The sequence below is a fragment of the Comamonas terrae genome, from assembly GCF_001544075.1.
GTDB lineage: Bacteria > Pseudomonadota > Gammaproteobacteria > Burkholderiales > Burkholderiaceae_C > Comamonas > Comamonas terrae.
Map to the genome: position 1 here is coordinate 453588 of NZ_BCNT01000003.1, position 195454 is coordinate 649041.

Annotated in this window: 181 protein-coding genes and 2 tRNA genes (1 of these 183 running past the window's edge); 70 read left to right on the plus strand and 113 right to left on the minus strand. The window is 65.3% G+C overall.

The window, feature by feature from the left end:
* The 15 genes from folE to Cte04_RS05480 form a co-directional block, all read right to left on the minus strand.
* On the minus strand, positions 1 to 600 hold the 5' portion of the coding sequence (gene folE, locus Cte04_RS05410) for a GTP cyclohydrolase I (protein WP_066474018.1). Its footprint begins 123 nt before the window's first position; the window shows 600 of its 723 coding nt (coding positions 1-600); its start codon is at positions 598 to 600; the stop codon falls past the left edge of the window.
* Positions 601 to 713: 113 nt separating this feature from the next.
* Positions 714 to 1478 carry an endonuclease/exonuclease/phosphatase family protein gene (locus Cte04_RS05415; RefSeq protein WP_066473245.1) on the minus strand — a complete coding sequence of 255 codons (765 nt, stop codon included), beginning with the start codon at positions 1476 to 1478 and terminating at the stop codon, positions 714 to 716.
* Between the two features lie 14 nt (positions 1479 to 1492).
* Positions 1493 to 2047, minus strand: a complete 555-nt coding sequence (gene nudB, locus Cte04_RS05420; protein ID WP_066473247.1) for a dihydroneopterin triphosphate diphosphatase — start codon at positions 2045 to 2047, stop codon at positions 1493 to 1495.
* A gap of 79 nt (positions 2048 to 2126) precedes the next feature.
* Entirely contained in the window at positions 2127 to 2966 is an 840-nt protein-coding gene (locus Cte04_RS05425) for a CsgG/HfaB family protein (RefSeq protein ID WP_066473250.1), read from the minus strand.
* Positions 2967 to 3104: 138 nt separating this feature from the next.
* Positions 3105 to 4910: an aspartate--tRNA ligase gene (gene aspS / locus Cte04_RS05430; RefSeq protein ID WP_066473253.1), complete on the minus strand. Its 1806-nt coding sequence runs from the start codon at positions 4908 to 4910 to the stop codon at positions 3105 to 3107.
* 40 nt (positions 4911 to 4950) lie between these two features.
* Entirely contained in the window at positions 4951 to 5574 is a 624-nt protein-coding gene (locus tag Cte04_RS05435) for a DUF502 domain-containing protein (RefSeq protein WP_066473256.1), read from the minus strand.
* Between the two features lie 14 nt (positions 5575 to 5588).
* Positions 5589 to 5864: an FmdB family zinc ribbon protein gene (locus Cte04_RS05440; protein WP_066473259.1), complete on the minus strand. Its 276-nt coding sequence runs from the start codon at positions 5862 to 5864 to the stop codon at positions 5589 to 5591.
* Positions 5865 to 5962: 98 nt separating this feature from the next.
* Positions 5963 to 7414 carry a high affinity choline transporter 1 gene (locus Cte04_RS05445; protein WP_066473262.1) on the minus strand — a complete coding sequence of 484 codons (1452 nt, stop codon included), beginning with the start codon at positions 7412 to 7414 and terminating at the stop codon, positions 5963 to 5965.
* Positions 7415 to 7447: 33 nt separating this feature from the next.
* Complete coding sequence (ubiB, locus tag Cte04_RS05450) at positions 7448 to 9013, minus strand: ubiquinone biosynthesis regulatory protein kinase UbiB (protein ID WP_066473265.1); 1566 nt, start codon at positions 9011 to 9013, stop codon at positions 7448 to 7450.
* The gene (locus Cte04_RS05455) at positions 9010 to 9624 is read right to left on the minus strand and encodes a ubiquinone biosynthesis accessory factor UbiJ (protein ID WP_066473273.1); all 615 of its coding nucleotides are present in this window, start codon (positions 9622 to 9624) and stop codon (positions 9010 to 9012) included. The genes ubiB and Cte04_RS05455 overlap by 4 nt, the downstream gene beginning before the upstream one ends.
* A 136-nt stretch (positions 9625 to 9760) precedes the next feature.
* Positions 9761 to 10756: a Tim44 domain-containing protein gene (locus tag Cte04_RS05460; protein WP_066473276.1), complete on the minus strand. Its 996-nt coding sequence runs from the start codon at positions 10754 to 10756 to the stop codon at positions 9761 to 9763.
* A 54-nt stretch (positions 10757 to 10810) separates the two neighbouring features.
* Positions 10811 to 11542 carry a bifunctional demethylmenaquinone methyltransferase/2-methoxy-6-polyprenyl-1,4-benzoquinol methylase UbiE gene (ubiE, locus tag Cte04_RS05465; RefSeq protein ID WP_066473279.1) on the minus strand — a complete coding sequence of 244 codons (732 nt, stop codon included), beginning with the start codon at positions 11540 to 11542 and terminating at the stop codon, positions 10811 to 10813.
* A 231-nt stretch (positions 11543 to 11773) separates the two neighbouring features.
* Positions 11774 to 12190: a gamma-butyrobetaine hydroxylase family protein gene (locus tag Cte04_RS05470; protein WP_066473283.1), complete on the minus strand. Its 417-nt coding sequence runs from the start codon at positions 12188 to 12190 to the stop codon at positions 11774 to 11776.
* Positions 12191 to 12265: 75 nt separating this feature from the next.
* Entirely contained in the window at positions 12266 to 12706 is a 441-nt protein-coding gene (locus tag Cte04_RS05475; RefSeq protein WP_066473287.1) for an HIT family protein, read from the minus strand.
* A 7-nt stretch (positions 12707 to 12713) separates the two neighbouring features.
* The gene (locus tag Cte04_RS05480; protein WP_066473289.1) at positions 12714 to 16628 is read right to left on the minus strand and encodes a DUF3683 domain-containing protein; all 3915 of its coding nucleotides are present in this window, start codon (positions 16626 to 16628) and stop codon (positions 12714 to 12716) included.
* Between the two features lie 477 nt (positions 16629 to 17105).
* Here Cte04_RS05480 and ugpB point away from each other — a divergent pair, with 477 nt between their 5' ends.
* The 5 genes from ugpB (at position 17106) to ugpQ (ending at position 22223) form a co-directional block, all read left to right on the plus strand.
* Positions 17106 to 18419: a sn-glycerol-3-phosphate ABC transporter substrate-binding protein UgpB gene (gene ugpB, locus Cte04_RS05485; protein WP_066473293.1), complete on the plus strand. Its 1314-nt coding sequence runs from the start codon at positions 17106 to 17108 to the stop codon at positions 18417 to 18419.
* A 115-nt stretch (positions 18420 to 18534) separates the two neighbouring features.
* Positions 18535 to 19416: a sn-glycerol-3-phosphate ABC transporter permease UgpA gene (gene ugpA / locus Cte04_RS05490; protein WP_066473295.1), complete on the plus strand. Its 882-nt coding sequence runs from the start codon at positions 18535 to 18537 to the stop codon at positions 19414 to 19416.
* Between the two features lie 2 nt (positions 19417 to 19418).
* The gene (gene ugpE / locus Cte04_RS05495; RefSeq protein ID WP_066473298.1) at positions 19419 to 20270 is read left to right on the plus strand and encodes a sn-glycerol-3-phosphate ABC transporter permease UgpE; all 852 of its coding nucleotides are present in this window, start codon (positions 19419 to 19421) and stop codon (positions 20268 to 20270) included.
* Between the two features lie 53 nt (positions 20271 to 20323).
* A complete protein-coding gene (locus Cte04_RS05500; protein ID WP_066473302.1) occupies positions 20324 to 21331 on the plus strand; it encodes a sn-glycerol-3-phosphate import ATP-binding protein UgpC in 1008 nt (335 codons plus the stop codon).
* A gap of 115 nt (positions 21332 to 21446) precedes the next feature.
* Positions 21447 to 22223 carry a glycerophosphodiester phosphodiesterase gene (gene ugpQ, locus Cte04_RS05505; protein ID WP_066473306.1) on the plus strand — a complete coding sequence of 259 codons (777 nt, stop codon included), beginning with the start codon at positions 21447 to 21449 and terminating at the stop codon, positions 22221 to 22223.
* 205 nt (positions 22224 to 22428) lie between these two features.
* Here ugpQ and Cte04_RS05510 read toward each other — a convergent pair whose 3' ends face one another.
* The 3 genes from Cte04_RS05510 to Cte04_RS05520 all read right to left on the minus strand — a co-directional run bounded on the left by Cte04_RS05510 (position 22429) and on the right by Cte04_RS05520 (position 25541).
* Entirely contained in the window at positions 22429 to 23418 is a 990-nt protein-coding gene (locus Cte04_RS05510; protein WP_066473309.1) for a Bug family tripartite tricarboxylate transporter substrate binding protein, read from the minus strand.
* Positions 23419 to 23577: 159 nt separating this feature from the next.
* Positions 23578 to 24474, minus strand: a complete 897-nt coding sequence (locus Cte04_RS05515) for an N-formylglutamate amidohydrolase (protein WP_066473312.1) — start codon at positions 24472 to 24474, stop codon at positions 23578 to 23580.
* Positions 24475 to 24551: 77 nt separating this feature from the next.
* Positions 24552 to 25541: a tripartite tricarboxylate transporter substrate binding protein BugE gene (locus tag Cte04_RS05520; protein ID WP_066473316.1), complete on the minus strand. Its 990-nt coding sequence runs from the start codon at positions 25539 to 25541 to the stop codon at positions 24552 to 24554.
* 141 nt (positions 25542 to 25682) lie between these two features.
* Between Cte04_RS05520 and Cte04_RS05525 the strand changes: the two genes are divergently transcribed.
* Complete coding sequence (locus tag Cte04_RS05525; RefSeq protein WP_066473320.1) at positions 25683 to 26639, plus strand: LysR substrate-binding domain-containing protein; 957 nt, start codon at positions 25683 to 25685, stop codon at positions 26637 to 26639.
* On the opposite strand, the gene Cte04_RS05530 is transcribed toward Cte04_RS05525, so the two are convergent.
* Entirely contained in the window at positions 26622 to 26897 is a 276-nt protein-coding gene (locus tag Cte04_RS05530; RefSeq protein WP_066473323.1) for a hypothetical protein, read from the minus strand. The two genes, Cte04_RS05525 and Cte04_RS05530, sit on opposite strands and share 18 nt — an antisense overlap.
* A 74-nt stretch (positions 26898 to 26971) precedes the next feature.
* Between Cte04_RS05530 and hemA the strand changes: the two genes are divergently transcribed.
* The 8 genes from hemA to paeA all read left to right on the plus strand — a co-directional run bounded on the left by hemA (position 26972) and on the right by paeA (position 35463).
* Positions 26972 to 28294 (plus strand): glutamyl-tRNA reductase, encoded by a 1323-nt coding sequence (gene hemA / locus Cte04_RS05535; RefSeq protein ID WP_066473325.1) that lies wholly within the window; start codon positions 26972 to 26974, stop codon positions 28292 to 28294.
* 152 nt (positions 28295 to 28446) lie between these two features.
* Positions 28447 to 29529, plus strand: a complete 1083-nt coding sequence (prfA, locus tag Cte04_RS05540; protein ID WP_066473333.1) for a peptide chain release factor 1 — start codon at positions 28447 to 28449, stop codon at positions 29527 to 29529.
* Between the two features lie 67 nt (positions 29530 to 29596).
* Positions 29597 to 31582, plus strand: a complete 1986-nt coding sequence (locus Cte04_RS05545) for a PEP/pyruvate-binding domain-containing protein (protein ID WP_066473335.1) — start codon at positions 29597 to 29599, stop codon at positions 31580 to 31582.
* Positions 31583 to 31596: 14 nt separating this feature from the next.
* Positions 31597 to 32136, plus strand: coding sequence for an SUKH-3 domain-containing protein (locus Cte04_RS05550; protein WP_066473337.1), 540 nt, complete (start codon positions 31597 to 31599; stop codon positions 32134 to 32136).
* A 15-nt stretch (positions 32137 to 32151) separates the two neighbouring features.
* Complete coding sequence (prmC, locus tag Cte04_RS05555; protein ID WP_066473340.1) at positions 32152 to 33006, plus strand: peptide chain release factor N(5)-glutamine methyltransferase; 855 nt, start codon at positions 32152 to 32154, stop codon at positions 33004 to 33006.
* A 131-nt stretch (positions 33007 to 33137) separates the two neighbouring features.
* The gene (grxD, locus tag Cte04_RS05560) at positions 33138 to 33461 is read left to right on the plus strand and encodes a Grx4 family monothiol glutaredoxin (RefSeq protein WP_066473342.1); all 324 of its coding nucleotides are present in this window, start codon (positions 33138 to 33140) and stop codon (positions 33459 to 33461) included.
* Between the two features lie 61 nt (positions 33462 to 33522).
* The gene (locus Cte04_RS05565) at positions 33523 to 33978 is read left to right on the plus strand and encodes a ribonuclease HI family protein (RefSeq protein WP_066473344.1); all 456 of its coding nucleotides are present in this window, start codon (positions 33523 to 33525) and stop codon (positions 33976 to 33978) included.
* Positions 33979 to 34089: 111 nt separating this feature from the next.
* Entirely contained in the window at positions 34090 to 35463 is a 1374-nt protein-coding gene (gene paeA, locus Cte04_RS05570) for a polyamine export protein PaeA (RefSeq protein ID WP_066473346.1), read from the plus strand.
* 112 nt (positions 35464 to 35575) lie between these two features.
* On the opposite strand, the gene Cte04_RS05575 is transcribed toward paeA, so the two are convergent.
* Positions 35576 to 36229, minus strand: a complete 654-nt coding sequence (locus Cte04_RS05575) for a lytic transglycosylase domain-containing protein (RefSeq protein ID WP_066473350.1) — start codon at positions 36227 to 36229, stop codon at positions 35576 to 35578.
* Positions 36230 to 36242: 13 nt separating this feature from the next.
* Positions 36243 to 37985, minus strand: a complete 1743-nt coding sequence (locus Cte04_RS05580) for a proline--tRNA ligase (RefSeq protein ID WP_066473357.1) — start codon at positions 37983 to 37985, stop codon at positions 36243 to 36245.
* 105 nt (positions 37986 to 38090) lie between these two features.
* Between Cte04_RS05580 and Cte04_RS05585 the strand changes: the two genes are divergently transcribed.
* Positions 38091 to 38813: an RNA pyrophosphohydrolase gene (locus tag Cte04_RS05585; RefSeq protein WP_066473360.1), complete on the plus strand. Its 723-nt coding sequence runs from the start codon at positions 38091 to 38093 to the stop codon at positions 38811 to 38813.
* A gap of 82 nt (positions 38814 to 38895) precedes the next feature.
* Here the strand turns inward: Cte04_RS05585 and proB are convergent, their stop codons facing one another.
* The 4 genes from proB to rplU form a co-directional block, all read right to left on the minus strand.
* On the minus strand, positions 38896 to 40035 hold the full coding sequence (gene proB, locus Cte04_RS05590) for a glutamate 5-kinase (RefSeq protein ID WP_066473362.1): 1140 nt from the start codon (positions 40033 to 40035) through the stop codon (positions 38896 to 38898).
* Between the two features lie 110 nt (positions 40036 to 40145).
* Positions 40146 to 41261 (minus strand): Obg family GTPase CgtA, encoded by a 1116-nt coding sequence (gene cgtA / locus Cte04_RS05595; RefSeq protein ID WP_066473364.1) that lies wholly within the window; start codon positions 41259 to 41261, stop codon positions 40146 to 40148.
* 171 nt (positions 41262 to 41432) lie between these two features.
* Positions 41433 to 41690: a 50S ribosomal protein L27 gene (gene rpmA / locus Cte04_RS05600; protein ID WP_066473374.1), complete on the minus strand. Its 258-nt coding sequence runs from the start codon at positions 41688 to 41690 to the stop codon at positions 41433 to 41435.
* 16 nt (positions 41691 to 41706) lie between these two features.
* A complete protein-coding gene (gene rplU, locus Cte04_RS05605) occupies positions 41707 to 42018 on the minus strand; it encodes a 50S ribosomal protein L21 (protein WP_003058536.1) in 312 nt (103 codons plus the stop codon).
* Between the two features lie 237 nt (positions 42019 to 42255).
* On the opposite strand from rplU, the gene Cte04_RS05610 reads away from it, so the two are divergent.
* The 8 genes from Cte04_RS05610 (at position 42256) to Cte04_RS05645 (ending at position 49180) form a co-directional block, all read left to right on the plus strand.
* Positions 42256 to 43185, plus strand: a complete 930-nt coding sequence (locus Cte04_RS05610; protein WP_066473376.1) for a polyprenyl synthetase family protein — start codon at positions 42256 to 42258, stop codon at positions 43183 to 43185.
* Positions 43186 to 43224: 39 nt separating this feature from the next.
* Positions 43225 to 43301, plus strand: a tRNA-Pro gene (locus Cte04_RS05615).
* 138 nt (positions 43302 to 43439) lie between these two features.
* On the plus strand, positions 43440 to 45182 hold the full coding sequence (gene pilB / locus Cte04_RS05620; RefSeq protein ID WP_066473378.1) for a type IV-A pilus assembly ATPase PilB: 1743 nt from the start codon (positions 43440 to 43442) through the stop codon (positions 45180 to 45182).
* Between the two features lie 35 nt (positions 45183 to 45217).
* Positions 45218 to 46435 (plus strand): type II secretion system F family protein, encoded by a 1218-nt coding sequence (locus Cte04_RS05625; protein WP_066473380.1) that lies wholly within the window; start codon positions 45218 to 45220, stop codon positions 46433 to 46435.
* Entirely contained in the window at positions 46435 to 47316 is an 882-nt protein-coding gene (locus Cte04_RS05630; protein WP_066473383.1) for a prepilin peptidase, read from the plus strand. Before Cte04_RS05625 ends, Cte04_RS05630 begins: the two co-directional genes overlap by 1 nt.
* 57 nt (positions 47317 to 47373) lie before the next feature.
* Positions 47374 to 48012, plus strand: coding sequence for a dephospho-CoA kinase (coaE, locus tag Cte04_RS05635; protein ID WP_066474021.1), 639 nt, complete (start codon positions 47374 to 47376; stop codon positions 48010 to 48012).
* A gap of 87 nt (positions 48013 to 48099) precedes the next feature.
* A complete protein-coding gene (gene zapD / locus Cte04_RS05640) occupies positions 48100 to 48855 on the plus strand; it encodes a cell division protein ZapD (protein WP_066473387.1) in 756 nt (251 codons plus the stop codon).
* A gap of 118 nt (positions 48856 to 48973) precedes the next feature.
* On the plus strand, positions 48974 to 49180 hold the full coding sequence (locus tag Cte04_RS05645) for a DNA gyrase inhibitor YacG (protein ID WP_066473390.1): 207 nt from the start codon (positions 48974 to 48976) through the stop codon (positions 49178 to 49180).
* A gap of 128 nt (positions 49181 to 49308) precedes the next feature.
* Here Cte04_RS05645 and Cte04_RS05650 read toward each other — a convergent pair whose 3' ends face one another.
* The 4 genes from Cte04_RS05650 to secA all read right to left on the minus strand — a co-directional run bounded on the left by Cte04_RS05650 (position 49309) and on the right by secA (position 55323).
* Positions 49309 to 49788: an NUDIX domain-containing protein gene (locus tag Cte04_RS05650; RefSeq protein ID WP_066473393.1), complete on the minus strand. Its 480-nt coding sequence runs from the start codon at positions 49786 to 49788 to the stop codon at positions 49309 to 49311.
* A gap of 45 nt (positions 49789 to 49833) precedes the next feature.
* Complete coding sequence (locus Cte04_RS05655) at positions 49834 to 50781, minus strand: ATP-binding protein (RefSeq protein WP_174522894.1); 948 nt, start codon at positions 50779 to 50781, stop codon at positions 49834 to 49836.
* A gap of 259 nt (positions 50782 to 51040) precedes the next feature.
* Positions 51041 to 52270, minus strand: coding sequence for a bifunctional glutamate N-acetyltransferase/amino-acid acetyltransferase ArgJ (argJ, locus tag Cte04_RS05660; protein ID WP_066473405.1), 1230 nt, complete (start codon positions 52268 to 52270; stop codon positions 51041 to 51043).
* A gap of 296 nt (positions 52271 to 52566) precedes the next feature.
* A complete protein-coding gene (gene secA, locus Cte04_RS05665) occupies positions 52567 to 55323 on the minus strand; it encodes a preprotein translocase subunit SecA (RefSeq protein ID WP_066474023.1) in 2757 nt (918 codons plus the stop codon).
* Between the two features lie 300 nt (positions 55324 to 55623).
* Between secA and Cte04_RS05670 the strand changes: the two genes are divergently transcribed.
* A complete protein-coding gene (locus Cte04_RS05670) occupies positions 55624 to 55929 on the plus strand; it encodes a hypothetical protein (protein WP_066473409.1) in 306 nt (101 codons plus the stop codon).
* Positions 55930 to 56010: 81 nt separating this feature from the next.
* Here the strand turns inward: Cte04_RS05670 and Cte04_RS05675 are convergent.
* The 6 genes from Cte04_RS05675 to petA form a co-directional block, all read right to left on the minus strand.
* A tRNA-Thr gene (locus Cte04_RS05675) sits at positions 56011 to 56086 on the minus strand.
* An 81-nt stretch (positions 56087 to 56167) separates the two neighbouring features.
* Entirely contained in the window at positions 56168 to 56674 is a 507-nt protein-coding gene (locus Cte04_RS05680) for a ClpXP protease specificity-enhancing factor (RefSeq protein WP_066473411.1), read from the minus strand.
* A gap of 88 nt (positions 56675 to 56762) precedes the next feature.
* Positions 56763 to 57374 (minus strand): glutathione S-transferase N-terminal domain-containing protein, encoded by a 612-nt coding sequence (locus Cte04_RS05685; protein ID WP_066473414.1) that lies wholly within the window; start codon positions 57372 to 57374, stop codon positions 56763 to 56765.
* 100 nt (positions 57375 to 57474) lie between these two features.
* Positions 57475 to 58230, minus strand: a complete 756-nt coding sequence (locus tag Cte04_RS05690) for a cytochrome c1 (protein WP_066473417.1) — start codon at positions 58228 to 58230, stop codon at positions 57475 to 57477.
* A gap of 17 nt (positions 58231 to 58247) precedes the next feature.
* Positions 58248 to 59663 carry a cytochrome b gene (locus Cte04_RS05695; protein ID WP_066473419.1) on the minus strand — a complete coding sequence of 472 codons (1416 nt, stop codon included), beginning with the start codon at positions 59661 to 59663 and terminating at the stop codon, positions 58248 to 58250.
* A gap of 14 nt (positions 59664 to 59677) precedes the next feature.
* On the minus strand, positions 59678 to 60280 hold the full coding sequence (petA, locus tag Cte04_RS05700) for a ubiquinol-cytochrome c reductase iron-sulfur subunit (protein ID WP_066473421.1): 603 nt from the start codon (positions 60278 to 60280) through the stop codon (positions 59678 to 59680).
* Between the two features lie 147 nt (positions 60281 to 60427).
* On the opposite strand from petA, the gene mscL reads away from it, so the two are divergent.
* Entirely contained in the window at positions 60428 to 60871 is a 444-nt protein-coding gene (gene mscL, locus Cte04_RS05705; RefSeq protein ID WP_066473424.1) for a large conductance mechanosensitive channel protein MscL, read from the plus strand.
* Between the two features lie 136 nt (positions 60872 to 61007).
* Here the strand turns inward: mscL and pdxA are convergent, their stop codons facing one another.
* From pdxA to Cte04_RS05720, 3 genes are all read right to left on the minus strand, one after another.
* Positions 61008 to 62078 carry a 4-hydroxythreonine-4-phosphate dehydrogenase PdxA gene (gene pdxA / locus Cte04_RS05710; RefSeq protein ID WP_066473427.1) on the minus strand — a complete coding sequence of 357 codons (1071 nt, stop codon included), beginning with the start codon at positions 62076 to 62078 and terminating at the stop codon, positions 61008 to 61010.
* 62 nt (positions 62079 to 62140) lie between these two features.
* The gene (locus tag Cte04_RS05715; protein WP_083526518.1) at positions 62141 to 62893 is read right to left on the minus strand and encodes a Nif3-like dinuclear metal center hexameric protein; all 753 of its coding nucleotides are present in this window, start codon (positions 62891 to 62893) and stop codon (positions 62141 to 62143) included.
* Positions 62894 to 62983: 90 nt separating this feature from the next.
* Positions 62984 to 64309 (minus strand): MFS transporter, encoded by a 1326-nt coding sequence (locus Cte04_RS05720; protein WP_066473429.1) that lies wholly within the window; start codon positions 64307 to 64309, stop codon positions 62984 to 62986.
* A 363-nt stretch (positions 64310 to 64672) separates the two neighbouring features.
* Between Cte04_RS05720 and Cte04_RS05725 the strand changes: the two genes are divergently transcribed.
* Positions 64673 to 65830 (plus strand): S1C family serine protease, encoded by a 1158-nt coding sequence (locus tag Cte04_RS05725; RefSeq protein ID WP_066473432.1) that lies wholly within the window; start codon positions 64673 to 64675, stop codon positions 65828 to 65830.
* A gap of 235 nt (positions 65831 to 66065) precedes the next feature.
* Here the strand turns inward: Cte04_RS05725 and tatC are convergent, their stop codons facing one another.
* The 39 genes from tatC to Cte04_RS05920 form a co-directional block, all read right to left on the minus strand.
* Positions 66066 to 66878: a twin-arginine translocase subunit TatC gene (gene tatC, locus Cte04_RS05730; RefSeq protein ID WP_066473435.1), complete on the minus strand. Its 813-nt coding sequence runs from the start codon at positions 66876 to 66878 to the stop codon at positions 66066 to 66068.
* 236 nt (positions 66879 to 67114) lie between these two features.
* Positions 67115 to 67618 (minus strand): Sec-independent protein translocase protein TatB, encoded by a 504-nt coding sequence (gene tatB, locus Cte04_RS05735; protein ID WP_066473446.1) that lies wholly within the window; start codon positions 67616 to 67618, stop codon positions 67115 to 67117.
* Positions 67619 to 67635: 17 nt separating this feature from the next.
* Positions 67636 to 67872, minus strand: a complete 237-nt coding sequence (gene tatA / locus Cte04_RS05740) for a Sec-independent protein translocase subunit TatA (protein WP_066473449.1) — start codon at positions 67870 to 67872, stop codon at positions 67636 to 67638.
* 116 nt (positions 67873 to 67988) lie between these two features.
* On the minus strand, positions 67989 to 68363 hold the full coding sequence (locus Cte04_RS05745) for a histidine triad nucleotide-binding protein (RefSeq protein WP_066473454.1): 375 nt from the start codon (positions 68361 to 68363) through the stop codon (positions 67989 to 67991).
* A 169-nt stretch (positions 68364 to 68532) separates the two neighbouring features.
* On the minus strand, positions 68533 to 69564 hold the full coding sequence (locus Cte04_RS05750) for a patatin-like phospholipase family protein (RefSeq protein WP_066473457.1): 1032 nt from the start codon (positions 69562 to 69564) through the stop codon (positions 68533 to 68535).
* A 173-nt stretch (positions 69565 to 69737) separates the two neighbouring features.
* Positions 69738 to 70133 (minus strand): DUF4870 family protein, encoded by a 396-nt coding sequence (locus Cte04_RS05755; protein WP_066473460.1) that lies wholly within the window; start codon positions 70131 to 70133, stop codon positions 69738 to 69740.
* Positions 70130 to 70525, minus strand: a complete 396-nt coding sequence (locus Cte04_RS05760) for a phosphoribosyl-ATP diphosphatase (protein WP_066473465.1) — start codon at positions 70523 to 70525, stop codon at positions 70130 to 70132. Before Cte04_RS05760 ends, Cte04_RS05755 begins: the two co-directional genes overlap by 4 nt.
* Positions 70526 to 70660: 135 nt before the next feature.
* Entirely contained in the window at positions 70661 to 71050 is a 390-nt protein-coding gene (gene hisI / locus Cte04_RS05765; protein WP_066473477.1) for a phosphoribosyl-AMP cyclohydrolase, read from the minus strand.
* A 102-nt stretch (positions 71051 to 71152) separates the two neighbouring features.
* Complete coding sequence (hisF, locus tag Cte04_RS05770) at positions 71153 to 71953, minus strand: imidazole glycerol phosphate synthase subunit HisF (protein ID WP_066473479.1); 801 nt, start codon at positions 71951 to 71953, stop codon at positions 71153 to 71155.
* 40 nt (positions 71954 to 71993) lie between these two features.
* Positions 71994 to 72863 (minus strand): D-hexose-6-phosphate mutarotase, encoded by an 870-nt coding sequence (locus Cte04_RS05775; RefSeq protein ID WP_066473481.1) that lies wholly within the window; start codon positions 72861 to 72863, stop codon positions 71994 to 71996.
* Positions 72856 to 73599, minus strand: a complete 744-nt coding sequence (hisA, locus tag Cte04_RS05780) for a 1-(5-phosphoribosyl)-5-[(5-phosphoribosylamino)methylideneamino]imidazole-4-carboxamide isomerase (RefSeq protein ID WP_066473485.1) — start codon at positions 73597 to 73599, stop codon at positions 72856 to 72858. The genes Cte04_RS05775 and hisA overlap by 8 nt, the downstream gene beginning before the upstream one ends.
* An 84-nt stretch (positions 73600 to 73683) precedes the next feature.
* Positions 73684 to 74361, minus strand: a complete 678-nt coding sequence (hisH, locus tag Cte04_RS05785; RefSeq protein WP_066473488.1) for an imidazole glycerol phosphate synthase subunit HisH — start codon at positions 74359 to 74361, stop codon at positions 73684 to 73686.
* A gap of 81 nt (positions 74362 to 74442) precedes the next feature.
* Entirely contained in the window at positions 74443 to 75066 is a 624-nt protein-coding gene (gene hisB, locus Cte04_RS05790) for an imidazoleglycerol-phosphate dehydratase HisB (RefSeq protein WP_066473491.1), read from the minus strand.
* Entirely contained in the window at positions 75063 to 76181 is a 1119-nt protein-coding gene (gene hisC, locus Cte04_RS05795) for a histidinol-phosphate transaminase (protein ID WP_066473496.1), read from the minus strand. The genes hisB and hisC overlap by 4 nt, the downstream gene beginning before the upstream one ends.
* A 50-nt stretch (positions 76182 to 76231) precedes the next feature.
* Entirely contained in the window at positions 76232 to 76681 is a 450-nt protein-coding gene (locus tag Cte04_RS05800; RefSeq protein WP_245633299.1) for a PIN domain-containing protein, read from the minus strand.
* Entirely contained in the window at positions 76678 to 76965 is a 288-nt protein-coding gene (locus Cte04_RS05805; RefSeq protein WP_066474029.1) for a DUF6364 family protein, read from the minus strand. Before Cte04_RS05805 ends, Cte04_RS05800 begins: the two co-directional genes overlap by 4 nt.
* Before the next feature lie 125 nt (positions 76966 to 77090).
* Positions 77091 to 77951 carry a hypothetical protein gene (locus tag Cte04_RS05810; protein WP_157081852.1) on the minus strand — a complete coding sequence of 287 codons (861 nt, stop codon included), beginning with the start codon at positions 77949 to 77951 and terminating at the stop codon, positions 77091 to 77093.
* A gap of 194 nt (positions 77952 to 78145) precedes the next feature.
* On the minus strand, positions 78146 to 79462 hold the full coding sequence (gene hisD, locus Cte04_RS05815) for a histidinol dehydrogenase (protein ID WP_066473504.1): 1317 nt from the start codon (positions 79460 to 79462) through the stop codon (positions 78146 to 78148).
* Positions 79463 to 79495: 33 nt separating this feature from the next.
* A complete protein-coding gene (gene hisG, locus Cte04_RS05820) occupies positions 79496 to 80158 on the minus strand; it encodes an ATP phosphoribosyltransferase (protein WP_066473507.1) in 663 nt (220 codons plus the stop codon).
* Entirely contained in the window at positions 80155 to 81426 is a 1272-nt protein-coding gene (gene murA, locus Cte04_RS05825) for a UDP-N-acetylglucosamine 1-carboxyvinyltransferase (protein WP_066473510.1), read from the minus strand. The genes hisG and murA overlap by 4 nt, the downstream gene beginning before the upstream one ends.
* A gap of 84 nt (positions 81427 to 81510) precedes the next feature.
* Positions 81511 to 81750: a BolA family protein gene (locus Cte04_RS05830; RefSeq protein ID WP_066473513.1), complete on the minus strand. Its 240-nt coding sequence runs from the start codon at positions 81748 to 81750 to the stop codon at positions 81511 to 81513.
* A 77-nt stretch (positions 81751 to 81827) separates the two neighbouring features.
* The gene (locus tag Cte04_RS05835; RefSeq protein ID WP_066473516.1) at positions 81828 to 82583 is read right to left on the minus strand and encodes an ABC transporter permease; all 756 of its coding nucleotides are present in this window, start codon (positions 82581 to 82583) and stop codon (positions 81828 to 81830) included.
* A complete protein-coding gene (locus Cte04_RS05840) occupies positions 82580 to 83506 on the minus strand; it encodes an ABC transporter ATP-binding protein (protein ID WP_066474031.1) in 927 nt (308 codons plus the stop codon). Before Cte04_RS05840 ends, Cte04_RS05835 begins: the two co-directional genes overlap by 4 nt.
* 90 nt (positions 83507 to 83596) lie before the next feature.
* The gene (locus tag Cte04_RS05845) at positions 83597 to 83890 is read right to left on the minus strand and encodes an STAS domain-containing protein (RefSeq protein WP_066473525.1); all 294 of its coding nucleotides are present in this window, start codon (positions 83888 to 83890) and stop codon (positions 83597 to 83599) included.
* A 26-nt stretch (positions 83891 to 83916) separates the two neighbouring features.
* A complete protein-coding gene (locus Cte04_RS05850) occupies positions 83917 to 84555 on the minus strand; it encodes an MlaC/ttg2D family ABC transporter substrate-binding protein (RefSeq protein ID WP_066473527.1) in 639 nt (212 codons plus the stop codon).
* A 73-nt stretch (positions 84556 to 84628) separates the two neighbouring features.
* A complete protein-coding gene (locus Cte04_RS05855) occupies positions 84629 to 85411 on the minus strand; it encodes an MlaA family lipoprotein (RefSeq protein ID WP_066473529.1) in 783 nt (260 codons plus the stop codon).
* Positions 85408 to 85908: an outer membrane lipid asymmetry maintenance protein MlaD gene (gene mlaD / locus Cte04_RS05860; protein WP_066473539.1), complete on the minus strand. Its 501-nt coding sequence runs from the start codon at positions 85906 to 85908 to the stop codon at positions 85408 to 85410. Before mlaD ends, Cte04_RS05855 begins: the two co-directional genes overlap by 4 nt.
* A 30-nt stretch (positions 85909 to 85938) precedes the next feature.
* Positions 85939 to 86721: a lipid asymmetry maintenance ABC transporter permease subunit MlaE gene (gene mlaE, locus Cte04_RS05865; RefSeq protein ID WP_066473542.1), complete on the minus strand. Its 783-nt coding sequence runs from the start codon at positions 86719 to 86721 to the stop codon at positions 85939 to 85941.
* A complete protein-coding gene (locus Cte04_RS05870) occupies positions 86718 to 87542 on the minus strand; it encodes an ABC transporter ATP-binding protein (protein WP_066473545.1) in 825 nt (274 codons plus the stop codon). Before Cte04_RS05870 ends, mlaE begins: the two co-directional genes overlap by 4 nt.
* A 220-nt stretch (positions 87543 to 87762) precedes the next feature.
* Positions 87763 to 88515 (minus strand): amino acid ABC transporter ATP-binding protein, encoded by a 753-nt coding sequence (locus Cte04_RS05875; protein WP_066474035.1) that lies wholly within the window; start codon positions 88513 to 88515, stop codon positions 87763 to 87765.
* A 19-nt stretch (positions 88516 to 88534) separates the two neighbouring features.
* A complete protein-coding gene (locus tag Cte04_RS05880) occupies positions 88535 to 89188 on the minus strand; it encodes an amino acid ABC transporter permease (protein WP_066473552.1) in 654 nt (217 codons plus the stop codon).
* A gap of 199 nt (positions 89189 to 89387) precedes the next feature.
* Positions 89388 to 90194: an amino acid ABC transporter substrate-binding protein gene (locus Cte04_RS05885; protein ID WP_066473554.1), complete on the minus strand. Its 807-nt coding sequence runs from the start codon at positions 90192 to 90194 to the stop codon at positions 89388 to 89390.
* Between the two features lie 182 nt (positions 90195 to 90376).
* Positions 90377 to 91750, minus strand: coding sequence for an exopolysaccharide Pel transporter PelG (gene pelG, locus Cte04_RS05890; protein WP_066473556.1), 1374 nt, complete (start codon positions 91748 to 91750; stop codon positions 90377 to 90379).
* Positions 91750 to 93297 (minus strand): GT4 family glycosyltransferase PelF, encoded by a 1548-nt coding sequence (pelF, locus tag Cte04_RS05895; protein ID WP_066473560.1) that lies wholly within the window; start codon positions 93295 to 93297, stop codon positions 91750 to 91752. Before pelF ends, pelG begins: the two co-directional genes overlap by 1 nt.
* Positions 93294 to 94313 (minus strand): tetratricopeptide repeat protein, encoded by a 1020-nt coding sequence (locus Cte04_RS05900; protein ID WP_066473564.1) that lies wholly within the window; start codon positions 94311 to 94313, stop codon positions 93294 to 93296. Before Cte04_RS05900 ends, pelF begins: the two co-directional genes overlap by 4 nt.
* Positions 94306 to 95523 (minus strand): PelD GGDEF domain-containing protein, encoded by a 1218-nt coding sequence (locus Cte04_RS05905; RefSeq protein ID WP_245633300.1) that lies wholly within the window; start codon positions 95521 to 95523, stop codon positions 94306 to 94308. Before Cte04_RS05905 ends, Cte04_RS05900 begins: the two co-directional genes overlap by 8 nt.
* A gap of 175 nt (positions 95524 to 95698) precedes the next feature.
* Positions 95699 to 96250 (minus strand): penicillin-binding protein activator LpoB, encoded by a 552-nt coding sequence (locus tag Cte04_RS05910; protein WP_066473568.1) that lies wholly within the window; start codon positions 96248 to 96250, stop codon positions 95699 to 95701.
* 20 nt (positions 96251 to 96270) lie between these two features.
* Positions 96271 to 100125, minus strand: coding sequence for a tetratricopeptide repeat protein (locus Cte04_RS05915; protein WP_066473571.1), 3855 nt, complete (start codon positions 100123 to 100125; stop codon positions 96271 to 96273).
* Positions 100091 to 102901: a bifunctional glycoside hydrolase/polysaccharide deacetylase family protein gene (locus Cte04_RS05920; RefSeq protein ID WP_066473574.1), complete on the minus strand. Its 2811-nt coding sequence runs from the start codon at positions 102899 to 102901 to the stop codon at positions 100091 to 100093. The genes Cte04_RS05915 and Cte04_RS05920 overlap by 35 nt, the downstream gene beginning before the upstream one ends.
* A gap of 398 nt (positions 102902 to 103299) precedes the next feature.
* Between Cte04_RS05920 and Cte04_RS05925 the strand changes: the two genes are divergently transcribed.
* A complete protein-coding gene (locus Cte04_RS05925; RefSeq protein ID WP_245633302.1) occupies positions 103300 to 103653 on the plus strand; it encodes a DUF3293 domain-containing protein in 354 nt (117 codons plus the stop codon).
* Between the two features lie 292 nt (positions 103654 to 103945).
* Here Cte04_RS05925 and Cte04_RS05930 read toward each other — a convergent pair whose 3' ends face one another.
* From Cte04_RS05930 to Cte04_RS05945, 4 genes are all read right to left on the minus strand, one after another.
* Entirely contained in the window at positions 103946 to 105421 is a 1476-nt protein-coding gene (locus Cte04_RS05930; protein ID WP_066474043.1) for a glutamate synthase subunit beta, read from the minus strand.
* Positions 105422 to 105470: 49 nt separating this feature from the next.
* Entirely contained in the window at positions 105471 to 110216 is a 4746-nt protein-coding gene (locus tag Cte04_RS05935) for a glutamate synthase-related protein (RefSeq protein WP_066473579.1), read from the minus strand.
* Between the two features lie 178 nt (positions 110217 to 110394).
* Complete coding sequence (locus Cte04_RS05940) at positions 110395 to 111099, minus strand: transposase (protein ID WP_066473580.1); 705 nt, start codon at positions 111097 to 111099, stop codon at positions 110395 to 110397.
* Positions 111100 to 111185: 86 nt separating this feature from the next.
* Positions 111186 to 112052: an IclR family transcriptional regulator domain-containing protein gene (locus Cte04_RS05945; RefSeq protein ID WP_083526519.1), complete on the minus strand. Its 867-nt coding sequence runs from the start codon at positions 112050 to 112052 to the stop codon at positions 111186 to 111188.
* 86 nt (positions 112053 to 112138) lie between these two features.
* Between Cte04_RS05945 and Cte04_RS05950 the strand changes: the two genes are divergently transcribed.
* From Cte04_RS05950 to Cte04_RS05965, 4 genes are all read left to right on the plus strand, one after another.
* Positions 112139 to 112834: a 3-oxoacid CoA-transferase subunit A gene (locus Cte04_RS05950; RefSeq protein WP_066473585.1), complete on the plus strand. Its 696-nt coding sequence runs from the start codon at positions 112139 to 112141 to the stop codon at positions 112832 to 112834.
* A 124-nt stretch (positions 112835 to 112958) separates the two neighbouring features.
* Complete coding sequence (locus tag Cte04_RS05955) at positions 112959 to 113615, plus strand: 3-oxoacid CoA-transferase subunit B (protein ID WP_066473590.1); 657 nt, start codon at positions 112959 to 112961, stop codon at positions 113613 to 113615.
* Positions 113616 to 113690: 75 nt separating this feature from the next.
* The gene (pcaF, locus tag Cte04_RS05960; protein WP_066473594.1) at positions 113691 to 114893 is read left to right on the plus strand and encodes a 3-oxoadipyl-CoA thiolase; all 1203 of its coding nucleotides are present in this window, start codon (positions 113691 to 113693) and stop codon (positions 114891 to 114893) included.
* Between the two features lie 63 nt (positions 114894 to 114956).
* Entirely contained in the window at positions 114957 to 115958 is a 1002-nt protein-coding gene (locus Cte04_RS05965; protein WP_066473597.1) for a Bug family tripartite tricarboxylate transporter substrate binding protein, read from the plus strand.
* 172 nt (positions 115959 to 116130) lie between these two features.
* Here Cte04_RS05965 and Cte04_RS05970 read toward each other — a convergent pair whose 3' ends face one another.
* From Cte04_RS05970 to Cte04_RS06030, 13 genes are all read right to left on the minus strand, one after another.
* Positions 116131 to 116946: a hypothetical protein gene (locus Cte04_RS05970; RefSeq protein ID WP_083526520.1), complete on the minus strand. Its 816-nt coding sequence runs from the start codon at positions 116944 to 116946 to the stop codon at positions 116131 to 116133.
* Positions 116947 to 117046: 100 nt separating this feature from the next.
* Positions 117047 to 118534: an alkaline phosphatase gene (locus Cte04_RS05975; RefSeq protein WP_066474048.1), complete on the minus strand. Its 1488-nt coding sequence runs from the start codon at positions 118532 to 118534 to the stop codon at positions 117047 to 117049.
* Positions 118535 to 118572: 38 nt separating this feature from the next.
* Complete coding sequence (locus tag Cte04_RS05980) at positions 118573 to 120003, minus strand: alkaline phosphatase (RefSeq protein ID WP_066473603.1); 1431 nt, start codon at positions 120001 to 120003, stop codon at positions 118573 to 118575.
* A gap of 340 nt (positions 120004 to 120343) precedes the next feature.
* Positions 120344 to 121240 (minus strand): class I SAM-dependent methyltransferase, encoded by an 897-nt coding sequence (locus Cte04_RS05985; RefSeq protein ID WP_066473605.1) that lies wholly within the window; start codon positions 121238 to 121240, stop codon positions 120344 to 120346.
* Positions 121240 to 121857: a DUF1415 domain-containing protein gene (locus tag Cte04_RS05990; RefSeq protein ID WP_066473607.1), complete on the minus strand. Its 618-nt coding sequence runs from the start codon at positions 121855 to 121857 to the stop codon at positions 121240 to 121242. Before Cte04_RS05990 ends, Cte04_RS05985 begins: the two co-directional genes overlap by 1 nt.
* Before the next feature lie 159 nt (positions 121858 to 122016).
* Positions 122017 to 123195, minus strand: coding sequence for a deoxyguanosinetriphosphate triphosphohydrolase (locus Cte04_RS05995; protein ID WP_066473610.1), 1179 nt, complete (start codon positions 123193 to 123195; stop codon positions 122017 to 122019).
* A 50-nt stretch (positions 123196 to 123245) separates the two neighbouring features.
* A complete protein-coding gene (aroB, locus tag Cte04_RS06000; RefSeq protein ID WP_066473613.1) occupies positions 123246 to 124337 on the minus strand; it encodes a 3-dehydroquinate synthase in 1092 nt (363 codons plus the stop codon).
* 127 nt (positions 124338 to 124464) lie between these two features.
* Entirely contained in the window at positions 124465 to 124998 is a 534-nt protein-coding gene (locus Cte04_RS06005; protein WP_066474053.1) for a shikimate kinase, read from the minus strand.
* Between the two features lie 119 nt (positions 124999 to 125117).
* The gene (locus Cte04_RS06010; RefSeq protein WP_066473615.1) at positions 125118 to 127241 is read right to left on the minus strand and encodes a type IV pilus secretin PilQ; all 2124 of its coding nucleotides are present in this window, start codon (positions 127239 to 127241) and stop codon (positions 125118 to 125120) included.
* Positions 127238 to 127786, minus strand: a complete 549-nt coding sequence (locus Cte04_RS06015; protein ID WP_066473617.1) for a pilus assembly protein PilP — start codon at positions 127784 to 127786, stop codon at positions 127238 to 127240. Before Cte04_RS06015 ends, Cte04_RS06010 begins: the two co-directional genes overlap by 4 nt.
* Positions 127783 to 128460: a type IV pilus inner membrane component PilO gene (locus Cte04_RS06020; protein ID WP_066474057.1), complete on the minus strand. Its 678-nt coding sequence runs from the start codon at positions 128458 to 128460 to the stop codon at positions 127783 to 127785. Before Cte04_RS06020 ends, Cte04_RS06015 begins: the two co-directional genes overlap by 4 nt.
* A complete protein-coding gene (locus tag Cte04_RS06025) occupies positions 128460 to 129071 on the minus strand; it encodes a PilN domain-containing protein (protein ID WP_066473622.1) in 612 nt (203 codons plus the stop codon). The genes Cte04_RS06020 and Cte04_RS06025 overlap by 1 nt, the downstream gene beginning before the upstream one ends.
* Complete coding sequence (locus Cte04_RS06030; protein WP_066473625.1) at positions 129068 to 130144, minus strand: pilus assembly protein PilM; 1077 nt, start codon at positions 130142 to 130144, stop codon at positions 129068 to 129070. The genes Cte04_RS06025 and Cte04_RS06030 overlap by 4 nt, the downstream gene beginning before the upstream one ends.
* 371 nt (positions 130145 to 130515) lie before the next feature.
* Between Cte04_RS06030 and Cte04_RS06035 the strand changes: the two genes are divergently transcribed.
* The gene (locus Cte04_RS06035) at positions 130516 to 132840 is read left to right on the plus strand and encodes a penicillin-binding protein 1A (RefSeq protein WP_066473627.1); all 2325 of its coding nucleotides are present in this window, start codon (positions 130516 to 130518) and stop codon (positions 132838 to 132840) included.
* Between the two features lie 97 nt (positions 132841 to 132937).
* Here Cte04_RS06035 and cyaY read toward each other — a convergent pair whose 3' ends face one another.
* Entirely contained in the window at positions 132938 to 133276 is a 339-nt protein-coding gene (cyaY, locus tag Cte04_RS06040; protein WP_066473629.1) for an iron donor protein CyaY, read from the minus strand.
* A 12-nt stretch (positions 133277 to 133288) separates the two neighbouring features.
* Here cyaY and lptM point away from each other — a divergent pair, with 12 nt between their 5' ends.
* Positions 133289 to 133540: an LPS translocon maturation chaperone LptM gene (lptM, locus tag Cte04_RS06045; RefSeq protein ID WP_066473631.1), complete on the plus strand. Its 252-nt coding sequence runs from the start codon at positions 133289 to 133291 to the stop codon at positions 133538 to 133540.
* Positions 133541 to 133643: 103 nt separating this feature from the next.
* The gene (locus tag Cte04_RS06050; protein ID WP_066473633.1) at positions 133644 to 134474 is read left to right on the plus strand and encodes an oxygen-binding di-iron domain-containing protein; all 831 of its coding nucleotides are present in this window, start codon (positions 133644 to 133646) and stop codon (positions 134472 to 134474) included.
* Between the two features lie 12 nt (positions 134475 to 134486).
* Here the strand turns inward: Cte04_RS06050 and msrQ are convergent, their stop codons facing one another.
* The 5 genes from msrQ to Cte04_RS06075 form a co-directional block, all read right to left on the minus strand.
* On the minus strand, positions 134487 to 135101 hold the full coding sequence (msrQ, locus tag Cte04_RS06055; RefSeq protein WP_066474060.1) for a protein-methionine-sulfoxide reductase heme-binding subunit MsrQ: 615 nt from the start codon (positions 135099 to 135101) through the stop codon (positions 134487 to 134489).
* 226 nt (positions 135102 to 135327) lie between these two features.
* On the minus strand, positions 135328 to 136323 hold the full coding sequence (gene msrP / locus Cte04_RS06060; protein WP_066473637.1) for a protein-methionine-sulfoxide reductase catalytic subunit MsrP: 996 nt from the start codon (positions 136321 to 136323) through the stop codon (positions 135328 to 135330).
* A 234-nt stretch (positions 136324 to 136557) separates the two neighbouring features.
* On the minus strand, positions 136558 to 137904 hold the full coding sequence (ccsB, locus tag Cte04_RS06065; protein WP_066473640.1) for a c-type cytochrome biogenesis protein CcsB: 1347 nt from the start codon (positions 137902 to 137904) through the stop codon (positions 136558 to 136560).
* A complete protein-coding gene (locus Cte04_RS06070; protein ID WP_066473644.1) occupies positions 137901 to 140078 on the minus strand; it encodes a cytochrome c biogenesis protein ResB in 2178 nt (725 codons plus the stop codon). The genes ccsB and Cte04_RS06070 overlap by 4 nt, the downstream gene beginning before the upstream one ends.
* Before the next feature lie 211 nt (positions 140079 to 140289).
* Entirely contained in the window at positions 140290 to 140934 is a 645-nt protein-coding gene (locus Cte04_RS06075; protein WP_066473647.1) for a c-type cytochrome, read from the minus strand.
* Between the two features lie 122 nt (positions 140935 to 141056).
* Here Cte04_RS06075 and yihA point away from each other — a divergent pair, with 122 nt between their 5' ends.
* Positions 141057 to 141743 carry a ribosome biogenesis GTP-binding protein YihA/YsxC gene (gene yihA, locus Cte04_RS06080; protein ID WP_174522896.1) on the plus strand — a complete coding sequence of 229 codons (687 nt, stop codon included), beginning with the start codon at positions 141057 to 141059 and terminating at the stop codon, positions 141741 to 141743.
* Between the two features lie 50 nt (positions 141744 to 141793).
* The gene (locus Cte04_RS06085) at positions 141794 to 142711 is read left to right on the plus strand and encodes an alpha/beta fold hydrolase (RefSeq protein WP_066473653.1); all 918 of its coding nucleotides are present in this window, start codon (positions 141794 to 141796) and stop codon (positions 142709 to 142711) included.
* A 51-nt stretch (positions 142712 to 142762) separates the two neighbouring features.
* Here the strand turns inward: Cte04_RS06085 and Cte04_RS06090 are convergent, their stop codons facing one another.
* Together Cte04_RS06090 and Cte04_RS06095 are read right to left on the minus strand one after the other, a co-directional pair.
* Complete coding sequence (locus tag Cte04_RS06090) at positions 142763 to 143641, minus strand: lysophospholipid acyltransferase family protein (protein WP_066473656.1); 879 nt, start codon at positions 143639 to 143641, stop codon at positions 142763 to 142765.
* Positions 143638 to 144501, minus strand: a complete 864-nt coding sequence (locus Cte04_RS06095; protein WP_083526521.1) for a lysophospholipid acyltransferase family protein — start codon at positions 144499 to 144501, stop codon at positions 143638 to 143640. Before Cte04_RS06095 ends, Cte04_RS06090 begins: the two co-directional genes overlap by 4 nt.
* Before the next feature lie 132 nt (positions 144502 to 144633).
* Here Cte04_RS06095 and metK point away from each other — a divergent pair, with 132 nt between their 5' ends.
* The 5 genes from metK (at position 144634) to Cte04_RS06120 (ending at position 152648) form a co-directional block, all read left to right on the plus strand.
* Positions 144634 to 145821, plus strand: coding sequence for a methionine adenosyltransferase (metK, locus tag Cte04_RS06100; RefSeq protein ID WP_066473669.1), 1188 nt, complete (start codon positions 144634 to 144636; stop codon positions 145819 to 145821).
* Positions 145822 to 146139: 318 nt separating this feature from the next.
* The gene (locus tag Cte04_RS06105; protein WP_066473672.1) at positions 146140 to 148221 is read left to right on the plus strand and encodes a carbon starvation CstA family protein; all 2082 of its coding nucleotides are present in this window, start codon (positions 146140 to 146142) and stop codon (positions 148219 to 148221) included.
* A gap of 17 nt (positions 148222 to 148238) precedes the next feature.
* Positions 148239 to 148448 (plus strand): YbdD/YjiX family protein, encoded by a 210-nt coding sequence (locus tag Cte04_RS06110; protein ID WP_066474063.1) that lies wholly within the window; start codon positions 148239 to 148241, stop codon positions 148446 to 148448.
* Positions 148449 to 148655: 207 nt separating this feature from the next.
* Entirely contained in the window at positions 148656 to 151613 is a 2958-nt protein-coding gene (locus Cte04_RS06115; RefSeq protein WP_083526522.1) for an MHYT domain-containing protein, read from the plus strand.
* A 9-nt stretch (positions 151614 to 151622) separates the two neighbouring features.
* Positions 151623 to 152648 carry a response regulator gene (locus tag Cte04_RS06120; RefSeq protein ID WP_066473682.1) on the plus strand — a complete coding sequence of 342 codons (1026 nt, stop codon included), beginning with the start codon at positions 151623 to 151625 and terminating at the stop codon, positions 152646 to 152648.
* Positions 152649 to 152663: 15 nt separating this feature from the next.
* Here the strand turns inward: Cte04_RS06120 and Cte04_RS06125 are convergent, their stop codons facing one another.
* Positions 152664 to 153347: an NUDIX hydrolase gene (locus Cte04_RS06125; RefSeq protein WP_066473685.1), complete on the minus strand. Its 684-nt coding sequence runs from the start codon at positions 153345 to 153347 to the stop codon at positions 152664 to 152666.
* 144 nt (positions 153348 to 153491) lie between these two features.
* Between Cte04_RS06125 and Cte04_RS06130 the strand changes: the two genes are divergently transcribed.
* The 6 genes from Cte04_RS06130 (at position 153492) to Cte04_RS06155 (ending at position 159627) form a co-directional block, all read left to right on the plus strand.
* On the plus strand, positions 153492 to 154337 hold the full coding sequence (locus Cte04_RS06130; protein WP_066473688.1) for a cysteine hydrolase family protein: 846 nt from the start codon (positions 153492 to 153494) through the stop codon (positions 154335 to 154337).
* A 65-nt stretch (positions 154338 to 154402) separates the two neighbouring features.
* Positions 154403 to 155626: a nicotinate phosphoribosyltransferase gene (pncB, locus tag Cte04_RS06135; protein ID WP_066473690.1), complete on the plus strand. Its 1224-nt coding sequence runs from the start codon at positions 154403 to 154405 to the stop codon at positions 155624 to 155626.
* 13 nt (positions 155627 to 155639) lie between these two features.
* Positions 155640 to 157343, plus strand: coding sequence for an NAD+ synthase (locus Cte04_RS06140; protein WP_066473692.1), 1704 nt, complete (start codon positions 155640 to 155642; stop codon positions 157341 to 157343).
* 58 nt (positions 157344 to 157401) lie between these two features.
* Complete coding sequence (locus tag Cte04_RS06145) at positions 157402 to 158592, plus strand: bifunctional nicotinamide-nucleotide adenylyltransferase/Nudix hydroxylase (protein WP_066473695.1); 1191 nt, start codon at positions 157402 to 157404, stop codon at positions 158590 to 158592.
* A gap of 69 nt (positions 158593 to 158661) precedes the next feature.
* Positions 158662 to 159162 carry a GNAT family N-acetyltransferase gene (locus Cte04_RS06150; protein WP_066473703.1) on the plus strand — a complete coding sequence of 167 codons (501 nt, stop codon included), beginning with the start codon at positions 158662 to 158664 and terminating at the stop codon, positions 159160 to 159162.
* A gap of 159 nt (positions 159163 to 159321) precedes the next feature.
* Positions 159322 to 159627, plus strand: coding sequence for an H-NS histone family protein (locus Cte04_RS06155; protein ID WP_066474068.1), 306 nt, complete (start codon positions 159322 to 159324; stop codon positions 159625 to 159627).
* 54 nt (positions 159628 to 159681) lie between these two features.
* On the opposite strand, the gene Cte04_RS06160 is transcribed toward Cte04_RS06155, so the two are convergent.
* Positions 159682 to 160263 carry a 4'-phosphopantetheinyl transferase family protein gene (locus Cte04_RS06160; protein ID WP_066473715.1) on the minus strand — a complete coding sequence of 194 codons (582 nt, stop codon included), beginning with the start codon at positions 160261 to 160263 and terminating at the stop codon, positions 159682 to 159684.
* Complete coding sequence (locus Cte04_RS06165; RefSeq protein ID WP_066473718.1) at positions 160263 to 164354, minus strand: Pls/PosA family non-ribosomal peptide synthetase; 4092 nt, start codon at positions 164352 to 164354, stop codon at positions 160263 to 160265. The genes Cte04_RS06160 and Cte04_RS06165 overlap by 1 nt, the downstream gene beginning before the upstream one ends.
* 396 nt (positions 164355 to 164750) lie before the next feature.
* On the opposite strand from Cte04_RS06165, the gene groES reads away from it, so the two are divergent.
* Both groES and groL read left to right on the plus strand, forming a co-directional pair.
* Complete coding sequence (gene groES / locus Cte04_RS06170) at positions 164751 to 165041, plus strand: co-chaperone GroES (protein ID WP_066473722.1); 291 nt, start codon at positions 164751 to 164753, stop codon at positions 165039 to 165041.
* A gap of 175 nt (positions 165042 to 165216) precedes the next feature.
* Positions 165217 to 166860 (plus strand): chaperonin GroEL, encoded by a 1644-nt coding sequence (gene groL / locus Cte04_RS06175; RefSeq protein WP_066473725.1) that lies wholly within the window; start codon positions 165217 to 165219, stop codon positions 166858 to 166860.
* Between the two features lie 176 nt (positions 166861 to 167036).
* Here groL and pgi read toward each other — a convergent pair whose 3' ends face one another.
* Both pgi and tal read right to left on the minus strand, forming a co-directional pair.
* Positions 167037 to 168647 (minus strand): glucose-6-phosphate isomerase, encoded by a 1611-nt coding sequence (gene pgi / locus Cte04_RS06180; RefSeq protein ID WP_066473730.1) that lies wholly within the window; start codon positions 168645 to 168647, stop codon positions 167037 to 167039.
* An 11-nt stretch (positions 168648 to 168658) separates the two neighbouring features.
* Complete coding sequence (tal, locus tag Cte04_RS06185; RefSeq protein WP_066473733.1) at positions 168659 to 169621, minus strand: transaldolase; 963 nt, start codon at positions 169619 to 169621, stop codon at positions 168659 to 168661.
* Between the two features lie 245 nt (positions 169622 to 169866).
* On the opposite strand from tal, the gene Cte04_RS06190 reads away from it, so the two are divergent.
* The gene (locus Cte04_RS06190) at positions 169867 to 170712 is read left to right on the plus strand and encodes a MurR/RpiR family transcriptional regulator (RefSeq protein WP_066473736.1); all 846 of its coding nucleotides are present in this window, start codon (positions 169867 to 169869) and stop codon (positions 170710 to 170712) included.
* A gap of 44 nt (positions 170713 to 170756) precedes the next feature.
* On the opposite strand, the gene Cte04_RS06195 is transcribed toward Cte04_RS06190, so the two are convergent.
* Positions 170757 to 171923: a porin gene (locus tag Cte04_RS06195; RefSeq protein ID WP_066473740.1), complete on the minus strand. Its 1167-nt coding sequence runs from the start codon at positions 171921 to 171923 to the stop codon at positions 170757 to 170759.
* A gap of 220 nt (positions 171924 to 172143) precedes the next feature.
* A complete protein-coding gene (locus tag Cte04_RS06200; RefSeq protein ID WP_066473743.1) occupies positions 172144 to 173193 on the minus strand; it encodes a porin in 1050 nt (349 codons plus the stop codon).
* Positions 173194 to 173512: 319 nt separating this feature from the next.
* On the opposite strand from Cte04_RS06200, the gene coq7 reads away from it, so the two are divergent.
* Positions 173513 to 174130, plus strand: coding sequence for a 2-polyprenyl-3-methyl-6-methoxy-1,4-benzoquinone monooxygenase (gene coq7 / locus Cte04_RS06205; protein WP_066473746.1), 618 nt, complete (start codon positions 173513 to 173515; stop codon positions 174128 to 174130).
* Positions 174131 to 174186: 56 nt separating this feature from the next.
* On the opposite strand, the gene Cte04_RS06210 is transcribed toward coq7, so the two are convergent.
* On the minus strand, positions 174187 to 174639 hold the full coding sequence (locus Cte04_RS06210; RefSeq protein WP_066473748.1) for an OsmC family protein: 453 nt from the start codon (positions 174637 to 174639) through the stop codon (positions 174187 to 174189).
* A gap of 388 nt (positions 174640 to 175027) precedes the next feature.
* Here Cte04_RS06210 and ilvA point away from each other — a divergent pair, with 388 nt between their 5' ends.
* The 3 genes from ilvA to Cte04_RS06225 all read left to right on the plus strand — a co-directional run bounded on the left by ilvA (position 175028) and on the right by Cte04_RS06225 (position 178037).
* A complete protein-coding gene (ilvA, locus tag Cte04_RS06215) occupies positions 175028 to 176581 on the plus strand; it encodes a threonine ammonia-lyase, biosynthetic (RefSeq protein WP_066474069.1) in 1554 nt (517 codons plus the stop codon).
* Positions 176582 to 176658: 77 nt separating this feature from the next.
* Positions 176659 to 177474, plus strand: a complete 816-nt coding sequence (gene cobS / locus Cte04_RS06220) for an adenosylcobinamide-GDP ribazoletransferase (RefSeq protein WP_066473758.1) — start codon at positions 176659 to 176661, stop codon at positions 177472 to 177474.
* Entirely contained in the window at positions 177471 to 178037 is a 567-nt protein-coding gene (locus Cte04_RS06225; protein ID WP_066473761.1) for a histidine phosphatase family protein, read from the plus strand. The genes cobS and Cte04_RS06225 overlap by 4 nt, the downstream gene beginning before the upstream one ends.
* A 122-nt stretch (positions 178038 to 178159) precedes the next feature.
* On the opposite strand, the gene Cte04_RS06230 is transcribed toward Cte04_RS06225, so the two are convergent.
* The gene (locus Cte04_RS06230) at positions 178160 to 178630 is read right to left on the minus strand and encodes a type II secretion system protein N (RefSeq protein ID WP_066473764.1); all 471 of its coding nucleotides are present in this window, start codon (positions 178628 to 178630) and stop codon (positions 178160 to 178162) included.
* Positions 178631 to 178676: 46 nt separating this feature from the next.
* Between Cte04_RS06230 and gspG the strand changes: the two genes are divergently transcribed.
* From gspG to Cte04_RS06295, 13 genes are all read left to right on the plus strand, one after another.
* Positions 178677 to 179129, plus strand: coding sequence for a type II secretion system major pseudopilin GspG (gene gspG / locus Cte04_RS06235; protein ID WP_066473767.1), 453 nt, complete (start codon positions 178677 to 178679; stop codon positions 179127 to 179129).
* A 165-nt stretch (positions 179130 to 179294) separates the two neighbouring features.
* Positions 179295 to 179726: a prepilin-type N-terminal cleavage/methylation domain-containing protein gene (locus Cte04_RS06240; protein WP_066473771.1), complete on the plus strand. Its 432-nt coding sequence runs from the start codon at positions 179295 to 179297 to the stop codon at positions 179724 to 179726.
* Positions 179727 to 179820: 94 nt separating this feature from the next.
* Positions 179821 to 180180, plus strand: coding sequence for a type II secretion system minor pseudopilin GspI (gene gspI, locus Cte04_RS06245; RefSeq protein WP_066473774.1), 360 nt, complete (start codon positions 179821 to 179823; stop codon positions 180178 to 180180).
* 134 nt (positions 180181 to 180314) lie between these two features.
* The gene (locus Cte04_RS06250) at positions 180315 to 181013 is read left to right on the plus strand and encodes a prepilin-type N-terminal cleavage/methylation domain-containing protein (protein WP_066473777.1); all 699 of its coding nucleotides are present in this window, start codon (positions 180315 to 180317) and stop codon (positions 181011 to 181013) included.
* Positions 181010 to 182032, plus strand: a complete 1023-nt coding sequence (gspK, locus tag Cte04_RS06255) for a type II secretion system minor pseudopilin GspK (RefSeq protein WP_066473780.1) — start codon at positions 181010 to 181012, stop codon at positions 182030 to 182032. The genes Cte04_RS06250 and gspK overlap by 4 nt, the downstream gene beginning before the upstream one ends.
* 45 nt (positions 182033 to 182077) lie before the next feature.
* The gene (gene gspL, locus Cte04_RS06260; protein ID WP_066473783.1) at positions 182078 to 183307 is read left to right on the plus strand and encodes a type II secretion system protein GspL; all 1230 of its coding nucleotides are present in this window, start codon (positions 182078 to 182080) and stop codon (positions 183305 to 183307) included.
* Positions 183304 to 183879, plus strand: coding sequence for a type II secretion system protein M (locus tag Cte04_RS06265; RefSeq protein ID WP_066473787.1), 576 nt, complete (start codon positions 183304 to 183306; stop codon positions 183877 to 183879). Before gspL ends, Cte04_RS06265 begins: the two co-directional genes overlap by 4 nt.
* A 12-nt stretch (positions 183880 to 183891) precedes the next feature.
* Complete coding sequence (gspN, locus tag Cte04_RS06270; RefSeq protein WP_066473792.1) at positions 183892 to 184716, plus strand: type II secretion system protein N; 825 nt, start codon at positions 183892 to 183894, stop codon at positions 184714 to 184716.
* A gap of 3 nt (positions 184717 to 184719) precedes the next feature.
* On the plus strand, positions 184720 to 187125 hold the full coding sequence (gene gspD / locus Cte04_RS06275; protein ID WP_066473797.1) for a type II secretion system secretin GspD: 2406 nt from the start codon (positions 184720 to 184722) through the stop codon (positions 187123 to 187125).
* A 13-nt stretch (positions 187126 to 187138) separates the two neighbouring features.
* The gene (locus Cte04_RS06280; protein WP_066473800.1) at positions 187139 to 188512 is read left to right on the plus strand and encodes a GspE/PulE family protein; all 1374 of its coding nucleotides are present in this window, start codon (positions 187139 to 187141) and stop codon (positions 188510 to 188512) included.
* Positions 188513 to 188701: 189 nt separating this feature from the next.
* Positions 188702 to 189703 (plus strand): LLM class flavin-dependent oxidoreductase, encoded by a 1002-nt coding sequence (locus Cte04_RS06285; protein WP_066473803.1) that lies wholly within the window; start codon positions 188702 to 188704, stop codon positions 189701 to 189703.
* A 12-nt stretch (positions 189704 to 189715) separates the two neighbouring features.
* Positions 189716 to 190411: a helix-turn-helix transcriptional regulator gene (locus Cte04_RS06290; protein WP_066473808.1), complete on the plus strand. Its 696-nt coding sequence runs from the start codon at positions 189716 to 189718 to the stop codon at positions 190409 to 190411.
* A gap of 98 nt (positions 190412 to 190509) precedes the next feature.
* Positions 190510 to 191160, plus strand: a complete 651-nt coding sequence (locus tag Cte04_RS06295; RefSeq protein WP_066474075.1) for a glutathione S-transferase family protein — start codon at positions 190510 to 190512, stop codon at positions 191158 to 191160.
* Positions 191161 to 191172: 12 nt separating this feature from the next.
* Here Cte04_RS06295 and Cte04_RS06300 read toward each other — a convergent pair whose 3' ends face one another.
* Complete coding sequence (locus Cte04_RS06300; protein ID WP_066473813.1) at positions 191173 to 191922, minus strand: SDR family NAD(P)-dependent oxidoreductase; 750 nt, start codon at positions 191920 to 191922, stop codon at positions 191173 to 191175.
* 147 nt (positions 191923 to 192069) lie between these two features.
* On the opposite strand from Cte04_RS06300, the gene gspF reads away from it, so the two are divergent.
* Positions 192070 to 193299, plus strand: a complete 1230-nt coding sequence (gene gspF, locus Cte04_RS06305) for a type II secretion system inner membrane protein GspF (protein ID WP_066473816.1) — start codon at positions 192070 to 192072, stop codon at positions 193297 to 193299.
* A 70-nt stretch (positions 193300 to 193369) separates the two neighbouring features.
* Here the strand turns inward: gspF and Cte04_RS06310 are convergent, their stop codons facing one another.
* Entirely contained in the window at positions 193370 to 193672 is a 303-nt protein-coding gene (locus tag Cte04_RS06310; protein WP_066473821.1) for a DUF4148 domain-containing protein, read from the minus strand.
* A 203-nt stretch (positions 193673 to 193875) separates the two neighbouring features.
* Here Cte04_RS06310 and Cte04_RS06315 point away from each other — a divergent pair, with 203 nt between their 5' ends.
* Together Cte04_RS06315 and Cte04_RS06320 are read left to right on the plus strand one after the other, a co-directional pair.
* Positions 193876 to 194820 carry a 5'-nucleotidase gene (locus tag Cte04_RS06315; protein ID WP_066474077.1) on the plus strand — a complete coding sequence of 315 codons (945 nt, stop codon included), beginning with the start codon at positions 193876 to 193878 and terminating at the stop codon, positions 194818 to 194820.
* Positions 194821 to 194901: 81 nt separating this feature from the next.
* Positions 194902 to 195348: an EF-hand domain-containing protein gene (locus Cte04_RS06320; RefSeq protein ID WP_245633303.1), complete on the plus strand. Its 447-nt coding sequence runs from the start codon at positions 194902 to 194904 to the stop codon at positions 195346 to 195348.
* Positions 195349 to 195454 lie beyond the last annotated feature (106 nt).

The following is a 195454-nucleotide window of genomic DNA, read 5'->3' on the forward strand; positions in this document are numbered from 1 at the left end:
GCAGAAATGCGAGGCTTCCATGACCACGGCCAGGCCGTCGGGGCGGGTCTTGTCCATGATCAGGTCGGCCAGCTGGATGATGGCTTCCTCCTGGATCTGGGGGCGGCCCATGATCCAGTCCACCAGGCGCGCGTACTTGGACAGGCCGATCACATTGGTGTTCTTGTTGGGCAGCACGCCGATCCAGATCTTGCCGATCACGGGGCACAGGTGATGGCTGCAGGCGCTGCGCACGGTGATCGGGCCCACGATCATCAGCTCGTTCAGATGCTCGGCATTGGGGAACTCGGTGATCGCGGGCTGGGGCACATAGCGGCCGCGGAACACCTCGTTGACGTACATCTTGGCCACGCGGCGCGCGGTGGCGCGGGTGTTGTGGTCGTGCGTGGTGTCGATCACCATGGAGTCGAGCACGCCCTGCATCTTCTCCTGCACTTCGTCCAGCAGCTTCTCGAGCTCGCCGGGCTCGATGAACTCGGAGATGTTGTCATTGGCATGAAAGCGCTTTTTTGCTGCCTGCAGCCGCTCGCGGATCTTGACCGAGACGGGGGTGCCTTCGGCTGAGTTGTCTGTTTTCATGTCGGCGAGATCTCTGAACATGGCTGGCATGGTACCAGCGAATCGTCCACCGGTACTCGCAAAGGATTTAGCACGAAATGCAGGCTTGCTTGGCGCTGCAAGCTATCTTTTTCAGAGCAATTGGACGCAGCGGGCTAGAGCCGGAATTCGGCGATCAGCGGCAGATGGTCCGACATGCGCCACCAGATGCGCCCCTTGGGCACCTGCAGGGCCAGCGGCGTGAGGCCGCGCACATAGATATGGTCCAGCTGGGCGATCGGCAGGCGCGAGGGATAGGTCGGCACGCTGGGCCGCTCGTCATATTCGAACAGGCCGAAGCCGGCCAGCATGCGCTTGAGCTGGTTGCCCCAGTCGTTGAAGTCGCCGGCCACCACCAGCGGCGCGTCGGGCGGCACCTCGCGCTCGATGAAATGCTGCAGCCGCGCGGCCTGGCGGATGCGGCTGCCCGGTATCAGCCCCAGGTGCACGACGATGGAGTGCACGCGCCGGCCCATGATGTCCAGCTCCACATGCAGCAGGCCGCGCTGCTCGAAGCGGTGGTCGGAGATGTCCTCGCGCTGGTAGCCGATCACGGGCCAGCGGCTCAGCAGCGCATTGCCGTGCTCGCCGTCGCGGGTGTAGGCATTGGTCAGGTAGACGGATTCGTAGCCCTCGGGCGCCAGGTATTCGGCCTGGGGCACGCTGGGCCAGCGGTCGAAATATGCCGCCTCCCGGTGGTTCATCTTGCGCACTTCCTGCAGGCAGACGATGTCGGCGTCGAGCTGCTCCACGGCCAGGCCGAGGTTGTGGATTTCCAGGCGCCGCGCCGGGCCCAGGCCTTGCACGCCCTTGTGGATGTTGTAGGTGGCCACGCGCAGGATCTGCGAGGACCCGTCGGTGGCTGGCTGAATTTCGGACATAGGCAAAAACTCGCTCAAGGCCGCGGCGCAAGGCCTGTCTCGCAGGCCTGGGTCGCTTTCTGCGCAATACAGGGATCGAAACGCGGCAGCATCAGAATCGCTTCGGCATTGGAGGACGAGAAGCACTGCAGGGCCGCAGCCTGCCAATCATGCCAAGCATGTGCGGTGTGCTCCCTCGGATTCAAGTGCACGGCCGTGTAGGACGGCACACGAAGGCCGAAGACGCGCTCGCGGTTGTGCCATACGCCGGGCGCATAGCGGTGCTGCCATTCCGGGTAGATGGTGTAGACGTTTTCCAGGTTCCAGTCGCTGAGCACGCAGTCGGGCGCCAGCGCGTCGATGCCGGTTTCCTCGCGCACCTCGCGCACGGCGGTCTCGTGCCAGTCTTCCTGCGCACTGTCCTTGCTGCCGGTCACCGACTGCCAGAAGGCCACGCCCTGCGGCGCCGGCAGGGTGCGGCGCAGCAGCAGGACCTGGCCGTCCCCGCGATAGATCACCACGAGCACGGACTCCGGAATCTTGTAGGGCCTGGACGGCGGCCGGGATTCTTCTTCGGACGATGCTGTCATGCCGCCATCCTACGCCCGGAGCATGACAGCAGGCTGAGCGCCGGCGGTAACAAATGTGATGCGCAGGCCCTAGCGAGCCCTAGCGCGCCCTGGTGGCCACGGCCGGCGGCAGCTCCTTGGCCTGCAGCGCGCGCAGCTGGTGCACGAGCTGGTTGTGGGCGTCAAGAAAAGCCGCGGCAATCACCTTGCCCTCGTTGGTATTGCTCCAGCCGGCGCCGCCGCCTGCACCCAGCTTGCCCAGCACCAGGCCGCCCACGCCCAGGTCGGTGGCGCGCGCCGAGCCGGTGGAGACCGCCACCTGCTCGGTGGTTTCGGTATCGGTGAGGAACAGCGCGGTTTGCGCCTCCTTGAGCTTGACGTTCTCGGCCAGGCCGGCCAGCCCCGCGATGTCGCGCAGCACGGGAATCATGGCGATGATGCCGGACAGGCCGCCACCCGCGCTCTGCTCGCTGAAGGTCAGGCTGGGCACCAGCTGGTACTGGGCCTCATAGCCCTTGCCCCTGTGCACGGTGCCGTTCTTGCGCAGCACGCCCGCATCGCGCAGCTCGCCCTCGTGGATCGTGCCCTGCAGGCCGGCGTTGCGGTCCACCACGCGGAAGCAACCGCTTTGCTGGGCCAGCAGCTTGATCAGCGGCACGGGCGTGGGCGGCAGCTGGCCGTTGCCGTAGGGCATGACATAGCCGCGCGGATTCTCCACCAGGGCCACGGTGGCGATGGGCGCATCGCATTGCTCCAGCGACCGGGCCGCATGGCTGGCGCCCTGGGGGCCGGCGGAACCCGAGATCTCGGAGCCGCCCTGGCCCAGCTCGGTCTGCTGCTTGTTGCAGCCGGCCAGGGCCAACGCCGCCAGCAGTGCCAATGCAGCAATCTTGATAGCTGGCTGCGCACGTCCATCATGGATTTCAGAGATCGAATACATGGAATATCAATAGAGACAAGCGATGCCAGCCATCAAAAGCATAGCAACAAAAAAGGCGCCAGCAGCGAAGTCGCTGTCTGGCGCCGCACTATCGCACAAAGCCCTGCCGCAGCAAAGCGCCGTGCCGGCAGAGATGCATCAGGCCTCGGTGGTGGTCACCACGGGGTTGCGCAGCTTGATGTGCAGCTCGCGCAGCTGCTTTTCGTCGACCGGCGAGGGGGCCTGGGTCAGCAGGTCCTGGGCGCGCTGGGTCTTGGGGAAGGCGATCACGTCGCGGATGGACTCGGAGCCCGTCATCAGCGTGATCAGGCGGTCCAGGCCGAAGGCCAGGCCGCCGTGCGGGGGCGCGCCGTACTGCAGCGCGTCCAGCAGGTAGCCGAACTTGGCGCGCTGCTGCTCGGGGGTGATGTTCAGGGCCTCGAAGACCTTGGCCTGCACGTCGGCGCGGTGGATACGCACCGAGCCGCCGCCCAGTTCCCAGCCGTTGAGCACCATGTCGTAGGCCTTGGCGATGCACTTGCCGGGATCGGTGGCCATCAGTTCCTCATGGCCGTCCTTGGGCGAGGTGAAGGGGTGGTGCACGGCCACCCAGCGGTCTTCTTCCTCGTCATGCTCGAACATGGGGAAGTCCACCACCCACAGCGGCGCCCAGCGGTCCTCGAACAGGCCATTGGCCTTGCCGAATTCGCTGTGGCCCACCTTCAGGCGCAGCGCGCCGATGGAGTCGTTGACGATCTTTTCCTTGTCGGCGCCGAAGAACAGCAGGTCGCCGTCCTGCGCGCCGGTGCGCTTGAGGATCTCGGCGATGGCCGCGTCGTGCAGGTTCTTGACGATGGGCGACTGCAGGCCGTCACGGCCCTTGGCCACTTCGTTGACCTTGATCCAGGCCAGGCCCTTGGCGCCGTAGATCTTGACGAATTCGGTGTACTGGTCGATCTCGCCGCGGCTGATGGCCGCGCCGCCGGGCACGCGCAGGGCCACCACGCGGCCGCCCTTGGTGGTGGCGGGGGTCGAGAAGACCTTGAAGTCCACATCCTTCATGACCTCGGTCAGCTCGGTGAACTCGAGCTTGACGCGCAGGTCGGGCTTGTCCGAGCCGAAGCGGAAGGCCGCGTCCTGGTAGGTCATGATGGGGAACTCGCCCAGGTCCACGCCCAGCTGGGTCTTGAAGACCTCGCAGATCATGCGCTGGAAGATGGCGCGGATCTCTTCCTCGTTCAGGAAGGAGGTTTCGCAGTCGATCTGCGTGAACTCGGGCTGGCGGTCGGCGCGCAGGTCCTCGTCGCGGAAGCACTTGGTGATCTGGTAGTAGCGGTCGTAGCCGGCCACCATCAGCATCTGCTTGTACAGCTGGGGCGACTGGGGCAGCGCGAAGAACTCGCCGTCGTGCACGCGGCTGGGCACGAGGTAGTCGCGCGCGCCTTCGGGCGTGGACTTGCCCAGCATGGGCGTTTCGATGTCGATGAAGCCTTCCTTGTCGAGGAAGTTGCGCACCTGGATGGCGGTCTTGTAGCGCAGCATCATGTTGCGCTGCATGACGGGGCGGCGCAGGTCCAGCACGCGGTTCGTCAGGCGCACGGTTTCCGACAGGTTCTCCTCGTCCAGCTGGAACGGAGGCGTCACGGAAGCGTTGAGCACGTTGAGCTCATGGCACAGCACCTCGATCTGGCCGCTCTTGAGCTTGTCGTTGGTCGTGCCGGCGGGGCGCGCACGCACCACGCCCTTGACCTGCACGCAATACTCGTTGCGGATGCCTTCGGCGGTCTTGAACATCTCGGCGCGGTCGGGGTCGCACACCACCTGCACATAGCCTTCGCGGTCGCGCAGGTCGATGAAGATCACACCGCCGTGGTCGCGGCGGCGGTTCACCCAGCCGCACAGCGTCACGGTTTCGCCCATCTGGGCTTCGGTCACCAGACCGCAGTATTGGGAACGCATTGCCATGAAAATTCTTCCTGCACCCCTGGGGTGCGACAAGGTTGTTTTATTTGGGTTCCTCGATGGCGGTGAGGTCCGGAGGCGCCACCACACCCATCGACACGATGTATTTGAGCGCGGCATCCACGCTCATTTCCAGCTCTATGCACTCGCTGCGGCGCACCAGCACGAAATAGCCCCCGGTCGGATTGGGGGTCGTGGGCACGAACACGCTCACGTATTCGTCGCGCAGGTAGGCCGCCACCTCGCCGCTCGGGGCTCCGGTCACGAAGGCCACGGTCCACACGCCCTCGCGCGGCCACTGCACCAGCACGGCCGTGCGGAAGGCATTGCCGCTGTCCGAGAATACCGTGTCCGACACCTGCTTGACGCTGGAGTAGATGGAGCGCACCACGGGAATCCGGCGCACCAGGGCGTCGCCCCAGCTCACGAACTTGCGGCCGATGAAGTTGCTGGCCACCGCGCCCACGAGCAGCAGGATGAGCAGCGTCAGCACCACGCCGAAGCCGGGAATATGCATGCCCAGCAGCCGGTCCGGCTGCCAGGCTTCAGGCAGGATGGCCAGTGTCTGGTCCAGCGTGCCGATGATCCAGTTGAGCACGCCCAGCGTGATCACCAGGGGAACGATGACCAGAAGACCGGCGATCAGCCACTTGCGCAATGCACCCATGATCTGTGCTCGCCTCAGGAGTTGGCTGCAGCCGCTGCGGGCGCCGGCGCGGCAGGCGTGCTGTCGCCGGAGGCAGCCGGGCTGCCGGCGGCGGGCTTGCTGCCGCCGCTGTTCTTGAAGTCCGTGGCGTACCAGCCCGAGCCCTTGAGCTGGAAACCCGCAGCGGTGAGCTGCTTGGAAAAGGCCTCGGCGCCGCAGGCCGGGCACACGGTCAGCGCGGCGTCCGAGATTTTCTGCAGCACATCCTTGGCGTGGCCGCAGGAGCCACACTTGTATGCATAGATAGGCATAGCGCTTGAAAACGAGGGGAAGTGCAAAACCCTTGATTATAGGCGCCAGCCCTTTGTTTGCTGCACTGCGGCACCAAGCCCTTGCGGGCCGCGCCCCGTCAGGGCGCCAGGGGCTCGAACGCCTGGATTTCCCGCGTCTGGTTCGCGATCCGCTGCGGCAGCAGCGAGCCCGCCACCATGCCGAACACGGCCGACAGAAGTCCCGCCAGCTGCTGGGGAAATGCCTGGTTGAGCGCGGGCGTGGCCATGAAAACCAGCCACACGCCGATGCCCAGCACCACGGCGGTGATGGCACCCTGAGTCGTGGCGCGCTTCCAGTACAGGCCGAAGACCAGCGGCACGAAGGCGCCCACCAGCGGCACCTGGTAGGCGCTGGCCACCAGCTCGTAGATGGGCGTGCCCTGCATCAGGATCGAATAGCCGAGCACGCAGGCCGCGAACACCAGCACGCTGATGCGCATGGTCAGCAGGTTTTCCTTGTCGTCGGTATAGGGCCGGAACTGGCGCCAGATGTTCTCGGTGAAGGTCACGCTGGGCGCCAGCAGTGTGGCCGAGGCGCAGGACTTGATGGCCGACAGCAGCGCGCCGAAGAACAGCACCTGCATGGCGAACGGCATCTTGTCCATCACCAGCGTGGGCAGCACCTTCTGCGGATCGTCGGCCAGCAGGGCCGTGGCTTCGGCCGGCATGATGATGAGCGCACTGGCCACGAGGAACATGGGCACGAAGGCGAAGATCACATAGCAGGCTCCGCCGATCACGGTGCCGCGCACGGCCGACTTCTCTGTATCGGCCGACATCACGCGCTGGAAGATGTCCTGCTGCGGAATGGAGCCCAGCATCATGGTCACGGCCGCGCCGATGAAGAACACGATTTCATGCAGCGAAGGCTCGGGCAGGAACTTGAACAGGTCGCGGCTGGTGGCCAGGTCCACCACCTTGCCGGCGCCGCCGGCCATGTCGCCCGCGAAGAAGGCCAGCACCAGCAGGCCCACCACCAGGATGATCATCTGCACGAAGTCCGTCACGGCCACGGACCACATGCCGCCGAACAGCGTGTAGACCAGCACCGAGAGCACGCCGATCGTCATGCCCATGGGAATGCTGACCGTGCCCCCCGAGAGCAGGTTGAACACCAGCCCCAGCGCCGTGACCTGGGCCGAGACCCAGCCCAGGTAGCTGAGCATGATGATGAGCGAGCAGATCACCTCGATCGCCCGGCCGTAGCGCGCGCGGTAGTAGTCGCTGATGGTCAGCAGGTTCATGCGGTACAGCCGGGCCGCAAAGAACGCTCCCACGAGGATCAGGCACATGCCCGCGCCGAACGGGTCCTCCACCAGCGCATGCAGCCCCCCTTCGATGAACTTGGCGGGCACGCCCAGCACCAGTTCCGACCCGAACCAGGTCGCGAACGTGGTGGTGATGATCATGTACAGGGGCAGATGACGCCCGGCAATGGCAAAGTCGGCCGTGTTGTTCACCCGCTTGGCCGCCCACAGGCCTATGCCTATGGTCACCAACAGGTATGCGATCACCATCGAGAGCAGCACGCTGGCACTCCTGTCTCTATGCGGAAAATGGGATTAAAAACGGAAGTGCAGCAGCAACTGCAGCACCACCAGGCCGATCACGAAGCCGATGCCGGCGCTCAGAATGGCCAGCAGCAGGCGGTTGGTGGTCTTTTGCTGCCGTAGCAGCTCCATGAGCAGGGCCTCATGCTGGCCCGCGCCCCGGTGGGCCAGGTACTGGTGGAGCACGCGCGGCATGTCGGGCAGGATTTTCGCGTAGCGCGGCGCCTGGGCCTTGAGCTCGCGCCACAGGCGCTGCGGCCCCATCTGCTCCAGCATCCACTGCTCCAGAAAGGGCTTGGCCGTGCTCCACAGGTCGAGGTTGGGGTCGAGCTGGCGGCCCAGGCCCTCGATGTTGAGCAGCGTCTTCTGCAGCAGTACCAGCTGGGGCTGGATCTCGACCTGGAAGCGGCGCGAGGTCTGGAACAGGCGCATCAGCACCATGCCCAGCGAGATCTCGGCCAGCGGACGGTCGAAATAGGGTTCGCACACGGCGCGGATGGCCGCCTCGAGCTCCTCCACGCGCGTGATGGCCGGCACCCAGCCGCTTTCCACATGCAGCTCGGCCACGCGCTTGTAGTCGCGGCGGAAGAAGGCCAGGAAGTTCTGCGCCAGGTATTCCTTGTCGAACTCGGTCAGCGTGCCGACGATGCCGAAGTCCAGCGAGATATAGCGGCCGAAGGTCTCGGGCTCCAGGCTGACCTGGATATTGCCCGGATGCATGTCGGCATGGAAGAAGCCGTCGCGGAACACCTGGGTGAAGAAGATGGTCACGCCGTCGCGCGCCAGTTTCGGGATGTCCACGCCGGCTTCGCGCAACCGCTCGACCTGGCTGATGGGCACGCCGTTCATGCGCTGCATCACCATCACGTCGGTATGGCAGTAGTCCCAGAAGATCTCGGGGATCAGCACCAGGTCCAGGCCTTCCATGTTGCGGCGCAGCTGCGCGGCATTCGAGGCTTCGCGGATCAGGTCCAGCTCGTCGTGCAGGTAGTTGTCGAATTCGGCCACCACCTGCCGGGGCTTGAGGCGCTTGCCGTCATGCGAGAGCTTCTCCACCCAGCCGGCCATCATGTGCATGAGGGCCAGGTCCTTGTCGATGACGCCCTTCATGCCGGGACGCAGCACCTTGACGGCCACGTCGCTTTCGCTGCCGTCCTTGTTGCGCACCACGGCAAAGTGCACCTGGGCGATCGAGGCGCTGGCCACGGGCTCGCGCTCGAAGCGCACGAAGATCTGGTCGAGCGGGCGCTTGAACGAGCGCTCTATGGTGTCCACCGCGATCTGCGGATCGAAGGGCGGCACGCGGTCCTGCAGCTTGGCCAGTTCCTCGGCCACGTCGGGCGGCATGAGATCGCTGCGCGTGGACAGCACCTGGCCGAACTTCACGAAGATCGGCCCCAGCTCCTCCAGGGCCTCGCGCAGGCGCACGCCGCGCGGCTTGTCGAGCTTGCGCCCCAGCGTGACGATGCCGCGCACGGTGCGCAGCCATGGGTGCTCGAAGCTGGAGAGCACCAGCTCGTCCAGTCCATAACGGAACACCACCCAGAGGATGGCCCATCCCCGCAGAAAGCGCGTCATGGCTGCGTGGCGTCAGGGCCGCCGGGCATGGCGGTCACGGGCGTCGTGGCGGCGCGCGCACCTGCCTCCTCGGCTTCGGCCTTCCTGCCGCCCATGCGCGCGCCCACGAACTGGCGCAAGGCCTGCGACGCGGTGCGCGCCACCTTGGCAATCGTGTGCGCGGGCACATCGCCGATCACGCGGGCCAGGTCCTCTTCCACATCCCACTGCACGTTGTCGACCAGCCAGTTGATCTCGGCCGCGAACTGCACGTCGCCCTGGATGCGGATCGCCGGCTTGTCGCCGCGCAGCGCGGTCTGGGCCAGGGAAAGCGGGGAAGTCTCGGTGACCTCCAGCAGCAGGTCGGGTTCGGCGCCCTCGGGCGCCACGTCGAACAGGCCGGCAGGCGTGACCAGCAGGGCCATCGAATACTGGCGCCACTGCACGCGGGCAATGCGGCCCTTCTGGCGCACGAGGCGCTCCATCGCCTCTTTCTCCTGCATCAGCACATGGTTGAGAAACAGCACCAGGCGCTGGTGCATCTCGCTCACCAGCCATGCGGGAGCCTGAGGACCTGCCATCACGCGCTCCACGAGACCGTTGAGAAAAGAAAAAGGGGACTGTGTTGCCATAGTCCCCGATTATTCATGAAATTAATCCCCCCCTGCGGCGCTGTGCACCTTCCCTGCGCGGGGATGACGCCTTCACCGCAGGGCGGCCCTTGCGCAGCACCCCTGTGTGGAGCATGCCTGCGCAAGGATGCGTGCTTCATTGCAGTGCCTGGACGCCGGCCACCAGCCAGCCGCTGGAGCCATTCTTGGGCTTGGTCATGTTCCAGACCTCGCGGAAGGGGCTGGGACCGACCGAGGCCTCCTCGCGGATCATGCCGGAGAACTCCACGCTGGCCATGTAGTCCTGGCCCAAGTCCTCGATGCCCAGCAGCTGGGCGTCGATCATGACCACGTCGGTCTGGTTGGGCTGGCCGCCGCGCTGGGTTTCGCGCTCGGACAGCTGGCCGCGGATCTCGGCCAGCATCTCGTCGGTCATCATGGAGCGCAGCGTGGCGATGTCCGAACGGTCCCAGGCCGACTGCAGCGTGACGAAATTGCGCTTGGCCGCGGTCAGGAAGCCGTCGGTGTCGAAGCCCTCGGGTATGCCCCAGCTCTGCGAGCCTGCAAGCGCCGAGCCGATCATGGAGCCGCCGGCAGCCGCGGCAGCGCCGGGCAGGTGGTTCTGCTCCCAGGGCCGGGCCGAGGCATCGTTGCCGACCTTCTCGGGGTTGTACTGGCGGACCGGCGCCTGCGCCTCATGGGGTGCACCGCCCAGATTGCCAGCCCCCTGGAATGCGAACGGGCCGGGCTGGGCCGCCGCACCGCGGCGCGAGCGCATGACCATGCCGATCACGGCCATGATGACCATGGCCAGCAGGGCGATCAGCAGGATGTTGCCGAAGGCCGCGCCCAGGCCCAGCGAATGGGCCAGCCAGGCCAGGCCCAGGCCGGCGGCCAGGCCGCCGAGCATGGCGCCCCAGGGCTTCTTGGGCTGGGCCGCGGGTGCCGGAGCCGGCGTGGCAGCGCGGTTGGGCTGCGCGGCATTCTGCTGCGGAGCCTGAGGACTCTGGGTGGGGGCACGAGAAGCTTCACGCTGCGTCACATTGCTCGACTGCTTGCCAAACGACGAGCCGCCGCCCATGCGCTTGGCATCCGCCTGCCCATGCGCCACGACCAGCATGGCCACCAAGACGATTGACCACAGTTTTCTCATGCCATCTCCCTTCTTATCAAAAAACGTAGCTACAAATCCGCGCAGACCGCGCGCTCAGCATTTGATTCCCACATGCAAGGCACAGACGCCTCCCGTCATGTTGTGATAGTCCACATGGCCGAAGCCGCATTGCTGCATCAGGGCCTTGAGCTCCTGCTGGCCCGGGTGCATACGGATGGACTCGGCCAGATAGCGATAGCTTTCCGAGTCGCCGGCGATGAGCTTGCCCATGGCCGGCAGAATCTTGAACGAATACCAGTCGTAGGCCTTTTCCAGAGGCTTGGCCACCTTGGAGAACTCGAGCACCAGCAGCTTGCCGCCAGGGCGCAGCACGCGGTTCATCTCCTTGAGCGCCACATCCTTGTGCGTCATGTTGCGCAGGCCGAAGGCCACGCTGACCAGATCGAAATAGTTGTCCTCGAACGGCAGCTTCTCCGCATCGCACACCAGCGTGGGCAGGATCACGCCCTTGTCGGTCAGGCGGTCGCGCCCCACACGCAGCATGGCTTCGTTGATGTCGGTATGCACCACCTGGCCCGAAGCGCCCACCTTCCTGGAAAATGCCAGCGCCAGGTCGCCCGTGCCGCCCGCGATGTCCAGGGCCTTGTCGCCTTCCTTGAGATTGGCCACCATCACGGTGTAGGCCTTCCAGGCGCGGTGCAGGCCGCCCGACATCACGTCGTTCATGATGTCGTACTTGGAGGCGACGGAGTCGAACACGCCGCGCACGCGGCCGGCCTTTTCGCTTTCATCGACCGACTGGAAACCGAAATGTGTGGTGCTCATAACAATGAATGCTAAGCAGGCAGTGCTGTTGCGTACAGCGACAACCCCGTATGGCTACGGGCTTTGCAGCACTAGGGGTTTAGATGGAATCGTCCTGCGACGCTTGAAGAGCAAGCGCCGAAAGCTACTTTTAATATAGCATCAGCCTCAATAACCCTGCGTGCTGCGCAGCACCGGTGTGGCGCGTGGCGCACGCAAAAGCCGGGGCCCGGGCTTTTGGCGGCGTCCGGATCAATGCACGCTGCAGCCGTGGCCGCCACCCTTCTGGGGCATGGGTGCATCCCGGTCCAGGCCGGCCTCCGCAAGCCGCTGCAGGTATTGCTGCCACAGCGCATCCTGCTGGCTGCCCAGCTGGTACAGGTATTCCCAGGTATAGAGGCCGCTTTCATGGCCGTCGCTGAAGAACGGCTTGATCGCGTAGTTGCCCACGGGCTCGATGGTGGTGATGCCCACGTCGCGCTTGCCCGTCTGCAGCACTTCCTGGCCCGGGCCATGCCCCTGCACTTCGGCCGAGGGCGAATAGACGCGCAGCAGCTCGAAAGGAATGCGGAAGGTCTTGCCGTCCGAATAGGACACTTCCAGCACGCGCGAGGCGCCGTGCACGGTCAATGCCTCGGGCGTGGGGGTATCGGCTTGCAGTCCCGCCATGGGTATCTCCTTCAATAGATCGGACGGCGGCCCGTATCCGCAGGGTCCGCCGTCTTTGTTTGCCGCGCCGGCCGCTCAGGCAGCCCAGGCGTCCAGCGCCCGTTCCAGCGCAGCGTCCACCCGGGGCAGCAGCTGGGCGACCTGCGCCTCGCGGGCCCCATCGCGCTCGCGCTGGGCTGGCGCCCAGACGGCACCCGGGAAATGGCTGTCCCAGTCGTAGCGCGCAATCACATGCCAGTGCAGGTGGGCCACCATGTTGCCAAGGGCCGCCAGATTGATCTTGGTGGGCGCCAGCTGCTCGCGCAGCACGCGCTCCACCAGCGCCACGGCGTCCATGCACAGCGCGCGGTCGGCGGCGGACAGGTCCGAAAACTCGGCCACATGGTCGTTCCAGACCACGCGGTAAAAGCCCGGGAAGCCGGCCTCGGCAGCGCGGATGACGCGCAGCCTGTCGCCGCGCCAGATCAGCGTGCCGCCATCGGCGGCGCACAGGGGGCAGTTGTCTTGCCGGCGCATGGCGACCTCAGACCAGCACGCGCTCGATGCCGCCCTGGTTGGCGCGCTGCACATACTCGGCCATCCAGTTCTCGCCGAGGATGTCGCGCGCCATCTCGACCACGATGTAGTCGGCTTCGAGCAGGCCGTTCTGCAGGTCGTTGCCGTAGCGCGAGAGGCCTTGCAGGCAGCTGGGGCAGCTGGTCAGGATCTTGACGTTGTCCTTCTCGCCCACCTTGCCGGATTCGCGCAGCACCGCTTCGCTCTTGCGGATCTCCTCGGTCTTGCGGAAACGGATTTGCGTGGAAATGTCGGGGCGCGTCACGCCCAGCGTGCCCGATTCGCCGCAGCAGCGTTCGCTCTTGAGCACGTCGTCGCCCATGAGCGCCTTGACGGTCTTCATGGGGTCCTGCGTCTTCATGGGCGTATGGCAGGGGTCGTGGTACAGGTAGGCACCCTTGTTCTGCAGCGTGATGCCCTTTTCGAGCAGGTATTCATGGATGTCGATGATGCGGCAGCCCGGGAAGATCTTGTCGAACTCGTAGCCCTGCAGCTGGTCGTAGCAGGTGCCGCAGCTCACCACCACCGTCTTGATGTCCAGGTAGTTGAGCGTATTGGCCACGCGGTGGAACAGCACGCGGTTGTCCGTGATCATCTTCTCGGCCTTGTCGAACTGGCCGCTGCCGCGCTGCGGATAACCGCAGCACAGGTAGCCGGGCGGCAGCACGGTCTGCACGCCCGCATGCCAGAGCATGGCCTGCGTGGCCAGGCCCACCTGGCTGAACAGGCGCTCCGAGCCGCAACCGGGGAAATAGAACACGGCCTCGGTATCGGCGCTGGTGCTCTGCGGATTGCGGATGATGGGCACGTAATCCTTGTCCTCGATATCCAGCAGGGCGCGCGCCGTCTTGGTCGGCAGTCCGCCGGGCAGCTTCTTGTTGACGAAGTGGATCACCTGCTCCTTGATCGGCGCCGTTCCTACCGAGGCGGGCGGATGGGCCGTCTGCTTCCTGGCCACGGCGCCCAGCACGTCGGCGGCCAGGCGCTGGGCCTTGAAGCCCACGCCGACCATGGCCGAGCGCATGAGCTTGATGGTGTCCGGGTTCGTCGCGTTGAGCATGGCCATGGCCAGCTTGTTGCCGGGGCGGAAGCTCTTCTTGTCCATCTTGCGCAGCAGGTTGCGCATGTTCATGGTCACGTCGCCGAAGTCGATCTTGACCGGGCAGGGGTTGAAGCACTTGTGGCAGACCGTGCAGTGGTCGGCCACGTCCTCGAACTCCTGCCAGTGCTTGAGCGAGACGCCGCGGCGCGTCTGTTCTTCGTAGAGAAAGGCCTCCACCAGCAGCGAGGTGGCCAGGATCTTGTTGCGCGGGCTGTACAGCAGGTTGGCGCGCGGCACATGGGTGGCGCACACGGGCTTGCACTTGCCGCAGCGCAGGCAGTCCTTGACGCTGTTGGCAATCGCGCCGATGTCCGACTGCTGCATGATGATGGACTCGTAGCCCATCAGCCCGAAGCTGGGCGTGTACGCATTGGTCAGGTCGGCATACATCAGCGACTCGCGCGGCGAGCGGCCGTCATGGCTCTGGTGGGCCGAGGCGTCCCATTCCTCGTTGCGGATCAGCTTGCCCTTGTTGAAGCGGCCTTCGGGGTCCACGCGCTTCTTGTATTCGGCAAATGGCGCCAGTTCGGCATCCGACAGGAATTCCAGCTTGGTGATGCCGATGCCGTGCTCGCCCGAGATCACGCCGTCCAGGCTTCGCGCCAGCTCCATGATGCGCGCCACGGCTTCGTGCGCGGTCTGCAGCATCTCGTAGTCGTCGCTGTTGACGGGGATGTTGGTGTGCACGTTGCCGTCGCCGGCGTGCATGTGCAGCGCCACCCAGACGCGGCCCTTGAGCACCTTCTGGTGGATGCCGTTGAGGGCTTCGCGCAGCGGCTGGAAGGCCGCGCCGGCGAAGATCTTGGACAGCGGCTCCTTGAGCTGGGTCTTCCAACTTGCGCGCAGCGTATGGTCCTGCAGCTGCGGGAACAACGTGGCCACGCCATCCAGCCAGCCCTGCCACAGCGCGCGCACATCGCCCACCAGGGCCAGCGCCTGCTGCACGCGGTCCTCGAGCAGCTCGGCCGAGGGAATGTCGCCCGCGTCGTCCTGCTTGCCCAGTGGCAGATCGCCATGCCGGAAGAAACGCGCCAGCTCGTCGCAGAGCCTGAGCTTGTTGCGCAGGGAGAGCTCGATGTTGATGCGCTCGATGCCGTCGGTGTACTCGGCCATGCGCGGCAGAGGGATCACCACGTCCTCGTTGATCTTGAAGGCGTTGGTGTGGCGGCTGATGGCGGCCGTGCGCTTGCGGTCCAGCCAGAACTTCTTGCGTGCCTCGGCGCTCACGGCCGTGAAGCCCTCGCCGTTGCGCGAGTTGGCGATGCGCACCACCTCGGCGGCCACGCGCGCCACCTCGTCGGCGTTGTCGCCGGCGATGTCGCCCAGCAGCACCATCTTGGGCAGATGGCCGTTGCCCTTCTTGCTCTTGGTCGCGTAGCCCACGGCCTTGAGGTAGCGGTCGTCCAGGTGTTCGAGGCCGGCCAGCAGCACGCCCGAGCGCTTTTGCTCGGCGAACATGTAGTCCTTGATCTCGACGATGGAGGGCACGGCATCCTTGGCATTGCCGAAGAACTCCATGCAGACCGTGCGCGTGTGCTCCGGCATGCGGTGCACCACCCAGCGCGCGCTGGTGATCAGGCCGTCCGTGCCTTCCTTCTGCACGCCGGGCAGGCCCGAGAGGAACTTGTCCGTCACGTCCTTGCCCAGGCCTTCCTTGCGGAACTTGTGGCCGGGAATGTCCAGGCGTTCGGTGCGGATCGGCGTCTTGCCGTCGGCCTCGAAGTACTGCAGCTCGAAGCTGGCCATCTCGGCATCGTGGATCTTGCCCAGGTTGTGGTCCAGGCGCGTGACTTCCAGCCACTGCGCATCGGGCGTCACCATGCGCCAGGACACCAGGTTGTCCAGCGCCGTGCCCCACAGCACGGCTTTCTTGCCGCCCGCGTTCATGGCGATGTTGCCGCCGATGCACGAGGCCTCGATCGAGGTCGGATCCACGGCGAACACATAGCCGGCGCGCTCGGCCGCATCGGCCACGCGCTGGGTCACCACGCCCGCTTCGGAATAGATGGTCGGCACCTCGTGGTCGACGCCGGGAATGCGGCGCATCTCGACCTCGGTCAGCTTTTCCAGCTTCTCGGTGTTGATGACCACGCTGCGCCAGGTCAGCGGAATGGCGCCGCCGGTATAGCCCGTACCGCCTCCGCGCGGGATGATGGTCAGGCCCAGTTCGATGCAGCCCTTGACCAGGCCCGCCATCTCGGCTTCCGTATCGGGGGTGAGCACCACGAACGGGTATTCGACGCGCCAGTCGGTCGCGTCGGTCACATGGGCCACGCGCGAGAGACCGTCGAACTTGATGTTGTCCTTGGCCGTGAAGCGACCCAGGGTTTTCTGCACGCGGCGACGCAGCTGCTCGGCCTCGACGAAGGTGGCGTTGAACTCGTGCACGGCGCGGCGCGCGGCCTCGACGAGCTGGCCCACCAGCGTATCGCGCAGCGCATCGGCATCGGGCTCGCGGCGCTTGTCGATCTCCGACAGACGGTGCTCCAGCGCCTCCACCAGCGACTTGCGGCGGCCGGGGTTGTGCAGCAGGTCATCCTGCAGATAGGGATTGCGCTGCACGACCCAGATGTCCCCGAGCACCTCGTACAGCATGCGCGCGGACCGCCCCGTGCGACGCTCCTGGCGCAGCTGGTTGAGCACATCCCACATGGATGAGCCCAGCAGGCGTATCACAATCTCGCGGTCGGAAAACGAGGTGTAGTTATAGGGAATCTCGCGCAGTCGTGCGGGTTCGGCTGCCTGCGCCTGCAAGGCGGCCAACGCAATCGGTACATTCATGGGGTAGACCGTATCGGGCGCCCGGTGGCGCCCCGAAGCCAGTGGGACGACGATTTTAAGCGAGGCGGCCCGATCCCGCCGGGCAGTACGCCCATAGCCTCAGAAGCCTGCGTCCCTGCGCCTGCCGGCCTTTCGCGCCGGGCCCGCGGGCTTCGCGCATGCTTTTTGCCCCACCATCCTGTCATCCGGCTGTCCACCAAAGAGGCTCGCATGCCTGCATCGGTACAAACAACCATTTGCGAATCAAAAGCAACAAAAACCGAAAGACCGTCATTTCGAAACGAAATGGTATTGACCTAGAATGGCGCAGCTTCGCGCGTCACCTTTTGTCACCCCTTTGTCATGTGACAAGGAAATGTGCGGGTTCGGCCCGTGGTGGAACACGAAGCTGGTGCAAACAATGACATGCATATGTCATACGCAAGACCTAATGTGCAGCGTCGCATATTTCGTCACCAAAACGTTAGAGGAGCTTTCATGCAATTCAAGCAACTGGCCATGGCCGCCGCCGTCGCCGCTACCGCTTTTTCGGCGCAAGCCACCACCGAGATCCAATGGTGGCACTCCATGACCGCCGTGAACAACGAGTGGGTCAACGATCTGGCCAAGCAGTTCAATGAAAGCCAGAAGGATTACAAGATCGTTCCGACCTACAAGGGCGCGTATGACGAGTCGATGACAGCCGCCATCGCCGCGTTCCGTTCGGGCAATGCACCCGACATCCTGCAGGTCTTCGAAGTGGGCACCGCCACCATGATGGCCTCCAAGGGCGCGACCGTGCCCGTGGGCAAGGTCATGGCCGATGCCGGCGTGTCCTTCGATCCCAAGTCCTACATCCCCGCCGTGGCCGGCTACTACACCGCCCCCAACGGCCAGATGCTGAGCTTCCCGTTCAACAGCTCGACCACCATCTTCTATTACAACAAGGATGCCTTCAAGAAGGCCGGCCTGAACCCCGACAAGGCGCCCGCCACCTGGCCCGAAGTCTTCGCCGCCGCCAAGAAGCTCAAGGAAAGCGGCCACAGCTGCCCCATGACGCTGGCCTGGCAGGGCTGGACCCAGCTGGAATCGTTCTCCACCTGGCACAACGTGGAATTCGCCACCGAGCAGAACGGCCTGAGCGCCAACGGCTACAAGGCGCGCCTGAAGATCAACTCGCCCCTGCACGTCAAGCACATCCAGAACCTGGCCGAAGCCGCCAAGAACGGTGAATTCGTCTACAAGGGCCGCGGCTCCATTCCCCAGGCTTCGTTCACGGCCGGCGAATGCGCCATGATCCAGACGTCGTCGGGCTACTACGGCGACGTGGCCAAGAACGCCAAGTTCGCCTACGGCCTGGCTCCCCTGCCCTACTACCCCGATGTGAAGGGCGCGCCCCAGAACACCGTGATCGGCGGCGCTTCGCTGTGGGTCATGGCCGGCAAGAATGCCGAGCACTACAAGGGCGTGGCCAAGTTCTTCGAATTCCTGTCGCAGACCAAGGTCCAGGCCGCCAGCCACCAGCGCACCGGCTACCTGCCCGTGACCATGGCCGCCTATGACCTGACCGAGAAGTCCGGCTTCTATGCCAAGCATCCCGGCACCGACACCGCCGTGACGCAGATGATCCGCAAGGTGACCAACAACTCGCGCGGCATCCGCCTGGGCAACTATGTGCAGATCCGCACCATCGAGGACGAGGAACTCGAACAGGTGTGGGCCGGCAAGAAGACCGGCCAGCAGGCGCTGGACGCCATCGTGTCCCGCGGCAACGAGCTGCTGGCCCGTTTCGAGCGCTCCTACAAGCAGTAATCGCCAGCCTCGATTCCGAGCTGGTCAAGCCTGCAGCGCCTCCCCAAGGGGCGCTGCACCCCATGCCCCGGAGGTTGGCTCCAGCCTTCGGCGGTTTTTTTATTTGTGACCCCTCATGGAAAAACGCGTACTTTTCCGCTCCGGATGGCTGCCGTGGGTGCTGATTGCCCCCCAGCTGCTGATCATCAGCATCTTCTTTTTCTGGCCCGCCGCACAGGCCGTGCTGCAGTCGTTCCAGATGGAAGACGCCTTCGGCATGAGCACCGAGTGGGTCGGGTTCGATAACTTTCGCACCCTCTTCGCCGATCCGTCCTATCTGGACTCGTTCTACCGCACCGCCGTGTTCTCGGTGCTGGTGGCCGGCATCGGCATTGCCACCTCGCTGGCGCTGGCCATCTTCGCGGACCGCATCGTGCGCTTCGCCATGGTCTACAAGACCCTGCTGATCATTCCCTACGCCGTGGCGCCCGTGATCGCCGGCGTGCTGTGGATCTTCATGTTCTCGCCGTCCATCGGCGTGGTGGCCTATTTCCTGGACAAGCTCGGCTATTCCTGGAACCACCTGATGAACGAGAACCAGGCCATGGCGCTGATCGTGCTGGCCGCGGTGTGGAAGCAGATCTCCTACAACTTCCTGTTCTTCCTGGCCGGCCTGCAGTCCATCCCCAAGGCGCTGATCGAGGCCGCCTCCATCGACGGTGCCGGCCCCTGGCGCCGCTTCTGGAACATCCAGCTGCCGCTGCTGTCGCCCACGACCTTCTTCCTGCTGGTGATCAACATCGTCTACGCCTTCTTCGACACCTTCGGCATCATCGACGCGGCCACCCACGGCGGTCCCGGCCAGTCGACCTCCATCCTGGTCTACAAGGTGTATCTGGACGGCTTCAAGGCCCTGGATCTGGGCGGCTCCGCAGCGCAGTCCGTGATCCTGATGCTGATCGTGGTGGTTCTGACCGTGATCCAGTTCCGCTATGTTGAAAAGAAAGTGCAGTACTGATCATGGTTGATCGCAATCCCTGGCTCAACATCTTCTCCCACGCCGTGCTGATCTTCGGCGTGGCCATCGTCGCCTTTCCGCTGTACCTGGCACTGATCGCCTCCACGCACACGGCCAGCGAGATCGTCCAGGCGCCCATGCCGCTGCTGCCCGGCTCCCACCTGTGGGAGAACTACAAGGAAGCCCTGCTGGGCTCGGGCAAGCTCGGGTCCAACACCAACGTCGTGCACATGATGTGGGTGAGCTTCGTGGTCGCCATGATCATCACCGTGGGCAAGATCGCGATCTCGCTGCTGTCGGCCTTCGCCATCGTCTACTTCCGCTTCCCGTTCAAGATGATCTGCTTCTGGGCCATTTTCCTGACCCTGATGCTGCCCGTGGAAGTGCGTATCCTGCCTACCTACAAGGTGGTGGCCGAACTGGGCCTGCTCAACAGCTACGCGGGCCTGTCGCTGCCGCTGATCGCCTCGGCCACGGCCACTTTCCTGTTCCGCCAGTTCTTCCTGACCGTGCCCGACGAACTGGTGGAAGCGGCCCGCATCGACGGCGCCGGTCCCATGCGCTTCTTCAAGGACGTGCTGGTGCCCCTGTCCAAGACCTCGATCGCGGCGCTGTTCGTGATCCAGTTCATCTACGGCTGGAACCAGTACCTGTGGCCCCTGCTGATGACCACCTCGGAAGACATGTATCCCGTGGTCGTGGGCATCAAGCGCATGGTGGCCGGCGGCGGCGAAGCCGCCATCGACTGGAACATCGTGATGGCCACGGCCATCCTGGCCATGCTGCCACCGACGCTGGTGGTCATGCTGATGCAAAAGTGGTTTGTCAAAGGCCTGGTGGATACCGAGAAGTGATCCCCGCCACATTGCCCGCCACCATCTTTTGACCGATTGAATACAACCCTGTTATGGCATCCATCTCCCTCAAGAACATCGTCAAGCGCTACGGCACCGGCAAGGCTGCCGTGCCCGTCATCCACGGCGTGAACGCCGAGATCAAGGACGGCGAATTCATCGTGCTGGTCGGCCCCTCGGGCTGCGGCAAGTCCACGCTGCTGCGCATGATCGCCGGCCTGGAGGAAATCACCGGCGGCGAACTGTGGATCGGCGACAAGGTCGTCAACAACCTGGAGCCCGCCAAGCGCAACATCGCCATGGTGTTCCAGAACTACGCGCTGTATCCGCACATGAGCAACTACGAGAACATGGCCTACGGCCTGAAGCTCGCCAAGGTGCCCGAGGACGAGATCAAGCGCCGCGTGGACAAGGCCGCCAAGATCCTGGAACTATCCCACCTGCTGGACCGCAAGCCGCGCCAGCTGTCGGGCGGCCAGCGCCAGCGCGTGGCCATGGGCCGCGCCATCGTGCGCCAGCCCCAGGTCTTCCTGTTCGACGAGCCGCTGTCCAACCTGGACGCCAAGCTGCGCGGCCAGACCCGCATCGAGATCCAGAAGCTGCACGCCGAGCTGGGCATCACCAGCCTGTTCGTGACCCACGACCAGGTCGAGGCCATGACGCTGGCCCAGCGCATGATCGTGATGAACGGCGGAAATGTCGAGCAGTTCGGCACGCCCGAGGAGGTCTACCACACGCCCGCCTCCACCTTCGTGGCCGGCTTCATCGGTTCGCCCCCGATGAACCTGCTCAAGAACGCACCCAACGGCAGGCAGGGCCAGATCCTGGGCATCCGCCCCGAGCACATCGACCTGGTCGAGGCCGGCGGCTGGGAGTTCATGGTCGAGACCGTGGAGTTGCTGGGCGCCGAGCGCCTGCTGTACGGCAAGGTCGGTGGCGAGGACGTGACCGTGCGCGTGGAGGAAGGCCAGCCCTACCCCAAGCCCGGCGAAACGGCCCGCATCTCGGCCCGCGAAGACCGCCTGCACTGGTTCCATGCCGAAACCGGCAAACGCATCTGACGGCACGCATGCACGTCCCGCCAGCAGCGTCGAACGCGACTGATTAATCGGAAGAGCGCCCCAGGTCCAGCACTTGCGGCGCTCTTGTCACATCGGCACGAGCTGCAAACCCACCATGACTACTGCACTGAAACCCTGGCCCTACCCCCGCTGGGTCGCCCACCGGGGCGCCGGCAAGCTGGCCCCCGAGAACACCATGAGCGCCTTCCGCCTGGGCGCGCAGCACGGCTACCGCTTCTTCGAATGCGATGCCAAGCTCAGCAGCGACGGCGTGCTGTTCCTCATGCACGACGCCACGCTGGAGCGCACCACCAACGGCCGCGGCATCGGCGGCGCGCTGACCATGGGCGAGATTGCCCAGCTCGATGCCGGCAGCTGGCATTCGCGCGCCTATGCGGGCGAGCAACTGCCCACGCTGGAGGCGCTGGCGCGCTGGTGCCTGGCCAACCACCTGCACCTGAACGTGGAGATCAAGCCCACGCCGGGCCAGGACGAGGAAACCGGCCGTGCCTGCGGCGAACTCATGAACCGCATCTGGCCCCAGGCCGCCGTGCAGCCGCTGTTCACCTCGTTCAAGCCCGAGGCGCTCAAGGGCGCGCGCGACGTTGCGCCGCACATTCCGCGCGGCCTGCTGGTGGACAGGTTCTCCGACGGCACCGGCGATGCCGACCTGAAGATCGCGCTCGGCCTGGACTGCTCGGCCCTGGTGCTCAACCATGCGCTGTGGGATGCGGCGCTGGTGACCAGGGTGCATGGCGCGGGCCTGCGCTGCAGCAGCTACACCGTCAACGACCCATGGGCCGCCCAGCGCCTGATCGACCTGGGCACGGACGGCATCATCACCGACCGCGTGGACCTGTTCAGCCCCGCGCAGATAGGTTCGCAACTCTGATTTGAGAGCTGCTTGCACTGACTCTGATTGAGCTTCAGATCATTCATTGATTGAAACCCAATATGAACAGACGCAAGCAGCTTCTGCATTCATAGCAAACACCACCTGAAACTGGCACGCTCCCAAAACCAGAGCGGCCAAGCAAGGGCCGCCCCGCAGCGAAGGCTGCGTCCCCCTTGGGGAAGGCGCAAAGCGCCTCAGGGGGTCAATCCATCTTGGTGCCCGAGGCCTTGACCGCCGCGGCCCAGCGCGGCATTTCGCCAGCCAGGAATTTGGCGAACTCGTCTGCACCCAAGAAGGCCGGATCGGCGCCCTGCTCCACCATGCGGCTCTTCACATCGGGCAGGCTCATCACCTGCTGGAAGGCGCCGCTGAGCTTGGCCACCACCTCCTTGGGCGTGCCGGCCGGCGCCAGGAATCCGTAGAAGCCCACGACCTCGAATCCCTTGATGCCAGACTCGATGGCGGTCGGCACATCGGGCAGCGCGGGATTGCGTTCCCTGCTCGTCACGGCCAGGGCGCGCACCTTGCCCTGCTTGTGGTAGGCCGCGGCCTGCGGAATGCTCTCGGCCATGAACTGCACCTGGCCGCCGATCAGGTCGGTGAAGGCCGGCGCGCTGCCCTTGTAGGGGATGTGGACCAGGTCCAGGTTCGTGGCGTTCTTGAACATCTCGGGCACCAGGTGGCTGATGCCGCCGTTGCCGGCCGAGCCGAAGTTGATCTTGCCGGGGTTGGCCCTGGCATAGGCCATGAATTCCTGCAGATTCTTGGCCGGCACCTTGTTGTTGACCAGCAGCGCCAGCGGCTGCATGGCGGTGCGCGCCACGGGCGTGAAGTCCTTCAGGGTGTTGTAGGGCAGCTTGGGATAGAGCGCCGGATTGATCACCATCACGCCGGTGTTGGCCAGCATCAGCGTGTAGCCGTCGGCGGGCGACTTCATCACGTCCTGCGCGCCCACGGCGCCGCCGGCGCCGGGCTTGTAGTCCACGATGATGGGCTGGCCCAGCACGCCCTGCAGCTTGTCGGTCAGCAGGCGCGCATGCTGGTCCAGCGGGCCGCCGGCCGGAAAGCCCACCACCACGCGGATGGGCTTGACGGGGAAGCTGCCGCCCTGGGCATGGGCCAAGGTGAAAGCCGTGAGGCCCAGGACCGCTGCCAGTCCCAGGCGCCCAAATCTTGGCCAGAATTTTTTCATGGTTGTCTCCCGATATGTGGATCTTCTAGAGGCTGTGGCCCGCGCACGGGCCACCCGCAAACAGACGCGGCCCCAGCGGGGCCGCAGATCGGGATTCTAAGAGCGTGTTCACGATCTTAGAGCTGGCTTGCGCTTCAAACGCCTGAAGACGCGGCGGTTTCAGCGCGCCGCGGGCAGGTTTTCCCGCACGTAGTCGGCCACCACCTGCATCAGCGTGGCAAAGTGCGCGCGCAGCGGCTCGAAGCCGGCATTGGGCTCGCGCGTGTCCTCGTCCATGTAGACCGGTCGGCGGATCTCGATCTGCATGGAATGGCGCCCCAGCTGCGGCTGGCCGATGCGGCCGATCAGCTCCACCCCCTTGTAGGGCTCGTTGTAGGCCACGCTGTAGCCAAAGCCCTTGAGCGTGTCGCCGACCAGGTGGATGAACTCGGGCGCGCAGGTCGTGCCGTCGCGGTCGCCGAGCACGAAGTCGGCCAGCGGCGGCGCATCCGTGCGGCCCAGGCGCTTGTACACGTCATTGGGCATGGAATGCAGGTTCAGGTGCCAGACACCGCCGAAGCGCTGCACGCTGGCATCGATGGCCTGCGCCAGCGCCGCATGGTAGGGGCGCCAGTAGCGCGCGATGCGGTGCTCGATCTCGGCCACCGTGCGCTTGCGCTCGTACAGCGGCGTGGCCACGCCGTCCTTGCTGATGCGCTGCCAGATCAGGCCCAGGCCCTGCTGGGTCTTGATGCTGGGCGACAGCGGCACGGGCCATTGGCCTTCGATCTGCGCGGGGTCCAGGTCGGCCTCGCTGCGGTTGGCGTCGATATAGGTGCGCGGAAACGTGGCTTCGATCAGCGTGGCGCCGAATGCGGGCCAGCGGTCCCACAGCGCGGCCACATGCGTGTCCTCGCCGCGGCGCAGCAGGCGCATGGGCACGGCATGGCCGAAGTCCTCGGGATAGGCCGTACCGCTGTGCGGCGAATCGCAGACGATGGGCAGCGCTTCGCCCTGTGGCAGATGGGTGATGACCGGCTCGTCCGGCCGGGCTTGCAAGAAATCGGGTGCCGGCATGCGGGCCTTCCTTGTCGTGGCGGCAGCGGAGGCTGCGGCCGCCGCCTGCGGCAGCCGCGCAAGGCCTCCGTCAGCCATTAGTCCAGCTTGATGTTGGCGCGCTTGGCCACGGCCGTGTAGCGCTCGATGGCGACCTTGATCTGCTTGGCAAATTCTTCAGGCGTGTTGCCCATGGATTCGCCCGAGATGGACTTCTGCTTTTCCAGGTAGTCGGGCATGGCCATGGCCTTGTGGGCCGCGGCATTGAGCTTGTCGATGATGGGGCGCGGCGTGCCGGCTGGCGCCACCAGGCCGAACCAGCCGCCGTCGCCCATCTGGGGATAGCCCAGCTCGGCATAGGTCGGCACGTCGGGCAGCACTTCGGCGCGCTTCAGGGCCAGCACGGCCAGCGGGCGCAGCTTGCCGTCCCTGATGTGGGGCAGCGTGGAAGGCAGGTTGTCGGTCATGGCATTGACCTGGCCGCCCAGCGCATCGGTGATGGCCTGGCCCGCGCCCTTGTAAGGGATGTGCAGCAGCTGGATGCCGGCCAGGTTCATGAAGTTCTCGATGTTGGCATGGCCCAGCGAGCCCGTGCCCGGCGAGGCGAAGGTGTACTTGTCCGGATGGGCCTTGGCCAGGGCGATGAATTCCTTCATGGTCTTGGCCGGCACGCTGGAATTGACCACGAACACGCTGGGCACGCTCATCACGTTGGTGATGGGCGCGAAGTCCTTGATGGCGTCGTAGGGCAGCTTGCGGAAGATGGCCGGATTGGAGCCGTGGGTGGACACGGTGGCCATGCCGATGGTGTAGCCGTCCGGCGCGGCCTTGGCGATCTCGGAAGCGCCGATCGAGCCGCCGGCGCCGCCCTTGTTGTCCACCACCACGGACTTGCCGAGGATCTGGCTCATTTTCTCGGCCAGCAGGCGGGCCACCATATCGGTCGAACCGCCGGCGCCGAACGGCACCACCAGGCGGATGGGGCGGCTCGGATAGTCGGCCGCGGCATTCGCCGCGAATGCGGGGCTGAGCGAAATAGCGGCAGCGCCCGCAAGCAGGCTGGACAAAACGGTGCGGCGAATGGCCATGTGGACTTTCCTCTCCAGAAATATGGTTGATATGGCGCGAACCGGCTGGTTGGCAACGGGCTGCATTCTGGTGGCAGGCGCTCCCGGGGAAAAGCGACAAGAAAGCACAGTCATATGACTGCCCGTCATAATGGTTCGGCCATGCGCATGCACTCCCCCTCCCTGTCCGAGCTGCACGCTTTCTCGGCGGCCGCGCGCCTGGGAAGCTACTCGCTGGCCGCCCAGGAGCTGTATGTCACCCAGGGCGGCATCAGCCGGGCCATCGCCCGTCTCGAAGAACATCTGGGCTTTGCGCTGTTCGAGCGCCAGGGCCGGCGCAACGCGCTCACGCGCGCGGGGCAGGAATACCTGCAGGCCGTCGAGCCCGCCCTCATGGCCATCGAGGCCGCGTCGGCCGCCGCCCGCCGCAACTCCAGCCAGCGCAGCGGCGCACCACAGCTGCGCCTGTCCGTCGTACCCACGCTGTTCAGCCACTGGCTGATTCCGCGCCTGCCGGATTTCAGCGCCCGCCATCCGGAAGTGATGCTGTCCTTTGCCCCCTACCGGAGGGACGACACGCTGAACGCGCCCGAGATCGATGCCTGGATCCGCGTGGGCAGCCACTGGGCACCCGACATCGCCGCCGACTATGTGATCGGCCGCGACCTGATCCCCATCTGCCATCCGCGCGACCTGCAGGGACCGCAGGCCATACGCGACGCTGCCGATGTCCTCGGTCGGCCGCTGCTGGCCCACACCAACTACCCGGGCAACTGGGCCTGCTGGGCCGCGGCGCAAGGCGTTGCGCAGGACTGCCCGCAGCCCAAGGCGGACTTCGAGACCGTGGCCCTGCTGGTGCAAGCCGTGGCCGCAGGCATGGGCGTGGCCGTGGTGCAGCGCTGCCTGGTGGAGGAGGACCTGGCCGCCGGCCGCGTTGCGCAGGCGCTGGATGCCCCCGTCAACATCGGGCGCGGCTACTTTCTGTGCCGGCCTGCGGCGCGCACGCCGACGGCGGCGCTGGAGCAGTTCAGGCACTGGATTCTGGAGCAGGCCGCGCCGCGGGCCATCCCGCCGGAAACAGGTGCCTCCGCCTCTGCGCCTTCAGCGCCAGCCGCGTGAAAGCACCCACTGGCACAAGGCACTTGACAACACCAGCGCCGCGTAGCTGGCCATCTTCCCATCGCGGCCGAACCACCACATGCCCACCGCCAGAACCGCGCAACCCACAATGGAATTGATAGCTACCTGCGCTTTCCAGGAAAGGGCTGCAGCCTGATTTACCTTGAATAACCGGGCATACAGCGCCATGCCTGCGGCGAGAAAGAATGCAGGGGCCGCGAAGTTGAGTAAATGATTCACGCTCGCAACTGCGCCCATTGCCGCGGCTCCGATTCCAAGACTTTGAACTCGGGTGATACCCGAAAGAAGCCGAAATTTTATAATCTAGGGTTATGGCAGTCTGGGCTCTCGGTATCAATCACCACACGGCTCCGCTCGATATGCGGGGCCGTTTCGCGTTCGCGCTCGATCAGATCGCGCCCACGCTGCAAGGCCTGCGCGCCTCCCTGACCGGCGCCGGCCGAGCCCATAGCGCGGTGGAAACCGCCATTCTCTCCACCTGCAACCGCACCGAAATCTACTGCGCCGCCGACACGCCGGCCATGGACCATACGCTGCACTGGCTGGCCAGCAGCGGCGGCATCGCGCCCGAACTGCTGCGCCAGCACTCCTACCTGCTGCAGGACGGCTCCGTGGCCCGCCATGCCTTCCGCGTGGCCAGCGGCCTGGATTCCATGGTGCTGGGCGAGGCCCAGATCCTGGGCCAGATGAAGAATGCCGTGCGCGCCGCCGAGTCCGCCGGAGCGCTGGGCACCACGCTCAACCAGCTGTTCCAGCGCAGCTTCGCCGTGGCCAAGGAAGTGCGCAGCTCCACCGAGATCGGCGCGCATTCGATCTCCATGGCCGCAGCCGCCGTGCGCCTGGCCGGCCAGCTGTTCGAGGACCTGAGCCAGATCCGCGTGCTGTTCGTGGGCGCCGGCGAGATGATCGAGCTGGTCTCCACCCACTTTGCCGCCAGGAATCCCAGGCAGATCACCATCGCCAACCGCACCCTGGAACGCGGCGAGAAGCTGGCCGCCCAGTTCGGCGCCGGCACCATGCGCCTGGCCGATCTGCCCGAGCATCTGCACGAGTACGACGCCGTCATCAGCTGCACCGCCTCGAGCCTGCCCATCATCGGCCTGGGCGCCGTGGAAAGCGCGCTCAAGAAGCGCAAGCGCCGCCCCATCTTCATGGTGGACCTGGCCGTGCCGCGCGACATCGAATCCGAGGTCAAGAACCTCAACGACGTCTATCTCTACACCGTGGACGATCTGGCCACCGTGGTGCGCACCGGCCAGGCCCAGCGCCAGGCGGCCGTGGAGCAGGCCGAGGTCATCATCGACACCGGCGTGCAAAGCTTCATGCACTGGCTGGACCAGCGCAAGCCCGAAGGCGGCATGGTGCCGCTGATCCAGCAGATCAACACCCAGGCCGACGAATGGCGGGCGCTGGAGATTGCCCGTGCCAAGAAGCTGCTGGCCAGGGGCGAGGACGTGGATACCGTGCTCGAAGCCCTCTCGCGCGGCCTGACGCAGAAGATGCTGCACGGCACCATGGCCGAGCTGCACAAGGGCGACGCCGAGCAGCGCGCCCGCACCGCAGAGACCGTCTCGCGCCTGTTCCTTCGCTCCGGCCGCGACGCCGGCAAGTCCGCGCAGAAAACCCCGCTTTAGCGGAGCTCGCCGCCAGCGCTGCAGCGCCTGTCCTTCAGGCCTTCCGCTGCAGCCCATCCTTTCGCCGGCCTCTCCGGCACCGTGCCTTCTTTCCCGTTTTCCGATGCCGGCGCCGGCCCAGGCGCCCGCATCCCAGCCTTTGGTGAAGCCTTATGCAAGACTTTCTGCGCAACCAGCTCGAACGCTATGCCCAACGCCTGCAGGAGCTGGACTTCCTGCTCTCGCGCGAAGACATCATGGGCGATATGAAGCAGTACCGCACCATCTCGCGCGAGCATGCCGACGTCACGGCCATCGCCAGCCGCTATGCGCGCTACCAGCAGACGGAGGCCGACATCGCGGCGGCGCGCGACATGCTCGAAGACCCCGACATGGCCGAAATGGCCCGCGAAGAAATCAGCAACGGCGAGGCCGAACTGGTCCGGCTGGAGGACGAGCTGCAGCGCATGCTGCTGCCCAAGGACCCCGACGATGCGCGCCCGGCCTTCGTGGAAATCCGCGCCGGCACGGGCGGCGACGAGTCGGCCCTGTTCGCCGGCGATCTGGCCCGCATGTACACGCGCTATGCGGCCAATGTGGGCTGGAAGGTGGAAGTCATGAGCGCCAACGAAAGCGAGCTGGGCGGCTACAAGGAAGTCGTGCTGCGCATCGACGGCGACAACGTCTACGGCGCGCTGCGCTTCGAATCGGGCGGCCATCGCGTGCAGCGCGTACCGGCCACCGAAACCCAGGGCCGCATCCACACCAGCGCCTGCACCGTGGCCGTCATGCCCGAGCCCGACGAGGCCGAGGCCATCACGCTCAACCCGGCCGACCTGCGCATCGACACCTTCCGCGCCAGCGGCGCCGGCGGCCAGCACATCAACAAGACCGACTCCGCCGTGCGCGTGGTCCATCTGCCCACGGGCATCGTGGCCGAATGCCAGGACGGGCGCAGCCAGCACAGCAACAAGGCCAAGGCGCTGCAGGTGCTGCAGGCGCGCATCCAGGAAAAGGAACGCAGCGAGCGCGCCGCCAAGGAAGCCGCCCTGCGCAAGGGCCTGATCGGCTCGGGTGATCGCAGCGACCGCATCCGCACCTACAACTTCCCCCAGGGGCGCCTGACCGACCACCGCATCAATCTCACGCTGTACAAGCTGCTGCAGGTCATGGAAGGCGACCTGGACGAGGTGCTGCAGGCCCTGGCCCATGCCCGCGAGGCAGAGCTGCTCGAAGAGCTGGCCATCGCCTCCTGAACCGCTTCGCCCGCAAGACCCCATGGGCCGTAGCCCCCATCAGAAACAGACTGCAGGCAATCCCGAGATGTACATGCGTTTTCTGCCCGTCCTAGGCCGCCTTCTGCTTTGCAGCAGCCTGCTGGCCGCGGCCGGCACCAGCCAGGCGCTGGTGGCGCGCAAGCCCTCGGCCTACGAGTCCGGCGCCGGCAGCCCCGCGGATGCCGCAGCCAACCGCAGCGCGCCCGGAGAGCTGCCCGCACTTGCCGGCCGCGCCGACTTCGACCGGCTGGCGCGCGTCTACGATCCGGCCGGCGCTGCGGCCATGCCCCATGTACTGTTCGTGGTCGACCGCCAGGCCAGGCCCGCCAGGCTGTACTTCATCAACACGCCGCGCTATGCGCTGCACGAGAACTTTCTGCGCGCCAGGGGCCTGCTGCGCGGCGACCGGGCCGAACTCAACCGCAACTACCGGGAGCCGGGGCGCCGCTTCATCCTCGGCACGCTGAGCTGGCAGCCGGCCCTCCAGGGCTATAGCTACGAATTCTGGGAAGGCGACCGGCTCACGCCACAACTGCTGCAGGCCACGGCCGATGCGCTCAGGACAGGCTTTTTCGCGCCCGTGCGCTTCAAGGCCAATGCCACCGCGCAGGAAGCCGTGGCCCAGGCTGCGGGCATCGATGCCGCGACCCAGGCAGCGCTGATCGGCGCCCAGACCTATCTGCCGCTCAACACCGGCACGGCCGTGGGGCGGCTGCGCATCGTGGACGCCGCCGATGCCGTGAAAAGCCTGGCCGCGCAGGACATTGCTCTGCTGCGCGAAGTGCCCATCAGCCTGCCGCCCGTGGCCGGCGTGATCACCGAGCGGCCTTCCACCGTGCTCTCCCACGTCAACCTGCTGGCGCGCGGCTGGGGTGTGCCCAATGCCTATGTGCGCGATGCCGCCAGCGAGCTTGCGCAATGGAACGGCCGGTGGGTGCACCTGGAAGTGGGGCCCGGCGAATACCGGCTGCGCGCGGCCGACGCGGCCGAGCAGCGGGCTGCCGAAGCCCGGGCCGGCCGCAAGCCGGCCAACGGCAACCGCGTGCTGATCCAGCCCGATCTGGGCCGCAGCGAGCTGGTGCCGCTTTCCGCGCTGCGCGGTACGGACCGCCGGCGCTGCGGCGCCAAGGCCGCCAATCTGGGCGAGATCCGCTCTGCCCGCATCGCCGACGTGCTGGTACCCGATGGTTTCTGCATCCCGTTTGCCGCCTATGCCGACTTCATGCGCGGCAACGGCCTGGCCGAGCGCGTGGCCCGCATGCGCCAGCAGCCCGGCTTTGCCACGGACGCAGGCGTCAGGGCCCGCGCCCTGGCCGCGCTGCAGGCCGACATCGAGCAATGGCCGCTGCCCGCCGCCATGGCCCAGGCCTGGCAGCAGCGCTGGAGCAGCCAGCTCGGCGGCCAGGGCGTGTTCGTGCGCAGCTCGTCCAGCTCGGAAGACCTGCCCCACTTCAGCGGCGCGGGCCTGTACACCACGGTACCCAATGTGAAGACGGGCGATGCCCTGCTCCAGGCCGTGCGCAAGGTCTGGGCCTCGGTCTACAACTTCGAGGCCTGGGAGGCGCGCGAGGCTGCAGGCATCGACGACGGGCAGGTGGCGATGTCGGTTTTCGTGCAGACCGCCGTGGACTCCACGGCCTCGGGCGTGATGATCACGCGCGACCCGTTCGACGCCCGGCATCGCCATGCCACCTATATCGCCGCCAAGCGCGGCATAGGCATACGCGTGGTCGAAGGCCGGCGCGTGGCCGAGCAGATCATGTATTCGAGCCGCAGCCAGGCCGTGCAGGTGCTCAACCGCTCGGACGACGATGTGGCCCTGCAGCTGAGCGCCGCTGGCGGCGTCAAGGAAATTCCCACCCAGGCCGGGCGCGCCGTGCTCAGCGATGCGCTGGTGCAGCGCCTGGCCCGCACGGGCGCCGCCATCAAGCAGCGCTTCGGCGGCCGGGAGCAGGACATCGAATGGGCCATGCACGGCGACCGCATCATCATCCTGCAGGCCCGCCCCTTCATCACCGCGCCCGCCCGCTGAACCGGCGAGATGCCATGACCTCGTTCACCTCTGCCATCGTCCTGAGGCACTTGCACGCCGCGGGCTGGACGCCCGGGCGCGAGGCGGCGCCCGCGCCCGAGATCCAGGCTCTGCTGCATGCCCGGCCCGCAATGGCCCGCCACCCGGCCGTGGCCGCGCTGCGCCAGCTGGCGGGGCTGACCCTGGGCAAAGTCGGTGCCGGCCAGGAATGCGCCAGCAGCGATATCGCCCTCCACTGGAGCTCCAACGGCCTGGCGGATGCGCACACCGATGCGGACCTGCTCCTCTGGCAGGACGTGCTCAAGACATGCCTGGTCCAGGTTGCCGAAGTCCACCACGGCCACGGCCTGCTGCTCATGGCGGCCGACGGCCGCTGCTTCGGCATGAGCCTGGTCCACGATGCGTTCTGCTTCGAGGGAGAGAATCTGGAGCAGGCCATGGCGCATCTTCTGGGCGGCGTGCATTCGCGCCCCATGCTGCGCCCCGGCCGGCAAGAGGTCCACCTCTACGGCAAACGCTACACCCGGCACAGCCCCGAGACCTATGCGGGCTGACCCGGCAACCACGACATGACACAGACCCGCCCCTTCACCCCGACCATTGCCCAGGCCCTGGCCGAAGCGGCCCGCCAGGGCCTGCCCCGCATGGACGCCCAGATGCTGCTGCTGCATGCGGCGGGACAGTCGCCCCATGCGCGCGCCTGGCTCATCACGCACGACACCGACACGCTGAGCCCTGCCCAGCAGGCCAGCTGGCAGGCGCTGTGCGCCCGGCGCCTGCAGGGCGTGCCCGTGGCCTACCTCACGGGCCGCAAGGAGTTCTACGGCCTGGACCTGGCCGTGGATGCGCGCGTGCTGGACCCGCGCCCCGATACCGAGACCCTGGTGGACTGGGCGCTGGAGCTGATGCCGCCGCAGCAGCCCTGCCACGTGGTGGACCTGGGCACAGGCAGCGGCGCCATCGCCCTGGCCCTGCAAAGCCGCCGCCCCGCGGCCCAGGTGCTGGCCGTGGATGCCAGCGCCGACGCCCTGGCCGTGGCTCAGGCCAACGCCCAGCGCCTGCAGCTGCCCGTGCAGTTCGCCCACGGCAGCTGGCTCGAGCCCCTGGCCGGCCAGCCCGCCTGCGACCTGATCGTGAGCAATCCGCCCTATATCCGTGCGGACGATCCGCACCTGGCCAGCCTCACCCACGAGCCGCTGTCGGCCCTTGCCAGCGGCGGCGACGGCCTGGCGGACATACGCTGCATCATCGCCCAGGCGCCCGTGCACCTGAAGCGCGGCGGCTGGCTGCTGTTCGAGCACGGCTGGGACCAGGCGCCGGACGTGGCCACGCTCATGCAGCAGGCCGGCTTTGCCGCCGTACAGCACCGCGAGGACCTGGCCGGCATCGCGCGCTGCACCGGCGGACAGTGGCCGCCGGCTTGATTTTTCCGCCCGCACCCCGATTTGGGGACGAACCGGCACCCGATTCCCGCACGGCGCCCAGCCAAGGGCCGACAGTGAAATAATCCCTGCTGCGCTGCCGTCGCAGCAATCCACCGATTTTGGAGCCCACCATGAGCAACACCCAACAACGCATCGCCGACCTCGTCAAGAACAATGACATCCTGCTGTTCATGAAGGGCAATGCGAGCTTCCCCATGTGCGGCTTCTCCGGCCGTGCGATCCAGATCCTCAAGGCCTGCGGCGTGGACCCCAAGACCATTGCCACCGTGAACGTGCTCGAAGACCAGGAAATCCGCCAGGGCATCAAGGAATTCAGCAACTGGCCCACGATTCCCCAGCTGTACCTGCACGGCGAATTCATCGGCGGCTCGGACATCATGATGGAAATGTACGAATCGGGCGAGCTGCAGCAGCTGCTGGCCGCCAAGGCCTGAGCCCGGCCGCTCCCTCGCGCGAAGCCACGCCTTGCCGTGGCTTTTTTCATTGGGATATGCCATGCCAGCCCTTCCAGAGCCACCCGGCCACCACTGCTGCATCCATATCGACGGCAGCGCCCTGCCCAACCCCGGCCCCATGAGCCTGGGCGCCGTGCTGCGCATGCCCGACGGCCGCAGGCACACGCTGTCGCTCAACCTGCGCCGCAGCGGCTGCAACAACGAGGCCGAACTGCTGGCCCTGCTGGCTGCCCTGCGCAAGGCCCGGTCCCTGGGTATTCATCACATCACGCTGCGCACCGACAGCAGCGTGCTCGTGGAGCAGCTGGGCCCACCCGGCCCCAGGCCCGTGCGCCCCATCCCTCGCCTGGACCCCCTCTTTGCGCAGGCACGCAGCCTGATGCGCGAATTCGCGGAAATCCAGCTGCAGTGGATACCGCGCCACCGCAACCAGGAAGCCGACGCGCTCGCCCGTACCGCGCACGCCCTGCCGGGAAACCCGGCCCGCACCGGCTGAACGGCGGCCGCCGCCCATGCCAGCCTGGAGGCGGGGCCAGGCTTTATGTGATTGAATAAGGCATGTTGTTTTTGACGCAGTCGGTGCCCGCGCGCCACTGCGGCCCTGCCTATGAGTTTGCTCCAGAGCCTGCTGATGATCGCGGCACTGATTCTTGCCAGTGCCTTCTTTTCCGTGGCTGAAATCTCCCTGGCCGCCTCGCGCCGCCTGCGCCTGCGGCAGATGGTCGAAGATGGAGAGCCGCGCGCCGAGCAGGTCATGAAGATGCAGGCCCAGCCCGGCGAATATTTCACGGTCACGCAGATCGGCCTCAACGCCGTTGCCATCCTCGGCGGCGTCGTGGGCGAAGGAGCCCTCACCCCTTTCCTGACCCAGCTGCTGAGCCTGTGGCTGAGCGAGAGCCGCTCGCAGACGGTGGGCTTCCTGCTGTCCTTCATCACCATCACCTCGTTCTTCATTCTGTTTGCCGACCTACTGCCCAAGCGCCTGTCCATGGCCGAGCCCGAACGCCTGGCCGTGCGCGTGCTGCGCCCCATGCTCTGGTGCATGGCCGTGCTCAAGCCGCTGGTGTGGTGCTTCAACAAGCTGGCCGATGGCACGGCCCGGCTGCTCGGCCTGCCCACGGTGCGCGACGAGCGCATCACGCACGAGGACATCCTGGCCATGACCGAGGCCGGCACCAAGGCCGGCGTGCTGGCCGCGCAGGAGCAGCAGGTCATCGCCAACCTGTTCGAGCTGGACTCGCGCACCGTGGCCTCGGCCATGACGCAGCGCGACCGCATCGCCTTCTTCTACCGCGACGATCCCGACGAGGTGATCCGTGCGCGCATTGCCGAGGAGCCGTTCTCCACCTATCCGGTCTGCGACGGCGACATCGACCATGTGGTCGGCTACGTCGATGCCAAGGACCTGTTCCAGCGCTCGCTCAACAACCAGCCGCTGTCGCTGACCGACGACTCGCTGATCCGCAAGGTACTGATCGTGCCCGACCGGCTCACGCTGGCCGAGGTGCTGGAGCAGTTCCGCCTGGTGCACGAGGACTTTGCCGTCATCGTCAACGAATACAGCCTGGTCGTCGGCGTCGTGACGCTCAACGACGTGATGAGCACCGTCATGGGCGATCTGGTGACCGGCTCGGATGACGAGGAGCAGATCGTGCGCCGCGACGAGAATTCCTGGCTGATCGACGGCGTCACGCCTGTGGAAGACGTGATGCGCGTGCTGCAGCTTGACGACATGCCGCACGACGACGAGTACGAGACCCTGGCCGGCTTTCTCATGGTCATGCTGCGCCGCGTGCCGCGCCGCACGGATGCCGTGAACTGGGGCGGCTACAAGTTCGAGGTGCTGGACGTGGACAGCTACCGCATCGACCAGGTCATGGTCACGCGCCTGCCCGATCCTGCCGACGCCCATGCGGCTGCCAAGGCTGCAGGCAGCACCGCCCAGGCCGGTGCAACGGCCGGCAGCGAAGCGCACTCCTGAAACCAGAGCAGCTTGCGCCTTTTCTGCAAAGGCATCAGAAGCCTTTGCCTTTCAAATACAGCAAAGGCAAGCGCAATTCGCTTTCCTTTTCATAGCACCTTTGCCACGCAGCCTAGCTGCCCGCAATCTGCACAGGGCCCGGTTCTTCCACCATCCAATTGCGCTGGGCGCCAAAGACTGCATTCGGATATTGGGGCTGGCCACGGCTGCCGTTGTAGCGTCCCAGCGCCATGTAGGCATCGCCCTTCTCGCGGTCCAGGTAGTGGCGCAGGATCACGCAGCCAAAACGCAGATTGGTCTGCATGTGGAACAGCTTGCCCGCATCGCCGTCGCCCAGCAAGCGCATCCAGAACGGCATGATCTGCATGTAGCCGCGCGCACCCACGCTGGAGATCGCATATTTGCGGAAACCGCTCTCCACCTGGATCAGGCCCAGGACCATGGACACCTCCAGGCCCGCCCGTCTGGACTCGTACCAGACGGTCTGCAGGAATTCACGCCGCACCTGCGCATCGGGCTTGCGCTTGGCCAGCCGCTCGCTGCAGGCCACCAGCCAGCGCAGATAGCGCAGGCGCGCTTCGGTCGAGGGAAACTCCAGCTCCGGCGGCGCCTGGCCCACGACGGCCGCGCTCAGCGCCGTACGCACGGAATCGGCCAGCGGCTCTTCGAGCTGCCCGCCCGCCCAGGCCGCCTGCGGCAGCAACACTCCCACAGGCGATGCCAGCAGTGAAGCGGCAGCGGCCAGACAGGAGCGGCGGCTGAGCATGATCGGCGCGCTGTTACAGGCCCAGACGGCTCTTCAGGTGTGCCAGCACCTCGCCGACGGCCAGCTTGGTGGCCTCGGTGTCGCGGCGGTGCTGGTATTCCACGATGCCCTCCTTGAGGCCGCGGTCGCCCAGCACCACGCGATGCGGCACGCCGATCAGCTCCCAGTCGGCGAACATGGCGCCGGGGCGCTCGCCGCGGTCGTCCAGGATCACGTCCACGCCCAGCGCCAGCAGCTCGGCATAAAGCTTTTCGGCTTCGGCCTTGACCAGTTCGCTGCGGTCCATGCCGATGGGGCAGACCACCACGGTGAACGGCGCGATCGCGTCGGGCCAGATGATGCCGCGCTCGTCATGGCTTTGCTCGATGGCGGCGGCCGGCAGGCGCGTCACGCCGATGCCGTAGCAGCCCATCTCGAACTCGGTGGGCTTGCCGTTCTCGGCCAGGAAGGTGGCCTTCATGGCCTTGGAGTACTTGGTGCCCAGGTAGAACACGTGGCCGATCTCGATGCCGCGCTCGATGAGCAGTTCGCCCTTGCCGTCGGGCGACTTGTCGCCGGCCACCACATTGCGCAGATCGGCCACGACTTCGGGCTCGGGCAGATCGCGGCCGAAATTCACGCCGGTGATGTGGAAATCCACCTCGTTGGCGCCGCAGACCCAGTCGGCCATCACGGCCACCTCGCGGTCCACCACCAGCTTCACGGGCTTTTTCAGGTTGACCGGACCCAGGTAGCCGGGCTGGCAGCCGAAGTGCTCCTCGATCTCGGCCACGGTGGCAAAGCGGAAGTTGGCCAGGCCCTCGACCTTGCCCACCTTAATCTCGTTCATCTCGTGGTCGCCGCGCAGCAGCAGCAGCCAGACCTGCGTCTTGACGACCTGTCCGGCCTCGTCGGTCTCGTCGGTAGCCAGCACCAGGGACTTCACGGTCTGCGCCAGGGGCAGGCCCAGCTGCTGCGCCACGGACTCGCAGGTGCTGTTGCCGGGCGTGGCCACCTTGGCCATGGCCTGTGCGGGTGCGGGACGGGGGCCGGCCGGCGGCAGGCTTTCGGCCTTCTCGATATTGGCGGCGTAGTCGCTGTTCGGGCAATAGACGATGGCATCCTCGCCCGTGGAGGCGATCACCTGGAACTCCTCGCTCAGATCGCCGCCGATGGCACCGCTGTCGGCGCGCACGGCACGGTACTGCAGGCCGAAGCGGTCGAAGATGCGCTTGTAGGCCTCGCGCATGGTCTGGTAGCTGATCTGGGCGGCATCGCGGTCCTTGTCGAAGGAATAGGCATCCTTCATGATGAACTCGCGCCCGCGCATCAGGCCGAAGCGGGGACGGCGCTCGTCGCGGAACTTGGTCTGGATCTGGTAGAGGTTCTTGGGCAGCTGCTTGTAGCTCTTGAACTCCTGGCGCGCGATGTCCGTCACCACTTCCTCGCTGGTGGGCTGGATCACGAAGTCGCGCTCATGGCGGTCCTGGATGCGCAGCAGCTCGGGGCCCATCTTGTCGAAGCGGCCGGTCTCCTGCCACAGCTCGGCCGGCTGCACCACGGGCATGGTCACCTCGATGGCGCCGGCGCGGTTCATTTCCTCGCGCACGATGGCCTCGACCTTGCGGATCACGCGCAGGCCCATGGGCATGTAGTTGTAGATGCCGGCCCCCAGCTTCTTGATCATGCCGGCCCGCGTCATGAGCTTGTGGCTGACCACTTCGGCGTCCGCCGGAGCTTCCTTGAGGGTGGAGATGAGAAATTGGGAGGCTTTCATGGAACTGGCAATAAAGCGGTAACGAAGCGGAAATGACCATGGCCCGCTTGCCGATCACAAGGGGCCATGCATAATGAACACAATTCAAAAAATTGGGGTTCGATTATGCTTGACCGGGACGGATTCCGCCCGAACGTCGGCATCATCCTGCTCAACCAAAGAAACCAGGTGTTCTGGGGAAAACGCATCCGCACCCACAGCTGGCAGTTTCCGCAAGGTGGCATTGACCGGGGGGAGACACCCGAGCAGGCCATGTTCAGAGAACTGCATGAGGAAGTGGGGCTGAAGCCCAACCACGTTCGCGTGGTTGCCCGCACCCGGGACTGGTTGCGCTACGAGGTGCCGGACCGGTATATCCGCCGCGACGCGCGCGGGCATTACAAAGGCCAGAAGCAGATATGGTTTCTGCTTCAATTGGTCGGCCACGACTGGGATTTGAACCTGCGTGCCACCGACCATCCCGAGTTCGACGCCTGGCGTTGGAACGACTACTGGGTGCCGCTCGACGTGGTTGTCGAATTCAAACGCGGCGTCTACGAGATGGCGCTGACAGAGCTTGCGCGCTTCGTGCCCCGCGGCGAGCAGCAGCGCAATCGCTATCTGCGCAGCGGCATGCGCCCGCGCGAGCTGGAGGCGGGCGGCAATGCCTTTGCCACACCGCAGCCCCATCATGCCCCGGCCATGCATCCTGCCAGGACCGGGAGTTTTCGCATGAACCCGGGCATGGAACTGCCTCCGGGTGCCAGCTTCGACCCGGACCCCCAGTCCGGACAAGGCGAGCCGGATACGGATCCGCACGCAGGCAGAAGCAGCAAGCATCTGCAGTAAAGGTAAAAAAAGCCGCACAGAACCTCTGAGCGGCTTTTTTGTTTCGGGCGCCCGGGATTCCTGCAGCGCCACAGGCATCGCCTCAGTGGCCGGCAACCACCATGTTGTCGCGGTGCACCATCTCGGGCCCGGCCGAATAGCCGAGCAGGCCTTCGATCTCGGCCGAACTCCTGCGGCACAGCAACCTGGCCTCGGCACTCGCATAGCTGGCCAGCCCCCGCGCCACCTCCCGACCGCTCTCGTCACGCACGGCAATCACCTCGCCCCGGGAAAAATCGCCTTCCACGGCCATCATGCCGATGGGCAGGAGGCTTTTGCCCTCATCGCGCAGCTTGGCCACGGCGCCGGCATCCACGGTCACCGAGCCGCGCAGCTGCAGATGGTCGGCAATCCACTGCTTGCGCGCCTGCGTCTTGTGCGTACGGGCCACGAGCAGCGTGCCGATGGATTCTCCCTGGGTGAGCCGCAGCAGCACATCCTTCTCGCGCCCCCAGGCAATCACGGTGGAGGCCCCCGAACCAGCAGCCCGCTTGGCCGCGAGGATCTTGGTGATCATGCCGCCCTTGCCGATCGAAGAGCCGGCACCGCCGGCCATGGCTTCCAGCTCGGGATCGCCGGCCTGGGCCACGTCGATGAAGCGGGCATCGGGATTCTTGCGCGGATCGGCGCTGTACAGGCCTCGCTGATCGGTCAGGATGACCAGTGCATCCGCTTCCACCAGATTGGCCACCAGAGCGCCCAGGGTGTCGTTGTCGCCGAACTTGATCTCGTCGATGACCACCGTGTCGTTCTCATTGATGACGGGCACGACCCCCAGGTCCAGCAGCGTCAGCAGCGTGGTGCGCGCGTTCAGGTAGCGCTCGCGGTCGGCCAGGTCGCCATGGGTGAGCAGAACCTGGGCACTGGCCACGCCTTCCTCGCGCAGCTTGGTCTCGTACATCTGGGCCAGCCCCATCTGGCCCACGGCGGCGGCAGCCTGCAGCTCGTGCACCTCGGTGGGGCGCGTGGTCCAGCCCAGGCGCTTCATGCCCTCGGCGATGGCACCGCTGGAGACCATGATGACCTCGCGGCGCACGCCGTCCTCCCCGCGCACCAGGGCAGCCAGCTGGCGGCTCCACTCCTGGATGGCGCCCTCGTCCAGGCCGCGGCCTTCATTAGTGACGAGGCTGGAGCCCACCTTGACCACGATGCGATGGGCATCACGCAACACGTTGGAAGACATGAGGATTTGACAGTGTTTTATGCCTCCAGCACTTATGCATCAAGCGCTGGAAGCTATTGAATTCAAAGCAGGACAGCACGCTTTGCGTGCCGCCAGTCCAAGCCGCCCGCTTATTCCGGATCCCGAGGTGCGAAACGCGGATCGGACAGATCCACACCTGCATCCTCGACATCGGCAAAGCGCGGATCGACTTCCTTGACGCCCTGCTCCAGCTTCTGCTGGGCCTGCACATGCTGGTAAATCTGGCGGATCAAAGGCTCGCAGCCTTCGCGCGTCAGGGCGGAAATCTCGAATACCGGCCCCTTCCATTTGAAGCGCTTGACGAAGTCCTTGACCCTGGCTGCACGCTCTTCCACCGGCACCATGTCCAGCTTGTTGAGCACCAGCCAGCGCGGCTTGCCGTAGAGTTCTGCATCGTACTTCTTGAGCTCGCCCACGATGGCCTTGGCCTGCGCGACCGGATCGACGCTGTCGTCGAACGGCGCCAGATCCACCACGTGCAGCAGCAAGCGGGTGCGCTGCAGGTGGCGCAGGAACTGGTGGCCCAGGCCCGCGCCTTCGGAGGCGCCCTCGATCAGGCCCGGAATGTCGGCCACTACAAAGCTTTGCTCAGGGCCCACGCGCACCACACCCAGGTTCGGATGCAGTGTCGTGAACGGATAGTCGGCAATCTTGGGGCGTGCATTGGACACCGCCGAGATGAAAGTGGACTTGCCGGCGTTGGGCATGCCCAACAGGCCCACATCGGCCAGCACCTTGAGTTCCAGCTTCAGGCTGCGGCGTTCGCCGGGCCAGCCCGGTGTCTTCTGGCGCGGCGCACGGTTGATGGCGCTCTTGAAGCGCAGATTGCCGTAGCCGCCATCGCCGCCCTTGGCGATCGTGACCACCTCGCCGGGCGTCAGCAGCTCGAACAGCACTTCGCCCGTCTCGGCATCGCTGATGATGGTGCCCACGGGCATGTGCAGCGTGATGTCGTCGCCTGCTGCGCCGAACATGTCCGAGCCCTTGCCATGCTCGCCGCGCTTGGCCTCATAGCGGCGCGCATAGCGGTAGTCGACCAGGGTGTTCAGGTTCACATCGGCCACGGCGAACACGTGACCTCCACGGCCTCCGTCGCCGCCGTCGGGGCCACCGAATTCCTTGTATTTCTCGTGCCGGAAGGACACGCAGCCATTACCGCCGTCCCCGGCCGCAATGTCGATATAAGCTTCGTCAACGAACTTCATGAGGCATCCAGTTTACAAAATCAGTGTGCACCAGACAGCCCCAGGCCACACTCCGCAGCAGTCAATCGCGTGCCGCTGCCATGGAAAAAGCGCATCTTCCACTCAGGGGAAGAGCTTTCTCAAACGACAAAGCCCCGACAAGTCGGGGCTTTGTTCAGGTCAAGAGCCGACTTAGGCAGCCGTCACATTGACAGTGTGCTTGGACAGAGCGCCCTTCACACCGAACGACACATGGCCGTCCACCAGTGCGAACAGGGTGTGGTCCTTGCCCACGCCCACGTTTTCACCGGGATGGAACTTGGTGCCGCGCTGGCGCACGATGATAGAGCCGGCAGTCACCAGCTCGCCACCGAAGGCCTTCACACCGAGCATCTTGGGCTTGGAATCGCGCCCGTTTCGCGTAGAGCCGCCGCCTTTTTTCTGTGCCATGACTTAGCTCCTAAGTTTAAGCAGCGATGGCCACGATCTGCAGTTCGGTGAACTGCTGGCGATGGCCTTGGCGCTTTTGATAGTGCTTGCGACGGCGCATCTTGAAGATGTGCACCTTGTCGTGCTTGCCGTGAGCAACCACAGTTGCCTTGACAGATGCGCCGGACACCAGGGGTGCACCAACCTTGATTTCAGCGCCGTTGCCGACGGCCAAAACTTGGTCGATCACGATTTCCTGGCCTACGTCCGCAGCAATCTGTTCTACCTTGATCTTTTCGCCAGCTGCAACGCGATACTGCTTGCCGCCGGTTTTTATGACTGCGTACATGAAAACCTCATGAATTGAAGAGTTCTGCGGACGAATTTCCACAGAGCCTGCAATTCTAGCACGCAAGCAAAATTTCTGCTCGCAAGATATCGCACCTGCCCGGCATGAACGGCTGGGGGAGCACATGCCGCAAAAAGCGCAATCTCGTATTTCTATAATCGACGATCCACTTGGCGGTTCATCACCTTGACTACAGAAACTTCTATATCCAATCCGCTTGCCCTGATCGCAGACGACATGCGCGAAGTGGATCGTGTCATCGCCCAGCGCCTGACCACCAGCGTCCCCCTGATTGCCCAGATCTCCCAGTACATCATCGCGGCGGGCGGCAAGCGTCTGCGCCCCGCGCTGCTGCTCATGGTCTGCAGTGCCCTCGGATACCGGGGCCGCGACAAGTACATGCTGGCCGCCGTGGTGGAACTCATCCATACCGCCACCCTGCTGCATGACGACGTGGTGGACGAATCCACGCTGCGCCGCGGCCGCCCCACCGCCAACGAAACCTTCGGCAACCCCGCCAGCGTTCTGGTGGGCGACTTTCTGCATACCCGCTCCTTCCAGATGATGGTGGAGGTGGGCAGCATGCGCGTGCTGCAAATCCTCTCGGATGCAACCAACGTGATCGCCGAAGGCGAGGTGCAGCAGCTCATCAACACCCACGACGCATCCCTGGATGAAGCCGGCTATCTGCACGTCATCCGTTCCAAGACTGCCCAGCTCTTCGAAGCCAGCGCCCAGCTGGCTGCCGTTCTTGCCAACGCTTCGCGCGAAGTGGAGCAGGCCTGTGCCACATACGGACAGGCCCTGGGCACGGCCTTCCAGATCATCGACGATGTACTGGACTACACCGGCAACACCCAGGAAATGGGCAAGAACCTCGGCGATGACCTGCGGGAGGGCAAATGCACCTTGCCGCTGATTGCCGCCATGCAGCGCGGCACGCCGCAGCAGGCGGCCATCGTGCGCAACGCCATCGAGCAGGGTTCGACAGAGCAGCTGGAAGCCGTCGTCAGCATCGTGCACTCCACGGGCGCCCTGGACATTGCCCGCGCCGCGGCACATAGCGAGGCCCAACGAGCCATCGATGCATTAAATGTGTTGCCAAGCAACGAGCACACAACAAATTTGCTACAATTGGCCTCTCAGCTTTTGGAGCGCCGCACTTGAATCGCCAAGTGCATTGAGGTGCTCGTTCAACAAAGCACACGGGGTGTAGCTTAGCCTGGTAGAGCGCTACGTTCGGGACGTAGAGGCCGGAGGTTCGAATCCTCTCACCCCGACCATTTGGTCATCTTTCCCTCACCATTTCTTGCGCCATTGCAACAACCGTGTGTTCTTCACACACGGTGTGTTTCTGTATGCATTGCAGCCAGACTGGGATGTTAGGATAACTCTCCTTTCCTCCGATACAAACTGGTTACATGGCTGCTGCCGATCCATCGATCAAGAATGCACCTGTCGCAGTGCCGTTGCCCGGCCTCGGCAGGGCGCTGATTTCCGCAGGCAAGATTTCGCAGCAAGTGGCAGAGGCCACGGTCAAGAAGGCAGCCGCCAACCGCACGCCTTTCATCTCGGAGCTGAGCCAGTCGGGCGAGATCAGTGCGCGGGAAATTGCCGAAACGATTTCCAGCATGTTCAGCACGCCGCTTCTGGATCTCGGCGCTGTCGACCCCCAACAGCTGCCACAGGGTTTGCTGGACAGCAAGATCAGCACCACTTACAGGGTGCTGGCGCTGGGCAAGCGCGGCAACCGGCTGACCGTTGCCACGGCCGATCCTACCCAGCAGGAGGCGGCCGAGCAGATCAAGTTCACCACGCAACTGGTGGTTGACTGGGTGGTGGTCGAAGCCGACAAGCTGCAGCGGCTGATCGAGCAGGCAAACAAGAGCGTTGGCGAATCCCTGGACACCTATAGCGCGCCCGGCGACTTCGATTTCGACGACGTCAAGATCGAGGATGCGCCGGAAGAAAAGGACAGCACCGCAGGAGCGGACGTCGAAGATGCGCCCATCGTCAAGTTTCTGCACAAGATGCTGCTGGACGCGTTCAACATGCGCGCGTCCGACCTGCATTTCGAGCCTTACGAACACCACTACCGGGTACGCTTTCGCATCGACGGGGAGCTGCGTGAGATTGCAACCCCGCCCATCGCCATCAAGGACAAGCTGGCCTCGCGCATCAAGGTGATCTCGCGCCTGGACATTTCCGAAAAGCGCGTGCCGCAGGACGGCCGCATGAAGCTCAAGGTCGGTCCGGACCGCGTCATCGACTTTCGCGTCAGCACGCTGCCCACCCTGTTCGGCGAAAAAATCGTGATCCGTATCCTGGATCCCAGTTCGGCCAAGATGGGTATCGATGCCCTGGGCTACGAGCCCGAGGAAAAGGAACGGCTGCTCCATGCCATCCGCCGCCCCTACGGCATGATTCTGGTCACCGGCCCCACGGGTTCGGGCAAGACCGTGTCGCTCTACACCTGCCTGAACCTGCTGAACCAGCCGGGGGTGAACATTGCCACGGCCGAGGATCCCTCGGAAATCAACCTGCCCGGCGTCAACCAGGTCAATGTCAACGAAAAAGCCGGCCTGACCTTTGCCGCAGCGCTCAAGGCCTTTCTGCGCCAGGATCCGGACATCATCATGGTGGGCGAAATCCGTGATCTGGAAACCGCCGACATCTCCATCAAGGCCGCCCAGACCGGCCACCTGGTGCTGTCGACCCTGCACACCAACGACGCGCCCACCACGCTCACGCGCATGCGCAACATGGGGATTGCGCCGTTCAACATTGCCTCCAGCGTGATCCTGATCACGGCCCAGCGCCTGGCCCGGCGCCTGTGTCCGCAGTGCAAGGAGCCCGCCGAGGTGCCTCGCGAGGCCTTGCTTGAAGCCGGCTACTCCGAGGAGGATGCCGACGGCAGCTGGGTCAGCTATCGCCCTGTCGGCTGCCCGGCATGCAACAACGGCTACAAGGGCCGTGTCGGCATCTACCAGGTCATGCCGGTCAGCGAAGAAATCCAGCGCATCATCCTGCGCGACGGCAGCGCGCTGGAAATCGCGGCCCAGGCTAGGGCCGAAGGAGTGCGCTCGTTGCGCGAATCGGGATTGCACAAAGTCAAACTAGGACTGACCTCGCTCGAAGAAGTGCTGGCGGTCACCAACGAATAAGAGATTGCCGCACCGGCAACCAAGGAGGGAGCACCATGGCGACAGCAGCGTCCAGTGGAATCAAGGAATTCGTCTTCGAATGGGAAGGCAAGGACCGCAACGGCAAGATCGTGCGCGGCGAGACGCGGGCAGGTGGCGACAACCAGGTCCAGGCCATGCTGCGCCGCCAGGGCGTCATGCCCACCAAGATCAAAAAGCGCAAGACCAAGGGCGGCAAGAAGATCAAGCCCAAGGACATCGCGCTCTTCACGCGCCAGCTGGCCACCATGATGAAGGCCGGCGTGCCGCTGCTGCAGGCTTTCGACATCGTGGGGCGCGGCAACACCAATGCCAGCGTCACCCGATTGCTCAATGACATCCGGGCCGACGTGGAAACCGGCACTTCGCTGAGCTCTGCCTTCCGCAAGCATCCGATGTATTTCGACAGTCTTTATTGCAACCTGGTCGAGGCCGGCGAAGCGGCCGGCATTCTGGAAGCCCTGCTGGACCGCCTGGCCACCTACATGGAAAAGACCGAGGCCATCAAGTCCAAGATCAAGTCGGCGCTGATGTACCCCACCTCCGTGATCGTGGTGGCCTTTGTCGTGGTGACCATCATCATGATCTTCGTGATCCCGGCCTTCAAGGAAGTCTTCACCTCCTTCGGCGCGGATCTTCCGGCGCCCACGCTGCTGGTGATGGGCATCAGCGACTACTTCGTGCAGTACTGGTGGCTGATTTTCGGCGTGCTCGGCGGCGGCATCTACTTCTTCATGCAGGCCTGGAAGCGCAACGAGCGTGTGCAGCAGTTCATGGACCGCACCATGCTCAAGCTGCCCATCTTCGGCGTGCTGATCGAGAAATCCTGCGTCGCGCGCTGGACGCGGACCCTGTCCACCATGTTTGCGGCCGGCGTGCCGCTGGTCGAAGCGCTGGACTCCGTGGGCGGCGCCTCGGGCAACTATATCTACCAGAGCGCCACGGACAAGATCCAGCAGGAAGTCTCCACCGGCACCAGCCTGACCGTGGCCATGACCAACGCAAACGTCTTTCCTTCGATGGTGCTGCAGATGTGCGCGATCGGCGAGGAGTCAGGCTCCATCGACCATATGCTGGGCAAGGCCGCCGACTTCTACGAGGAAGAAGTGGATGACATGGTCGCCGGCCTGTCCAGCCTGATGGAGCCCATCATCATCGTCTTCCTCGGCACACTGATCGGCGGAATTGTGGTCTCCATGTACCTGCCCATCTTCAAACTGGGACAAGTGGTCTGATGCTTTCGGAAACCGTTTTGAATGGCGCAGCCGGCGCCGTGCTGGGCCTGCTCATCGGCAGCTTTCTGAATGTGGTCATCCACCGCCTGCCGCGCATGATGGAGCAGCAGTGGCGCGCCGAATGCGCGCAGTACCTGCAGGAATTGGCCGAGAAGGAGCCCATCCAAGGCAGGGCAGCAGCATTGCCTGCGCCGCAGGAAGCCCTCAGCCTGAGCAAGCCGCGCTCGCGCTGCCCGCACTGCGGCCATGCGATCGCCTGGCATGAGAACATTCCCGTGCTCAGTTATCTGTTTCTGCGCGGACGCTGCGCCGAATGCAAAAAAACCATCAGCCCCCGCTATCCGTTGGTGGAAGTGGCCTGCGCGGCCCTGTTTGCCTTTTGCCTGGCGCGCAGCGGCCTGACAGCCGCGGGCTTTGCCTGGTGCGGCTTCAGTGCCGCCCTGCTGGCCCTCGCCCTGATTGACTGGGACACCACGCTGCTGCCCGACTCCATCACCCTGCCCCTGCTGTGGGCCGGCTTGGCGGCATCCGCGCTCCAGTGGACCGGCGTGCCGCTGGCGCAGTCCGTCTGGGGGGCCATTGCCGGCTATCTGTCGCTGTGGCTGATCTACTGGGCCTTCAAGCTGGCCACCGGCAAGGAAGGCATGGGCTACGGCGACTTCAAGCTGTTTGCCGCCCTGGGCGCATGGTTCGGCTGGCAGGCGCTGATACCCATCATCCTCATGGCCTCGGTCGTGGGCGCCGTCATCGGCATGGCGCTCAAGATCAACAGCCAGCTGCGGGAAGGCGGCTATGTGCCTTTCGGCCCGTTCCTGGCCGGCGGCGGTTTCATCAGCCTGATCTGGGGGCCGCAGTCCATTCTGCGCGCCATCGGGTTGTAAACAACTTCTTGCGTTTGCATGCAGACCGCTGGTACATACTGCGGCATGCACTCCGCCATGCCCACCCGTTCGTTCATTCCCGCGCAGCAGCCGCCCTATCGCCTGGGCCTGACGGGCGGCATCGGCAGCGGCAAAAGCACGGTCGCCGCGCGGCTGCAGCAACGCGGCGCGGCCGTCATCGATGCCGACCGGATTTCACGCAGCCTGACTGCCGCCGGCGGCGCCGCGCTGCCGGCCATCGCCCGGGCCTTCGGTGACGATCTGATCGCCGGCGACGGTGCGCTCAACCGCACCCGCATGCGCGAGCTGGTGTTTGCGCAAAGCGATGCGCGCCAGCGGCTCGAAGCCATTGTTCACCCGCTGATTGCCGAGCACACCGAGCAGCAGTACCGGCAGGCCGTGCAGGAAGGCCACAGGCTGGTCGTGCACGATATTCCGCTGCTGGTGGAATCCAGGCACTGGCGGGCACAGCTGCATGGCATTTTGGTGATCGACTGCCGCAAATCCACGCAGATCGAGCGTGTCATGGCACGCAGCGGTCTCACGCGCGAAGCCGTGCAATCCATCATCGCAGCCCAGGCCGGCCGCGCGCAGCGCCTGGCTGCCGCCGACTGGGTGCTCTACAACGACGAGGGCATGGGCATCGATGCACTCAACGCACATACCGATCAAATCGCTGCCTGGTTCGGGCTATGATGCGCGACATGGCTTGGCCTGTGCGTGTGATCGCCGCATGTGCACGTTAACCGCTGATTCCTGCGCGCCCCAAGGAGCCCAGCAAGCGTGATCCTGTACGAATATCCTTTCAACGAGCGTCTGAGAACCTACCTGCGTCTGGAGCAGCTGTATCGCCGCCTGGGCGAGCTGCTGACGCGCGCGCACCCGGTCGATCACCATTTCGCGCTGGTCACGATTTTCGAGATCATGGACGTGGCGGCCCGTTCGGATCTCAAGACCGACGTTCTGAAAGACCTCGAGCGCCAGAAAGCCCTGCTCGACGTGCTGCGCGACAACCCCGATATTTCGCAGCACATGCTGCACCAGGTCGCGCGCCAGGTGGACCAGTGTTTCAAGGCCATCAACGAGCAGGCTGGCAAGACCGGCCAGGCACTGACCGAGCATGAATGGCTGATGTCCGTGCGCAGCCGCATCGGCATCCCCGGCGGCACCTGCAGTTTCGACCTGCCCGCCTACCATGCATGGCAGAGCCTGGACCCGCGCTACCGCCAGCGCGACCTGGAAGACTGGGCGGCCGAACTGGCGCCGCTGGGCCAGGCGCTGGAGCTGCTGCTGCAGCTGCTGCGCGAGACCGGCGTCCCCCAGCGCGTGGCGGCCGAGCAAGGCATCTTCCAGCAGGCCATGCCCGCCGGGCGCACCTTCCAGCTGCTGCGCCTGCGCATCGACGAGCACCTGAACCTGATTCCCGAAATCAGCGGCAACCGCCTGCTGGTCTCCGTGCGGCTGCTGCGTTCGGAAAATGGCTCCAAGCCCCAGCTGTGCCCCGAGGATGCCGCCTTCGAGCTGACGCTCTGCGCCTGACCCGCCCCGTTCTTTTTGCACATCGCCGGACCGCTTGCAGCGGCTCGATCACTTTCAACGGCACGGCTTTTTCGCCCCACCCCGCATCTGTCCACCGCATTTGGCGCACACTCGGCACATGAGCAACGACAGCACTCCGACCACCGTGCGCTGCCCGACCTGCGGCGGCCCCAGCCTTTTTGCGCCCGGCAACAAGTTCCGCCCGTTCTGCAGCGAACGATGCCGCCAGATCGACCTGGGCGCCTGGGCCAACGAAGAGTTCCGCGTGCCCGCGCCGACACCGCCCGAAGACGCACCGTTTGGCGATCCCCGCACCGAAGCCTGAACGCCGGCTTCAAAAGTAGGAGCATCTTGCGCTGGCCCCATAATGGATTTCAATGCCTTTGCGATGAAATTCCAGGAGGGGTCGGCGCAAAGTGCTCACTTTTTCGCCAGCAAAAAAAACGCCGAACCTTAGTCGCGGGGCTGCTGCGCCTCGTAGTAGCCGGCATCGAAAGGCAGGCCCCGCTCTTCGCTGAGCCATTGCAGCACCGGGTAGGCGCCCGGCAGCACGGGCGCAACCGTCAGCGGCAGCTGCTGCCAGGCCATCTGCTGGCCTTCGCGCATCTCGAAGTCGCCGCTCCATTCGGTGACCTTGCACCAGTGCAGGCGCACCAGCGCATGCGGATAGTCGTGCTCCGTGACTTTCCAGACATGGGCCGTGCCTATGGTCACGCCCAGCTCCTCGATCAGCTCGCGGCGCAGGGCCTGCTCCACGGTTTCGCCGGCCTCGAGCTTGCCGCCCGGAAATTCCCAGTAGCCCGCATAGGGCTTGCCTTCGGGGCGGCTGGAGATCAGCAGGGCGCCATCGGATTCGCGCAGCAGCACGCCCACGGCCACTTCGGTGTGCTTGCGGGCGGGCTGGGGAGAGGTTTCAGCAGTCACTGTTTCCATCACTTGTTCAAAATGCCGGCGGGCCTGCGGCCCGGGTCCCGGCGCTCAATCCAGGTCGGCCTCCTCGGCCAGGCCTTGCACATCGCCGATGCGCGCGCCGCGCGACGCGGGACGCTCGGCCCGGCCCGCATAGTCGCGCGCGAACTGGTGGGCCACACGACCGCTGCGCGAGCCGCGCTCCAGCGCCCAGACCAGGGCCTCGGGCCTGGCGGCCTCGATGGCCGCCGCATCCAGCCCCAGCGCCGACAGCCACTGGGCCACCACGCGCAGGTATTCGTCCTGGCTGAACGGATAGAAGCTCACCCACAGGCCGAAACGCTCGGACAGCGAGATCTTCTCCTCCACCACTTCGCCCGGGTGGATTTCGCCGTTCTCGCCTTTCTGCTGGGCCAGGTTGTCCGTCATGTACTCGGGCAGCAGGTGGCGGCGGTTGCTGGTCGCATAGACCAGCACATTGGGCGTGGCGGCCGAGACCGAGCCGTCCAGGATGGACTTCATGGCCTTGTAGCCGGGCTCGCCCTCCTCGAAACTCAGGTCGTCGCAGTAGATGATGAATTTCTCGGGCCGGCTGGCGACCACCTCGACGATGTCGGGCAGGTCGGTCAGGTCGGCCTTGTCCACCTCGATCAGGCGCAGGCCCTGCGGCGCATAGCTGTGCAGGCAGGCACGGATCAGCGAGGACTTGCCGGTGCCGCGCGCGCCCGTGAGCAGCACGTTGTTGGCCGTGCGCCCCTGCACGAACTGCTCGGTGTTGCGCGCGATCTTTTCCTTTTGCACATCGATGTTCTGCAGGTCGGACAGCTGCATCGCACCCACATGGCGCACCGGCTCCAGGACACCGCAGCCGTTGGCGCGCTTGCGGTAGCGCCAGGCAATCGCGGCATTCCAGTCGGCAGGCGACTGCAGCGGCTGGGGCAGGATGGCCTCGATGCGCTGCATCAGCTGCTCGGCACGCTCGACCAGGCGCTCCAAAGGGTTCATTACATCTTGCATGACCGAATCTCCATCTGTTGTTATAGCTGCCATCGCTTGATATTGCTGGAACTCCAATGGACAAGCAATTGAAACCCAATGCAGAGAAGCGATAGCAGCTTCCTAATTTGTAGCACCCATCACGTAAGAACCGGCGCAGCCCGGACGAGGGATGCCAGGCAAGGGCCCCAGCGGCCCCGCCCCGCAACGAGGGCATCGTCCCCTCTCTCTCCTAGCGCGGAGAGAGGAGGACGCGGTGCAGCCGCTCAGAAGGTGTCCATCACGACCTGTAATCGGCGTTGATGGTCACGTACTCGTGGCTGAAGTCGCAGGTCCACACGGTCTGCGCCGCATTGCCGCGGCCCAGCAGCACGCGCACGGTGATTTCCTGCTGCTTCATCACGCGCTGGCCGTCCTCTTCCTGGTAGGACGGATTGCGGCCGCCGTTGACGGCCACATGCACGTCGTCCAGGTACAGGTCGATCCTGGTCTGGTCCAGGTCGTCAATGCCGGCATAGCCCACGGCCGCCAGGATGCGGCCCAGGTTCGGGTCGGAAGCATAGAAGGCGGTCTTGACCAGCGGCGAATGCGCGATCGCATAGGCCACCAGGCGGCATTCCTCCTCGGTCCTGCCGCCTTCCACCTTCACGGTGATGAACTTGGTCGCGCCTTCGCCGTCGCGCACAATGGCCTGGGCCAGCTTCTGCGCTACCTCCAGCAGCGCAGCCTTGAGCGCCTGGCCTTCGGCGCTGGTCAGCGAATCGATGGGCGCATTGCCGGCCTTGCCGGTGGCGATCAGCACGAAAGAGTCGTTGGTGGACGTATCGCCGTCGATGGTCACGCGGTTGAACGAGCCGTCGGCCAGTTCCTTGACCAGGGGCTGCAGCAGTGCGGGCGCGATGGCCGCATCGGTGGCCAGAAAGCCCAGCATGGTCGCCATGTTGGGACGGATCATGCCAGCGCCCTTGCTGATGCCGGTGATGCACACGGTCTTGCCGGCGACCTCCACGCTGCGGCTGAAGGCCTTGGGCAGCGTGTCGGTGGTCATGATGCCTTCGGCGGCTGCAGCCCAGTTGTCCGCCCTGGCGGCGGCAATCGCTGCCGGCAGGCCGGCCACGATGCGGTCCACGGGCAGCTCTTCCATGATGACGCCGGTGGAGAACGGCAGAATCTGCTCGGGCGCAAGATTCAGTTCCCGCGCCAGCGCGGCGCAGGTGGCGCGCGCGCGGGCCAGGCCGTCAGCACCGGTGCCGGCATTGGCGTTGCCGGTGTTGACGACCATGGCACGGATGCCCTTGCCGGCGGCCAGGTGCTCGCGGCTGACCTGCACGGGCGCGGCGCAGAAGCGGTTCTGCGTGAACACCCCCGCCACCGCTGCGCCCTCGTCCAGCAGGAACACCGTCAGGTCCTTGCGGTTGGCCTTGCGCACACCGGCCTCGGTGACGCCGATGCGAACGCCATTGACTGCCAGCAGTTCGGCGGCAACAGGGGCGGAAAGATTCACGGACATTGCAACAATCCTCAAGATTGAAAAGAAATGCCGCCCGCAACGCCGCGTGGCTCCCGCCAGGAACAGAACCGCATCCTGGCGAGCTGTGCATGCTGCAAGGCGGCTTCTGCCCGATGTCCGCGGCAAGAATGCGCGCCCACCGCAGCGGCGTGGGGCGGAGAGTTAAAACGCTCTCCATTATCGGAACAAACCGGGACCTGTTCTGCGCTTGGTGGCTTTGCCGCCAGGAAAATGCCGCCCCGCCAACAAAAAACGGGCCGCAGCCCGTGTTTTTGTGGGTACTCGAGCGCCGGTGCTCAGGACAGCTTCCCGTGGCACTGCTTGTACTTCTTGCCGCTGCCGCAGGGGCAGGGATCGTTACGCCCCACATGCACGCCCTGGGGAATGGCCAGCGCCTGCTCGCCGTCCTCGGGCGTGGCGGATCCGATATCGGCATCCGACGGGCCGCTGTAGTTCATGTGCTCCAGGCTCTCTGCACCGCGCTGGTTCATCGCCACGGCAGCTTCGTCGGCTTCTTCGCGCGAGCGCACCTGCACCGTCATCAGCACGCGCGTGACTTCGGTCTTGACCTGGTCGATGAGCTGGCGGAACAGCTCGAAGGCTTCGCGCTTGTACTCCTGCTTGGGCTGCTTCTGAGCGTAGCCGCGCAGATGGATGCCCTGGCGCAGATAGTCGAGCGCGGCCAGGTGGTCGCGCCAGTTGCTGTCGAAGCTCTGCAGCAGCACGGCGCGCTGGAACTGCGTGAAGTTCTCCTTGCCGATCAGCGCCACCTTGGCTTCGAACATGTCGTTCGCGGCCTTGAGCACCTTCTCGAGGATGTCTTCATCGGTGATGGCGTCCGATGACGCCACCTCCACCTGCAGCGGCAGCTCGATATGCCATTCGCTGGACAGCACGCGCTCCAGGCCGGGAATGTCCCACTGCTCCTCCATGGATTCGGCGGGCACGTACTGGCGCACCACGTCGGTGATGACGTCCTCGCGCATGACGGCAATCATGCCCTCCAGGTCCTGGGTATCCAGGATCTCGTTGCGCTGCTGGTAGATGACCTTGCGCTGGTCGTTGGACACGTCGTCGTATTCGAGCAGCTGCTTGCGGATGTCGAAGTTGCGGGCTTCGACCTTGCGCTGCGCCGATTCGATCGAGCGCGTGACGATGCCGGCCTCGATGGCCTCGCCTTCGGGCATCTTGAGGCGGTCCATGATGGCCTTGACGCGGTCGCCGGCAAAGATGCGCATCAGCTGGTCGTCCAGGCTCAGGTAAAAGCGCGAGGAACCGGGATCGCCCTGGCGGCCCGAACGGCCGCGCAGCTGGTTGTCGATGCGGCGCGATTCATGGCGCTCGGTGGCGATGATGCGCAGGCCGCCCAGGGCCACCACCTTGTCGTGCGCGACCTTCCAATCGGCACGCAGCTTGTCGATCTGCTGCTGGCGCTCGGCGGGCGACAGCGATTCGTCGGCCTCGATCAGCGCCACCTGCTTGTCGATGTTGCCGCCCAGCACGATGTCGGTGCCGCGGCCTGCCATGTTGGTGGCAATGGTGATCATGCCGATGCTGCCGGCCTGGGCCACGATGTCGGCCTCGCGCTCGTGCTGCTTTGCATTGAGCACCTGGTGCGGGAGCTTTTCGCGGTTGAGCAGCTGGTCGATGATTTCCGAGTTCTCGATCGAGGTCGTGCCCACCAGCACGGGCTGGCCGCGCTCATGGCATTCGCGGATGTCCTTGATGGCCGCTTCGTACTTTTCCTTGGTGGTCTTGTAGACCCGGTCCAGCTGGTCGTCGCGGCGGCTGGGCTTGTTGGGGGGAATGACCACGGTTTCCAGCGCATAGATTTCCTGGAATTCGTAGGCCTCGGTATCGGCCGTGCCCGTCATGCCTGCCAGCTTCTTGTAGAGGCGGAAGTAGTTCTGGAAGGTGATCGAGGCCATGGTCTGGTTCTCGGCCTGGATGGACACGCCTTCCTTGGCCTCCACGGCCTGGTGCAGGCCATCGCTCCAGCGGCGGCCCGCCATCAGGCGGCCCGTGAACTCGTCCACGATCACGATCTCGCCGTTCTGCACCACATAGTGCTGATCGCGGTGATAGAGCTGGTTAGCACGCAGCGCGGCGTACAGGTGGTGCACCAGCGAGATGTTGGCCGGGTCGTACAGCGACGAGCCCTCGGGGATCATGCCTGCGTTGGCCAGCAGGCGCTCGGCGGCCTCGTAGCCCTGATCGGTCAGATAGACCTGGTGGGACTTCTCGTCGACCGTGAAATCACCCGGCTTGGTCACGCCTTCGCCGGTGCGCGGATCGGCCTCGCCTTCCTGGCGGATCAGGTTGGGCACGATCTGGTTCATGGCCACGTACATGGCCGTGTGGTCTTCGGCCGGGCCGGAGATGATCAGCGGCGTGCGCGCCTCGTCGATCAGGATGGAGTCCACCTCGTCGACGATGGCATAGTTGAGCGCGCGCTGCACGCGGTCGCCGGGCTCGTACACCATATTGTCGCGCAGGTAGTCGAAGCCGTATTCGTTGTTCGTGCCGTAGGTGATGTCGGAGTTGTAGGCCGCCTGCTTTTCCTCGCGCGAGAGGTTGGGCAGGTTCACGCCGACCGTCAGGCCCAGGAAGTTGTACAGGCGCGCCATGGTGGTCGCATCGCGCTTGGCCAGATAGTCGTTGACGGTCACCACATGCACGCCGTTGCCGGCCAGTGCATTCAGATAGACCGGCAGCGTGGCCGTCAGCGTCTTGCCTTCACCCGTGCGCATTTCGGCGATCTTGCCGTAGTGCAAGGCCATGGCGCCCAACAGCTGCACGTCGAAATGGCGCATCTTCATGACGCGCTTGGAGCCTTCGCGGACCACGGCAAACGCTTCGGGCAGGAGGTCGTCCAGCGATTCGCCCCGCGCGATGCGTTCCTTGAACTCCTGGGTCTTGGCGCGCAATGCCTCATCGCTGAGCTTTTCGTACTCAGGCTCCATCGCGTTGATGCGAGCGACTGTCTTGCGGTATTGCTTGAGCAGCCGGTCGTTGCGGCTGCCGAACAGTTTGGTGAGGAAATTGGTGGCCATGCGTGCAAAGACATATTGCCTGCAGCCCATGGCGCGAAGCAATATGCCCGGAATCCCTTGATTGTTGGTCTTCAGATGGGGCCGTCTCAGCAGCACTCAAGAGCGGCACTCGAATGCCGTCAAAACCTCTTGGAATGCCTGGAACTGAAACACGGACCAAAAAATGATTCTAACCGCGACAACTACCCTTGGTTTTGCGCTGCTTTTGCCGCCCTTGCCGTACATCGCCGGCCACTCTGGCGCAAACTTGCAGCGTTAGAGGGGTAAGCTGCGCCCTGCCCTTGCATTTGCCACGTACCGATGACCGCGACCCGACGCCACCATGCCATCACCGCCATTGCAGCGGTGCAAACCTCGCCCACACTGGCACGCCTGGCCGAACTCACGCGCGATTCCAGCAACCGTCTGGCAGCCATCCTGCCGCTGGTCCCTCCCATGCTGCGGGGCAGCCTGCAAGCCGGCCCCATCGAAGGCGACAGCTGGTGCCTGCTGGTCAAGAACAATGCGGCGGCCGCCAAGGTGCGTCAGCTACTGCCTGCCATGGCCGCCCATCTGCGCACCAAGGGCTGGAACGTGGCACAGATCCGTCTCAAGGTGCAGAGCTAGCCGCCATGCCCGTTCCGCTCCTGCCACATGGAAACAGGAATCTTCCGCAGAAACAAAAAAAGGCCTCCGAAGAGACCTGTTTGGTGCCGGTTGTCGGATTCGAACTGACGACCTACCGCTTACAAGGCGGGTGCTCTACCAACTGAGCTAAACCGGCGAAGCCCGCATTCTAGCCCAGAAATCCGGTCCCTCGGCCGACTGCCGGATTTTTGTCTGCATGCTCCGGTCCGGCTGCGGCTTACTTCACGCGCTTGAGGGCCGGGCGGCCGCCGGCGGGAGCGGCTGGCGGCGGAGTACGCGGTTCATCGTCGTCGCTTTTGGCCGTAACCAGTTGCACCACGCGCTCATCGGCTTCGGCCTCGCCGCTCTCAGCCGCATCGTCCTCGACCATTTCCTCCAGAGGCTCCTGGGCAGCCTCCGCACCCTCCTCGGGCGGGAAAGCCATGCCCTGGCCGGTCTCGCGCGCATAGATGGCCATGACATTGGCCACCGGCACCATGATCTCGCGCGGCTTGCCGCCAAAACGCGCCTTGAATTCGACATATTCGTTGCCGATCAGCAGGCCGCTGGTGGCGTCGTAGCTGATGTTGAGCACGATCTCGCCGTTACGCACGAACTCCATCGGCACTTGCACCGTCCGGTCCACGCGCACGGCGATATGGGGAGTGAAGCCGTTGTCCGTACACCACTCGAACAAGGCCCGCAGCAGGTACGGGCGGGTGGAGGTTGCTTCAGGGGTGTTCATGTCAGTTCCAGACCCAGGGATTCCAAAGACAGAAAAAGCGGACAGGCGGAGGATTGCCCCGCCCTGTCCGCCCCGGTTGCTGCGCAGCTTACTTGCGCATCACCTTTTCGGACGGCGTCAACGCCTCGATGTAGGCCGGGCGCGAGAAGATGCGCTCGGCGTACTTGAGCAGGGGTGCGGCGTTCTTGGACAGCTCGATGCCGTAATAGTCCAGGCGCCACAGCAGCGGAGCGATGGCCACGTCCAGCATGGAGAAGTTCTCGCCCAGCATGTACTTGTTCTTGAGGAACACGGGAGCCAGCTGCGTCAGGCGGTCGCGGATATGGGCGCGCGCCTTTTCCAGGGCCTTTTCGTTGCCCTTGGCATTGCGCTCTTCCAGGGCGCTCACATGCACGAACAGCTCCTTCTCGAAGTTCAGCAGGAACAGGCGCACGCGGGCTCGGTCCACCGGGTCGCCAGGCATGAGCTGGGGATGGGGGAAGCGCTCGTCGATGTACTCGTTGATGATGTTCGATTCGTACAGGATCAGGTCGCGCTCCACCAGGATCGGCACCTGGCCATAGGGATTCATCACGCTGATTTCTTCGGGCTTGCTGAACAAGTCCACATCGCGGATTTCGAAATCCATGCCTTTTTCAAACAGCACAAAGCGGCAGCGGTGTGAAAAGGGGCAGGTCGTTCCCGAATAAAGCACCATCATGGTGGAGGCTCCTAAAAATCAAAAAGAGTGGGACACCCACGGCGCCCACTCTGCACTAACACGGTTTGGCTGCAGACAGCATCTGCGCGGCAGCAAAGTTTTACTTGACGTCTTTCCAGAACGCGGCGTTCAGGCGCCATGCCACAAAGATGAAGAAGGCCAGGAAGACCAGCACGCCAACCCCTACCCGGGTGCGCGTGTTCTGGGCCGGCTCCCCCATCCATTGCAGGTAATTCACCAGATCGCCAACGGCCTGATCGTACTGCACTGAGGTCATCGTGCCGGGAGACAGCTGTTCCCAACCCTTGAAGACCTGGGTTTTAGAGCCGTGCTCCTCGACCTCCTCGAAGACGGCACGGCGCTCACCCTGCAGCTGCCACAGCACATGCGGCATGCCTACGCTAGGAAAGGCGAGATTATTCCAGCCTGTGGCCTTGGTGTCATCCCTGTAGAAAGTACGCAAGAAGGTATAGAGGTAATCGGCACCCGTGCCGCCCGCCCCGGCACGCGAGCGCGCAATCACCGTCAGGTCCGGCGGATTGGCGCCGAACCACTCCTTGGCTTCCTTGGGATTGATGGCGGCCTTCATGGTCTCGCCCACCTTGTCGGTGGTGAACAACAGGTTGTCCTTGATCTCCTGATCGGTCAGGCCGATGTCCTTCAGGCGGTTGAAGCGCATGAAGGCGGCGGAGTGGCAGCTCAGGCAGTAATTGACGAACAGCTTGGCGCCGTTCTGCAAGGAAGCGGTATCGGTGGTGTTGACCGGCGCCTTGTCCCAATGGATGCCGCCTTCGGAGGCCTGGGCTCCGGCAGCAAAACCCACAGCCGCCACCAAGGTGAGGATGAACTTCTTCATTGTTGTTTTCTCCAGCTTCAGTGTGGCTTGAATGTCACGCGCTCGGGCACGGCCTTCATCTCGCCCTTGCGGCTCCACCACGGCATGAGCAGGAAGAAGCCGAAATAGAACAGCGTACCGACTTGCGACACCTTCTCGCCCACCGGCGACGGAGGCTGGACCCCCAGATAGGCCAGGATGACGAAGTTCAGCACAAACACGGCATACACATATTTGTGCCAGCTGGGACGATAGCGGATCGACTTGACCGGGCTGCAGTCGAGCCAGGGTAGCGCGAACAGGATGATGACGGCACCGCCCATGACCACCACGCCCCAGAACTTGGCGTCGATGGACAGCATCATGGCGATCACACCCAGGGCAATCACACCCACTGCGCCCTTGACAAAAGAGGGCAGGCGCGATTTGAGGATGCCATAACCGGCGCCCAGCACCACACAGGCGATCAGCACATACATCATCTCGCTGGTGATGGCACGCAGCATCGAATAGAACGGCGTGAAGTACCAGACGGGCGCGATGTGGTTGGGTGTCTTGAGCGGATCGGCCGGAATGAAGTTGTTGTATTCCAGGAAATAGCCGCCGAACTCGGGGGCAAAGAAAACCACGGCCGAGAATAGGAACAGGAACACCGTCACGCCGAAGATGTCATGCACCGTGTAGTAAGGATGGAACGGCACGCCATCGAGCGGACGGCCCTTTTCATCCTTGGGCGCATTCGGGCCCTTGATCTCGATGCCATCGGGATTGTTCGAGCCCACGTCATGCAGCGCCAGCAAATGGGCCACGACCAGACCCAGCAGCACCAGCGGCACCGCTATCACATGGAAGCTGAAGAACCGGTTCAGCGTCGCGTCGCCCACCACATAGTCGCCACGGATCAGCAGCGCCAAGTCGGGGCCGATGAAGGGTATCGCAGAGAACAGGTTCACGATCACCTGGGCGCCCCAGTACGACATCTGGCCCCAGGGCAGCAGATAGCCCATGAAGGCCTCGGCCATCAGCACGAGGAAGATGGCGCAACCGAAGATCCATACCAGTTCGCGCGGCTTGCGGTAGGAACCGTACAGAAGCCCGCGAAACATGTGCAGATAGACGACGATGAAGAACGCAGACGCACCTGTGGAGTGCATGTAGCGGATCAGCCAGCCCCAGGGCACGTCGCGCATGATGTACTCGACCGAGGCAAATGCCTTGTCGGCATCCGGCTTGTAGTGCATGACCAGGAAGATGCCGGTGACGATCTGGATCACCAGCACCAGCAGCGCCAGCGAGCCGAAGATGTACCAGAAGTTGAAGTTCTTGGGCGCGTAGTACTCCGACATGTGGACGCGATAGGCGTCGAATGCCGTCGGAAAGCGGTTCTCCAGCCAGTTCATGGCCTTGGCGCCGGAGGTGGCGTTCGGGTCAATTTGCTTGAATTCGTGGGCCATTGCTCTTGTCTCCCTCAGGCGGTCTTCTTGTCTTCACCAATCAGGATCTTGGTGTCAGACAGATACATGTGCGGGGGCACCTGAAGGTTGTCCGGCGCGGGCTTGTTCTTGAAAACGCGGCCGGCCATGTCGAAGGTCGAGCCATGGCAGGGACACAGAAAGCCGCCCTTCCAGTCGCTGGGCAGCGAGGGCTGGGGGCCGGCCTGGAACTTGTCCGTGGGAGAACAGCCCAGATGCGTGCAGATGCCGACCACCACGAGGACTTCGGGCTTGATGGAGCGATTCTCGTTGCGCGCGTAGGGAGGAGTGAATTCGTCGGGATGCCGTTCGGACTTGGGGTCGGCCAGTTCGCCGTCGAGCGATGGCAGGTCCTTGAGCTGTTCGGACGTGCGCTTGATGATCCATACCGGCTTGCCGCGCCACTCTACGGTGAGCTTCTCGCCTTCCTTGAGGCTGGAAATGTCCACCTCTACCGCTGCACCGGCTGCCTTCGCCTTCTCGGAGGGCTGGAAGGAGCTCACGAAAGGGACGGCTGTCGCCACGCCGCCCACGGCACCAGCGCATGCCGACGTGATGATCCACGTGCGTTTGCTGGAGTCCACTGGAGAGTCACTCATGGATTTCCTCGAAGTACATCGCTTGATTGGGGTCAGCGATAAATTGTAGCGGTGGGGTCATGGTTATTCCAGCCGCCGTCTGACGTTGACAGATACCAAAGTCGCGCAATACTGCGCTATCTCAAACTCTCAGTGACTGGAATTGCTATGGGGATGATGCAAGAATTCCGCGAGTTCGCAATCAAGGGAAACGTGGTAGATCTGGCAGTCGGCGTGATCATCGGCGGAGCGTTCGGCAAGATCGTCGATTCTGTCGTCAACGACCTCATCATGCCGGTTGTCGGCCTGGTGTTCGGCAAGCTGGATTTCTCCAATCTGTTCATCACGCTGGGCCATGTGCCGGATGGCACGCCCATGACACTGGATGCGCTCCGGAAAGCCGGCGTTCCCGTGTTTGCCTACGGCAACTTCATCACTGTTGCCGTTAACTTCCTGATTCTCGCCTTCATCATCTTCATGATGATCAAGCAGATCAACCGCCTCAAGCGCCAGGCGCCGGCCGAGCCAGAGGCACCTGCCGCCCCTGCGCCCACCCCCGAGGACATCGTGCTGCTGCGCGAGATCCGCGACAGCCTCAACCGCCCCCGCTAAGCCATCTCCACGCAATCCAAAGCCCGCCAAGGCAATGCGCCTGGCGGGCTTTTTTGGTGCGACCCGATCCCAGGAAGTCAGGCCTTGCTTCGCGCAGCAGCCACACCCGTGGCCGTGTCACAGCGACCCCAGGGAGTCACAGCGCCAGGCTGCGGGCCATGCGCACGGCCTCGACCAGGCTGTCCGCATCGGCCACGCCCCGGCCCGCAATGTCGAAGGCCGTGCCATGGTCGGGGCTGGTGCGCACCAGCGGCAGCCCCAGCGTGACATTGACGCCTTTTTCCACGCCCAGATATTTGACTGGGATCAACCCTTGGTCGTGGTACATAGCCAACACCACATCGAATTCACCGGGGTGGCCGGGCGCGTTGCGCGCCCGCATGAAGATCGTGTCCGGCGCAAACGGCCCATGGACATCCATTCCCTCGGCGCCAGCCTGGGCGATGGCCGGGGCGATGATGGCGATCTCTTCCTCGCCGAAAAGCCCGCCCTCGCCTGCATGCGGATTGAGCCCTGCCACGCCGATGCGTGGCGCGCGGCCCAGGTGGCGCGACAGTGCCGCATGGGTGATGCGAAGCGTCTGCAGGACCTGGGGCTGCGTCACCGCGGCAATCGCCTCGCGCAGGGAGACATGGATGCTGACGAGCACGGTGCGCAGCTCGTCGTTGGCCAGCATCATGCGCACCGGCATCTCGGCCAGCGGCACGCCCGCATGGGCTGCGGCCTCGGCCTGCAGCAGCTCGGTATGGCCGGGAAACTTCACACCGGCCAGCGACAGCGCCTCCTTGTGCAGCGGCGCGGTCACCAGCGCCGCAATCTCGCCGCGCAAGGCCGCTTGCGCGGACCAGGTCACGCAGCGTGCGGCAGCCTCCCCGGCCAGGGCACTGACCTCTCCGTAGGGCTGGGGACCTGGCAGATCCGGCAGCGCCAGCAGGGGGATGGTGCCGGGCGGCATGCTCCATGCGTCCCGGGGCTTGTCGATCACGGCAATCGGCTGCGCGATGCCCTGCTCGCCGCCGCACACATGGGCAACCAGCGCCGTGGCACGGCGCAGCGTCTGCAGCTCGCCGACCACAAAGCAGCCTTGCAGGTACTGCGCGGAGCCGGCAAAGGCCTTGGCAATGATTTCCGGGCCGATGCCGGCGCTGTCGCCCTGGGTGATGGCGATGGGGGCAATGGCGGCTGGTATGGAAGCGGTAGGGGACATTGCAGTGAAATCAGCATTCAACGCTTTGCAGCCAAGCGTTTCAAACGATCAGATTGAAAGTGTCAGGCCGGATTGTCGATGTCGATGAAATGGTGCTCCAGCCCCAGCTCCGCCGCCACATGGGCCGCCAGCGCGGGAGCGCCGTAGCGCTCGGTCGCATGGTGGCCGGCCGCGATGAAGACAGTGCCGGTTTCGCGCGCCAGATGGGCTTGCGGTTCGGAGATCTCGCCCGTGATATAGGCATCGGCGCCTGCGGCAATCGCGGCTTCGAAAAAGCCCTGGGCGCCGCCGGTGCACCAGGCAATCCTGCGCAGCGGCTTTGGGGCCGGGCCGTCAGCCAGGGTGACCTCGCGCCCCAGCGCAGCACGGACATGGGCGGCCAGTTGCTCCGCCGAGGCAAAATCCGCCTTGGCCAGCCAGCCCAGGTTTTGCTCGCCGAAGGCTGCCTCGCCCTGCAGGCCCAGCCGCGCTCCCAGCTGCGCATTGTTGCCCAGCGTGGGATGGGCATCCAGCGGCAGATGGTAGGCAAACAGATTGATGTCGTGCGCCAGCAGCAGGCGGATGCGTTCCTTGAGCCAGCCGGTGATGCGCCCGTCCATGCCGCGCCAGAACAGGCCGTGGTGCACAAAGATGGCGTCGGCCTTGTCGGCAATCGCAGCCTCGATCAGTGCCCGGCTGGCCGTCACGCCGCTGACTAGGCGTTTGATCTCGCGCCTGCCCTCGACCTGCAGGCCGTTGGGACCATAGTCCTTGAAGCGCTCGGGCTGCAGCAGGCCGTCGAAGCAGGACAGGAGTTGGTTTCGCTCAATGCTCATGCGGCTATTGTGCCAAGCAGGCGCGGGCCGGACATGAAAAAGGGCAGCCCGCAGGCCGCCCCGGATCCGTCATGCGGAATCAAGCCGCCATCAGGCCTTCTTCGCCTGCCATCCCTTGCATGCCAGCGGCCAAAAGCCCATGGCCACGCCCAGCACGCCCATGGCGGCGACATAGTGGGCAGGGGCCAGCACATCCACCTGCTGCCACACCGACACCAGCATGGGCGTCAGGCCGCCGAACACGGCATAGGCCATGTTGTAGGAGAAGGACAGGCCGGTGAAGCGCACCTCCGGCGGGAAGGCCCTCACGCCCACCACCGGCAGCAGCGAGATGCTGCCCACGAAGAAGCCCACGGTCGCATAGGTGCAAACCAGCGAGGCCTCGGTGCCCGGCAGGTTCAGATAGAACAGATAGGTGGTGAGCGTCATGCCGCCCCAGCCCAGCACCATGGCGCCGCGCGTGCCGATCCTGTCGGACAGCCAGCCCCAGAACACGCAGCCGATCGTCAGCGTCACCGTGGCCACGGCATTGGCCTTGAGCGCCATGGCCGGCACGATGTGGAACACCTTCTGCAGATACGAGGGAGTGAACAGAATCACCACCACGATGGCCGTGGACAGCACCCAGGTCATCAGCGCCACCACCACGCAGGCCTGGCGATGCTCGCGCAAGATGGTCTTGATGGGCAGCTCGCGGTCGGCCTGCTTGCGTGCCTGCAGCTCCTGGAAGATGGGTGTCTCATGCAGGAACTTGCGCAGATACACCGATACCAGCCCGAACACGCCGCCCAGCAGGAACGGGATGCGCCAGGCCCAGTCGTGGATTTCGGCCGAGCTGTAGGTGCTGTTGAGCCAGACGCCGATGATGGAGCCCAGGAAGATGCCGCCGGTAATGCCCGAAGTCAGCGAGCCGATGGCAAAGCCGTAGCGCTTGGCCGGCGCATGCTCGGCCACGAAGACCCAGGCACCGGGCATCTCGCCGCCGATGGCCGCTCCCTGCATCACGCGCATCAGCAGCAGCAGGATGGGCGCGGCAATGCCCCAGCTCTCATATGTGGGAAGCAGGCCGATGATCAGCGTGGGCAGCGCCATCAGGAAGACGGACAGCGTGAACATCTTCTTGCGGCCCAGGATGTCGCCGAAGTGGGCGATCAGAATTCCGCCGATGGGGCGCGCCAGATAGCCGGCCGCGAAAATGCCCAGCGTCTGCAGCTGGCGCAGCCAGTCCGGCATCGCGGCCGGGAAAAACAGCGAGCCGATCACATTGGCGAAAAAGACGAACACCACGAAGTCGTAGAACTCCAGCGTTCCGCCCAGGGCCGACAGGCCCAGGGTCTTGTAGTCCTCGCGATTCAGAGAACGGTGGGGCACGCCGGCCGCCGGGGCGGCAGGCAATGCATGGTCAAGCGTAGTCATGTGTTTCCTAGAGCGAACAGCAAGACAGCGCGGAAGTCGCCGCGGCAACGGGTCAGCGTGCAGCGGCAAACCGGTCACGGCAGGCCTGGTGTGCCAGGCCCGGTCCATCCGAACATGGCCGCTTGGTGGGCGGCCACTTCGGCAAACGGCGATGCAGGCGCAGTCGAAAATTCATTCTAGGGTTAGCACTCATGGCTGCCGCACTGAAAAAACTATAGGCGACAGCATTCCTATGCCTTGCGGGCGCTGCATTCCTGCCGGGTTTGCGCTAGGCATCGAGGCGGCCGTTTTTCTTGCCACGCCCATTGCGGCGGCCATGCTTCACAATGGGGCCTTGTCCCGCCCTTTATTCATACGGATTACATGAAACGCACCTGGCTGCTGTTTTCCCAAGCCGTCACCGTTCTGGTGGCTATGTATTTTGTAGTAGCAACCCTGCAGCCAGACTGGCTCCGCAGCCAGGCTACGCGCAGCAACGCCGGTATTTCGCTGCTGCAGGCACCCGCCCTGCCCGCCGGCGAGACGGCGCCCGGCAGCTTTGCGCCGGCCGCGCGCAAGGCGGCTCCGGCCGTGGTCAGCATCAACACCAGCAAGGCCGTGCGCCATCCGCGCGCCAACGACCCCTGGTTCCAGTTCTTCTTCGGCGACCAGGGACCGCAGGAGCAATCTGGTTTGGGAAGCGGTGTCATCATCAGTCCAGATGGCTACATCCTCACCAACAACCATGTGGTCGAGGGCGCCGACGACATCGAGGTCACGCTGACCGACAGCCGCCAGGCCAAGGCCACCGTCATCGGCACCGATCCCGAGACCGATCTCGCCGTGCTCAAGATCAACCTGGACAAGCTGCCCGTCATCGTGCTGGGCAACTCCGACCAGGTGGCCGTGGGCGACCGCGTGCTGGCCATCGGCAATCCCTTCGGCGTGGGCCAGACCGTGACCAGCGGCATCATCAGCGCGCTGGGCCGCAGCCAGCTGGGCATCAACACCTTCGAGAACTTCATCCAGACCGATGCCGCCATCAACCCCGGCAACTCCGGCGGCGCGCTGGTGGACATCAGCGGCAACCTGCTGGGCATCAACACGGCCATCTACTCGCGCTCGGGCGGCAGCATGGGCATAGGCTTTGCGATCCCCGTCTCCACGGCCAAGATGGTGCTGGACGGCATCGTCAAGGACGGCAAGGTCACGCGCGGCTGGATCGGCGTCGAGCCCAACGAGCTCTCGCCCGAGCTGGCCGAAACCTTCGGCGTCAAGGCCGATTCCGGCGTCATCATCACCGGCGTGCTGCAGGCCGGTCCTGCCGCCCAGGCCGGCATGCGCCCGGGTGACGTGATCGTGAAGGTGGGCGACACGCCCACGCGCAATGTCTCGGAACTGCTGACCGCCGTGGCCGCCCTCAAGCCCGGCCAGGCCACGACCTTCGACGTGCGCCGCGGCGACAGCAGCGTGGAGCTCAACATCACGCCCGGCCTGCGGCCCTCGGCCAATGCGGCCCAGCAGCAGCCACGCCGCCGCTGAGCCACCGCGGCACAACGCAAAAGCCGGTGCTTCGCACCGGCTTTTTTCATGCTGGAACCATCGGAGTCACCGGCACCGCACTTCAATAATCATAGCTGCAGGCGCCATTCCGATCATCGGTTCAATACAAAACCAGCCCTAACCTCTTATTCATTGGGCGCAGGCAGCTATCAAAAAAAGGCCCCGGAATTGCTCCCGGGGCCCTGCTGCAGGGTACGCGCTCCTGGCGCAACGGTCACTGGCCGTCGGCCGGCTTGTCGACCGCGGTCTGCGTCCCTTCCTCGTCGGGCGCGCGCGAGACGCGGCTGAACCAGCCCGCGCCCAAAATCCCCACTTCGTAGAGCAGGCACATGGGCACGGCCAGCGCCAGCTGCGAAATCACGTCGGGCGGCGTGAGCACGGCGGCCACGATGAAGGCCAGCACCACGAAGTAGCCGCGGAAGGACTTGAGCTTGGCGATGTCCACCAGGTCGAAGCGCACCAGCAGCATCACCACGATGGGCACCTGGAAGGCCGCGGCAAACGCCAGGTACAGCGACAAAATGGCTTCCACGTACGAGGCGATGTCGGGCGTGGCCGCCACGCTGGAAGGCGTGAAGTGCTGGATGAAGTTGAACATCTTGTCCAGCACGAAGAACTGCACGAAGCCGATGCCCATGTAGGCCAGCAGGCTGCCGAAGACGATCAGCGGCAGCGCGAACTTCTTCTCGTGGCTGTACAGGCCGGGTGCCACAAAGGCCCAGATCTGGTACATCAGCCAGGGCAGCACGGCCAGCACGGCCACCATCAGCAAGACCTTGAGCGGTATGAAGAACGGCGAAAACACGCCCACGGCAATCAGCTTGGCGTCGGGCGGCATATGGGCCTTGATCGGATGGGCAATGAAGTCCATCAGCCTGTCGGGGCCGGGCCACAGGCTCAGGGCGATAACGGCCACGGCAATGCCGTAAATGCAGTACAGCAGGCGGTCGCGCAGCTCCATCAGGTGCTGCACGAACGGCTGCTCGGTGCCGGCCAGCTCGTCTTCTTTAGGAGAAAAATCGGACATGGTGCAAAACGGGATCAGGGCCGGTGCCGCCCTGTGCGCTGGAAACAGAAACACGGCCCGCATTCCGCAGGCCCAGGCAGCGCGCAGGCCGGGTGGCCGCAGCGCCAGGCGCCTTTTTGGAGGATGCGGCTCCTGAAAATCCGCAGGCCCGCCAATGCGGGCCCTCGGGTCTGCGAATGCGGCCGCCAGGGCGGGGTGCCGGGAAAGCGACGGCCCGCTGGCCGCGTGCCAGCATGCTAGCGGAACTTCTGCGGACGAAAGCGCGCCACGCGCGCCGCACCCGACTGGGCCTTGGTGCGCACGCCGGCGCGGGCCTTGTACCACTGGGGCACGGCCGCGCGCTTGACCCGCCAGTTCTTGCGCGGATGCCGGTAGGTGGGCACCACGGCGCTGTGCGAGCCGGAATCGACGCCGGATTCGAAGGCCGAGGCCGAAGTCATCGGGGCATCGTCGCGCAGGTCCCGGGTGGCGTCTTCCCAGCCCTTTTCCAGCTGGGAAGTCTGCGCGTGGATGCTCTGCTCCACATCGCGCGCCGCGGTCTCCACGCTCTCCTTCATCTTGCGCAGCTCGTCGAGCTCCATGGAGCGGTTCACCTCGGCCTTGACGTCGGCCACATAGCGCTGCGCCCTTCCAAGCATGGTGCCCGCCATGCGGGCCACGCGCGGCAGCTTCTCGGGGCCGATGACCACCAGGGCCACGGCTCCGATGAGCGCCATTTTGGACAGGCCAATATCAAACATGTGTCAGTGCCGCCGGATCAGCTCTTTTGCTTGGCTTCCACGTCGATCGTGGCCTTGTCGGCGGCATTCTGGTTGGCGACCTGGCCGGCCACAGCATCGCTGCTGCCGTCGCTGGCACCGTCCTTCATGCCGTCCTTGAAGCCCTTGACCGCGCCGCCCAGGTCGGTGCCGATGTTCTTGAGCTTCTTGGTGCCGAACACCAGAACCACGATGAGCAGCACGATCAGCCAGTGCCAGATGGAAAACGAACCCATGACTATCTCCTAACGAATTGCAATCCATTTTAGACGGCCGCCGCGCAGGCCGCCGCCCAATGCCCCACAAAAGCAGCACGGGCTTGGGCGCCGGCAACCAGCGCCGCGCCTCGGGGTCAGCCTTTCTTCCAGGGGCGGGGGCCGCCCAGCACGTGGATGTGCAGGTGGTGCACCTCCTGGCCGCCTTCGGTCCCCGTATTGACCATCAGGCGAAAGCCGCCGTCGGGATAGGGATTGCAGCCCTGCTCCGCGGCCAGCCGCGGGGCCAGCGCCAGCATGCGGCCCAGCAGCGCGGCATCGCCGGCCGAGACCTGGGCCATGGACGGGATGTGCTTCCTGGGAATCATCAGGAAGTGCACGGGCGCCGAAGGGTTGATGTCGTGGAAGGCAAAGACTTCCTCGTCCTCGTATACCTTGCGCGACGGAATCTCGCCCTTGGCAATGCGGCAGAAAATGCAGCTGGAATCGTAGTGGGAATCGTGGTAGTGCATGCGTACTTATCAATTCAATGGTTGCGCCACTCACCTCTTGAGACGGGCGCGTTCCAGGCGAGAAGCGGCCAAAGGGCCCAAGCCGGCCGCGCCGCCCCACAGCAAAGGCCGTCGTCCCGTTGCACGCCGCCCCTTCCCGGGGAACGCGGCGCAGCCGCTCAGGAGGTCATCACACAGCATTGTCGTTGAAACGCAGGGTCTGCCGCACGCCGATGTCCTGCCGGTGCTCGTGCAGCCAGCGCTGGCCCTGCTCGCGCCCGAGGTCGAACAGATCGTGCACCATGTTGATGTCGGCCCGCGTCTTGCTGGAGGCGCCGTATCCCTTCAGGACCGCGCCGCCGTCGATGCGGTGCATGAGCACATGCTTGTAGCGCTCGGAATCCAGGCGCTTTTGCTCCAGCAGCCGGGTGACGAATTCGATGGCGCGCAGTTCGGCCAGCAGGCTGGCGTTGAAGGTCACCTCGTTCATGCGGTCCATGATGTCGCCGGCCGTGCTCGGCAGCTCGATCGACTCCTTGGGGTTGATCTGCACCAGCAGGATGTCGCGGCTGCGCGTGCCGTAGATCAGCGGATATAGCGCGGGATTGCCCGAAAAGCCGCCGTCCCAGTAGTATTCGCCGTCGATCTCCACGGCCTTGAACAGCTGCGGCAGGCAGGCAGAGGCCATGATGGCGTCGGCCGTGACCTTCTCGCCCGAGAAGATCTGGCCGCGCCCGGTTCGCACGTTGGTGGCGCAGACGAAGAGCTTGGGCACCGCCAAGGGATGGGCGGGATGCACGAGCTGCTCGAAATCCACAATCCCCTCCAGCAGCTTGCGCAGCGGGTTGAAATTGAGCGGATTGGTCTGGTAGGGCGACCAGAAGTGGTTGAGCATGCCCATCAGCGGCCCGTTGGCCAGCGGCACGCCCCAGGTCAGGCTGCCCATGGCGCCCACGCCTTCCCAGAGATCGCGCAGCGCCTTGCGGGCCAGTTCGCGGCCCCGCTGGCGCGCGGCATCCACCGTTTTTTCCTCGGCCGCGGCCTGCGCGAAGCCGTGGGCCAGCACCACCGCATTCATGGCGCCGGCGCTGGTGCCGCTGATGCCTTCCAGCACCAGCGTCTCGTCCTCCAGCAACGCATCGAGCACGCCCCAGGTCAGCGCCCCGTGGGAGCCGCCGCCCTGCAGGGCCAGATTGAGCACGGTTTGCGTTGCCTGGGCCATATATGCATCCTGTGGTGTCAAGGTTGTAACAGGACACCAGCTTAGCCGCGGTGCGTCAAGAGGGGCGAGCCTCTCCGCCCGTCCTGCTGTCAGCAAAATGGCGGCAAGCGGCGCCCATGAAAAAGCCCCTGCCGGCAACGGCAGGGGCTTGGGGCGTGGAGCGGCACGGCTCCTCAGTCCATGACGGCGCGGTGGGCATTCATCGCCACCATGCCGCGTACGATGCGGTACAGGAACCAGATGGAGATCAGGCTCCAGGCAATCCAGCCCGGCACGAAGAACAGCAGCCACAGCGGCAGCGTGACCACGTACAGGATGCCGGCCCAGGCCACGCTGCGGATGCGCCAGGAAAAGTGGCTTTCCTGCCAGGTGCCGCGTGCTTCGTCGCGCTTGACCAGATCGATGACCAGCGCGATCAGCAGCAGCACGATGCTGGGCTGGGCGCTGGGCACCACGGCGGCCACGGCCACGACCAGGTGCAGCAGGTAGCTGACCCAGCCCCAGGCCTTCAGGCCTTCCATCTGGGCAGCATCCCGGCCGGGTACGTCGATGATGTCTCTATCGCTCATGAGGCATGTCCTTTCTCCTGGGCTGCACGTTCGTCGGCCTTGCGCAAGGCCTTTTCCTCGAGGCCGCTCAGGCCTTCGCGGCGCTCCAGCTCGGCGATCACCTGGGCAGGCGTCAGGCCGAAGTGGGCCAGTGCGATCATGGAGTGAAACCACAAGTCCGCAACTTCATAAAGGATTTTGCCGGGATCGCCGCCATGCTCCGCATCCTTGGCGGCCATCACGACCTCGGTGGCTTCCTCTCCCACCTTCTTGAGAAAGGCGTCCGGCCCCTTGTGCAGCAGGCGGGCCACATAGCTTTTCTCGGGATCGCCGCCGTTGGCAGGCTTGCGGCTCTCGATCACGGCAGCCAGCCGGGCCAGGGAATCTTGAGACACAGCATCGGAAGTGGTCATAAATCTCTCTTCACGCATCGCACTGGTGGCGATATTCCAAATCGAAGCGGCCTATGCCAGAGGCAGCAAGCAAGGGCCGCCCCGCAGCGAAGTCGCCGTCCCCTTTCAAGGGGAAGCGGCGCGGCCGCTCAGGGGTTACTTATAGATCGTTTCCGGATCTTTCAAGACCGGCTCCACGGGCGTCCACCGGCCACTCCTGAGCACGCTGTAGAAGCAGCTGTGGCGGCCGGTGTGGCAGGCGATGCCGGGCTCGTGGCCGGTCTGGGTGACCTTGAGCAGGATGACGTCGTTGTCGCAGTCGATGCGCAGCTCGTGCACGGTCTGCACATGGCCCGACTCCTCGCCCTTGAACCACAGCTTGCCGCGCGAGCGGCTGAAGTAGACGGCGCGGCCCAGCTCGGCCGTCTTCTGCAATGCCTCGCGGTTCATCCAGGCGAACATCAGCACGTCGCCCGTGTCCTTCTCCTGCGCGATGACGGGCACCAGCCCCTTGTCATCCCATTTGACCTGATCGAGCCAATCCATGGTTCACTCCTGAATCCGGAGCAGCCTGCGCCATTCATCCTATGGATTCCATATCAAGATGATCTGAAATCCCCTCAGTTCATGCGCAAGCCGCTATGTTTTTTAAAGACGCACGGGAATGCCGCGTGCGCGCATGCATTCCTTGGCCTGCTGCACGGTGTATTCGCCGTAGTGGAAGATGCTGGCTGCCAGCACGGCATCGGCGCCGCCCTGGGTCACGCCGTCGGCCAGGTCCTCCAGATTGCCCACGCCGCCCGAGGCGATCACGGGTACCTGCACGGCGTCGCTGACGGCGCGCGTGAGCTGCAGGTCGAACCCGCTCTTGGTGCCGTCACGGTCCATGCTGGTCAGCAGGATCTCGCCCGCGCCGCGACGCGCCATCTCCATCGCCCATTGCACGGCATCGAGCCCGGTGTTCTTGCGTCCGCCGTGGCTGTAGACGTCCCAGCCCTCGCCCACGGGCTTGCCATCGGCGCCGATGCGCTGCGTATCCTCGGCCGAGCGGCGCTTGGCGTCGATCGCCACCACGATGCACTGCGCGCCGTACTTGTCGCTGGCCGCGTTGATCACGTCGGGATTGGCGATGGCCGCCGAGTTGAAGCTGGTCTTGTCGGCCCCTGCGTTGAGCAGGCGGCGCACGTCTTCCACGGTGCGCACGCCGCCGCCCACCGTGAGCGGAATGAAGACCTGGCTGGCCACGGCCTCGATGATGGGCAGGATCAGGTCGCGCCCGTCGCTGGTGGCCGTGATATCGAGAAAAGTCAGTTCGTCGGCGCCCTGGGCGTTGTAGCGGGCCGCGATTTCCACCGGATCGCCGGCATCGCGCAGCTCCACGAAGTTGACGCCCTTGACGACGCGGCCACCGGTCACGTCGAGGCAGGGGATGATGCGTTTGGCCAGCATGGGAAGCCTTCTAGAACAACAACAGAAAACGGGCGAAAAATCACAGCGCGCGCAGATGCTGCGCGGCCTGCCAGCGTCCGCCGGGCGCCAGGACCACGGGCGCGTCGATGGCCGCAGCCTCCACGCACAGCATGTGCTGCCAGCTGTCCGGCGCCATGTCGGGCAGGCGCGCGCACAGCTCGGGGCCCGGATTCCAGACCACGGTCTCGCTCCAGGCTTCGTCCTGGGCAATCTGCAGCAAGGGCTGCGATGACAGAGTTTGCAGCCGCAGCGCCTGGGCGGCGCGCGGATAGACGCGATCGGTCTCCACGCCAAAGCGCACGGCTCCGGCCTGCACGGGATGCGTTTCGGCACCTGCCGCCACAGCATTCCAATAGACGAGACCATCCAGCCCCTGCAGCTCGATCTGCTCGGCGCCGGGCACCTGCAGATAGCTGTGCAGCGCGGCGGTGAACGGCAGGTCCTGCGCGCCGCGGTTGTGCACGGCCAGGCGCACGGTCAAGGCGCCGGGGTGCAGCTCCACCGTCAGCAGCGCCTCGAAGGCATGGGGCCAGACGGCGCGCGTGGCCTCGCTGTCTTCCAGGCGCAGCGTGATCTGCAGGCCACCACCTTCGGCAGGCCTGGCATCCCCGGGCTGGCCGGACCAGGCCAGGGTGCGCGCAAAGCCGTGCTTGACCAGCGGGCCGCGCTGGTTGAACTGCGGAAAGCAGACCGGAATGCCGCCGCGGATCGGCGTGTGTCCGTCGTGCGCGGCCTGCGGGCTGACGAACAGGCGCTCCTGCCCCCGGCTGACCCAGGACAGCACCTGCGCACCCTGCAGGGCGATCAGCGCGCTGTCTCCGCCGGGCAAGCGCAGGCCGATGGCGGGCAGGCCCCGCCATTCCTGCAGGCGGGCTTCGAAATCACTCACCGGTCAGCTCGTCGGCGCGCGCCTGGCCGGCCGCCAGGTCGAGGTCGCCGGTATAGATGGCACGGCCGCAGATCACGCCTTCGATGCCTTCGTCCTGCACCTTGCACAGGGCTTCGATGTCGGCCATGCCGGCTAGGCCGCCCGAGGCGATGACGGGAATCTTGAGCGACTGAGCCAGCTTGACCGTGGCATCGATGTTGATGCCGCTGAGCATGCCGTCGCGGCCGATGTCGGTGTAGATGATGGATTCCACGCCCCAGTCCTCGAAGCGCTTGGCGGTGGAGATCACGTCCTGGCCCGTGAGCTTGCTCCAGCCGTCGATGGCCACCTTGCCGTCCTTGGCGTCCAGGCCGACGATGATGTGGCCCGCGAACGCGCTGCAGGCATCCTGCAGGAAACCGGGGTTCTTCACGGCGGCCGTGCCGATGATCACGTATTCGATGCCCAGATCGATGTAGCGCTCGATGGTGTCCAGATCGCGGATGCCCCCGCCCAGCTGCACGGGGATCTCGCCGTCCACTTCCTTGAGGATGCTCTTGATCGCCGCCAGGTTCTTGGGCTGGCCCGCGAACGCTCCGTTGAGATCCACCAGATGCAGGCGGCGCGCGCCGGCATCCAGCCACTTCGCGGCAATGGCTGCGGGGTCTTCGCCGAACGTGGTGGATTGGTCCATATCACCCTGGATGAGGCGTACGCAGTGGCCGTCCTTGAGGTCGATGGCGGGGATGAGCAACATGATGGTGGTTGGCTATCAAGTGAGGCCGCTAGAAATGGCCAGTTGAGGAATAACTCGGGGCGGCGCCGATGTGCGGCGCAGCTCCTAGGGCTTCCAGCCCAGGAAGTTGCGAAAGAGCGCCAGGCCCTGGTCCGCGCTTTTCTCGGGGTGGAACTGGGTCGCAAAAATATTATCGCGTGCAACCGCGCAAGCAAAGCGCCCGCCGTAGTCGGCCTCGGCGGCGCAATGCGCGCCCTGTTGCACCTGCGCATAAAAGCTGTGCACGAAGTAGTAGAAGCTGCCGTCGGGAATGCCGCTCCACAGCGCATGCGGCCTGCCGTCGTGTTGCGACTGGTACACCTGGTTCCAGCCCATCTGCGGCACCTTGAAGCGGCTGCCGTCGGCCTGGGTGCGGCCTGCGAGGTCGAACTTGCGCACGTGGCCGGGGATCAGGCCCAGGCCGGGGACATCGCCCTCGTCGCTGTGGTCCAGCAGCATCTGCATGCCCACGCAGACGCCGAACAGCGGCTTGCGGGCCGCCGCGTGCAGCACGGCCTGCTGCAGGCCGCCGCCGTGGGCCTCGCGCAGCTCGCGCATGCAGTCGGGCATGGCGCCCTGGCCGGGCAGCACCACGCGGTCGGCGGCCAGCACGACCTCGGGATCGGCCGTGACGACCACGTTCCAGCCGGTGTCCGCGGCAGCCGTGCGCACGGCCTGCGAGACCGAGCGCAGATTGCCCATGCCGTAGTCGACCACGGCCACGGTGTTGTTCTTCAAACTCATAGCAGCTACCGCTTGTAGAGATCGGGTTTGATATTCAAAACGCTTTGAAATGCAGCATGACCAGGCGCTGTTCGCTCCTGATTACAGAGCACCCTTGGTCGAGGGAATCACGCCGGCCATGCGCGGATCATGCTCCAGCGCAAAGCGCAGGGCCCGGGCAAAGGCCTTGAAGATGGTCTCGCACTGGTGGTGGGCGTTGAAGCCCTTGAGGTTGTCGATGTGCAGCGTCACGCCCGCATGGTTGACGAAGCCCTGGAAGAACTCGAACACCAGCTGCGTGTCCAGCTGGCCGATGCTGCCGGCCGTGAACTTCACGTCCATGTGCAGGCCGGGGCGGCCCGAGAAGTCGACGACCACGCGGCTCAGGGCTTCGTCCAGCGGCACGTAGGCGTGGCCGTAGCGGCGTATGCCCTTCTTGTCGCCGATGGCCTTGGCAAAGGCCTGGCCCAGCGTGATGCCGATGTCCTCCACCGTGTGATGGCCGTCGATGTGCAGATCGCCTTCGCAGTGGATGTCCAGGTCGATCAGGCCGTGGCGCGCGATCTGGTCCAGCATGTGGTCGAGAAAGCCGATGCCCGAATGCAGCTGGGCCTTGCCCGTGCCGTCGAGGTTGACCCGCACCTGCACGCGGGTCTCGGCCGTGTTGCGCTGCACCTCGGCGGTGCGCGGCAGGTCTTGGGCTACGGAGGGGACGATATTGCTCACAGGGATTCCTTCAAGGCCGCCAGCATCTGGGCGTTTTCTTCGCGGGTGCCCACGGTCAGGCGCAGGCAGTTGACCAGCAGCGGGTGCATGGCCGATACGTTCTTCACCAGCACGCCGCGCGCCTTCATCTCGGCCTGGGCGCGGCCTGCGTCGCGCACGCGCAGCAGCACCATGTTGGCCTCCGAGGGCCAGACCTTCTCCACGCCGTCCAGGGCGCGCAGGGCGTTGATCAGCGGCTGGCGTTCGGCGCGGATGGCCGCGGCCTGGCCGGCGTACAGGCTTTCGTGCTCCAGCGCGAAGATCGCCGTTTCGCAGTTGAGCACGCTGATGTTGTAGGGCGGGCGCACCTTGTCGATCTCGTTGACGATGGCGGCCGGCCCGATCAAATAGCCCAGGCGCGCGCCCGCCAGGCCGAACTTGGAGAGGGTGCGCATCAGCAGCACATGGGCATTGCGCGCGGGTTCGTCGCGCATGCGCGTGATCCAGCTGCGGCTGGCAAAGGGCTGGTAGGCCTCGTCCATGACCACCAGGCCGCCTGTGCGGGCCACGGCATCGACGATGGCCTGCACCTTGTCCTCGTCCCACAGCGTGGCCGTGGGGTTGTTGGGATAGGCGATGTAGGTGATGGCGGGCTTGTGCCTGGCGATGGCCGCCTGCATGGCCCCCACGTCGAGGTCGAAGTCCGTCGTCAGGTCGACCGAAACAAAATCCAGGCCTTGCAGCTTGGCGCTGAGCGGGTACATCACAAAGCCGGGCATGGGCGCCAGCATCTTGGCTCGGTCGCCTTCGCAGGGCTGGGCCGTGGCCAGCGCCAGCAGCGTGATGATCTCGTCCGAACCGTTGCCCAGCAGCACGGCCGAGCCCGCGGGCGCCCCGGCATACTCGGCCAGCATCTGCTTGAGCACTTCCAGGCGCTCGCCCGGATAGCGGTTGATCTCCAGCGCCCCCAGGTGCTCGCCCAGCTTGCGCTGCAGCTCGGCCGGCAGGCGGTAGGGATTTTCCATCGTGTCCATCTTGAGCAGGCCCTGCGCGGGCTGCACATGGTAGGCCTGCATGGCGCGCACGTCGGCACGGATGCGTTGCAGGGCTTTGGCTTGGATGTCTTGAGCAGTCATGGATTCACGCTTTCCGATCAGAATTGCGGGGGGCGCCGGATGGGCGCGCTTCAGGCCTCGTCCAAGGCAGGTGCGTCCTGGTGCAGCGGATGCACCACGGTCACGCCGCCGAATTCCGCGCCATGCGGCAGGTGCAGGCTCAGCATATGGCTGCAGCCGCTGTGCTGGGCGCAGGCCACGGCCAGGCAGTCCCCGAAGGCGAGCTGGTGGCGCGCCTGCACGGCCCAGGCCGTCTCCAGCGTGGCGGCATCGGTCTTCCAGGGCGTCCAGGTCTGGTAGCGGCGGATGGCGGCGCGCGCATCGCCCTGGGGCATGGGCACGGCCGCCGTGGTCACCTGGTCGTAGAACTCCACCAGGGCCTGGTTGCCGGTGCGGCCGGTGCGCGTGCGCCACAGCACGTCCAGCCAGGCCAGCGTGGCGTCATACAGCGCGCCGCCGGCCACGTTCTCTGCCGCGATCAGCACCGAGGTGTCGACAAAGACCGGCGCCATCTCGCTCATGCTGCGGCTCCGGTGCGGGCTGTGCTTGCGCCGGCGGCACGACCGGCGCAAGCACGGCGCGTCACGGTTTTTTCCGCTCCGGCACCGGCCGGCGCCTGCGGAGCCTGCCAGCTGCGCTCGTCGGTGCGCCAGGCCAGGTAGGCGCGCTCGTAGGCGTCCTCGCGGCGCTGCATCTCGGCCATGAAATCGCCCACCATGCGCGAGACGCTGGTGCCGCGCCGCGCAGCTTCCACGCGCGCCCACTCGAGCACGCTGTCCTCCACGGTAATGGTGAGATTCTTCATGGCACCCATGGTACACGAATTTCGTGCAACACGAAATTCGTGTAACCAGGGCAGTACTTCCATCAGGTACCCCTCGGGCTGCGCAGCAAAAAGGCCCGCATATGCGGGCCTTGCAGCATCGGATATCAGCGGCGGTATTGCGGCGGCGGCGCATAGGGCCGCGCAGGGTCGCCGGGAAAGGCCTGGGGGCTGCCGGCCGCGCCCTCGGGCGGACGCCGGGCGCCACCGTCGCGCTCGTTCACACGCACCTCGAACAGGGCCGAACCGATCACGCCCACATTGCGCGCATCGCCTGCCGGCGTATTGTTCGCATAGGCGCGGCCCTTGGCGGCAAAGCGGAAGGCCGCCACCTCGCTGCGGCTCTTGCGAAAGCCATCGATGCGCAGCGTTTCGCCGGGGCGCAGCAGGTAGCCATCGTTGCGCACGCTGCCGGGCTGGCCTGAAAGTACATCCAGGCCGTCCACCGTGGCCACGACCTCGTAGTAGCGGTTGCTGCGGTTGGTGTAGACCAGTTCGTAGCGCTCGCCGCTGCGGCCCGCCACCTGGAAATCCTGGCCGCCGCGCGTGCTGAAGATGGGCAGCGGCCTGCCCTGCCCGTCCTGCACCGACCATTCCACTTCGCCATCGGCCAGCAGCACATTGAGCTGGCGGTCGACACGGCTGCCCAGCGCACGGCGGATGCTGGTCTCATCGGAGTAGCGCAGCTGCGAGACCGCCTGCGGGCGGTCGGGGCTCAGGCGCGTGGCATCCACCGTCCGGATATTGGACTCCCGCCCTTCGCCCCATTGCGTGCCCAGCGTGGATTCTGCCCGGGCCGCGCGCGGCGCCGCCATTCTGGCAGGGGCCGGCGCAGGCGCCGTCTCCGGGGCTGCCGCCACGCCCTGGGAGGGCAGCGGCGTGCCGCAGGCAGCCAGGCCGGCGGCCAGCAGCAGCCCGCCCAGCATCTGCCACCAGCGCAGTCGCCGGGATGTCTCGGCTTGGTTCATCTGGATGCTCCTTGTCTGTTTCAGCCGCCAGAGTGTCGGGGCAAATCCGGCACGGCCGCCGTCAGAAAACATCGGCAGATGAAGGACGCCGCATCGCCCACCTGCCCGCCTCTCCCGCCGGCCGGCGCATCGCCATGAAAAAAGCCGTGGGCAGGCCACGGCTGGTTTGCCAAATACGGGCGCCGGTGCGCGCCCTACTTCAGGCGCATTTCGGCGGCGCGGGCGTGGCCCTGCAGGCCTTCGCCATAGGCCAGCACCGCGGCCGTGCGGCCCAGGGTCTGGGCGCCAGCCTCGCTGACTTCGATGAGGCTGGAGCGCTTCTGGAAGTCGTACACGCCCAGCGGCGAGGAAAAGCGCGCCGTGCCGCTGGTGGGCAGCACGTGGTTGGGGCCGGCGCAGTAGTCGCCCAGGCTCTCGGAGGTATAGGCCCCCAGGAAGATGGCGCCCGCGTGGCGCAGCAGCGGCTCCCAGCGGTGCGGATCACGGCTGGAGACCTCGAGGTGTTCGGGGGCGATGCGGTTGGAAATGGCACAGGCCTCTTCCATGTCGCGGGTCAGGATCAGCGCGCCGCGGTCCGTGAGGCTCTTGGCGATGATGGCCTGGCGCGGCATCTCGGGCAGCAGGCGGTCGATCTCGCGCTGCACGGCTTCGATATAGGCGGCGTCGGGGCACAGCAGGATGGACTGGGCCAGCTCGTCGTGCTCGGCCTGGCTGAACAGGTCCATGGCCACCCACTCGGGCGGCGTGCTGCCGTCGGCCAGCACCAGGATTTCGCTGGGGCCGGCAATCATGTCGATGCCCACGATGCCGAACACGCGCTTCTTGGCGCTGGCCACGTAGGCGTTGCCGGGCCCCGTGATCTTGTCCACCTTGGGAATGGTGGCCGTGCCGTAGGCCAGGGCCGCCACGGCCTGGGCACCGCCGATGGTGAAGGCCCGGTGCACGCCGGCCACGTAGGCGGCGGCCAGCACCAGTGCGTTCTTCTCGCCCCTGGGCGTGGGCACGACCATGATGATGTCCTGCACCCCGGCCACATGGGCGGGAATGGCATTCATGAGCACGCTGGACGGATAGGCGGCCTTGCCGCCGGGCACGTAGATGCCAACGCGGTCCAGCGGCGTGACCTTCTGGCCCAGCAGCGTGCCGTCCTCGTCGCGGTAGCTCCAGCTTTCGCCATTGGCCTTCTTCTGCGCCTCGTGGTAGTTCCTGACGCGGCGCGCGGCGGATTCGAGGGCTTCGCGCTGCTCGGCGGGCAGGCTGTCGAAAGCGGCCTTGAGCTCGTCCTGCCTGAGCTCCAGCCCGGCCATGGCGCCGGCCTGCAGGCCGTCGAAGCGGGCCGTGTATTCGAGCACCGCCGCATCGCCGCGCTGCTGCACGTCGGCCAGGATGTCGGCCACGCGCTGCTCGATGGCCGCATCCGTGTCGGCCGACCAGTGCAGACGCTGCGCAAAATCATGCTCGAATGTGGCGTCGGCGGTTGACAGGCGGGCGGGAGCAGCTACGAATTCCATAGGATTCACCAGGAAGAAAGATCGGTTGTCGGATCAGCTATTTTTTGCGGCCACGGCGGCGGCGAACGCATCGATGATGTGGCGCAGCGGCGCCTGCTTGAGCTTGAGCGAAGCCTGGTTGACCACCAGGCGCGAGCTGATGTCCATGATGGGCTCGACCTCGACCAGGTCGTTGGCCTTGAGCGTGTTGCCCGTGGAGACCAGGTCGACGATGGCGTCGGCCATGCCGGTCAGCGGCGCCAGCTCCATGGAGCCGTAGAGCTTGACCATGTCCACGTGCACGCCCTTGGCGGCAAAGAAGTTGCGCGCGATCTCGGGGTACTTGGTGGCGATGCGCAGGCGCGCGCCCTGCTTGACGGCACGCTCGTAGTCGAAGCCCTTGCGCACGGCCACGCTGACGCGGCACTTGGCGATCTGCAGGTCCAGCGGCTGGTACAGGCCCTGGCCGCCATGCTCGATCAGCGAGTCCAGGCCCGACACGCCCAGGTCCGCGCCGCCGTACTGCACGTACACGGGCACGTCGGAGGCACGCACCAGCACCACGCGCACGTCGCTCTGGCTGGTGTCGAAGATCAGCTTGCGCGACTTTTCCACATCCTCGGTCACCACGATGCCGGCGGCGGCCAGCAGGGGCACGGTTTCCTCGAAGATGCGTCCCTTGGACAGGGCAATGGTCACAGGCGTTGCGGTGCTCATGCGGAAACCCTCTCGATGTCGGCGCCCAGGCTGCGCAGCTTGTCTTCCATGCGGTCGTAGCCGCGGTCCAGGTGGTAGATGCGGTCCACCAGGGTCTCGCCGCTGGCCACCAGGCCGGCAATCACCAGGCTGGCCGAGGCGCGCAGGTCGGTGGCCATCACGGTGGCGCCGGTCAGGCGCCTGCCGCCTTCGATGGTGGCCACGCGCCCGTCGGTGGTGATGTGCGCGCCCAGGCGCAGCATCTCGTTGACGTGCATGAAGCGGTTTTCAAAAATCGTCTCGGTCACCACGCTGGTGCCTTCGGCCACCAGATTCAGCGCCATGAACTGGGCCTGCATGTCGGTGGGAAAGCCCGGGTATTCGGTGGTGCGGAAGCTCTGGGCCTTGAGCTTGCCGCTGGAGCGCACGCGCAGGCCGTTGCCTTCGCATGCCACCTCCACGCCGGCTTCCTTGAGCTTGTCGATCACGGCGCCCAGATGGTCGGCGCGCGCATGGCGCAGCAGGGCCTCGCCGCCCGTGGCCGCCACGGCGCACAAAAAGGTGCCGGCTTCGATGCGGTCGGCCACGACTTCATGCTCGCAGCCGCTCAGCCTGTCCACGCCCTGGATGACGATGCGGCTGGTGCCGTGGCCCGTGATCCGGGCGCCCATCTTGATCAGCATTTCGGCCAGATCGGTGATCTCGGGCTCCATGGCGGCGTTCTCGAGCACGGTCTCGCCCTCGGCCAGGCAGGCCGCCATCAGGAAGTTCTCGGTGCCGGTCACCGTGACCATGTCGGTGGTGATGCGCGCACCCTTGAGGCGCCGGGCGCCTTCGGGCAGGCTGGCGTGCATGTAGCCATGCTCGACGGTGATGATGGCACCCATGGCCTGCAGGCCCTTGATGTGCTGGTCCACCGGGCGCGAGCCGATGGCGCAGCCGCCGGGCAACGAGACCTTGGCACGGCCGAAGCGTGCCAGCAGCGGCCCCAGGGCCAGCACGGAGGCGCGCATGGTCTTGACCAGCTCGTAGGGCGCCTCGGGATTCAGGCTGTCGGGAGCCTGGAAGGACATGCCGCCGCGCTCGCCATGGGTTTCGGTGTGCACGCCCATGTTGTCCAGCAGACGGCGCATGGTGGCCACGTCGTGCAGGCGGGGCACGTTGTGCAGGTGCACGGGCTCGGAAGTGAGCAGCGCTGCGCACATCTCGGGCAGGGCGGCGTTCTTGGCGCCGGAAATGATGACCTCGCCCTGCAGGCGGCGCTCACCGCGAATCAGAAGTTTGTCCATGGCTTGTGGCCTTGATTCGGAAAAAGAGACAAATCAGCCGCAAACGCAGACATATCCAGCGCAGGCAGCTATCAAAAATGGAGATCAGGCCTGATTCGCCCACTCGGCGGGCGTGAAGGTCTTCATGGACAGGGCATGGACCTCGTCGGTGGCCATGCGGTTGCCCAGGGTGGCATAGACCAGGCGCTGGCGCTGCACCAGGCGCTGGCCTTCGAAGCTGGCCGAGACGATGGTGGCAAACCAGTGCCGGCCGTCGCCCTCCAGCGCAAGATGCTCGCAAGGCAGGCCTGCGCTGATGATTTCTTTGAGTTGGTCTGCGGTCATGGGTGGGGAAAGCCTTGGGGCGCACAGCTGGCGGAACCGGTCATTGTCCCGCAGGCCGCCGTGCATCCGGGATGAAATCAGTTGCGGATCTTGTAGCCAATGCGCAGCAAATGCACGGCCAGCGCGCTCACGGCCAGCCATGCCGCGCCCACGATGCCCACGCTGATCCAGGGCGAGACATCGCTCTGGCCGAAGAATCCGTAGCGGAAACCGTCAATCATGTAGAAGAACGGATTGATATGGCTGACAGCTTGCCAAAAAGCGGGCAGCGAATGCACGGAATAGAACACGCCGGACAGAAAGGTCAGCGGCATGATCAGGAAGTTCTGGAAAGCCGCCATCTGGTCGAACTTCTCGGCCCACAGGCCGGCGATCAGGCCCAGCGTGCCCATGAGCGCACAGCCCAGGAAGCCGAACACCAGGATCCACAGCGGCGCCGCGAAGTCCGGCACGGCAAAGAACAGCGTGACCACGAACACGCCCAGGCCCACGAGCAGGCCGCGCAGCACCGAGGCGCCCACATAGGCCGTGAACCAGGCCCAGTGCGACAGCGGCGTGAGCAGCACGAACACCAGCGAGCCCATGATCTTGCTCTGCACCAGGCTGGACGAGCTGTTGGCGAACGCGTTCTGCAGCATGCTCATCATCACCAGGCCGGGAATCAGAAAGGCCGTGTAGCTGATGCGGTCGTAGACCATGACGCGGCCTTCGAGCACATGGCCGAAAACCAGCAGGTACAGCACGGCCGTGAGCACGGGCGCGGCCACGGTCTGGAAGCTGACCTTCCAGAAGCGCAGCACTTCCTTCTTGAGCAGGGTCTGCCAGCCGTTCATGCCGCACCTCCCTGCTTCACTGCCGCCTCGTTCATGATGTGGATGAACACATCCTCCAGGTCGGCGCGGCGGATTTCCACATCCTCGGGCGTCACGCCGCCTTCGCGCAGCGCGGCCAGCAGCTTTTCCACATCGGCGGCATCGGCCGCGGGCACCTGCACGATGCGGCCCGTCACGCGCGCCCGCTGGGCCACGCCGGCCGGCAGGGCGCTGTCGGTCTTGAACTGCAGCACGTTGCTGGACGCCGACTTGAGCAGCTCGCTCATGGGCGAGAGCTTGACGATCCGGCCTTGCTTGAGCATGGCCACGCGGCTGCACAGGGCTTCGGCCTCTTCGAGGTAATGGGTGGTCAGCAGCACCGTGTGCCCCTGCTTGTTGAGCTTGGCGATGAAATGCCACAGTGTCTGGCGCAGCTCCACGTCCACGCCGGCCGTGGGTTCGTCGAGCACGATGATGGGCGGCTTGTGCACCAGGGCCTGGGCCACGAGCACGCGGCGCTTCATGCCGCCAGAGAGCTGGCGCATGTTGGCATTGGCCTTGTCGGCCAGCCCCAGGCTGTCGAGCAGTTCGTCGATCCAGGCATCGTTGTGCCGGACGCCGAAGTAGCCGGACTGGAAGCGCAGCGCCTCGCGCACGCTGAAGAAGGGGTCGAACACCAGCTCCTGGGGCACGATGCCGAGCTTGCGCCGCGCCTCGGCGAAATTGGCCTGCACGTCGCTGCCCTGCACCAGCACGCGCCCGCCGGAAGCCTGGGACAGCCCCGCGAGAATGCTGATGAGCGTGGTCTTGCCCGCGCCGTTGGGGCCGAGCAGGCCGAAGAATTCACCTTCCTCGATATCCAGGCTCACCTGCTTGAGCGCCTGGAAATCCCCCTTGGGGGTACGGTAGGTCTTGGAGACGGATTGGAATGAGACTGCGGACATGGGAGCCGCCATTCTAGGGCTTGCCCATCCCGGCTGCAGACGCATGGAAATCGGGCCGCAGAAACCGGCCCGGATGCCGGATGCGCCGCCTCAGCCGTGCCGGGGCAGCAGGCCGTCCACCCCGTACAGCGCCGCCATGGATTGCAGGCCCTGGGGCAGGCCGATCACGGCCAGCTGCTTGCCGGCCTCCAGCGCCGCGCGCCGGCAGGCCAGCAGCACGGCCAGCGCGGAGGAATCGAAGGTCTGGACCGCGCTGGCATCCACGGGCACCTGCTGGCCGGGGAATTCGGCCACCTGCGGGCGCAGGCGCAGCAGGCAGTCCCGGGCCTGCCGGTAGGTCAGCTCCTGCGGCAGCTGCAGCGGGGAGGCGGATGCTTGGGGCATGGCGGCTGGACCTGCGTTGCTGGAGCTTACTTGGCCGCTGCCGGCGTGACCGGCATGGAGCTGCGGGAAGCCAGCGTCTTGATCAGGCCGTCGATGCCGCTGGCATTGATTTCCTGGGCGAACTGGTTGCGGTAGGTTTCCACCAGCCACACGCCCAGCACGTTGAAGTTGTAGAGTTTCCAGCCGTCGGCCTGCTTTTCCAGGCGGAAGTCCAGCTGCACGGGGTCGCCGCGGCCGTTGACCTGGGTGCGCACCAGCACGTCGGTATCACCGGCGGCCATGCGCAGGGGCTTGACGGTAATCGTCTGGTCCACCACCTGCGACAGCGCGCCCGAATAGGTGCGCACCAGCAGGGCCTTGAATTCGTCCTGCAGGCGCTGGCGCTGCTCGGGCGTGGCCTGGCGCCAGGCCGGGCCCACGGCGGCCGAGGTCATGCGGCGAAAGTCCACATAGGGCATGACCTTCTCGTTGACCAGCGCGTTGACCTTGGCGGTATCGCCGCCGCGCAGCGCCGGGTCCTTCTTGATGGTGTCGAGCACGTCGGTGGACACGCGCTTGACCAGGGCGTCCGGCGCCTCCTGCGCGGATGCCGCGGCCGGCAGACCGAGGTTCAAGGCCAGCAAGGCGCCAGCGGCCATGCCCCACATGCGACGGGTGATCTTCATTGCTTTCTCCATAGGCCCGCCAGTGTCATCGCAACCGGCGCGCCTTTTTTCCATATTTTGTAACTGGCTGTGCTCACTGGCCTTCGGGCGGCAGCTTGCCCGCATTGTCGTCGTCATCGTAGTTCTCGAGGCGGCCATCGCCGCCGGACGCGGCGCCGCCGATGCGTGAGCGCAGATAGACATCGCGGGTCAGGCTGTACTTGTCCAGCGCCACGGCGTCCAGCGTGTCGCCGGCCTGCAGGTAGTTGGCCCGGGTGTTGACGAAGCGCAGGCCGTACAGGCTGTTGCGCACTGGAACATCCTCGACATGGGTGACCGGATAGCCATAGGCGTCCACCGCCAGGCCGGCGGTATCGCGCACCGTGGACGGCCCCCAGAACGGCAGCACCAGGTACGGGCCGGTCGGCACGCCCCAGCGGCCCAGCGTCTGGCCGAAGTCCTGCTTGCGGCGCTCGATGCCGGCCTCGCTGGCCACGTCGAACAGGCCGCCGATGCCGAACACCGTGTTGACCGTGAAGCGCACCACGGAGTTGTAGGCGCCCTCGCCCTGGCCCTGCAGCAGGTTGTTCACGAACGACCAGGCATCGCCCAGGTTGTCGAAGAAATTGGTCACGCCTTCGCGTGCCAGGCGGGGGGTCACGGTCTTGTAGGCCGTGGCCACGGGCTTGAACACCGCCTTGTCCACGCCTTCGTTGAAGGAATAGATGCTGCGGTTGAAGGACTCGTAGGGATCGGCCGGGTTGGCGGGGCCGCTCGTGGTCGTGGCGCAGCCGGACAGCAGAGCAGCGGCAGCCAGGCCTGCAGCCAGCGCGCCGCTGCGCAGCGCCGGTGTTCGTGGGCGTGTTGTGGTCATCATTCCTTACCTCCTGCGCCAGCGCCGGCGGCATTGCCGCCGCTGCCCTGCTCGGCCTTGCCGTACAGGAACTGGCCAATCAGATTTTCCAGCACAACGGCCGACTGTGTCGCGGTCACGCGGTCGCCGGCCTTCAAATTTTCCTCGCTGGCGCCGGCCTCGATGCCGATGTACTGGTCGCCGAGCAGGCCGCTGGTCAGTATCTTGAGCGAGCTGTCCTTGGGGAACAGGTAGCGCGATTCCATGTTCATGGCCACGTTGGCCTGGAAGGTCTGGTCGTCGAAGGTGATGGACTCCACGCGCCCCACGACCACGCCGGCGCTCTTGACCGCGGCCTTGGGCTTGAGGCCGCCGATATTGTCGAAGCGCGCCGTCACCGTATAGGTCTTCTGGAAGTTCAGGCTCAGCAGATTGGCCGACTGCAGGGCCAGGAACACCAGGGCCGCCGCGCCGATGAGCACGAACAGGCCAACCCAGACATCACTTTTGTTTTGCTGCATGATTTTTTACCTCTTGTCCGATGCGCCCGCTCAGACGCTGAACATGGTGGCCGTGAGCAGGAAGTCCAGCCCCAGCACCGTGAGCGAAGCCACGACCACGGTGCGCGTGGTGGCACGCGACACACCTTCGGGTGTCGGCTTGGCGGCATAGCCTTCAAGCAGGGCGATGAAGGTGACGGCAATGCCGAACACAAAGCTCTTGAGCACGCCGTTGCCCAGGTCGTACCACCAATCCACGCCCTGCTGCATCTGGCCCCAGAACGCGCCGCCGTCGACGCCGATCAGCACCACGCCGACCAGCCAGCCGCCGATCACGCCCACGGCGCTGAAGACGGCAGCCAGCAGCGGCAGCGTGACCAGTCCCGCCCAGAAGCGCGGTGCCAGGATGCGCCGGACCGGATCGACGGCCATCATTTCCATGGCCGACAGCTGCTCGCCGGCCTTCATCAGGCCGATCTCGGCCGTCAGCGCCGTGCCGGCACGGCCGGCGAACAGCAGGGCCGTGACCACGGGGCCGAGTTCGCGCACCAGCGACAGGGCCACCAGCAGACCCAGCGCCTCGGCCGAACCGTAGCGCTGCAATGTGTAATAGCCCTGCAGGCCAAGCACAAACCCCACGAACAGGCCCGAGACGCCGATGATGGCCAGCGAATAATTGCCGAGGAAGTGGATCTGGTCGCCAATCAGGCGCGGGCGCCTGAGCGCCGGCCCCATGAGCGCCAGCAGGCGCATGAACAGTCGGGTGCCCGAGCCGACATTGGTCAGCTGCTGGCGCACGGCCGCACCGATGCGCGCGGGATGCAGGGGATTCATGCGCGCCTCCGGCGGTTGGCGGGCAGGCCGAAGTCTTCTTCGGCACTGGCACCGGGATAGTGGAACGGCACCGGCCCCGTGGGCCGGGCATGGATGAACTGCTGCACCAGAGGATCGGAGCTGGCGCGCACCTCGTCGGGCGTGCCTTGCGCCGCCACGCCGCCGTTGCCCAGGATCACCACGTGGTCGGCCACATGGAAGGTCTCTTCCACATCGTGGGAGACCAGGATGGAGGTCAGGCCCATGGCATCGTTGAGCTGGCGGATCAGCTGGGCGGCCGTGCCCAGGGAGATGGGGTCCAGCCCTGCAAAGGGCTCGTCGTACATGATGAGCTCGGGATCCAGTGCAATCGCGCGTGCCAGCGCCACGCGGCGGGCCATGCCGCCCGAGACCTCGCTGGGCATCAGGTCGCGCGCGCCGCGCAGGCCCACGGCATGCAGCTTCATGAGCACGATGTCGCGGATCAGCTCTTCAGGCAGGTCGGTATGCTCGCGCAGCGGAAAGGCCACGTTGTCGAACACGCTCATGTCGGTGAACAGTGCACCGAACTGGAACAGCATGCCCATGCGCCGGCGCGCCGTGTACAGCTGCTGCGCATCCATCTGCGTGACATCCTGGCCGTCGAACAGCACCTCGCCCTGCCGGGCGCGGTTCTGGCCGCCGATCAGGCGCAGCACCGTGGTCTTGCCGCCGCCCGAGGCTCCCATCAGCGCCGTGACCTTGCCGCGCGGCACCTGCAGGGACAGGTCGCGCAGGATGACACGTTCGCCATAGCCGAAGGTGACGTTGCGCAGTTGCACAAGAGAGGCATTGAGTGACATGCAGCGGGCGTGGTCGATGGAGTGAGACGCGTATTGTGCCGGGAGCGCTGCAGGTGCAGGCAGTCCGGACGCCAAAGGAACATACATTCATGCATGTTTCTTTAAAGAGCGCCATTGTACGCAAGGCATGGCAACTACGCTTTCAGTAGCTGCAAACGCTTGCCTTGCATGGGTTTACGCCCGATTTTTTACGGAAACAAGCCGGTGTTACAGGACCACCTCAGAGCATGTTGTGCAGAAATGCCTTGGTGCGTTCGTGTTGCGGCGCTGCAAAAAAAGCTTCCGACGGGCCCTGCTCCACGATGTCGCCGCCGTCCATGAAGATGACGCGGTTGGCCACCTCGCGCGCAAAGCCCATCTCGTGCGTCACCACCAGCATGGTCATGTGCTCGTCGGCCAGTTCGCGCATGGTGCGCAGCACCTCGCCTGTCAGCTCCGGGTCCAGCGCCGAGGTGGGTTCGTCGAACAGCAGGATGTCCGGCTCCATGGCCAGCGCGCGCGCAATCGCCACGCGCTGCTTCTGCCCTCCCGAGAGATGGTTGGGGTAGGCGTCGCGCTTGGCCGACAGACCCACCTTGGCCAGCAGCTTCTCGGCCTTGGGAATGATTTCCTCGCGCTTCATGCCCTTGACGATGAGCGGCGCCTCGATGATGTTCTCCAGCACCGTCATGTGCGGGAACAGGTTGAAGGACTGGAACACCATGCCCATCTTGCGGCCGATCTTGCGGATCTCGGCTTCGCTCACGTATTGGGCCTTGCCCTCGCCTTCGCTGTGGGCCAGCACCTCGCCCTCGATGACGATGGTGCCGCGGTCGATGGTCTCCAGGTGGTTGAGGCAGCGCAGGAAAGTGCTCTTGCCCGAGCCCGAGGGCCCGATGATGGCCACCACCTCGCCGCGCGTGAGCGTGAGCGACACGCCGCGCAGCACCGAGACATGGCCGAAGCTCTTGTGAATGCCCTGCGCGGAGATCATGACTTCGGACTTGGCGGTATCACGCATCGTATTTGGCATGGCGGTTCTCGAGATGTTGGAAGACCCAGGTCAGTACCAGCGTCATGCCCAGATAGAAGCCGCCGGCCACGATGAACGGCGTGAACGTGAAGTCGCGCTGCACCACGCCGCGCGCCACGCGCAGCAGGTCGTTGAGCGCCAGCACGTAGATCAGCGAGGTGTCCTTGACCAGCGTGATGGTCTCGTTGCTCACGGGCGGCAGGATGCGGGCCCACATCTGGGGCAGCACGATGCGGCGCATGGTCTGCGCATAGGTCATGCCCAGCACCTTGGCACCCTCATACTGGCCGCGGTCGATGGACTTGATGCCGGCGCGGAAGATCTCGGCGAAATATGCCGCGTAATTGAGCGCGAACGCCACCACGGCGGCGGGAAAGTCGGGCAGGCGCACGCCGATCACCGGCACGAACGGCAGCGCGAAATAGACGAACAGCAGTTGCAGCATCAGCGGCGTGCCGCGCATCAGCCAGATATAGGCCCCCACCAGGGAGCTCAGCGGCTTGATGCGGGAGATGCGCATCAGCGCCAGCGCCAGCCCCATGGGAATGGAGAGCACCAGCGTGATGAAGAACAGCTTGAGGGTGACCAGAGCCCCGGCTGTCATGGGCCCCAAGAGCGAGATTACATATTCCATCGAATGGCCTTCGGTGTGGCGCCCCGACCATCCAGAGCCGCCACAGGCACGCATTGTCATTGCAAAGCAGAAACCGGCCGCACGCTTGCCCATTCCGTGCGGCTGCTGCCCCAGAGGAAACGCCTTTTGCCCCGGGGCAGCCCGGCGACAAAAAAACCGGCAATGCAGGGCATTGCCGGTGCTTCACCAGCGCTCAGGCTCAGTGCTTGATCACGTCGGCGCCAAACCACTTGTTGGCGATCTCGGCGGCCTTGCCGTCCTTCTTCATGGCGCTCAGAGCATCGTTGATCTTGTTGCGGGTGGCTTCGTCGTCCTTGCGAAAGCCCACGCCGTAGTCCTCGGTGCCGAAGTCTTCGGCCAGCACGGCATAGTTCTCGGGCTTCTTGTTCACGTAGTAGCGCCCCACCACCTCGTCCACCACCACGGTGTCCAGGCGGCCGGCATCCAGGTCCATCAGCGCGGCGATGTTGTCGCCGTAGAGCTTGGTTTCCTTGAACTGCGATGACAGTTCCTTGTCCTTTTCCAGGGCCGTCACGGCGCTGGAGCCTTCCTGGGCGCCCACGATCTTGCCGGCCATGTCGGCCTTGGTCTTGATGGGCGAGCCGGCCTTCACGATGATGATCTGCTTGTTGACCATGTAAGGATCGGAGAACAGGATCTTTTCCTTGCGGGCTTCCAGAATGGTCAGGCCGTTCCACAGCGCATCCACGCGCTTGCCCAGCAGCTCGGCTTCCTTGGCATTCCAGTCGATGGGCTTGAATTCCACTTCCAGGCCGGCGCGCTTGGCGGCTTCCTTGGCCATGTCGATGTCGAAGCCGACGATTTCGTTCTTGTCGTCACGGAAGCCCATGGGGGGGAAGTTGTCGTCCAGGCCCACCACCAGCTTGGCGGCTGCGGCCGGAGCGGGAGCCGGGGCTGCAGCGGTGTTCGATGCAGGCTCGTTCTTGCCGCAGGCAGCCAGCAATGCAGTCAGGGCCACCATGGCCAAGAGGGTACGTTTTTTCATGGCGTCAAAGCTTGAAGTGGGAAAAGCGAGGGCGCCAGACAAGGAACGCAGCCCCGGTACGGGTCGGCAAAAAGCCGGCCTGAATCGGGCTTGCTGTCGGCGCCAAATCCGCTATTGTCGCGCAGACGGGCGAATGCTGTCACCTTGCGTGGCAAAACCTTGCCCCTCGACCTCTTGCGCGCCTATTGCAGCATGAAGGTCTTGTACTCCAGCCGGTTCAGGTCGCGCGACAGCATGGACAGCCCCACGCACAGCGTGGCCAGCATGGCCAGGCAGAAACCGTAGCCGTAGAAAGCCGCCCCCAGGGCCAGCGAGACGCCGGTGAACACGATGTTCAAGGCCACCATCAGCACGCACAGCATGAGCACCGTGCGCCGTTCGTCGAGATAGAAGAACACGTTGAGCACGGCCATCACGCCCACCTGCAGGCCCGCGCCGACCACCTGGACCTGGAGCAGCGGCAGGTAAAGCTGCGATATGCCCAGCAATTGCAGCATGGCAGGCCCGGCCACGAAAGTCACCAGCACGGCCAGCGTCTGCACCTTGGCGATTTCACCCAATCCCGCCTGAATCGCATAGACCATTTCATTGCGCATGGATTCGATGTACTCGAGCGATCCGCCCCCGCGGACCGCGTCGAAGAACTTGTCGTAGTACTCGACGAAGTCGGTCTCGATACGCACCAGAAAGACCGCCATGCCGGGAATGATGGACAGGTAGGAAAGGAACACGGGCAGGTCATAGATCAGCGAAGCCCGCAATCCACCGATGATTTGCTGCGAAGTCGGCGGGAAATACCAGAACATGAACTTGTCGATCCAGATGCCGACGTTGTAGAGCACCCCGACGGCAATCAGCACCGGAAAGATCTGTGAACGCTGCATGAAGTCGAAAGCGATCCAGTGCTGCTTCAGCGGAAAACTGCGCAGCACGATGAACCACATGCCCGCAGCCAACAGAATGTGACCGAGCACGAAGCTGCCCAGCAGCCCTTCCAGGCCCCAGCGGCGCAGCGGCAGGGACAGGACCACGATCAGCACATAGGTGACGCCGAACAATGCCGCAATGGACTTGTAGTGCTTGAGACCGGACAGCAGCACGGTCAATATCCAGACCATGCACATCAACGTGAAGCCCGCCAGCATCAACAGCCGATACAGCAGGCTCTGCCCCGGCAGCGCCACAAAGAGCGCCAGCGTGCCGGCGGCGCAAGCGCAGGCCACCACGAGAAACAGCAGTCCATGCAGATTGGGCAGGATGGTTTCATCCTGCTTGAGGAACAGGCGGTCCGACACAAAACGTGTGAAGGCCAGTTGCGCCGCGCCGGTCAGGATCAGGCTGCAGGCCACGAGATAGGTCACCGAGGTCTGGAACTGCGTCACCAGCAACGGCGGCGCCACGACGCTGATGCTGAACACCCCGACCAGCAGGATGCCGATGATGGAAAACACCCAGGGGCCCGAGCCGATCACGCCTGCATAGGCATAGGCCTGGAGCACGCTGGTCAGCGTGTTCTTGCGCAGCAGGTGGCGCAGTTCAAATCCAATGCCGGCCATCAGTGGTATTCCTCAGAACGTTGCAGGGCCCTGTCATAGACCTGCCGGTAGTGGTTGAACAGCAGGTGATCGGTGTAATAGCGCTCCACGCGTGCAATTCCCGCGGCGCTGGCGCTCTGCCAGGCCTGCTGCGACTGCAGCAGTTCCAGGGCGGCATCGGCCAGCGCCTCCGGGTCCGCTATGCCGACCACACGGCCACAGGCTCCCAGCGCCCTGTCCTCGGGCTTCAGGCCCTCGATGAGCTGGCGGCAGGACCCTACATCGGTGCTCACCACGGGCACGCCCGCGGCCTGCGCTTCGAGCACGACCAGGGGCAAGGCCTCGCTGATGGAGGAAAGCACGACCACGCCGACGCGCGGCAGCAGGTCATCCACCTTCTGCATGCCCATGAAGCGCACTTGAGACTGCAGGCCCAGGCTGTCGACCAGATTGCGGCACTCCTGGGCATAGGCCGGATCCTCGGTCATCGGGCCGGCAATCCAGGCCTGGGCCTGAGGCAGATGATTCGCCACGCGACGCATGGCGCGGATGAAGGTCTTGATGTCCTTGATCGGTACCACGCGGCCGATCAGGCACAGCACCGGCGGCGTCAACGCCGGACGCTGTGCACGCAAAGGCGCAAAGCGCTCGAGCCGGATGCCGTTGGGAATGTTGAGCGTGCGCGCGGCCGGTGCGCCATCGGCCACCTGGCGCAGGCGATTGGCCTCGAACAGTGCAATGATGGGATCCGCTGCGTCGTAGCAAAAGCGTCCCAGCCACTCGAAGAACTTGATCCACATCTGCCGGAAGAAAGACACTTCCATGGGATCCCGCTGAAAGATATTGCGGTTGTCGCGGATCCACTGGCTCTTGAGCAGATCGATCTGCCTCTCCTTGGTGTAGATGCCGTGCTCGGACAACACCAGGGGCAAGCCGCGCAGATGGTGCAGCATCCCTCCCAGGAAGCCTGCATAGCCCGTAGAGACCGTATGCAGCACACGCACCGGTATCAGCCCATGGGCAATACGCGCCAGCACCCACAAGGGCTGCAGCATGATGCGCACCGTCCAGAAGAAATCGACGAAAGACGGATCGGTGCAATGGCGGCGATAGCTGTCCCGGATGAGGTCCCAGGCCTGCTGGCTGTACAGGAAATCCTCGAGAGGCAGTTGTCCCCCGGGAAGCAATTCCTGCGCCACGGCACGCATGGCCGCGAGCACCTCTTGCCGGCCTTGCGGGCTGTCATCCCGGGCTTCCAGCGCCCGCAACAGCGCGCTGACTTTGTCCAGTGCCTCGGGCCTGCCATGCCGCGGCTCGGGCTGTCCCTTGTGGCCTGGCGAATCGTAGAGAAAATGCTCCTCGAAATGCACCACATTGGCAGGCAGCTCGTAACGGAACTCCCCATAGTCTTCGCGACGGCTGCCGATGAAGACGATGGCGAACCGGTATTGCGGATAGGCCAGCAGGATTTGATGGACCCAGCTCGATACGCCGCCGCTGACATAAGGAAAGGTTCCTTCGAGGAGCAGCGCAATATCGGCTTTCGCAGCAGTAGGGTAGGCATTCATGAGGCACTCCAGTATTGGATGCTGGGGCGCAGTCGCGGCAAGGCCTGCTGCATATCGAGTGAACGCATGCGTTCCTGCACCTCGCCAAACCGGCGCTGCCCGAACAGCAGCTCGGCCTGATAAGGAACGACACGTGCGGGCGGCAGGCCCAGAGCCAGGGCGCGCTCATAGCAGGTCAATGCCTCGTCATCCTGCCCCTGCATATGCAGCAAACGCCCCTGCCGCAGTACCAGGAGCGCGCTGTCCGGACGCCGGGCCAGCACAAGGCGGCAAAAATGCAGCGACTGGGCCGTTGCATGGTCCCGCACATCGCCCTGCGCCGCTTCCTGGTAGATCAGCTCCCAGTAGAGATCGGACAGCGCCCAGGCGGCCTGCACTCCCTGGGGCCCCAATTGATCACCCTCAAGCGCTTGCGCGCGCTCGAGCTTCTGCCGCTCCTCATGAATGGCTTGGCTGAGCTGACGCTCCTTGCCATCCAGCAAGCTGTAGGCAAGCAGCCGCACATCATCGCTGGAGTCACCAAGCGCTGCACGCAACATCGGCGACGCCGTGCGGCCCGACACATGGCTCAATGCCGCCAGCGCGCGCATACGCGATGCAACGGGAACGGCCTGGTTCATCAGAAAGGATTGCAGGCCGGCCTGCCGGCGGCCGCTGCCCGATTGCTGGTGGGGATCGAAATCGGGCAAGGACAGCATGGGAAATTTCTTGCCGGCATGCGCCCCTCTCTGGCGGCTCAGCGCAATGGTGGCAATGACCGAGCCGATGAATCCGGCCACGGGCACGGCATAGGAGATCAAGGCCATCAACGCGACCAGAGCCAGCCGCTGGCGCCTCGATCCAGCCGAGGCTCCCAGGAACGGCGCAAGGCATAGCGCCAGCAGGCCGCTGGCCAGAGCGTGGGCGGCCAGATAACCCAGCAGCGCAGCATCCGAATGGCTGCGCAGCAGCCACAGGCTGCTCCAGGAGGCGGTCTCCGCCACCAGCGCAGACAGTGCCAGCTTGAAGTTAATCATGGGTCATCCTGTCAAGCTGCTCCAAAATGCTGGAGGCCGAACGCCGGTCCAGCAAGATGGTGTGCGGAAAAATTCCAGCGGCCCCCAAGGAATCCGTGCCGCGCTGGCTCAGCCAGTTTTCGATGCGATCCAGATATCCCTCGGCCGTCGCCTCGGTTCCCAGCGGCATGAGAATTGCCAGCCATTGCTTTCCTGCTGCCTCGATCAGCCAGGAACGGTCCAGCATGCGCTCCAGACGCATCAATTGCTGCGCCATCTGGCTTTGCACTGCTTGCGGAGAAAGTTCCAGCACCACGATCACGCTGCTCAGGCGCGCGCTGCGGTTGACATGCTCCATTCGCTGCAGCTCGAATGCGAAAGACGGAGGGCATTTGGGGAATGCCTGCAACAGCGGGCGTGCAAGCTGGTTGGCCGCTATGCTGTCCGTGTAATAGCCCAGCAGCAGATTGATGGTTTGAAGAGTCTCCTCCTGCAATGCGAAGAAAGGCATTTCCTCGACCAGCAACAGGCCATAGAGCTCGCCGCTCAGGTCCAGCATCGGAGCAACCACCAGATAGCGGGTTTGCTGAGTGTTTGCCAAGCCCTGGGAGATATGCGACAGAACTTGGGTATCCAGGGTCTGGCGGACCAGCGGATCGTGAGGCTGGACTTCGCTGGCACCGCCAAGCTGGGCGATGGCTCGGGATTCGGGCACGCCGTTGTGCACAGGAATCAGGCTGGCCACGCTGATCTGGCAAAACTGAGCCAGAAGATTGAGCAGGCTTTGCGCATCGCCTGGCCCGCCCTGCAGGCCGCTGAGCACGTTGATGGCATCGCGCATCGATACGGGGCGGCCAATGAGTTCCTGCTCCAGGCGGTCGTGCGACAGACGCAGCAGATAATGCTGGCGGATGAGCTGCTCGGTGCGCTGGTCCGTGTAGAACTGCGCAGTGCGCGCGCGCCGGATGCGCGCACGCCAGAGGCTGGAAATCTCGCCCACCACCATGATGATGATCAAGCCACCCAGGAAGTATTTCTGGGGAAAGCGGCTTAGATCATCCCAGTTGAAGCCCAGCCAGCCCATCAGCAGCACACCTGCCGCAGACAACCCGGCGATCGGTCCATAGCGCAGAGCCACCACCATTGGCGCCAGCCAGGACCAGGGAAACTCGTCATGCACCCACAAGGGATCGCTGCGGCTGAACACATAGCCGATCAGCAAGGCCAGCACGGGCAGCAGCAAGGTCTCGGCCACGACGATCCCGGGCCTTTCGCTGGTTTGCGCGAGCAGGCCGAGAGGCGAGCTTCTGAATTCCGCGGCAATGCCTGCCCGGCGCACGGAATCCGACGAAATGGCTGAGGGGGTCGTGGCGTGAGCTTGCATGGCTGGAATTCCTGTTCGGTGCTTACTGCGCGCTCGCCAGGCCGGTGCCCAGGAGTTTGCGGATGAGTTTCTGCCCCACGGCCGACAGGGCCTCGCGGCTCCAACCGCTCTGGCCACCGGCACCGCTCCAGACGGTGGAGCCCTTTTCCACGTCGACGATCTCCAGGGCTACGCCGACAGCAGGCTCACCGTCCACACCGACCTTGTAGCGCCACTCGTCCACGGAGCCGAGCAGCGCATAGCGGACACCTTCGCTGCGTGCCCAGGCCAGCGCATCCTCCCGGCGCTTGGTATCGCGTCCATCGAACAGGGTTTCCTGCTGCGCATCGCCGGTATAGCGCTTGACGGAATGGATCCCGCGGGTGTGCAGCAGGGTCGTGGCGATGCTTTCGGCGCGGCTGCCGGCCATGGGTGTTTCGGTATGGTTCTCGAACGGCAATACCGCCCAGCTGGCATTCTTTTCCAGGGCAGGAGCCGTGCCCTGGTCCAGGGTGGAGCATGCGGAAAGCAGCCCGATCAGGGCAGCACCCGTGAGCACGCGGATACGGGCTGCAAGAAAGGTACGGTGTGTCATGGGAGAACTCCTTGAAAGCTTCAGAAGTGAAGGCGGTAGGCGAGCTGCAGTTCGCGGGTGGTGCCGGTGGTATTCACACCCGACTTGGAGAAATTCAGGCCCACCATCAGATGGTCCGCACCGAACACGCTGGTGGCCAGGCCGAAACTCAGGTCATAGCCCGCGCCGTTGATGCTGTGATGGGTCAGGGCGAGGCTGGCAAAGGGCCGCAATGCGCGCGAGTATTCCTGCGCATAGTGCATGTTGGTCGAGACCTGGATTCCCGAGAACCGGAAGTTGCCGGGCAACAGATAGTCCATGCCGGGCACTTCGCCCGCGGGCAGATATCGCAGGACAGCGGCATCACGTCCTCCGAGCAGCGCGGGATCGCTGCGGCTGAACCGATGCCATGACGTGAAGGCCCCGAACTGGATCATCGGCGCCTCATTGCGGTAGGTATGGGTGTATTGCAGCGTGGTGTGGTTTCCCGAGCCTATGCGCGTCCCCGTCTGCAGGCGATAGCGGTCTGCAGCGAACTCCAGGCTGAGCTGGTCGAGCCGCGACAGCTGATAGCTGGCGCCCACAGCCACACGGTCCTTCATGCCGCCCATACGCATCGGCAGTGTCTCCTGGGCCTGCAGATTGCGCCCCAATGAAGCCTGTACGCTCCAGCGGTTGCCCACGCTCTGCATATGCGAGACCTGCATGGGTGTATAGCTTTCCAGGCTTTCACGCCGACCGAGCATGAACTCGCTGCGGGACTCCTGTGTCTTGCGCGTCAGGCGCAGGCCTATGCCACGCTCGGATGAAGGCGCTTGCACGGTGCCGCGATCATTCACGGTACGGCGGTTGTGATCCGCATCGAGATCCAGGGCCCAACGCGGACTTAATGCCCAATGCCAGCGCAGCTGTTTGAGCTGTTCGTCTATGCCATCCAGCCGCCGGCTGTGCAGCTGCACGCCCGCGTAGTCGCTGAAAGCCAGCAGTTGCTCGGTCAACGCCAGATGCAGGGTATCGTCATCGGGCTGGTCCAGCTGGGTCTCGAAGGCAGCTGTCTGCGCCAGGCGGCCATCGCCCGACATCGACGCGGCATTGATGCGGTCGTAGCGCGCCAGGCCTTCGTCGTGCCGCTCCAGCAACTGCCCTGCCTGGGCATGATCCTTCTCGGCCAGCGCCACGGTGATCTCCGCCCACAGCGGCCGGTTGGCACGTTTGCCGCGGCTCAGCGCATATTGCTGCCACAAGTAGCCGCGCTCGGTGGAATACTCGCCGCGATCCTGCAGCCAGGCGATGGCCAGCTCCACAGCCGCGGGCGAGAAATCTCGTCGGCCATCGGTGCCGTCCATGCGCATCAGCTCGCGCAGCAGAGCCAGTTCGTCGTCACCGTGCAGCTGCGAGAGCATCAGCCGGTTGCGGGCCTGGCGTTGCACTTCATCCAGCCCCTGCGGCGTGAGCCAGCGGCGCAACGCCCTGTCCTTCTCGGCATCCGCGGTGGCTGCGCCTTCAGCGCCAGCGAATGTTCCGCGCGCCTGCTGGACCCACAGATCCCGGCGCAACCGCCATGCCAGATCGATCTGCTGGTCCTGCTCCAGCGCATCGGCATAGTTCATCATCCACAGGAAGTCATCCCTGTTCTCTGCCAGGTGGGGGCGCAGGTAGCGCTGCAGGGCCACCGTAGGACGCGACAGCGCCATGTATGCCGCAGCCAGCGCATCGTGCATTTCCGGATCCTGGGCCCAGGCCGCCTCCACCTGCGCCAGCAACGGCTTGAGCACCGCGGCATCCTGCGTGTCGACAAGCAACCAAAGCAGTGACTGGCGCATCAGGGTCGAGCCTGGGTCCAGCTTCAGGCCGCGCTGCAGCAATGCAAGCGCCTTGTGGGCCTGACCTGCTCGCTGGTAGTAGAGTGCTGCGGCATGAAGAAAGGCTGGCTGCTCCAGCAACATGCCCGCCAATTTCGGGTCGGCCATGACCAGCGCGAGTTGCTGGCCGACCCGATTCCAGTCGCCTTGGTCCTCGAGCATGTAGAAGGCCTGGGTCAGGTGGCGCGGGTCGTGGAACTGTTCCCAGGCCCGCAGCGAGACCTGGGCGGCTTCGCGCCGGTTTGTGCGCATCAGCAGATTGATGACCTCGTCGAAATCCCGTGCCGTCGCATCCGGCATCTCCAGCAGGCGCCGGAACGCCTTGAGCGACAAATCCTCCTGGCGCTGCTTTTGCGCCACTTCGCCCAGCAGCCGCCAGTAATCGGCCTCCTCGCTCATATGGGCTGGCACACGGGACTGGGCATCCTTCAACCATTCCAGGCCCAACTCTCTTTCGCCCTGGAGAAAAGCCAGCACGGCAGCCGGCATCGTATTGGCGGGGGTACGCTGCTCCGGGTCGCGCAGCACGCGCTTCCAGGCATCGAGCGCGACCTTGTGCTGTCCCGCACGCTCGGCCAGCTGGGCCAGCAGAATCTGGGACTCCGGCGTCGAACCATGGGCCTGCAGGTAGTCGATTGCAGGCTGAGGTTCGGCCTGGCGTTCATATGCCTGAACCAGGGCCCGCTGCATGGCGAGGTCCCCGGGACGCTGGCTCAGCTGATGCCGCAGTCCGGCCACCAGCGCGCGGTCGTCGAACAGGCCGGGAGCAAGGCGCATCACGGATTTCCACGCATCTTCGCGCTGTGTGGCCTGGGCAATGGCCAGCCAGTTGTCCAGCGCTACCTGTGGGCGCCCCGACCATTCCGAAACCTGGGCCAGGCGTTCTCGCCACACCATGTTCTGAGGCGCCTGCCGCACCGCGGCATCGGCCACGCGCCAGGCGTCTTCCAGGTTGCGGTTTTCCAGAAAAACCTCATAGCCCAACTGATAGGTCTTGTCGTCAAACGGCAGACCGGGTGAAGCCCGCTTGCCCGCTGCGGCCGTACGCACCATGGCCCATCCTGACGCATTCCACGCCATATGCCTCAATGCCCAGGCTCCATCGTCGGCGGCACCGGCCACGGCCACATCCGTACCGTGCATGCTTTGCCACTGCTGCAGCAGCGACAGCTTGAGCAAAAGTTTGGCGTAGCGCTCCGCCTCTGCCGTATCCCCGGCGGCGCGTGCCAGCGCAATCAGCTTGCGCAGTGTCTCGGGGTCGCTGCCCAGCAGGTCTTGCTGCTCGCGCGCCCAGGCCAGCGCCTCCCGGGTTCTGTTTCCGGACTGCAGCACCTGCAGGGCCTGCCACAGATATTCACGCGACTGCTGTTCATCATGGATCGTGGCGCTGGCCTTGCGCAGCCAGCGGGCGGAATCCTCGTACATCGACAATCCCAGCATCTGGCGTGCTGCCGCTTCGTGGACCCGGGCCTTCTCTGCAACGTCCGGCTGTTTCTGGGCAAGCTCCTCGTAGACCGACGAGGCCAGCGGCATGTCATCGAGCACCAAAGCGCAAGATGCCAGATAGAGCACCTGCTCCTTGCTCAGCTGATCCCGTGGCACGGCCTTGAGGGCCGCAATCACTTCCGGAGCCAGCAGCTTGGCCTGCCCTGCGGCCCGATGTCCCTGCTTCTGCGCCTCCAGATAGCGCTGGTACAACGTCTGCCAATGGTCCCAGGCCTTGGCGGCGGCGTCGGGCAATGCCTGCTTGCGCGCATCCTCGGCCGCCTGCTTGATTGCCTCAAGCCGCTGCTGCTTGGCCTTGAACAGTGCCTGCAGGCGCTCGTTGCCCGGATCGCTCTTGAGCAGGTTGGTCAGATAGTTGAGAGAAAGTTCCGAGTCATCCGCAGTATCGGAGAGCCGGCGCTCCAGGGCCTGCTTCGGGAAAAGCATCCACAAGGCCCCGCCGATCAGCACTGCCAGCAGTGCAATCAGCCAGGAAGGAACCGTGATCGGGCGCTCAGAGCGCCCGGCATTGCGCTTGTAATTGGGCACGATTGTGGGCACTTCTAAAGGAACGAATGGCAGAGCGGTCCGACGCAGGCACCGCGCTGATGGGGTTTGCATTACTCGCCGAACTCAGCGAGCAGCCCGGAGGCAGATACATGCGCAGCTCCAGCGGCACATGGCCTTCCAGTGTCAAACGCAGGCCGCCATCCGGCTGGGGCTGCCACTCTCCCAGACGGGCATTGGCATCCACCAGATAGGGGAGCGCCGCAGCGGCAGCCGCTTCCTCACGCATCTTTACCCGGGCAGCGCCATTGACCAGATGCAGGTAATAGCCATCTACCCCTTTCACATAACCCGCGATGCCCGAGCCGGCGTCGACCACGGGAACACCCATGCCGGGAGGCAGACGCAGCGTGCGCAGCTGCCCCGGACCGCGCAGCCGCCAGGCATCCCCTTCCCTGCCGATCGCAAATTCGTAGAAATCCGCGACCTTGCGGATGTACTCGGAGGCATAGACCGGATGCAGGCGATGGCTCATTGCCCAGCCGTAGGCCTTGTGCAAGGCCTTGAGGCTCGCCTGCTTGCTGGCCGAATAGGAGTGGTAGTAGATATCCACCGCCTTGAGCCGCCTTGGTGCATCCGTCATCTCGAACGTCTCGATGACGCGCTCGAAACCGTAGAAGGGGCCGTGCCACAGATTGGTGTAGATATTCTCATTGGTGACAGGCGCGTAGATCTGCAGATGGCCGCCTTTCCGGATGCCCCAGCTCTTGACCTCGGTCAGCGATGGATTGCTGCGCGTGATCGAGGTATCCCCGCCGTTCATGTTGAGCAGGCCCGCCGCATCCGAAATGGCCAGGGCCTCCGCGCTGGGAGCCGTATCGCCCGTCCACAGGAACACCTTGACCGGCTTGCCCTCGGGCGCCAGGCGTCTGCGGATGTAGTCGACCGAGCCCTCGATTTCGCGGCGCAGATCCATTTGATAGCCTGGAATGTTGAGGTTCAGATCCACTTCCTTGCTCTCCGCAAACAGGCCGTGGCTCACGGTCCGGTCCCACAGATAGGGGTGCGAATAGGAGTGGCTCGCGATCTCGACATTCGGCATCGCGAAGATGCGCCTGGCAATGCCTTCGAGCTGATCCGCCCAACGGGGATACAGGCCCTGGGGCGACACTTCGGCTTCGATGACGGATATCGTATGCGGGATGCGATAACGCTCCAGGATTTCGCGGCGCAGCATTTCTCCGGCAAAAGGAGCTCCGGGCGCCTCGGCCCTGGAAGGAAAGCCGTCACCGTCCACATGGGCCATGAGCAACCGGCGGCCGTTCTCGGTTGTCACGTCCGGCACCGGGAAATCAGGGAGCCTCAGCGCCTGCTTCAGCAGCTTGAACGGATCAACCACCCATCTCGACTGCTCAGTGCCTGGTATGTCGGCCACCACGTAGGGACTCATCGCAAAGCCTCCCCATGGCGTAATGGCCGCCGAGACAAAGCGCTGCCCCTTCGCATCATCGAAAGACAGCAACTGCCTGCTCTGCTGCAGCATCTGCGGCGTCAGCAGCCAGCCGGAGTAGTCATGCGCCGGATCGGCAGGCTCGGCCTCGAAGCCCATCAGCGGCGACTGCTCGGCCTTCTTCAGCGGAAAGGCCGGCGCGGCCTCCATGCTGCGCACCCCCAGCGTGGTCATCAGCGTGCGATCCAGCGGAATGCCCGGCGCGTCCATCATCAGCACCGGCATGCCTTGCTGCATCTGGCGCGTGAGCCATGCACGCACATCCTTGAAACGCGCATCGGGAATGGCGCCGCCGAACCAGCTCACCACACCGGCATAGCGATCGCGCACCACATCGGCCGGCAATGGAGAGCGGACATCGGCATAGTCCACGATATAGCCCATGTAGTTGATGGGCATCTCCAGAAAGCGATGGGCCGACGAATAGTTCAGTGCCGGGTCGTCAGCACCGTTGTAGAGCACCAGCACCCGGCGTGCCACGGTTTCGACGCTACCTATGCCCAGCGTCTGCAGGTCGGCATCGCTCACCCAGGGAATGATGCCCAACTGCGCAATGCGCCGTGCCGTGTCGCGCGTGGCATCGCGATCGTGAGGCGCCACATAGTCGATGGCCAGCACCGGCAGCTTGTCGCGCTCGCGAATGGCCTGCAGCTGCTGCAGCAGCCATTCGCGGTCCTTGGCCGGTATGTCCACATAGCGCTTGAGGTTTGCATCCCAGCCGCGATACAGCGACTCCGCGGCCACCATCTGGATCTTGTCGCGCACGCGCGGCACGATCTCGAAGCCGCGGTTGAGAATCAGCCGGATGCCCGGGAAGCGCTGATGCAGGGTGTCGATGACGCGGACCAACCCCTCCTGCTGCGCAGCTTCATCGAAGTTCGCGGCCAGGCGGTAGGAATCCAGCGTATCCAGAAAGAAGCCCCGGAACCCCTTGTCCCACAGCGGAGCAATCACCTCATCCGCGAAGAATGCCGGCCATTGCGCAGGGGTCTGGTCGATCACGATCGAGCGCCAGGCTCCATTGCGCGCCAATTTCCATTCGGCAGGAATTTTCCGGAAATAAGCCCTGTCCGGCAGCACCTCTGCCACCGAGGCATAGGCATAGAGCTCGCTACCCGGCGACTGCTGGCGAAAGCGCACCGGATCATAGCCATGGTCGGGTTCGACGACGGCGATGTCATACAGGCCGAGCTCGCTCAGCGAAGCCTTGCTGCCGTAATAGACGGCCACCGCCGGCTCTGCAGCCTGGATGCACCAGCTGCACAACAGCGCCCAGCAGAACACGCAGCTTCGCAGGAAAGCGTTCACGGCTTCTCCCTTGGAAAGGTAGTTTTAAGAATCTATATAGTTATTTTGTATCGACAACCAACTTTCGTTTGTTAAAAACTTTCGCGAAACAGGGGAAACACTAGATTACGCGTAAATATGTTACTTAGCGTGTCTTCTAAAAATTTCTGCTTCCGCGTGTATCCAAGAGTAGCTGCCATGGAAGACATGGCAATAGCGGTAGGTAAAAGCACCGACGAATAAATGCAGAGCGCCACGCTCGCCCGCAGTAATGGATGCATGAGGAAAGCCAATACCATTGCAGCCATTCAGAATCCGATCCGTGCGCCATGTCCGGCCAACACACAAAACTTCCTCTTCATTTGCAACATGCGTATCGACACGCCCTGTACCGCGTGCATGGGGGAAGCGATCCCGGAATGGACTGGCTGCTGCAGGTCGGCGTGCACCAGCCCATGCTGCTGGCCGGCTATGCGCGGCATCAGGTCCGCTGCGCCACCTATCTGACGGCCTGCAATCCGCATGGACAGTTGCTTGGCGCCGAGGACAATGCCCGACGCATGCACCAGCTGCGTGAAGCGCTGAAGGCCGGCAGCTGGAAGTTCGAGACCGGAGTCGGCCAGGATCCGCAAGGCCAGTGGCCCGGCGAAGCCAGTGTGCTGGTCTGGGGCATGGATGTGCCTGCTGCACGCACCTGGGGCGAGCAATGGCAACAGAATGCCGTGCTGTTCTGCGATGTCGATGCGACACCGGCGCTACTGTGGCTGCGCTGATCTCTATCGATTTGATAGCTGCCTCCGCTGTCCAGCCTTTAGATCCAGAGCATTGCTGAGCTGAACTGAAGGTAGGAGCGCGCAAGCTGCTATCGAAATAAAAAACGCCCCGAAGGGCGCTTTTTCGACCAAGGCTGCAGCCATGGGCTTCCATGGGTTTCATGGGCAGTTTGCTGCCCCATCGGGAGCTCTCACCGGTGCCCATGGTCTGGCGGCTCTCACGTGCCGCAACCCCGGTCAGGTTGCGGCTTCCAGTCCTTCAGGGCCGTCCGCGAAGGACGAGCCCATGGCCTTAGCGAGGCAGCTCGCTGCAGCCCATCAGGAACTCGTCCACCGCACGCGCGGCCTGGCGGCCTTCGCGGATGGCCCACACGACCAGGGACTGGCCGCGGCGGATGTCGCCGGCGGCGAACACCTTGGGCACGCTGGTCGCGTAGCCGCCGATGAAGTCGGTCGTGGCCTTGGCGTTGCCGCGTGCGTCCTTGTCCACACCGAAGGCATCAAGCACGGTGGCCACCGGATGCACAAAGCCCATGGCCAGCAGCACCAGGTCGGCGGGCCAGACCTTTTCGGTGCCTTCCACTTCGGCCAGCTTGCCGTCCTTGAACTCGACCTGCACGGTGCGCAGGCTCTTGACCTTGCCCTTCTCACCGATGAATTCCTTGGTGGAGATGGCAAATTCGCGCTCGCAGCCTTCGTCGTGGCTGGACGAAGTGCGCAGCTTGATCGGCCAGTAGGGCCAGACCAGGGGCTTGTTCTCCTGCTCGGGCGGCATGGGCATGACCTCGAACTGGGTCACGCTCTTGGCGCCGTGGCGGTTGCTGGTGCCCACGCAGTCCGAGCCCGTATCGCCGCCGCCGATCACGATGACGTGCTTGCCGTCCGCGCGGATCTGGCCCTTGAGCTTGTCGCCGGCGTTGACCTTGTTCTGCTGCGGCAGGAACTCCATGGCGAAATGGATGCCGTCCAGGTCGCGGCCCGGCACGGGCAGGTCGCGCGACTGCTCGGAACCGCCGGTCAGCAACACGGCGTCGAACTCGGCCTTGAGCTGCTCGGGGCTGATGGTTTCCTTGGCCCAGTTGGTGACCTTGGAGTCCTGGCCCAGGCCGTCCTTGCCGGCGATGAGCACGCCGGTGCGGATCTTCAGGCCCTCGGCCACGAGCTGCTCGACGCGGCGGTCGATCAGCGCCTTGTCCAGCTTGAAGTCGGGAATGCCGTAGCGCAGCAGGCCGCCCACGCGGTCGTTCTTCTCGAACAGGGTCACATCGTGGCCCGCGCGCACCAGTTGCTGGGCGGCGGCCAGGCCGGCCGGGCCGGCGCCGACCACGGCCACCTTCTTGCCCGTCTGGTGCTTGGGCGGCAGGGGTTGGACCCAGCCTTCCTCCCAGGCGCGGTCGATGATGGCGTGCTCGATGGACTTGATGCCGATGGGCGCGATGTTGATATTGGCCACGCAGGCCGCCTCGCAGGGAGCGGGGCAGATGCGGCCCGTGAACTCGGGGAAGTTGTTGGTGCTGTGCAGCGTGGCGATGGCGTTCTTCCAGTCGCCGCGGTACACGAGGTCGTTGAAATCCGGGATGATGTTGTTGACGGGACAGCCGTTGTTGCAGAACGGCGTGCCGCAGTCCATGCAGCGTGCCGCCTGCTGGCGTGCCTGGCCTTCATCGAGGCCGATCACGAACTCCTTGTAGTGCTTGAGGCGTTCGGCGACGGGCGCATAGCCCTCTTCGATGCGTTCGTATTCGAGAAATCCGGTGGTCTTGCCCATGGTGTTCAATCCTTGAAATCTGTGTTCGCGAGAAGTTCAGCGGCGGCCATCACTTGGCCAGGGCTGCTTCCTTTCGGGGAGTGGCTTGCGCGGATGCGGCTTGCTTTTCCTTTTGCTTGCGTTCATAGATCTCGCCGAGGGCACGCTGGTACTCGGTCGGGAACACCTTGACGAACCGGGCGCGCGCGGCGGCCCAGTTGTCCAGCAGCTCGCGGGCGCGGGTGGAGCCCGTCCAGCGGCTGTGCGCCTCCAGCAGTGCACGCAGCTGCTCATCGTCGCTCTGGCCGCGGTGCCAGATGGCGGGGTCGATGCGCGAGACGAACTCGTCGTGCGGCAGCACCTTCTCGAGCTTGACCGAGGCGGTGTTGCAGCGCTGGGCGAACTGGCCGTCCTCGTCGTAGACATAGGCCACGCCGCCGCTCATGCCGGCCGCGAAATTGCGGCCCGTCCTGCCCAGCACCACCACGGTGCCGCCGGTCATGTATTCGCAGCCGTGGTCGCCCACGCCTTCGACCACCGCCGTGGCGCCCGACAGGCGCACCGCGAAGCGCTCGCCGGCCACGCCGGAGAAGAAGGCCTCGCCGCTGGTGGCGCCGAACATCACGGTGTTGCCCACGATGGTGTTGGCCGTGGCATTGCCGCGGAATTCATGGCTGGGACGCACGATCACGCGGCCGCCGGACAGGCCCTTGCCCGTGTAGTCGTTGGCTTCGCCGGTCAGGTTCAGCGTGATGCCGTTGCACAGGAAGGCGCCGAAGGACTGGCCGCCCGTGCCCTCGAAGTGGATGCGGATGGTGTCGTCGGGCAGGCCTTCGGGGTGCACCTTGGTCACGGCGCCCGAGAGCATGGCGCCCACGGAGCGGTTCACATTGCGCGCCACTTCCATGATGCGCACGGGCTCGCCCTTGCTGATGGCAGGCTGGCAGCGCTCGATGAGCTTGGTGTCCAGCGCCTTCTCCAGGCCGTGTTCCTGCTTTTCCACATGGTAGCGGGCCACGTCGGCAGCCACTTGCGGCTGGGCAAACAGGCGGCTGAAGTCCAGGCCCTGGGCCTTCCAGTGCTCGATGCCCTTGCGGGTGTCGAGCAGGTCGGAGCGGCCGATCAGGTCGTCGAACCTGGCAATGCCCAGCTGGGCCATGATCTGGCGCACTTCCTCGGCAATGAAGAAGAAGTAGTTCACCACATGCTCGGGCTTGCCCGAGAACTTCGCGCGCAGCACCGGGTCCTGCGTGGCCACGCCCACGGGGCAGGTGTTGAGGTGGCACTTGCGCATCATGATGCAGCCTTCGACCACCAGCGGCGCCGTGGCGAAGCCGAACTCGTCGGCCCCCAGCAGCGCACCGATGACCACGTCGCGGCCGGTCTTCATCTGGCCGTCGGCCTGCACGCGGATGCGGCCGCGCAGGCGGTTGAGCACCAGGGTCTGCTGGGTTTCGGCCAGGCCGATTTCCCAGGGCGAGCCGGCATGCTTGATCGAGGACCAGGGCGAGGCGCCCGTGCCGCCGTCATGGCCGGCGATCACCACATGGTCGCTCTTGCACTTGGCCACGCCTGCGGCAATCGTGCCCACGCCGACTTCGGACACCAGCTTGACCGAGACGTCGGCATGCGGGGCCACGTTCTTCAGGTCGTGGATCAGCTGGGCCAGGTCCTCGATCGAATAGATGTCGTGGTGGGGCGGGGGCGAGATCAGGCCCACGCCGGGCACGCTGTGGCGCAGCGCACCGATGTAGTCGGAGACCTTGCCGCCGGGCAGCTGGCCGCCTTCGCCGGGCTTGGCGCCCTGGGCCATCTTGATCTGGATCTGGTCCGAGGAAGCCAGGTATTCGGCCGTGACGCCGAAGCGGCCCGACGCCACCTGCTTGATCTTGGAGCGCAGCGAATCGCCGGCTTCCAGCACGATGTCGGATTCGACCTTGTCCTTGCCGATGATGGAGGCCAGGGTCTCGCCCTTGGTGATCGGAATGCCCTTGAGCTCGTTGCGGTAGCGCCTGGGGTCCTCGCCGCCTTCGCCGGTGTTGCTCTTGCCGCCGATGCGGTTCATGGCCACGGCCAGCGTGGCATGCGCCTCGGTGGAGATGGAGCCCAGCGACATGGCGCCGGTGGCAAAGCGCTTGACGATTTCCTTGGCCGGCTCGACCTGGTCCACGGGAATGGCCTTGGCCGGATCGAACTTGAACTCGAACAGGCCGCGCAGCGTCATGTGGCGCTTGCTCTGGTCATTGATGATCTGGGCGTATTCCTTGTAGGTGCTCCAGTTGTTGGCACGCGTGGAGTGCTGCAGCTTGGCAATGGCGTCGGGCGTCCACATGTGCTCCTCGCCGCGGGCACGCCAGGCGTATTCGCCGCCCGCGTCCAGCATGTCGGCCAGCACCGGATCGTCGCTGAAGGCAGCCTCGTGGTTGCGGATGGTTTCCTCGGCGATCTCGAACACGCCGATGCCCTCGACGCGGCTGGCCGTGCCCGTGAAGTACTTCTCCACGGTGTCGCTGTTCAGGCCCACGCATTCGAAGAGCTGTGCGCCGCAGTAGGACATGTAGGTGGACACGCCCATCTTGGACATGATCTTGGACAGGCCCTTGCCGATGCCCTTGACATAGTTGTAGACGGCTTTCTCGGGCGTGACCGGGCTGCCTTCGCGGCGGAAGATGTCCACCAGCGTTTCCATGGCCAGGTAGGGATGCACGGCTTCGGCGCCGTAGCCGGCCAGCACGGCGAAGTGGTGCACTTCGCGGGCCGTGCCGGTTTCCACCACCAGGCCGGCCGTGGTGCGCAGGCCTTCACGCACAAGGTGCTGGTGGATGGCAGACAGGGCCAGCAGCGCGGGAATGGCCACCTGCGTGGCGTTCATGCCGCGGTCGCTGATGATGAGGATGTTGGCGCCGCCCTTGATTTCGTCCACGGCCTGCGCGCACAGCGAGGCCAGCTTGGCTTCCACGCCCTGCTTGCCCCAGGCCAGCGGGTAGGTGATGTCGATGGTGGCGCTCTTGAACTTGCCGTGCGTGTACTTTTCGATGTCGCGCAGCTTGGCCATGGCCTCGAAGTCCAGCACGGGCTGCTGCAGCTCCAGGCGCATGGGCGGGTTGACCTGGTTGATGTCCAGCAGGTTGGGCTTGGGGCCCACGAAGGACACCAGGGACATGACGATGGCCTCGCGGATCGGGTCGATCGGCGGGTTCGTCACCTGGGCGAACATCTGGCGGAAGTAGTTGTACAGCGGCTTGTTCTTGTCGGACAGCACGGCCAGCGGGCTGTCGTTGCCCATGGAGCCGATGCCCTCCTCGCCCTTCTCGGCCATGGGCGCGAGCAGGAACTTGATGTCTTCCTGCGTGAAGCCGAAGGCCTGCTGGCGGTCCAGCAGCGGCAGCGCGGCAAACGGCACCTGCTGCTCGGCGCTCTGCGCGGGTTCGCCGGTTTCCAGGCTGTCGAGCTTGATGCGCAGGTTCTCGATCCACTGCTTGTAGGGCTTGGTGTTGACGATGTTGGCCTTGAGCTCCTCGTCCTCGATCATGCGGCCCTGCTCCAGGTCGATGAGCAGCATCTTGCCGGGCTGCAGGCGCCACTTGCGCACGATCTTGCTGTCGGGCACGGGCAGCACGCCGGCCTCGGAAGCCAGGATGACGAGGTTGTCGTCGGTGATGCAGTAGCGCGAGGGGCGCAGGCCGTTGCGGTCCAGCGTGGCGCCGATCTGGCGGCCATCGGTGAACACGATGGAGGCCGGGCCGTCCCAGGGCTCGATCATGGCGGCGTGGTATTCATAGAAGGCGCGGCGGCGCTCGTCCATGGCCTCGTGCTGCTCCCAGGGTTCGGGGATCATCATCATCACGGCCTGGCTGATCGGGTAGCCGGCCATGGTCAGCAGTTCCAGGCAGTTGTCGAAGGTGGCCGTGTCGGACTGGCCGGCGAAGCTGATCGGATACAGCTTCTTGAGGTCTTCTCCGAGCACGGGCGAGGCCATCACGCCTTCGCGCGCCAGCATCCAGTTGTAGTTGCCGCGCACGGTGTTGATTTCACCGTTGTGGGCCACATAGCGATAGGGGTGGGCCAGCGGCCACTCGGGGAAGGTGTTGGTGGAAAAGCGCTGGTGCACCAGGCCGATGGCCGAGACGCATCGCTCGTCGGACAGGTCCTTGTAGTACACGCCCACCTGGTCGGCCAGCAGCAGGCCCTTGTAGACCACGGTGCGGCTGCTCATGCTGGGAACGTAGTATTCCTTGCTGTGCTTGAGCTTGAGGTTCTGGATGGCGGCGCTGGCCGTCTTGCGGATCACGTAGAGCTTGCGTTCCAGCGCGTCCTGCACGATCACGTCCGTGCCGCGGCCGATGAACACCTGGCGCAGGATGGGCTCCTTTTCCTGCACGGTGGGCGACATGGGCATGTCGCGGTTCACGGGCACGTCGCGCCAGCCCAGCAGCACCTGGCCCTCGGCCTTGATCGCGCGCTCCATCTCCTGCTCGCAGGCCAGGCGCGAAGCATGCTCCTTGGGCAGGAAGATCATGCCCACGCCGTACTCGCCGGCCGGCGGCAGTTCCACGCCCTGCTTGGCCATCTCTTCGCGGTAGAGCTGGTCGGGAATCTGGATCAGGATGCCCGCGCCGTCGCCCATGAGCTTGTCGGCGCCCACGGCACCACGGTGGTCGATGTTCTCCAGGATCTTGAGCGCGCCCAGCACGATGTCATGGCGCTTCTCGCCCTTGATGTGGGCCACGAAGCCCAGGCCGCAGGCGTCGTGTTCGTTGCTCTTGGAGTACAGACCGTGGTTTTGGAGATGCTGGATCTCGGAAGCCGTCGTCATGGGGGAATCCTCAGTTTTCTATCGCAGGGACCGCAAGATTACGACAGCACATGACCTTATGCAATATTTTTTAATTGGGGTCAGATACTAATTAATATCCAATAAGTTTCATAAGAGATTAATTAGGGACACCTTAAAATCAAAGGAAAGAACCCCATTGAATCAACAACTTAGGAAATTACTCTTCGGAGGTTTGTACGCTCTTGGGAGGGCGCCCGGCCCGCTGGCGCTTCACGCGCCGCTCGGTTTGCTGTTGCAATTTTTCAATGAATGCCTCATCGCCCAGGGCCCAGCCGCGCATCGCCGCGTGGCTGATGCGCTCCTGATCGCTGCTGGCCAGACCCGCTTCCACTACCTGGGCATAGGCGGCATCGCGCGCGAACGGCGTGTTGCCCAGCGTCCAGAACATCCGGTGCGGACTGACCAGCGCATCGTTGCGCAGGCCGGCATTGGCCCCGTGGCTGGACCAGGGCCAGTCCGCAGCCTTTTGCACCAGGCCCGCACGGACGGGATTGAGGTCCATGGACACCATGGTGGGAATCAGCCATTCCTCGGCCTGCAGCACCGTGCAGCGGTAGCGCCCTTCCCACAGGGTACCGCTGCGGCCATGGCGGTTGTTGAAATAGCGCACATAGCTGCGCCCCACAGCCTGCATGAGCTGCGGCAGCGCCTCGGCCGTGCGCGGCGTGAGCAGCAGGTGGAAATGGTCGGGCATGAGCACGTAGGCATGCACATCCACATCGAAGCGCCGCGCCATCTCGCGCAACAGGTCCAGCATGGTTTGCCGGTCCTGCACATCGACAAAGATCTCCGCGCCGTTGTTGCCGCGCTGGATGACGTGATGCGCCTGGTTGGCGAGGGTGAGGCGGGGCAGACGGGCCATGGGGCAAAAAAGCGCTGTGCAGGTGGAAAAGCGGTGCGGCAATTATGGAGCGCCCGCTCGCACCTGCGCTCCTCGGCCATCGGGCATCACAGCTGCATGCGCCCCGATGCGCGCAGCAGCTGGCTGATGTGCTGCGTGGCAGCGAGCAGCTGGGGCAGCAGCTGCTCGCGCATCATCTGCACGCTGTTGCGGTTGGCCTGGCCGCTGATGTTGAGCGCGGCCACCGTGCGGCCGGCGCCGTTCTTCACGGGCGCGGCAATCGAGATCAAGCCCTCCTCCAGTTCCTGGTCCACCAGCGCCCAGCCCTGGGCGCGCACTTCGAGGATGCGCTGCAGCAGCTTCTCGTCGTCCTGCTCCGTCAGCGCCGTGAACCGGCGGCGGTCGCGTGCGGCCAGCAGCGCGCGCAGCGATTCGTCGCTCTCGCTGGCCAGCAGCACGCGCCCCATGGAAGTCCAGCAGGCCGGCAGGCGCGAGCCCACGCTCAGGTTGGTGCTCATGATCTTGTGCGTGTGCACGCGCAGCACGTAGACGATTTCGTCGCCGTCGAGCACGGCGGCCGAGCAGGATTCGCGGATCTCGTCGGACAGCCGCTCCATGACGGGCTCGGCCAGGTTCCACAGCGGCGTGGAGCTCAGATAGGCAAAGCCCAGCTCCATGATGCGCGGCGTGAGCTGGTAGTACTTGCCATCGCTCTTCACATAGCCCAGCGTCTGCAGCGTCAGCAGGATGCGGCGCGCACCCGCACGCGTCAGCCCGGTGGCGGCAGCCACTGCGCTCAGCGTCTGTTCAGGCGCCTGGGCGCTGAAGGAGCGTATGACCGCCAGCCCCCGCGCAAAGGACTGGACATAGCCGTCTCCGGGCTTTTGCGCCGGGGCCTGCCCGGTGTCGGCACGGCCACCAAGGGTTTCCACCGATGTGGTTACTACCGTCGATTTCGCAGAGGGGGGATTCATATAATTCTTTCAGCGAACAAATGTTCTTATTACGAACATATTAGCAACAGACGTCCCCCGGGACAACGGTTTATCGGGAATATTCCATGATCGACAAAATTGCCGACACGGTCGCCGAGGCGCTGTCGGGCATCAAGGATGGCGCCACCGTGCTGATTGGCGGCTTCGGCACTTCCGGCAACCCCACGGAACTGATCGACGGCCTGATCGCCCACGGCGCGCGCGAGCTCACGGTGGTCAACAACAATGCCGGCAACGGCGATACCGGCCTGGCCGCCCTGCTCAAGAGCGGCCAGGTGCGCAAAATCATCTGCAGCTTTCCGCGCCAGGTGGACAGCTGGGTGTTCGACGAGCTGTACCGCAGCGGCAAGATCGAGCTGGAACTCGTGCCCCAGGGCAACCTGGCCGAGCGCATGCGCGCCGCCGGCGCCGGCATCGGCGCCTTCTTCTGCCCCACGGCCTACGGCACCGAACTGGCCAAGGGCAAGGAAACGCGCGAGATCGACGGCCGCCAGTACGTGCTGGAATACCCGATCCATGGCGACGTGGCGCTGGTCAAGGCCGAAAAAGGCGACCGCTGGGGCAACCTCACCTACCGCATGGCTGCGCGCAACTTCGGCCCCGTCATGGCCGCGGCCGCCCAATTCACCGTGGCCACGGTGCATGAGATCGTGGAGCTGGGCCAGCTCGACCCCGAAGCCGTGGTCACCCCCGGCATCTACGTGAGCAAGGTGGTCAAGGTGCCCCGCGTGGCCACCCAAGCCGGCGGTTTCAAGAAATGAGCACCCCTGAGCAGCTCGCCGCATCCCCCCGGGGGACGGCGGCCCTTGCCGGCCCTCTCGGCTTGGGCTTCGCCAGTTGCATGCACCAGCCCTCATTGGCGGTCGAAATCAAGGAAAGACTAGTGTGAACAGCTATCAGAAACGCAGCAAGCAGGAACTGGCCCGGCGCGTGGCCCAGGACATCTTCGACGGCGCCTATGTGAACCTGGGCATCGGCATGCCCACGCAGGTGGCCAACTACATTCCCGCAGGGCGCGAAGTCATTCTGCACAGCGAAAACGGCATCCTGGGCATGGGCCCTGCGCCCGCCGAAGGCCAGGAGGACTACGACCTGACCAATGCCGGCAAGCAGCCCGTGACCCTGCTTCCCGGCGGCTGCTACTTCCACCATGCCGACAGCTTCGCGATGATGCGCGGCGGCCATCTCGACATCTCGGTGCTCGGCGCCTTCCAGGTGTCGGCCACGGGCGACCTGGCCAACTGGAGCACCGGCGAGCCCGGCGCCATTCCCGCCGTGGGCGGCGCGATGGACCTGGCCGTGGGCGCCAAGCAGACCTGGGTGATGATGGACCTGATGACCAAGTCCGGCGAATGCAAGGTGGTCCAGGCCTGTAGCTACCCGCTCACCGGGCTGGCCTGCGTCAAGCGCATCTACACCGACCTGTGCTCGCTGGAATGCACGCCGGGCGGCCTGCGCCTGATCGACACCGTGGCTGGCCTCTCGCACGCCGAGCTGGAGCGGATGATCGGCCTGCCGATTCAGCCCGCAACTCCGCAATAAGCACCAAATCGCGCTCCATCGCTTACCCATCAAGCGCTGACAGCTCTCTTTTTTGAATACCCTCCAGGAGACACCATGACCCAAGCCTTCATCTGCGACGCCGTGCGCACTCCCTTCGGCCGCTACGGCGGTTCTCTGGCCGGCGTGCGCACTGACGACCTCGGCGCCGTGCCCATCAAGGCACTGATGGAACGCAACCCCAACGTGGACTGGACTGCCGTGACCGACGTGCTCTACGGCTGCGCCAACCAGGCCGGCGAGGACAACCGCAACGTGGCGCGCATGTCGTCGCTGCTGGCCGGCCTGCCCATCGATGTGCCCGGCGCCACCATCAACCGCCTGTGCGGCTCGGGCCTGGATGCCGTGGGCTCGGCCGCACGCGCCATCAAGGCCGGCGAAGCCCGTTTGATGATCGCCGGCGGCGTGGAGAGCATGAGCCGCGCCCCCTTCGTCATGCCCAAGGCCGAGAGCGCCTTCAGCCGCAGCAACGCGGTGTACGACACCACCATCGGCTGGCGCTTCGTCAACAAGCTGATGAAGGCCCAGTTCGGCGTGGACTCCATGCCCGAGACCGCCGAGAACGTGGCCGACGACTTCAAGATCGAGCGCGAAGCCCAGGACCGCATGGCGCTGGCCTCGCAGCAGAAGGCCGCCGCAGCCATCGCCGCCGGCTACCTGGCCAAGGAGATCGTGCCCGTGTCCATCGCCCAGAAGAAGGGCGACCCCGTCATCGTGAGCCAGGACGAGCATCCCCGCGCCACCACCCTCGAGGCGCTGGCCAAGCTCAAGGGCGTGGTGCGGCCTGACGGCTCGGTCACCGCCGGCAACGCCAGCGGCGTGAACGACGGCGCCTGCGCCCTGCTGCTGGCCAGCGAGGCCGCCGCCCAGCAGTACGGCCTCACGCCGCGCGCCCGCGTGGTCGGCATGGCCACGGCCGGCGTGGCGCCGCGCATCATGGGCTTCGGGCCCGCACCGGCCGTGCGCAAGGTGCTGCAGCTGACCGGCCTGACCCTGGACCAGATGGACGTGATCGAACTGAACGAAGCCTTCGCCGCCCAGGGCCTGGCCGTGCTGCGCGACCTCGGCATCGCCGACGACGACCGCCGCGTCAACCAGTGGGGCGGCGCGATCGCGCTGGGCCATCCGCTGGGCGCCTCGGGCGCGCGCCTGGCCACCACGGCCGTGAACCAGCTGCACACGCTGGGCGGCCGCTATGCGCTGTGCACCATGTGCATCGGCGTGGGCCAGGGCATCGCCGTGGTCCTCGAAAAAATCTGATCCATCCATAGAACAAAAAGGCAGGCATTGCGCTTGGCGGTGCCTGCCGCTCCGGAGACTTCCATGCCCGCATCCCCCACCTTCACCCGCCGCCGCAGCCTGCAGGCCATCGCAGCCGCCTCCATGGCCGCGCTGGGTGCCCTGGCCAGCCCCGCCCAGGCCCAGGGCAGCTTTCCGAACAAGCCCATCACCATCATCGTGCCGTTCTCGGCCGGCGGCACGACCGACATCCTGGCGCGCATCATGAGCCAGGGCCTGACGGCCGAGCTGGGCCAGCCCGTGGTGGTGGACAACAAGCCCGGCGCGGGCGGCAACATTGGCGCCGCGCTGGCCGCCAAGGCGCCGGCCGACGGCTACACCCTGTTCATGGGTACCGTCGGCACGCATGCCATCAACCAGGCGCTGTACAAGAAGCTGCCCTATGACCCGGTGCAGGACTTCGTGCCGCTCACGCGCGTTGCCACCGTGCCCAATCTGCTGGTCGCCCATCCCAGCCAGCCGTTCAAGACCGTCAAGGAGCTGATCGCCTATGCCAAGGCCCATCCCGGCAAGGTGACCTATGGCTCGCCCGGCGCCGGCGCATCGCCCCACGTCTCGGGGGAGCTGTTTCGCAGCATGACAGGCACCGACCTGCTGCATGTGCCCTACAAGGGCAGCGCGCCCGCCATGACCGACCTGCTGGGCAACCAGATCGCCATCATGTTCGACAACCTGCCCTCGGCCATCCAGCATGTGCGCTCGGGCAAGCTGCGCCCCATCGCCATCACCACGGCCAAGCGTTCGCCCGAGCTGCCCGATGTGCCAACGATTGCCGAGGCCGGCGTTCCCGGCTACGAGGCCACCTCCTGGTTCGGTCTGTGGGCGCCGGCCAAGACGCCGGCCGACGTGCAGGCCAGGCTGTATGCGGCCATCGTCAAGGTGCTCAAGGACCCTGCGGTGGTCAAGAAGATCACCGAGCAGGGCGGCGATGTCGTCATCGACACCCAGGCCGGCTTTGCGGCCTACATCAAGGCCGAATCGGCCAAATGGGGGAAGGTGGTCAAGGACTCCGGGGCGCAGATTTGACGCTCTGAACTGCTGCGCGTCGGCGACTGGGGCAGCACCAGTTCCTTTTCGCAGGAGTCGACACAGCCCAGCCCAGAGACACCGAGGAAGGGCCGCAGCGCACCGAGGTGTCGTCTCCCTCCCGCAAAGCGAGAGAGGGGGAAGGCGCGAAGCCACTCAGGGGGTGGTCATCTCAGTCCAGCAGATCGGAATAGTCGCCCCTGTCGTAGCCCTCGATGGACTTCCAGGGCTGGGCCAGCGGGCCCGGCAGGCGCGTGGCCGTGACCACGATGCGTTCGATGCCATGGGCATCGCCACGCTCCACGCGGCGCGCGAACTGGTTGGCGAGGTCCCAGTCAACCACCGTGGTCTGCTCGCCGGCCACGCTCTTGTAGCGCTGCACGCCGCCCTGGGGCTTGCCCACGCGCTCCATGCCCTGCAGCGCCGCGGGCGGCACGATCCAGTATGCGTTCTCGAACGAGCCGCCATAGCCCACGTTGCCGTGATGCGCCTCGTCCACCGAGATCACGCGGCGCAGCTTGGCCAGCACCACCTCCACCGAGACCTTGCCGTCCTCGGCGCGGCGCAGCGACAGCGGCGCGGCACGCGCCTCGTCATGCGCATGGCCGGCATGCGGACCGTGCGCATGCTCGTGGCCGTGGGCCTGGCTCTGGCGCAGCGCGGCCGGCAGTTCGCGCTCTATCCACAGCTGGCCCTTGCGGCGGTAGACCCTATTGCTATAAACGCTGCTGCGCTGCACGCCGTCGCTGCCCACGCTCATGGCCTCGTAGGTGATGCGCAGGTCGGCGTCCGGCGTGGCCTGCACTGCGGCCGTGGTGCGCGCCGCAGCGTCCGCGGCCTTGGAGGAGGTGGCGGCCGGGACAGCCGAGGCAGCCGCCGAGCCCGCGGGCTGCGCTGCGGCAGGCAAGCCTGCCATGGCGCTGGCGAGCCAGGCTACGGCGATCCAGCCAGCGGAGAGGGGACGGAGGGGGAATACCGAAGAAGTCATGGAGGGCAAGTCACGGGTGGCCAATCAAAGGCCTGGCAGATGCGAAAAAACCGGTGCCGGGCGCAAGCGCCACGGCTCCGGTTGCGAAGGAAGAAGAAAATTACAGGCCCGCGGCTTCCCTGACCTTGCTGAACACCTTGGTGTTGTCCATGGTGCCCTTGAAGATCCTGGCGCCCGCGCCGCCGGCGAACAGCATCACGTCGCCGCCGCCATGGGTTTCGGAGCCGGGCGTGCCCAGGTTGATGCCCACTTCCTGCAGGAAGTTGTCATCGGTGGTGTCCACAGCCGTCAGGTCGTCGCGCGAGGCGCCACGGGCCGGTGCGATCCAGGGCTTGTTGCCGTCCTCGGCATTGACCTGGCTGGATGCCGAGGCGTTGGGACGCCCGCCGTTGCCGAAGACCAGCGTGGTATAGGGCTTGCCGTCGCCGGCCTTGGCCATCCGGCCGCTCTGGTAGTCGGCCACCTTGCCCAGGATGGGATTGCCCAGCTTGGAGTAGCCGTTGAACACCATGTTGTGGTCGTGGTCGGCCGTGACCACGATCAGCGTGTTCTTCAGGCCCGGGTCCTTTTTCTCCATATAGGCCATGGCGGTCTCGATGGCCTTGTCGAAGGCCAGCGTGTCTTCGAGCGCGCGCTTGGCATTGGTGCCGTGCAGGGCGTGGTCGATGCGGCCGCCCTCGACCATCAGGAAAAAGCCCTTGCTGTTGCGGCTCACCACATCCAGCGCCTTGGTCGTCATGTCGGCCAGGCTGGGCTCGTCCTTGCCCTGCTTGACGCGGTCCAGCTCATAGGACATTTCGCTCTGCGTGAACAGGCCCAGCAGCTTGTCGACCTTGGTCGCGTCCAATGCGGCCAGCTTGCTGCCGGTATCCACATAGGCATAGCCCTTGGCCTGCATTTCCGCCACCAGATTGCGCGTATCGCTGCGCTTGCTGGACGGATTGACGGCCTTGGGCAGGTAGTTGCGCTGGCCACCGCCCATCAGCACGTCGACGCCCGCGGTCACGGACTGCTCGGCAATGGTGTTGTAGCCGTTGCGGTTGCAGATATGGGCATAGGTGGCGGCAGGCGTGGCATGGCCGACGCGCGTCGTGGAGACGGCGCCGACCGAACGGCCCTGGCCCTTGGCCAGCTCCAGCAGCGTCTGCGCAGGCTGGCCGTTGCCGGCCGGGCAGGTCGTGTCCTCGCCATTGATGTACTGCTTGCCGCTGCCGTCGACCGCCGAGGTATCGGACGACATGGAGATGACTTCGTTGTTCATCTTCACGCCGGTCATGTAGGCCGACATGGAAGGCGCGCTGTCCGTGGTCTGGCCGTCGTGCGAGAAGGTCTTGATGCGCGCGGCATAGGCCAGGGACTGCATCTGCAGCTTGGCGTATTCGCTGCTCTTGAGCGAGCCGGGCTGGGCCGCCAGCTGCTTTTCGCCCTTGTAGATGCGCGCTGCCGTGACGGTGACGGGGCCCATGCCGTCGCCCAGGAAGAAGATCACGTTCTTGGCCTCGCCGGCCGCATGGGCGGCCGGCGCCAGCACGGCCAGCGATGCAAAGGCCGCCAGTGCGAAAGTTGTCTTGCGGAAAATCGGGTGCATTTGGAATTCCTTGGATGCGGTCTTGACAAGGCGCGGCATCACAGGCCGATGCTCTTCTTGATGAGGCGGAACACGTCGGTGTTGTCGATCACGCCGGAGAAGTTCTCGGCCCCCAGGCCCTGGGCACCCAGGAACACGTCGGCACCGCCATGGGTCTCGGAAGCCAGGGGCACCACGGCCTCCTGCAGGTAATCGGGGCTCTCCAGCGAAGCGCTGTCGATGGGTCCGCGCACATCCTTGCGGCCGGGGCCGTTGCCGAAGCCGATGATGGTGTAGGGGTTGCCGTCCACATCCTTGGAAGGCTGGCCCGTCACATAGTCGTTGACCAGGCCCAGGATGCCGGGCTTGCCGGGTTCGGTCTTGCCGGTGATCTTGGCGTAGCCGTTGAGGTTCAGCGTATGGTCGTGGTCGGCGGTAACGACGATCAGCGTGTTCTTCAGGCCCGGATCGACCTTCTGCATCTTGTCCAGCGCCGTGCGGATGGCATTGTCGAAGGCCACGGTGTCCTGCAGCGCGCGGCGGGCATTGGTGGCGTGCAGCGCATGGTCGATGCGCCCGCCCTCCACCATCAGGAAAAAGCCCTTTTTCCTCGCGGCCAGCGCATCGATGGCCTTGCCGGTCATCTCGGCCAGGCTGGGTTCCTTGGACGCGTCGCGGTCCAGGTCATAGGACATGTGGTCCTTGGTGAACAGGCCGGCGATCTTGGTGCTGCCGTCCACGGGCAGCTTGTCGAATTCGGCCTTGTTCGCGGCAAAGCCGTATTTCTGCGCCTTGAATTCGGCGATCAGGTTGCGCTTGTCGTTGCGGCGGCCGCCGTCTTCCTTGGGCGTGAAATAGCTGGCGCCGCCGCCGAAGACCACGTCCACGCCGTCGCCGAGCTTGGCGTTGTAGCCGGAGCCGCCCGGCACCAGGGCCGCGGCAATGGTGTTCTCGGCGTCGCGGTGGCAGACGTGTGCATAGGTCGCGGCCGGCGTGGCATGCGTGATGCGCGCGGTGGAAACCACGCCCGTGCCGTAGCCGGCCGCCTTCATCTGCTCCAGCAGCGTGGGCACGGCTTCGCCGTTGGAAGACGGGCAGGTGCTGTCGTAGTTGACCTGGTAGGGCTTGCCGTCGGCATCCGTGGCCTTGGTGGCTGCCGTCATGGAGATGACTTCGTTGTTCATCTTCACGCCGGTCATGTAGGCGGCCATCGAAGGCGCGCTGTCGGTCACCTGGGCATCGTTGGAGAAGGTATGCACAAAGGCCGTCTCGGGCAGCTGGTCCATGGTCAGATCGCCGCTTTCGCCCACGCTGTAGATGCGTGCCGCAGTCATCGTGGTGATGCCCATGCCGTCGCCCAGGAAGAACAACACGTTCTTGCTGGCCACCGGCTGCGGCGCCGGGCCCGGTGCCGGACCGTCGCTGCCACCGCAGGCGCTGAGCAACAGCGACGCGCCGGCCAGTGCACTGCACAACAATTTCTGCTTCATGCGGACTCCCTCGTCAATCGAAGGCCAGCCGCATCCCATATGCAGTGCGCCTCCGTGAATGAATGGGCGCACTGTAGGGAAGCGACGTGTCAGCGCGATGACGATCCGATGACAGATCGCGGCGGCAACGCCATGAAAAAAGGCGCCCCGCGCTCCCCGCTTCGCGGGGGGCGCTGCCCCTTCGGGAGGGCGTTTTCATCTTGGGGCGGCGATGAAAAAAGCCCTGCCGCCATCGTTTGCAGCAGGGCTTTGCTATGCAATGCAGAGCATTTGGCGCAGGCTAAAAAAGAATCTCAATACTAAAAAATCATGAACCCATTGATTACCCTGCGCCAGCCGCTCATGTTTTTGCAGCTTCGGCAGGCAGCATGGCAAAGCGGCTGGCCTGCAGCGATTCGATGCCGAACTCCGCCAGCAACTGGCGCAGCCGCTCGGCCGCGCTGCGCTTTCTGTGGCCGGTGTAGCGGGCCACGATGAGCTCGTTCTTCATGCTGTGCTCCCAGCCCACCAGCTCCGTCACCGTGACCTGGTAGCCGCAGGCCTCCAGGTACAGGCAGCGCAGCACGTTGGTGATCTGGCTGCCCATCTCGCGCGTGTGGATGGGATGGCGCCACAGCTCGGCCAGCGGCGTGCGCGACAGGCTCAGCGCCTTGGTCTGGCGCAGGCAGGCCGCCACCTCGGCCTGGCAGCAAGGCACCAGCACCATGGCCTTCGCCTTTTTCTCGAGCCCGAAGGCAATGGCGTCGTCGGTCGCCGTGTCGCAGGCATGCAGGGCGGTGACCACGTCGAACTGCGCAGGCATGAAATCGGCGCGCGCGGATTCGGCCACCGACATGTTGAGGAACTCCATGCGGTCGAACCCCAGGCCGGCCGCCAGCTGCTGCGAGCTTTCCACCAGCGGCGCACGCGTTTCTATGCCGTAGATGCGGCCGCGCCCCAGGTCCTTGAAGAACAGGTCGTAGAGGATGAAGCCCAGATAGGATTTGCCCGCGCCATGGTCGGCCAGCGTGACGGCATGCCCGCCCTCCGAAAGCTCCTGCAGAATGGGCGCGATGAACTGGTAGAGGTGGTAGACCTGCTTGAGCTTGCGGCGCGAATCCTGGTTGAGCTTGCCGTCGCGCGTGAGGATGTGCAGCGCCTTGAGCAGCTCGATGCTCTGGCCGGGCTTGAGCTCCAGCTGCGCGGCAACGTCCTGGGCCGCCGGCTTGCCGGCCGGCCTCTTTTCCACCTTGGCCATCAGACGCCCTTCGCTGCGCCGTGGCCGGTGACGGGGCAGCGCGGGCCCACGTCCAGGTCCAGCCAGCCTTCGATGCCGATCTTCTCGAGCACCTCCATGTTGCGCTCGTAGATGGTCTCGGCCTCGGGGAAGGCTTCCACGGCCTTGTCGATGCTGTCCTCGCGCAGCAGGTGCAGCGTGGGATAGGGCGAACGGTTGGTGCAGTTGGTCACGTCGTCCACTTCCGTGCCTTCGAACTGGAACTGCGGATGAAAGGACGCCACCTGCAGAATGCCGCCCAGGTCCAGCTCCTCGACCATGGCATCGGCGATTTCGAGGAAATCGTTGAAGTCCAGGAAGTCCAGCAGCGCCTGCGGCAGGATCAGCAGCGTGGTGTCGCGCTTTTCGGGGTTGGCCTCGGCCAGGGCCTCCAGCTCGCGGTGCAGGTCCTCGGCCACGCCTTCGGCGTCGGTGGCCTCGCTGACCACATAGTGGATCTGGCCCTTGGTGTGCACGCCCTTGGCAAAGGGGCACAGGTTCAGGCCGATCACGGCTTTTTCCAGCCAGCGCACCGTATCTGCGATCACGACATCGGGCGGGAAATCCTGGTCGGCAGCGGCGGTAGTGGGTTCAGTCATGGCATGGCCTCCAAAATACAAACGGGGGCTAAGACCAGGTCTTATCCCCCAGAGGTTGCGCACTGGGCGGGAAAAGTCCGGCTCGGGTACACAGGGCGCCTATTCTAGCGATGCAGGCCGCCCGGCGCTCGCCCCGCGCCATATCCACGGACGGTCCGTTCAGGCATTGCCCAGCAGGCGCAGACCCGTGATGCGCTCGTGCTCGCGCGCCGCATAGCGGTCCGTCATGCCGGCGATGAAGTCGGCCACCACGCGCGCCCGGGCGCTCAGGCCGTCGGCCTGCAGCGCGCGCTGCACAAAGCGCGGCTTCATGCACTCCGGCTCGACCATGTAGGCCGCGAACAGCTCGCTCACCACCTGCTGCGCCAGGTCCATGGTCTGCATGACCTGGGGGTGGCGGTAGAGATGGCGGAACAGGAACTGCTTGAGCTGCTGGGAGCCGGCCCTCATTTCCTCGCTGAAGCCGATGAGCACCCGCCCGCAGCCGCGCACATCGGCCACGCTCCGCACGGCCGCGGCAGCCAGTTGCGCGCGCGAGGTGTCGATCACGTCGTAGACCTGGTCGCTGAGCATGCGGCGTATGCTTTCATAGAGCAGGCGCCGGTCGGCGTGCGGCTGCATCAGTCCGGGATAATCCGCCAGGGTGGCATCGTGGTAGCGTGCAAACAGGGGCACGGCCTCGCAGAGCTGGCCCATGGTGATCAGGCCCGAACGCACGCCGTCGTCCACGTCATGGGCGTTGTAGGCGATCGCATCGGCCAGGTTGCACAGCTGGGCTTCCAGCGAGGGCTGGGTGCCGTCGAGAAAGCGCCGGGCCACGCCCTCGGGCTCGCGCGCCTCGATCAGACGCGCGTTGGCCGGGGAGCAATGCTTGAGAATGCCCTCGCGGGTCTCGAACGTGAGATTCAGCCCGTCGAACTGCGGATAGCGCTCCTCCAGCCGGTCGACCACGCGCAGGCTCTGCAGGTTGTGCTCGAAGCCGCCGTGCGGCTTCATGCATTCGTTGAGCGCATCCTGTCCCGCATGGCCGAACGGCGTGTGGCCCAGGTCGTGGGCCAGGCAGATGGCCTCCACCAGATCCTCCTCCAGTCCGAGCGAGCGCGCGATGGAGCGCCCCAGTTGCGCCACTTCCAGCGAGTGCGTGAGCCGCGTGCGGAACAGGTCGCCCTCATGGTTCACGAACACCTGGGTCTTGTAGACCAGGCGCCGGAACGCCGAGGAATGCACGATGCGGTCGCGGTCCCTCTGGAAATCGCTGCGCGTGGGCGCCGCCGCTTCGGGAAACCTGCGCCCCCGGCTCTGTGCCGGAACGCAGGCGTAGGAGGCCAGAGTCTGCATTCAGTCCCCTCGACAAATCGATGGAACGACTCTAACAGCTCAATCCGGCATCAGGCGCAGCAGGCGTCGATGACTTCGCGCACCAGCGCATCGGGGGCCGCTCGCACCACGGCCTTGCCGGGGCCGTCGATCAGCACGAAGCGGATCTCACCGGCCTCGGACTTCTTGTCCACGCGCATCAGCTCCAGATAGCGGCCGGCATTGTCATTTGCATCGATCACGGCGCCGCGCACGGGCAGGCCGGCACGTTCGATCAGCATGCGCAGGCGGGCGGCAAAGGCTTCATCGACCAGGCCCAGGCGCCTGGACAGCTCCGCCGCCATCACCATGCCCGCGGCCACGCCTTCGCCGTGCAGCCAGTGGCCGTAGCCCATGCCGGCCTCCATGGCATGGCCGAAGGTATGGCCGAAATTGAGCACGGCGCGCAGGCCCGCCTCCTTTTCATCCTGGCCCACCACCCATGCCTTGATTTCCACGCTGCGCTTGACGGCATGGGCCAGGGCCGCCCGGTCGCGCCGGCGCAGCGCATCGACGTTCTGCTCCAGCCAGGAGAAGAATTGCATGTCGGCAATCGGTCCGTACTTGATGACCTCGGCCAGGCCCGCGCTGAGCTCGCGCGCGGGCAGCGTATCCAGCGTCGCCAGATCGCACACCACCAGCTGGGGCTGGTAGAAGGCGCCGATCATGTTCTTGCCCAGCGGGTGGTTGATGGCTGTCTTGCCGCCCACCGAAGAGTCCACCTGGGACAGCAAGGTGGTCGGCACCTGGACAAAGGGCACGCCGCGCATGTAGCTGGCCGCGGCAAAGCCCGTCATGTCGCCGATCACGCCGCCGCCCAGCGCAAACAGCACGGTCTTGCGGTCGCAGCCATGGGCCAGCAGTCCGTCGAAGATCAGGTTCAGCGTCTGCCAGTCCTTGTGCGCCTCGCCGTCGGGCAGGACGACCGCATGGACCTGCGCATACCGCAAGCTCAGCGTCCTGCGCAGCTTTTCCAGGTACAGGGGAGCCACCACGTCATTGGTCACGATCAGGGCCGCCGCGGCCTTGGGCAGGTGCTGCCAGGTCGCGCCCTGTTCCAGCAGGTCCTGCGCTATCAAGATGGGGTAGCTGCGCTCACCCAGGTCAATCCGTACCGTTTCCATCACGTCATCCTTATCTACCGTTCATTCAAGGCGCTGCGCACCGACTGGCACCGCCCAAACCAGGGACACCTCGCGGCGAGGACGTCGTCCCGTTATACGTCGCCCCTCAGAGAAGCCGCGCAGCGGCTCAGGGGGGAGTGAGTTCCACCTGCATGGCGACCCTCTGCGCCACCTGGGTGGCAGACAGGCCGTTGCCTGCCACCACGAAGTCGGCCACCTCCCGGTACAAGGGGTCGCGCTGGACATGCAGGTCCAGCAGGCGCTGCAGCGGATTGCCCACCTGCAGCAAGGGCCGTTGCGTGTCGCGCTGCAGCCGCCGCGCGATCTCGTGCGGAGAGGCGCTCAGGTAGACCACCGTGGAATGGGCGCGCAACCGCTCCCGGTTGGCAGGCTTGAGCACCGCGCCGCCGCCTGTCGCCACCACCGTCTTCTCGGGCCGCGCCAGCAGGCGGGCCAGCACTTCCGCTTCCACTTCGCGAAAGCGTTCCTCGCCCTCGGTGGCAAAGAAATCGCGAATGGCGCAGCCGATCTGTTCCTCGATGGCGACGTCCACGTCGACATAGCCCATCGACCAGCGCCTTGCCAGATAACGCCCGATCGTGGTCTTGCCCGAACCCGGAAGCCCCACCAGGGAAATATGTTTCTCAAACACCTGTGTCATCGCCCAAACCTTGCAGCTGCCGCCCGTCTCGCCAAAGAACGCCAATCTTCTCACGTTGCAGATGCAAAAAGGGTCTGCATGAAGTTCATGCAGACCCTACCGCCATGAAAGAAACGATGTCAGTTGTTGGCCGTACGCAGCTGGTTGAGCATTTTCGGCGTGATGAACACCAGCATTTCGCGCTTGGTGGACGCCTTGGTGTTGTTCTTGAACAGATGGCCCAGCACGGGAATGTCGCCCAGCATGGGCACCTTGTTGACCTGGTTGGTTTCTTCCATCTCGAAGATGCCGCCGATCACCACGGTGCCGCCGTTCTCGACCAGCACCTGGGTCTTGATGTGCTTGGTATCGATGGCCACACCCTGGGTCGTGGTCTCGCCCCGGCTGTCCTTGTTCACGTCCAGGTCGAGAATGATGTCGCCCTCGGGCGTGATCTGCGGCGTCACTTCAAGCTTGAGCACGGCCTTCTTGAAGGAGATCGTGGTGGCACCGTTGGGAGCCGTCACCGAATAGGGGTACTCCGTACCCTGTTCGATCAGGGCCTTGTTCTGGTCGGCCGTGACCAGGCGCGGGTTGGAGATGATCTTGCCATCGCCATCCGCTTCCATGGCAGACAGCTCCAGCGAAAGAAAGCGCGTCATCGAGCTGTTGAACACGCTGAAAGCCACCTGCCCCACCGAGTTCACACCGGAGACGCTGGCCGGCAGGTTGACGAAGTTCTTGGAGAAATCGGTCGTCAGCTTGCCCGAGGTATCGGTGGAAATCGAGGATGCGCCCTGGTTGGCAATGCCGGTGGAAAGCGCACGGTTGCTGCCCAATGCGCCTCCGCCGAACTTCACGCCCAGGGAGCGGCCAAAGGTATCGCGGGCTTCCACGATGCGCGCCTCGATCATCACCTGGCGCACCGGCACATCCAGCGTCGCCAGCAAGGCTTTCAGCTCCTCCAGCTTGGTGCCCGTATCGGTGACGAACAGCTGGTTCGTGCGGGGTTCGGCAATGGCCGACCCGCGCTGGGAGAGAAAGCGAGCACTCTGCCCTGCCGTACCGCTCCCGCCGCCGCTCGAAGTGGTGAGCTGCTGCAGGATATCGGCGGCCTTGGCATAGTTCAGCTGGAAACCCTGGGTGCGCAAAGGCTCCAGCTTCTGGATTTCCATCGCCGCTTCATAGTCGCGCTTGGTGCGGGCATCGATTTCATCCTTGGGCGCAATCCACAGCACGGAGCCCGACTTGCGCATTCCCAGGCCCTTGGCATCCATGATGATCTGCAGCGCCTGGTCCCAGGGCACATCCTTGAGCCGCAGCGTCAACGCCCCCGTGACCGTGTCGGAAGTGACGATATTGAAGTTGGTGAAATCCGCAATCACCTGCAGCAGGGCGCGGACCTCGATATTCTGGAAATTCAGCGAAAGCTTTTCGCCGCTGTATCCGGGCCCCTGGGTCAGCTTGCTGGTGTCCACCTTCTTCTGGCGGATCTCGAGCACGAACTGGTTGTCGCTCTGGTAGGCGCTGTGTTCCCAGTCCCCGACGGCATCCACGCGCATGCGCACACGGTCGCCCTGCTGGGTCGTCGAAATGGCCTGTACCGGCGTGCCGAAATCGGCCACATCCAGCTTTCGGCGCAGGTTCTCCGGGAGGGAGCTGCGCAGGAAGTCCACGACCAGTCCCTTGCCCTCCTGGCGCAGATCGACGCCCACTTGGCTGTTGCTCAGTCCGATGACGACTCGGCCCGAACCGTCGCTGCCGCGGCGGAAGTCCACGTCACGGATCGGAGCCACATCGCTGGATGCGGATTTGCTTTCAAAGATCTTGGATGCCGCCGCATTGCCGGATGGAGCCGCCGCGGTGGCTGGATCCAGCAGTATCAGCAGGGCCTTGCCCTGCCGCTCGGTCCGGTAGGTGGCTGCAGTTTTGAGGTTCAGGACAATGCGCGAGCGCCCCGAGGCTTCCACGATATTCGCGGAACGCAGATTGCCGTGGTTGAAGTCGACCACGGATTTGCCGGTGCCGTTCGTGACACCGGGAAAATCCAGTGCGATGCGGGCCGGCGACTGGACGACAAATCCCGTGGGGTCTGCAGCCAGAGGCTCGGAAAAATCGACACGAATGACCTCGGTTCCCGATTGCAGGGAGCCCGACACCGATTCAATGCGGGCCTGCGCCCAGGCCAGCGAACTCAGCAACAAGCCGCCGAGGGCCAGGCCCCAGCGGGCCCTGGCAAGAATGCCATGGTTTGCACCCATCATTTCTTTCCCTCCTGCAACTCCAAAGTACTTGTTCTTTCAATCCAGTCCCCCCCGCCGTCCTGCACGATTTCCCTCAGCTGGACGGAGTTTTCGGAGATCCGGACGATTTTTCCGTAGTTCTGCCCCAGGTAATTGCCCGTGCGGACCTGGTACAGCAGATTTCCCACCTTGATCAGGGCCGTGGGGACGCCTTTCTTGTCCAGGCTGCCCACCATCGTCATCGCATCCAGCGGCTCCGCCTCCAGAGGCTCCTTGCGGCGGTTGAGCTCCGGCGCGATCAGGCTGGTGTTGGCGCTGGACTGCGCCGATTCGCGCCTGAGCACCTGCAGCAGCTTGAGCGGATTGAACGGATCCATGCCTGCGCCTTCGGTATAGGCCTGGGGCTTGAAGGGCTTGGGCTCCTCCAGCGGCGTGACCCGGGGCTTGGCATTGGCCCGTTCCTGCGCCATCCAGGAGCGCAGCTCATCCTCTTCCGAGGAAAGGCAGCCTGCCAGCAGCAGGCAGCCCGCCATTGCCGTCACCCACGCAAAAGGCAATCGCTTCATTTCTTGCCCTTTCCGGCTGCCGCCGCACGCTGCGCCTGTATTTCATCCGCATCCAGGTAGCGGAATGTGCGGGCAGTGGCATCCATGGTCAGGATGTCGCCGTCCTTGGCGCTGGGCACGATGGACACATTGTTCAAGGTCACGATCCGGGAGAGGAACGCCACATCGGACGCGAAGGCGCCGATATCGTGGTAGCGGCCCGTCACCTTCAAGGCGATCGGCAGCTCGGCGTAATACTCCTTGGTCACCATCGAGCCCGGGCGGAATACCTCGAACTGCAGGCTGCGACCCAGGCCGGCCTGATTGATATCGGACAGCAGCGCGGCCATCTCGGCCTTGCTGGGCAGCTGCTTTTCCAGCTGAGTCACATACTGCTCCACCTGCTCGCGCTGCTTTTTCAGGGCGTCCAGGCTCACCGCCTTGGTCAGCTTGGTCTGGAAATCCTGGCGCAGGCTCACCTCGGTGTTCTGCTCCTGTTCCAGCTCTTCCTGATAGTCCTTGAGCAGCGCAAACCACAGCAGCGCCGCCACGGCGACCGCCACGGCGATATAGAGCAGCGACTTGGGCAGCGCAGGCCAGACCGACGGATCATTCGGATCGAGGTTCCTGAACTGGCGCTGCATCTTTTCCTGCAGCGCAGAGAAATCAAGGTTCAATGACTTCTTCTTGGCCATCATTTCGCCTTCACGGAAGAGTTGGCCGCTGCCAGGTTTTTCTCTGCATCGCTGGCGCGCGTCAGATTGACGCGCAAGGTGAATGCCGCCGCCCTGCGCTTTTCCTTGGCCGTCACGTCCACGGTCTTGGCCACGATTTCCTGAAGCTCCGGCTTGGAGAACCAGGGCGTTCCTTCGGACAGATTGCGCAGCACTTCCGAAATCCGCTCGTTGGACTGGGCCGTGCCCTGCATGGTGACCACCAGCCCCTCCTGCTTGATGCTGGTGATGTAGACGCCGTCGGGCAGCTGCTTGACCAGTTCGTTGAGCATGTGGACCGGCAGATTGCGGTCCGACTGCAGGTCCTCCACGGCCTTCTGCCTGGCCCGCAGCGCAGCAATTTCCCCTTCCAGGCCGGCAATCTCCTTGATCTGCGCTTCCAGCACCTTGATCTCGGAGCGCAGCACCTCGTTGCGGGCCTGCTGGTTTTCGATCATGGTCTGGAAATACCAGTAGACCAGCGCTGCAATCAGCAGGCCGGCCAGCGCGGACAGGAACAGGTTGATGTGAAAAGCTTCCTTGCGGCGCTTTTTCGCAGCCTCCCGGTGAGGCAATAGATTGATCAGGATCACGCCACGAACCTCCGCATCGCCAGGCCGCAGGAGGTGAGATAGGACGGCGCTTCGCGCGCCATCTTCTTCAGGCGCACGCCGCTGCCGATCTCCATGCCGTCAAAAGGATTGACCAGGCTGCAGGCAAATCCAGACTGCTGGCTCACCGCTTCGACAAGTCCCGGCAGGGAGGCCGAGCCTCCCGCCATCAGAATGTGATCGACACGGTTGTATGGCGTGCTCGTGAAGAAGAACTGCAATGCGCGCGCCACTTCCTGCGTCAGGCTCTGCACGAAAGGCTTGAGTACGGCGGAAGGGTAGTCGTCCGGCAGGTCGCCGCTGCGTTTCTTGGCTTCGGCCTCCTCGGAGGAAAAGCCGTATTGCCGAGCAATCAGCTGCGTCAGCTGGGCGCCGCCGAACGCCTGGTCGCGGTCGTACAGCACCTCGTCATTGCGCATCACCTGCATGCTGGTGGTCATGGCGCCGACTTCGAACAGCGCCACCACCGCATCCCGACCTTCCCCGGGCAGGCGCCGGATCAGGCGCGACGCGGCCATGCGCGATGCATGGGGCTCGATATCGATCACCACGGGCTTGAGCCCCGCGGCTTCCGCCAGGCCCTGGCGATCCTGCACCTTTTCCCGGCGCGAAGCCGCGATCAGCACATCCACATCGCCGGGCGAACTGGTGGAAGGGCCGATGACACAGAAATCCAGGCTGACCTCGTCCAGCGAGAACGGAATGTACTGGTTGGCCTCCGATTCCACCTGGACTTCCAGCTCCTGCTCGGTCATTCCAGAGGGAAGCGCGATCTTCTTGGTGATCACGGCCGACGCAGGCAGCGCCATGGCCACATTCTTGGTTCGCGTGCCGCTTTTCTTGACCACCCGGCGCACGGCTTCGGCCACTTCGTCGAATTTCTCGATATTGCCATCGGTGATCCAGCCTTTTTCCAAAGGCTCGATGGCGCAGCGCTCCAGCTGCACCTCACCGGATTTGTTCTTGGCCAGCTCCACCAGCTTCACGCTGGAGGAACTGATGTCGATGCCAAGCAGCGGGGCCGGCTGGCGACTGAACAAAGAGCTCACATCCATAGAGATGCTCCCCCCTCTTTTTACTTGTAAATATAGAAACAAAACCTCACACTAGGGCAGCATGCTATCAGCAAGCCATAGGCGTCAATGCATTGAATAAAGGGCGTTTTTACGGTTCCGTGGTCAAAAAAAGACAGTCTTGCGCCCTGTCAAATGCAACAACTGAAATGTCACTTTTGCATGCATTGCATAGGGTTCGGCCTAGGATGGCCAGCTTTCCCGTAGATGCCGGAGCTGCCAGTCAACCCAGCGCACGCATCGAAAAGGGCGCATTTCTATAATGCGACACCCCTTGTACAGACTGCGAAATGCCGCCATCAGACAACTCCGCTCCCCAGGCCTCCAGGCCTCAGCCCACCTCCAAGAAGCGTATGCACTGGTTTCCCCGCGCCATCCTCTGGCTGGCCGGCATTGCCGTTGCCGCAGCCCTGGCCCTGGTGCTCACGGTGGCTGTCGCCCTGGCCATGGCCTATCCCAATCTGCCCGATGTGTCCGAACTCGCAGACTACCGGCCCAAGCTGCCGCTGCGCATCTACTCGAGCGAAGGCGCGCTGCTGGGCGAATTCGGGGAAGAGCGCCGCACGCTGACACCGATCCAGGACATTCCCAAGGTCATGACCAACGCGGTGCTGGCCATCGAGGACACCCGCTTCTTCGAGCATGGCGGCGTGGACTACAAGGGCATGCTGCGTGCGGCCATTGCCAACCTGGGCCGGGTCAAGAGCCAGGGAGCCTCGACCATCACCATGCAGGTGGCGCGCAATGTGTACCTGTCTTCCGAAAAGACCTTCACGCGCAAGATCTACGAGATTCTGCTGACGTTCAAGCTCGAGCACCTGCTGACCAAGAACCAGATCCTCGAGATCTACATGAACCAGATCTACCTGGGCAACCGCGCCTATGGCTTTGCCGCGGCCTGCGAAGCCTACTTCGGCCACCCGCTCAAGGACATCACGGTGGCCGAGGCCGCCATGCTGGCCGGCCTGCCCAAGGCCCCTTCGGCCTACAACCCGATCAGCAATCCCAAGCGCGCGCGCGTGCGCCAGCTCTACATCATCGACCGCATGGAGGAAAACGGCTTCATCACGGCCGAGCAGGCCAGGCAGGCGCGTGAAGAGCCGCTCAAGATCCGCACCGCCAGCAACAGCACCCGCGTGCATGCCGAATACGTGGCCGAAATGGCGCGCCAGTTGATCTTTGCCCAGTACGGCAACGAAGCCTATACGCGCGGCCTGAACGTCTACACCACGCTCAATGCCGGCGAACAGGAAGCCGCCTACAACGCGCTGCGCAGCGGCATCATGAATTACGAGCGCCGCCAGAAGTACCGCGGCCCGGAAAAGTTCATCGCCCTGCCCACCAACCCGCAGGAACTCGAAGACGCCATCGACGATGCGCTGGCCAACCACCCCGACAACGGGGACGTGATCGCGGCCGTGGTGCTCGATGCCTCGCCCCGCAGGATCATCGCCGCGCGCGCCGACGGCGAACATTTCGAGATCACGGGCGAAGGCCTCAAGCCGGCCGAGTCGGGCCTGAGCCCCAAGGCCCCGCCCAACATCAAGATCCGCCCCGGCGCCATCATCCGTGCGGTCAAGACGCCCAAGGGCACATGGGAGATCACCCAGCTGCCCGAGGTGGAAGGCGCCTTCGTCGCAATGGTGCCGCAGACCGGTGCCATCCGTGCGCTGGTCGGCGGCTTCGACTTCGAAAAGAACAAGTTCAACCACGTCACCCAGGCCTGGCGCCAGCCGGGCTCCAGCTTCAAGCCGTTCATCTACTCGGCAGCGCTGGAAAAGGGCTTCTCGCCGGCCACCATGATCAACGACGCGCCAATCTTCTTCGGCTCGTCGGTCACAGGGGGCCAGCCCTGGGAGCCCAAGAACTACGACGGCCGCTATGACGGCCCCATGACCATGCGCACGGGCCTGAACAAGTCCAAGAACATGATCTCCATCCGCCTGCTGCAGGCCGTCGGGCCCAAGCAGGGACAGGAATGGGCCACGCGCTTCGGCTTCGAGGCCTCCAAGCAGCCGGCCTATCTGACCATGGCCCTGGGCGCCGGCTCCGTGACGCCCTTGCAGATGGCCGCCGGCTACTCGGTATTCGCCAATGGCGGCCACCGCGTCAACCCCTGGCTCATCGCCAAGGTCGTGGACCACAAGGGGCGCATTCTTTCCGAGTTCACGCCCCCGCCGGTCAATGACCTGCCCCAGGCCATCCCGGCGCGCAACGCCTTCGTCATGGACACGCTGCTCAACGACGTGGCCCGCGTGGGCACCGCGGCGCGCGCCCAGGCCACGCTCAAGCGTCCCGACCTCTACGGCAAGACGGGCACGACCAATGACTCCGTGGATGCCTGGTTTGCCGGCTTCCAGCCCACGCTGGCGGCCGTATCCTGGATCGGCTACGACACGCCGCGCAACCTGGGCTCGCGCGAAACCGGCGGCGGCCTGAGCCTGCCGATCTGGATCAGCTTCATGCAGCATGCGCTCAAGGGCGTGCCGGTGGCCGAGATGCCCGTTCCGCCCGGCGTGGTCAGCATGGGCGGCGATTGGTACTACGAGGAAAATGCCCGCAACGGCGGCGTCACCAGCCTGGGCATGGAAGGCAGCGACACCAATGCGGCCGCCGGAGCCACTCCGCCGCCGCCGGCCGAGGAACGCAGCCGCATCCTGGACCTGTTCCGCAACTGATCACGGACAGCCAGATGCAAGAAAGCCTGCTCCCTGCGAGCAGGCTTTTTCATTTTCCGGCCAGACTCCCACGCCGCCCACGGCTGCGGCAGCGGAGTCAGAGCGCCTTGAATTCGAGCTTCAGGCCGGATTGCTCCGTGGCATAGCTGCTCAGGTTGGCAAAGAACTCGCCGGCGCCCTTGGTGTCCACCCAGGCATTCTGCGCGGCATCGAAACGGTAATGGAAGCCGCCGGCCCGGGCCGCCAGCCAGATCTCGTGCAAAGGCTTTTGCTGATTGATCACAATCTGGCTGCGGTTGCCAAACACCAGGGTCACCATGCCGCCCACGCGCTGGGCATCGATGTCGGCATCGGTTTCGTCGTTGATGCGGTCGCAGCATTGCTCCACAGCCAAAAGCAGCTGCTCCGCGCGGTCCAGGTATTCAAGGTCAGTCATTACAATTCGCACATGTTGAAAGCCCCTCAAATTCTAGTCAGGAGCATTGCCCTTGCGGCCTGTGCGGCGTCCCTGGCCCTGCTGGCCGGCTGCGGGCAGAAGGGCCCGCTGTTCCTGCCCACCGATCCGGCGGCCCGCGACCGTGCAACGCTGCCCGAGTCGCTCGGCATCTCCCGCAAGCCTGCCCCCGCGACCCGGCAGATGCCCCAGGACGATACACCGGCAGATATGCCGGCCGATGCCGACGCCCCGGCCAAGCCCTGATCGCGGCTGCCGCCGGCGCGGTGTGCGCCGGTTGATGCAGGTCAATGCCGTCTGCGGGTTTGCCCCCTAGAGTGCGGGCATCTTGTCCTTTGGCAAACCCGCCATGCCCATAGAGCTCTACCGCGATAAGCACCACATCTGCCTGATGTTCACCGACCTGATCGAGGAAGACGGTCAGGCCATCCAGGCCAACCAGTTCCTGATCGTGGACCATGGCATGGGCGCCATCATCGACCCGGGCGGCAACCTCGCGTTCAACGAGCTGTTCATGGGCATGTCGCGCCACTTTCCGCCGCAAAAGCTCGCCTACCTGATCGCCTCGCACGCGGACCCGGACATCATCGCCTCGCTGGACCGCTGGATGACTTCCACCCAGGCCCAGCTCGTCATCTCGCGCATCTGGGAGCGCTTCGCACCGCACTTCACCAAAGTGGGCAAGACGGAGAACCGCGTCATCGGCGTGCCCGATGCCGGCGGCCGGCTGCCGCTGGGCAACAGCGAACTGCTGCTGCTGCCGGCCCATTTCCTGCATGCCGAGGGCAATTTCCACTTCTACGACCCCGTCAGCCGCATCCTTTTCACGGGCGACCTGGGCGTGTCGCTCACCACCGGAGCCCAAGCGCAGCGCCCGGTCACCGACCTGATGCCGCATATCGCGCGCATGGAAGGCTTTCACCGGCGCTACATGGTCTCCAACAAGATCCTGCGGCTGTGGGTACAGATGGCGCGCCAGCTGCCGATCGACATGATCGTCCCCCAGCACGGGGCGCCCATCATGGGCCAGCAGGCCATAGCCGACCTGTTCAACTGGCTCGAAGGCCTGCAGTGCGGCATCGACCTGTTCGACCAGCGCGCCTACCAGTTGCCCACCGCCCAGATCGATCCTGCCACGCGCCAGGTGCGGCCGCCGCTGCGGGCCGTGGCCGGCGCCTGAGCGTGCGGCCGGTCAGGCCGGCCTCGCCCGGGCCGGGCGCATCGCCTGCCAGACACGCCACAGCATCAGCAGGCCGAGGATGGCCGCATAGAGCGCCACCTCGGCAAAATTGTTCTTGCCCGCACGCATCCAGAAAAAGTGCAGCAACGCCAGCGGCACGACCACATAGACGGCGCGGTGCAGCCACTGCCAGCGCCTGCCGCCCAGGGCCTTGAGCACGAACTTGGGAGAGGTCGCGGCCAGCACCGTGAGCAGCAGCCAGGTCAGAAAGCCCACGAGGATGAAGGGCCGCTTGGGAATGTCGGCCACGATATCGTCCCACTCCAGCCCCATGTCGAACCAGGCATAGCACAGCAGGTGCAGGCAGGCATAGAAGAACACGTACAGACCGAGCATGCGCCTGAAACGCGCCAGCACCGGCAGGCCGAAGAACTGGCGCAGCGGCGTGACGGCCAGGACGATGCACAGAAAACGCAAGGTCCAGTCCCCGGTTTTGCGCAGCAGCGCTTCCGCAGGGTTCGCGCCCAGCGTATTGGCCACGGCGCCATTGAGCAGCCAGGCAAAAGGCAGCAGGCACAGCACGAACAGCAGCGGCTTGACCCAGGGCCGCAGCAGCTGCTTTTGCAAGAACACGCTCATGATCCTCTCGCGCCGCGACAGCAGCTTTGCGGGATGGGATGCAAGGGAAAGGCCCCCCGCTCGCAACACCGCAGCAATAGCCGCAGCGCTATTGCGAGGACTTGCAACGCCGCAGACTGCCCTTCACCCGGGCGGCCGCAAAGCCACCGTTCCGAAGGGCTGGAGCGTTGCCAACGCGGCTGCGTAGAGATCATGAGCAGTTCTAAGGCCCGCATCAGTAGAACTTCTTCAGATCCATGCCCGCGTAGAGCTGCGCCACCTGGTCGCCATAGCCATTGAACAGCAGCGTCTTGCGCTTTTTGGCGAACAGGCCGTCCTCGCCGATGCGCCGCTCCGTGGCCTGGCTCCAGCGCGGATGCGGCACATCGGGATTCACGTTGGAATAGAAGCCGTACTCGTTGCGAGCAGCCTTGTTCCAGGCCGTTCCAGGCTCCTTGTCGGTCAGGCGTATGGCCACGAGGCTCTTGGCGCTCTTGAAGCCGTATTTCCACGGCACCACCAGCCGCAGCGGCGCGCCGTTCTGGTTGGGCAGCACCTCGCCGTACATGCCGAAGGCCAGCAGCGTGAGGGGATGCATGGCTTCGTCCAGGCGCAGGCCTTCGGTATACGGCCAGTCCAGCACGCGGCTGTCCAGGCCGGGCATCTGCGCCTTGTCGGCCAGGGTGACGAACTCCACGTACTTGGCGCTGCCCAGCGGCTGCACCTTCCTGAGCAGTTCGGAGAGCGAATAGCCTATCCACGGAATCACCATGGACCAGCCCTCCACGCAGCGCAGCCGGTAGATGCGCTCCTCCTGCGGCGCCAGCTTGAGCAGCGCATCGATATCGAGGGTCTGGGGGTGCTGCACCAGCCCTTCGACCTTGACGGTCCAGGGCCGGGGCTTGAGCGTGTGCGCATGGCGGGCCGGGTCGCTCTTGTCCAGGCCGAACTCGTAGTAGTTGTTGTAGCTCGTGGCGTCGGCGTAGCTGGTCGTGCGCTCCATGCTCACGGCGCCCGCCACCTTGCTAGGAACGCCGACCAGGGCCGCCAGCTTGCCGGGCCGCTCGGTGGCCGCCATGGCATTGCGGGCGGCCCAGCCGGCCAGCACGGCACCGGCCGCGCCGCCCGCCATGGCCTGCAGCAGCGCGCGGCGCTGCTGGTATACGGATTGCGGCGTGATCTCGCTGCTCAGACGATGTTGAAAGCCCTGGCTGTGGTCACGTATCAGCATTGCGCAACTCCGTGGATGAGGTGGGGAAGCCCGCCATCATGCCGGCATGGCATGAAACGACGAAGCCGCTGCAGCTTCAGACAGCGGCCGGGCCGGCAAAGTTCCTTGGCAACGCCCGGCAATATGAAAAAAGGAGCTGCCTGCGCTTTCCAATTCATGATATCGAAGGGATTTCACCTCGATATCCATGAAATGGAGGCGCCAGCAGCTCCGTTTTTGGAAGCAACCTGCGTCTTACAGTTCGCCGTAGCTGTGCAGGCCCGAGAGGAACATGTTCACGCCCAGGAAGGCAAAGGTCGTCACCACCAGGCCGGCCAGCGCCCACCAGGCCGACACCGTGCCGCGCAGCCCCTTCATGAGGCGCATGTGCAGCCAGGCCGCGTAGTTGAGCCAGACAATGAGCGCCCAGGTTTCCTTGGGGTCCCAGCTCCAGTAGCCGCCCCAGGCCTCGGCTGCCCACAGCGCGCCCAGCACCGTGGCGATGGTGAAGAAGGCAAAGCCCACGGCAATGGCCTTGTACATCAGGTCGTCCAGCACCTCGAAGGACGGCAGGCGGGTGGCGATGCGCTTGCGGCCCAGCAGAATGCCGGCCACGATCAGCGCCGAGATGCCGAAATACACCATCCAGTAGCTGCTGCCCTTGTCGGCGGCCCCCTGGCGGAACACGATGGGCTCGAAGCACAGCACCACGCCCAGCAGCCACAGCGGCGCGAGCTTGTACCAGCGGGTTTCGCCGGCCTGCTGCTTGATCAGGTAGGCAAAGGCCACCATGGCCGACAGGGCGAAAGTGCCGTAACCGATGAAGTTGGCCGGCACGTGCAGCTTCATCCACCAGCTCTTGAGCGCCGGCACCAGCGGCTGGATCTCGTAGGCCTGGCGCTCCACCGTGTACCACAGCAGAAAGCCCACGGCCGCGCTGACCACCAGCATCACGAAGCCGCCGAGCGCACGCGTCCCGTAGTGCTCCTCGAAGTACAGGTAGAAGATAGCCGTCATCCAGCAAAACAGCACGAACACCTCATAGAGGTTGCTGACGGGAATGTGGCCGATGTCCGGCCCCATCACGTAGCTCTCGTACCAGCGCACCATGGTGCCGATCAGGGCCATGGTGACGGCCAGCCAGACCAGGCGCGATCCCAGCAGCGACATGGTGGAGCTTTCGCCCTTGGCGAACATGCCGATCCAGTAGAACACGGTGCTGATGAAGAACACCACGCTCATCCACAGGATGGCGGACTGGCTGGACAGAAAGTACTTGAGGCCGAACACGGTTTCCGAGCGCGCCAGATCGGCTCCCTCCGGCCCCTGGTACAGGCCGATGGCCAGCAGCGCCATCACGACCACCCCCAGCATCAGCGCGCGCAAGGGGCGCCAGAACCAGCCCAGCCAGATCATGCCGGGGATGGAGGCCAGCAAAATGCCTTTCTCGTACACGTCCATATAGGCCGCGTAGCGCTGCAGCGCATAGCCCAGGCCCACGGCCACCACGACCGCGAACAGCCAGTCCAGCCAGTTGCGGCGCGCGAAATAGCCTTCGTTCAGAGTCAGGGTCGTGTTCGTTCTTGTCGTGACGGTATTCATACCGAACCTCCGGATGTCTTCTTTTCCATGGGCTTGGCCCCGATCAGCTTGTCGGCCAGCATGCCGAACTCGCGGTCGCCGTCCAGGGTCTTGCGGTTGGTGGACAGGGCCATGCTGGCGTGGCAGCCGCCATCGCGCGGCGTCAGCCAGATCCACAGGCGCCGGTCACGCACGTACAGCATGGCGAACACGCCGATGATCAGCAAGGCGCAGCCCAGATACACCACGTTCTTGCCAGGGGCTCGCGCCACCTGGAACACGCTGGCCTGCACCTGCTTGAAGTCCTGCAGCATGAACACCAGCGGTACGGGATAGAACTGGGCATCGCTGAGCGAGAACACCGCCTGGGTCATGAAGGCCTGCGTCTTTTCGCTGGCGTCCAGGGGCTTGTGGCCCGCCTGCTCGCGCACCTGCTGCGCCAGCTCGAACAGCACGCCGTTGAGGATGCGCACCAGCACTTCGCCGGCACGCTCGCGCTCGGCCTCGGGCACGTTGGACTCCATGAAATCCGACAGCGCCTGCAACCCGCCCAGCGGCTTGCCGTTCGGGCCCTTGCGCTGGCCCTCACCCTTGCCCGCGAACAGCTCCAGCGCCTTGAGCGCCGACTGGGTCAGCGGTTCGGCCAGCTCGGGCCGGGAAGCATCCACGGCCTTCTTCACATAGGCGCGCGCGGCCTTCTCGCCCATGGCGGGATCCTGCATGGCGGTGCGCAGGCGCATGAAGGTGTCCAGCGTGCCTTCGGGATCGGCGGGGATGCGCAGATAGCGCATCGGGTCGGCCTGGTTCTCGCGCAGGCCCAGCAGGAAAACGGGCTGGCCGTCGCCCATGTCCACGGGCAGCATGTAATTCTGGAATTCGCGCGCCTGGCCGGCCGCGTCGCGCAGCTTGTAGCTCACGCTGGGGCCGATGTTGCGCAAATCCTTTTTGCCATTGGTCTTGTGGGCCGCCCCCAGCCGGTCCTCGATGGACTGCTTGAGGTTGACCTTGCGCACATCGGCGCCCTGGCTGTTGTTGTCGCCGAAGTTCTCCACGTTGATGGTGCGCAGGCCCGTGAATTCCAGGGTGACCTTGTCCTGGCGGCCATCGGCGCCTTGCTTGGTGAAGACCGTGGAGCTGCCGATCATGCCTTCGACATCGAAGGCCTTTTCCGCGCTGTCCAGCGGCACGGCATGCAGCTTGACGGTGGAGCCGCCGTCGTCGAAGCTGGACTGGTAGATCTCCACGCCCTTGTAGCTGGCCGGATGGTTGACCTCCACGCGCTTTTCCAGCTTCTCGCCGGTCTCGCGGTCGTGGATCACGATGTCGCTGGCAAACAGCTTGGGCATGCCCGTGGAGTAGTACTCCACGATGAATTTCTTGAGCTCCACCGAAAACGGCAGTTCCTGCAGCAGGATGCCGTCGGACTGGCTCAGGATGGCCGTGCCCGACTGCGTGCCTTCGGACACCATGAGGTTGCCCCGGAAGGTGGGGTTGCGCGGCGACAGGCGGTGCTCGGGCGCCACGTCCGAGATCATGCCGCCGCCGGTATACGGCGTCTTGCCGCCCAGCAGCATCTGGGCGCGCACGATCAGGTCGCCGTCGAACAGACCGCCCAGGCAGATCAGGATGATGGCGCAGTGCGCCGCGATATAGCCGAGCTTGTTGACCGCACCGGCCTTGGCAGCCAGCATCCAGCCCGTGCCCGGACCGGCGGCCGTGTCGCGCTGCTGCAGCTTCACCTTCCAGCCGCCCGAGGCCAGTTGCTGGCCCAGGCGCCGGGCCGCCTCTTCCGTGCTGCCCGGCACATCGCCTTCGGCGCGGTGGTGGAAGGCCTTGAGGCTTTGCTCGCGGATGTTTTCCTTGTAGGTGCGGATGTCAGCCAGGTATTTGGGCGCGTGGCGCGCCACGCACAGCGACGTGCTGACCACCAGGAAGGCCAGGATCAGCAGAAACCACCAGGCGCTGTAGACCGCGTTGAGCTTGAGCGCGAGGAACAGCTGGGCCCAGAAGGGCCCGAACTGGTTCACATAATTGGCCAGCGGCTCGTGCTGCTTGAGCACGGTGCCGATCACCGATGCAATGCAGATCACCGTGAGCAGCGAAATCGCAAAACGCATGGACGCCAGCAGCTCCATGGCCGCGCGCACGGACGGTGAGCGGGAGGAGTCGCGTTCGCGGAAAGGGATGTCTGACATGAACGACCGAAAAATGCCCGAATGAAAAAATGCCCCGCGTTCCCCCTGGCGTGTGGCCGCCGCCCGAGAGGCCGCCTTGGCCTTGGGCGGCCCGGCGGCAAAAAAAGGCGGGCCCTCTGCTTGCGCGATGGGCCCGCCTGACTTTGGGATGTTGAAGCCGTGAAAGTTCCCCGGGGTTTACCCCAGGACACTTCTCCAATGAACGAAAGCTTTAACGCAAGCCAGCAATATAGTCTGCCACGGCCTTGATTTCACGGTCGTTGAGCTTGGCAGCAACCTGGGCCATGGGAATGCTATTGGCGCGCGTGCCGTCGCGGAATGCCGCCAGGGTCTTGACGGTGTAGTCCGCATGCTGGCCCGCCAGGCGCGGATACTGGGCGGGTATGCCTGCGCCGTTGGGGCTGTGGCAGCCCGCGCAGGCCGCGATATTGCGGTCCTGGATGCCGCCGCGGTAGATACGTTCACCCAGGGTCACAAGATCTTTGTCTTTGGAAAAGCCATTCTTGGGCTTCTGGGCATGCAGCCAGGCCGAGACATTCTGCATGTCGGCATCGCTGAGCGTGGTGGCCATGCCCTTCATGACCGGATCGTTGCGCTTGCCGTCCTTGAACTCGCGCAGTTGCTTGACCAGGTATTCGGGATGCTGGCCCGCCAGCTTGGGCTGCAGCGGTACCGTGGAATTGCCGTCGGCTGCATGGCAGGCCGCGCAGACAGCACCGTAGCTGGCTTCGCCCTTGGCGAGATCGACCTTGGTGGCTGTGGCCCCGGCGGTGGCGGGCGTTTCCCCGGCCGAAAAAGCGGGGAAGGCAGGTGCTGCGAAAATAGCAGCCGTCAGCAACGAGGCAAGCAACTTCATATCAAGGGGCTAGGTCTATTGTTGAGAGCGCGAATCCGGCCGATTCTACAATGGGCCTCCCTGAAATAGATACCGTCATGACCCATGCTTCCCCGGATACAGCTGCCGGAAAAACACAATCCTTGATCGACAGCAAGCTTGCCATGGGCTGGATGCACACCGCGCGGTTTTTCACCACCGCGGCCCAGCTCCACCAGCTCCCGACCGTCGAGGTTCCCGAAATCGCCTTCGTGGGCCGCTCCAACGCGGGCAAGTCCACCTGCATCAATACGCTGACCCAGCAAAAGCAGCTGGCCTTCGCTTCCAAGAAGCCTGGCCGCACCCAGCACATCAACCTGTTTGCCCTGGGCAAGCAGGGCGTGACCGATGCCGTGCTGGCCGACCTGCCCGGCTATGGCTACGCGGCCGTTTCGCGCTCGGACAAGGAACGCTGGCAGCGCGTGATGCTCAACTACCTGATCAGCCGCGAAAGCCTGACCGCCGTGGTGCTGCTGTGCGACCCCCGCCTGGGCCTGACCGAGCTGGACGAAGCCCTGCTCGAAGCCATCCGCCCGCGCGTGGAGCAAGGACTGAGATTCCTGATCCTGCTGACCAAGGCCGACAAGCTCACGCGCGCCGAACAGGCCAAGGTGCTGTCCATCACCAGGCTCAATGCAGGCGGCGGCGAGGTGCGCATGTTCTCGGCGCTCAAGAAGCAGGGCGTGGATGACGTCGCCCAGCTGCTGTGGCACTGGTGCCATCCCGAAGGCCTGCAGCCCGCCGCCGTCGCCGATGCGACGCCGGCTGCCGAAGAACCTCAGCAAAAATAGCTTCCAGCGCTTGATGTGCAAGCGCTGGAAGCTATGAATAGGAGAGCTTCATGATCAGCGTTTGCACGCATTCCCTGTCCAACGGCATAGAACTGGAGTGCCGCAGCAGCGGCCAGGCAGGCCAGCCGCTGCTGCTGTTCCTGCACGGCTTCCCCGAGGGCGCCTTCATCTGGGACGAACTGCTGGAGCATTTCGGCGGCCGCTACCGCTGCGTGGCACCGAACATGCGTGGCTACGGGCGCTCCAGCCAGCCCGAAGATGTGGGGGACTACCGCGCCAAGCTGCTGGTCGACGACCTGAAGGCGCTCATACAGCTGGAAAGCCCCGGGCAGCCGACCGCCTGCGTGATCGCCCACGACTGGGGCGGTGCCGTGGCCTGGGGGCTGGCCAACCGCCACCCGGAACTGCTGCAGCGGCTGTTCATCCTCAATTCGCCGCATCCCGGCACCTTCTTGCGCGAACTGCAGAGCAATCCCCGGCAGCAGGCAGCCAGCCAGTACATGCACTTCCTGCGCCGTCCCGATGCACCACGGCTGCTGGCCGAAAACGACTGGCAGCGCATGCTGGGCTTTTTCCAGACCCGCCAGGGCGGCATGCCCGCCTGGATGACGCCGCAGCTTCAGGCGCAATACAAACAGCACTGGAGTCTGGGCGTGCACGGCGCCTGCATGTACTACGCGGCCAGCCCGCTGGCCCCGCCCCGCCCTGGCGACAGCGAGGATGCATTGCACGACATCCGCGGACTCACGCTGCCGCCCGAGATGCTGCACATTCCCGTGCCCACGCGCATTCTCTGGGGCGACCAGGATCTGGCACTGCAGCCCGCGCTGCTGGACGGTCTGGAGCAATGGGTGCCCCAACTGCAGGTGGAGCATGTCGGCAATGCCAGCCATTGGCTTGTGCACGAGCAGCCCGAAACCGTCGCCCGGACCTTGCAGGAATTTCTGGCAGAGCCTGCAAAAAAGTGAGCTGGCAGCGCCTGATGCACAAGCGCTTCAGCCAGTTTTCACTCAAATCCTTTATGGGGCATACAGCGAAGGCTCGCCGTCGGGCCGCGTCTTGAAGCGTTTGTGCACCCAGTAGTACTGGGCCGGCATGGTCAGGATGGCGGCCTCCAGCTCGCGGTTCATGCGCGCCGTGTCGGCCACATGGTCGTCGGTAGGGAAGTTCTCCCATGCGGGCGTCAGCTCGGCCACATAGCCATCGGGCGTCATGCGGTTGTAAAGCGCCACCACCTTGGCCTTGCCCAGCCGGGCAAAGCGCGACAGCGACGGGATGGTCGCGGTGTTCTGCACGGCGAAGAAGGGCACGAACACCGAATCGTTCTTGCCATAGTCCATGTCGGGCAGCAGGTACAGCAGGCCGCCCTTGCGCAGGCAGGAAATGATGGGCTTGACGCCGTCGGCACGGTTGAGCATGCGCACATTGCCGAAGCGCTGGCGGCCGGCCATGAACCAGGCATCCAGCGCCGGATCGGGGTTGGTCGCATAGATGGAGGTGAACTCGCGGCTGGTATTGAGCGGCAGCGCCAGTCCGCCCGCATCCATGCTGTAGAAGTGCGGTGCGAACACGATCGTGGCCTCGCCGCCATCGAGCTCATGGACGGCGCCGGTCAGCTTCACGCGGCTTCTGACCAGTTCCTCGGAGCCGAACCACAGCCAGCTGCGGTCCAGAAAGGTCTGGCAGAACACCTCGAAGGTCTCTTTCGCCCAGGCCCTGCGCTGGGTTTCGGGCACCTCCGGAAAGCACAGCTCCAGATTGCGCAGCGCAATCCTGCGCCGCTGGCCCGCCAGCACATAGAGCACGCGGCCCACCCACTTGCCCAGACCGCGCAGCACGGGCAGCGGCAGCCTGGCCAGCACATGCATGCAGCCGATGGCAATCCGGCTGGCGCTCATACGCTCTCCCCCTGGGCCTGCGGTGTCTGCAGGCTTTCCGCACGCGGCTGCTTGTAACGGCCATACCCCCACAGGTATTGCTGCGGGCATTGGCGGATGGTGGCCTCCATGGCCGCGTTGATCTGCTGCACGGCAGACTCCAGCGTTTGAGAAGTGGGCACAGGCAATTCCTCCAAATACAGCGTATAGCCCCGCCCCCAGGGCAAACGCTCACACCGGGCCACGATGACGGCGGCCCCGGTCTGCAGCACCAGGCGCGCCGCGAGCGTCATCGTATAGGCTTCGCGCCCGAAGAACGGGGACCAGATGCCCAGGCCCTGCGGCGGCACCTGGTCGGGCAGCAGCCCCACGGCCGATCCCTGGCGCAGGGCCTTGATCATCTGCCGCACGCCCGACAGCGTGGTCGGCACGGCCTGCACGCCGGGCCGGTTGCGTGCGGTTTCCAGGATCTGGGCCAGCCAGCCCTGGCGGGCCGGCCGGTACAGCACCGTGATGTCGCCATGCTCGGCGGCCCAGCGCCGCGCCGCATCCTGCACCGACATCTCGAAGCAGCCGAGGTGCGGCGTGAGAAACACGATGCCCTTGCCGCGCGCAAAAGCGGCCTTGGCGCATTCCTCGTTGACCATGGTGCACGGCGGCAGCTGCCCCAGCCAGATGCGGGGCATCTCGAACACCATGCGGCCCGCATGCCCGACGGCCGCGCGCACCTGGCCAAAGCGATAGCCGGCCTGGGCGGCATTGGCGGCAAAGCGGCGCCGGTACGTCGGAGACAGGGCAAAAACCAGCCATCCCATGACTGCGCCCAGCGAGTGCAATAGCCACAAAGGCAGCGCAGCAAAGAGTCGAAACAGGGAAGGCATTAGAATTGGGGAGTCGCTGAGTTAAATGAGCAACTTGCAGAGCGACGTTAAATAAGTTCTGCTAAAGCGTTCGCCAGAGCTTCTTGAGCTTGGGCAGCGCCCACTAAAAAGCTGGAACAAGGAGTTTATTCAATGGCGAGCGATTTTCTGTTCACCTCGGAATCGGTATCCGAAGGCCATCCCGACAAGGTGGCGGACCAGATCTCCGATGCGATTCTGGACGCTATTTTCACCCAAGACCCGCATAGCCGCGTGGCTGCAGAGACACTGACCAACACCGGTCTGGTGGTATTGGCGGGCGAGATCACCACCGGTGCCAACGTCGACTACATCCAGGTCGCGCGCGACACCATCAAGCGCATCGGCTACGACAACACCGAATACGGCATCGACTACAAGGGCTGCGCCGTGCTCGTGGCCTACGACAAGCAGAGCCAGGACATCGCCCAGGGCGTGGACAAGGCCAGCGACGACGAACTGAACATCGGCGCCGGCGACCAGGGCCTGATGTTCGGCTATGCCTGCGACGAGACGCCCGAGCTGATGCCCGCGCCCATCTACTACGCCCACCGCCTGGTGGAGCGCCAGGCCCAGCTGCGCAAGGACGGCCGCCTGCCCTTCCTGCGCCCGGACGCCAAGAGCCAGGTGACCATGCGCTATGTGGACGGCAAGCCCCACAGCATCGACACCGTGGTGCTGTCCACCCAGCACAGCCCCGACCAGTCGGAATCGGCCACCAAGATGAAGGCCTCGTTCACCGAAGCCATCATCGAGGAAATCATCAAGCCCGTGCTGCCCAAGGAGTGGCTGCAGGAAACCAAGTACCTGATCAACCCCACCGGCCGCTTCGTGGTCGGCGGCCCCCAGGGCGATTGCGGCCTGACCGGCCGCAAGATCATCGTGGACACCTACGGCGGTGCCTGCCCCCACGGCGGTGGCGCCTTCTCGGGCAAGGATCCGACCAAGGTGGACCGTTCGGCCGCCTACGCCGCGCGCTACGTGGCCAAGAACATCGTGGCCGCCGGCCTGGCCCGCCAGTGCCAGATCCAGGTCAGCTACGCCATCGGCGTGGCCCGCCCCATGAACATCACGGTCTACACCGAAGGCACGGGCGTGATCCCCGACCACGAGATCGCCAAGCTGGTGGCTGCGCACTTCGACCTGCGTCCGCGCGGCATCATCGAGATGCTGGACCTGCGCCGCCCGATCTACAGCAAGACCGCCGCCTACGGCCATTTCGGCCGCGAAGAGCCCGAGTTCACCTGGGAACGCACGGACAAGGCAGCAGCGCTGCGTGCAGCTGCCGGCCTGCGGGCCTGACGCACAAGCGCCTCCATCAGCAAAGCCGCCCGGCCACCGCCGGGCGGCTTTTTTCATGCCCTGCCTGTTGGGCACAGGCCTATGGAACGTGCGGCAAGCAAGGGTTATCCCTTAAGCAAAATCCCATGGCTTGTCAATTCCTTGCAGGCTTACCTTCATACACTGCGCGAATGGGCAGGGCATGCCCGAGGCAGGCCCGGAAAGCAGCCTGCACAGGTCCGGGCGAAGCCGCAATCGCCTTGGCTCCGGCCCGCACCTGTGCACGCCGCTTGCCGTTGACGCCCATTCCAAGTGAAGTCGTCAAACCAAGGAACTCACATGCAGCAACAAGAGAAAAGCTGGTCGAGTCACGCAGGCTGGATTGCGCTGGCCATCGCGGGCGCCGGCTGCCTGGGCGTGGTCGCCCTGCGGCGGGGCGAAGCCATCAACGCCATCTGGCTGGTGGCCGCGGCCGTCAGCATCTATCTCGTGGCCTACCGCTACTACAGCCTGTTCATCGCCACCAAGGTGATGGGCCTGGACCCCCACCGCGCCACGCCCGCGGTGCTCCACAACGACGGCCTGGACTATGTGCCCACCAACAAGCACATCCTGTTCGGCCACCACTTTGCCGCCATTGCCGGCGCCGGCCCGCTGGTAGGGCCTGTGCTGGCCGCGCAAATGGGCTACCTGCCCGGCACGCTGTGGCTGATTGCCGGCGTGGTGCTGGCCGGCGCGGTGCAGGACTTCATGGTGCTGTTCATCTCCACGCGCCGCAACGGCCGCTCGCTGGGCGAGCTGGTGCGCGAGGAAATGGGCCAGGTGCCCGGCACCATCGCCCTCTTCGGCGCCTACATGATCATGATCATCATCCTGGCCGTGCTGGCGCTGATCGTGGTCAAGGCCCTGGCCGAGAGCCCCTGGGGCATGTTCACCGTGATGGCGACGATTCCGATCGCGCTGTTCATGGGCGTGTACATGCGCTACATCCGCCCGGGCCGCATCGGCGAAATCTCCATCGTCAGCCTGGTCCTGCTGCTGCTGTCCATCTGGGCCGGCGGCAAGGTGGCGGCCAGCCCCGAATGGGCCCCGGTCTTCACCTTCACCGGCATCCAGATCACGTGGATGCTGATCGGCTACGGCGCCGTTGCCTCGCTGCTGCCCGTGTGGCTGCTGCTGGCGCCGCGCGACTATCTATCAACCTTTCTCAAGATCGGCACCATCGTCGGCCTGGCCCTGGGCATTCTGTTCGTGGCGCCGCAGTTCAAGATGCCTGCGCTCACGCAGTTCGTCGACGGCACGGGTCCGGTCTGGAAGGGCAGCATGTTCCCCTTCCTGTTCATCACCATCGCCTGCGGCGCGGTATCGGGCTTCCATGCGCTGATCTCCTCGGGCACCACGCCCAAGCTGCTGGACAACGAGGTCAACGCCCGCTACATCGGCTACGGCGGCATGCTGATGGAATCCTTCGTGGCCATCATGGCCATGGTCGCGGCCTGCGTGATCGAGCCCGGCGTCTATTTCGCGATGAACAGCCCCGCGGCCCTGGTGGGCAGCGATGCGCAAAGCGTGGCCGCGGCCGTGAGCCAGTGGGGCTTCCACATCACGCCCGAGCAGCTCAACCAGGTCGCCAAGGACGTGGGTGAGCACACCATCCTCGCGCGCGCCGGCGGCGCGCCCACGCTGGCCGTGGGCATTGCCTTCATCCTGCATCAGGTGCTGCCGGGCGAGGACACCATGGCCTTCTGGTACCACTTCGCCATCCTGTTCGAGGCGCTGTTCATCCTGACGGCCGTGGATGCCGGCACGCGCGCAGGCCGCTTCATGCTGCAGGACCTGCTGGGCAACTTCGTGCCCGCGCTCAAGAAGACCGACTCCTGGGGCGCCAACATCGTCGGCACCGGCGGCTGCGTGGCCATGTGGGGCTGGCTGTTGTACCAGGGCGTGGTCGACCCGCTGGGCGGCGTGAACACGCTGTGGCCGCTGTTCGGCATCTCCAACCAGATGCTGGCCGCGCTGGCACTGATGCTGGGTACCGTGGTGCTGGTCAAGATGAAGCGCGGCCGGTACGCCTGGGTCACGGCCCTGCCCGCGGCCTGGCTGGTGCTGTGCACCTCGGCCGCCAGCCTGATCAAGCTGTTCGACGCCAATCCCGCCGTGGGCTTCACCAGCCTGGGCAGGAAGTACAGCGAGGCCGTCGCCTCGGGCCAGCTGCTGGCACCCGCCAAGAGCATGGAGCAGATGAAGGCCATCGCCTTCAACGCCTATACCAATGCCACGCTCACAGCCATCTTTTTGCTGGTGGTGCTCAGCGTCCTGGTCTACTCTGTCAGGGTCTGCCTGCAGGCGCGCAAGCACAGCGGCCGCACCGACAGGGAAACGCCATTCCAGCCCATGCCGGCATCGGCGGGCAGCGCCTGAAACGCCAGGAGATGAGCATGTTCAATCTGCAACAGCTGAAGCAAGCCGGAAGCTATCTGGGCCAGGCCGCCCGCATGATGGTGGGCATGCCCGACTACGGCACTTATGTGCGTCATATGGAGCAGACCCATCCGGGCCAGCCCTACATGAGCTATGAGGAGTTCTTCAAGGAGCGCATCAATGCACGTTACGGCGGCGGCTCCGGCCGCCCGGTGCGCTGCTGCTGATCCCCCGGGTCTCCACTGAAAAAGCATGCCTCGCGCATGCTTTTTTTATTGCCTGCGTCCTCCCTGCGCTCCAAATGACGCCTGCCATTTCATCCTCCGCCATCCGGGATGCTTCATTTTTCAGCCCGCCTGCCGATAGAACCGAAGCCACCATTTCGAGCAAAGGTGCGCCCAGCCGACCAACCTTGAACCCGGGAGCCAGAAGCAATGGAGGCGTTGAGGGATTTCTTCATCGATACGACGGCCCATGCCTCGTATCTGCATGGGTCGCATGACCCCGGCCTGGTGCTGCTGTCCGTCTTCGTATCCATGTTCTCCGCCACGATGGCCCTGCAGACCGCACAGACGGCTCGCCGGACCGAAAGCGCGCTCTACCGGCATATCGCCCTCGGCACCGGAGCCCTGGCCCTGGGCGGCGGCATCTGGACCATGCACTTCATCGGCATGCTGGCCTACGAGCTGCCCACGGGCGTGCATTACGCGACGGGGCTGACGCTGCTGTCTCTGCTGCCGGCCTGTATCGCCTCCTGGTGCGCATTGCGCATACTGGCCCAGCGCCATGTCAGCAGACCCCAGCTGCTGGCCAGCGGCACGCTGGTGGGCGCCGGCATCGGCACCATGCACTACAGCGGCATGGCGGCCATGCAGACCTCGCTGCAAATGCGCTACGACCCATTCACCTTCGCGCTTTCCATCGTGGTTGCCGTGGTCCTGGCCACGCTGGCCCTCTGGGTGCGCTACGGCCTGCGGCAGACCCGCCTCAGTGCCCACCAGCGCTTCTATGCCGCAGGAAGCACGATGGGGCTGGCCATTGCCGGCATGCACTACACAGGCATGGCGGCCGTGCGTTTTTCCGGCTTTCCCGGCCCCGCCGAGCCAGGGCTGCTGCTCAATACCACTTATGCATCGCTGGGGCTTTCGTCCTTCACCATCACGGTGGCCGTGATGGTGGCTGCGCTCAACGGGCTGATCCGCACGCGCGAGCTCTACCGCCAGGTGGACGACAGCCGCTCGCGCCTGCGCGCCATTCTCGACACGGCCGTCGACGGCATCATCACCATCGACAGCCGCGGCCTGATCAAGAGCTTCAACCATTCGGCGGAGCGGCTTTTCGGCTGGAGCGCAGCCGAGGTGACGGGCAAGAACATCAAGATGCTGATGCCCGAGCCCGATCAATCGAAGCACGACAGCTATCTGCGCAACTACCGCACCACGGGCGACCCCAAGATCATCGGCACCGGCCGCGAAGTCATGGGGCTGCGCAAGAACGGCAGCCTGCTGCCCATGCGCCTGGCCGTGGGCCGCGTCGAGCTGCCGGGCGAGCTGCTGTTCGTGGGCTTCGTGACGGACATCAGCGACCGCCATGCCCTGGAAGCCTCGCTGCGCGAGGCAGCCGAACGCGCCGAACAGGCCACCGCGACCAAGAGCAGCTTCCTTGCAAACATGAGCCATGAAATCCGCACGCCGATGAATTCCATCATCGGCTTCACGGAGCTGCTGCTCAGGGACGACCTGACGCCCGCCCAGCGCAGCCATCTCAACACCATCCGCCAGTCCTCGCGCTCACTGCTGCGGCTGATCAACGACATCCTCGACACCACCAAGATGGAGAAAGGGCGCCTCGAACTGGAGCAGACCACGTTCTCGCTCAAGGGCCTGGCCATGCAGATCGAGTCCTCGCTGCGGCTGGGCGCCCAGGCCAAGCATCTGGTGCTGGCAACGCACTACCCGGCCGGCATGCCCGAGCATTACCTGGGCGATCCGCTGCGGCTGCTGCAGATACTGACCAACCTCGTGGGCAATGCCATCAAGTTCACCGAAAGCGGCACCGTGGACGTGGTCTTCTCGCGGGAGCAGGACATGGTCCACGTCCAGGTGCGCGACAGCGGCATCGGCATGACGCCCCAGCAGATCGAAGCCATCTTCACCCCCTTCACCCAGGCCGATGCATCCATCAGCCGGCGCTTTGGCGGCACCGGCCTGGGAACATCGATCGCGCGCCAGCTGGCCGAACTCATGGGCGGCCGCATCGAGGTCGAGAGCCTGTTCGGCCAGGGCAGCACCTTTCATGTCTGGCTGCCTCTGCCGGTGGCCCAGGGACCTGCTGCTGCGCCCCCCGAAGCTGCGCAGGTACAGTTGCCGGCCTTGCACGTACTCATTGCCGACGACATTCCGCAGAATCTGGAGCTGCTGTCGCTGACGCTGGAAAATGCCGGCCACCGGGTGGCCATGGCCTGCGACGGCGCCGAAGCCGTGGAGAAATTCAAGGCCGGGCCTTTCGACATCGTGCTCATGGACGTGCACATGCCGGGCACCGACGGCCTGCAGGCCACCCGCCTGCTGCGCCAGCACGAGCGGGCCACGGGGCGCACGCGCACACCCGTGATTGCCTTGACCGCCAGCGTCATGGCCGACGACCGTCGCGCTGCGCTGCAGGCCGGCATGGACGGTTTTGCGATCAAGCCGCTGGACGTGCCGCGCCTGTTCGCGGAGATGGCCCAGGTGCTGGATATCCCGCAGAACGCAGCGCTGCATACGCCGCAGGCGGCCATCGGCCCGGCCCTGGCGCCGGCATCGGTCATCGACTGGGGCCGCGGCGCCCTGCTCTGGGGCAGCGAGGCCCGGCTGGCGCGGGCCATCGAACAGTTCCTCGATGCCGCGCTGGAAAAATATCCGCTGCCGGCAGCAGCCGCCGTCGAGATCGACTGGGAGCAAACCGTCTTCAGCCTGCACGGGCTCAAGGGCGCCACAGGCAATCTCGCGCTTGCCGACATTGCACAGCTGGCCGGCCAGCTGGAAACACTGGCGCGCGAAAAGCAGCGCACAGCCGTGCTGGCGCAGATGCCGCAGCTGCTTGCCAAGCTGCAGCTGGCACGCCAGGCAGTGTCCCAGCGCCACGGCAATGCAGCCACCACCGCCGAAGCTGCACAGGCCTTGCCACGGGCCGAGGACCTGCTGCCCGCCATGCAGTCGCTGCTGTCCATGCTGGCCCGCAGCGAACTCGACGACACGCTGCTCGACCAGGTCTGCACCGGGCTGGAGATGCAGCAACGGCGCAGCCAGGCCCAAAGCCTGCGCGCGGCCGTGGAGGCCTTCGAATTCCGCCAGGCCCATGCCCTGCTGCAGCAGCTGCTCGGTGAACGCAGCCTCAGCGTTGCCCCCTGAAAGCCCGCCATGCCCCACCTGTCCGAACCCCGGCCCACACTGCTGCTGGTCGATGACGAGCCCACCAATCTGCAGGTTCTGCGCCATACCCTGCAACAGCACTACCGCCTGCTGTTTGCCAAGAGCGGCCAGTCCGCGCTGGAGCTGGCGCATACCGAGCGCCCCGACCTGATCCTGCTGGACATCATGATGCCCGGCCTGTCCGGCTACGAAGTCTGCAAGGCCCTGAAGCAGAGCCCGCAGACCAGCGCCATACCGGTGATCTTCGTGACCGCCCTGACCGAGGCGGCCAACGAGCAGCAGGGACTGGAGCTGGGCGCGGTCGACTACATCACCAAGCCCTTCAATCCCCACATCGTCCAGGCGCGCGTGCGCACCCATCTGTCGCTGGTGCATGCGCAGGAATTGCAGGAGACACGCCTGCAGATCGTGCAATGCCTGGGCACGGCCGCCGAATACAAGGACAACGAAACCGGCCTGCATGTGATCCGCATGAGCCATTTCGCCAGAACGCTGGCACTGGCCGCCGGCTACAGCGAGCGCGCCGCCAACGAGCTGCTGCATGCCGCGCCCATGCACGATGTGGGCAAGATCGGCATTCCCGATGCCATCCTGCGCAAGCCGGGCAAGCTCACTGCGCAGGAGTGGGACGTCATGCGCCAGCACACGGTCATCGGTGCGCGCATCATCGGCCACCATCCGTCGGGCCTGCTGCGCCTGGCGGCCACCATCGCGCTCCACCACCATGAAAAATGGGACGGCAGCGGCTACCCCCACGGCCTGGCCGGCGAGGCCATTCCCCATGCGGCTCGCATCGTGGCGCTGGCCGATGTCTTCGATGCGCTGACCAGCGTGCGCCCCTACAAGCCGGCCTGGTCCGTGGAACAGGCACTGGAGCTGATCCGCAGTGAAAGCGGGGGGCATTTCGACCCAGAACTGGCAGCGCTGTTTCTCGATTGCATGCCCGAGATCCGGCAGATCCGGGAAAGATGGGCCGATGCGGCGCAGCCCCAGGAGCTGTTCGCTGCGGCGTAGGTCCGTGCTGCGGCGCTACAGCCCGCGCGTGCTCAGCGCCAGCTCCTGGCGGAACGCCGGGCGCACGCGATAGAGCTGGGCCGGCCGGTGGGCCCCGCCGCCCTGCAGGGCTCCGGGCACGGGCTCCAGCAGCTGCATCTCGTCCATCTTGCGCCGGAAGCTCACCTTGTTGAGCGACTCGCCCAGAATGCTCTCGTACACCTGCTGCAGCTGCGGCAAGGTGAATGCGTCGCCGCAGAAGTGCACCGGCAGCGAGGAATACTGGCTCTTGCTGCGCACGCGCGCCAGCGCCGCCTGCAGGATCTGGGCATGGTCGAAAGGCAGCTGGCCCACGGCATGCACGGGCACGACCTTGAGGTCCGCGCGCTGCGTGGGCAGGCTCTCCAGCGGGATCAGCGCGCAATAGGCAATGGCCACCGACCAGCCGCGCGGGTCGCGTGCCGGCCCTGTGAACGTGGCCAGCTGCTCCAGATAGGCGCCCTCCATGCCGGCCTTGGTCCTGAGCACGCGTGCGGCGCTGGCCTTGGCATCGGCATCCTCGTCGGCATGGATGTAGCCGCCGGGCAGCGCCCAGACGCCGGCAAACGGCGCGCGGGCGCGCTGCACCAGCACCACGTTCAGCTCGCGCTCCACCAGGGTCAGCACGACCACATCCACGCTGACCAGCACATGGGCATGCTTGTCTTCAGTTTGGATCATTTTTTTACCAAGACCAATCATTGGACTGCAGTATGCCATCAGCAAATTAACAATTGCTTTCCCGCTCTGCAGACAATTTCAAAATTAGTTAGTTGCAGAATTAATTTAACAAGCGTAGACTGCAAGGCATCCAAGGAGCGCAGCATGAGCCACAGCACCCAGTTACTCATCATCGACCCCCAGAACGACTTCTGCGACCTGCCCCGCAGCTGGTGGCCTGTCTCGCCGCTGACGGGAGAGGCGGTTGCCCCCAGCTTGCCCGTGGCCGGCGCCCATGCCGACATGCAACGCCTCGCGCACTGGATTGACCGGCAAGGCAGTGCGCTCGGCCAGATCACGGTGACGCTGGACTCCCACCAGGCCTACGACATCGCCCATCCGGCTTTCTGGCAGCAGCGCGGCGGCGAGCCGGTAGCGCCCTTCACCGCCATCACCGCCGCCCAGGTGCGCGCCGGCGACTTTCTCCCCCGGGATGCCGCCGTCCTGCCGCGCACACTGGCCTATCTGGATGCGCTCGAGGCCCAGGGCAGCTACACCCTCATGGTGTGGCCCCTGCACTGCGAGATCGGCAGCTGGGGCCATGGCGTGCACGCCGACATCCTGGCGGCCTGCCGCCGGTGGCAGCAGACCCGGCAGCGCGCCGTGCACCATGTGTTCAAGGGCATGAATCCCTGGACCGAGCACTACAGCGCCATCCGCGCCGAAGTGCCCGACCCGCAGGACGCCGAAACCGGCCTCAACACCGCGCTGCTGCAGCGCTTGCGCGAAAGCGGCACGCTGGTGATCGCCGGCGAGGCCAGCAGCCACTGCGTGCGCGCCACCACGCAGCACATCGTGGACCAATGGGGCAGCCAGGACCACGGGCGCATCGTGCTGCTGACGGATTGCATGAGCCCCGTGGGCGGCTTCGAGCAGGCCCATGCCGGCTTCCTGCAGCAGATGCGCGCGCTCGGTGTACGCTGCGAGACCAGCGCCAGCTTTTCCCTCTAAGCCCCAAAGGCCTCGAACGCTTGTCCGTCAAGCGCTCGCAGCTCACATTTTCAAGAAAAACCGGCATGACACCCATCATCACCAGCCTGCTGGACACGGACCTCTACAAATTCACCATGTGGCAGGCCATGCTGCACCGCCACCCGCAGACCGAGGCCGAATACGAATTCGTCTGCCGCACGCCCACGGCCTTTCCGCTGGCCGAGCTGCTGCCCGAGGTGGAGCGCGAACTCGACGCGCTGTGCGCTCTGCGCTTCGCGCCCGACGAGCTGGCCTATATCGGCAGCCTGCGCTTCATGAAGAGCGACTTCATCGACTTCCTGCGCATCTTCCAGTTCCAGCGCGCCTTCATCCGCGCCTGGGCCGAGGGCGACACCCTGCACATCGTGGCGCGCGGCCCGCAGGTGCATGTGATGGGCTTCGAGATCTATGTGCTGGCCATCGTCAACGAGCTGTACTTCCGCCGCTTCGATGCCGAGGCCGCCCTGGCGGAAGGCCGCAGGCGCCTGGCCAGCAAGATCGGGCAGCTCAAGCACCTGGCCGTGGAAGCCAGGCTGCGCAACCCCTTCGAGCTGTTCGACTTCGGCGTGCGCCGCCGCTATTCGGGCGCCTGGCAGCGCGAGGTGGTGCAGGCATTCGCCCAGGAGACCTCGCAGTGGTTCAAGGGCACTTCGAACGTGCTGCTGGCGCGCGACCTGAACCTGGTGCCCATCGGCACCATGGCCCATGAATACCTGCAAAGCTACCAGGCCCTGGGCGTGCGGCTGCGCGACTTCCAGACCGCCGCGCTGGAGGACTGGGTGCAGGAATACCGCGGCGACCTGGGCATCGCGCTGACCGACACCGTGGGCATGGATGCCTTCCTAGCCGACTTCGACATGTATTTCGCCAAGCTGTTCGACGGCCTGCGCCACGACTCGGGCGATCCGTTCGCATGGGGCGAAAAGGCCCTGGCCCACTACGCCCGGCTGCGCATCGATCCGCAGAACAAGCGCCTGGTGTTCTCGGACGGGCTGGACCTGGACATGGCGCTGGCCCTGTACCACCGCTTTGCCGACCGCATCCAGTGCGGCTTCGGCATAGGCACGCGACTGACCAACGACATGGGCCTGACCACCATCAACATCGTGATGAAGCTCACCCGCGCCAACGGCCAGCCCGTGGCCAAGATATCCGACTCGCCGGGCAAGACGCTGTGCAACGACGAGACCTATCTGGCCTATCTGCGCCAGGTCTTCGGCATTCCCGATCCCGTCGCCCAGGCCTGCGGCACCGCCATCCACCGCTAACCAGGAGAGAACCATGCTGCGCGTCACCATCGCCCAACTGAACTACATGGTCGGAGACATCGCCGGCAACATCCGGCGCATGACGGAGGCCGCACGCCAGGCCCACCGCGACGGCGCCCAACTGGTGGTCTTCTCCGAGCTGTCGCTGTGCGGCTACTACCCCGGCGACATGCTGGACGAGCCCGACTTCCTGCAGCGCCTGCAGCAGGGCCTGCACGACCTGCTGCAGGCCACGCGGGAGTTCCCGCAGCTGCACTGGGTGGTCGGCGCGCCCACGCGCGCCCAGGGCCCGGGCAAGCCGCTGCACAACAGCCTGCTGGTGCTGCACAACGGCCAGATCCGCCTGCGCTACGACAAGCAGCTGCTGCCCACCTACAACATCTTCGACGAGCGCCGCCACTTCGAGCCCGGCGCCGATACCGCCAAGGTGCTGCGCATCGGCAGCAGCCAGGTCGGTTTTCTGGTCTGCGAAGACGGCTGGAACGACCGGGGCGCGGATTACGCCACCAACCCCTTTGTGCGCATGGGCGATGCGGCGCCGGACCTGGTCGTGAGCATCAATGCCAGCCCCAGCCATCTGGGCAAGCGCGAGCAGCGCCACGAGGTGTTCGCCCAGGCCGCGCAGCGCCACGGCCTGTCCATCCTCTATGTGAACCAGATCGGCGGCCAGGACCAGATCGTGTTCGACGGCGCCTCGTTCGCCGTCGTTCCCGACCGTGGCGTGGTGTTCGAGGCCAGGCGCTTCGAGGAGGATGTCTGCACGCTGGAACTGGACGAGCAGGGGCGCTTTCTCGCACTGGGCGGCGAGCCGCTGCCGCCGGTCGCGGCCCAGGGCCTGCCCACCATGGAGTTCTACCGCCAGCAGATCGTGCTGGGCTTGCGCGACTATGCGCGTCGCTGCGGCTTCCGGCAGGTGGTGGTGGGCAGCTCGGGCGGCATCGATTCGGCGCTGACCCTGGCCCTGGCCGTGGATGCGCTGGGCGCCGACAACGTGGTGGCCATCACCATGCCCTCGCGCTACTCGTCCAGCGGCTCGGTGGACGACTCGGTGCAGCTGTGCCGCAATCTGGGCATACGGCTCTACGAGCATCCGATCAAGGAGCTGGTCGACACCTATGCGCGCCAGTTCGAGGCCAGCTTCGGCGAACCGCTCCAGGGACTGGCTCTGGAGAACCTGCAGGCCCGCGCGCGCGGCACCACGCTGATGGAGTTTTCCAACGCCTTCGGCCACCTGCTGCTGACCACGGGCAACAAGTCCGAAGTCTCCGTGGGCTATTGCACGCTGTACGGCGACACCAACGGCGGCCTGGGCCTGCTGGGCGACCTGTACAAGACCGAGGTGTTCGCGCTGTCGCGCCACATCAACGAGCGCGCGGGCCGCGAGCTGATCCCGCAGGCCATCATCGCCAAGCCGCCGTCGGCAGAACTGGCGCCAGGCCAGAAGGACGAGGACAGCCTGCCGCCCTACCCGGTGCTCGACGAAATCCTCAAATGGCAGATCGAGGGCCACCACCTGTCCGGCGCCGAATACGAGCATGCCGCACAGTTCGTGGCCCAGCTCCGGGAGCAGCCCGGCGGCAGCGAGCTGATTGCCCGCGTGCAAAAGCTCGTCTTCCGCAGCGAATACAAGCGCCGCCAGGCACCGCCCATGCTGCGCGTGCGGCCGCGCGCCTTCGGAACGGGCCGGCAGATGCCGATTGCTGCACACTACGAGTAACTTCAACGCCTCCAGACTCCCGGGGTCGCCAGCCGACTCCCCATTTCGCTTCCATCCCATGCCACAAGCCAGCGCCTCCCTCTCCAGCACCCGCCTGGTCACTGCCTCGCCCGAAACACTGCCCACGTCCACGCCGGTGCATACGGCCGTGCTGATCGGGCGCTTCCAGCCGCTGCACAACGGCCACATGGCGCTGCTGCATGCGGCGCTGGAGCGGGCCCGCCAGGTGGTGGTGGTGCTGGGCAGTGCCTGGCAGGCGCCCAATCCCAAGAACCCCTTCAGCTGGCAGGAGCGCGCGCAGATGCTGCACGAAGCGCTTTCGCCGGACGACGCCAGACGCGTGCACTGCGTGCCCGTGCGCGACTACTACAACGAGCCGCTGTGGGTGCAGGCCGTGCGCGACGCCGTCGGAGCCCATGTGCCCGAAGGCGCCAGCGTGGCGCTGGTCGGCCATTTCAAGGATGCGAGCAGCAGCTACCTGGCGCGCTTTCCGGGCTGGGAGCTGATCAGCCTGCCGCGCCTGGGCCAGTTCGATGCCACGCCGCTGCGCGACATTTTCCTGGGCGATGGCGACGCCTCGCCTCAGGCGCTGGAGTCGGCACTGGCCCGGCTGTCCGCCCAGGTGCCCGACAGCACGCTGCAATTCCTGCGCCGGTGGGCGCAGACGCCGCTTTACGCCCGCATGCAGCAGGAATGGCGCATGCTCAGCGCCTACAAACAGGCCTGGTCCCAAGCCCCCTATGCGCCGGTCTTCGTGACCGTGGACGCGCTGCTGCGCTGCCGCATACCGAGCAAGGATCCGCGCGGCCATGACCAGGTGCTGCTGATCCAGCGCGGCCATGCGCCCGGCAAGGGCCTTTGGGCACTGCCCGGCGGTTTTCTCGAGCAACGCGACAGCCTCTGGCAATCCTGCGTGCGCGAGCTGCGCGAGGAGACCTGCTCGGCCATCAGCGAGGCCGACCTGCTGGCCGCGCTGCAGACCGTGCAGGTCTTCGACCATCCCGACCGCAGCCTGCGCGGGCGCACCATCACCCATGTGCACTATCTGGACCTGGGCGTTCAGCCCGGCCTGCCGCCCGTGCAGGGCGCCGACGATGCGGCGCAGGCGCGCTGGGTGCCGGTGGCCGACCTGCCGCAGATGGAAGGCGAATTCTTCGAGGACCATTTCCAGATCCTGTGCCAGTTCCTGCCCATTGCGCTGTCGAACGAGCAGCCACGGGAACGACCGGCGGCAGCCCGCAGTGCTTGACCCCAAAAACATAGCTGCTACCGCAGGTGGAGAAAGCGCCTGCGGGCGTTTTCTTCTATATTTTAGTGCATGAGCAAAGCCATCATCCGCCCCGCCACCGAGCAAGACACAGACCTCATCCTGCACTTTGTCCGCGAGCTGGCCATCTACGAAAAAGCCGAGCATGAAGTGCTGGCCACGCCCGAGCATGTACGGCGCACGCTGTTCTGCGCGAATCCGTCGGTCTTCGGCCTGATCTGCGAAGCCGAAGGCCGGCCCGTCGGCTTTGCGGTCTACTTCTTCAACTATTCCACCTGGCTGGGACAGCACGGGCTGTACCTCGAAGACCTGTATGTCACGCCCGATGCGCGCGGCCATGGCGCAGGCAAGGCTTTGTTGCAGCATCTGGCGCAGATTGCCGTGGAGCGCGACTGCGGGCGCTTCGAATGGAGCGTGCTGGACTGGAACACGCCCTCCATCGAGTTCTACGACAGCCTGGGCGCGCTGCCGCAGAACGAATGGATACGCTATCGCCTGACGGGCGAAGCCCTGCAGGCCCTGGCCCGGGGCAAGGAAAAGGCCGTCGCCTGACGCGCCCGGCCAGCGCAGCCGGCCGGCGGCTCCGGGCCAGATGATGCAAAAAGTAAATACGCACCATCAACAATGCAGGCCGGTCCTGCCTGCCCCAAAATCGCACGTTTTGAAACAAAAATGGCCTCTGCAGTGACCAGCGGCCCCAGGAATCACAGCATGCCCAGCTACCAGGAACTACTTGCCCAGAAAAACGAACTCGACAAGCGCATCGAGCAGGCGCGCCATGCCGAGGCCAAGGAAGCGCTGGCCACGGTCAAGCAGCTGATCAGCACCTTCGGCTTCACCGCCCAGCAGGTCTTTCCCTGGAAGCCCGAGGAAAAGAAAAGAGTCGAGGCCAAGTACTACGATCCCGAGAGCGGCGCGACCTGGACCGGCCGCGGCAAGCCGCCCAAGTGGATCGAAGGCAAGAACCGCGATCTGTACACGATCAAGCAGACCGACAATCCCTTCCCCGTCGAATAACGGCCATCGGCCGCGCGCGGGAAACGGCATCCTGCCGGCGGCAGCGGGCGGCCTTCACCGCCAGGCCACGGCGCCTGCATAGCCCCGGGCCAGCAGCACCGCCGCGCTGCGCATCTGCGCCAGCCGCGTCGGCAGCCTTTCGCTCCACTCCACCAGATCCAGGCCCGCGCATTTGAGACGCGCTTCGTGCAGCGTCCAGGCCTGGGTGAATTTCTCGAAAAAGAGAGCATCTAGCGCAGTATCCATCAGCATCCTGGCAGTTTCCTGTGCCAGAAACAGATGCGCCACCGCTTCCAGTTCCCTGCGGGGTGCAAAGCCATCCAGCGCCTGGATATCCACACCGACCGGACCTTCCCGGCGCCATGCCAGCAGCGCCAGCCCCGGCGCATGGCTGATGGAGCAATGCGACTGAGGCAACGGCCTGCCGCGCATCAGCAGCCGCGGCGCCTGGCCCCGCACATTGGTGACCTGCAACGCATCTGCCCCACAGCCCAGCGCCGGCGCCAGGCAGGCGCGCAATGCGGCGCGAGCCTGCTGGCGCGCCTGATCGCGGTCCTCTGCCAGTCCTTGCACCAGCCACACCTGCGGTGCGCCGGCCTGCTCCCAGCCATCAAAGGTGCAGGGCTGGATCGCCATCAGGCCCGGGCCGGGGCTGCCGGCGCGCCCTCCCAGCGCGTGCGCGCGGGCAGGGCCTCGCCCTTCATCACCAGGGTCAGCGGGCCGAGCTGCACGCCGTCGCCCACGCGGGCGCTGTACAGCACGGTGCAACGGGCGCCCATGGTCACGCGGTTGCCGATCACCACATGGTCGATCTTCATCACGCGGTCCTCGAACAGGTGGGTCTGCGGGCAGCACAGCGCGTTCAGCTCGCTGTGTGCGCCGATGGTCACGCAGTCGTGCTCGGTGATGTCGGTGGTGTCCAGCCACGCGCTGGCGGCAATGCGGCTGCCCATCAGGTTCATGGCCAGCGGCAGCCAGGGCGTGCCGCGCAGGTAGCGCAGGAAGTTGGGCACGGCCATGCCTTCGTACATGTTGGTGGCGGCCTCGGAGAGCCAGACGAAGGGCGTCCACATGGGCACGGCCTTCTTGTCGTAGCGCCGCACGGTGAGCCACTTGAACAGCGCCACCAGGAAGAAGGCCGCCATGCCGAAGACCACGCCCGACACGGCCAGGTCCACCACCACATCGCCCCACCGCCCCTCGGAAGCCAGCGGCATGGCGTCGAGCACGATGGCGTAGCCCACGGCGATGACCAGCGCATGCGGCGCCGCGATGCGGAAGGCCTCGACCAGGCCGCGGCCCAGGCGCCGCCAGGGCGACGGCGCGAAGGTCAGGTGCTCGGGGTAGCCCTGGACCACCTCGCGTGCCGGCAGATTGATGGCGGGCGCGCCCAGCCAGGTGTCGCCGCTTTGCATGTCGGCGTTGCGCGGCACGGCGGTCATCACGCCGATGAGCACGTTCTCGGGGATGGTCGAGCCGTCGGGCACGTAGGCGCCGTTGCCGATGAAGCTGCGGCGCGACACCACCGTGGGCTTGACCGTCATCCAGCCGCCGTCGATGTGCTCGTCGCCCAGCATCACCGCGTCGGCCACAAAGCATTCGTCGCCCAGCGTCAGCATGTCGGGCACCACGCCCAGCGCGGTGGACAGCTCGGTCTGCCGGCCCACCTGGGCGCCGAGCAGCCGATACCAGGTGGACGAGTACACCGTGGCGTAAATGCCGTGCAGCGTGGCCAGGCTGGCCTCCTGGATCTGGTTGACCAGCCACTTGCCCAGGTAGCGGCCGCTGTGGACCGACCAGCTGCCGGCCCGGGTGCGCGGCAGGAACAGGTAACGCACCAGCGCGGCCACCAGCACCGTGCAAGCCACCAGCACCGCGCTGGACGGCAGCGCGAGCACAAAGAATTTCAGAAAGCGCAGCACGAACGCGCCCACCGCGTCGACCACACCCTGCTCGATCAGCGGCCGCACCGAGATTGCATCCACGTCGAGCACGTCGATCAGCATGAAGGTGGGGAACACCGGCATGAAGAACAGCGTGGCCACCAGCAGTCCGCCGACCAGGAAGACGAACTTCTCCCAGGCCTTGCGCACATGCCCCACGACCTGGCGTGGCGGCAGGCTGGTAGGGTCGAAATCGCCCACGGCGCGTGCAGGAGAACCCGCCCAGATGGCCCGCGGCGGCAGCACCATACCATCGGCCAGCGCCGACTGGCCTTCGAGGTGAGACCAGTCTTCCAGCCGGGTGTTGCCCTCGACCACCACGTACGAGCCTATGCAGACCTCGTTGCCGATGTCTATGCGGCCCAGCACCAGCTCGCCGCCCTCGACGCGGGCGTTCTCCAGGTTGACCGCATTGCCGACGCTCACGCCGTCGCCGATGGCCAGCAGGTCATGGGCGCGCACCGTCATCGAGCCGAGGTTGGCCTCGCGCCCCACCTTTGCGCCCAGCGCACGCAGCCACAGCGGGTGCAGCGACGACCCGGTGATCATGGCGATCGGCACCGCCTCCACCAGCCGGTCGGCGAACCACCAGCGGAAGTAGGTCACCCCCCACAGCGGGTAGCGCCCGGGCTTCAGGCGCCCGGCCACCAGCCATTTGCCGGCCCAGGCGATGCCGAACTCGGCCAGCGTGGCGATGGCGAACGCCAGCACCGACATGGCGACGGCGAAGGCGACGGAATCCGATTCGTCGCCGGTGAAGAAGTGGTAGGTGAAGAACGGCGCCAGCCACTGCGCCATCTTGATCAGCACCAGCAGCGGGATCGCTACCGCCTGCGCCGCGCCGCAGCGCCAGCGCCGCCATGCGGAGTGGAGGCGGAACGGCCGCTCGGCGGCTACCGCATCGCCCTGCGGCATGGCCACCTGCAGCGCCTCGGCGATCGCGCCCACGCGGCGCTGCTGATAGATGGTGCTGACCGAAGCCTCGGCAAAGCGCTCGTCGGCGCGCAACAGCGAGGTCAGCCGCGCCGCGAACAGCGAATGCCCGCCCAGGTCGCTGAAGAAATCCAGCGCGCGGCGGATGGGTTGGCCCGGGAAGAGCTGGGCCAGCGCGGCGAACAGCACTTCCTCGGCCGGGGTCTCGGGCGTGTCGGATCCAGACAGGTCCACCGCGGTGGACAGCGCCATCGCCTTGAGCGCCTTGCGGTCGATCTTGCCCGAGGTCAGGCGCGGCATCTCGGCCAGCGCCTCGAAGCGCGCGGGCACCATGTAGGGCGGCAGGCGCTCGGCCAACGCGCTGCGCAATGCCGTATGCGTGGGCGGCGCAGCGGCGCCCGGAACCTCGGAGAGCACATAGAAGGCCACCAGCTGGTCGATGCCATCGTCCTTGCGCAGCAGCACCGCCGTGGTACCCACGCCCGGCTGCTGTGCCAGCACGGCCTCGATCTCGCCCAGCTCGACGCGAAAGCCCCGGATTTTGACCTGGTCGTCGGCGCGGCCCAGGCAGTGGATCTGGCCGTGCTCGTCGATGCGCGCCAGGTCGCCCGTGCGGTACAGGCGCGTGTCGTGCGGGCCGCTGGCCCAGGGGTTGGCCAGGAACTTCTCGGCCGTCAGCTCGGGGCGGCCCAGGTAGCCGGCGGCCACGCCGGGGCCGGTGATGCACAGCTCGCCGACTTCACCCTGCGGCAGGCCGACCAGCGCGGGTGCCGTGCCCGCCGGAAAGCTGTCGGGCTCGATCACCTGCACCACCACCAGACCATAGTTGGGCAGCGGCGTGCCGATGGTCACCGGCTCGCCGGCCTTCAGCTCGGCCAGGCTGGCCGACACCGTGGCCTCGGTGGGGCCGTAGGTGTTGAACATCTGCCGCGTGCCACCCCCATCCCGGTTGGCCCAGCGCGCCACCAGCGATTCCGGGCACATCTCGCCGCCGAGGTTGATGAGGCGCAGGCTGGGCACGTCCTGCGCGAACAGCGCCAGCAGTGTGGGCACGGCGTGCAGCACCGTCACCTGCTGCTCGATCAGCGCGCGCGGCAGCGCCTCGGGGTCGCCGGCGATCTCGCGCGGCGCCAGCCACAGCGTGGCGCCGACGAGGTAGCTGATCCAGATCTCCTCGAACGACATGTCGAAGGCCACCGAGAAGCCCTGGTAGACCTTATCGCCCAGGTGCACGCCCAGGCGCGCGTTCTCGCTGCGCAGGAAGTGGCAGATGCTGCCCTGGGTGATGGCGATGCCCTTGGGCTTGCCGGTGGAGCCGCTGGTGTAGATCACATAGGCCGGGTGCCCGGGCAGCGCGCCTTCGCGCCGGCGCGGCACGGTGCCCGCGGGCAGCGGCGCGAGCAGTTCGGTGTCGGCAAGAATCAGGGCCGAAATGCCCTCTTGTGCTTGCACCACGTGCGCCTGGCGCTCTGCAACCAATAGCGCCTTGGCCTGGGCGTCTTCCAGGCAGGTGGCGATGCGCTCGGGCGGGGTCTCGGCATCGAAGGGCAGCCAGGCCGCGCCGGTCTTGGCGATGGCCAGCTGCAGCGTGAGCAGCTCGATGCCGCGCGGCAGCCACAGGCCCACCATGTCGCCGGGGCGGATGCCGGCCTCGATCAGCCGGTGCGCGGCGCGGCCGGCATCGGCATCCAGCTCGGCATAGCTGCGCTGGCGCGCTTGCCCGCCCTGCCCCTCGATCAACGCCGTCTGCTCGGGATGGGCAGAGGCGGTGGCCTCGAAGATGTCGGCCAGCACCTCGTGGCGCAGCAAATCCGGCCGCTCGGGCCCGCGCAAAACAACAGTGTCAGACATACCATCAGCGGCTTACCCGGGGCAACCGTGCACCCGAACGTGGCGGCACCGCTCTTTTCTGCCCGCCATTATTGAGCCGGTCAGGGCCCTTGCGCGTATCGCACAGGGCAGGCAGGCCGGGCTTTTCACAATAAATGCCGACCTTGCAGGGTAAAACCGGACGCGCAGGCGCCCCGGGAAAGACTCAAGGCGGCGCTTGTCCACCAAAGCCTGCCGGCCTGCGGCCCTATCCCCTGCAATGCCGGTCATGTGGCTCTTGAAACTGCCAGAATTTGCCTTATTATTAGCACTCAACGGGGTCGAGTGCTAACAGGCTCTTGATCCCATATCTTCCGGAAGCCGGTCCTTGCGGCTGGCAAGTCTTGTTTCAACTTTGTTGATGAATTAGGAGTTGGTATGAACCTGCGTCCCCTGCACGATCGCGTGATCGTCAAGCGCCTCGAAAACGAAACCAAGACGGCTTCGGGCATCGTGATCCCCGACAACGCCGCCGAAAAGCCCGATCAGGGCGAGGTGCTGGCTGTGGGCCCCGGCAAGAAGAATGACAAGGGTGAAACCATCGCCCTGAACGTGAAGGTCGGCGACCGCGTTCTGTTCGGCAAGTACAGCGGCCAGACCGTCAAGGTCAACGGCGACGAGCTGCTGGTGATGAAGGAAGACGACCTGTTCGCAGTCGTCGAAAAGTGATGGCCCTGCGGGCAATCACTTTCGTCGAAGGCTGACTTCGCATAGCGAAGTCAAGGGCTGCAAGCCCGGCTGCAGACAAAAGCACCCGCATACAGTTACTCTTATTTTCATAGCTTCCAGCGCTTCATGAGAAAGCACTGGCAGCCAAATTGAATCAAATTCTTAGGAGCCAAAAATGGCAGCAAAAGACGTAGTTTTCGGTGGTGAAGCACGTGCCCGCATGGTCGAAGGCGTGAACATCCTGGCCAACGCCGTGAAGGTCACCCTGGGTCCCAAGGGCCGCAACGTGGTGCTGGAGCGCTCGTTCGGCGCCCCCACCGTGACCAAGGACGGCGTGTCCGTGGCCAAGGAAGTGGAACTGAAGGACAAGCTGCAGAACATGGGCGCCCAGCTCGTGAAGGAAGTGGCCTCCAAGACCAACGACATCGCCGGCGACGGCACCACCACCGCAACCGTGCTGGCACAGGCCATCGTGCGCGAGGGCTCCAAGTACGTGGCCGCCGGCCTGAACCCCATGGACCTCAAGCGCGGCATCGACAAGGCCGTCGCCGCCCTGGTGGATGAGCTGAAGAAGCAATCCAAAGCCACCACCACCTCCAAGGAAATCGCCCAGGTGGGCACGATCTCCGCGAACTCCGACTCCGACGTGGGCGAGATCATTGCCCAGGCCATGGACAAGGTCGGCAAGGAAGGCGTGATCACCGTGGAAGAAGGCAAGAGCCTGGCCAACGAACTAGACGTCGTGGAAGGCATGCAGTTCGACCGTGGCTACCTGTCGCCCTACTTCATCAACAACCCTGAAAAGCAGGTTGCCCTGCTGGACAACCCCTTCGTGCTGCTGTTCGACAAGAAGATCAGCAACATCCGCGACCTGCTGCCCACGCTGGAAGCCGTGGCCAAGGCCGGCCGTCCCCTGCTGATCATTGCAGAAGACGTCGAAGGTGAAGCCCTGGCCACCCTGGTGGTCAACACCATCCGCGGCATCCTGAAGGTCGTGGCCGTCAAGGCTCCCGGCTTCGGCGACCGCCGCAAGGCCATGCTGGAAGACATCGCCATCCTGACCGGCGGCAAGGTGATCGCTGAAGAAGTGGGCCTGTCGCTGGACAAGGTGACCCTGGAAGACCTGGGCCAGGCTGCCCGCGTCGAGATCGGCAAGGAAAACACCACCATCATCGACGGTGCCGGCAAGGCCGAGGAAATCGAAGCCCGCGTCAAGCAGATCCGCATCCAGATCGAGGAAGCCACTTCCGACTACGACCGCGAGAAGCTGCAAGAGCGCGTGGCCAAGCTGGCCGGCGGCGTGGCCGTGATCAAGGTGGGCGCTGCCACCGAAGTCGAAATGAAGGAAAAGAAGGCACGCGTGGAAGACGCGCTGCACGCCACCCGCGCTGCCGTGGAAGAAGGCATCGTGGCCGGCGGCGGCGTGGCCCTGCTGCGCGCCAAGCAAGCCGTGGGCGAGCTGTCCACCGGCAACGCCGAGCAGGACGCCGGCATCAAGCTGGTGCTCAAGGCCGTGGAAGCGCCCCTGCGCGAGATCGTGGCCAACGCCGGTGGCGAGCCTTCGGTGGTCGTGAACGCCGTGCTGAACGGCAAGGGCAACTACGGCTTCAACGCTGCCAACGACACCTACGGCGACATGCTGGAAATGGGTATCCTGGATCCCACCAAGGTGACCCGCACCGCCCTGCAGAACGCCGCTTCCGTGGCTTCGCTGCTGCTGACCACCGAGTGCATGATTGCCGAGGCCCCCAAGGCTGACGCAGCCCCTGCCATGCCCGACATGGGCGGCATGGGTGGCATGGGCGGCATGGGCATGTAATTGCCCGCCGGCTTGCTGGATGGCTGCAATGCCATTCAGCTTCCCCCTCGATAAAAAAGGCCGCATCTTGCGGCCTTTTCTATTTGCGGATCAAAACAGCTCCAAGCGCAAGTCAGGTAGACGCTAGCCGCTACCTTATCAGGAGCATCACAGCGCTACTGCCACACAAGACAGCTTCAGCAGGCTTGCGTGGCCGTCAGGCGCTGCATCAGGCCCAGCGTGGACGCATCCACGCCATTCCAGTCCCCGCTTTCCAGGCGCGCATTCAGTTGCCTGGCCAGCTGTTTGCCCAGCTCCACGCCCCACTGGTCAAAGCTGTTGATGTCCCAGACCGCTCCGGAAACAAAGATGCGATGCTCGTACAGCGCGATCAATGCCCCCAATGCGGCCGGATCCAGCTGCTGCAGCAGCAAGAAGGTGCTGGGGCGGTTTCCCGGACAGTATTTCTCGGCGCCTTCGCCGTCACGCCCCACCATCAGGGCCTGGGCCTGGGCAATCGCATTGACCACCAGGCTCTGGTGGTGCGCGCCCAGGTATTTGCCGCCGTCACTCAAGGCAATGAACTCCACGGGAATCACGTCCTGGCCCTGGTGCAGCATCTGGAAGAAGGCATGCTGGCCGTTGGTGCCCGGTTCGCCCCAGATCACGGGCGCCGTTTTCACGGCCAGGGGCTGGCCGTCACGCGTCACGCCCTTGCCGTTGCTCTCCATCTCCAGCTGCTGCAGATAGGCCGTCAGGCGCCGCAAGCCATGGCTGTAGGGAGCGATGCAGCGGCTGGAAAAATTCCAGAAATCCCGGTACCAGACATCCAGCAGTCCCAGGCGCATGGGCAGGTTCTGGTCCATGGACGCTGTAAAGAAGTGGGCATCCATGGCATGCGCGCCATCGAGCATGGCCTGGAATTGCCGGGCCCCCACGGCGATCGCAATCGGCAGACCGATGGCAGACCACAGGGAAAAGCGGCCGCCGACCCAATCCCAGAAGCCCAGCGTGCGCCGGATACCGAACTCTGCCGCGGCCTGCACATTGCTGGTCAGTGCCACAAAGTGCCGGTCGATGGAGCATGCAACTGCCGGGTCCTCGCTGCCGCCCTGATCCAGAAACCACTGCCGCGCCGAGCGCGCATTGAGCATGGTCTCCGCCGTGGTGAAGGATTTGGAAGCGACCAGGAACAGCGTGCTGTGCGGCCGGACCTTGCGCAGCACATGGCCCAGCTCATGCCCGTCGACATTGGAGACGAAGTGAAAGCACTTGCCGGTGTCGACCCAGTCCTCCAGCGCATTGACCACGACTTCGGGCCCCAGATGCGAGCCACCGATGCCGATATTGACGATGTCAGTAATGCTGTCGTCCGCCCTTACCTGCTCTGCAAGCGCGAGCATGGCTGCCCGGGTTTCATGCACTTCGGCCAGGGCTTCTTCCATGGCAACAGCCCACGCTTGCCGCACGGCATTGTGCTGCAGCAGTCCTCCATCCCGGGGCATGCGCAGCATCCAGTGCATGGCGGCCCGCTCTTCCGTGCAATTCACCGCTGCGCCGGCCAACATGGCATCGCGTTTTTCCTGCACCTGGCTTTGCCTGGCAAGGTCGCGCAGCAGCCGCTCCGTCTCCGCGCTCCAGAGATTCTTGGAAAGATCGGCAAACACATGCGGCGCCTGCATGCTGAGATTGGCAAGACGGGCGCCGTCCTGCGCAAAAGCCGCACGCAGATCCATGGACAGCATCTGTTCGCGGTGGTGGGTCTGCAAAGCCTTCCAGGCCGGCAGACCATGGCATAACAAGGTCAAGAAAAAACTCCTCAGTCCGCAGCCTGCTGCATCAATGCTTCCAGCTTGCGGGTGTCGGCAGCGAAAGCCCGGATGCCTTCGGCCAGCTTCTCCGTTGCCATCGCATCTTCGTTCAGGGCAAAACGGAAACTGCTTTCATCGTAATGCACCGGCTCCAGTGCCAGCTTCGCAGCCTGCGCGCCGTCGAGCGCACACGCCACCGGTGCTGCCGCCACATCCACGGCGGCCAGTTGCGCCAACAGTTCGGGCGCAATGGTCAGCAGATCGCATCCGGCCAGGGCCAGGATCTGCCCCGTGTTGCGAAAGCTCGCGCCCATCACTTCGGTCGCAATGCCGAAGTGCTTGTAGTGCTCGTAGATCCTGCGCACGGAAGCCACGCCGGGATCGTTATGGCCCGCCATCGCGGCTTCATCCCACTGGGCACCGGCCTGCTTTTTGTACCAGTCATGGATCCGGCCGACAAACGGCGAAATCAGCTGCACTCTGGCCTGACCACAGGCGACCGCCTGGCAGAACGAGAACAGCAATGTCAGATTGGTATGGATGCCTTTTTGCTCCAACAGGCGCGCGGCCTCAATGCCTTCCCAGGTGGAGGCGATCTTGATCAGCACCCTGTCGACATGCACGCCGCTGGCCTGGTACAGCTCTATCAGGCGCTCGGCCCTCGCCACCGTGGCGTCGGTATCGAAAGACAGGCGCGCATCCACCTCGGTGGATACACGGCCCGGAATCAGGTCCAGGATCTCGCAGCCGAAACGCACCAGCATGCGGTCCATGATTTCGTCAAGCGAGCGGCCTTTCCACTGCGCCACCGTCGTCCGCATCAGAGGCGCATATTCGGGCTTTTGCACCGCTTTCAGGATCAGCGACGGATTGGTTGTCGCATCCTGGGGACGGAACTGAGCCAGTTGATGAAAATCTCCCGTGTCGGCCACCACGGTCGTGAACTGTCGCAGAGCTTCCAACTGGTTCATACATACTCCAACGGTTGGTTATAAAGTGCGGCCAAAGCCGTCACATCCATAGACCATCAAGTTTAGAGCCCACCCGGGCCGATATTCGCAAGCCGGCGGCCTGGATAACCACTTGTTAACCCTCGGCAAGCGCCGATACGCCTTTTTCATTCAGCTATTTTGCTGCCGCCACCAATGCTCACGCCTTATGCTTGAAGCTTTCGGAGACTTTTCTGGATAGAGTTTCCGCTGCCCGAACATCGAACATGCTGGATCGCATCACCGCCTCACTTCCCTCACTTGCACCCGCCGAGCAGCGGGTTGCCCGACTGGTGCTTGCCGATCCCCGTGCATTTGCCCATCTGCCGGTCAGGGAGCTTGCCGAACGCGCCCACGTCAGCAAACCCACCGTGGTGCGCTTTTGCCGCAGCATGGGCTATGACGGCCTGGCCGACTTCAAGCTGAAACTGGCCGGAAGTGTCAGCGAAGGCGTGCCCTTCATCCACCGCAGCGTGGACAGCGACGACAAGACGGCCGATGTCATGGTGAAGGTGGTGGACAACGCCGTGGCCGCCTTTCTCCAATACCGAAACGCAGCCAGCACCACGGCCATCGAGCAAGCCGCCCAGGCGATTGCCGCGACCTGGCAGACGGGCAGGCGCATAGAGTTCTATGGAGCCGGCAATTCGGGCATCGTGGCCCTCGATGCCCAGCACAAATTCTTTCGCCTGGGCGTGACCAGCTTGGCCACCAGCGACGGCCACATGCAGGTCATGAGCGCCACCCTGCTGGGTCCCGGCGATTGTGTGGTCATCATCTCCAACTCCGGCCGTACGCGCGACCTCATGGATGCGGCCGACATTGCCCGCAAGAACGGCGCCACCACCATCGCCATCACGGCCAGCGGCTCCCCCCTGGCGTCTGCCTGCCAGATCCACCTGGCCGCCGACCACCCCGAAGGCTACGACCGCTACAGCCCCATGGTCTCGCGCCTGCTGCACCTGCTGATCATTGACGTGCTTGCCACCTGCGTCGCCTTGCGCATCGGCCCGGCACTGCAGCCGGCGCTGGAACAGATGAAGGACAACCTGCGCGCCAAGCGCTACACCTGAGCAAAAAAGCTCCCATAGGGAGCTTTTTTGCGGCCTTGCGCTTTTTAGAAACGGTGACGCAAGCCCACGGTGATACCGGTCCGTTTCGTGGCGCCATTGGTACCATCCAGAGCCACGCCAGCGCCCCCGCTAACCTTGGTGTGGTCGATGCCGAAGTAGGCATCGGTACGCTTGGAGAATGCATAGTCTGCAACCGCCACGATGAAATCGGCCTTGCCGTTGAAGTCACCGGTCGCAGAACCTTTCTGCTTGGCATGGTAGTAATGCAGTCCAGCGTTCAGCTGAGGCGTGATCTGATAACCAAAGCCGATCTTGAACATTTCCCGCTTGTTGGCGGCATTCAGCGGACTGGCGCCTGCGACAAAGCCTCCGTTCGAAGCACCTGTCCAGAAGGAATTGAGAACGCCGATATCCACCGCATTATTGGCTGGGCCACCCTGCAAATCCTTGCGCTTGTTCGCTGCATAACCGGCCATCAGATACCAGGGGCCCGTGCGATAGGAGCCACCCAGCGTATAGGCATCCACCTTGGTGCCGCCGGGCAACGTGGTGCTCAGATACGCGGCGCCGGCAGAAATTCCCTGGTTGGAATAGCGCAGATAGCCACCCGCGGTCTTCAGCGCAGTGCCAGGGGTCGGAGCAAATGCCCCCCTCTTGGCAACGGTCTCGCCTTCATCAAAGGAATACTGCAGGCCGGCTCGCACGGGACCAAACTCGGCAACATACTTGAGCATGTTGTTGGCACGCGCGCCCATGGCCATACCCAGCTCGGGCTTATAGGCCTCCATATAGGGGGAATACGGGAAAGAGGCATAGGACGTCGTCACCAGATCGAACAGGATGTTGTACTGGCGACCCATGGTGAGCTGGCCAAAGCTCTTGCTGCGCAGGCCCACCCAGGATTGCGCGAAATAGGTGAGCCCTGGTGCAGGAGTCACACCATCGTCGGTGGTGAAGCGGTTTTCCAGATTCGCGATGGCCGACAGTCCGCCACCCAGATCCTCGGTGACGTTGATACCCCAGCGGCTTTGCGACATGCCGCCGCCGATCATTTTCGTCAGGCCAGCTTTGTTGGGGCCTTCGTTATTGGTATGCCGGATTGCCGCATCCACAATGCCGTACAGCTGCACACTACTTTGCGCCGAGGCCAGAGATGCCGCTCCTCCCAGAACAGCCATTGCAATTGTTGTTTTCACAAATGAAGAAGCCATTGCGTTGTCTCTCTCTTGTTAATAATGGTTGGTGGAACTTGCATTCTAGAAATGCTTGGTTTCCTCACATAACCATTTGCACAAGCGCAACACAGGCCTTTCCCTCTCAGGCTTTCCCTTCTTCGTGTTTTCCCTTTGATTGGCACCATGAAAAAAGGGCCTGTCTTGCGACAGGCCCTTTTTCTTGTCTAAGCAGATACTGGCTTAAGCCAGCATTAGATTAGAAAGCGTGGCGAATACCAACTTGCACGCCGGTTTGGTTCACACCAGCCAGCACGTTGCCATCGTACACACCCTTAGCCTTCAGGCCCAGAACGGAGTTGTCGTTGTTCTTCAGGTAGGACACCGTGCCGTACAGAGCAGTACGCTTGGACAGATTGTGCACATAGCCCAGCGACAGCTGTTGAGCCTTGGTGTCATTGCCCTTCTGGTCGTAGTAGGCGTACTGAGCCTTGACTTCGCCCACGCCACCCACAGGAGCGGACACACCGATCATGTAGTTGTTGTACTTCTGGCTAGGAGCGCCGTCCCACTTGTACTTCACTTGCTGTGCCAGACCGGTCAGCTTGGCCACGCCGAAGTTGTACGAACCACCCAGTTCGATTTCGTCACGGTCACCGCCAACCAGATTCAGCTTGCCATAGGCCAGGGTAGCGCTGATGGGGCCGTTGTCGTAGCCGACGTTACCACCGAAGTAACGGCCAGACTTGCCAGCACCGCTAGCATTTTCATCGAAAGCGTAGCTGATGTTTGCGTTGAAGCCGTTGAAGTTGGGGGTGGAGTAGGACAGCATGTTGTCCTTACGGATGGTGTCCGCATCAGCGATGCCAGCAGCAGGAACAGCCGACCATGCCTTGTAGCCCATGAACTGGCCGATACCGGTAGCGCCGAACACGTCATACTTCAGGGAAGTACGGAACGTGGGGGTGGTTTCACGACCCAGGCGAACTTCACCGAAGTTGCCCGACAGGCGCACGGTGGATTCGCGACGGAAGTTGAAACCGTTCGCGTTGCCGTTGTCACCGAAGATTTCGCCTTCCAGCCAGAAACCGGCCTTCAGACCGCCACCCAGGTCTTCCGTGCCACGCAGGCCCAGACGGCTGGTTGCGTTGCCGCTGGTGCCGACGCCGTAGTGGCTGTTGCTGCCGCCAGCGTCCTTGTTCACGTAGGAGATGCCGGTGTCAACGATACCGAACAGGGTCACGGAAGATTGAGCCATTGCGGCGCCGGAAGCGGCCAGCACTGCCAGGGCAATCAGAGATTTTTTCATTACGAGTTACTCCAAGGTTTAGAAGGGCGCCGGTTCTATGGGAGAGAGACTTGTCTCCTGCTCCACCGGTTTCCCGCGCCAACCTCCTGGTGGGGAAGTTGTTGCCTATTGCACCAGACCCCCGCCCCAAGCGCAAAGAAATTCACCCAAAAACAGCCGATACGACGCGTTTTCGTTGCACTGCCGCAACAAACATCCGGTGCTGCACAATCAGTACAGTCCCTGACGCTTTGCCGCATTGATTGCCCAGGCTCAAACCCTGCGCCGGCCCCGTTGATGTACCGTTGGCGCACAGATCCGCATCGTTTTCCAATCTGCCATGGACCAATTCCTGACCGCTGCCGATGCAGCACTCCGCACCCTGTTTGCCGACCCCGTGGCCGCCGAGCGTTCTCCTGCCCATGGTATTGCCGAAGCACCCCTGATCGAGGAGCAGCGCAGGCTCTCCGGCGCATTGATGCGCGTCAATCATGTCGGCGAAGTCTGCGCGCAGGCGCTGTACAACGCCCAGGCCATGGTGACCAAAGACATGGCCTTGCGCGAGCACCTGCTGCAGGCGGCGCGCGAGGAGATGGACCACCTGGCCTGGACGCGCGAGCGGCTGCATGCTCTGGGCGACCGCCCCTCGCTGCTGAATCCGCTGTGGTTTGCAGGCGCCTTTGCCATCGGCACGATAGCGGCCAAGCTCAGCGACGCGGCCAGCCTGGGCTTCGTGGTGGAAACGGAAAACCAGGTATCAAAGCACCTGGAAAGCCATCTGGGCCGCCTGCCCGATGAGGACGCGGCTTCGCGCGCTGTGGTGGAGCGCATGAAGGAAGATGAAGAGCGCCATGCAGCCGCGGCCATCGATGAAGGGGCAATGCAGCTGCCTCCGATCGCCCAGGGCCTGATGCGCATTGCGGCCAAGGTGATGACCGTTACGGCACACCGCCTCTGATCGCCTTGAACAGGAAGCGGCCGCACAGACCCGCTTCCTGTTGGCTGTCCACTCAATCAGGCTTCCACGATATCAAAGCCTGTGGTGATTTCAGCCGTCTTGCCCAGCATGATGGTGGCCGAGCAGTATTTGTCATGGCTCATGGCAATCGCACGTTCGACGGCTGTGGAGGGCAGGTTCCTGCCGGTCACCGTGAACTGCATGTGAATCTTGGTGAAGACCTTGGGGTCGGTCTCCGCACGCTCGGAAGTCAGCTGTACGCTGCAGCCCCTCACGTCGTGGCGGCCACGCTTGAGGATGAGCACCACGTCATAGGCCGTGCAGCCGCCGGCGCCTGCCAGCAGCATCTCCATGGGGCGCGGCGCCTGGTTGCGGCCGCCATTGGCCGGGGTCTTTTCATCGGGCGCGCCATCCATGTTGACGATATGGCCGCTACCGGTCTCGGCCACAAAACCCATGCCAGAGCGCGTTCCCGTCGTGGCGCCTGTCCAACTTACCGTGCATTCCATTGCTGCATCCTCTCAAATTTGTTGCAATTTTGCATCAGATCCAGAAAAACCCGAATTTTTTTGCACCGCCGCATAAAAATCCATACAATACATCCCAAGCGTTACCTGTGAGGTGAAACCCGCAGATGGACTGCAGATTCATGGATAGCCCTGATCTGCATCGCACCGATTGTCTCCTCCACCTCCTCTAATGGTGGATTCAGCCCCTAGATTTCTGTCTGGGGGCTTTTTTTTGCCTGTGCAAAACAGCACTTCTGCGCCGTCCCTGCAGCGCAACAGGCAAGCGCCTATGATGGCCAGGCTGCGCCGCCGTGCCATCTCCCTGCTGCTGCACCGCCGGCGCTCCCAGCTCCAGCCCCGCCTGGACGACCTGCTTTTGCTTTGCACGATGACCAACGCCCTGACTCCCGCCGACTATCTGACCCGCATTCTCAACGCCCGCGTGTATGACGTGGCCGTGGAGTCGGATCTGGAACCCGCCAAAAACCTCAGCCGCCGGCTGCACAACAAGGTGCTGCTCAAGCGCGAGGACCAGCAGCCCGTGTTCAGCTTCAAGCTGCGTGGCGCCTACAACAAGATGGCCAACCTCTCGGCCGAGCAGCTGGCGCGCGGCGTGATCTGCGCCTCGGCCGGCAACCATGCCCAGGGCGTGGCGCTGGGCGCCAAGAAGCTGGGCTGCCGCGCCGTGATCGTGATGCCCACGACCACCCCTCAGGTCAAGATCGATGCCGTGGCCGCACTGGGCGGCGAGGTGGTGCTGGCGGGTGAGAGCTATTCCGATGCCTACAAGCATGCCGTCAAGCTGCAAAAGACCGAGGGCCTGACCTTTGTCCACCCGTTCGACGATCCCGATGTGATTGCCGGCCAGGGCACGATTGCCATGGAAATGCTGAGCCAGCTGCAGAAACTGGGCAGCCCGCGCCTGGATGCGGTGTTCGTGGCCATCGGCGGCGGCGGCCTGATTTCCGGCGTGGCCAATTACATCAAGGCCGTGCGTCCCGACATCAAGGTCATCGGGGTGCACACCAAGGATTCGGACGCCATGCTCCAGTCCGTCACCGCCGGCCAGCGCGTGGAACTGCCCGATGTGGGGCTGTTTGCCGACGGCACGGCCGTGAAGCTGGTGGGCGAGGAAACCTTCCGCATCGCCAAGGACCTGGTGGACGACTATGTGGTGGTGGACACCGACGCCGTCTGCGCGGCCATCAAGGACATCTTCGTGGACACCCGCTCCATCGTTGAGCCTTCGGGCGCGCTGGCCGTGGCCGCCATCAAGCAGTACGTGGCCAGGCACAAGACCAAGGGCGAGACCTACGCCGCCATCCTGTGCGGGGCCAACATGAACTTCGACCGCCTGCGCTTCGTGGCCGAGCGCGCCGAGGTCGGCGAGGAGCGCGAGGCCCTGTTTGCCGTGACCATTCCCGAGGAACGCGGCAGCTTCAAGCATTTCTGCGAAGTGGTGGGCAAGCTGCCCGGCGGCCAGCGCAGCGTGACCGAGTTCAACTACCGCATCAGCCACGAGAACAAGGCCCATGTCTTCGTGGGCCTGACCACGGCGGCCAAGGGCGAGTCCGAGAAGATCACCCGCAACTTCCAGAAGAACGGCTTCGACGCCATCGACCTGACCTTCGACGAGATGGCCAAGGAACACCTGCGCCACATGGTGGGCGGCCATTCGCCGCTGGCCCACGACGAGCGCCTGCTGCGCTTCGTCTTTCCCGAGCGCCCGGGCGCGCTGTTCAAGTTCCTGAGCCTGATGGCGCCGACCTGGAACATCTCGCTGTTCCACTACCGCAACCAGGGTGCGGACTATGGCCGCATCCTGGTGGGCATGCAGGTGCCTGCCAAGGACAGCAAGAAGTTCGACACCTTCCTGAAGAACCTGGGCTACCCGTGGGTGGAAGAGACCAACAACCCGGCCTACCAGCTCTTCCTGAAGTAAAAGTTCAAGTCTTTTTGGCCTCAAACGCTTGATGGAAAAGCGCTGATAGCTCACTTTTCAGGATTGATCCAGAACCCATGCAAACCGTGCGCCATCTCCTGCTGGCCGTGCAGTTCTTCAGCCGCATTCCGGTCACCGGGCGGCTGGCGGCCTGGGTGGGATGGAGTCCCGAGCTGCAGCGCCAGAGCGCTGCCCATCTTCCGGGCGTGGGCTGGCTGGTCGGCCTGTGGGCCGGACTGGTGCTGGCCGGCACGGGCTGGGCGCTGCAGCCCAATCCCTGGATGCCGCTGATTGCCGCCGCCCTGGCCACGCTGGGCACTCTGTGGCTGACCGGAGGCTTTCACGAAGACGGTCTGGCCGATGTGGCCGACGGCCTGGGCGGAATGGTGCCGCCCGAGCGGGCGCTGGAGATCATGAAGGACTCGCGTGTGGGCGCCTATGGCGTCATGGCGCTGGTCATGGCCTTGCTGGCCAAGGTGGCCTTGACGGCCGGCCTGGTGGCCGTGCTGCAGCCCGCCTCCGCCGCCGTGCTGATCGGCTGCGTGCATGTGCTCTCGCGCCTTGCGCCGCTGGCGCTCATGCGCACCCTGCCCCATGTGGGCCTGGCAGCCACCAGCAAGACCCTGCATATCGCCGGCAGGCAGCTGGACGGCAAGGGCCTGCTCGCGGGTACGACCTGGTGCCTGCCGGCCCTGTGGCTGCTGTGCCAGCTGCACACCCCCTATCTTTTACCCGGCATGCTGACTGCCGGGGCGGTCACCACCTGGCGGGTGCAACGCTGGCTGCGCCGGCGCCTGGGTGGCATGACGGGCGATTGCCTGGGCGCCTGCCAGCAGCTCAGCGAACTGGCCATGCTGCTCGCCGCGCTCGTCACCATGGAGCGCCTGGCATGAAAACGCTCTGGCTGGTACGCCATGCCCGCCCCCTGGTCGCCGCCGACTGCTGCTATGGCCGGCTTGACGTGGCCGTCGATCCCCAGGCCACGCGGCAGGCCGCCCGGTCGCTGCACCAGGCCTTGGCCGCATTGCAGCAAGGCTGCGTCATCCGCCACTCCCCGCTACGGCGTTGCGAGCAGCTGGCGCTTGCCCTGCAAGGGCTGGATGCCAGCTTCACCTCAACGGCCGATGCGCGTCTGCTGGAAATGGATTTCGGACACTGGGAAGGCAGGCACTGGGATGCCATCGGCGAGGAAACCATTGCCGCCTGGGCCGACGACCTGGCCCTGCACGCACCGGGCGGCGGCGAGTCCCTGGCGCATATGCTGGCCCGGGTGAACAGCGCCCTGCAGGATGCCCGGGCCGAGTCTGCGGAGCACATCGTCTGGATTGCTCATGCCGGCGTGGCGCGCTGCGTGCAATGGCTGCTCGGGCATGGAGCGGCGCTGCCCCACAGCACGCAATGGACATTGCCGGCGCCGCGCTACGGGCAGTGGATGAGAGTTGGACTGCCCCCCTGAGGCGCTGCGCGCCTTCCCCCCGGAGGGGGACGACGCCTTCGGCTAGGCGCCCCCACCGCGAGGCGGCTCTTGCTCGGCGTCTCTGGCAAAAGAGACAGTGCCAGACCTAAAGGAGTTCTTCACTAAAGGGGTTTCTTCAGCTCCAGCACGGTGGTCGCCGGTCCCTGCATGCTGCTGCCCAGCCGCGCTTCGCGGGCCGCCAGGGACTGGAGCACCACGCCATCCTCCACCGTATCGCCCACGCGAAAGGACTTGGCCGGCTGGCCGCCCACTGCGATCACGGCAGAGCCCGCGCCCGAATCCCGGCCCGCCAGCACGCCCAGCAGCGCATAGCGGCTGCTCACCGGAGCCGCCGCAGGCGCTGCGACCGGCATGGCTACCGCACCCAGCGCCTTGGCCAGAGCCGAGGCATCGACTTGCAACGCCGGCTCCGGAGCCGGTGCGGGCAGCGGGCCCGAGGCGGCCGAACTCCAGCGCAGGCACCAGAAAACCACCACGCCGGCCGCCAGCGTCCACAGCAGCAGGGTAAGCAGCTTGACGGACCAGGAGCCGCCCCGCGCCCCGGGGCCGGCATTGAAAGAAAGTATTCGCATTGCCCAATTATGATGGGGGGGTTCCGCCTTATTCCCACAGAGCCACATGACGACCACCCGCCGCCGCCCGCTGTCTGCCATTCGCCACACATTCACACGAGGCTTCACCCTGATCGAGCTGATGGTGGTGCTTGTCATCATCGGCGTGCTAGCAGCCCTCATCGTGCCCAATGTGCTGGACCGCGCCGACGACGCGCGCGTGACCGCGGCCAGGACGGACATCGCCAACATCAACCAGGCGCTCAAGCTCTACCGCCTGGACAACCAGCGCTATCCGACTTCGGAACAGGGCCTGCAGGCCCTGGTGACCAAGCCCACGTCCGGCCCCATTCCGAACAACTGGAAGCCCTATCTGGAAAAGCTGCCCAACGACCCCTGGGGCCATCCGTACCAATACCTGAACCCCGGCGTCAAGGGCGCCATCGACATCATGTCCTTCGGTGCGGACGGCAAGGCCGGCGGCGAGGGCAAGGATGCCGATATCGGCAGCTGGCAGTAAGGAAATGGCCCCCACGCTCCCTCACTCCGTGTGGTCGCTGCCCCCCAAGGGGGCCCTGACCGGCTGCGCCGAGCCCCGCCTTGGAAACAGCACGGCGGCGGAGCCTGTGGCATCACGCTCTCTTGCTGCATGCGGTAATTGCAGCTTGTGACTTCTTTGCGCTCCATGCCGTCCTTTCAAAAAGGCTTCACCCTGCTTGAGTTGCTGGTGGTCATCAGCCTGATGGCGCTGGCCACGGCGGGCATCAGCCTGAGCCTGCGCGACAGCGGCGAGCAGCAGCTCGAGCGCGAAGCCCAGCGCCTGGCCACGCTGCTGGAATCGGCCCGGGCCCAGGCGCGCACCAACGGCAGCCTGGTGACCTGGCGCCCCGTGGGCCAGGGCTTTCGCTTCGAGGGACTGCCCAAGCATGTCACCATGCCGACCCAATGGCTGCAGGCCGTCGTGCAGGTACAGCCCGTCACGCCGCTGGTGCTGGGGCCCGAGCCTTTGATCCCTGCACAAAGCATCACGCTGTCATTGTCCCAGTCGTCGCTGGCACCGCTGCGCATCGCCACCGACGGCCTCAGGCCCTTTACCGTGCAGACGACCAGCCCATGAGAGCAACAAGCCCTCCCCTTGGCTCGCTGCATGGAGCCTCAGCCCCTCTGCCAGGCGCCGGCCACGCCGCTTTTCATCCTGGAGCCGCCCGGAGATGAAACGCAACCAGCGCGGCTTCACACTGATCGAGGTGCTGGTTGCCGTGGGCATCGTGGGCGTGGCCCTCATGGCCGGCCTGCAGACCAGCAGCGCACTGACGCGCAACGCCCAGCGCCAGGCTGACGTGACGCTGGGCCAGCTGTGCGCCCAGAACGAACTGGTGCGACTGCGCCTGACGCAGCAGATGCCTACCGTGGGAGACAGCACCGTGGCCTGCGAACAGGCCGGCCGGACCCTGCAGGTACAGCTGAGCGTGCGCCCCACGCCCAACCCCAGCTTCCGGCGCGTGGATGCACAGGTGTTCGCCGACAGCCTGCCGGTGCTGCGCGTTTCGACCATTGTGGGGCGGTATTGATGGCCTTCCTTGAGTTCCTTCGCGCCTTCCCCCCAGGGGGGACGATGGCCTGTACCGGGGCAGCCCATGCGGCGGGACGGCGCGGCCGGCCAAGGTTCTTGCAGTCCGTTTCTGGCTTGGGCCGTGCCCGCTGTATGTTCCACCAGCCTGATTCAGCCCGGAAAAAAAGCCGGGATCGCGGCTTTACCCTGGTCGAGCTGCTGGTCGCGATTGCCGCGCTGGCGCTGCTGGCCCTCATGAGCTGGCGCGGCCTGGACGGCATGATCCGCACCCAGCAGGCCACCCGCGAGCAGGGCGAGCAGCAGGCCGTGCTGCAGACCGTGCTGGCCCAATGGAATGCCGACCTCAATGCCCTGATGCCGCTGGAGCACATGCAGGCACTGGATTGGGACGGCCTGGTGCTGCGCCTGACCCGCAAGAGCAGCGGCGCCGTGGACAACGGCGCCGTGGTCGTGGCCTGGAGCCAGCGCAATATCGGCGGCCAGCCCCAGTGGGTGCGCTGGCAGTCGCCGCCCGTGCGTACGGCCAGCCAATGGCACGATGCCTGGATACAGGCCGGCCAATGGGGGCGCAATCCCTCCACCAGCCAGCAATCGCGCGAGACCGTGCTGCTGCCGCTGGCGCAGTGGCGCATCTATTACTACCGGGGCAATGCCTGGACCAATCCCCAATCCAGCGACGCCAGCAACGGCACCAACGCACCCAGCAGCGGCACCCTGCCCAGCCTGCCCGACGGTGTGCGCGTGGAGCTCAGCCTGCCCGCAGGCCGATCCATCAGCGGCAAGCTGACCGTGGACTGGGTCAACCCGCTGCGCATCAATTCGAGATCATGAGTCCCCCAAAGCCGCTTCACGCCCTTGTCCCCAAGGGAACGACGCCTTCGCTGCGCCAGCGCGGCGCGGCGCTGCTGGCCGCGATGCTCACTGTCACGCTGGTCGCCACGCTGGCCGCTGCGGCGCTGTGGCAGCAATGGCGCGACGTGGAGATCGAGAGCGCGGAGCGCAACCGCATGCAGGCCGGCTGGCTGCTGCTGGGAGCGCTGGACTGGTCGCGCGTGGTACTGCAGGAGGACGGGCGCGCCAACCGCACCAATCAGGTCGACCACCTGGGCGAACCCTGGGCCGTCCCCTTGCAGGAGGCCCGGCTCTCGACCTTTCTGGCCGCGCGCAACAACGTCAGCCAGGCGGACGACAGCGGCGCCGACATGCTCGACGCCTTCCTGTCCGGGGAAATCGTCGACCTGCAGTCGCGCCTGAACCTGCGCAATCTGCTCGACACCGCCGGCAAGTCCTATACGGAGGAAACCCTCAGGCCTTTTGTGCGCCTGTTCAGCCGCCTGGGCCTGCCCTCCAGCGCGGTGCTGCAGATCGCCAACGGCCTGCAGCAGGCCCAGGGAAAGAGCCCCGATGCGCCACTCATGCCGCGCACCGTGGCGCAACTGGCCTGGCTGGGCATCAGCCCCCAGCTGATTGCCCGCATCGAGCCCTATGTCAGCCTGCTGCCGGAGCGCACGCCCGTCAACCTCAATACCGCCAGCGCCGAAGTGCTCTGGGCCAGCAGCGAGGATCTGGACTGGTCCGCCGCCAACCAGCTGGTGCAGCAGCGCAACACCGCGCCCTTCAAGTCGCTGGATGCCGCGGCCAGGGCGCTGGGCAGGACGGGACTTTTCAACAGCAACCAGCATGCCGTCTTCACCCGCTACTTCGAGGCGCGCGGGCGCCTGCGCCTGGGCGAGAATGTGCTGAGCCAGCGTTCTGTGCTGCTGCGCAACGACATGCGGGTCACGACGCTGTGGCAGGAGCATGCGGATTGGGGTATGCCCGCAGTCCAGGCGCCAATCCCGGTGCAATAACACCCAGCTGTCACATAGCCCCCATAGAATGCGCCATTTCCCCTCATGAGTTCACTGTTTCTCCTGCTGCCCGCGCATGCTGCGGGCGCCGCCAGCGAATACGCCTACGCCCGGAGCAGCGACGGCCAGCATGTGCAGCACAGCGGCCAGGCTGCGGCATCCATGCTGCCCGCTGCGGGGCGGGCAGATGCGGTCGTGGCCGTCGTGGCATGGCAGAGGCTTTCCTGGCACCCCATCACGCTGCCGCCGGGCCTGAACCCGAACAGCCGCCGCCAGCAGCCCCGCGTCAGGGCGGCGCTGGAAGGACTGCTGGAAGAGAAGCTGCTGGACGACCCCGCGTCGCTGCACCTGGCGCTGGCGCCCCAGGCGCAGGCTTCCGAGGTTTGCTGGGTGGCCGCCTGCGACAAGCAATGGCTGCGCAGCCATCTGCAGCACCTGCAGGCCTCGGGCCATGCCGTGACCCGGCTGGTGCCCGAGCTGGCGCCCACGGCCGAGGCCCGGCTCTGGGCGCTGGGCGATACCGCCCAGCCCTGGCTGCTGGCCAGCGGCATCGACGGGCGCGCCAGCCTGGCCGCCATGCCGCTGAAAGCCGATGCCTCGGCCATTGCCGCTTTGCTGGCAGCCCTTCCCGCCAATGCCCCCGTGCTGGCCGAACCGCAACTGACGCGACTGACCGAGGCCTGGAACCGGCCCGTGGAAATCCAGCCGTTCGCGCAACGCCTGCTGGCCGCAGCGCGCAGCCCCTGGGACCTGGCCCAGTTCGACTTTCACCTCGGCAGCCACACCCGCTGGCGCCGTCGGCTGCAGGAGGCCTGGCAAAGCTTCAGCCGCGCGCCGCAATGGCGGGCCGCCCGCTGGGGCGCGGCCCTGGCTGTCGCGGCCCAGCTTGTCGGCCTCAATGCCTGGGCCTGGAAGGAAAACCATGCGATCGCCCAGCGCCAGCAGCAGGCCGTACAAACGCTCAGAGACACTTTTCCCCATATTCCCGTGATCGTGGATGCCCCGGTGCAGATGCGGCGCGAACTGGACCTGCTGCGCAGTGCCTCGGGCGCGCTCTCGGCCGGCGACCTGGAGCCCCTGCTTGCGGCCAGCGCCCAGATCCCCGGCATCCAGGCCGCCACCGGCCTGCAATACCAGGAGCGCCAGCTGCGCATCCAGGGACTGGCGCTGGATGGCCAGGCTCTCACCGATGTACAGCAAAGCCTGGCCGGCAGCGGCCTGCGGCTGGAGCGCGCCGGTAGCGACTGGGTGCTGCAGGCGGAGGCCTCCCCATGAAAAATTCCGCGTCTTCCATTTCTGCGGCCGCCTCGGCGGCCAGGGCGCTGCAGCCGCTGCGCGTGCGCTGGCAGCAGCTGGCCGCCCGCGAACAGACTCTGGTGCTGGTCGCCGGCGCCTTGCTCGCACTGGCCCTGCTGTGGTGGCTGGCCGTCGCGCCGGCCCTGGGCAGCCTGCGCACGGCGCCGGCCCGCCATGCCCAGGCAGACCAGCAGTTGCAGCAGATACTCAAGATGCAGGCCCAGGTCCAGCAACTGCGCCAGAATGCCGCGTCGCCCGCACAGCCGCAGCCGATGGGCGACCTGCAGTCGCAGCTGCAGAAATCGCTGCAGGCCGAGCTCGGCGGCAGCGCCCAGATGCAATGGCTGGGCAACCGCGCCCAGGTTACGCTGACGGCCGCGCCCGCGCCCGCGCTGGCCCGCTGGCTGGCGCAGGTGCGTGACAACACGCATGCCGCCGCCTCGGAAATGAAGCTCAGCCGTGCCGCCGCCGCGGACAAGCCCGCCGCCGATGCCGCCACCCGCTGGAACGGCAGCCTGGTGCTGGACCTGCCGGAGCCGGCCGCGCCGTAAGAGACCCGCACCATGCGCGCAACGCCCTTGCCCCTTCCGCGCTCCCGCCGTCCCCGGCTGGATGAGCGGGCGCGCTCGCCGCGCGGCTGGGCCGTCGCCGGCGCGCTGCTGGGCCTGCTGGCCAGCGCCACGCTGTGGGCACCGGCCTCGTGGGTCGCACAGGCGGTGCAATCGGCCACGCAGGGCCAGGTGCAGCTGCAGGAGCCGCGCGGCACGGTATGGAACGGCTCGGCCCGGCTGGTGCTGACCGGCGGCGCCGACAGCCATGACCAGGCCGTGCTGCCGACCCGGCTGCAATGGCAGCTGCACCCGCAATGGACGGGTGCCCGGATCAGCATGCAAAGCGACTGCTGCACGGCCGCACCCATGACGGCGCAGCTGCGCGCGAGTCCGGGCGGCGTGTCCGTCCTGGTCGACGACGGCCAGCTGCGCCTGCCGGCCGAGCTGCTGGCGGGCCTGGGCACGCCGTGGAACACCGTGGCCCTGCAGGGCCAGCTGCGCCTGTACACCATGGGCCTGCAATTGCACTACCGCGCCGGACGCCTGCACAGCCAGGGACGCACGCGCCTGGAGGCCCTGGCCGTTTCCTCGCGCCTGTCGCTGCTGCGCCCGCTGGGCAGCTACCGGCTGGACCTGGACGGCGGCGACAACACCCGCCTCACGCTCTCCACGCTCGGCGGCGATCTGCAGCTCAGCGGCGAGGGCCAGTGGGTGGGATCGCGCCTGCACTTCAGGGGCGAGGCCTCGGCCAGCCCCGAGCGCGAAGCCGCCCTGTCCAATCTGCTCAATATTCTGGGACGCCGCCAGGGCGCGCGTTCCATCATCACCTTTGGTTGACCCATGAATCCGCACTCGACTTCCGCCTGGCGCCACGCTCTACATTCCATAGCTGCTGCCGCGCTTGTAGCCTGCGTTACAGCACCTGTTCATGCGCAAACCCAGGCAGCGCCTGCGAACGCCACTCCCAGCCTGCGGCCCGGCGAGCCCGTCACGCTGAACTTCACCAATGCCGACATCGAGGCCGTGGCGCGCGCCATTGCCGCCATCACCAACCGCAACGTGGTGGTCGACCCGCGCGTCAAGGGCCAGATCACGCTGCTGACCGACAAGGCGGTGCAGCCCGCCACGGCCTACCAGCAGTTCCTGGCCGCGCTGCGCATGCAGGGCTTTACCGTGGTCGAGACCGCCGGCCTGTACAAGGTCATTCCCGAGGCCGATGCCAAGCTGCAGGCCAACGAGGTAGCCATCAGCCAGGGCGGCCGCGGCAGCCACGCGGGCGGCGGGCAGATCGTCACCCAGATCTTCAAGCTCAACTACGAGAACGCCAACAACCTGGTGCCCGTGCTGCGGCCGCTGATCAGCCCCAACAACACCATCAACGTCAACCCCGGCAACAACTCCCTGGTCATCACCGACTATGCGGACAACATCCAGCGCATCTCGCGCATCGTGGCCAGCATGGACGTCTCCAATGCCACCGATGTGGAGGTGATTCCGCTGCGCCACGCCGTGGCCGCCGACATGGTGGCCCTGGTCAACCGCCTGCTCGAAGGCGGCGCCGCCACGGCCGGCGCAGTGCCGGCCGCCGCAGGCACCGCGACGGGGCAGACGGACAACAGCTTTCGCACCTCCATCCTGGCCGAGCCGCGCAGCAATTCGATCCTGATCCGCGCGGCCAATCCCGCGCGGCTGGCGCAGATCCGCTCGCTGGTCGCGCGCCTGGACCAGCCTGCCATGGCGGACGGCAGCAACGACGCGGCCGGCAACATCCATGTGGTGTACCTGAAGAATGCCGATGCCGTGGCCCTGGCCGCCACGCTGCGCGCGGCCATCAGCGCCCAGACCACGGCCGCCAGCGCGCTCAGCGGCCAGCCCGGGGCCGCCGCAGCGGCCGCGGCCGGCACGGCCACCAACGGCGCATCCCAGCAGCCCGTCATTTCGCGCGGCACCGACGGCAGCGCCACGGTGGGCCTGGGCGGCGGCACCAACGGCCCGAGCTCGCGCTTCGGCACGGCGCAGCAGCCGTCGACGGGCGGCATGATCCAGGCCGATCCGACCAGCAACTCCCTCATCATCACCGCACCGGCGCCCCTGTACCGCCAGCTGCGCGCCGTCATCGACAAGCTCGACGGCCGCCGTGCCCAGGTGCTGATCGAGGCCCTGATCGTGGAAGTCTCCGCCGACAAGGCGGCCCAGTTCGGCGTGCAGTGGAGCTCCATCATCCGCAACAACGGCCGCATCGTGGGCGTGCTGGGCAACGGCACCTCGGTCAGCGGCATTCCCAACATCTTCGGCGTCTCGGGCGCGGTCAGCGGGCTGATCAACAACGGCAGCACCTCCGACTCCGGCGCCGCCGCGCTGGCCGGCATGAAGGGCATGAACCTGGGCTTCACCCAGACCGTCAACGGCAACACCAGCCTGGGTGCACTGGTCAATCTGATGCAGGGCGATGCGGACACCAACATCCTGTCCACGCCCAACCTGATGACGCTGGACAACGAGGAGGCCAGCATCATGGTGGGCGAGAACGTCCCCTTCCCCACGGGCTCCTACACCAACACCGGCACCAGCGGCACGGTCAACCCCTTCACCACCTACGAGCGCAAGGACGTGGGCACGCTGCTGCGCATCCGCCCGCAGATCAACGAGAACGGCACCATCAAGATGGCCGTCTACCAGGAGAACTCCGCCGTCAAGCCGGGCACTGCCGTCAGCGCCAGCGGCGCGACGACGACCAAGCGCTCCATCGAATCCAATGTGCTGGTCGAGGACGGCGGCATCGTGGTGCTGGGCGGCCTGATCGCCGACGAATACCAGCAGAGCCAGGAGCGCGTGCCGCTGCTGGGCGACATCCCGCTGGTCGGCAACCTGTTCCGCAACACGGCCCGCTCACGCAAGAAGACCAACCTCATGGTATTCCTGCGCCCCATGGTGCTGCGCGACGCCAATGCCTCCAGCCAGCTTTCGCAGGACCGCTACGAGGCCATCCGCGGCGCGCAGCAGACGGTGCAGCCCGATGCCAACCTGCTGATGCGCAACGTCAGCGGGGCTGCCGTGCTGCCCGCCGCCGGCGCCGCAGCGCCGGTCGCCCAACCCAATCTGGCCATCGTCCCCGGCGCCAAGCCGGAGCTGGTGGACTTCACGCGCCCCGGCCGCCCCACCGTGGACGGCAAGCCGGTGCCGGCGGTACCCGCGGTTCCCGCCACGCCCGGCGCGGCGGATGCCGCGGCACCGGGCGCCCTCTAAGCCAAGGCCACGCATGCGCTACCCTCTGCCCTATGCCTTTGCCCGCAGCAGCCAGCTGCTTGTGGAAGATGACGGCCAGGAGCTGCTGCTGTGGCACGGCCCGCAGCCCGACTGGTCGGCGCTATCCGAAGTGCAGCGCAAATATGCGGATACCAGCGGCGTGCAGCGCTGGCAGATGCTGGATGCCGCGGCGCTCGCGCACCGCATCAGCGCCGCCTATTCGCAAAGCGAATCCAGCGCGGCCCTGGTGGTCAGCGAGGTCGAGTCGGATGCCGATCTCTCGCGCATGATGCAGGAGCTGCCCGCCGTCGAGGACCTGCTGGAGACCGCCGACGACGCGCCCATCATCCGCATGCTCAACGCCCTGCTCACCCAGGCTGCGCGCGACGGTGCCAGCGACATCCACATCGAGCCCTACGAGCGCCATTCCAGCGTGCGCTTCCGCGTGGACGGCGACCTGCGCGAGGTCGTGCAGCCCAACCGCGCGCTGCATGCGGCCCTGATCTCGCGCCTGAAGATCATGGCCGACCTGGACATTGCCGAAAAACGCCTGCCCCAGGACGGCCGCATCAGCCTGCGCCTGGGCACGCGCGCCATCGACGTGCGCGTCTCCACCCTGCCCAGCGCCCATGGCGAGCGCGCCGTGCTGCGCCTGCTGGACAAGAGCGAAAGCAAGCTCAGCCTCGAAGCCGTGGGCATGGGCGGCGAGACGCTCAGGCGCTTCACGCACCTGACGTCCCAACCCCACGGCATCGTGCTCGTCACCGGCCCCACGGGTTCGGGCAAGACCACCACGCTGTATGCGGCGCTGCAGCGCATGGACGCCAGCCACAACAACATCATGACGGTGGAGGACCCGATCGAGTACGAGCTGGCCGGCGTGGGCCAGACCCAGGTCAACGCCCGCATCGATCTGACCTTCGCCAAGGCCCTGCGCGCCATCCTGCGGCAGGACCCGGATGTGATCATGATCGGCGAAATCCGCGATTTCGAGACCGCGCAGATCGCCATCCAGGCTTCGCTCACCGGTCACCTGGTGCTGGCCACGCTGCACACCAACGACGCGGCCAGCGCCGTCACGCGCCTGATCGACATGGGCGTGGAGCCCTTTCTGCTGTCATCCTCGCTGCTGGGCGTGCTGGCGCAGCGCCTGGTCCGCAAGATCGACCACAGCGAGCCCAGCGGCTACAAGGGCCGCACCGGCATCTTCGAGCTGCTGGTGGTGGACGACGCCATCCGCGCGCAGATCCACCGCCAGGCCAGCGAGGCCGAGATCCGCGACACCGCGCTGGCCGCCGGCATGCACCTGATGCGCGAGGATGGCGAACGCCTGGTGCGCGAAGGCATCACCACGCCCGAGGAAGTGCTGCGCGTGACGCGCGACTGACCCCGGGCAGCCGAGCAGGACGCAACGGAACCGGGCGTCCCTGAACCGGGCGTCCCTACCCGCGCCCGGAAATTGAGGCTTTGCCAGAATGGGCTGCATGCCGGAGCAAACCCCGGCTTTCATGGTCAAAACCGGCTGAAACGCTTTGCCATCAAGCGCTGGCAGCTATTCATCTGATATGGGGTCCCGATGAAACCGCTCAACAAGGTTCAACTGTCCATGCTCGATCTGGTCGCTGTGCGCGAAGGCGGCACCGTGGCCGATGCGCTGCAGATCGCCGTGCGCACGGCCCAGTGCGCCGAACGCCTGGACTTCGCCCGCTACTGGCTGGCCGAGCACCACAACATGCCGGGCATCGCCAGCTCGGCCACGGCCGTGCTGATCGGCCATATCGCGGGCAGCACCTCGAAGATCCGCGTCGGCTCGGGCGGCATCATGCTGCCCAACCATGCGCCGCTGGTCGTGGCCGAGGCCTTCGGCACGCTGGCCGAGCTGTATCCGGGCCGCATCGACCTGGGCCTGGGCCGCGCGCCCGGCACCGACGGCCCCACCATGCGCGCGCTGCGGCGCGACCGCGTGGAAACCGAGGAAGACTTCCCGCGCGACGTGCAGGAGCTGCAGCGCCTGCTGGGCCCGGCCCAGCCCGGCCAGCGCATCGTGGCCATGCCGGGCGCGGGCACCCATGTGCCCATCTGGCTGCTGGGCTCCAGCCTGTTCTCGGCCCAGCTGGCCGCGCACCTGGGTCTGCCCTATGCGTTTGCCTCGCACTTCGCGCCGCGCATGCTGCACCAGGCGCTGGCCATCTACCGCCAGATGTTCAAGCCTTCTGCCACGCTGTCCAAGCCCTATGCCATCGTCGGCGTGCCCGTGATCGCGGCGCCCACCGACGCCGAAGCCCGGTTCCTGGCCAGCAGCACCTACCAGCGCGTGCTCGGCATCCTGACCGGCAACCGCACGCGGCTGCTGCCGCCCGTCGAAGGCTTCATGGAGCAGCTCTCCGAGCGCGAGCGGGCGGCCATCGCGGACTTCCTCTCGATCGGCGTGATCGGCGGCCCGGACACGGTGCGCCAGGGCCTGCAGGCACTGGCCGATGCCACCGAGGCCGACGAGTTCATGATGGTCAGCGATGTGTTCGATGCCGACCTGCGCCTGCGTTCACTCGAAATCACGGCCCAGGCCATGCGCGCCTGACGCGAGCCCTGCATGAGCCGTTCCGCCCGCCTGCTGCAGCTGCTGGACGCGCTGCGGCGCGCGCGCCGGCCGCAGTCCGGCCCGGTGCTGGCGCAGCAGCTGGGCATCAGCCTGCGCACGCTGTACCGCGACATCGCCACCCTGCGCGAGCAGGGCGCGGACATCCTGGGCGACCCCGGCCTGGGCTTCGAGATGCGGCCCGGCTTTCTGCTGCCGCCGCTGATGTTCACGGCCGACGAGCTCGAGGCGCTGATGCTCGGCGCCCGCTGGATGGGCAAGCAGGCCGACGGACAGCTGGCCGCGGCGGCGGCTTCGGCGCTGGAGCGCATACGCAGCAGCCTGCCCGTGGAACTGCGCACGGAGATCGATACCAGCGGCCTGCTGGTGCCCGACATGCAGGCCGCGGAACGCACGGCCGAGCCCTGGCAGGGGCCGCTGCGCCTGGCCATACGCAGCCAGCACAAGGTGCTGCTGCGCTACCGCGACCAGAAGGAGCAGGCCAGCGAGCGCTGCGTCTGGCCGTTTGCCATGGGCTTTTTCGAGCATGTGCGGGTGCTGGTCGCCTGGTGCGAGCTACGCCAGGATTTCCGCCATTTCCGGGCCGACCGCGTGCTGCAGGTGCAGGAACTGGCCGAACGCTATCCCGAGACGCGGGCCCGGCTGATCCAGCGCTGGTCCCGGCAGATGGGCTACCGCATCGGGCGCTGAAACGCTGCATCGCTGCTGACAGAAACTGTCAGCCCCCGTGCGTACATTGCGTGCATGGCGGCGCCGCCATCCCGTTGAAACCTTCAAGGATGTATGCCATGACACAAGATTCCGATGCTCCCCTGCGCTTTTTCTTCCATCCCCGTTCCCGCGCGCGCATCGTGCGCTGGATGCTGGAGGAATGCGAAGCCCGCTACGAACCCGTGCAGCTGGAGTTCCGCACCACGATGAAATCTGCCGAGTACCTGGCCATCAACCCCATGGGCAAGGTGCCGGCGCTCACGCACGGCAGCACCGTCATCACGGAGAGCGGCGCCATCCTGGCCTATCTGGCAGAACTGTTCCCCGAGAAGCGCCTGGCCCCGGCGCCGGGTACGGCCGCACGCGGCAGCTATTACCGCTGGCTGTTCTTCCTGGCCGGCCCCGTCGAGGCCGGCATGTCGGCCAAGTCCCAGGGCTTTCTCGAGCACCAGAGCGACGAGCAGGCGCTGTCCGCCGGCTATGGGCGCTACGACGACGTGCTGGCCACCCTGCGCCAGGCCGTCGAAGGGCGGCAATACCTGTGCGGCGACCATTTCACGGCTGCCGACGTGCTCATGGCCAGCTACCTGCGCTGGGGCATGATGATGGGCAGCCTGCCGGCGCTGCCCGCCTTCAAGGCCTATGCCGAACCGCTGCAGCAGCGCCCTGCCGCGCTGCGGGCCCTGGCCCTGGACGAGGCCCTGGACGAGGCCCTGGCGGCCGCCTGACGGCCCGCGCGGCTAGCGCGCCAGGTAGCCGCCGTCGACCGGATAGTAGGCGCCGGTGACGAAGGAAGCCCGCTCGCTGGCCAGCCAGGCCACGAGCTCGGCCACCTCCTCGGGACGGCCCAGCCGGCCGATCGGGTGGCTGGCCACCAGCTGCGCATGGGCTGCCGGATCCTGCTCGAGCCGGCCGATCAGCGGCGTCTGGATGAAGGCCGGCCCCACGGCATTGACGCGCACGCCCTGCTGCGCGTATTCGAGCGCCGCGGCCTTGGTCAGGCCCAGCACGCCATGCTTGGCCGCGACATAGGCCGCGGATCCGGCAAAACCCACGGTGCCGAGAACGGAAGCCATGTTGATGATGGAGCCGCCCCCGCCCTTGAGCATGGCGGCGATCTGGTATTTGCAGCCGTAGAAGACGCCCGAGAGGTTCAGGCGCAGCACCTGTTCCCAGGCCTGCAGCGGATAGTCGGCCGTGGGCGCGCTCTCGCCGCCCATGCCCGCGTTGTTGCAGGCCACGTCCAGGCGCCCGAACCGGCGCATGATCTGCGCCACCAGCTCCTCATGGTCCTGGGCGCTGCCGGCATCGCAGCGCAGGCACAGTGCCTCGCCGCCGAATTCCTGCACCAGCGCCGCCGTTTCCAGGCTGCCGCCCTCGTCGATATCGGCCACGACCACGCAGGCACCCTCACGCGCCAGCACCAAGGCCACGGCGCGCCCTATGCCCGATGCCGCTCCCGTCACCAGTGCCACTTTGTTGCTCAGCATTCCAGTCTCCTTCTGCCCGGTTTCGGATGGAGTCTTCATTCTGGCGCAGCGCCCGCGGCAAGACACGGTGCGCATCTGAAGCCAGGCTGACATCAACAGACGCTAACATCGCGGCTGGACCCACTCACCGACCGGATTACCGCGCGCATGCCCGCCTTTTCATTTGAAGCCCTGGATGCACAGGGCCAGACCCGCAAGGGCACGCTGGAAGCCGACAACGCCCGTGCCGCACGCAACCAGCTGCGCAGCCAGTCCCTGGTGCCCCTGCAGGTGGAGCCCGTGGCCGGGGGCGGCGACCGTCACGCGCAGGCCTCCGGCTGGCAGAACTGGCTGACGCGGCCCGTGCTCAACTCCACGGCGCTGGCGGTCTGGACGCGCCAGCTCTCGGGTCTGGTCGGCTCCGGCCTGCCGATAGAGCGCGCGCTGGCGGCCCTGGCCGAGGAGGCGGACGATCCGCGCCAGCACCATCTTGTGGCGGCGCTGCGTGCCGAAGTCAACGGCGGCTCCACCTTTGCCAGGGCGCTGGCCCAGCATCCGCGCGAGTTCTCGGAGATCTACTGCGCCGTGATCGGCGCCGGGGAGTCCGGCGGCAGCCTGGCCCTGGTGCTGGAGCGGCTGGCCGACGACCTCGAGTCGCGCCAGGCCCTGCAGTCCAAGCTGATCGGCGCCGCGCTGTATCCGGCCATCGTGACGCTGGTGGCCATCGTCATCGTGCTGTTCCTGGTCAGCTATGTGGTGCCCCAGGTGGCCAGCGTGTTTGCGGGCACCAAGCGCTCGCTGCCGTTTCTCACCGTGGCCATGCTGGCCATCAGCGATTTCGTGCGCCACTACGGCTGGGCGTTGCTGGCCCTGCTGGTCGCGGGCGGCCTCGCCTTTCGCATCGCGCTGCGCAACGCGGGCTTTCGCGAGCGCTTCGATGCCCAGTGGCTGCACCTGCCGCTGATCGGCCGCCTGGCGCGCAGCTACAACGCCGCGCGCTTTGCGGGCACGCTGGCCATGCTGGCCGGTGCCGGCGTGCCCATTCTCAAGGCCTTGCAGGCCGCGGCCGAGACCCTCAACAACCGCGCCCTGCGCGCCGATGCCATGGATGCGCTGGTGCTGGTGCGCGAAGGCGCGCCGCTGGCCTCGGCGCTGGCGCAGAAAAAACGCTTTCCGGGCCTGGTCGCCATGTTCGCGCGCCTGGGCGAGCAGACCGGCCAGCTGCCGCTGATGCTGCAGCGCGCCGCCACCCAGCTCTCCACCGAGGTGCAGCGCCGCGCCATGCACCTGGCCACCATCCTGGAGCCCCTGCTGATCGTGGCCATGGGCTTGGTCGTCATGCTCATCGTGCTGGCCGTGCTCATGCCCATCATCCAGCTCAACCAGTTCGTGAAGTAGACGGCGGCGCAGATGCAAAAAAGCCCGGGAGCCAGGCTCCCGGGCTTTTTCATTGCACAGGCCGTATCGATCAGCCGGCGAAGTTCAGCTGGCCAGCGGCTTCGGCTGCAGCGGCTTCCTGGCGCACCTGCTCGCGCGACAGCGAGGAAGCAGCCTGTGCCTTGGGGGCCTCGTACACATCCTGGTGCACGGGCATGGCGTTCTGGGCCATGGCCTGCTGCACTTCGGCGGACACCTGGGCGCGGGTCACGGTGCTGGCAGCCTGGGCGGCGGCAGGGTACTGGCCGTCGGTGAAATCGAGGCCGGCGGCCTGGGCGGCGATGGCGGAAACGGCGAGAGCGGCAACAGCGGCAAAGCGGATGGTGTTTTTCATGAATCTTCTCCTGAACTTCATCAACAAGGGGCCGGTCGGTCTTGGCGGAAATCGCTTCGTTGCGGCGAGCCCATGGAGGTAACTATAGGGTTTTCACCAATTTGCAAAAACCCTGTGCTAGGCAACAGCCTATTTCAGAAACTGAAACAATCCGGCGGCCCCCACGGGGCGCTATGCTGGGACCCGAACCCAAGGACCACCCCATGCCCGTCACCCTGCAGGATCAGCTCGTCGTTGCCATCTCGTCGCGCGCGCTGTTCGATTTCGAAGAGGAAAACCGGCTGTTCGAGCACAGCGACCCGGCCACCTATCTGCAGCTGCAGCGCGACCGGCTCGACGTCGCGGCCGCGCCCGGCGTGGCGTTCTCGCTGGTGCAGAAACTGCTGGCCTTCAACACCGGCGGCCAGCAGCGGGTGGAAGTGGTGCTGCTGTCGCGCAACGACCCGGTCAGCGGCATGCGCGTCTTCCGCTCGGCCAAGGCCCATGGCCTGCATTCCATACAGCGCGGCGTGTTCACCCAGGGGCGCGATCCCTTCGGCTATCTGCGTCCGCTGGGCGCGCAGCTGTTTCTCTCGGCCAATGCCCAGGACGTGACCCGGGCGCTGCAGCTGGGCTATCCGGCCGCCCATGTGTTCACCGACTCCATGCGTGCCAGCAGCAACCACCCGCAGGAGGTGCGCATCGCCTTCGACGGCGATGCCGTGCTGTTTTCCGACGAGGCCGAGCGCATCTTCCAGAGCCAGGGCCTGGAGGCCTTTCAGCGCCACGAGCTGGAAAAAGCCGCCCAGCCCCTGCCGGAAGGCCCGTTCAAGCCGTTGCTGGCCACGCTGTACCGGCTGCAGCAGATGGAGGTGCCGGACATGCGCATACGCACGGCCCTGGTCACCGCGCGCAGCGCGCCCGCGCACGAGCGCGCGCTCAACACACTGATGGACTGGAAGATTGCCGTGGACGAGGCCATGTTCCTGGGCGGGCTGCCCAAGGGCGCGTTCCTGCGCGAATTCGAGCCCGACTTCTTCTTCGACGACCAGACCGGCCATGTGCGCAATGCGGCCAGCCACGTGCCCGCAGGTCATGTGCGCAGCGGCATCGCGCACGAGGGCATGCCGCCCGTGCCCCTGGATGAAAGCAGCGGCAAGCAGCCGTAAAGGATTGCAAAAGCCTGACCCCGGCCCTGCCAGGCGGTTGAGATCGTCCCGGCAGCCCCCATCTGTGAAAGCATGCGAAAAATGCCGAAATCCCTGTCCCGCCGCCACCGCACGCCGTCCGTCATGAAGACGGCCATGGCCGTGCTGCTGACCAGCGCCGCCTTCATGCTGCCCGCCGCGCGCGCCGAGGAAGGCGCCAAGGCACAAGCGGCGGCCGCGCCGCTTTCCAAGGGGGAAATCAAGGCCCAGCAGCAGTTCAAGATGCTGGACTTCAACCACGACGGCAAGCTCAGCCGCAGCGAAGTGTCGCTCATACCCAAACTGGCCGCCGCTTTCGACGAGACCGACACCAACAAGGACGGCTATGTGACCTACGAGGAAGTGCGGGCCTTTGCCGTCAAGTACCGCGCCGCGCGCGAAAAGGCCAAGGCCGCCGAAGCCGCGCACCAGACCCCGCCGGCCGATGCGGGCGCGCCGGAGCACCATGCGGCTCCCGCTCCTCATTCGGAAGCTGCTGGCGCCCAGTGAGCCTTCTCTTCAGCCTTGTTGATTGTCAGAAATGATGACTGGCCGGCGCAGAAAGCTATCAATACAGAAGCAGCCGTGCAACTTCAGCGGCCGCTGTCGCCGCCCG

Excerpts from the sequence above, each read along its gene's own strand:
- Cte04_RS05415 (WP_066473245.1), bottom strand. The coding sequence starts at position 1,478 with ATGTCCGAAATTCAGCCAGCCACCGACGGGTCCTCGCAGATCCTGCGC.
- nudB (WP_066473247.1), bottom strand. The coding sequence starts at position 2,047 with ATGACAGCATCGTCCGAAGAAGAATCCCGGCCGCCGTCCAGGCCCTAC.
- Cte04_RS05425 (WP_066473250.1), bottom strand. The coding sequence starts at position 2,966 with ATGTATTCGATCTCTGAAATCCATGATGGACGTGCGCAGCCAGCTATC.
- aspS (WP_066473253.1), bottom strand. The coding sequence starts at position 4,910 with ATGGCAATGCGTTCCCAATACTGCGGTCTGGTGACCGAAGCCCAGATG.
- Cte04_RS05435 (WP_066473256.1), bottom strand. The coding sequence starts at position 5,574 with ATGGGTGCATTGCGCAAGTGGCTGATCGCCGGTCTTCTGGTCATCGTT.
- Cte04_RS05440 (WP_066473259.1), bottom strand. The coding sequence starts at position 5,864 with ATGCCTATCTATGCATACAAGTGTGGCTCCTGCGGCCACGCCAAGGAT.
- ubiB (WP_066473265.1), bottom strand. The coding sequence starts at position 9,013 with ATGACGCGCTTTCTGCGGGGATGGGCCATCCTCTGGGTGGTGTTCCGT.
- Cte04_RS05455 (WP_066473273.1), bottom strand. The coding sequence starts at position 9,624 with ATGGCAACACAGTCCCCTTTTTCTTTTCTCAACGGTCTCGTGGAGCGC.
- Cte04_RS05460 (WP_066473276.1), bottom strand. The coding sequence starts at position 10,756 with ATGAGAAAACTGTGGTCAATCGTCTTGGTGGCCATGCTGGTCGTGGCG.
- ubiE (WP_066473279.1), bottom strand. The coding sequence starts at position 11,542 with ATGAGCACCACACATTTCGGTTTCCAGTCGGTCGATGAAAGCGAAAAG.
- Cte04_RS05470 (WP_066473283.1), bottom strand. The coding sequence starts at position 12,190 with ATGGCGGGACTGCAAGCCGATACCCCCACGCCCGAGGCATTGACCGTG.
- Cte04_RS05475 (WP_066473287.1), bottom strand. The coding sequence starts at position 12,706 with ATGCGCCGGCAAGACAACTGCCCCCTGTGCGCCGCCGATGGCGGCACG.
- Cte04_RS05480 (WP_066473289.1), bottom strand. The coding sequence starts at position 16,628 with ATGAATGTACCGATTGCGTTGGCCGCCTTGCAGGCGCAGGCAGCCGAA.
- ugpB (WP_066473293.1), top strand. The coding sequence starts at position 17,106 with ATGCAATTCAAGCAACTGGCCATGGCCGCCGCCGTCGCCGCTACCGCT.
- ugpA (WP_066473295.1), top strand. The coding sequence starts at position 18,535 with ATGGAAAAACGCGTACTTTTCCGCTCCGGATGGCTGCCGTGGGTGCTG.
- ugpE (WP_066473298.1), top strand. The coding sequence starts at position 19,419 with ATGGTTGATCGCAATCCCTGGCTCAACATCTTCTCCCACGCCGTGCTG.
- Cte04_RS05500 (WP_066473302.1), top strand. The coding sequence starts at position 20,324 with ATGGCATCCATCTCCCTCAAGAACATCGTCAAGCGCTACGGCACCGGC.
- ugpQ (WP_066473306.1), top strand. The coding sequence starts at position 21,447 with ATGACTACTGCACTGAAACCCTGGCCCTACCCCCGCTGGGTCGCCCAC.
- Cte04_RS05510 (WP_066473309.1), bottom strand. The coding sequence starts at position 23,418 with ATGAAAAAATTCTGGCCAAGATTTGGGCGCCTGGGACTGGCAGCGGTC.
- Cte04_RS05515 (WP_066473312.1), bottom strand. The coding sequence starts at position 24,474 with ATGCCGGCACCCGATTTCTTGCAAGCCCGGCCGGACGAGCCGGTCATC.
- Cte04_RS05520 (WP_066473316.1), bottom strand. The coding sequence starts at position 25,541 with ATGGCCATTCGCCGCACCGTTTTGTCCAGCCTGCTTGCGGGCGCTGCC.
- Cte04_RS05525 (WP_066473320.1), top strand. The coding sequence starts at position 25,683 with ATGCGCATGCACTCCCCCTCCCTGTCCGAGCTGCACGCTTTCTCGGCG.
- Cte04_RS05530 (WP_066473323.1), bottom strand. The coding sequence starts at position 26,897 with ATGGGCGCAGTTGCGAGCGTGAATCATTTACTCAACTTCGCGGCCCCT.
- hemA (WP_066473325.1), top strand. The coding sequence starts at position 26,972 with ATGGCAGTCTGGGCTCTCGGTATCAATCACCACACGGCTCCGCTCGAT.
- prfA (WP_066473333.1), top strand. The coding sequence starts at position 28,447 with ATGCAAGACTTTCTGCGCAACCAGCTCGAACGCTATGCCCAACGCCTG.
- Cte04_RS05545 (WP_066473335.1), top strand. The coding sequence starts at position 29,597 with ATGTACATGCGTTTTCTGCCCGTCCTAGGCCGCCTTCTGCTTTGCAGC.
- Cte04_RS05550 (WP_066473337.1), top strand. The coding sequence starts at position 31,597 with ATGACCTCGTTCACCTCTGCCATCGTCCTGAGGCACTTGCACGCCGCG.
- prmC (WP_066473340.1), top strand. The coding sequence starts at position 32,152 with ATGACACAGACCCGCCCCTTCACCCCGACCATTGCCCAGGCCCTGGCC.
- grxD (WP_066473342.1), top strand. The coding sequence starts at position 33,138 with ATGAGCAACACCCAACAACGCATCGCCGACCTCGTCAAGAACAATGAC.
- Cte04_RS05565 (WP_066473344.1), top strand. The coding sequence starts at position 33,523 with ATGCCAGCCCTTCCAGAGCCACCCGGCCACCACTGCTGCATCCATATC.
- paeA (WP_066473346.1), top strand. The coding sequence starts at position 34,090 with ATGAGTTTGCTCCAGAGCCTGCTGATGATCGCGGCACTGATTCTTGCC.
- Cte04_RS05575 (WP_066473350.1), bottom strand. The coding sequence starts at position 36,229 with ATGCTCAGCCGCCGCTCCTGTCTGGCCGCTGCCGCTTCACTGCTGGCA.
- Cte04_RS05580 (WP_066473357.1), bottom strand. The coding sequence starts at position 37,985 with ATGAAAGCCTCCCAATTTCTCATCTCCACCCTCAAGGAAGCTCCGGCG.
- Cte04_RS05585 (WP_066473360.1), top strand. The coding sequence starts at position 38,091 with ATGCTTGACCGGGACGGATTCCGCCCGAACGTCGGCATCATCCTGCTC.
- proB (WP_066473362.1), bottom strand. The coding sequence starts at position 40,035 with ATGTCTTCCAACGTGTTGCGTGATGCCCATCGCATCGTGGTCAAGGTG.
- cgtA (WP_066473364.1), bottom strand. The coding sequence starts at position 41,261 with ATGAAGTTCGTTGACGAAGCTTATATCGACATTGCGGCCGGGGACGGC.
- rpmA (WP_066473374.1), bottom strand. The coding sequence starts at position 41,690 with ATGGCACAGAAAAAAGGCGGCGGCTCTACGCGAAACGGGCGCGATTCC.
- rplU (WP_003058536.1), bottom strand. The coding sequence starts at position 42,018 with ATGTACGCAGTCATAAAAACCGGCGGCAAGCAGTATCGCGTTGCAGCT.
- Cte04_RS05610 (WP_066473376.1), top strand. The coding sequence starts at position 42,256 with ATGCGCGAAGTGGATCGTGTCATCGCCCAGCGCCTGACCACCAGCGTC.
- pilB (WP_066473378.1), top strand. The coding sequence starts at position 43,440 with ATGGCTGCTGCCGATCCATCGATCAAGAATGCACCTGTCGCAGTGCCG.
- Cte04_RS05625 (WP_066473380.1), top strand. The coding sequence starts at position 45,218 with ATGGCGACAGCAGCGTCCAGTGGAATCAAGGAATTCGTCTTCGAATGG.
- Cte04_RS05630 (WP_066473383.1), top strand. The coding sequence starts at position 46,435 with ATGCTTTCGGAAACCGTTTTGAATGGCGCAGCCGGCGCCGTGCTGGGC.
- coaE (WP_066474021.1), top strand. The coding sequence starts at position 47,374 with ATGCCCACCCGTTCGTTCATTCCCGCGCAGCAGCCGCCCTATCGCCTG.
- Cte04_RS05645 (WP_066473390.1), top strand. The coding sequence starts at position 48,974 with ATGAGCAACGACAGCACTCCGACCACCGTGCGCTGCCCGACCTGCGGC.
- Cte04_RS05650 (WP_066473393.1), bottom strand. The coding sequence starts at position 49,788 with ATGGAAACAGTGACTGCTGAAACCTCTCCCCAGCCCGCCCGCAAGCAC.
- Cte04_RS05655 (WP_174522894.1), bottom strand. The coding sequence starts at position 50,781 with ATGCAAGATGTAATGAACCCTTTGGAGCGCCTGGTCGAGCGTGCCGAG.
- argJ (WP_066473405.1), bottom strand. The coding sequence starts at position 52,270 with ATGTCCGTGAATCTTTCCGCCCCTGTTGCCGCCGAACTGCTGGCAGTC.
- secA (WP_066474023.1), bottom strand. The coding sequence starts at position 55,323 with ATGGCCACCAATTTCCTCACCAAACTGTTCGGCAGCCGCAACGACCGG.
- Cte04_RS05670 (WP_066473409.1), top strand. The coding sequence starts at position 55,624 with ATGACCGCGACCCGACGCCACCATGCCATCACCGCCATTGCAGCGGTG.
- Cte04_RS05680 (WP_066473411.1), bottom strand. The coding sequence starts at position 56,674 with ATGAACACCCCTGAAGCAACCTCCACCCGCCCGTACCTGCTGCGGGCC.
- Cte04_RS05685 (WP_066473414.1), bottom strand. The coding sequence starts at position 57,374 with ATGATGGTGCTTTATTCGGGAACGACCTGCCCCTTTTCACACCGCTGC.
- Cte04_RS05690 (WP_066473417.1), bottom strand. The coding sequence starts at position 58,230 with ATGAAGAAGTTCATCCTCACCTTGGTGGCGGCTGTGGGTTTTGCTGCC.
- Cte04_RS05695 (WP_066473419.1), bottom strand. The coding sequence starts at position 59,663 with ATGGCCCACGAATTCAAGCAAATTGACCCGAACGCCACCTCCGGCGCC.
- petA (WP_066473421.1), bottom strand. The coding sequence starts at position 60,280 with ATGAGTGACTCTCCAGTGGACTCCAGCAAACGCACGTGGATCATCACG.
- mscL (WP_066473424.1), top strand. The coding sequence starts at position 60,428 with ATGGGGATGATGCAAGAATTCCGCGAGTTCGCAATCAAGGGAAACGTG.
- pdxA (WP_066473427.1), bottom strand. The coding sequence starts at position 62,078 with ATGTCCCCTACCGCTTCCATACCAGCCGCCATTGCCCCCATCGCCATC.
- Cte04_RS05715 (WP_083526518.1), bottom strand. The coding sequence starts at position 62,893 with ATGAGCATTGAGCGAAACCAACTCCTGTCCTGCTTCGACGGCCTGCTG.
- Cte04_RS05720 (WP_066473429.1), bottom strand. The coding sequence starts at position 64,309 with ATGACTACGCTTGACCATGCATTGCCTGCCGCCCCGGCGGCCGGCGTG.
- Cte04_RS05725 (WP_066473432.1), top strand. The coding sequence starts at position 64,673 with ATGAAACGCACCTGGCTGCTGTTTTCCCAAGCCGTCACCGTTCTGGTG.
- tatC (WP_066473435.1), bottom strand. The coding sequence starts at position 66,878 with ATGTCCGATTTTTCTCCTAAAGAAGACGAGCTGGCCGGCACCGAGCAG.
- tatB (WP_066473446.1), bottom strand. The coding sequence starts at position 67,618 with ATGTTTGATATTGGCCTGTCCAAAATGGCGCTCATCGGAGCCGTGGCC.
- tatA (WP_066473449.1), bottom strand. The coding sequence starts at position 67,872 with ATGGGTTCGTTTTCCATCTGGCACTGGCTGATCGTGCTGCTCATCGTG.
- Cte04_RS05745 (WP_066473454.1), bottom strand. The coding sequence starts at position 68,363 with ATGCACTACCACGATTCCCACTACGATTCCAGCTGCATTTTCTGCCGC.
- Cte04_RS05750 (WP_066473457.1), bottom strand. The coding sequence starts at position 69,564 with ATGGCCCAGGCAACGCAAACCGTGCTCAATCTGGCCCTGCAGGGCGGC.
- Cte04_RS05755 (WP_066473460.1), bottom strand. The coding sequence starts at position 70,133 with ATGAGCGATAGAGACATCATCGACGTACCCGGCCGGGATGCTGCCCAG.
- Cte04_RS05760 (WP_066473465.1), bottom strand. The coding sequence starts at position 70,525 with ATGACCACTTCCGATGCTGTGTCTCAAGATTCCCTGGCCCGGCTGGCT.
- hisI (WP_066473477.1), bottom strand. The coding sequence starts at position 71,050 with ATGGATTGGCTCGATCAGGTCAAATGGGATGACAAGGGGCTGGTGCCC.
- hisF (WP_066473479.1), bottom strand. The coding sequence starts at position 71,953 with ATGCTGGCCAAACGCATCATCCCCTGCCTCGACGTGACCGGTGGCCGC.
- hisA (WP_066473485.1), bottom strand. The coding sequence starts at position 73,599 with ATGTTGCTCATCCCCGCCATCGACCTCAAGGACGGCCACTGCGTACGC.
- hisH (WP_066473488.1), bottom strand. The coding sequence starts at position 74,361 with ATGAGTTTGAAGAACAACACCGTGGCCGTGGTCGACTACGGCATGGGC.
- hisC (WP_066473496.1), bottom strand. The coding sequence starts at position 76,181 with ATGACTGCTCAAGACATCCAAGCCAAAGCCCTGCAACGCATCCGTGCC.
- Cte04_RS05800 (WP_245633299.1), bottom strand. The coding sequence starts at position 76,681 with ATGAGCGAGATGGCGCCGGTCTTTGTCGACACCTCGGTGCTGATCGCG.
- Cte04_RS05805 (WP_066474029.1), bottom strand. The coding sequence starts at position 76,965 with ATGAAGAATCTCACCATTACCGTGGAGGACAGCGTGCTCGAGTGGGCG.
- Cte04_RS05810 (WP_157081852.1), bottom strand. The coding sequence starts at position 77,951 with ATGAACCAAGCCGAGACATCCCGGCGACTGCGCTGGTGGCAGATGCTG.
- hisD (WP_066473504.1), bottom strand. The coding sequence starts at position 79,462 with ATGGAATTCGTAGCTGCTCCCGCCCGCCTGTCAACCGCCGACGCCACA.
- hisG (WP_066473507.1), bottom strand. The coding sequence starts at position 80,158 with ATGAGCACCGCAACGCCTGTGACCATTGCCCTGTCCAAGGGACGCATC.
- murA (WP_066473510.1), bottom strand. The coding sequence starts at position 81,426 with ATGGACAAACTTCTGATTCGCGGTGAGCGCCGCCTGCAGGGCGAGGTC.
- Cte04_RS05830 (WP_066473513.1), bottom strand. The coding sequence starts at position 81,750 with ATGACCGCAGACCAACTCAAAGAAATCATCAGCGCAGGCCTGCCTTGC.
- Cte04_RS05835 (WP_066473516.1), bottom strand. The coding sequence starts at position 82,583 with ATGAACGGCTGGCAGACCCTGCTCAAGAAGGAAGTGCTGCGCTTCTGG.
- Cte04_RS05840 (WP_066474031.1), bottom strand. The coding sequence starts at position 83,506 with ATGTCCGCAGTCTCATTCCAATCCGTCTCCAAGACCTACCGTACCCCC.
- Cte04_RS05845 (WP_066473525.1), bottom strand. The coding sequence starts at position 83,890 with ATGCCCCAAGCATCCGCCTCCCCGCTGCAGCTGCCGCAGGAGCTGACC.
- Cte04_RS05850 (WP_066473527.1), bottom strand. The coding sequence starts at position 84,555 with ATGAAGATCACCCGTCGCATGTGGGGCATGGCCGCTGGCGCCTTGCTG.
- Cte04_RS05855 (WP_066473529.1), bottom strand. The coding sequence starts at position 85,411 with ATGATGACCACAACACGCCCACGAACACCGGCGCTGCGCAGCGGCGCG.
- mlaD (WP_066473539.1), bottom strand. The coding sequence starts at position 85,908 with ATGCAGCAAAACAAAAGTGATGTCTGGGTTGGCCTGTTCGTGCTCATC.
- mlaE (WP_066473542.1), bottom strand. The coding sequence starts at position 86,721 with ATGAATCCCCTGCATCCCGCGCGCATCGGTGCGGCCGTGCGCCAGCAG.
- Cte04_RS05870 (WP_066473545.1), bottom strand. The coding sequence starts at position 87,542 with ATGTCACTCAATGCCTCTCTTGTGCAACTGCGCAACGTCACCTTCGGC.
- Cte04_RS05875 (WP_066474035.1), bottom strand. The coding sequence starts at position 88,515 with ATGATCTCCGCGCAGGGCATTCACAAGAGCTTCGGCCATGTCTCGGTG.
- Cte04_RS05880 (WP_066473552.1), bottom strand. The coding sequence starts at position 89,188 with ATGGAATATGTAATCTCGCTCTTGGGGCCCATGACAGCCGGGGCTCTG.
- Cte04_RS05885 (WP_066473554.1), bottom strand. The coding sequence starts at position 90,194 with ATGAAAAAACGTACCCTCTTGGCCATGGTGGCCCTGACTGCATTGCTG.
- pelG (WP_066473556.1), bottom strand. The coding sequence starts at position 91,750 with ATGGCCGGCATTGGATTTGAACTGCGCCACCTGCTGCGCAAGAACACG.
- pelF (WP_066473560.1), bottom strand. The coding sequence starts at position 93,297 with ATGAATGCCTACCCTACTGCTGCGAAAGCCGATATTGCGCTGCTCCTC.
- Cte04_RS05900 (WP_066473564.1), bottom strand. The coding sequence starts at position 94,313 with ATGATTAACTTCAAGCTGGCACTGTCTGCGCTGGTGGCGGAGACCGCC.
- Cte04_RS05910 (WP_066473568.1), bottom strand. The coding sequence starts at position 96,250 with ATGACACACCGTACCTTTCTTGCAGCCCGTATCCGCGTGCTCACGGGT.
- Cte04_RS05925 (WP_245633302.1), top strand. The coding sequence starts at position 103,300 with ATGGACTGGCTGCTGCAGGTCGGCGTGCACCAGCCCATGCTGCTGGCC.
- Cte04_RS05930 (WP_066474043.1), bottom strand. The coding sequence starts at position 105,421 with ATGGGCAAGACCACCGGATTTCTCGAATACGAACGCATCGAAGAGGGC.
- Cte04_RS05935 (WP_066473579.1), bottom strand. The coding sequence starts at position 110,216 with ATGACGACGGCTTCCGAGATCCAGCATCTCCAAAACCACGGTCTGTAC.
- Cte04_RS05940 (WP_066473580.1), bottom strand. The coding sequence starts at position 111,099 with ATGGCCCGTCTGCCCCGCCTCACCCTCGCCAACCAGGCGCATCACGTC.
- Cte04_RS05945 (WP_083526519.1), bottom strand. The coding sequence starts at position 112,052 with ATGAATCCCCCCTCTGCGAAATCGACGGTAGTAACCACATCGGTGGAA.
- Cte04_RS05950 (WP_066473585.1), top strand. The coding sequence starts at position 112,139 with ATGATCGACAAAATTGCCGACACGGTCGCCGAGGCGCTGTCGGGCATC.
- pcaF (WP_066473594.1), top strand. The coding sequence starts at position 113,691 with ATGACCCAAGCCTTCATCTGCGACGCCGTGCGCACTCCCTTCGGCCGC.
- Cte04_RS05965 (WP_066473597.1), top strand. The coding sequence starts at position 114,957 with ATGCCCGCATCCCCCACCTTCACCCGCCGCCGCAGCCTGCAGGCCATC.
- Cte04_RS05970 (WP_083526520.1), bottom strand. The coding sequence starts at position 116,946 with ATGACTTCTTCGGTATTCCCCCTCCGTCCCCTCTCCGCTGGCTGGATC.
- Cte04_RS05975 (WP_066474048.1), bottom strand. The coding sequence starts at position 118,534 with ATGCACCCGATTTTCCGCAAGACAACTTTCGCACTGGCGGCCTTTGCA.
- Cte04_RS05980 (WP_066473603.1), bottom strand. The coding sequence starts at position 120,003 with ATGAAGCAGAAATTGTTGTGCAGTGCACTGGCCGGCGCGTCGCTGTTG.
- Cte04_RS05985 (WP_066473605.1), bottom strand. The coding sequence starts at position 121,240 with ATGGCCAAGGTGGAAAAGAGGCCGGCCGGCAAGCCGGCGGCCCAGGAC.
- Cte04_RS05990 (WP_066473607.1), bottom strand. The coding sequence starts at position 121,857 with ATGACTGAACCCACTACCGCCGCTGCCGACCAGGATTTCCCGCCCGAT.
- Cte04_RS05995 (WP_066473610.1), bottom strand. The coding sequence starts at position 123,195 with ATGCAGACTCTGGCCTCCTACGCCTGCGTTCCGGCACAGAGCCGGGGG.
- aroB (WP_066473613.1), bottom strand. The coding sequence starts at position 124,337 with ATGGAAACGGTACGGATTGACCTGGGTGAGCGCAGCTACCCCATCTTG.
- Cte04_RS06005 (WP_066474053.1), bottom strand. The coding sequence starts at position 124,998 with ATGACACAGGTGTTTGAGAAACATATTTCCCTGGTGGGGCTTCCGGGT.
- Cte04_RS06010 (WP_066473615.1), bottom strand. The coding sequence starts at position 127,241 with ATGATGGGTGCAAACCATGGCATTCTTGCCAGGGCCCGCTGGGGCCTG.
- Cte04_RS06015 (WP_066473617.1), bottom strand. The coding sequence starts at position 127,786 with ATGAAGCGATTGCCTTTTGCGTGGGTGACGGCAATGGCGGGCTGCCTG.
- Cte04_RS06020 (WP_066474057.1), bottom strand. The coding sequence starts at position 128,460 with ATGGCCAAGAAGAAGTCATTGAACCTTGATTTCTCTGCGCTGCAGGAA.
- Cte04_RS06030 (WP_066473625.1), bottom strand. The coding sequence starts at position 130,144 with ATGGATGTGAGCTCTTTGTTCAGTCGCCAGCCGGCCCCGCTGCTTGGC.
- Cte04_RS06035 (WP_066473627.1), top strand. The coding sequence starts at position 130,516 with ATGCACTGGTTTCCCCGCGCCATCCTCTGGCTGGCCGGCATTGCCGTT.
- cyaY (WP_066473629.1), bottom strand. The coding sequence starts at position 133,276 with ATGACTGACCTTGAATACCTGGACCGCGCGGAGCAGCTGCTTTTGGCT.
- lptM (WP_066473631.1), top strand. The coding sequence starts at position 133,289 with ATGTTGAAAGCCCCTCAAATTCTAGTCAGGAGCATTGCCCTTGCGGCC.
- Cte04_RS06050 (WP_066473633.1), top strand. The coding sequence starts at position 133,644 with ATGCCCATAGAGCTCTACCGCGATAAGCACCACATCTGCCTGATGTTC.
- msrP (WP_066473637.1), bottom strand. The coding sequence starts at position 136,323 with ATGCTGATACGTGACCACAGCCAGGGCTTTCAACATCGTCTGAGCAGC.
- ccsB (WP_066473640.1), bottom strand. The coding sequence starts at position 137,904 with ATGAATACCGTCACGACAAGAACGAACACGACCCTGACTCTGAACGAA.
- Cte04_RS06070 (WP_066473644.1), bottom strand. The coding sequence starts at position 140,078 with ATGTCAGACATCCCTTTCCGCGAACGCGACTCCTCCCGCTCACCGTCC.
- Cte04_RS06075 (WP_066473647.1), bottom strand. The coding sequence starts at position 140,934 with ATGAAGTTGCTTGCCTCGTTGCTGACGGCTGCTATTTTCGCAGCACCT.
- Cte04_RS06085 (WP_066473653.1), top strand. The coding sequence starts at position 141,794 with ATGATCAGCGTTTGCACGCATTCCCTGTCCAACGGCATAGAACTGGAG.
- Cte04_RS06090 (WP_066473656.1), bottom strand. The coding sequence starts at position 143,641 with ATGAGCGCCAGCCGGATTGCCATCGGCTGCATGCATGTGCTGGCCAGG.
- Cte04_RS06095 (WP_083526521.1), bottom strand. The coding sequence starts at position 144,501 with ATGCCTTCCCTGTTTCGACTCTTTGCTGCGCTGCCTTTGTGGCTATTG.
- metK (WP_066473669.1), top strand. The coding sequence starts at position 144,634 with ATGGCGAGCGATTTTCTGTTCACCTCGGAATCGGTATCCGAAGGCCAT.
- Cte04_RS06105 (WP_066473672.1), top strand. The coding sequence starts at position 146,140 with ATGCAGCAACAAGAGAAAAGCTGGTCGAGTCACGCAGGCTGGATTGCG.
- Cte04_RS06110 (WP_066474063.1), top strand. The coding sequence starts at position 148,239 with ATGTTCAATCTGCAACAGCTGAAGCAAGCCGGAAGCTATCTGGGCCAG.
- Cte04_RS06115 (WP_083526522.1), top strand. The coding sequence starts at position 148,656 with ATGGAGGCGTTGAGGGATTTCTTCATCGATACGACGGCCCATGCCTCG.
- Cte04_RS06120 (WP_066473682.1), top strand. The coding sequence starts at position 151,623 with ATGCCCCACCTGTCCGAACCCCGGCCCACACTGCTGCTGGTCGATGAC.
- Cte04_RS06125 (WP_066473685.1), bottom strand. The coding sequence starts at position 153,347 with ATGATCCAAACTGAAGACAAGCATGCCCATGTGCTGGTCAGCGTGGAT.
- Cte04_RS06130 (WP_066473688.1), top strand. The coding sequence starts at position 153,492 with ATGAGCCACAGCACCCAGTTACTCATCATCGACCCCCAGAACGACTTC.
- pncB (WP_066473690.1), top strand. The coding sequence starts at position 154,403 with ATGACACCCATCATCACCAGCCTGCTGGACACGGACCTCTACAAATTC.
- Cte04_RS06140 (WP_066473692.1), top strand. The coding sequence starts at position 155,640 with ATGCTGCGCGTCACCATCGCCCAACTGAACTACATGGTCGGAGACATC.
- Cte04_RS06145 (WP_066473695.1), top strand. The coding sequence starts at position 157,402 with ATGCCACAAGCCAGCGCCTCCCTCTCCAGCACCCGCCTGGTCACTGCC.
- Cte04_RS06150 (WP_066473703.1), top strand. The coding sequence starts at position 158,662 with ATGAGCAAAGCCATCATCCGCCCCGCCACCGAGCAAGACACAGACCTC.
- Cte04_RS06155 (WP_066474068.1), top strand. The coding sequence starts at position 159,322 with ATGCCCAGCTACCAGGAACTACTTGCCCAGAAAAACGAACTCGACAAG.
- Cte04_RS06160 (WP_066473715.1), bottom strand. The coding sequence starts at position 160,263 with ATGGCGATCCAGCCCTGCACCTTTGATGGCTGGGAGCAGGCCGGCGCA.
- Cte04_RS06165 (WP_066473718.1), bottom strand. The coding sequence starts at position 164,354 with ATGTCTGACACTGTTGTTTTGCGCGGGCCCGAGCGGCCGGATTTGCTG.
- groES (WP_066473722.1), top strand. The coding sequence starts at position 164,751 with ATGAACCTGCGTCCCCTGCACGATCGCGTGATCGTCAAGCGCCTCGAA.
- groL (WP_066473725.1), top strand. The coding sequence starts at position 165,217 with ATGGCAGCAAAAGACGTAGTTTTCGGTGGTGAAGCACGTGCCCGCATG.
- tal (WP_066473733.1), bottom strand. The coding sequence starts at position 169,621 with ATGAACCAGTTGGAAGCTCTGCGACAGTTCACGACCGTGGTGGCCGAC.
- Cte04_RS06190 (WP_066473736.1), top strand. The coding sequence starts at position 169,867 with ATGCTGGATCGCATCACCGCCTCACTTCCCTCACTTGCACCCGCCGAG.
- Cte04_RS06195 (WP_066473740.1), bottom strand. The coding sequence starts at position 171,923 with ATGGCTTCTTCATTTGTGAAAACAACAATTGCAATGGCTGTTCTGGGA.
- Cte04_RS06200 (WP_066473743.1), bottom strand. The coding sequence starts at position 173,193 with ATGAAAAAATCTCTGATTGCCCTGGCAGTGCTGGCCGCTTCCGGCGCC.
- coq7 (WP_066473746.1), top strand. The coding sequence starts at position 173,513 with ATGGACCAATTCCTGACCGCTGCCGATGCAGCACTCCGCACCCTGTTT.
- Cte04_RS06210 (WP_066473748.1), bottom strand. The coding sequence starts at position 174,639 with ATGGAATGCACGGTAAGTTGGACAGGCGCCACGACGGGAACGCGCTCT.
- ilvA (WP_066474069.1), top strand. The coding sequence starts at position 175,028 with ATGACCAACGCCCTGACTCCCGCCGACTATCTGACCCGCATTCTCAAC.
- cobS (WP_066473758.1), top strand. The coding sequence starts at position 176,659 with ATGCAAACCGTGCGCCATCTCCTGCTGGCCGTGCAGTTCTTCAGCCGC.
- Cte04_RS06225 (WP_066473761.1), top strand. The coding sequence starts at position 177,471 with ATGAAAACGCTCTGGCTGGTACGCCATGCCCGCCCCCTGGTCGCCGCC.
- Cte04_RS06230 (WP_066473764.1), bottom strand. The coding sequence starts at position 178,630 with ATGCGAATACTTTCTTTCAATGCCGGCCCCGGGGCGCGGGGCGGCTCC.
- gspG (WP_066473767.1), top strand. The coding sequence starts at position 178,677 with ATGACGACCACCCGCCGCCGCCCGCTGTCTGCCATTCGCCACACATTC.
- Cte04_RS06240 (WP_066473771.1), top strand. The coding sequence starts at position 179,295 with ATGCCGTCCTTTCAAAAAGGCTTCACCCTGCTTGAGTTGCTGGTGGTC.
- gspI (WP_066473774.1), top strand. The coding sequence starts at position 179,821 with ATGAAACGCAACCAGCGCGGCTTCACACTGATCGAGGTGCTGGTTGCC.
- Cte04_RS06250 (WP_066473777.1), top strand. The coding sequence starts at position 180,315 with ATGTTCCACCAGCCTGATTCAGCCCGGAAAAAAAGCCGGGATCGCGGC.
- gspK (WP_066473780.1), top strand. The coding sequence starts at position 181,010 with ATGAGTCCCCCAAAGCCGCTTCACGCCCTTGTCCCCAAGGGAACGACG.
- gspL (WP_066473783.1), top strand. The coding sequence starts at position 182,078 with ATGAGTTCACTGTTTCTCCTGCTGCCCGCGCATGCTGCGGGCGCCGCC.
- Cte04_RS06265 (WP_066473787.1), top strand. The coding sequence starts at position 183,304 with ATGAAAAATTCCGCGTCTTCCATTTCTGCGGCCGCCTCGGCGGCCAGG.
- gspN (WP_066473792.1), top strand. The coding sequence starts at position 183,892 with ATGCGCGCAACGCCCTTGCCCCTTCCGCGCTCCCGCCGTCCCCGGCTG.
- gspD (WP_066473797.1), top strand. The coding sequence starts at position 184,720 with ATGAATCCGCACTCGACTTCCGCCTGGCGCCACGCTCTACATTCCATA.
- Cte04_RS06280 (WP_066473800.1), top strand. The coding sequence starts at position 187,139 with ATGCGCTACCCTCTGCCCTATGCCTTTGCCCGCAGCAGCCAGCTGCTT.
- Cte04_RS06285 (WP_066473803.1), top strand. The coding sequence starts at position 188,702 with ATGAAACCGCTCAACAAGGTTCAACTGTCCATGCTCGATCTGGTCGCT.
- Cte04_RS06290 (WP_066473808.1), top strand. The coding sequence starts at position 189,716 with ATGAGCCGTTCCGCCCGCCTGCTGCAGCTGCTGGACGCGCTGCGGCGC.
- Cte04_RS06295 (WP_066474075.1), top strand. The coding sequence starts at position 190,510 with ATGACACAAGATTCCGATGCTCCCCTGCGCTTTTTCTTCCATCCCCGT.
- Cte04_RS06300 (WP_066473813.1), bottom strand. The coding sequence starts at position 191,922 with ATGCTGAGCAACAAAGTGGCACTGGTGACGGGAGCGGCATCGGGCATA.
- gspF (WP_066473816.1), top strand. The coding sequence starts at position 192,070 with ATGCCCGCCTTTTCATTTGAAGCCCTGGATGCACAGGGCCAGACCCGC.
- Cte04_RS06310 (WP_066473821.1), bottom strand. The coding sequence starts at position 193,672 with ATGAAAAACACCATCCGCTTTGCCGCTGTTGCCGCTCTCGCCGTTTCC.
- Cte04_RS06315 (WP_066474077.1), top strand. The coding sequence starts at position 193,876 with ATGCCCGTCACCCTGCAGGATCAGCTCGTCGTTGCCATCTCGTCGCGC.
- Cte04_RS06320 (WP_245633303.1), top strand. The coding sequence starts at position 194,902 with ATGCCGAAATCCCTGTCCCGCCGCCACCGCACGCCGTCCGTCATGAAG.